The sequence below is a fragment of the Gracilibacillus sp. D59 genome, assembly GCF_052246695.1.
In the GTDB taxonomy this organism is placed as follows: domain Bacteria; phylum Bacillota; class Bacilli; order Bacillales; family Amphibacillaceae; genus Gracilibacillus.
This window is the reverse complement of record NZ_JBQQCK010000001.1, coordinates 1-230,686: the sequence shown is the minus strand read 5'-3', so window position 1 is coordinate 230,686 and position 230,686 is coordinate 1. Positions and strand designations below refer to the sequence as shown.

Annotated in this window: 222 protein-coding genes, 3 pseudogenes and 1 riboswitch (1 of these 226 cut by a window edge); of the genes and pseudogenes, 159 read left to right on the top strand and 66 right to left on the bottom strand. The window is 36.3% G+C overall.

The features are described from left to right. The 8 genes from ACTWP4_RS01125 to ACTWP4_RS01090 all read left to right on the top strand — a co-directional run. Positions 1-52, top strand: partial view of a CoA-acylating methylmalonate-semialdehyde dehydrogenase gene (locus ACTWP4_RS01125; RefSeq protein WP_443126920.1) — the 3' portion only. It extends 1,388 nt beyond the left edge of the window; only the last 52 of its 1,440 coding nucleotides appear in the window; the start codon falls outside the window, past its left edge; it ends in the stop codon at positions 50-52. Between the two features lie 331 nt (positions 53-383). Continuing rightward, positions 384-1,667 carry a purine/pyrimidine permease gene (locus ACTWP4_RS01120; RefSeq protein WP_443126919.1) on the top strand — a complete coding sequence of 428 codons (1,284 nt, stop codon included), beginning with the start codon at positions 384-386 and terminating at the stop codon, positions 1,665-1,667. 460 nt (positions 1,668-2,127) lie between these two features. Then, positions 2,128-2,511 carry an SMU1112c/YaeR family gloxylase I-like metalloprotein gene (gene gloA2 / locus ACTWP4_RS01115; protein ID WP_443126918.1) on the top strand — a complete coding sequence of 128 codons (384 nt, stop codon included), beginning with the start codon at positions 2,128-2,130 and terminating at the stop codon, positions 2,509-2,511. A 49-nt stretch (positions 2,512-2,560) separates the two neighbouring features. Then, entirely contained in the window at positions 2,561-2,719 is a 159-nt protein-coding gene (locus ACTWP4_RS01110; protein ID WP_443126917.1) for a hypothetical protein, read from the top strand. Between the two features lie 215 nt (positions 2,720-2,934). Then, positions 2,935-3,909 carry an NAD(P)H-quinone oxidoreductase gene (locus tag ACTWP4_RS01105; RefSeq protein ID WP_443126916.1) on the top strand — a complete coding sequence of 325 codons (975 nt, stop codon included), beginning with the start codon at positions 2,935-2,937 and terminating at the stop codon, positions 3,907-3,909. Positions 3,910-4,135: 226 nt separating this feature from the next. Continuing rightward, positions 4,136-10,573, top strand: coding sequence for a pullulanase (locus ACTWP4_RS01100; RefSeq protein WP_443126915.1), 6,438 nt, complete (start codon positions 4,136-4,138; stop codon positions 10,571-10,573). A 355-nt stretch (positions 10,574-10,928) separates the two neighbouring features. Further along, positions 10,929-11,783 (top strand): D-amino-acid transaminase, encoded by an 855-nt coding sequence (gene dat / locus ACTWP4_RS01095; protein WP_443126914.1) that lies wholly within the window; start codon positions 10,929-10,931, stop codon positions 11,781-11,783. 46 nt (positions 11,784-11,829) lie between these two features. Then, the gene (locus ACTWP4_RS01090; protein ID WP_443126913.1) at positions 11,830-13,836 is read left to right on the top strand and encodes an O-antigen ligase family protein; all 2,007 of its coding nucleotides are present in this window, start codon (positions 11,830-11,832) and stop codon (positions 13,834-13,836) included. Positions 13,837-14,039: 203 nt separating this feature from the next. Here the strand turns inward: ACTWP4_RS01090 and ACTWP4_RS01085 are convergent, their stop codons facing one another. The 3 genes and pseudogenes from ACTWP4_RS01085 to ACTWP4_RS01075 form a co-directional block, all read right to left on the bottom strand. After that, entirely contained in the window at positions 14,040-14,417 is a 378-nt protein-coding gene (locus ACTWP4_RS01085; protein WP_443126912.1) for an SET domain-containing protein, read from the bottom strand. A 353-nt stretch (positions 14,418-14,770) separates the two neighbouring features. Continuing rightward, the gene (locus ACTWP4_RS01080; RefSeq protein ID WP_443126911.1) at positions 14,771-15,079 is read right to left on the bottom strand and encodes a hypothetical protein; all 309 of its coding nucleotides are present in this window, start codon (positions 15,077-15,079) and stop codon (positions 14,771-14,773) included. A 161-nt stretch (positions 15,080-15,240) separates the two neighbouring features. After that, positions 15,241-15,441 (bottom strand): annotated as a pseudogene (locus ACTWP4_RS01075) (NAD(P)-binding protein); the annotation flags it as partial. A gap of 277 nt (positions 15,442-15,718) precedes the next feature. Here ACTWP4_RS01075 and ACTWP4_RS01070 point away from each other — a divergent pair. The 17 genes from ACTWP4_RS01070 (at position 15,719) to ACTWP4_RS00990 (ending at position 38,613) form a co-directional block, all read left to right on the top strand. Beyond that, a complete protein-coding gene (locus tag ACTWP4_RS01070) occupies positions 15,719-17,455 on the top strand; it encodes a sensor histidine kinase (protein WP_443126910.1) in 1,737 nt (578 codons plus the stop codon). Next, positions 17,452-18,849 (top strand): response regulator transcription factor, encoded by a 1,398-nt coding sequence (locus tag ACTWP4_RS01065; RefSeq protein ID WP_443126909.1) that lies wholly within the window; start codon positions 17,452-17,454, stop codon positions 18,847-18,849. The genes ACTWP4_RS01070 and ACTWP4_RS01065 overlap by 4 nt, the downstream gene beginning before the upstream one ends. Before the next feature lie 156 nt (positions 18,850-19,005). Further along, entirely contained in the window at positions 19,006-20,709 is a 1,704-nt protein-coding gene (locus ACTWP4_RS01060) for an extracellular solute-binding protein (RefSeq protein WP_443126908.1), read from the top strand. Positions 20,710-20,965: 256 nt separating this feature from the next. After that, positions 20,966-21,856 (top strand): ABC transporter permease, encoded by an 891-nt coding sequence (locus tag ACTWP4_RS01055; RefSeq protein WP_443126907.1) that lies wholly within the window; start codon positions 20,966-20,968, stop codon positions 21,854-21,856. A gap of 18 nt (positions 21,857-21,874) precedes the next feature. Further along, the gene (locus ACTWP4_RS01050; RefSeq protein ID WP_443126906.1) at positions 21,875-22,765 is read left to right on the top strand and encodes a carbohydrate ABC transporter permease; all 891 of its coding nucleotides are present in this window, start codon (positions 21,875-21,877) and stop codon (positions 22,763-22,765) included. 17 nt (positions 22,766-22,782) lie between these two features. Next, positions 22,783-23,409: a YesL family protein gene (locus tag ACTWP4_RS01045; protein ID WP_443126905.1), complete on the top strand. Its 627-nt coding sequence runs from the start codon at positions 22,783-22,785 to the stop codon at positions 23,407-23,409. Next, positions 23,406-25,076 (top strand): glycoside hydrolase family 2 protein, encoded by a 1,671-nt coding sequence (locus ACTWP4_RS01040; RefSeq protein WP_443126904.1) that lies wholly within the window; start codon positions 23,406-23,408, stop codon positions 25,074-25,076. The genes ACTWP4_RS01045 and ACTWP4_RS01040 overlap by 4 nt, the downstream gene beginning before the upstream one ends. A gap of 46 nt (positions 25,077-25,122) precedes the next feature. Next, entirely contained in the window at positions 25,123-26,259 is a 1,137-nt protein-coding gene (locus tag ACTWP4_RS01035) for a Gfo/Idh/MocA family protein (protein WP_443126903.1), read from the top strand. Between the two features lie 403 nt (positions 26,260-26,662). Then, positions 26,663-28,006, top strand: a complete 1,344-nt coding sequence (locus tag ACTWP4_RS01030; RefSeq protein ID WP_443126902.1) for an ABC transporter substrate-binding protein — start codon at positions 26,663-26,665, stop codon at positions 28,004-28,006. Between the two features lie 153 nt (positions 28,007-28,159). Next, positions 28,160-29,107, top strand: coding sequence for a carbohydrate ABC transporter permease (locus ACTWP4_RS01025; RefSeq protein WP_443126901.1), 948 nt, complete (start codon positions 28,160-28,162; stop codon positions 29,105-29,107). Beyond that, positions 29,107-29,949, top strand: coding sequence for a carbohydrate ABC transporter permease (locus tag ACTWP4_RS01020; protein ID WP_443126900.1), 843 nt, complete (start codon positions 29,107-29,109; stop codon positions 29,947-29,949). The genes ACTWP4_RS01025 and ACTWP4_RS01020 overlap by 1 nt, the downstream gene beginning before the upstream one ends. Before the next feature lie 29 nt (positions 29,950-29,978). Next, the gene (locus tag ACTWP4_RS01015; RefSeq protein ID WP_443126899.1) at positions 29,979-31,772 is read left to right on the top strand and encodes a sensor histidine kinase; all 1,794 of its coding nucleotides are present in this window, start codon (positions 29,979-29,981) and stop codon (positions 31,770-31,772) included. Positions 31,773-31,775: 3 nt separating this feature from the next. Beyond that, positions 31,776-33,392, top strand: a complete 1,617-nt coding sequence (locus ACTWP4_RS01010; RefSeq protein WP_443126898.1) for a response regulator transcription factor — start codon at positions 31,776-31,778, stop codon at positions 33,390-33,392. A 35-nt stretch (positions 33,393-33,427) separates the two neighbouring features. Next, on the top strand, positions 33,428-33,706 hold the full coding sequence (locus tag ACTWP4_RS01005) for a hypothetical protein (RefSeq protein WP_443126897.1): 279 nt from the start codon (positions 33,428-33,430) through the stop codon (positions 33,704-33,706). 21 nt (positions 33,707-33,727) lie between these two features. Further along, positions 33,728-34,621 (top strand): glycoside hydrolase family 43 protein, encoded by an 894-nt coding sequence (locus ACTWP4_RS01000; protein WP_443126896.1) that lies wholly within the window; start codon positions 33,728-33,730, stop codon positions 34,619-34,621. Continuing rightward, on the top strand, positions 34,614-36,614 hold the full coding sequence (locus tag ACTWP4_RS00995) for a glycoside hydrolase family 65 (RefSeq protein ID WP_443126895.1): 2,001 nt from the start codon (positions 34,614-34,616) through the stop codon (positions 36,612-36,614). The genes ACTWP4_RS01000 and ACTWP4_RS00995 overlap by 8 nt, the downstream gene beginning before the upstream one ends. A 442-nt stretch (positions 36,615-37,056) precedes the next feature. Then, a complete protein-coding gene (locus tag ACTWP4_RS00990) occupies positions 37,057-38,613 on the top strand; it encodes a Na+/H+ antiporter NhaC family protein (protein WP_443126894.1) in 1,557 nt (518 codons plus the stop codon). Positions 38,614-38,654: 41 nt separating this feature from the next. Here ACTWP4_RS00990 and ACTWP4_RS00985 read toward each other — a convergent pair whose 3' ends face one another. Next, complete coding sequence (locus tag ACTWP4_RS00985; RefSeq protein WP_443126893.1) at positions 38,655-40,694, bottom strand: cellulase family glycosylhydrolase; 2,040 nt, start codon at positions 40,692-40,694, stop codon at positions 38,655-38,657. Between the two features lie 233 nt (positions 40,695-40,927). Between ACTWP4_RS00985 and ACTWP4_RS00980 the strand changes: the two genes are divergently transcribed. The 6 genes from ACTWP4_RS00980 to ACTWP4_RS00955 all read left to right on the top strand — a co-directional run bounded on the left by ACTWP4_RS00980 (position 40,928) and on the right by ACTWP4_RS00955 (position 51,975). Next, the gene (locus ACTWP4_RS00980; protein WP_443126892.1) at positions 40,928-43,663 is read left to right on the top strand and encodes a choice-of-anchor I family protein; all 2,736 of its coding nucleotides are present in this window, start codon (positions 40,928-40,930) and stop codon (positions 43,661-43,663) included. 249 nt (positions 43,664-43,912) lie between these two features. Beyond that, positions 43,913-44,773, top strand: coding sequence for an AraC family transcriptional regulator (locus ACTWP4_RS00975; protein WP_443126891.1), 861 nt, complete (start codon positions 43,913-43,915; stop codon positions 44,771-44,773). A gap of 74 nt (positions 44,774-44,847) precedes the next feature. Then, positions 44,848-50,427, top strand: a complete 5,580-nt coding sequence (pelA, locus tag ACTWP4_RS00970) for a pectate lyase (protein WP_443126890.1) — start codon at positions 44,848-44,850, stop codon at positions 50,425-50,427. A gap of 16 nt (positions 50,428-50,443) precedes the next feature. Beyond that, positions 50,444-50,541: riboswitch (guanidine-I (ykkC/yxkD leader) on the top strand. Between the two features lie 299 nt (positions 50,542-50,840). Beyond that, positions 50,841-51,173 (top strand): DMT family transporter, encoded by a 333-nt coding sequence (locus ACTWP4_RS00965; RefSeq protein ID WP_443126889.1) that lies wholly within the window; start codon positions 50,841-50,843, stop codon positions 51,171-51,173. A 3-nt stretch (positions 51,174-51,176) separates the two neighbouring features. Then, positions 51,177-51,491 carry a DMT family transporter gene (locus ACTWP4_RS00960; protein WP_443126888.1) on the top strand — a complete coding sequence of 105 codons (315 nt, stop codon included), beginning with the start codon at positions 51,177-51,179 and terminating at the stop codon, positions 51,489-51,491. 112 nt (positions 51,492-51,603) lie between these two features. Then, positions 51,604-51,975, top strand: coding sequence for a hypothetical protein (locus ACTWP4_RS00955; RefSeq protein WP_443126887.1), 372 nt, complete (start codon positions 51,604-51,606; stop codon positions 51,973-51,975). Between the two features lie 315 nt (positions 51,976-52,290). On the opposite strand, the gene trhA is transcribed toward ACTWP4_RS00955, so the two are convergent. The 3 genes from trhA to ACTWP4_RS00940 all read right to left on the bottom strand — a co-directional run bounded on the left by trhA (position 52,291) and on the right by ACTWP4_RS00940 (position 53,457). Further along, positions 52,291-52,938, bottom strand: a complete 648-nt coding sequence (trhA, locus tag ACTWP4_RS00950) for a PAQR family membrane homeostasis protein TrhA (RefSeq protein ID WP_443126886.1) — start codon at positions 52,936-52,938, stop codon at positions 52,291-52,293. 142 nt (positions 52,939-53,080) lie between these two features. Further along, positions 53,081-53,185, bottom strand: coding sequence for an LPXTG cell wall anchor domain-containing protein (locus ACTWP4_RS00945; RefSeq protein WP_443126885.1), 105 nt, complete (start codon positions 53,183-53,185; stop codon positions 53,081-53,083). Further along, entirely contained in the window at positions 53,161-53,457 is a 297-nt protein-coding gene (locus ACTWP4_RS00940; protein WP_443126884.1) for a hypothetical protein, read from the bottom strand. Before ACTWP4_RS00940 ends, ACTWP4_RS00945 begins: the two co-directional genes overlap by 25 nt. Positions 53,458-53,891: 434 nt before the next feature. Here ACTWP4_RS00940 and ACTWP4_RS00935 point away from each other — a divergent pair, with 434 nt between their 5' ends. Next, a complete protein-coding gene (locus ACTWP4_RS00935) occupies positions 53,892-54,809 on the top strand; it encodes an LCP family glycopolymer transferase (protein WP_443126883.1) in 918 nt (305 codons plus the stop codon). 153 nt (positions 54,810-54,962) lie between these two features. On the opposite strand, the gene ACTWP4_RS00930 is transcribed toward ACTWP4_RS00935, so the two are convergent. The 4 genes from ACTWP4_RS00930 to ACTWP4_RS00915 form a co-directional block, all read right to left on the bottom strand. Further along, a complete protein-coding gene (locus ACTWP4_RS00930) occupies positions 54,963-55,502 on the bottom strand; it encodes an NUDIX hydrolase (RefSeq protein WP_443126882.1) in 540 nt (179 codons plus the stop codon). A gap of 10 nt (positions 55,503-55,512) precedes the next feature. Then, on the bottom strand, positions 55,513-55,995 hold the full coding sequence (locus ACTWP4_RS00925) for a hypothetical protein (protein ID WP_443126881.1): 483 nt from the start codon (positions 55,993-55,995) through the stop codon (positions 55,513-55,515). A 20-nt stretch (positions 55,996-56,015) separates the two neighbouring features. Beyond that, a complete protein-coding gene (locus ACTWP4_RS00920; RefSeq protein WP_443126880.1) occupies positions 56,016-56,477 on the bottom strand; it encodes a flavin reductase family protein in 462 nt (153 codons plus the stop codon). Between the two features lie 144 nt (positions 56,478-56,621). Then, a complete protein-coding gene (locus ACTWP4_RS00915) occupies positions 56,622-56,921 on the bottom strand; it encodes a HesB/YadR/YfhF family protein (protein ID WP_443126879.1) in 300 nt (99 codons plus the stop codon). Positions 56,922-57,399: 478 nt separating this feature from the next. Between ACTWP4_RS00915 and ACTWP4_RS00910 the strand changes: the two genes are divergently transcribed. Beyond that, positions 57,400-57,954 (top strand): hypothetical protein, encoded by a 555-nt coding sequence (locus ACTWP4_RS00910; RefSeq protein ID WP_443126878.1) that lies wholly within the window; start codon positions 57,400-57,402, stop codon positions 57,952-57,954. A gap of 373 nt (positions 57,955-58,327) precedes the next feature. Here ACTWP4_RS00910 and ACTWP4_RS00905 read toward each other — a convergent pair whose 3' ends face one another. Further along, entirely contained in the window at positions 58,328-58,687 is a 360-nt protein-coding gene (locus tag ACTWP4_RS00905; RefSeq protein ID WP_443126877.1) for a response regulator, read from the bottom strand. Positions 58,688-58,848: 161 nt separating this feature from the next. After that, positions 58,849-59,751: an ArsR/SmtB family transcription factor gene (locus ACTWP4_RS00900; RefSeq protein WP_443126876.1), complete on the bottom strand. Its 903-nt coding sequence runs from the start codon at positions 59,749-59,751 to the stop codon at positions 58,849-58,851. 180 nt (positions 59,752-59,931) lie between these two features. On the opposite strand from ACTWP4_RS00900, the gene ACTWP4_RS00895 reads away from it, so the two are divergent. From ACTWP4_RS00895 to cyoE, 6 genes are all read left to right on the top strand, one after another. Further along, complete coding sequence (locus ACTWP4_RS00895) at positions 59,932-61,281, top strand: hemolysin family protein (protein ID WP_443126875.1); 1,350 nt, start codon at positions 59,932-59,934, stop codon at positions 61,279-61,281. Further along, complete coding sequence (locus ACTWP4_RS00890) at positions 61,278-63,908, top strand: cation-translocating P-type ATPase (RefSeq protein WP_443126874.1); 2,631 nt, start codon at positions 61,278-61,280, stop codon at positions 63,906-63,908. Before ACTWP4_RS00895 ends, ACTWP4_RS00890 begins: the two co-directional genes overlap by 4 nt. A gap of 503 nt (positions 63,909-64,411) precedes the next feature. Next, complete coding sequence (locus ACTWP4_RS00885) at positions 64,412-65,131, top strand: SDR family oxidoreductase (protein WP_443126873.1); 720 nt, start codon at positions 64,412-64,414, stop codon at positions 65,129-65,131. 102 nt (positions 65,132-65,233) lie between these two features. Beyond that, on the top strand, positions 65,234-66,277 hold the full coding sequence (locus ACTWP4_RS00880) for an arabinan endo-1,5-alpha-L-arabinosidase (RefSeq protein WP_443126872.1): 1,044 nt from the start codon (positions 65,234-65,236) through the stop codon (positions 66,275-66,277). Positions 66,278-66,423: 146 nt separating this feature from the next. Further along, complete coding sequence (locus ACTWP4_RS00875; protein WP_443126871.1) at positions 66,424-67,266, top strand: SAM hydrolase/SAM-dependent halogenase family protein; 843 nt, start codon at positions 66,424-66,426, stop codon at positions 67,264-67,266. Between the two features lie 12 nt (positions 67,267-67,278). Further along, on the top strand, positions 67,279-68,142 hold the full coding sequence (gene cyoE, locus ACTWP4_RS00870) for a heme o synthase (protein WP_443126870.1): 864 nt from the start codon (positions 67,279-67,281) through the stop codon (positions 68,140-68,142). A gap of 472 nt (positions 68,143-68,614) precedes the next feature. Here the strand turns inward: cyoE and ACTWP4_RS00865 are convergent, their stop codons facing one another. Continuing rightward, on the bottom strand, positions 68,615-70,090 hold the full coding sequence (locus ACTWP4_RS00865; protein ID WP_443126869.1) for a methyl-accepting chemotaxis protein: 1,476 nt from the start codon (positions 70,088-70,090) through the stop codon (positions 68,615-68,617). A gap of 116 nt (positions 70,091-70,206) precedes the next feature. Beyond that, positions 70,207-71,028: a MurR/RpiR family transcriptional regulator gene (locus ACTWP4_RS00860; RefSeq protein WP_443126868.1), complete on the bottom strand. Its 822-nt coding sequence runs from the start codon at positions 71,026-71,028 to the stop codon at positions 70,207-70,209. Between the two features lie 176 nt (positions 71,029-71,204). On the opposite strand from ACTWP4_RS00860, the gene ACTWP4_RS00855 reads away from it, so the two are divergent. From ACTWP4_RS00855 to ACTWP4_RS00830, 6 genes are all read left to right on the top strand, one after another. Continuing rightward, a complete protein-coding gene (locus ACTWP4_RS00855) occupies positions 71,205-72,086 on the top strand; it encodes a cell division protein FtsQ (RefSeq protein WP_443126867.1) in 882 nt (293 codons plus the stop codon). Further along, positions 72,083-73,780, top strand: a complete 1,698-nt coding sequence (locus ACTWP4_RS00850; RefSeq protein ID WP_443126866.1) for an ABC transporter ATP-binding protein — start codon at positions 72,083-72,085, stop codon at positions 73,778-73,780. Before ACTWP4_RS00855 ends, ACTWP4_RS00850 begins: the two co-directional genes overlap by 4 nt. Then, positions 73,764-74,573, top strand: a complete 810-nt coding sequence (locus ACTWP4_RS00845) for an energy-coupling factor transporter transmembrane component T family protein (RefSeq protein WP_443126865.1) — start codon at positions 73,764-73,766, stop codon at positions 74,571-74,573. Before ACTWP4_RS00850 ends, ACTWP4_RS00845 begins: the two co-directional genes overlap by 17 nt. Positions 74,574-74,585: 12 nt before the next feature. Next, entirely contained in the window at positions 74,586-75,362 is a 777-nt protein-coding gene (locus ACTWP4_RS00840) for a PHP-associated domain-containing protein (RefSeq protein ID WP_443126864.1), read from the top strand. A 125-nt stretch (positions 75,363-75,487) separates the two neighbouring features. Beyond that, positions 75,488-77,173: a hypothetical protein gene (locus ACTWP4_RS00835; RefSeq protein WP_443126863.1), complete on the top strand. Its 1,686-nt coding sequence runs from the start codon at positions 75,488-75,490 to the stop codon at positions 77,171-77,173. A 117-nt stretch (positions 77,174-77,290) separates the two neighbouring features. Continuing rightward, the gene (locus tag ACTWP4_RS00830) at positions 77,291-77,494 is read left to right on the top strand and encodes a hypothetical protein (protein WP_443126862.1); all 204 of its coding nucleotides are present in this window, start codon (positions 77,291-77,293) and stop codon (positions 77,492-77,494) included. 135 nt (positions 77,495-77,629) lie between these two features. On the opposite strand, the gene ACTWP4_RS00825 is transcribed toward ACTWP4_RS00830, so the two are convergent. The 4 genes from ACTWP4_RS00825 to ACTWP4_RS00810 are packed head-to-tail and all read right to left on the bottom strand — an operon-like array spanning position 77,630 to position 81,670. Next, positions 77,630-78,727 (bottom strand): GerAB/ArcD/ProY family transporter, encoded by a 1,098-nt coding sequence (locus ACTWP4_RS00825; protein WP_443126861.1) that lies wholly within the window; start codon positions 78,725-78,727, stop codon positions 77,630-77,632. Positions 78,728-78,752: 25 nt separating this feature from the next. Further along, on the bottom strand, positions 78,753-78,995 hold the full coding sequence (locus ACTWP4_RS00820; protein ID WP_443126860.1) for a hypothetical protein: 243 nt from the start codon (positions 78,993-78,995) through the stop codon (positions 78,753-78,755). Between the two features lie 3 nt (positions 78,996-78,998). Then, positions 78,999-80,144, bottom strand: a complete 1,146-nt coding sequence (locus ACTWP4_RS00815; RefSeq protein WP_443126859.1) for a Ger(x)C family spore germination protein — start codon at positions 80,142-80,144, stop codon at positions 78,999-79,001. A 26-nt stretch (positions 80,145-80,170) separates the two neighbouring features. Further along, complete coding sequence (locus ACTWP4_RS00810; protein ID WP_443126858.1) at positions 80,171-81,670, bottom strand: spore germination protein; 1,500 nt, start codon at positions 81,668-81,670, stop codon at positions 80,171-80,173. Positions 81,671-82,094: 424 nt separating this feature from the next. Here ACTWP4_RS00810 and ACTWP4_RS00805 point away from each other — a divergent pair, with 424 nt between their 5' ends. The 6 genes from ACTWP4_RS00805 (at position 82,095) to ACTWP4_RS00780 (ending at position 87,311) form a co-directional block, all read left to right on the top strand. Next, positions 82,095-82,793 (top strand): urease accessory protein UreF, encoded by a 699-nt coding sequence (locus ACTWP4_RS00805; protein ID WP_443126857.1) that lies wholly within the window; start codon positions 82,095-82,097, stop codon positions 82,791-82,793. An 11-nt stretch (positions 82,794-82,804) separates the two neighbouring features. Next, positions 82,805-83,560: an urease accessory protein UreD gene (locus ACTWP4_RS00800; protein ID WP_443126856.1), complete on the top strand. Its 756-nt coding sequence runs from the start codon at positions 82,805-82,807 to the stop codon at positions 83,558-83,560. A gap of 52 nt (positions 83,561-83,612) precedes the next feature. After that, positions 83,613-84,437, top strand: coding sequence for an AraC family transcriptional regulator (locus tag ACTWP4_RS00795; protein ID WP_443126855.1), 825 nt, complete (start codon positions 83,613-83,615; stop codon positions 84,435-84,437). 107 nt (positions 84,438-84,544) lie between these two features. Beyond that, positions 84,545-86,032 (top strand): alpha-glucosidase/alpha-galactosidase, encoded by a 1,488-nt coding sequence (locus ACTWP4_RS00790; RefSeq protein ID WP_443126854.1) that lies wholly within the window; start codon positions 84,545-84,547, stop codon positions 86,030-86,032. An 8-nt stretch (positions 86,033-86,040) separates the two neighbouring features. Beyond that, positions 86,041-86,499, top strand: a complete 459-nt coding sequence (locus tag ACTWP4_RS00785) for a hypothetical protein (protein WP_443126853.1) — start codon at positions 86,041-86,043, stop codon at positions 86,497-86,499. 86 nt (positions 86,500-86,585) lie between these two features. Then, positions 86,586-87,311, top strand: a complete 726-nt coding sequence (locus tag ACTWP4_RS00780) for an MBL fold metallo-hydrolase (protein WP_443126852.1) — start codon at positions 86,586-86,588, stop codon at positions 87,309-87,311. Between the two features lie 40 nt (positions 87,312-87,351). On the opposite strand, the gene ACTWP4_RS00775 is transcribed toward ACTWP4_RS00780, so the two are convergent. From ACTWP4_RS00775 to ACTWP4_RS00760, 4 genes are all read right to left on the bottom strand, one after another. After that, positions 87,352-88,389: a LacI family DNA-binding transcriptional regulator gene (locus tag ACTWP4_RS00775; RefSeq protein WP_443126851.1), complete on the bottom strand. Its 1,038-nt coding sequence runs from the start codon at positions 88,387-88,389 to the stop codon at positions 87,352-87,354. Positions 88,390-88,511: 122 nt separating this feature from the next. After that, positions 88,512-89,351, bottom strand: coding sequence for a sugar ABC transporter permease (locus tag ACTWP4_RS00770; protein WP_443126850.1), 840 nt, complete (start codon positions 89,349-89,351; stop codon positions 88,512-88,514). Next, positions 89,351-90,649, bottom strand: a complete 1,299-nt coding sequence (locus ACTWP4_RS00765) for an ABC transporter permease subunit (RefSeq protein WP_443126849.1) — start codon at positions 90,647-90,649, stop codon at positions 89,351-89,353. The genes ACTWP4_RS00770 and ACTWP4_RS00765 overlap by 1 nt, the downstream gene beginning before the upstream one ends. A 68-nt stretch (positions 90,650-90,717) precedes the next feature. Beyond that, a complete protein-coding gene (locus ACTWP4_RS00760; protein WP_443126848.1) occupies positions 90,718-92,016 on the bottom strand; it encodes a sugar ABC transporter substrate-binding protein in 1,299 nt (432 codons plus the stop codon). A gap of 345 nt (positions 92,017-92,361) precedes the next feature. Between ACTWP4_RS00760 and ACTWP4_RS00755 the strand changes: the two genes are divergently transcribed. Both ACTWP4_RS00755 and ACTWP4_RS00750 read left to right on the top strand, forming a co-directional pair. Then, on the top strand, positions 92,362-94,482 hold the full coding sequence (locus ACTWP4_RS00755; protein ID WP_443126847.1) for an alpha-amylase family glycosyl hydrolase: 2,121 nt from the start codon (positions 92,362-92,364) through the stop codon (positions 94,480-94,482). 108 nt (positions 94,483-94,590) lie between these two features. Next, positions 94,591-96,342 (top strand): glycoside hydrolase family 13 protein, encoded by a 1,752-nt coding sequence (locus tag ACTWP4_RS00750; protein WP_443126846.1) that lies wholly within the window; start codon positions 94,591-94,593, stop codon positions 96,340-96,342. Positions 96,343-96,743: 401 nt separating this feature from the next. Here the strand turns inward: ACTWP4_RS00750 and murQ are convergent, their stop codons facing one another. From murQ to nagA, 4 genes are all read right to left on the bottom strand, one after another. After that, positions 96,744-97,664 carry an N-acetylmuramic acid 6-phosphate etherase gene (gene murQ, locus ACTWP4_RS00745; protein ID WP_443126845.1) on the bottom strand — a complete coding sequence of 307 codons (921 nt, stop codon included), beginning with the start codon at positions 97,662-97,664 and terminating at the stop codon, positions 96,744-96,746. 16 nt (positions 97,665-97,680) lie between these two features. Continuing rightward, positions 97,681-98,403 (bottom strand): GntR family transcriptional regulator, encoded by a 723-nt coding sequence (locus ACTWP4_RS00740; RefSeq protein ID WP_443126844.1) that lies wholly within the window; start codon positions 98,401-98,403, stop codon positions 97,681-97,683. A gap of 206 nt (positions 98,404-98,609) precedes the next feature. Further along, positions 98,610-99,341, bottom strand: a complete 732-nt coding sequence (gene nagB / locus ACTWP4_RS00735; RefSeq protein ID WP_443126843.1) for a glucosamine-6-phosphate deaminase — start codon at positions 99,339-99,341, stop codon at positions 98,610-98,612. A gap of 6 nt (positions 99,342-99,347) precedes the next feature. Then, positions 99,348-100,529, bottom strand: coding sequence for an N-acetylglucosamine-6-phosphate deacetylase (gene nagA / locus ACTWP4_RS00730; protein WP_443126842.1), 1,182 nt, complete (start codon positions 100,527-100,529; stop codon positions 99,348-99,350). A gap of 382 nt (positions 100,530-100,911) precedes the next feature. Between nagA and ACTWP4_RS00725 the strand changes: the two genes are divergently transcribed. The 4 genes from ACTWP4_RS00725 (at position 100,912) to ACTWP4_RS00710 (ending at position 105,918) form a co-directional block, all read left to right on the top strand. Then, positions 100,912-101,400, top strand: a complete 489-nt coding sequence (locus ACTWP4_RS00725; RefSeq protein WP_443126841.1) for a PTS sugar transporter subunit IIA — start codon at positions 100,912-100,914, stop codon at positions 101,398-101,400. 45 nt (positions 101,401-101,445) lie between these two features. Beyond that, positions 101,446-102,261, top strand: coding sequence for a PRD domain-containing protein (locus ACTWP4_RS00720; protein ID WP_443126840.1), 816 nt, complete (start codon positions 101,446-101,448; stop codon positions 102,259-102,261). 33 nt (positions 102,262-102,294) lie between these two features. Next, positions 102,295-103,746, top strand: coding sequence for an N-acetylglucosamine-specific PTS transporter subunit IIBC (nagE, locus tag ACTWP4_RS00715; protein ID WP_443127345.1), 1,452 nt, complete (start codon positions 102,295-102,297; stop codon positions 103,744-103,746). Between the two features lie 276 nt (positions 103,747-104,022). Next, positions 104,023-105,918, top strand: coding sequence for a PrkA family serine protein kinase (locus ACTWP4_RS00710; RefSeq protein WP_443126839.1), 1,896 nt, complete (start codon positions 104,023-104,025; stop codon positions 105,916-105,918). A gap of 152 nt (positions 105,919-106,070) precedes the next feature. Here ACTWP4_RS00710 and panF read toward each other — a convergent pair whose 3' ends face one another. Together panF and ACTWP4_RS00700 are read right to left on the bottom strand one after the other, a co-directional pair. Then, positions 106,071-107,498 carry a sodium/pantothenate symporter gene (gene panF, locus ACTWP4_RS00705; RefSeq protein WP_443126838.1) on the bottom strand — a complete coding sequence of 476 codons (1,428 nt, stop codon included), beginning with the start codon at positions 107,496-107,498 and terminating at the stop codon, positions 106,071-106,073. Then, positions 107,495-107,770, bottom strand: coding sequence for a YhdT family protein (locus ACTWP4_RS00700; RefSeq protein ID WP_443126837.1), 276 nt, complete (start codon positions 107,768-107,770; stop codon positions 107,495-107,497). Before ACTWP4_RS00700 ends, panF begins: the two co-directional genes overlap by 4 nt. A gap of 211 nt (positions 107,771-107,981) precedes the next feature. On the opposite strand from ACTWP4_RS00700, the gene ACTWP4_RS00695 reads away from it, so the two are divergent. From ACTWP4_RS00695 to ACTWP4_RS00645, 11 genes are all read left to right on the top strand, one after another. After that, positions 107,982-108,572, top strand: a complete 591-nt coding sequence (locus ACTWP4_RS00695) for a chromate transporter (RefSeq protein WP_443126836.1) — start codon at positions 107,982-107,984, stop codon at positions 108,570-108,572. A gap of 14 nt (positions 108,573-108,586) precedes the next feature. Continuing rightward, positions 108,587-109,123, top strand: a complete 537-nt coding sequence (locus ACTWP4_RS00690) for a chromate transporter (RefSeq protein WP_443126835.1) — start codon at positions 108,587-108,589, stop codon at positions 109,121-109,123. Between the two features lie 30 nt (positions 109,124-109,153). Beyond that, positions 109,154-110,107 (top strand): formylglycine-generating enzyme family protein, encoded by a 954-nt coding sequence (locus ACTWP4_RS00685; protein ID WP_443126834.1) that lies wholly within the window; start codon positions 109,154-109,156, stop codon positions 110,105-110,107. A 95-nt stretch (positions 110,108-110,202) separates the two neighbouring features. Further along, entirely contained in the window at positions 110,203-111,390 is a 1,188-nt protein-coding gene (locus ACTWP4_RS00680; protein ID WP_443126833.1) for an ROK family protein, read from the top strand. 395 nt (positions 111,391-111,785) lie between these two features. Next, positions 111,786-114,656 carry a 2-oxoglutarate dehydrogenase E1 component gene (locus ACTWP4_RS00675; RefSeq protein WP_443126832.1) on the top strand — a complete coding sequence of 957 codons (2,871 nt, stop codon included), beginning with the start codon at positions 111,786-111,788 and terminating at the stop codon, positions 114,654-114,656. After that, entirely contained in the window at positions 114,643-115,902 is a 1,260-nt protein-coding gene (odhB, locus tag ACTWP4_RS00670; RefSeq protein ID WP_443126831.1) for a 2-oxoglutarate dehydrogenase complex dihydrolipoyllysine-residue succinyltransferase, read from the top strand. The genes ACTWP4_RS00675 and odhB overlap by 14 nt, the downstream gene beginning before the upstream one ends. 974 nt (positions 115,903-116,876) lie before the next feature. Then, on the top strand, positions 116,877-118,031 hold the full coding sequence (gene yhbH, locus ACTWP4_RS00665) for a sporulation protein YhbH (RefSeq protein ID WP_443126830.1): 1,155 nt from the start codon (positions 116,877-116,879) through the stop codon (positions 118,029-118,031). Positions 118,032-118,227: 196 nt separating this feature from the next. Continuing rightward, on the top strand, positions 118,228-118,716 hold the full coding sequence (locus tag ACTWP4_RS00660) for a hypothetical protein (protein ID WP_443126829.1): 489 nt from the start codon (positions 118,228-118,230) through the stop codon (positions 118,714-118,716). Between the two features lie 119 nt (positions 118,717-118,835). Then, positions 118,836-120,026 (top strand): NupC/NupG family nucleoside CNT transporter, encoded by a 1,191-nt coding sequence (locus ACTWP4_RS00655; protein ID WP_443126828.1) that lies wholly within the window; start codon positions 118,836-118,838, stop codon positions 120,024-120,026. A 232-nt stretch (positions 120,027-120,258) separates the two neighbouring features. Further along, positions 120,259-121,869 carry a glycoside hydrolase family 43 protein gene (locus ACTWP4_RS00650; protein ID WP_443126827.1) on the top strand — a complete coding sequence of 537 codons (1,611 nt, stop codon included), beginning with the start codon at positions 120,259-120,261 and terminating at the stop codon, positions 121,867-121,869. A gap of 107 nt (positions 121,870-121,976) precedes the next feature. Continuing rightward, on the top strand, positions 121,977-123,401 hold the full coding sequence (locus ACTWP4_RS00645) for an aldehyde dehydrogenase family protein (RefSeq protein WP_443126826.1): 1,425 nt from the start codon (positions 121,977-121,979) through the stop codon (positions 123,399-123,401). 35 nt (positions 123,402-123,436) lie between these two features. Here the strand turns inward: ACTWP4_RS00645 and ACTWP4_RS00640 are convergent, their stop codons facing one another. Continuing rightward, positions 123,437-124,789: an MATE family efflux transporter gene (locus tag ACTWP4_RS00640; protein ID WP_443126825.1), complete on the bottom strand. Its 1,353-nt coding sequence runs from the start codon at positions 124,787-124,789 to the stop codon at positions 123,437-123,439. Between the two features lie 72 nt (positions 124,790-124,861). Between ACTWP4_RS00640 and ACTWP4_RS00635 the strand changes: the two genes are divergently transcribed. After that, positions 124,862-125,932 carry an undecaprenyldiphospho-muramoylpentapeptide beta-N-acetylglucosaminyltransferase gene (locus tag ACTWP4_RS00635; RefSeq protein WP_443126824.1) on the top strand — a complete coding sequence of 357 codons (1,071 nt, stop codon included), beginning with the start codon at positions 124,862-124,864 and terminating at the stop codon, positions 125,930-125,932. 79 nt (positions 125,933-126,011) lie between these two features. After that, positions 126,012-126,842, top strand: a complete 831-nt coding sequence (locus ACTWP4_RS00630; protein ID WP_443126823.1) for an aldo/keto reductase — start codon at positions 126,012-126,014, stop codon at positions 126,840-126,842. A 696-nt stretch (positions 126,843-127,538) separates the two neighbouring features. On the opposite strand, the gene ACTWP4_RS00625 is transcribed toward ACTWP4_RS00630, so the two are convergent. Then, positions 127,539-128,087: a beta-class carbonic anhydrase gene (locus tag ACTWP4_RS00625; protein WP_443127344.1), complete on the bottom strand. Its 549-nt coding sequence runs from the start codon at positions 128,085-128,087 to the stop codon at positions 127,539-127,541. A gap of 104 nt (positions 128,088-128,191) precedes the next feature. Between ACTWP4_RS00625 and ACTWP4_RS00620 the strand changes: the two genes are divergently transcribed. From ACTWP4_RS00620 to ACTWP4_RS00605, 4 genes are all read left to right on the top strand, one after another. Further along, positions 128,192-129,007, top strand: a complete 816-nt coding sequence (locus ACTWP4_RS00620; RefSeq protein ID WP_443126822.1) for a S1C family serine protease — start codon at positions 128,192-128,194, stop codon at positions 129,005-129,007. A 326-nt stretch (positions 129,008-129,333) separates the two neighbouring features. Continuing rightward, a complete protein-coding gene (gene sigI / locus ACTWP4_RS00615; RefSeq protein WP_443126821.1) occupies positions 129,334-130,065 on the top strand; it encodes an RNA polymerase sigma-I factor in 732 nt (243 codons plus the stop codon). Continuing rightward, a complete protein-coding gene (locus tag ACTWP4_RS00610) occupies positions 130,062-131,171 on the top strand; it encodes an anti-sigma-I factor RsgI family protein (protein ID WP_443126820.1) in 1,110 nt (369 codons plus the stop codon). The genes sigI and ACTWP4_RS00610 overlap by 4 nt, the downstream gene beginning before the upstream one ends. 137 nt (positions 131,172-131,308) lie before the next feature. Beyond that, the gene (locus ACTWP4_RS00605; RefSeq protein ID WP_443126819.1) at positions 131,309-132,847 is read left to right on the top strand and encodes a GNAT family N-acetyltransferase; all 1,539 of its coding nucleotides are present in this window, start codon (positions 131,309-131,311) and stop codon (positions 132,845-132,847) included. A gap of 175 nt (positions 132,848-133,022) precedes the next feature. On the opposite strand, the gene ACTWP4_RS00600 is transcribed toward ACTWP4_RS00605, so the two are convergent. Continuing rightward, on the bottom strand, positions 133,023-133,253 hold the full coding sequence (locus tag ACTWP4_RS00600) for a YhdB family protein (RefSeq protein ID WP_443126818.1): 231 nt from the start codon (positions 133,251-133,253) through the stop codon (positions 133,023-133,025). 189 nt (positions 133,254-133,442) lie between these two features. Between ACTWP4_RS00600 and ACTWP4_RS00595 the strand changes: the two genes are divergently transcribed. The 9 genes from ACTWP4_RS00595 to ACTWP4_RS00555 all read left to right on the top strand — a co-directional run bounded on the left by ACTWP4_RS00595 (position 133,443) and on the right by ACTWP4_RS00555 (position 142,576). Continuing rightward, positions 133,443-134,120: a YhcN/YlaJ family sporulation lipoprotein gene (locus tag ACTWP4_RS00595; protein ID WP_443126817.1), complete on the top strand. Its 678-nt coding sequence runs from the start codon at positions 133,443-133,445 to the stop codon at positions 134,118-134,120. Positions 134,121-134,790: 670 nt separating this feature from the next. Then, the gene (locus ACTWP4_RS00590; protein ID WP_443126816.1) at positions 134,791-135,426 is read left to right on the top strand and encodes a class I SAM-dependent DNA methyltransferase; all 636 of its coding nucleotides are present in this window, start codon (positions 134,791-134,793) and stop codon (positions 135,424-135,426) included. Between the two features lie 19 nt (positions 135,427-135,445). Next, on the top strand, positions 135,446-135,913 hold the full coding sequence (locus ACTWP4_RS00585) for an S-ribosylhomocysteine lyase (protein ID WP_443126815.1): 468 nt from the start codon (positions 135,446-135,448) through the stop codon (positions 135,911-135,913). 13 nt (positions 135,914-135,926) lie between these two features. Continuing rightward, positions 135,927-136,850 (top strand): PLP-dependent cysteine synthase family protein, encoded by a 924-nt coding sequence (locus tag ACTWP4_RS00580; RefSeq protein ID WP_443126814.1) that lies wholly within the window; start codon positions 135,927-135,929, stop codon positions 136,848-136,850. An 11-nt stretch (positions 136,851-136,861) separates the two neighbouring features. Further along, a complete protein-coding gene (locus tag ACTWP4_RS00575; protein WP_443126813.1) occupies positions 136,862-137,995 on the top strand; it encodes a bifunctional cystathionine gamma-lyase/homocysteine desulfhydrase in 1,134 nt (377 codons plus the stop codon). Positions 137,996-138,419: 424 nt separating this feature from the next. Continuing rightward, positions 138,420-139,793 carry a dipeptidase gene (locus ACTWP4_RS00570; protein ID WP_443126812.1) on the top strand — a complete coding sequence of 458 codons (1,374 nt, stop codon included), beginning with the start codon at positions 138,420-138,422 and terminating at the stop codon, positions 139,791-139,793. Positions 139,794-139,883: 90 nt separating this feature from the next. After that, the gene (locus ACTWP4_RS00565; protein WP_443126811.1) at positions 139,884-140,255 is read left to right on the top strand and encodes a hypothetical protein; all 372 of its coding nucleotides are present in this window, start codon (positions 139,884-139,886) and stop codon (positions 140,253-140,255) included. 228 nt (positions 140,256-140,483) lie between these two features. Then, complete coding sequence (locus ACTWP4_RS00560) at positions 140,484-141,176, top strand: response regulator transcription factor (RefSeq protein ID WP_443126810.1); 693 nt, start codon at positions 140,484-140,486, stop codon at positions 141,174-141,176. Between the two features lie 2 nt (positions 141,177-141,178). Further along, entirely contained in the window at positions 141,179-142,576 is a 1,398-nt protein-coding gene (locus ACTWP4_RS00555) for a HAMP domain-containing sensor histidine kinase (RefSeq protein WP_443126809.1), read from the top strand. A 444-nt stretch (positions 142,577-143,020) separates the two neighbouring features. On the opposite strand, the gene ACTWP4_RS00550 is transcribed toward ACTWP4_RS00555, so the two are convergent. Then, entirely contained in the window at positions 143,021-143,449 is a 429-nt protein-coding gene (locus ACTWP4_RS00550; RefSeq protein WP_443126808.1) for a CHRD domain-containing protein, read from the bottom strand. A gap of 227 nt (positions 143,450-143,676) precedes the next feature. On the opposite strand from ACTWP4_RS00550, the gene ACTWP4_RS00545 reads away from it, so the two are divergent. The 3 genes from ACTWP4_RS00545 (at position 143,677) to ACTWP4_RS00535 (ending at position 146,251) form a co-directional block, all read left to right on the top strand. Next, entirely contained in the window at positions 143,677-145,086 is a 1,410-nt protein-coding gene (locus tag ACTWP4_RS00545) for a SpoVR family protein (RefSeq protein WP_443126807.1), read from the top strand. 206 nt (positions 145,087-145,292) lie between these two features. Further along, positions 145,293-145,733 carry a GyrI-like domain-containing protein gene (locus ACTWP4_RS00540; RefSeq protein WP_443126806.1) on the top strand — a complete coding sequence of 147 codons (441 nt, stop codon included), beginning with the start codon at positions 145,293-145,295 and terminating at the stop codon, positions 145,731-145,733. Positions 145,734-145,807: 74 nt separating this feature from the next. Then, on the top strand, positions 145,808-146,251 hold the full coding sequence (locus ACTWP4_RS00535) for a hypothetical protein (RefSeq protein ID WP_443126805.1): 444 nt from the start codon (positions 145,808-145,810) through the stop codon (positions 146,249-146,251). Between the two features lie 103 nt (positions 146,252-146,354). Here ACTWP4_RS00535 and ACTWP4_RS00530 read toward each other — a convergent pair whose 3' ends face one another. From ACTWP4_RS00530 to ACTWP4_RS00500, 7 genes are all read right to left on the bottom strand, one after another. Continuing rightward, a complete protein-coding gene (locus tag ACTWP4_RS00530) occupies positions 146,355-146,663 on the bottom strand; it encodes an ArsR/SmtB family transcription factor (protein ID WP_443126804.1) in 309 nt (102 codons plus the stop codon). Between the two features lie 18 nt (positions 146,664-146,681). Then, complete coding sequence (locus ACTWP4_RS00525; protein WP_443126803.1) at positions 146,682-147,602, bottom strand: cation diffusion facilitator family transporter; 921 nt, start codon at positions 147,600-147,602, stop codon at positions 146,682-146,684. Positions 147,603-147,771: 169 nt separating this feature from the next. Continuing rightward, positions 147,772-148,968: a chromate efflux transporter gene (chrA, locus tag ACTWP4_RS00520; protein ID WP_443126802.1), complete on the bottom strand. Its 1,197-nt coding sequence runs from the start codon at positions 148,966-148,968 to the stop codon at positions 147,772-147,774. Positions 148,969-149,595: 627 nt separating this feature from the next. After that, positions 149,596-150,600 carry a TIGR00341 family protein gene (locus tag ACTWP4_RS00515; protein WP_443126801.1) on the bottom strand — a complete coding sequence of 335 codons (1,005 nt, stop codon included), beginning with the start codon at positions 150,598-150,600 and terminating at the stop codon, positions 149,596-149,598. Between the two features lie 16 nt (positions 150,601-150,616). After that, positions 150,617-151,333, bottom strand: coding sequence for an SDR family oxidoreductase (locus ACTWP4_RS00510; protein ID WP_443126800.1), 717 nt, complete (start codon positions 151,331-151,333; stop codon positions 150,617-150,619). Then, positions 151,317-152,732, bottom strand: coding sequence for an ATP-binding protein (locus tag ACTWP4_RS00505; protein ID WP_443126799.1), 1,416 nt, complete (start codon positions 152,730-152,732; stop codon positions 151,317-151,319). The genes ACTWP4_RS00510 and ACTWP4_RS00505 overlap by 17 nt, the downstream gene beginning before the upstream one ends. Continuing rightward, positions 152,719-153,414 carry a response regulator gene (locus tag ACTWP4_RS00500; RefSeq protein ID WP_443126798.1) on the bottom strand — a complete coding sequence of 232 codons (696 nt, stop codon included), beginning with the start codon at positions 153,412-153,414 and terminating at the stop codon, positions 152,719-152,721. The genes ACTWP4_RS00505 and ACTWP4_RS00500 overlap by 14 nt, the downstream gene beginning before the upstream one ends. A gap of 352 nt (positions 153,415-153,766) precedes the next feature. On the opposite strand from ACTWP4_RS00500, the gene qoxA reads away from it, so the two are divergent. From qoxA to qoxD, 4 genes are read left to right on the top strand one after another with little or no spacing between them, the layout of a single operon-like run. Then, positions 153,767-154,735 (top strand): cytochrome aa3 quinol oxidase subunit II, encoded by a 969-nt coding sequence (gene qoxA / locus ACTWP4_RS00495; protein WP_443127343.1) that lies wholly within the window; start codon positions 153,767-153,769, stop codon positions 154,733-154,735. Positions 154,736-154,752: 17 nt separating this feature from the next. Beyond that, positions 154,753-156,699, top strand: coding sequence for a cytochrome aa3 quinol oxidase subunit I (gene qoxB, locus ACTWP4_RS00490; RefSeq protein ID WP_443126797.1), 1,947 nt, complete (start codon positions 154,753-154,755; stop codon positions 156,697-156,699). Continuing rightward, entirely contained in the window at positions 156,696-157,292 is a 597-nt protein-coding gene (qoxC, locus tag ACTWP4_RS00485) for a cytochrome aa3 quinol oxidase subunit III (protein ID WP_443126796.1), read from the top strand. Before qoxB ends, qoxC begins: the two co-directional genes overlap by 4 nt. Then, the gene (gene qoxD, locus ACTWP4_RS00480) at positions 157,293-157,598 is read left to right on the top strand and encodes a cytochrome aa3 quinol oxidase subunit IV (protein ID WP_443126795.1); all 306 of its coding nucleotides are present in this window, start codon (positions 157,293-157,295) and stop codon (positions 157,596-157,598) included. Positions 157,599-157,820: 222 nt separating this feature from the next. On the opposite strand, the gene ACTWP4_RS00475 is transcribed toward qoxD, so the two are convergent. Next, entirely contained in the window at positions 157,821-158,408 is a 588-nt protein-coding gene (locus tag ACTWP4_RS00475) for an HAD family hydrolase (RefSeq protein WP_443126794.1), read from the bottom strand. A gap of 365 nt (positions 158,409-158,773) precedes the next feature. Between ACTWP4_RS00475 and ACTWP4_RS00470 the strand changes: the two genes are divergently transcribed. The 3 genes from ACTWP4_RS00470 to ACTWP4_RS00460 all read left to right on the top strand — a co-directional run bounded on the left by ACTWP4_RS00470 (position 158,774) and on the right by ACTWP4_RS00460 (position 161,646). Continuing rightward, on the top strand, positions 158,774-159,616 hold the full coding sequence (locus ACTWP4_RS00470; RefSeq protein WP_443126793.1) for a DegV family protein: 843 nt from the start codon (positions 158,774-158,776) through the stop codon (positions 159,614-159,616). A 128-nt stretch (positions 159,617-159,744) separates the two neighbouring features. Beyond that, the gene (locus tag ACTWP4_RS00465; RefSeq protein WP_443126792.1) at positions 159,745-160,881 is read left to right on the top strand and encodes a trans-sulfuration enzyme family protein; all 1,137 of its coding nucleotides are present in this window, start codon (positions 159,745-159,747) and stop codon (positions 160,879-160,881) included. 9 nt (positions 160,882-160,890) lie between these two features. After that, positions 160,891-161,646 (top strand): (S)-benzoin forming benzil reductase, encoded by a 756-nt coding sequence (locus ACTWP4_RS00460; RefSeq protein WP_443126791.1) that lies wholly within the window; start codon positions 160,891-160,893, stop codon positions 161,644-161,646. A 36-nt stretch (positions 161,647-161,682) separates the two neighbouring features. On the opposite strand, the gene ACTWP4_RS00455 is transcribed toward ACTWP4_RS00460, so the two are convergent. The 3 genes from ACTWP4_RS00455 to ACTWP4_RS00445 form a co-directional block, all read right to left on the bottom strand. Beyond that, entirely contained in the window at positions 161,683-162,855 is a 1,173-nt protein-coding gene (locus ACTWP4_RS00455; protein ID WP_443126790.1) for a tyrosine-type recombinase/integrase, read from the bottom strand. A 91-nt stretch (positions 162,856-162,946) separates the two neighbouring features. Beyond that, positions 162,947-163,363, bottom strand: a complete 417-nt coding sequence (locus ACTWP4_RS00450; protein ID WP_443126789.1) for an ImmA/IrrE family metallo-endopeptidase — start codon at positions 163,361-163,363, stop codon at positions 162,947-162,949. A gap of 12 nt (positions 163,364-163,375) precedes the next feature. Next, positions 163,376-163,798, bottom strand: a complete 423-nt coding sequence (locus ACTWP4_RS00445) for a helix-turn-helix domain-containing protein (RefSeq protein WP_443126788.1) — start codon at positions 163,796-163,798, stop codon at positions 163,376-163,378. 304 nt (positions 163,799-164,102) lie between these two features. Here ACTWP4_RS00445 and ACTWP4_RS00440 point away from each other — a divergent pair, with 304 nt between their 5' ends. From ACTWP4_RS00440 to ACTWP4_RS00360, 17 genes are all read left to right on the top strand, one after another. Further along, positions 164,103-164,861, top strand: coding sequence for a phage antirepressor KilAC domain-containing protein (locus ACTWP4_RS00440; RefSeq protein WP_443126787.1), 759 nt, complete (start codon positions 164,103-164,105; stop codon positions 164,859-164,861). Beyond that, the gene (locus tag ACTWP4_RS00435) at positions 164,846-165,028 is read left to right on the top strand and encodes a helix-turn-helix domain-containing protein (RefSeq protein ID WP_443126786.1); all 183 of its coding nucleotides are present in this window, start codon (positions 164,846-164,848) and stop codon (positions 165,026-165,028) included. Before ACTWP4_RS00440 ends, ACTWP4_RS00435 begins: the two co-directional genes overlap by 16 nt. 12 nt (positions 165,029-165,040) lie before the next feature. Then, positions 165,041-165,313 (top strand): hypothetical protein, encoded by a 273-nt coding sequence (locus tag ACTWP4_RS00430; RefSeq protein WP_443126785.1) that lies wholly within the window; start codon positions 165,041-165,043, stop codon positions 165,311-165,313. Positions 165,314-165,352: 39 nt separating this feature from the next. Then, positions 165,353-165,550 carry a hypothetical protein gene (locus ACTWP4_RS00425; protein WP_443126784.1) on the top strand — a complete coding sequence of 66 codons (198 nt, stop codon included), beginning with the start codon at positions 165,353-165,355 and terminating at the stop codon, positions 165,548-165,550. 75 nt (positions 165,551-165,625) lie between these two features. Further along, positions 165,626-165,877, top strand: coding sequence for a hypothetical protein (locus ACTWP4_RS00420; protein WP_443126783.1), 252 nt, complete (start codon positions 165,626-165,628; stop codon positions 165,875-165,877). Positions 165,878-165,978: 101 nt separating this feature from the next. Further along, on the top strand, positions 165,979-166,224 hold the full coding sequence (locus ACTWP4_RS00415; RefSeq protein WP_443126782.1) for a hypothetical protein: 246 nt from the start codon (positions 165,979-165,981) through the stop codon (positions 166,222-166,224). A gap of 15 nt (positions 166,225-166,239) precedes the next feature. Further along, the gene (locus tag ACTWP4_RS00410) at positions 166,240-166,425 is read left to right on the top strand and encodes a hypothetical protein (protein WP_443126781.1); all 186 of its coding nucleotides are present in this window, start codon (positions 166,240-166,242) and stop codon (positions 166,423-166,425) included. Position 166,426: 1 nt separating this feature from the next. Further along, a complete protein-coding gene (locus tag ACTWP4_RS00405; RefSeq protein WP_443126780.1) occupies positions 166,427-167,935 on the top strand; it encodes an AAA family ATPase in 1,509 nt (502 codons plus the stop codon). Further along, entirely contained in the window at positions 167,935-168,234 is a 300-nt protein-coding gene (locus ACTWP4_RS00400; protein WP_443126779.1) for a hypothetical protein, read from the top strand. Before ACTWP4_RS00405 ends, ACTWP4_RS00400 begins: the two co-directional genes overlap by 1 nt. Then, a complete protein-coding gene (locus ACTWP4_RS00395) occupies positions 168,231-168,392 on the top strand; it encodes a DUF6906 family protein (RefSeq protein ID WP_443126778.1) in 162 nt (53 codons plus the stop codon). The genes ACTWP4_RS00400 and ACTWP4_RS00395 overlap by 4 nt, the downstream gene beginning before the upstream one ends. A 1-nt stretch (position 168,393) precedes the next feature. Continuing rightward, positions 168,394-168,606, top strand: a complete 213-nt coding sequence (locus tag ACTWP4_RS00390; protein ID WP_443126777.1) for a hypothetical protein — start codon at positions 168,394-168,396, stop codon at positions 168,604-168,606. Between the two features lie 13 nt (positions 168,607-168,619). Then, complete coding sequence (locus ACTWP4_RS00385; RefSeq protein WP_443126776.1) at positions 168,620-169,516, top strand: RecT family recombinase; 897 nt, start codon at positions 168,620-168,622, stop codon at positions 169,514-169,516. A 128-nt stretch (positions 169,517-169,644) separates the two neighbouring features. Further along, positions 169,645-170,115, top strand: coding sequence for a YopX family protein (locus tag ACTWP4_RS00380; protein ID WP_443126775.1), 471 nt, complete (start codon positions 169,645-169,647; stop codon positions 170,113-170,115). Next, the gene (locus ACTWP4_RS00375; RefSeq protein ID WP_443126774.1) at positions 170,112-170,855 is read left to right on the top strand and encodes an MBL fold metallo-hydrolase; all 744 of its coding nucleotides are present in this window, start codon (positions 170,112-170,114) and stop codon (positions 170,853-170,855) included. Before ACTWP4_RS00380 ends, ACTWP4_RS00375 begins: the two co-directional genes overlap by 4 nt. Continuing rightward, positions 170,852-171,190, top strand: a complete 339-nt coding sequence (locus ACTWP4_RS00370; RefSeq protein WP_443126773.1) for a hypothetical protein — start codon at positions 170,852-170,854, stop codon at positions 171,188-171,190. Before ACTWP4_RS00375 ends, ACTWP4_RS00370 begins: the two co-directional genes overlap by 4 nt. A gap of 14 nt (positions 171,191-171,204) precedes the next feature. Continuing rightward, positions 171,205-171,981: a replication protein gene (locus tag ACTWP4_RS00365; RefSeq protein WP_443126772.1), complete on the top strand. Its 777-nt coding sequence runs from the start codon at positions 171,205-171,207 to the stop codon at positions 171,979-171,981. Beyond that, positions 171,959-173,236 carry a replicative DNA helicase gene (locus ACTWP4_RS00360; protein WP_443126771.1) on the top strand — a complete coding sequence of 426 codons (1,278 nt, stop codon included), beginning with the start codon at positions 171,959-171,961 and terminating at the stop codon, positions 173,234-173,236. Before ACTWP4_RS00365 ends, ACTWP4_RS00360 begins: the two co-directional genes overlap by 23 nt. Positions 173,237-173,270: 34 nt before the next feature. Here the strand turns inward: ACTWP4_RS00360 and ACTWP4_RS00355 are convergent, their stop codons facing one another. After that, positions 173,271-173,831 carry a CBO0543 family protein gene (locus tag ACTWP4_RS00355; protein WP_443126770.1) on the bottom strand — a complete coding sequence of 187 codons (561 nt, stop codon included), beginning with the start codon at positions 173,829-173,831 and terminating at the stop codon, positions 173,271-173,273. Between the two features lie 275 nt (positions 173,832-174,106). Here ACTWP4_RS00355 and ACTWP4_RS00350 point away from each other — a divergent pair, with 275 nt between their 5' ends. From ACTWP4_RS00350 to ACTWP4_RS00315, 8 genes and pseudogenes are all read left to right on the top strand, one after another. Then, positions 174,107-174,520 carry a hypothetical protein gene (locus ACTWP4_RS00350; RefSeq protein ID WP_443126769.1) on the top strand — a complete coding sequence of 138 codons (414 nt, stop codon included), beginning with the start codon at positions 174,107-174,109 and terminating at the stop codon, positions 174,518-174,520. 125 nt (positions 174,521-174,645) lie between these two features. Beyond that, positions 174,646-175,128, top strand: coding sequence for a hypothetical protein (locus ACTWP4_RS00345; RefSeq protein ID WP_443126768.1), 483 nt, complete (start codon positions 174,646-174,648; stop codon positions 175,126-175,128). Positions 175,129-175,188: 60 nt separating this feature from the next. After that, complete coding sequence (locus ACTWP4_RS00340) at positions 175,189-175,584, top strand: hypothetical protein (RefSeq protein ID WP_443126767.1); 396 nt, start codon at positions 175,189-175,191, stop codon at positions 175,582-175,584. Positions 175,585-175,940: 356 nt separating this feature from the next. Then, the gene (locus ACTWP4_RS00335) at positions 175,941-176,087 is read left to right on the top strand and encodes a hypothetical protein (protein WP_443126766.1); all 147 of its coding nucleotides are present in this window, start codon (positions 175,941-175,943) and stop codon (positions 176,085-176,087) included. Next, positions 176,077-176,388 carry a hypothetical protein gene (locus ACTWP4_RS00330; protein WP_443126765.1) on the top strand — a complete coding sequence of 104 codons (312 nt, stop codon included), beginning with the start codon at positions 176,077-176,079 and terminating at the stop codon, positions 176,386-176,388. Before ACTWP4_RS00335 ends, ACTWP4_RS00330 begins: the two co-directional genes overlap by 11 nt. Further along, on the top strand, positions 176,388-176,756 hold the full coding sequence (locus ACTWP4_RS00325) for an HNH endonuclease (protein WP_443126764.1): 369 nt from the start codon (positions 176,388-176,390) through the stop codon (positions 176,754-176,756). The genes ACTWP4_RS00330 and ACTWP4_RS00325 overlap by 1 nt, the downstream gene beginning before the upstream one ends. 119 nt (positions 176,757-176,875) lie before the next feature. Then, a complete protein-coding gene (locus tag ACTWP4_RS00320; RefSeq protein WP_443126763.1) occupies positions 176,876-177,403 on the top strand; it encodes a phage terminase small subunit-related protein in 528 nt (175 codons plus the stop codon). Continuing rightward, positions 177,400-179,123, top strand: a pseudogene (locus tag ACTWP4_RS00315) (terminase large subunit). Before ACTWP4_RS00320 ends, ACTWP4_RS00315 begins: the two are co-directional and overlap by 4 nt. Positions 179,124-179,156: 33 nt before the next feature. Here ACTWP4_RS00315 and ACTWP4_RS00310 read toward each other — a convergent pair. Further along, positions 179,157-179,327 carry a hypothetical protein gene (locus ACTWP4_RS00310; protein WP_443126762.1) on the bottom strand — a complete coding sequence of 57 codons (171 nt, stop codon included), beginning with the start codon at positions 179,325-179,327 and terminating at the stop codon, positions 179,157-179,159. Between the two features lie 60 nt (positions 179,328-179,387). On the opposite strand from ACTWP4_RS00310, the gene ACTWP4_RS00305 reads away from it, so the two are divergent. The 19 genes from ACTWP4_RS00305 (at position 179,388) to ACTWP4_RS00215 (ending at position 195,990) form a co-directional block, all read left to right on the top strand. After that, the gene (locus ACTWP4_RS00305) at positions 179,388-180,596 is read left to right on the top strand and encodes a phage portal protein (RefSeq protein ID WP_443126761.1); all 1,209 of its coding nucleotides are present in this window, start codon (positions 179,388-179,390) and stop codon (positions 180,594-180,596) included. Continuing rightward, a complete protein-coding gene (locus ACTWP4_RS00300) occupies positions 180,565-181,137 on the top strand; it encodes an HK97 family phage prohead protease (RefSeq protein WP_443126760.1) in 573 nt (190 codons plus the stop codon). Before ACTWP4_RS00305 ends, ACTWP4_RS00300 begins: the two co-directional genes overlap by 32 nt. Further along, complete coding sequence (locus ACTWP4_RS00295; protein ID WP_443126759.1) at positions 181,134-182,504, top strand: phage major capsid protein; 1,371 nt, start codon at positions 181,134-181,136, stop codon at positions 182,502-182,504. The genes ACTWP4_RS00300 and ACTWP4_RS00295 overlap by 4 nt, the downstream gene beginning before the upstream one ends. Further along, the gene (locus ACTWP4_RS00290; RefSeq protein WP_443127342.1) at positions 182,491-182,763 is read left to right on the top strand and encodes an Ig-like domain-containing protein; all 273 of its coding nucleotides are present in this window, start codon (positions 182,491-182,493) and stop codon (positions 182,761-182,763) included. Before ACTWP4_RS00295 ends, ACTWP4_RS00290 begins: the two co-directional genes overlap by 14 nt. Before the next feature lie 12 nt (positions 182,764-182,775). After that, positions 182,776-183,057, top strand: a complete 282-nt coding sequence (locus tag ACTWP4_RS00285; RefSeq protein WP_443126758.1) for a head-tail connector protein — start codon at positions 182,776-182,778, stop codon at positions 183,055-183,057. A gap of 16 nt (positions 183,058-183,073) precedes the next feature. After that, complete coding sequence (locus tag ACTWP4_RS00280; RefSeq protein WP_443127341.1) at positions 183,074-183,361, top strand: hypothetical protein; 288 nt, start codon at positions 183,074-183,076, stop codon at positions 183,359-183,361. After that, positions 183,351-183,683, top strand: coding sequence for a hypothetical protein (locus tag ACTWP4_RS00275; protein WP_443126757.1), 333 nt, complete (start codon positions 183,351-183,353; stop codon positions 183,681-183,683). The genes ACTWP4_RS00280 and ACTWP4_RS00275 overlap by 11 nt, the downstream gene beginning before the upstream one ends. Then, positions 183,676-184,056, top strand: coding sequence for an HK97-gp10 family putative phage morphogenesis protein (locus ACTWP4_RS00270; protein WP_443126756.1), 381 nt, complete (start codon positions 183,676-183,678; stop codon positions 184,054-184,056). The genes ACTWP4_RS00275 and ACTWP4_RS00270 overlap by 8 nt, the downstream gene beginning before the upstream one ends. 5 nt (positions 184,057-184,061) lie before the next feature. After that, positions 184,062-184,937, top strand: coding sequence for an Ig-like domain-containing protein (locus tag ACTWP4_RS00265; protein ID WP_443126755.1), 876 nt, complete (start codon positions 184,062-184,064; stop codon positions 184,935-184,937). 13 nt (positions 184,938-184,950) lie between these two features. Then, a complete protein-coding gene (locus tag ACTWP4_RS00260; RefSeq protein WP_443126754.1) occupies positions 184,951-185,340 on the top strand; it encodes a hypothetical protein in 390 nt (129 codons plus the stop codon). A gap of 83 nt (positions 185,341-185,423) precedes the next feature. Continuing rightward, positions 185,424-185,564 carry a hypothetical protein gene (locus ACTWP4_RS00255; RefSeq protein ID WP_443126753.1) on the top strand — a complete coding sequence of 47 codons (141 nt, stop codon included), beginning with the start codon at positions 185,424-185,426 and terminating at the stop codon, positions 185,562-185,564. Positions 185,565-185,578: 14 nt separating this feature from the next. Continuing rightward, entirely contained in the window at positions 185,579-188,335 is a 2,757-nt protein-coding gene (locus ACTWP4_RS00250; protein ID WP_443126752.1) for a phage tail tape measure protein, read from the top strand. Positions 188,336-188,346: 11 nt separating this feature from the next. Next, complete coding sequence (locus ACTWP4_RS00245; RefSeq protein WP_443126751.1) at positions 188,347-189,780, top strand: distal tail protein Dit; 1,434 nt, start codon at positions 188,347-188,349, stop codon at positions 189,778-189,780. Positions 189,781-189,791: 11 nt separating this feature from the next. Next, entirely contained in the window at positions 189,792-193,397 is a 3,606-nt protein-coding gene (locus tag ACTWP4_RS00240) for a phage tail spike protein (RefSeq protein WP_443126750.1), read from the top strand. Then, the gene (locus ACTWP4_RS00235) at positions 193,394-193,840 is read left to right on the top strand and encodes a hypothetical protein (protein ID WP_443126749.1); all 447 of its coding nucleotides are present in this window, start codon (positions 193,394-193,396) and stop codon (positions 193,838-193,840) included. Before ACTWP4_RS00240 ends, ACTWP4_RS00235 begins: the two co-directional genes overlap by 4 nt. Next, on the top strand, positions 193,840-194,058 hold the full coding sequence (locus ACTWP4_RS00230; RefSeq protein ID WP_443126748.1) for a hypothetical protein: 219 nt from the start codon (positions 193,840-193,842) through the stop codon (positions 194,056-194,058). The genes ACTWP4_RS00235 and ACTWP4_RS00230 overlap by 1 nt, the downstream gene beginning before the upstream one ends. Positions 194,059-194,131: 73 nt before the next feature. Next, entirely contained in the window at positions 194,132-194,686 is a 555-nt protein-coding gene (locus tag ACTWP4_RS00225; RefSeq protein ID WP_443126747.1) for an MltR family transcriptional regulator, read from the top strand. A gap of 115 nt (positions 194,687-194,801) precedes the next feature. After that, positions 194,802-195,233, top strand: coding sequence for a phage holin family protein (locus ACTWP4_RS00220; RefSeq protein WP_443126746.1), 432 nt, complete (start codon positions 194,802-194,804; stop codon positions 195,231-195,233). Between the two features lies 1 nt (position 195,234). Then, positions 195,235-195,990, top strand: a complete 756-nt coding sequence (locus tag ACTWP4_RS00215) for a M23 family metallopeptidase (RefSeq protein ID WP_443126745.1) — start codon at positions 195,235-195,237, stop codon at positions 195,988-195,990. Positions 195,991-196,074: 84 nt separating this feature from the next. On the opposite strand, the gene ACTWP4_RS00210 is transcribed toward ACTWP4_RS00215, so the two are convergent. Continuing rightward, the gene (locus ACTWP4_RS00210; RefSeq protein WP_443126744.1) at positions 196,075-196,968 is read right to left on the bottom strand and encodes a hypothetical protein; all 894 of its coding nucleotides are present in this window, start codon (positions 196,966-196,968) and stop codon (positions 196,075-196,077) included. 673 nt (positions 196,969-197,641) lie between these two features. On the opposite strand from ACTWP4_RS00210, the gene ACTWP4_RS00205 reads away from it, so the two are divergent. Beyond that, positions 197,642-198,646 (top strand): DUF3231 family protein, encoded by a 1,005-nt coding sequence (locus tag ACTWP4_RS00205; protein ID WP_443126743.1) that lies wholly within the window; start codon positions 197,642-197,644, stop codon positions 198,644-198,646. A gap of 207 nt (positions 198,647-198,853) precedes the next feature. On the opposite strand, the gene ACTWP4_RS00200 is transcribed toward ACTWP4_RS00205, so the two are convergent. Together ACTWP4_RS00200 and ACTWP4_RS00195 are read right to left on the bottom strand one after the other, a co-directional pair. Continuing rightward, positions 198,854-199,228 (bottom strand): hypothetical protein, encoded by a 375-nt coding sequence (locus ACTWP4_RS00200; protein WP_443126742.1) that lies wholly within the window; start codon positions 199,226-199,228, stop codon positions 198,854-198,856. Beyond that, entirely contained in the window at positions 199,216-199,539 is a 324-nt protein-coding gene (locus tag ACTWP4_RS00195) for a YolD-like family protein (protein ID WP_443126741.1), read from the bottom strand. Before ACTWP4_RS00195 ends, ACTWP4_RS00200 begins: the two co-directional genes overlap by 13 nt. Before the next feature lie 147 nt (positions 199,540-199,686). Here ACTWP4_RS00195 and ACTWP4_RS00190 point away from each other — a divergent pair, with 147 nt between their 5' ends. The 7 genes from ACTWP4_RS00190 (at position 199,687) to ACTWP4_RS00160 (ending at position 204,393) form a co-directional block, all read left to right on the top strand. Continuing rightward, entirely contained in the window at positions 199,687-199,941 is a 255-nt protein-coding gene (locus tag ACTWP4_RS00190; RefSeq protein ID WP_443126740.1) for a hypothetical protein, read from the top strand. 80 nt (positions 199,942-200,021) lie between these two features. Further along, positions 200,022-200,549 (top strand): hypothetical protein, encoded by a 528-nt coding sequence (locus ACTWP4_RS00185; RefSeq protein ID WP_443126739.1) that lies wholly within the window; start codon positions 200,022-200,024, stop codon positions 200,547-200,549. A 1,171-nt stretch (positions 200,550-201,720) separates the two neighbouring features. Then, positions 201,721-201,825, top strand: coding sequence for a YjcZ family sporulation protein (locus ACTWP4_RS00180; protein ID WP_089741197.1), 105 nt, complete (start codon positions 201,721-201,723; stop codon positions 201,823-201,825). Between the two features lie 221 nt (positions 201,826-202,046). Then, on the top strand, positions 202,047-202,808 hold the full coding sequence (gene map / locus ACTWP4_RS00175; RefSeq protein ID WP_443126738.1) for a type I methionyl aminopeptidase: 762 nt from the start codon (positions 202,047-202,049) through the stop codon (positions 202,806-202,808). Positions 202,809-202,829: 21 nt separating this feature from the next. Further along, the gene (locus ACTWP4_RS00170) at positions 202,830-203,543 is read left to right on the top strand and encodes an AzlC family ABC transporter permease (protein ID WP_443126737.1); all 714 of its coding nucleotides are present in this window, start codon (positions 202,830-202,832) and stop codon (positions 203,541-203,543) included. After that, entirely contained in the window at positions 203,540-203,833 is a 294-nt protein-coding gene (locus ACTWP4_RS00165; RefSeq protein WP_443126736.1) for an AzlD domain-containing protein, read from the top strand. Before ACTWP4_RS00170 ends, ACTWP4_RS00165 begins: the two co-directional genes overlap by 4 nt. A gap of 17 nt (positions 203,834-203,850) precedes the next feature. Beyond that, positions 203,851-204,393: a GNAT family N-acetyltransferase gene (locus ACTWP4_RS00160; RefSeq protein WP_443126735.1), complete on the top strand. Its 543-nt coding sequence runs from the start codon at positions 203,851-203,853 to the stop codon at positions 204,391-204,393. A 180-nt stretch (positions 204,394-204,573) separates the two neighbouring features. Here ACTWP4_RS00160 and ACTWP4_RS00155 read toward each other — a convergent pair whose 3' ends face one another. Next, complete coding sequence (locus tag ACTWP4_RS00155; RefSeq protein WP_443126734.1) at positions 204,574-205,449, bottom strand: cation diffusion facilitator family transporter; 876 nt, start codon at positions 205,447-205,449, stop codon at positions 204,574-204,576. Between the two features lie 221 nt (positions 205,450-205,670). Between ACTWP4_RS00155 and ACTWP4_RS00150 the strand changes: the two genes are divergently transcribed. The 6 genes from ACTWP4_RS00150 (at position 205,671) to ACTWP4_RS00125 (ending at position 210,540) form a co-directional block, all read left to right on the top strand. Next, positions 205,671-205,916: an IDEAL domain-containing protein gene (locus ACTWP4_RS00150; protein WP_443126733.1), complete on the top strand. Its 246-nt coding sequence runs from the start codon at positions 205,671-205,673 to the stop codon at positions 205,914-205,916. 223 nt (positions 205,917-206,139) lie between these two features. After that, on the top strand, positions 206,140-206,952 hold the full coding sequence (locus ACTWP4_RS00145) for a M15 family metallopeptidase (RefSeq protein ID WP_443126732.1): 813 nt from the start codon (positions 206,140-206,142) through the stop codon (positions 206,950-206,952). A gap of 426 nt (positions 206,953-207,378) precedes the next feature. Then, positions 207,379-208,239 carry a sporulation peptidase YabG gene (gene yabG / locus ACTWP4_RS00140; RefSeq protein WP_443126731.1) on the top strand — a complete coding sequence of 287 codons (861 nt, stop codon included), beginning with the start codon at positions 207,379-207,381 and terminating at the stop codon, positions 208,237-208,239. Between the two features lie 72 nt (positions 208,240-208,311). After that, on the top strand, positions 208,312-209,697 hold the full coding sequence (gene fumC, locus ACTWP4_RS00135; protein ID WP_443126730.1) for a class II fumarate hydratase: 1,386 nt from the start codon (positions 208,312-208,314) through the stop codon (positions 209,695-209,697). A 93-nt stretch (positions 209,698-209,790) separates the two neighbouring features. Beyond that, a complete protein-coding gene (locus tag ACTWP4_RS00130; RefSeq protein ID WP_018933661.1) occupies positions 209,791-209,994 on the top strand; it encodes an alpha/beta-type small acid-soluble spore protein in 204 nt (67 codons plus the stop codon). Positions 209,995-210,285: 291 nt separating this feature from the next. Continuing rightward, complete coding sequence (locus ACTWP4_RS00125; RefSeq protein WP_443126729.1) at positions 210,286-210,540, top strand: hypothetical protein; 255 nt, start codon at positions 210,286-210,288, stop codon at positions 210,538-210,540. A gap of 94 nt (positions 210,541-210,634) precedes the next feature. Here ACTWP4_RS00125 and ACTWP4_RS00120 read toward each other — a convergent pair whose 3' ends face one another. The 4 genes from ACTWP4_RS00120 to ACTWP4_RS00105 form a co-directional block, all read right to left on the bottom strand. Beyond that, entirely contained in the window at positions 210,635-211,735 is a 1,101-nt protein-coding gene (locus tag ACTWP4_RS00120; RefSeq protein ID WP_443126728.1) for an ABC transporter ATP-binding protein, read from the bottom strand. Between the two features lie 158 nt (positions 211,736-211,893). Continuing rightward, positions 211,894-212,790, bottom strand: coding sequence for a PucR family transcriptional regulator (locus tag ACTWP4_RS00115; protein ID WP_443126727.1), 897 nt, complete (start codon positions 212,788-212,790; stop codon positions 211,894-211,896). A gap of 113 nt (positions 212,791-212,903) precedes the next feature. Continuing rightward, positions 212,904-213,092: a hypothetical protein gene (locus ACTWP4_RS00110; RefSeq protein ID WP_443126726.1), complete on the bottom strand. Its 189-nt coding sequence runs from the start codon at positions 213,090-213,092 to the stop codon at positions 212,904-212,906. A 43-nt stretch (positions 213,093-213,135) separates the two neighbouring features. Beyond that, the gene (locus tag ACTWP4_RS00105) at positions 213,136-214,392 is read right to left on the bottom strand and encodes a YheC/YheD family protein (protein ID WP_443126725.1); all 1,257 of its coding nucleotides are present in this window, start codon (positions 214,390-214,392) and stop codon (positions 213,136-213,138) included. A 92-nt stretch (positions 214,393-214,484) separates the two neighbouring features. On the opposite strand from ACTWP4_RS00105, the gene ACTWP4_RS00100 reads away from it, so the two are divergent. The 4 genes from ACTWP4_RS00100 to ACTWP4_RS00085 all read left to right on the top strand — a co-directional run bounded on the left by ACTWP4_RS00100 (position 214,485) and on the right by ACTWP4_RS00085 (position 218,304). Further along, positions 214,485-215,609, top strand: coding sequence for a DUF445 domain-containing protein (locus ACTWP4_RS00100; protein WP_443126724.1), 1,125 nt, complete (start codon positions 214,485-214,487; stop codon positions 215,607-215,609). A gap of 94 nt (positions 215,610-215,703) precedes the next feature. After that, positions 215,704-216,054 carry a YlbF family regulator gene (locus tag ACTWP4_RS00095; RefSeq protein ID WP_443126723.1) on the top strand — a complete coding sequence of 117 codons (351 nt, stop codon included), beginning with the start codon at positions 215,704-215,706 and terminating at the stop codon, positions 216,052-216,054. A gap of 98 nt (positions 216,055-216,152) precedes the next feature. Then, positions 216,153-217,052, top strand: coding sequence for an ABC transporter ATP-binding protein (locus ACTWP4_RS00090; RefSeq protein ID WP_443126722.1), 900 nt, complete (start codon positions 216,153-216,155; stop codon positions 217,050-217,052). After that, the gene (locus tag ACTWP4_RS00085) at positions 217,045-218,304 is read left to right on the top strand and encodes an ABC transporter permease (RefSeq protein WP_443126721.1); all 1,260 of its coding nucleotides are present in this window, start codon (positions 217,045-217,047) and stop codon (positions 218,302-218,304) included. Before ACTWP4_RS00090 ends, ACTWP4_RS00085 begins: the two co-directional genes overlap by 8 nt. 14 nt (positions 218,305-218,318) lie before the next feature. Here the strand turns inward: ACTWP4_RS00085 and ACTWP4_RS00080 are convergent, their stop codons facing one another. From ACTWP4_RS00080 to ACTWP4_RS00060, 5 genes and pseudogenes are all read right to left on the bottom strand, one after another. Beyond that, positions 218,319-218,666 (bottom strand): hypothetical protein, encoded by a 348-nt coding sequence (locus ACTWP4_RS00080; protein WP_443126720.1) that lies wholly within the window; start codon positions 218,664-218,666, stop codon positions 218,319-218,321. Beyond that, positions 218,667-219,623, bottom strand: a complete 957-nt coding sequence (locus ACTWP4_RS00075; protein WP_443126719.1) for an NERD domain-containing protein — start codon at positions 219,621-219,623, stop codon at positions 218,667-218,669. It abuts the gene before it with no gap. Between the two features lie 45 nt (positions 219,624-219,668). Then, positions 219,669-220,208: a GNAT family N-acetyltransferase gene (locus ACTWP4_RS00070; RefSeq protein ID WP_443126718.1), complete on the bottom strand. Its 540-nt coding sequence runs from the start codon at positions 220,206-220,208 to the stop codon at positions 219,669-219,671. Continuing rightward, a pseudogene (locus ACTWP4_RS00065) lies at positions 220,208-220,417 on the bottom strand (GNAT family N-acetyltransferase); the annotation flags it as partial. The pseudogene ACTWP4_RS00065 and the gene ACTWP4_RS00070, both read right to left, overlap by 1 nt. A gap of 112 nt (positions 220,418-220,529) precedes the next feature. Further along, complete coding sequence (locus tag ACTWP4_RS00060) at positions 220,530-220,670, bottom strand: hypothetical protein (protein WP_443126717.1); 141 nt, start codon at positions 220,668-220,670, stop codon at positions 220,530-220,532. Positions 220,671-220,782: 112 nt separating this feature from the next. Between ACTWP4_RS00060 and ACTWP4_RS00055 the strand changes: the two genes are divergently transcribed. The 4 genes from ACTWP4_RS00055 to ACTWP4_RS00040 are packed head-to-tail and all read left to right on the top strand — an operon-like array spanning position 220,783 to position 225,475. Beyond that, on the top strand, positions 220,783-221,997 hold the full coding sequence (locus ACTWP4_RS00055) for a metallophosphoesterase family protein (protein ID WP_443126716.1): 1,215 nt from the start codon (positions 220,783-220,785) through the stop codon (positions 221,995-221,997). A 3-nt stretch (positions 221,998-222,000) separates the two neighbouring features. Then, positions 222,001-224,847 carry an AAA family ATPase gene (locus tag ACTWP4_RS00050; protein ID WP_443126715.1) on the top strand — a complete coding sequence of 949 codons (2,847 nt, stop codon included), beginning with the start codon at positions 222,001-222,003 and terminating at the stop codon, positions 224,845-224,847. A gap of 16 nt (positions 224,848-224,863) precedes the next feature. Next, entirely contained in the window at positions 224,864-225,265 is a 402-nt protein-coding gene (locus ACTWP4_RS00045) for a GNAT family N-acetyltransferase (protein WP_443126714.1), read from the top strand. A gap of 24 nt (positions 225,266-225,289) precedes the next feature. Continuing rightward, entirely contained in the window at positions 225,290-225,475 is a 186-nt protein-coding gene (locus ACTWP4_RS00040) for a hypothetical protein (RefSeq protein ID WP_443126713.1), read from the top strand. 48 nt (positions 225,476-225,523) lie between these two features. Here the strand turns inward: ACTWP4_RS00040 and ACTWP4_RS00035 are convergent, their stop codons facing one another. From ACTWP4_RS00035 to ACTWP4_RS00005, 7 genes are all read right to left on the bottom strand, one after another. Then, positions 225,524-226,126: a DedA family protein gene (locus tag ACTWP4_RS00035; RefSeq protein WP_443126712.1), complete on the bottom strand. Its 603-nt coding sequence runs from the start codon at positions 226,124-226,126 to the stop codon at positions 225,524-225,526. A gap of 2 nt (positions 226,127-226,128) precedes the next feature. Further along, positions 226,129-226,545 carry a GNAT family N-acetyltransferase gene (locus tag ACTWP4_RS00030; protein ID WP_443126711.1) on the bottom strand — a complete coding sequence of 139 codons (417 nt, stop codon included), beginning with the start codon at positions 226,543-226,545 and terminating at the stop codon, positions 226,129-226,131. 18 nt (positions 226,546-226,563) lie between these two features. Next, positions 226,564-226,698 carry a hypothetical protein gene (locus ACTWP4_RS00025; RefSeq protein WP_443126710.1) on the bottom strand — a complete coding sequence of 45 codons (135 nt, stop codon included), beginning with the start codon at positions 226,696-226,698 and terminating at the stop codon, positions 226,564-226,566. A 744-nt stretch (positions 226,699-227,442) separates the two neighbouring features. Next, entirely contained in the window at positions 227,443-228,672 is a 1,230-nt protein-coding gene (locus ACTWP4_RS00020; RefSeq protein WP_443126709.1) for a hydrolase, read from the bottom strand. A gap of 186 nt (positions 228,673-228,858) precedes the next feature. Then, positions 228,859-229,842 (bottom strand): peptidylprolyl isomerase, encoded by a 984-nt coding sequence (locus ACTWP4_RS00015; RefSeq protein ID WP_443126708.1) that lies wholly within the window; start codon positions 229,840-229,842, stop codon positions 228,859-228,861. Between the two features lie 117 nt (positions 229,843-229,959). Continuing rightward, complete coding sequence (locus ACTWP4_RS00010; protein ID WP_443126707.1) at positions 229,960-230,139, bottom strand: hypothetical protein; 180 nt, start codon at positions 230,137-230,139, stop codon at positions 229,960-229,962. 465 nt (positions 230,140-230,604) lie between these two features. After that, positions 230,605-230,685, bottom strand: a complete 81-nt coding sequence (locus tag ACTWP4_RS00005; protein ID WP_443127340.1) for an IS3 family transposase — start codon at positions 230,683-230,685, stop codon at positions 230,605-230,607. Between the last annotated feature and the right edge of the window lies 1 nt (position 230,686).

Here is a 230,686-nt window from a genome sequence, read left to right as displayed (position 1 = left end):
AGATGGAGTTGCCTTTTATACGAAACAAAAAATGATAACATCTCGCTTTTAATTAGATTAATACTCGATATCAGCAATTTTTGGTGGTATCGAGTATTTTATTAAAAAGTAAATAATGTATCATAAACTTACTTGGTAAAGTGGTTTTTTTACTAGGTTAATGAAAAGCCTGAGCCCGCGGAAAGAACAGTATTCTGCCAAAGCGGTATTCCAGCACTCTATTTGGAAAGAATGGAGTAAAGTCTCACTCAGAAAGTTTTCATTGGTCCGTAGTTTTTATCTAGTACATAAAAGGGCCGGTCGGGGTGTACCTAGTATTTCTTATTATGTTACATCATGATATGATATTTTAAGTGATAACGGATAGAGTAGGAGCGTTAATATTGGATAAACAAAAGTTAATGAAAACGTCGATGGAAACCATTCAATGGTTTATATTTCTTTTAGCCAGTTCTGTTGCTTTACCAATTGTGGTTGGAGGCATTTTTGATATGAGCTTTACTGAAGTTGCAGGACTGATGCAACGGACCTTTTTTGTAGTGGGACTTGCTTCGTTATTGCAAAGTATCATAGGACACAAAATGCCGATCATGGAAGGACCTGCTGGGATTTGGATCAGTATTTTTTCGGTGATGGCCGCTACAGGCTTGCAAAATGGTACATCACTTGATGGAACACTTCAGTTACTGGAGACAACGATGATATGTACGGGTGTATTTTTATTGATATTTGGATTCTTTAAAATTGCTCAATTTATTTTGCCGATTTTTACACCGCTTGTAACTGGGACCTTTTTCTTCTTGCTGACCGTACAGTTGAGTGGAACCTTTTTGAAGGGGATGCTCGGTCTGCAAGGTGAATCGAGCAATATTCAAGTAAAGGAAGCATTGATCGCTACTTTTACTTTTTTAGTGGTATTAGGTTTATCATTCTTTGCCAGAGGATGGATGAAAAGTTATTCTATGTTCATCGGCATTTTGATTGGCTGGATTATTTTTATTCTGGTCGAAGGAGAAGCACCTGTTATCGGTGATGTGAAGGTATTTGCTTTACCGGAATTGTTTGCTTTTGGTATGCCAAGCTTCAATGTTAGTGTAATCCCGATCGCTTTTCTGACTGCAGTGATCCTAATTTCGAATATTGTCGCATCTGTTGTTGCTGTTGATCAAATTTTAGGGAATGACGGAAAGGACCGACGTCAGGAAATTAATCACGGGACAACGATTTTTGGAATCAATCATGGTTTAGCAGGGGTATTTTCATCCATTGCTAATGTACCATTGTCCACTTCAGCAGGATTTATCGGATTAACCGGTCAAAAACGGAAATCACCGTTTGTCTATGCGTCCTTTTTGTTAATGATGGTTGCCTTTTTCCCGCCGATTGTTTCTTTTATCTCCGCGATTCCAGCACCAATTGCAAATGCTGCATTGATGGCATCCTTCGTACAGCTTGTTGGATTGGCGATACGAAACGTCACCATTCAACCATTGGATAACAGACGAATGACAATACTAGGAATTGCCTATTTAATTGGAATGGGAACTATGTTTCTGCCAGCTGAAGTATTTTCTGAACTTCCATTAATCATTCAGAATATTATGAGTAACGGCCTCCTGGTTGGAACTGCTCTTGTTATCATCCTTGAACAATTATGGCGTGAGTAAGAGGGGGGCACTGCTCCTCTCACCTTTCTGTTAATTCTATTTTTTCTTTGAATCTTGCATCTTTTCGTTGGAATAGACTTCTATTTGGATACCTTATTAATTTCCAATCGTCTTAGATATATATTTGTTCTGTATTTCTAATTGTTCGGTGAAATTGGCGAACACGCTATGTTTATTAATGTTGTATATAGAACGGTAAAGTATTAGTTTTTTGTTCTTTGTAAAGAACTAATTGAAATATAAACGAAAATACTATCATTCAAATTTCACCATTTGGGATACCATCTCTATCCATCTGAGGTGCTTTTTGTGTAAAATAAGGTCTGATAATACATTTATCATGGTGCTAATCATCCGTAAAACCCCCATTTCGAGGTTCGAGTAAATCAAAGAAGCTAAGTGGAGGTTTTACGGAGGTTAACACCCTGATAAGTCTCACTTTATAAGGGGGAGTATTGGTATGTTTAGAGGTGTTCACCATGTTGCAGTCATTTGTTCTGATTATCAGGTGTCGAAGGATTTCTATGTGAATAAATTAGGGTTGTCCGTAATGAAAGAGGTTTATCGAAAAGAACGGAATTCATATAAAGTAGATTTGGCTTTGCATGATAGATATGTTATTGAGCTTTTTTCCTTTCCAAACACACCAGAGCGGCCAAGTTTTCCAGAGGCATGTGGGTTAAGACATCTCGCTTTTTCGGTGGAAGATGTCGAACAAACTGTAGCCATTCTCGAAGAAAAAGGGATTCTAGTAGAAGAAATAAGAGTAGATCCAATGACGAATAAACGCTTTACCTTTTTTCAAGACCCTGATAAGTTACCGATAGAAATTTATGAGTTATAATGGATAATATGTATTGTCACTTTAAACTTGCGTGATAAGGAGAGATAATATGAAGTTTCTTTCACGAATATTTCGTCGGAAAAATTGTGGTGTTTGTGGGAAGAAGCCTGTTAAACCAAGTTATTACTACAATGATAAGGATGAAAAAATTCCTGTTTGTTATAAATGTGTGCCATATGCAGAACGTAGAGCATATCGAAAAGCTTAGAGTAGGTTGTTTCTGCTTTATAAATATAGAGTTACTATCCTAGATAGACAACTTATTATAATTAACATATCCAAGCAGCCAGCGCGGGGATTTGTTGAATAAATCAAAAAACCAATAAATAATTATCTAATCTTTAAAAGGTACTTAAATCACCAATAGATAAAGAGGTTTGTTTTTCTACATGAAGATATATATCGTTGACTAGGAGGATTTAAATGAAAGGAATTATAGCGAAAGAACCAGGTGGAGCGGATCAATTAATCTATACAGAAATGCCAGATCCAAAATTAGAGGCTGGTGATTTATTAATTGAAGTACACGCTACAGCAGTAAATCGAACGGATATTTTAAATCGCGAAGGCAGATTAGGTTATGTAAACAATCCGATCATCGGAGTAGAAGTAGCAGGTGTAGTGGCAGATACAAATGGCGATCAGGAATTTAAAAAGGGTGATCGTGTTATGGGGTTGGTGAATGGCGGTGCATATACCGAAAAAGCAGCCATGCCAGCAGGTCGAGCGATGAAGATTCCTGATTCACTAAGCTTTGAAGAAGCTGCTGCAATACCAGAGGTATTTTTAACAGCATTTCAAACGTTATATTGGATAGGTAATTTAAAAAAAGGCGAATCGGTTTTAATTCATGCAGGAGGTAGTGGAGTCGGTACAGCTGCGATTCAGCTAGCCAAAGTGATGTCCAATGCACAAGTAATCATAACAGCTGGTTCAAAAGAGAAACTGGACTATTGTAGTAAACTGGGTGCCGATACGGTGATTAATTACAAGGAGCAGGATTTCGCCGAAGAAGTATTACAAGCGACTAACCAAAAAGGTGTCGACCTAATCCTCGATTTTGTTGGGGCAAGCTATTGGGAGAAAAATTACCAGAGTATCGATGTCGATGGTAGATGGGTATTAATTGGCGTACTTGGTGGCAATATAGTAAATCAAGTTCCCTTAATGGATTTAATGGCAAAAAGAATTCAATTAACAGGAACATTGCTTACGCCAAGAAGTGACGATTATAAAGCAGGACTTAGCAAAGATTTTATCAGAAAGGCGATCGACTATTTTGAACAAGGTACGATCCAACCAGTAATCGATATTACTTTCCCAATCACCGAAGCAGCCGACGCCCATAAACATATGGAAGCAAACAAAAATATCGGTAAAATTATCCTGAAAGTTTAATTATCTTAAGGAGGGAGAAATTTCTACGGTATGAAGTTTTTTCCCTGTTTTTAACTTTAAAATTTATGGTTGCGTTTTCATTTTAGATATTGTATTCTTGTATAAGAAAACGATTGCACTATCTTTAACTAAAATGGGTGCAATATTTTTTGTTATGTTTATGCAAACGATTTCACAAAGTTGCATGAGTGTTTCATGAATATTGCACAGAACAGGGAGGAATGATTTGTTGGTAAAGAGAAGAAGAAGGAAACCATTAGTGCTTTTTATGGTGATGTTAATGTTTCTCAGTTCATTTACTGGATTTACGCCAGTTCAACCGGTTCAGGCAGAAGAAACAGGTTCAGACGCAATAGCGGATGGACATTTACGTATTCATTATGATTATGCTGACTATGCTTTATCAGATATCGGGGCTTGGCTATGGGGAGATGTAACAAATCCTTCTGATCAGGTTAGTGAATGGCCTGATGGTATCTGGTTTGAAGATGGTGGAACAGATGACTATGGAGCATATGTGGATGTCGAGATCAAAGATGACGCAGAGAATATTGGTCTTGTGATTAATAACCGTTCAGGTGAAAAACTGACTGAGGATATTTCGATTGATGTTTTATCTGAGCAAATGAACGAGGTTTGGATTAGCACAGAAGGTCAGATATATTATTACGAACCTGCAGATTTAGGGCAAAATGTATTGCGAGTTCATTTTTCCTCAGAAGCAGAATCTTATGAGCCATGGGGAGTATGGACTTGGGGAGACGTAATCGATGCACCAGAGACGTGGCCAACAGATGCTCAGCCTTTTTCTAATGAACAAGTCGGGCGATATGGTGCCTATGTTGATGTTCCACTGACGGAAAATCCAGGGTCTCTTGGTTTTCTGCTGGTGAAAAGAGATGATACTGCAGAGCAAACATCTGATATGACTTTTTCTGATTTCGACAACCATCAGCAAATTTTCTTGAAAGAGGGTGTCGAGGGGTATTTTACTAATCCATATTATGTTGCGACAGATGTGGAGGAAGAAGTACCGGAAGAGCAAGAGGGTAAACACGATATCAAAGTAGACGGTTCTGTTAATCGTGCCTTTACTTACAATGAACATGCGGTATTATCAGTAGATATTACGAATAACTCAGAACAGGAAATCCATTCTATTTATGCGGATACGACGGCATTAGGTGGTAAAGAACGGCTGGCTATCTCACCTGAGTTAAATGAAGTAACATTATCTGTTCGACATGATATCGAACCAGGTGAAAAAGCGATCCCGGTTACAGTAGTAGATGAAGACGGCGGTACATACAAGACAGAGGTAACTGCTACTGTTGAAGCAAGAGCTGGTGGAGAAAGTAATGTGGACTGGGATGAATCGGTTATCTACTTTATGTTGACGGATCGATTTTATGATGGTAACAAAAACAATAATGACCCATATGGTTTAAATTATGATCGTTTTGATAATCAACGAGGAACGTATCAAGGTGGCGACTTTAAGGGTGTTATGGATAAGTTAGATTATTTAGATGAATTAGGGGTTAACACAATTTGGATTACACCAATTGTTGAAAATGTCGGATATGATGTGAATTACAACGCTTCTGAGGGCTCCTATTTCGCTTACCATGGTTATTGGGCGAAAAATTTTGAAAAATTAAACCCTCATTTAGGTACATTAGAAGAATTTCATGCACTGATTGACGCAGCTGCTGAACGTGATATTAAGATTATGGCAGATGTCGTCTTAAATCATGCTGGTTATGGCTTGAAAGAATCTGTAACAAATGCGCCACCAGGATATCCAACTAATGAAGACCGTGCCCGCTTTGACGGTATGTTACGTGAGACCTCGAGTTCTGGCGATGAAAAAATGGAGTTATCCGGTTTACCAGATTTTAAAACAGAGGAAACGCAAGTCCGTGAACAACTTGTCGAATGGCAGAAGAATTGGATCAAGAAGTCCACAACAGCAAACGGTAATTCATTAGCGTATTATCGTGTTGATACAGTTAAACATGTGGACGGGACTACTTGGCAGCATTTCCGCAATCAATTAACAAAAGAAAAGCCAGATTTTCAACTAATAGGTGAAGCTTGGGGTGCTAGTCAACATGATGATCAAGGGTATCTTCGCTCTGGAATGATGGACTCCCTGTTGGACTTTGAATTCAAAGGAACTGCCAAAAATTTTGTGAACGGTGATTTGGACAGCGCCAATGAAACACTGATAGCAAGAAACCAAAAAATTGATAATACAGCAATGCTTGGTCAATTTTTAGGTAGTCATGATGAAGACGGCTTCTTATATAGTCTTGGTGGTGATGAAGGGAAACTGAAAGTAGCGGCATCTTTACAGATGACAGCAAAAGGACAACCGGTTATTTATTATGGAGAGGAATTAGGTCAATCAGGGGCGAACAACTGGCCGGAGTATGACAATCGATACAATTTTGACTGGGATAGTGTAGAAGGAAATGATGTTTTAGCCCACTATCAATCGATGTTATCGTTCCGTGAAGAGCATTCTGACATTTTTGCAAAAGGGTCCCGCCAAAAAATAGCTGGCTCAGATCAAGAACAATTCCTTTTATTTGAACGTGTATATCAAGGTGACAATGTCTATGTTGGTCTAAATGTTAAAGAAGAATCACAAAGTATATCATTAAAAGTGGATCAAGCATCGACAACAATTACAGATCACTATTATGACAAAACATATGAGCCAACAGAAAATCAAGCAGGTGAATATGTCATTACCTTACCTATCCCTAGTATGGCGGATGGTGGAACACTTCTGTTAACAGTCGAAAATGGGACGGTTCTCGCTGGCGAAGCAGAAGAAGAACCTAATGAACAACCAGCAACAAGTGAAATACCTGAAGGGCATTTGCGTGTCCATTTCCCGGGAAATAACGAAAGTTTTGACGAATTAGGTTTATGGGTTTGGGAAGATGTAGCAACAAAATCTGAAGATGTTGGTGCATGGCCAAGTGCGGCTTCCTCTTTTGAAGAGGTTAATCAAACGGAATATGGTCGATATGTGGATGTGGAATTAGTAGAGAACGCAAAACAAGTCGGCATGCTAATTAATCATACAAATGGGGACAATTTATCTGGTGATATCATGGTCGAGGTTCTTTCACCGGAAATGAATCAGGTCTGGCTTACGGAGGATTATCAGGTTTATTATTATCAACCACTAGATAATGAAGGGGAGGTTCGTGTGAATTTCTACCAGGAAGAAGGCTCGTATAATGATTTGGGTCTTTGGACGTGGGGGGATGTCGCACAGCCAACAGATAATTGGCCAGATGGAGCCCATTCTTTATCTGATGAGCGGATCGGGTTAAAAGGGTCTTATGTGGACCTGCCATTAGCAGAGGAACCAAGTCAGATCGGCTTCCTTTTCTTAAATAAGCAAACAGATTGGCAGACGAGTGATTACACATTTGAAAATTTAGATGATCATAGTCAGATCTTCGTGCGAAAAGATGATAACACGGTTTATACGAATCCTTATTTCGTCAAAGAAGAAGGGTTAGTAAAAGGAGAAGTGTTATCTGATCAGCAAATTGAGCTTGGCTTTACATCGGTGACAGGTTTATCTCAGGAAATACTTGCGGAAGAAATCACAATTAGTGATAAAGAGGGCCAGGATGTAGGGATTAACTCTGTCACGATTTCCGAGGACAACAATACCGTTTTGTTAAATGGTGATTTTCATTTAGATAAGGCGCCTTTTACGATTGCGTATCAAAACAAAAGCGTAACTGCATCGATCGGCTGGCGCTTAAAAGATGAAATGTATGGCTATGATGGTGAATTGGGATTAGAGGTTCATGATCAATCGAATGCGACCTTGAAAGTATGGTCACCAAGTGCTGATCATATATCGGTTATCCTTTATGATAAAGATGATCCTAAGCAAGTGATCAAAGACGATATTGAGATGACTCGTGGAGAAAAAGGTGTATGGGAAGTAGATTTACATCAAGAGAACACAGGATTAGATAACTTAATAGGTTACTATTATCATTTTGCTATTGAACGAGATGGTGAGACAGTGTTAGCGTTGGATCCATATGCGAAGTCGATGGCAGCCTGGGACAGCAGTGATCCAGACGTTCAAGTTGGCAAAGCAGCAATAGTAGATACTGATGCTATTGGTCCTAAGTTGGAATATGCAAATATAGAAGGATTTAAAAAAAGAGAAGATGCGGTTATTTATGAAATCCATGTCCGGGACTTTACATCAGATCCAAGTATTGATGAAGAACTAGAATCTAAGTTTGGAACATTTGCGTCCTTTATCGAAAAACTGGACTATATTGAGGATCTGGGTGTGACTCATATTCAACTTTTGCCAGTGATGAGCTATTATTTTTCCAATGAATTAAATAAAGATCAACGTCTATTAGACTATTCTTCAGAAGGTAATAACTATAACTGGGGCTATGATCCGCATAGTTATTTCTCTTTATCTGGTATGTATTCAGAATACCCGACAGACCCTGAAAAGAGAATAGAAGAATTCAAGTTGCTAATAGATGAGATTCATCGTCGAGGTATGGGTGTTATATTAGATGTTGTTTACAACCATACAGCACGGGTAAATATTTTGGAAGATTTAGAACCGAATTATTATCATTTTATGAATGCGGATGGTACGCCACGTGAAAGCTTTGGTGGTGGTCGTTTAGGTACAACGCATAAAATGGCTCGACGAATATTAGTTGATTCGATTAAGTATTGGGTAGGTGAATTTAAAGTAGATGGCTTCCGCTTTGATATGATGGGTGATCATGATGCAGAAAGCATTCAAATGGCCTATGATGAAGCCAAAGCACTCAACCCGAATATCCTAATGATTGGAGAAGGCTGGAGAACTTTTGCCGGAGATGAAAATTATCCCGATGTTCAACCAGCTGATCAAGATTGGATGCAGGATACAAATAGTGTGGCATCCTTCTCTGACGAATTCCGTAATGAATTGAAATCTGGTTTTGGGAGTGAGGGGCAACCACGTTTTATTACTGGAGGAGCACGTAATATTCAAACGATTTTCAACAATGTGACAGCGAATCCTGGCAATTTTACAGCAGATGACCCAGGGGATGTTGTGCCATATATTGCAGCACACGATAATTTAACCTTACATGATGTCATAGCCCAATCGATCAAAAAAGATCCAAAAGATCATACAAAAGAAATTCATAAGCGTATACGATTAGGCAATCTGATGGTATTGACATCACAGGGTACTCCTTTTATTCATGCTGGTCAGGAATATGGTCGTACAAAACAGTTCCGCCATGAAGATTACAAAGGAGAAGTTGCAGAGGCACCAAACAAATCAACGTTCTTAATAGATGAAAATGGTGAACCTTTCGAATATCCGTATTTCATTCATGATTCCTATGATTCAACAGATGCGATTAATAAATTTGAATGGGAAAAGGCTACAAATCAGAAAGCATATCCAATTGAAACGACTACAGTTGCTTATACAAAAGGTCTAATCGAACTGCGTCGTTCAACAGATGCATTCCGTCTAGCAACAATGGAGCAGGTGAATAAAAATGTGTCGTTGATTGAAGCTCCCGAGATCGCAGAGCAAGACTTGGTGATTGGTTACCGTGCGGAAGATTCCAGTGGAGATGAAACGTATTATGTATTTGCTAATGCAGATGATCAAGAACGAAGTTTAACATTGGATGAAGATCTTTCTGCAGGAGAAGTGATTGTCGATGGGTCCCAGGCTGGTACAAGAGCAATTACAGAACCAGAAGGAGTATCGATAAGTGAAAATGCTATTGAACTTGCTCCATTAACATCTGCTGTGATTCGCATTACAAATAAAGAAGAAGAGCCAACAGAACCAGGTGAAGGAGATCAACCTAGTGATAATGAAGATGAAGACAAAGAAGAAGGCAAGGGAAATAATTCCAATGATAAGCCTTCAGCTCCTGGTAAAAAACCAAACATCCCAGGTAAGCCTGGAAAAGAAGTAGGCATTCCGGAACATGTTTTTGAGAAAGTGCCACATTTGAAGAAGATCTTATTAGAAGTACCGGAAGAGGAAGATCAGGAAGACCGGATTAGTGTTACACTATCGAAAGAAGAGGTGAAGCAATATCAATCTCTTCCATTGGTAGTGAAACAAAAAGATGTTCAAGTATCACTGCCGCTTGATAATGCTGATGGTAAAGCTATTCGTTTAGGGTTAGAAAAACAAGATATAAATATGAATTTACCAGAGGGAATGAAGTTAGTTGCACCAGTTTATAGATTCGACGTTACCGATGAAAATGGCAATTCGATCACTAAGTTTGATTCACCGGTGACGTTAACCTTCAAGGTAGATGAAAAACTTATAGATGATCCGTCATTGCTACGTGGTGTATACTTAGCGGAAGATGGCAGTAATCAATTTTTTCAAGGAAGATACAACGAAGAAGCAGGGACATTTCAATTTGATGTAGACCATTTCAGTACCTTTACTGTTATGGAAGTCGACGAAAATCTGTTAGAAGAAAAAGAAGAAACAGGTGAATCCCAACTGCCGGATACAGCAACTAGCATATATAACTATTTGCTATTCGGAGTCATACTACTCCTAATCGCAGCAGGAATTCTCATCTATCAACGTAGAAAACAATAACAAGTCGAGTCAGAAGACAGGGTTGTCTCTCAAGAAGAGACAACTCTGTTCTTTTTTATAAAATTTGCGCGGATGTCTAGTTCCGATCGTCCAAAAACTAGGCGAACTTACGAATCGCCCTACGAGAAAGAAGAGTTGCCGATTGGTGATAACCAGAGGCATAGTCGCACTTATACCTTTAAGTGAAAGTCATCATCGGTTCGTAACCTCACCGTGATTTCCTTTATCTCAGTTGATTCTGAAGTCGCTACGTTTCAAAACGGGCGCTCTGCGCTTTTCTTACCTCCAGAAATAAAAGGCTAAACAATTCTTTTAACACATATGATAAAATGAAACCACTAAGGGGGAATTGGGAATGACAGATTACATGCTATGGAACAAGGAGATAGTGGAGCGTAAATCGGAAAATGCAATGGTTTCTTTTGAAGATCGTGGCTATCAATTTGGAGACGGTGTCTATGAAGTTATTCGTATATATGATGGGAAACTGCATGTCCTGGACTGGCATTTAGATCGCTTATTTTATTCGATGGAACAATTGGCAATTCGTGCTCCATTTTCCCGCGACGATATCAAACAACTATTAAAACAACTTATTGAAAAAAATCAATTCACAATAGACGGTAAAGTTTATTTACAAGTAACCAGAGGGATGCAGCCTCGGGATCATATTTATATGGAAGAATTAGATGCGATTTTCTATGCGACGATTGACCGTTTTGACCAGCCTGTTGACATGTGGGAAAAAGGTGTGAAGGTTACCTTGCAAGATGATATTCGCTGGCTACGCTGTGATATTAAGTCATTGAATTTGCTAGGGAATGTGTTAGCACGAACAAAAGCACAACGCCAAGGCTATTATGAACCTCTTTTCCATCGAGATGGTATTATCCGTGAATGTGGAGCTTCCAATTTCTATATGGTTAAAGATGGTATTATTCATACGCACCCAACTAATCAATATATTCTTGGTGGTATTACTAGAAAAAAAGTACTGATGCTCGCAGGCGAATTAGGCATACCGGTTAAAGAAAGGGAAATAGCAGTAGAGGAATTAGAGAATGCTGACGAATGTTTTCTAACTGCGACACCAATGGAGGTAGTGCCGATTATCCAAATAGATGAGAAGCCTGTCCACGGTAATGTTGGGGCAATCACAAAAACGTTACAACAATATTATCGAAAACGTGTTTATGATGATCTTGAATAATGGGACATTTAATTTGTCCCTTTGACTTAGTTAACGGAGGTTTACGATGCGTTGGTTTTTCTTTATATTTCTTGCGATTCTTTTCATGATTACTCCTTTTCAACAGGGATTGTATTTTGATACGGATTTTTATCCGATACATATGGTGATTTATTTACTTACGTTTTTGTTGCTGGTTAGGGTGTTATATTATCGCGATTTTACTGCTTGGAATGATATAGTACTGATCCTGTTCATTCCCATTTGTTACATATTTTCACTAATTCAAGCGAAACATCCTAATGGCGCGTTTGAAATGGTGTTTCGCTGGACAACTTATATTAGCTTTTTTTATCTATTATATTGGAGTGTAACTAAACACCACAACATAAGACAACTTGCTCCTTATATTTTTTATTTTTCTGGTGTAATGATTGCTTATCACATGCTGCTCAATCAATTTGGATTGGCAAATTATCCGGGGGCATTTATTAAAGGTCGCTTTGCTGGTGTCTTTCAATATCCCAATACCTTTGGAATGGTTATGATTGCTTTTTATATGTTCGGGCTTGTCATGTTGCTTGGCAAAAAGCAAGATTGGCGATATGTATTCTTTTACTCTATTCCATTAACTGCTTTTATAGTGACTTTCTTAGAATCATATTCAAGGGGAATGTATCTGATTTTTCCCCTTATTTGGCTGATTGGTATTTGCTTCTTTTCCTTTCAGCTTCAATTACGTTACATAATGTATTCGATGATTACCATACTGAGTGGCTTGTTTGTATTTATTATCTTACAAACTGGTAATCAGATGCTATCAGGTGTCACTACAGTTGTTATGTCACTGATATCCTTTTTGCTGATTTGGTGGATTTTCAGACAAGATAAATGGTCTCCTTTAAAAAGTAATAAGATCCATCGTAGTATATTGCCTTTGGTTATTGTTTTATGTGGTACTTTGCTAATCTTAGATATTGGTAACCAAGGGTTCTTTTACAAACAACTACCTGCTAGTTTACAAGAGAGAATTACTAGTATTAGCGGTAGCTCGACTGCTAGAGAAAGAGTACTCATGTTAGAAGACGCAATAGAGGCTAGTTCAGATGCTCGATGGACAGGATACGGAGGGAAAGCTTGGGAATCGATATATCGTGATTATCAGCAATTACCTTATCAAGCTAAGAAAATTCATAATGAATTTGTAGAAATAATAGTAGATATTGGTTATCCAGGATTTCTTATCATTATTTGCATTTTAGGTTACTTTTTGGTTCGAATATGGCAAAATATGCGCGATGCGGACGATCGATCCATATATATTGCGATTTTATTAAGTTTATGTACAATTTTTGCTCACAGCTTTATTGATTTTAATTTAGCCTTTGGTTTTGTTGTTTTCATGATTTTCTGGTTAATGGCAATAGGTTTAAAAACATCTACTAAACCAAACGAACCAAAAAAATTACCATTCTATACTTTAGGAATGTATGCTGTTATTCTATTATTTGCACTCATCTTTTCCTATCGGTTTATGCAAGCAGATATTGCCTATCAAAAAGCGATGGATAAGGAAAATCTAGTAGAACGAGAACAATATCTTGTAAAGGCGACGAGCTATAATTCATTTGATACAGAATACTGGTATCAGTTAAGCGAAACGTTAATAGATCAACAGGATGAAATGGAAGTAAACGACTCTATCATAAAAAATGCGGTAGATAATATGGCTACATTAGAACCTTTAAACTCGCAAGTGATGTTTCAATCTGGTGTATTACTGGAAAAAATCAATGAAAAGAAGAAAGCATTGAATCACTATAAGCGTGCATTAGAACTAGATCCATTTGATTCAAGAATTTATCAAGCGATCATATCAATTTCCGTTGATTTAGTTAAATCGCAAGAAAATAATAGGTATGCAGAAATAGCTGTGGAAACATATGAGAGGATGTTAACTGTAAATCAGCGTCTAGAAGCGAACGAATTGAGTAAATACCATAACAATCGTGGTTTTGAGATAACAGATAAAATTGAGGCGAATATAGAGAAGGTGAAAGCCTTACTTCAATAGGGAGAGGTGGATTTGACGATCATTTTTGTCAATCATCGTCTTAAAATACATCATTTTAACATGTCGAAAGTACCGATACATGGAATGCGTTTTCCAATAGGCAAACCTAAATCATCTCCACTTATTTATAAATTCAATACTTCTATTTCAATAAAAAAACAGTTTTCCTGCTTGAAGAAAACTGTTTACTTTATTGGCCCATTTTAATCTTGATTAAACCATAATTCATCTTTGTTATCAACGTCACCATTATAATTAATTAGAATCTCATCTCCAGCTTTTATATCTGTGAAAGCATAAAATTCAAATGTGTGATTGCTGAAATTAATCTTATAATCTGCATTAGGTTCATAAGAATGGTTAAATAACATTCCATAACCAAGAAGAATAGCAGAATGGTTCATACCATACTCAAAAGCGTAGTCCTCGAGTAATGTTTTCTCAATGTGTTGATGCTGATCGTTTGGATAAGCAATCACAGGTGCTTCATGTAAAAGCTCTCCTTTTTTGATATCAACTGTTGCAAATACCCCTCTATTGAATTCTCCATCACTAACTGAAGATGTTTTTATCTCAATCATGTTGTCCACCTACTCACTATTAAAGTAATATTTATAACCGCAACATTTAGTTTAACACTTTTTGTGTAGAAAAGAGACATTCCCAACAAATCTTTGGCAATCTTTTTGTGTAATATGCTCTCCTTTAGTCGGACATCTGATTCGTTATTTGTATTAAAAAAGCTATTTTTAAGGTCTAAGTGGACATCTAGTTCGTTATTTACTTAAATTCCTAAGAAATCTACTTCTATTTTGTTAAATAACGGAACAGATGTCCATGAACAACCAAATATCATTGTTCTCACCAGATATAACGGAATAAATGTCCGTGTTACTGTTATCTGTGCTTTATTTAAAATTCTACCCCCATAGGATTAAGGCCCACCTTGTAAAGTATAAACCAAAAATTCTTCATCATTTTTCTTTAGAAAAAGAAGTGTAGGGACTGTTTTATATTTTTTTAATACTTTTTCTCCATCTTCAGAAATCATAACTTCCATTCCATTTACTTTATCTTCAAGTAGCTCTACTTGCCCATACTTTTCAATAAACTTATCTGCAGTATAAATAACAGGATTATTATAAGTTCTTCCGTTATATGTTACTTTTTCCTCTGTAGCACAAGAAGTTGACAATAAAAGAATAATAATAAGCGTTATGGTAAGTCTTGCTTTGATTTGCATCATACCACCCTTTACTTTGTACAAGAAACTGCGTTAGCCAAATGATTATTTACTAATTTTGTTTACAATATATTCTGCATCATATCCTACACCTTGTAATAATGCAGATCCACGTCTAAATTGCCATGGTAATCCAATAAAATATAATCTCATTATGTTTGTTTATCTCCACTTACAGGTAATCCAGGTAAGGAACTATACATTCGTGGTGTAAATAAAACTAATGAATCATATCTTTCTTTCCAATTTGCGCCAACTTCACCTTCTTTATCTATAAGCAAGAAGTTTTGATTGGCATTTTTTAAGTAGTAGCCGATTGCAAGACCAGCTTGACCAGCTCCAATTACAATTGTATCGTACATTATTTATCCTCCACCCGAATATGACTATGTGCTCATACAATTATTCTAATAAAAAGAAATTTTAAGTACAACTAAAATTACCATATCATAACGTACCTTGAACAAACATGTAAAAGATGCTATTGTAATTATACTTTTATCACGGTGCTAATCGTCCGTAGAATCCCTACTTCAAGATTCGGGTAATTCAAGCTAAGTGGGGAATAAGGGACTATAACACCCTGATGGAAGTTTCATTTTATGTAACCGCTATCAAAAAACGAGGAGGTGTAATAACTTGAAACAATTATTTGGTAGAGTGATTCTTTTCTTTGAAAGGTTAAGTTTGAAAAGTAGAATCTCGCTAGTGTTTGCTTTAAGTACTTTTTTACTTCTCATGTTCACGATTATGTTTTCCTATCAATCCATGTCAAATATTCTAACGAATAAATTACATGCTACCTTCAATAGTAATTTACAACAAATCCGCTTGTCGATGGAAAATACAATAGAAGACTTAAATTATGTTGCTCAGCAAATTGCCTTTTCTGAAAATCTTACCTTTAAGCTTGATGATTATTTACATTCATCTCCATCTTACGATCGTGTCAAAGTTTATGAGGAGATAAAAAATGAATTAAATGTGATTACCTTCAGTAATCCAGGTATTGGTTTATCGTTACTTTATTTAAAAGAAAAGGATGAGTATCTATTTTATAACCATGGAGTCAAAGAAGAATTTTCATTAGACAATGATCCGTTATTGGATGAAGGATATAACATGCATACTTACGGTCCGCACATAAGTATGGAGCAATACAAGGATAAATATGTACTGTCTGTAGCTAGAAAATTAGATGTTAACTATGCTGATGACATATATATTTATTTAGAATCAAACCTTGATTTAACGAAGGATCTTTTAGAGGTTGACAATGTATTGAATCATGCAGATTATATAATTTTAGATGATACGAAAGATATCATCTATAGTGAAAATGCTACTTTTCCTGTAAATAGTTCCTTCAATGGCAATGAAAAAGGTTATGGTAAAAATAATGGATTTTACTGGTTTGAAGAGCCTGCGGAAAAAGGATGGAGTATTGTCGCGTTAATCCCTATATCGGAGTATAACGAGGAAATGAATCAATGGGTTATTTTGATGATTTACATTGCCATTCTATTTGTTCTTATCAGTCTCATTGTTTCCTTGTTATTATGGAAGACACTATACAAGCCTTTAAATGAATTTCGTCATGAAATTAAATTAATGGGGAACAACAATTTTCATTCCGAAATTGTCCATACCAAAATACCTGAATTTGTTGATTTAATAAACCGATTTCGTAATATGAGAGTACAAATTGTCAGTCTGATTCAGGAGATCGAACAAAAGGAAAGGAAACGTGCTGACTTAGAAGTAGAAAAATTAAAACATCAAATCAACCCTCATTTTTTAATGAATACATTAGATACCGCAAAGTGGTTGGCTATCTCCGGAGACAAGAAAGAACTTACTAGTCTATTAACCTCTCTAAATAAATTACTCTATTATAACATGGGGAAACTAGGGATATTATCAACACTTGAAGAAGAGTTAGATTCGATGAAACAATATTTAATGCTGCAGCAAATTCGGTATGATTTCGAATATGTGACAAATGTGAATGTACCGGTAGATGTTCTGCAAGCTCCTATCCCAAGATTTATCTTGCAGCCATTGGTAGAGAATTCACTGTATCATGGGTTAGTGGACGAAGGAACAATAGAAATTACAATTAATCTCAACGGTGAAATGATTGTTATCGAAGTACGTGATGATGGCAGAGGAATGACGAGAGAGAAAATGGACGAGATTCTAAATAATCAAACTTTTAAGCAGACAAAGAATGGCATGGGGATTGGATTGAATTATGTCAAGAGAATGATGGAAAGAACATATGGGAGTTATGCAGAGATTGAAATGGATAGCACGGTTGGTAAAGGAACGGCAGTCCGATTGCGAATACCACATATAAAGGGTGATATCAAATGATTAAAGTGTTAATAGTGGAAGATGACAAGTTAGTTAGAAAAAGTTTCATCTCTTCCTTTCAATGGGAACAATTTGATATGAAAATAGTTGGAGATGCCAAAAATGGAGAAAAAGCTTTGGAATTTATTGAAGAATATGATGTGGATTTGATCATTACCGATTTAGCGATGCCAATTATGTCAGGAATAGAACTTATTCGGATTGTAAAAGAAAAATATCCAGAAATTTTTATTGTCGTACTATCCTTACATCAGGATTTTGAATATATACAGGAAGCGATGCGGTTAGGTGCAATTGATTATATCGCAAAAATTGAGTTGGATGGTAATGACATGGATGATATTTTGGTTCGGATTCAGCACAGGATTGAAAAGGAATCAGAAAAGCAATCTGCTAAACCTACCGCTGAAGAAGGAACATGGACTAGTGGTTATACACTGATATCAGAGAAAATTCTTGCTGTTGAAAAGGCACTAAAAGAGTTTATGGATATGAAAAATATCTGTAAATGGAGTGATTATTGTGTTCTAGTAAAAAGCGATACATTCCCCCCTGAGGAAATCATACAGAAAATGACCGATACAACATATGATATCCGTCCATTGCTTCTTGTTTATCCAGAAACAGAAGATGATTTTAATGAAATCAAGGAATGTACATCTCCTTATCATCAACAGTTATTGTTTTATGAAGTAAGCCATGATAGACAAATAGCTGTCCAATCATTTCATTGTCTGCACAAACCATTACAGGTAACGAAGCAACAACTGGAAAATTGGAAAGATAGATTAATTTCATCGGAATGGATAGTAAATAAACGAGAATTAAAGCGTTTATTATCTGATTTATATGAGGCCCGTTTTCCAGGGAGTCAATTAGAGCAACTGTTATCCTGGCTTGTTAATGAATATAAACGATTATATCGAGATATTCTTCCTCAAGAGATTACACACCCAGTTGGAGTGGACTATTGGAGTGATTTGGAGCAATGGTTCAGTCAATTTCAGCGAGTCATATATACGACGGTATTCAGTCCAGCCTATTCGCTTGAGACAAACCAATGCATCTTAAAGGCTATTACTATTATTGAACGTGAGCTTTCCTCACCGTTGACAGCTCAATATATTGCGCAACAAGTAAATATGAGTCGAAGTTATTTTTCCACTTGTTTTAAAGATATAGTTGGTGAAACATTTAATGAATATGTTCGGATTGCGAGAATGAATAAAGCGAAGGATTATCTTTTATATACGCGAGAAAAAATTGGCGTTATTTCTGATAAGGTCGGATATGCTGATATAAAATATTTTAGTAAAGTATTTCGTCAGACTACAGGGCTTTTACCTAGTGAATATCGCAAATTAAATAAAAAGGGGTCAAATGTTTCCATATAGTAAGGGAAATGTTGTTTCCTTTTATAGAAGAGATTTAAAATAATCTAAAAAGGACAATTGTCCCCATTTATTCGAAACAACCCTCTTATTGAATACGCTTACATTATTGTTATGATTATATTGAAAAATAAAATTCAAGGAAAAGAGGGGAATAGGATGCTAAGAAAGTACTTATTTTTATTATTTTTGGCGTTAGTATTAGTCGCTTGTTCTGATGATGATGCAGGATCAGAATCAAATGATGGAAATGATCCGGAAAATAGTGAAACAGAAACATCTTCTGAGCCGGCCGATCCATTTGGTGCATATGAAGAAACACTTACGATTGCGATCGGTCAAGAAGTCGATCCTAGTGATACCAGTTTACAAGATGGTGATACTCCACTTGATAACCAGTACACAAGACATGTTAAGGAAAATTTAAATATTGAAGTAGAGCATGCATTTACCGCATCACCATCTAATTACGATCAAAAAGTAAGTCTTGCAATAGCGAGTAATGACTTACCAGATGCGATGGTTGTAGGTCCAGTTGAACTAAGACAACTGGTAGAAGCCGATCAAATTGCCGATCTGACAGAAGTATATGAAAATTATGCATCTCCTGCAATTAAAGAAATTATCGATAGTTCAAATGGAGTTGCACTTGAAAATGCTACCTTTGATGGAAAGATCATGGCCATACCTAACTCACAAGCTAGTGCCGATGGTGTGCATAATTTATGGATTAGAAAAGACTGGCTTGACAAACTTGGTCTTGAACCGCCAAAAACCATTGAAGATTTTAAAGCAGTAGCAAAAGCTTTTGTAGAACAAGATCCTGACGGGAACGGACAGGATGATACGATTGGTTTAGCTGGACCGGATACCAGTAATAAATTGTATGCTAATTTTCTGGAGTCCACAAACAATTTATATGGTTTTGATGGGATATTTTCAGCGCTGCACGCTTATCCAGGATATTGGATAGAAGGAGATGACGGACAGCCGGTTTACGGATCCATATTACCAGAAACGAAAGAAGCCTTATCTGTTTTGCGGGATATGTACAGTGAAGGGTTAATTGATCCGGAAATGGGTGTGCGAGAGGACTCTGGTGAATCTGTCATTAGTGGAAATACCGGCATGTTCTTTGGACCGTTTTGGATGCCGTATGGTCCGATAACAGATGCTGTAACGAATAATCCGGACGCTAACTGGCAATCATATGCTCTTCCACTTGATGCCAATGGAGAATATACACCTCACTTAAGTACAACTACAACACAATATGTTGTGGTTCGAAAAGGGTATGAACATCCAGAAGCTGCGATGAAAATTTTAAATAATTTATTAGCTAACGAGTCTGAATTTGATCCTAGTAAAGGTGGTCCTGGATATTATCCGCTACGACTTGTTTATGCACCTGCAGATGAAATGGAGGTAACAACCGTAGCGCTTCGTGAAGTGCTTGCAGGAACGAAAGAGCCAGAAGATTTTTATGATATGCCTGCCTATAAATTGCTGAAATCCGATGTGGACACGATTCATGAAGTGAAATTAGAGCCATATGACAAAATGGATATTCAATATTGGGATCCTCAGGCGAATTTAGGGCAATGGACGAGGGCATATTCAGCGTTAGTAGGAACGGCTCCTTTAGTTGATACGGAAATAAAGGGTGTTAAAAGCTTAATTTATTCTCAAACGAAAACTATGGAAGATAGATGGGTTAATCTAAAAAAATTAGAAGAAGAAACATTTTTAAAAATCATTATGGGTACAGAACCACTTGACTCTTTTGACCAGTTTGTTGAGGAGTGGAAGAGTCAAGGAGGAGACCAGATTACCGAAGAAGTCGCAGAAGTTGTAAACAAATAATAAAGTGAGACTTTGATCAGTAGGGGTCTTACAGACGGTTAGCACCGTGATAAATAAACCAAAAAGCGTCGAATTATTCGGCGCTTTTTAAAAAAAGTAGATGTGCAAATAACATAACTACGACGTATTTTCTGGTGGATATGTTTCCTTTCATCTTTTTAGTAATGAGTGCTTTAAACTTAGCACGCAACAAAATTCAAAACGTTACAGTTTGGTTTTGAAAGAAAGATTTAGTTGATCGGGGAGGTAGAATGTCATGAAGGCTAAGGGTTTTGCGAAGCATTATTATTTGATGTTGATACCCGGGTTTGTATGGCTAACTTTATTTAGTATTGTACCAATGTTTGGCATCATGATTGCTTTTCAAGATTACAATCCTGGAGAAGGTGTTTTTGGCTCGGAATTTGTCGGACTGGAAACATTTACGTATATGTTTGAATTAAGTGATACGGTAAACGTGTTTTTTAATACGATATTTATTGCTGTTATGAAGATTATTGGAAATCTCATCGTTCCGCTCGTCTTTGCCTTAATGTTAAATGAAGTAAGATATATGGGGCTAAAAAGGTCACTCCAAACGATTGTATATTTACCCCATTTTCTTTCATGGGTTATCTTAGGTGGGGTATTACTGGATATTTTTGCGTATGGTGGTCCAATTAATCAATTGATCGGAGTATTCGGTATTGACCCTATTTTATTTTTTGGTCGTGCAGATCTCTTTCCTTTCTTAGTGGTAGGTAGTGATGTGTGGAAGGAATTTGGGTTTAATACGATTATATATTTAGCTGCTTTAACCGGAATCAATCCAGCACTTTATGAAGCAGCAGGCATTGATGGTGCATCGAGGCTCCGTATGCTATGGCATGTTACTTTACCAGGAATTCGTACCACTGCTGTTTTATTAGCAGTATTAAGTTTAGGCAATGTGCTAAATGCAGGATTTGATCAAATATTTAACTTGTATAACCCTCTCGTATATTCAACAGGAGATATTATCGATACATGGGTTTATCGTGCAGGTTTATTAAATTTACAGTATGAATTGGCGACGGCTGTTGGCGTATTAAAATCTGTCGCAGGTTTTATTTTAATTAGTTTGTCGTATTACTTGGCTTATCGATTTACAAATTACCGAATCTTTTAAGGAAGGGGGCAAAAGCATATGTTAAGAAGTAAGTCATTATCTTCCAAAATAGCGGATGCAGTTTTGATTATTATATTAGTAACAATTGCGATTACTTGTATTCTACCTTTATGGTATACGTTATCTTTATCTTTAAGTTCCAAGACAGCTGCAGCGGCTGGTGCTGTTGCCTTATGGCCGGTAGAATTTAATTTTAATTCCTATCAACAGTTACTTCAAGATAGTCAATTTTTTAAATCGTTCTGGATATCGATACAGCGTGTTGTCCTAGGTGCAGGGCTTAATTTTATTATCGTACCTTTGATGGCGTATCCTTTATCCAAGACTGTGAAAGATTTTAAAGGACGAAATGTATTAATGTGGACGTTGATTTTTACCATGTTATTTAATGGTGGCTTGATCCCACTCTATCTCACGGTAAAAGCCTACGGGTTAATGAACAGTATATGGGCGTTAGTTTTAGTTGGTGGTGCCCAAACGATTGTTTTTAATATCATTCTCGCTATTAACTTTTTTAGAAACCTTCCTTCTTCTTTAGAAGAGGCAGCTTTAGTTGATGGTGCAGGTCCATGGTATATTTTAACAAAAGTATATATTCCATTATCTATTCCAGTTCTTGCAACAGTTTCGCTTTTTAGTATTGTCTATCATTGGAATGAGTTTTTATATGGACTCATTTTCATGACAAGAGAAGAGTTTTATCCGCTACAGACGTATATTCAACAGCTGGTGGTATCGGTGGATCCTTCGACGATGACAGAGGATCAATATAAACGGTTAAGTGAATTATCTAATCGAACATTAGATGCTGCCAAAATCTTTATTGCGATGATTCCTGTATTAGTGGTGTATCCATTTTTACAAAGATACTTTATTCATGGTATCACTTTAGGTTCAGTTAAAGAGTAGAAGGGGGAGAGACAGGAATGGAGCGGGTCTACTATCTTGCTGAATTTGTTTTACGAGTTGTCTATTTAAATATTTTAGTTATTGTATTTAGTTTGCTTGGACTAATTTTTTTCGGATTCTTCCCGGCAATGACTGCTGCTTTTTATATTGTTAGAAAATGGCTAACAGGGTATAGTGATATTAAGATAACCAAACATTTTTATAAAGTATTTAAAAAGGAATTTTTCAAAAGTAATGGTGTTGGCTTGTTATTAACAATGATTGGTTTATTGTTATATATAAATTTAACGATTGCAGATATGATTAATCATTCACTGGTACATCTAAGTTATTTTCCGATTTTAACGGTTTTTGTATTGTTTCTCTGCCTATCCTTATTTGTAATTCCTATATATATCCATTTTCGATCTTCACTCTTGTCTGTTATCAAACATGCTTTTTTGCTGTTATTTGTTGATCCGCTCAATACATTGTTATTGTTGATAACGGTTTCAATTTTTTGTATGATAATGAAGACGATACCAGGATTTATTCCGGTATGTGGTTTAAGTGGGTTAGCGTTGATTGTTATGCACTTTAGTTTGAAAACGTTTGAAAAAGTTACCATCATACAAGGGATTGAGAGAAAGGAAGTCACATTATGATACGTTTGTTTCAAAACCATCATGTAAGAAAATATCAAGAATTAGATGGACTATGGGATTTTCAGCCTTTAGGTGAGAATAGTAAAGTGGAAGATATGGAAGGGTATGATTATCAATTGCCTGTTCCTGGTTGTTGGGAATCACACCCTTCCTTTGCCAATTATCGTGGAAATGCAGCCTATCGCAAAAAGGTTATAATAAAAAATAAAACACATTTACATTTGGTTTGTAAGGGAGTTAGTCATACTGCAGACATTTATTTTGATGGAAGTTTTGTAACGTCTCACTATAATGCCTATACTCCTTTTTCTCATGTAATAAAAAATGTCACAGAAGGTGAGCATGAACTCATCATCATCGTTGATAACCGTTTCACAGATCAATCCTCCTTGCATATACCGAATGATTATTATACGTATGGCGGTATCATAAGACCTGTAGCAATCGAATGGATTGGCGATGTAATGGTGAATCAAGTGAAAAGCCTTGCTATAAAAAGTGGGGAGAGTTGGAATCTGGAATTAGAGGTTGATATCACGTTATTAGAGGATGTTCAGGACAGTTACTATCTAAAAGGAAAAATTGCTAATCAAACATTTGAGGTTGATCTAAAGGACAAAAACTTAAAGTTTAATCATTTGATAGAAGGGTTAAAGGTATCGGAATGGTCTCCAGATGCCCCTCAATTGTACGAATTAGAATTGCAAATAGTAAGAAAAAGAGATGAAGTGGTTGTTGACGATTATATAGATAGGATTGGATTTCGAGATGTCACAACCAAAAACGGAAAGATCCAAGTAAACGGTGAGGATGTTGTTTTAAAAGGGTTTAATCGTCATGAGGATCATGCGATTGTCGGTGCTTCTTTTCCGTTCAGTTTGATGGTGAAGGATTTAGAGTTAATGAAGGATATCGGAGCAAATGCGGTTCGAACCAGTCATTATCCAAATGATGAGCTCTTTCTCGACTTATGTGATGAAATGGGTTTTCTTGTTTGGGAGGAAAATCATGCTCGTGGTTTGAGTTTAGAGCGAATGCAGCATCCGCTTTTCCGCAAGCAGTGTGAGCAGGTAAACCAGGAAATGGTAGAGAATCATTATAACCATCCTTCTATTATAATCTGGGGAATTTTAAACGAATGTGCGAGTAATACCGAACAAGGGCGGAAGATGTATCAAGAGCAATTAGAACAAATTCGTGCCCTCGATACAAGTCGCCCTCTGACTTTTGCTTCTCATCATCGAGCAGCGGAGCTTTGTTTTGATTTAGTTGATATTGTCTCGTTTAATTTATATCCACAATGGTATACAGATGAAGATCCCAGTGAACTAGCTGATCAAGCAAGAAAGTGGGCAGATCAGTTAGGTGGAAAAGGAAAACCAATGATTATGAGTGAATTTGGTGCTGATGGATTATATGGATACCGGTCACCAACTGCAGTAAAAGGAACAGAAGAAAGGCAGACAATGATTATCGAAGCAAACTTGGATGCTTATATGAAAAAAGATTACATATCCGGTATGTTCATATGGCAATTTGCCGATTGCCGCGTAACCGAAGAAGACTGGTTTATGACAAGAGCTGGAACGCAAAACAACAAAGGTATCGTAAACAGCTACCGTCAACCAAAACTATCCTATCAAATTATTAAAAACAAATGGAGCTAATGCACCAATATGATTAGTACATTTGCAAAAAAAGGAGGCAAATGCCTTGCCAATAAAAGTAGGGATCGTTGGACTCGGATTACAAGGATCGAAATATGCATCACTTATTTATGACGGACAAGTAAAAGGGATGCAATTAACAGCAGTCAGTTCACGTAGCTCTGAGAAACGAGACTATGCTGAGGACCGTTATAAAGATGTGCTATTCTATCATGATTATCGAGATTTAATCAAAGAACCTTCAGTTGAAGCTGTTATTATTTGTGTTCCACATTTTCAGCATGTTGAGGTTGCTACGGCATCACTTTTGCAAAATAAGCATGTGTTGACAGAAAAGCCGCTAAGTGTACATACAAAAGAGCTTGAACCTCTAAGGCGATTAGCAGAAGAAAAACCTGACTTGAGCTTTGGGATTATCTTTAATCAACGAGCTAAGCCAGGTTATCAAATGTTAAAGGATTTGTTAGAGGAAAATGCTATCGGAAAGATAAGAAACTGGCAATGGACAGCGACTAAAACATGGCGACCTCAGGCTTATTACGAACAGAATGAATGGCGTGCAACATGGAATGGGGAAGGTGGAGGTGTGTTGATCAATCAAGCCTCCCACCATATTGATTTAATAGCCTGGTTATTTGGAATGCCTCAAAAAGTATATGCACACATTAAGTATGGATCGCAACGAGACATTACCGTCGATGATGACGTAACAACTGTTCTTACCTATGCTAATGGGATGTCAGGTGTTTTCACTACTCGTACACATGACTTTTTCGGGACAGACCGGCTTGAGATACTTGGAGATAATGGAAAAATTATTATAGAAAACGGAAAGTCCATGAATATAAAAGTATTCGATCAAAAAGAACAGCTATGGAGTCAAGGATTAGATATATCTGAATTTAAGGCTATTGAGGAAAATGCCCCTCATTACCAGAAAAAAGGTTACGAGTTTCGGGAAGTGAAGCAAAATCCATATGTAAGCATCATGCACAATTTTAGTGAAAGTATAACAGAAAATACCCCATTATATGCCACTAGAATAGATGGTGAACGTAATGTAGAGCTGATCAATGCTATATATTTATCGGATTGGTTACAAAAAGAAGTGGAAATACCTTTTGACCCATCGTTTTATCTTGAGCAATTACATAAGATTATGGAAAAAGAAAGAGAAGGCTAGTTTTTATGGTCTTCTCTTTCTATATGCGTTCTATTTTAATTTGCTCTTATGTTGTGGCAAAGTGGTGTTCGTTGCTAAGAAATTACGTTCTGTATTTGCCCTAACATTTTTAAGGTTATATTTTTTCTTTGGCATTGTATTCAACTCCTTTGTCTGGCTTATTTATCACGGTGCTAATCGTCCGTAAACCCCCACTGGTGGAAGTCTCCCTTTTAATATGTGCACCTGAGAAATGTTTATGAATTTTTTGCACAATCCCTTTATCCAACAGATCCTATGTTTCATAACCAACATTTTCACGTTAACCTAAGATTTTTTATGGAAGCCCTTACTTTTCTTTATTCATTTGTAAAGGCTTACAATATAAAATAAACTTAACTTATGAAGAAAGGGGTAATTAGTGATGAAGAAGTGGTATTTATTTTTAGTTTTAGCATTTTTAACTGCTTTGGTTGTTGCTTGCAGTTCAGATTCTGCTAGTGAAAATGAAGGAGATGCAGGATCTGAAGACACAACAGAGACAGAAAGTAATGAAGAAGGATCGGATAAAGAAGAAGTGACTTTACGAGTAGCATGGTGGGGTGGTCAGGAACGACATGATCGCACATTACAAGTCATTGAAATGTACGAAGAGCAAAATCCTCATGTAACAATAGAGGCAGAGTACTCCGGTTTCGATGGTTATTTTGACAAATTAAATACGCAGTTAGCAGCAGGGAATGCGCCAGATGTTATTCAATTTGGTGGTAACTTAAATGACTTTGTTGCTCGTGACGTTATATTACCATTAGACGATTATGTCGGAAATGAAATTGATACAAGCTTACATGGTCAAAGTATGTTAGATTCTGCTACATTTAATGATAAATTATATGGTCTAACACTTGGTACAACAGCATGGGGGTTATTATTAAATGAAACAGCCTTCAAAGAAGCAGGAATTTCCATGCCAAGTAAAGAATGGACTTGGGAGGATTTTAAGGAGATAACACCACAATTAACAGAAAACCTGGATGGAACGTATGGTACAGGTGATTTTGGTGAAGACGGATTCGGTGTTTTCTTAGCACAAAGGGATAAATATACTTATTTAGATGGTGAAGTTGGTTTCGGAGTTGAGGATGTAAAAGATTGGTTCAATTTATGGAAAGAACTTCGTGAAAGTGGAGGAGCTGCCATCCCAGAGGTTCAAGTATCTGCATCTCAAACACCAGAACAATCCTTAATTGTTCAAGGTGATGTTGCGATTGAATCGATTGCTAGTAACCAGCTAAGTGCCTACGCTGGTGCGACAGAGGATGAATTCAAACTGTACCCATATCCATATAATGCTGAAACTGGCAAAAATGGTGTTTCTTTAAGACCAAGTCAGTATTTTGCCGCATATAAGGACACAAAGCATCCAAAAGAAGCCGCTAAATTTATGAATTTCTTCGTGAATAACGTTGAAGCAACAGAAATATTAGGTAATGATCGTGGTGCACCGGTTAACTCAGAAGTTCGTGCTAATTTAATTGAAAAAGCAGATGAACTAGACCAGGCTGTATATAATTACATTGATTTAGTAAATGAAACATCTGATGCACCATATATTCCAAACTTACCGGGTTACAACGAAAACACTCAATTATTCACGGAAACAGAACAAATCATTTACTATGAACAAAAATCAGTAGACGAAGCTTCAGAAGACTATTATGAGGAATTACTTAAAAATATTGAGAAATATGAAGTGAAAGAAGAATAAATAGTTGGATAACAAAGTGACTCCCGAGTGAGTCACTTTGTTCCATCCATCTACATTTTGAAGTCTTGGTCTATTTTGAATTTCAGGAAATCAACCGTTATTGGTTTGCTGAGATGAAGACTTCAATATCAGCGAAAATAGGAGGGGTGACAATTGAAAAATTCAGAAGCTTTGGAAACAACAACTATAAATAAAAAAACGAAAGTAACAAAGGAAAGACGCAAGCAATATATAGCCGCTTATGTATTTCTATTACCATGGTTAATTGGCTTTTTAGGATTAATATTAGGGCCGATGATCAGCTCATTATATTTATCCTTTACACGCTTTGACTTATTGAATCCACCCGAATGGATTGGACTAGCAAACTTTCAGGCAATGTTTCAGGATGATCGCTGGATTGCTTCTGCAAAAGTTACATTAACATTTGTGTTTGTTGCTGTACCAACACAATTGATAGCTGCGTTATTAGTAGCAGTATTGTTAAATAAAAAAATGGCAGCAGTTGGACTTTATCGGACAACGTACTATTTGCCTTCGTTACTTGGTGGAAGTGTTGCGATTGCGATTCTATGGAAAAACTTATTCGAAATTGACGGGTTAATCAATCAAGTCTTAGCCTTTTTTAACATACAGGGACAAGGATGGATTTCGCATCCTGACTACGCTTTAGGCACGATAATCATTTTAGCAACATGGCAATTTGGTGCTTCCATGGTTATTTTCTTAGCAGGTTTAAAACAAATTCCAAAAGAACTATATGAAGCAGCGGCTGTTGATGGTGGTACTAAACCTCAGGTATTCTTCCGGGTTACATTGCCATTGTTATCGCCAGTTATATTCTTTAACTTAGTAATTGAATTAATTAAGTCGATTCAAGTGTTTACCTCAGCCTTTATTATTAGTGAAGGTACAGGGGGACCAATTAACTCAACATTATTCTATACCCTCTATTTATATCAAAAAGGCTTTACTCAATTTGAAATGGGATATGCTTCCGCCATGGCATGGGTATTAGTATTCGTACTAGGTGTGATGACGCTAGTTATCTTCTTCTCATCGAAATATTGGGTGCATTATGAAGACGGGGGGAAACTGTAATGAATCAAAGTAGCAACACAAGCAAACTTTTAACACACGTGTTCATTATCTTATTTGGATTATTTATGTTATATCCGGTTGTATGGATGGTAACAAGTTCCTTTAAACCAGAAACACTTATTTTCTCATCTCCAAGTATTTTTTCTAAAGAGTGGACATTGGATAATTATACAAACGGTTGGAATGTAGTAAGAAATGTTAATTTTGGTCAGTTTTTTAAAAATTCCTTCTTGATTAGTATCATTGCGGTAATTGCCAATCTCGTAACTTGTTCGATGGCAGCATATGCTTTTGCTAGGTTGAAATTCCCATTGAAAAAGCTATGGTTTGCATGTATGCTAATGACTATTATGTTACCGGCGCACGCAACACTTATTCCACAGTATACGATATTTCACAATTTGGGATGGGTTAATTCCATTTTGCCATTAACGGTACCGAAATTATTAGCAACGGATGCCTTTTTTATCTTTCTCATGGTACAATTTTTTAGAGGGATTCCACGTGAGTTAGATGAAAGTGCGATTATGGATGGCTGTGGAATTTTTCAGATTTATACGAGAATCATTATGCCATTGGCAGTACCAGTGTTAATTACAACTGCGATCTTTACGTTTATCTGGACATGGGATGATTTCTTTAGTCAAATATTATATTTAAATACCGTTGATAATTTTACGGTTCCATTAGGTTTACGATTATTCCTTGACTCACAAGGGGAGTCATCTTGGGGATCTGTTTTTGCAATGTCTGTGCTTTCGCTGATCCCGATTACAACTGTATTTTTCATTTTCCAACGATATATTGTGGAAGGTATAGCTACTACCGGTATTAAAGGTTAGTCATACCTTGCGAGAAGAGAGGGTTAGACATGATTCGAAAATTAAAAACGATGATGGTTGTCTGTTTCGTTTTCGTTAATGCCCTCTTTCTTGCAGGAGTCAGTTATTCTTCTTATCAATATTTTTTTAATTTTACTTCTGAAGAAATTAGTGAGGCGAAACTGACACTATTAAATGAAAGCGCTAATAAATTATCAGGCGTGATCCAAAATATTCGTGAGGCAGGGACGTTTATTGCCATAGATCGTACGGTGGTTGATATTTTCAATAATACTGATATGAGTCCCTACCAAGCATTAGTCGAGCGTAATGAATTGAAAAATCTAGTCAATAATGTTGCTTCTTTAAAACAAGAGGTTTATTCGATTGAAATATATACAGATCGTTTTCAGGATCATGCCTATCTCTATGATTATAACGTTCAACCCGAATCCAATTTAACAGAGAAGGCTTGGTTTGAACCTTTTATTAAAAATGTCGATAATGGCTGGGTACCAAGACATACGCACGAACTGTTGGATCGGGAAATGATCAGTTATGTTCATCGAATTTTAAATCAGCGTAGTGAGACAGTTGGTTATATAAAAGTGAATGTTCTGGCTGAAAACTTTCTGGAATATTTAGTAGATATGGATTTGTATGACGAAATTAATGAACCGTTTATTTTATTAAATACCGGTGGAAGAATTATTGCAGAAACACATTCTCGAAAAGAGTTTCCGATATTGAAAGATATTACTGAACCTGTTAAAGGTGAAATTTATGAACGATTAATACCTGAATATGATCAATTAACAGGGCAGCATCAATTAATTCGTAAAGACAATGAATATTACTTATTATTAGTATCACAGCCCAATTATGAACAATGGCGTCTTGTTCAGGTCATTCCGGTTGCCGATTTGTATGGCGAAACGAAAGAGCTTGGTATGAATGTGTTAGTGATTGGGCTAATTGCCATCCTTTTATCGATCCCAATTGTTTACGGTATAGGAAAATGGATTACCAAACCAATCAGTCATATGGTAAAAGCGATGCGCAAAGTGGAAAAAGGCCAATTTGATGTCCAGGTAAAACGACATTTTGTTGAAGAGTACGATATCTTAGGGAAGAATTTTAATCAAATGACAAACGAATTGGCAGAATTACTTGAAAAGCTGGAAAAGGAAAACACCAATCGCCGTGAAGCAGAAATGCGTGCATTACAAAGTCAAATTATGCCTCACTTTCTTTATAATACGCTCGATATGATTAAGTGGAAATCACTTGATCATGACGCTGAAGATGTTGGCGATATGGTAAATAAACTTAGTAAAATGTTACGAATAGGCCTAAGCGGCGGCTTGAAGTTTATCCGCTTGCGTGATGAATTAGATCATGCGAAATGTTATATTGATATTCAAAAACAACGTCAAGCACAAACGATCGACTATAAAGTTCGTGTGCCTGCATCGATGAAGGATTATTATGTGCCAAAGATTATTTTACAGCCGTTTATTGAAAATAGTATTAAACATGGCTATCACAATGTAGATACACAAAAGATGGAGATCACTGTTCATGGCGAGATGTGTGGAAAGAATGATTGTATCAAATTAACAGTCAAGGATAATGGAACGGGGTTACCGGATAATTGGAGTTTTTCTGATGCGAAAGGTATTGGTATTCAGAATGTAAGAGAACGAATTGCCATGTATTGTGGAGAGCAGTTTGATGTAAACATCTATAATCATGAAAAAGGTGGCGTAATGGTCGAAATTCGGGTACCGATTTATGAAGAGCAACCTTTTACACAAGCTCAAGAAGAAGATTCGGGGGAATAGCCAATGAAGTCAATCATTATTATAGATGATGAATTATCGGTACGAGAAGGATTAACCAAGCATGTCAATTGGGAGAAGTTACATATACGTGTATTAGGTACTGCAAGTGATGGACAACAGGCATTACGAATGATAGAAGAAGAAGCACCAGATATTATGATTACTGATATTTATATGCCTGAAATGGATGGTTTGTCATTGATCAAAAAAGTAAGAGAAAACTATCCAGCTATTCGGATTATTATTCATAGTGGTTATAATCATTTCGACAATGCGCGAAAGGCGATTCAATATGGTGTTAAACACTTCTTTCTCAAACCTTCACCTGTTTCTGAAATTGAGACGGTTATTCAGGAAGTGTTGCAGGAAATAGAGTCAGAAGATAAACAACAGGCGATCCTCGAAACATACAAGGAACAACGTCCAGCCTATTTAGCTTATCGTAAGGATACATTTATCCGTAATCTCCTGTTTAACCGCTACAAGTCAAAGGATTTATCAGTGGAAAGTAAGGACCTTTTAAGTGTAGAAGCTGATGATTCACAAATCGTTACATCGATTATGATTAATCGCCCCCCCTATTTAACAAAAGCACATGAGCGGGATTGGCAGTTAATGAAATTTAGTGTAGGCAATATACTTTTGGAGACAATGCACCAATATTCCAAACAAAATGGGTTGGTTACACATCTTCTTGATTATTCTGATTCTACGTACGTGATGGTGGCCTTTTTGCCGGGGAATGATATTTATTTGGAGCAATTAAATGATCAGCTCGTAAATAAGATGCTCGAGAATGTACTTTATTACTTAAAAGTATCAGTTATGATTGGGGTAAGTAATGTCAGAAAAAGTTTACACCAGTTAACAGATGCCTATTCGGAAAGTATGCAGGCATTGGAAGTAGCTGAATATGAAGAATGGAATAAAGTATATCATTACCGGGAAACGAAAGAGAAAGGCTCCAGTGATGCCTATGTATATCCTTTCGAAACAATCAAGGAAATCCATACTAAAATCACCGAGAAGGATTACGATGAGCTATTAGCGATATGGGATCAATTTGTAAACGGTTTATCGGAAGAAGAGTATTCACCTTTTTATATGATCCAGACGATTTCCATTAATCTTTTAAGTGCGCTAATGATGGAAGATCAATCTATGGATCATGGTGAACCACAGCCTGAAGAGAAGTCATCTTTACTAATAGAAGTCTATAACCATCGTACAACAAAGGATTTACTCGAATGGATGACAGAACAATTAAGAAAATGGGTGGATCATTCTAAGAAAGCACTTGCGAGCAAAAAGACTAGTAAATTAGTAGAGCGCGTAAAGGAGCATGTTCATCATTATTATGATGAAGAGATCACTTTGGCTGAAATTGCCGACACGCTATATGTAAATCGTAATTACCTATCGCAATTGTTTAAAAAAGTAACCGGTGAGACATTTGTAAATTATTTAAACCAGTATCGGATAACGAAGGCGAAGGAATTATTGCGCGAAAAAAGGTACATGGTTTATGAAGTGAGTGAAATGGTAGGGTATCAAAATTCTACCTATTTCAGTCAAGTGTTCAAAGCCATTACCGGCGTCAGCCCGTCTGAATATTTTTAAGGCTCGGTGATAAAAGCAAGAGAAAAAGGGAAAAAGTGTCTTCGAAAAGCGTTCTCGAGGACAAAAGAAAGACAAAAGTGGGAAAAAAGTCTTCGAGAAGCGCTATCGAGGACAAAAGAAAGGCAAAAGTGGGAAAAGTGTCTTCGAGAAGCACTCTCGAGGACAAAAGAAAGGCAAAAGCGGGAAAAGAGTCTTCGAGAAGCGCTCTCGAGGACAAAAGAAAGACAAAAGTGGAAAAAGTGTCTTCGAGAAGCGCTCTCGAGGACAAAAGAAAGACAAAAGTGGAAAAAGAGTCTTCGAGAAGAGAGGATTAAGTTCATAAGGGAGAGGATTTAATGAAGGTAAATCAGGAAGTCCAAATTAGAGATCCATTTGTTTTTGTAGATCATGAGCAAGGAAAGTATTATTTATTCGGCAGTACCGATAAAAATATCTGGGGGAAGGGTACTGGCTTTGATGTTTGGATTGGTGACGATTTAAAACATTGGGAAGGCCCCTATCCAGTATTTCGTCCAGATGTTGAGTTTTTTTCAGACGAGAATTTCTGGGCACCGGAAGTACATGAGTATAATGGTTCCTATTATATGTTTGCTACCTTTTTGTTAAAGGATAGTGGTAAACGTGGAACAGCTATTCTAAAATCTGATTCACTAACAGGTCCGTTTCATCCACACAGTGAAGGGATTGTCACACCGGAGGACTGGTTTTCGCTCGACGGAACATTACACATTGATGAAGAAGGAAAGCCATGGATGGTGTTTTGCCATGAATGGGTACAGGTAGGTGACGGAGAGATTTGTGCTGTTCGTTTAAGCGAGGATTTACAAGAAGCGATGGGAGAACCGGTTACCCTTTTTGCAGCATCAGAAGCACCTTGGCCAACATCTTTTAAACATAAAACACGTAATACTCAAGAGAATTATGTGACAGATGGTCCATACATATATCGTGCTGAAAATGGTGAATTATTGATGTTGTGGGCAAGTTTTGTAGATAATGTCTATGCCCAAGGGATATCCCGATCGACAACAGGTATGGTAACAGGCCCTTGGGTACATGATGAAAAACCATTATTTGCAAGCGATGGTGGTCATGGAATGCTATTTCATGATTTAGCGGGGCAATTACATCTTACTCTTCATTCACCAAATAAAACGCCGAATGAACGACCGGTTTTCATTCGAATGATAGAGCATGAAGGTATTCTTAGGAGGGCTGACGATGAATAGAAAAAAGATCGTCGATAAACATTCACCTGTCGTGACCACGATAGAACCAAGAGCACCATTATCGGTTGGAAATGGTGAGTTTGGAATGTCGGTTGATTTTACCGGATTACAAACATTTCCTGAAAAATATGTGACACCATTAAGCACACAATCAAATTGGGGTTGGCATGCTACTGGCGGATCAGATACCTATACCTTAGACAATGTGGAGATGCAACATTACCAAGGGGCACGATATCCCCTTTTTCCAGAGAATAAAGAAGAAGCTTATCACTGGCTCAGACAAAATCCCCATCGATTACAACTCGGTCAGATTGGTTTTCTTTTATATGATCAAGCAGGTGAACTTCTTCCAATGGAGGCAGTCAAACCTGTTAAGCAGCAGTTACATTTATGGTCAGGTGTGATCGAAAGTGAATTTATTGCTGATGGTGAACAGGTTACGGTCAAGACTGCTTGTGCACCTAATGATGATGTGATCGGAGTAACTATTTCTTCTTCATTACTGAAAACAGGCCGATTAGCGGTCCAATTAGCTTTCCCGAGTCCAAATGTTCGGGATCGAAAATGGGAAAACACATTGGCATTGAATTGGGAAGAAGATGGTCATCAAACAAAAGTTGTTGAACAATCTGATCAATCACTTACCCTGAAACGTGTAATGGATGATACGTCTTATATGGTAGGTTGGAGTTGGAATAACGGTGAGATGAAACAGATTACAGACCATCAACTGTTGTTAACACCTGATAATGAAACGTTGGCATTTTCGCTGTCCTTTTCTAAAGAGAATATGGTGCAGAAGTTGGTGAACGAGATTTTTGGTGAAGCAATGGAGTATTGGGAATCATTCTGGTCTAATGGCGGTTTCCTGTCTTTTGAAGGGAGTAAGGATTCTCGTGCGGATGAATTAGAACGTCGGGTGATTTTGTCACAGTATCTATTGGCCGTACACAGTGGAGGGTCGGTTCCCCCACAGGAAACAGGCTATATGTATAATAGTTGGTTCGGAAAATTCCATCTAGAAATGCATTGGTGGCATGCGGCACATTTTCCATTATGGGGAAGAAGCTCTACCTTGGAGAAAAGCATGGATTGGTATCTTGATATATTGCCAAAAGCTTATCAGTTGGCCGATTCCCAAGGATATCAAGGTGCTCGCTGGCCAAAAATGGTTGGCGTAGAGGGTGAACAAACACCATCACCGATTGCGCCAGGCTTAATTTGGCAGCAGCCCCATCCGATTTTCTTAGCAGAACTGTGCTATCAAGCTGAAAAAGATGAGCAGATGTTGAAGCAGTTTAGGGAAGTTGTATTTGCATCGGCTGATTTTATGGCATCCTTTGCAAGCTATAATCAAGAAGATGGTGTTTATCAACTTGGACCAGGGTTAATTCCCGCCCAAGAGAATCACCGGATGGAAGACAGTGTCAACCCGCCTTATGAATTGGAATATTGGCATTTCGGTTTAGGCATTGCGATTGAATGGTGTGAGCGATTAGGTGAAGATGTACCGGAAAAATGGATCGATGTCAGAGAAAATATTGCCAAACCACGTGTGAAAGATGGGGTATATTTAGCTCACCGGGACTGTGATAATACCTTTACCGAAAAAAATCACGATCATCCATCAATGGTAGCTGCTCTTGGCGTATTACCGGGAGAATTAATCGATCGAGATGTAATGCTCAACACTTTGCATACGGTCAAAGAGGAGTGGCAATGGGAAACTGCTTGGGGGTGGGACTTCCCAATGTGTGCAATGACAGCCGCAAGATTAGGTGAACTGGAGTTAGCTGTCGACTTTTTATTAATGGATCAAGTGAAAAATACTTACTTGGTTAACGGCCATAACTATCAACATGACGCACTAACCGTCTACTTGCCCGGAAACGGAGCTCTGCTGATAGCTGCGGCGATGCTTGCAACTAAAACAGGACTTCCAGAGGGGTGGATGATCCAGCAAGAAGGATTAAAGAACATATACAGGTAGTAATGACGCTTATGATTGGAAACATCTTTTCTTATGGACAAAGTATTATGACAATCGGTAAAAGTGTCCATAAGATTAATTCTTGTGGACATAATTTAGGAAAAAGGATCTGAACTGTCCGTAAGAAACGATCTTATGGACAAAAAAGTGGAAAAAGCTATGGAAATGTCTATAAGAATGGCTCTAATAGACATAATGGCGAAAAAGTAAGCAAAAGTGTCCGTAACAACAATCTTTATCCTTCACAACAGTCGGGGATATTCCAAATTAACTCAGCATTTTCGCCTCTTCAAATTTAATAAAAAAAGTCAGTGACAGATGCTTTGAAAATTGGTACACTAATTTAGTATGTGATTTCGGAGTAGAACAGTGATGGACTTTGTTCTGTTACTGTTTTTTTCTGTGTTTAATTGGACAGGATAGTAATAGTGGAGGTAATGGAATGGAAGGAACTATATATTCACTAATTCCGGCGGTTTTGATGCTGGTATTAGTACTAATGACTAGGAGAGTTTTATTATCGCTAGGGACTGGGATTGTTGTTGGGGCTTTGCTTATTCACGATTTTAATATAGTAGCAAGTCTTCAGCAAATCTGGTTCGTGTTTCGTGACATTTTCTATACAACAGCGGATGGCTGGAATTTAGGAAGTATTTATTTACTCGCCTTTTTGCTGTTATTAGGAATTATGACAGTAGTAATGACGGCTTCTGGAGGAAGCAAAGCTTTTGGAGATTGGTCGATCGAAAAAGTGAAAACAAGACGAGGTGCACAGCTTGTTCCATCATTTCTAGGTGTTCTTATATTTATTGATGATTATTTCAACAGTTTAGCAGTTGGACAAGTTTCCAGACCACTGACAGATCGCTATAAAATTTCGCGGGCAAAATTAGCTTATTTTATTGATTCGACTTCTGCGCCAATAACGGTAATTACACCGATTTCAAGTTGGGGAGCATACATTATCGGGACGCTTGGTTCGATTTTTGTAGCAGCAGAAGTGACGGAATTTCAGCCGTTAGAAGCATTTATAAAAATGATTCCATTAAATTTGTATGCTTTTGCGGCATTGCTTTTAGTATTTTTAGTTGCTGTGTTCAGCATTGATATCGGCGCAATGCAAGTTCATGAAAAACGAGCACTTAAAACAGGTCATGTGGTAGATCCTGCAAAGAAAACTATGTCAGCGGATATGGAAAAAAATGCAGTCGTGAACGAAAATGGAAAAATCACACACTTATTAATTCCAATTATCGTTTTGGTAGTCGCTACCGTGGCAATGATGCTTTACACAGGCTATCAAGCTACTGAAGGTACTGCAACGATATTAACGATGTTTGAAAACACAAATGTAAACCTGTCTCTTTTTGTTGGCGGAGTAAGTGCTGTAGCAGTCGGACTACTCATGTACGTTTTCTTAAAAGGAACTAAATTATCTGTGGCGAAAGTGATAAAAGATGGATCACTATCTATGATGCCGGCCATTTATATTTTAATTCTTGCCTGGATGATTGGATCTATTATTGAAGTAATTGATACAGGCGGTTATCTGGCTAATTTAGTCGATCAGGTTTCATTTAACGTTAATTATTTGGCACTAATGCTGTTTATCATTGCTGGATTTATGGCTTTAGCAACTGGAACATCTTGGGGAACATTTGGTATCATGCTTCCGATTGCTGCACAAATTGCTATGGCATATGATGTTGATTTAGTACTTCCGGCAATGGCTGCGGTACTGGCTGGGTCTGTTTTTGGGGATCACTGTTCACCTATATCTGATACATCAATCCTATCCTCTACCGGTGCAGGGGCAAATCACATGGATCACGTGATTACCCAATTGCCATATGCATTTATCAGTGCTTTGGCTGCAGGGATTGGGTATCTAATCTTCGGTTTAACCGGTCAAGTGACATTATCGTTAGGTGTTACATTACTATTTGTCATCATGATCGCTGTTTTATTCAGTGTTGGAAAACAAAAAAAACAAGTGTAAGAAAAGGGCCACAGCGTAAATAGCTATGGCCCTTTTGCTGTTTATTCTGTTTTTATCTTACGATACCAGGACAAACTCCCGATGCCGAACACTATCAAGAACACACCAATCCCCATAAAATTGAATTGAGTTGTTGCCGTATCAGGTAATCGGTTGTTTCCGTTATTTTCAGATATGATTTGTTGATTAGATTGACCTTCAGATTCTGAATCGTTATCGTTATTAGATTCAGTAGTCGTTTCTCCCTCATTTGATTCATCCGTTTGATCTGTTGATTTGTTTTCCTCTTTTTCTGTTTTTTCCTCTTCTTTCGGTGATTCCTCCTGTGGGCTGTCTGTCTCTGGCTCTTCCTTGACAGGATCATCCTGAACAGGTTCTTCTTCCAACGGTTCCTCTTCTTCCACTAGTGTAGAAACAGTTTCCCCATCCTTGACAAACGTATAGTCAACCGTTTCACCACTCCAGTAATGGAAGGTAAGATGTACTTCTCCATCTTCGACTTCATTAAAAAATGTATCCTTTAGTGCGATAAATCCATCTTCATAGTTGGGGGAGAAAGTATATCCGAATTCTTTAAAAGGTGTCCAGTTCTGTGGCCCAGCTATCGAACCATCTGGATAGTAAGCTTCCATTGTCGCTAATTGATCACCATTAAAGTTAGTTGGAATATGGAATTCTGATGTCGTTCCTGCAGTCTCTTGCAGCTCTGGTGTTTGATAAACCCGTATATCAATATCCCAATCGACCCCATCACTAAATGTAACGGTTAATGTAGAGACAGTACCAAGGTCATTCCCAGTTACAAGAGAACTTAATAATTCCTTGGAAAAAGTGATGGTATTTTCTTCGATTTGATAATCGGTACCTTCTTCTAGCTCTTGATCACCCTGATAAATTGCTTCAAAATCATTGCCATGTAGTTCGAATGTTATTTGTTCATCTGTGATTGCTTCTGATTTCTTAAGGTAAATGAAATTATCATTCGGAACAGCGGATCTAGTATGCCAACTTGTTTGTAAGATATTCGTAAATTCCTGATCAGCCCATTCCAGCGTATTGCGGTTTAAATGTTGACCGTTGTCCCAAAGCATATGGACCAGTCCTTTTTTCTGGGCATAGTGAAGCATGTATTCAAAGAATTTCAGTTTTTCTCCTTGTTGAATAACACCAGTGTCGACGTCAAAACCAAGCAGTCCATATTCACCGATAACTGCTGGAATACCATTAGCCGTAAAGGTGTCGTGAACCCGATCAAATACGGTATGGATATCATTTTTTGTGTCTTGTTCAAATCGGGTATACCCTGCAATATTGACACTAAATGGCCAAAAACCATAATAATGAACGGTAGCAATAATATTGGGATCCTCTAAGGCTTCAATAAAATCATATAATGCTGAAACTTTTTCTGGTTCGGAGCCGGTATCAAGTGTAGGTAACACTAATGGCCGAATATCATTATTCCCGCCGGATTCTCTAACAATTTGATGAAAATTAGTGTTCAATTCATCCAAGTATTGCTGACTTTCCTCAGCAGTTCCCAAAAATCTCGGTTCATTGATGCTTTCAAACATTAATTTGGTCGAATCATCTTTAAAATGTTCTGCCAATTGTGTCCAAATGGCGTTAAACCGTGCCACTGTTTGATCATGGTTTTCTTGCATTCCAGATTCGATCCAAAGCCATGAATCATGATGAATATTAATCATCACATACAAATCCTCTTCCAATGCCCATTGCACAGTTTGGTCAACACGACTTAAAAAATCTTCATCAATCGCAAAATCACCGCTTTCCTCCATACGTTGATCAAATGTGATCGGTATGCGAATGCTTTTAAATCCTTCATCGGCGACTTTCTCGATTAATTCCTTTGTAACATAAGGGTTTCCCCATGCTGTTTCATCCTCTCCAACAGCGTCAAAAGTATTGCCAAGATTCCAACCTGGCTGCATGTTCTCTGCATATGTTTGGATATCAACTTCATCGGTGGAGTCTTCTTTTGCGAATGTGGTGATAGAAGTAAAACTAAGAAGTAGAAAAACAAAAATGAGAATGGTTATGGTGAACTGTTTCTTCAATATCAATCCCTCCAATAATTTATTAGAAAGCGCTTTCTAATGTTAAATCTATCATACAGATTCTTTAGCGAATACATAAAAAACAAGTGGTATTTTCAAGTAAAAAGGAGACATGAATGAAAAATGTTTGTGTTTTCAGCAACATTAATTTACAAACTATTAACACTATTAAAATATGCAATTAATGATGAAGAAGTAGAATGGTAGAAGAAAATGGAAAAAGGAGTGGAATAATGAAGAAAATTGTAATCGCTATTTTATGTATTTCTTTTTTTCTATCAGTAAATCCGATCATGACTAACGCATTATCAGATGTAACATATTATTCTGAAAACGAAGATTCATTAGCTGTCAAATGGCTTGGCCGCTATTCCAGTCAAGCGCCAATCGATGATGGAGGAACGGAAATCATTGCCTATGATCCGAATACATATTTAGCCTACTCAGTAAATGGATCTGAGAAAACACTTGATATTATTGATTTATCTGGACTAGCTAATGGCGAAAAAGAAATTCCGTTAGTGGAAAGAATTCAGCTAAGTGATTTTGGTGTAAACGCAGGAGATTTAACGAGTGTAGCTATTGCCCCAGATAGCAGTTATATTGCTATAGCTGTACCAGCCGAAAATAAAGTAGATAATGGCTATGTTGTGTTTATGTCTACAGAGGGAGATGTATTAACAACTGTTGAAGTTGGTGCTTTACCAGATATGGTTACTATTACACCTGATGGCAGTAAAGTATTGGTCGCGAATGAAGGAGAGCCTAGTAAGGATTATGCAGTAAATCCGGAAGGCTCAGTATCAATCATAGATGTTTCCAATGGTGTGAACGAAGGTGATATTTTAACAGCGACTACCGCAACATTTTCTGATGAGATAGTAGCGGACGACGTAAGAAAAGTGCATCCTAATAGTACTTATCCAGAAGATTTAGAGCCAGAGTATATTGTTGTCGATAAGGCAAGTCAATACGGTTATATTGTTTTACAGGAAGCAAATGCTATCGCAAAACTGGACATCCAATCAGGTGAATTCCTTACAGTAAAAAGTTTAGGGTATAAAGACTTTTCATTGCCAGTAATTAAACTAGATGCGTCTGATAAAGATGATGCAATAGATATTCGCAATTGGCCGGTGTTATCCATCTATCAACCAGATGGTATGGATTTAGTAGATATCAATGGGAAAACTTATCTTTTAACTGCTAATGAAGGAGATACGCAAGATTGGGATGGTTTCTCGGAAGAGGTGCGCGTGAATGATCTTGTGAAAGATTATCAATTAAATGCAGACCTTTATCAAGGGTATAACCAAGATGAATTGAATCAACTCATCGAGAAGGGCCTTTTTGAAGACGAGCAATTAGGAAGATTGAAGACTTCGATTTCCCACCCGAAAAATGAAGAAGGAAAATATGAAGCAATCTATGCATATGGTGGACGTTCCTTTTCTATATGGGATGCAGAAACATTAGAATTAGTATATGACAGTGGTTCAGAGTTTGAAGAAAAGATTGCAGCATTTCAACCAGAATATTTCCATAGCAACAATGATGAAGATAGTTTTGAATCAAGAAGTGATGACAAAGGTGTCGAACCTGAAAGTGTCATAACTGGAGAGATTAATGGAGCAACTTATGCCTTCACGGGATTAGAACGACAAGGAGGTATCATGGTTTACAATATGTCGAATCCTGCCTCCCCAAGCTTTGATAGTTATTTTACTTCGAGAGTTCTACAGGGACTAGAACAAGATGTAACAGAATCTAGTGGTGATGTAGCACCTGAAGGTTTAACTTTTATTCAAGCAGAGGACAGTCCTACTGGGAATCCGGTTTTATTAGCAGCACATGAAGTGAGTGGAACTATTGCTGCATATGAATTAGGAGAATCCTCTGACTCGTCCTTAAGTGAGTTAACGGTAGATCAAGGTGAATTAAATCCAGATTTTTCACCAGAACAATTGGAATATGAGCTGGAAGTGGCGAATAAAGTAGATGAAATCCATATTTCAGCAATGGCACAATCGCCTTACGCACAGGTCCTTGTCAACGGTAATGATCCAGCCGAAGCGGTTGCTCTTAAGGAAGGTAACAATGAAATTATAGTAGAAGTAGAAGCTGAAGATGGCAGTGTTTCAAACTATACTATACATGTAAAAAGGTTATATGCTAGTAAGAGAGAGGAATTGCTAGAGTCTGAAAATGGATTTATATTCCAAACCGATATTTCCAGTTTGGAGCAAAATAGTACATTAAATCTTATTGTCCCTGAGACAGATGCAGAAGCCAAGGAAATTACTATTACACCGGAGCAAGTACAACAATTACGAGAAAAAGAAATTACAATTTCAGTGGAGCAAACAGATTTAAAGGTAACATTTGATGTTACAACTTTTACTGATGATGCACCGGTTACCTTGTTGATCAAAAAATTAGATCAGGACAAATATGAATATAGTAAATTTGCTTTAACAGAAATTTACCAGTTGGAATTTATGCAAGCTAATCAAGCAGTTACTAACTTTGAAACACCTGTCACACTATCTTTTGAACTAACGAAAAGAAATGAGGCAGCTTCTATTTATTATTGGAATAACGCAGAAGAAAATTGGGATCAAATCGGAGGAACACTAAGAGACAATTTGATTACCGCTGAGACAGATCATTTCAGTGTGTTTACAGTATTGGATTCAGCGGCAATAGCTGAAGCTGAAAAGGATGAAGATGGAAATAGTGATGTAACAGATGAACCAAATAATCCAAATGAACCGGTTGAACCAAATGAACTAAATAACACAAAGAATGAAGAACAACCAACGGCTACTCCAACGGATAAAAGCATTAATAAATTACCAGATACAGCAACGAATATGTATACTCTTTTATTGATCGGTGGAAGTCTTTTGCTGATAGGTATGGCCATTGTAGTTATCAGACAACAAAAAAAGAAAATATCTAATGATTAAATCAACCCAAAATCGTCATGATCGAAAAGATCATGACGATTTTTTTCCTTTCATCATTGTCTTAAACTTACCGTGGTCCCTTTACCTCAATTGCTTCGGTCCAGCTACTATGTATCTTTGCAGAAGCTTTTTGCTTTGCTTAATAGCAATCTAGGAATATTATTTCAACAATATTTCATTATCGGAGATGGAAAAAACTATGCTATAATACAGAATGAAAACGTTTTCTAATATAGCGGAGGTGATAGGTTGATAATAGAAAAACTAGTATCTGGAAAAAAACACGTGGACGTGCCTGCTTTCACCATCCAACATAAAGTAGATAATAAAACACCAAAAGACTTTCACTCCCATTCTGGGTATGAAATGGTTTGGGTAAGAAGTGGGGAAGCAAAGTTTATCTTTGAAGAAAAAGTGTTTCATCTCAAGAAAGGTCATGTACTTTTGTTTAACAGTTCAGAGCTGCATAAAGTGAGATTAACAGATAATCAGGCATATGATCGAGTGATGATCATGTTTAACGATGACTTGTTTTGCTATGAGCAGCCTATTTTTCACGAATTTAAACATCTATTAGAGCAACAACCAACACCACACTGTCTTTTACAAATAGAAGAACGAGGATATGAAAATTTTTATCATATTATGCGTCAACTATTACAAGAAGATATGTCCCCGGATAAATGGCAACATCAACATGCTTTAATCCTTTATGTATCAGAGTTATTGCTTTTTTTCAGTCGAGCATTACATACTTCAACGAATCGACTTCTCCATATATCGAACTCTAATCCAGTTCGTACACAAGAAAAAATTTTAAAAGAACTTAATAATCTTTGGAATACCAATTGGCAATTAGAGGATCTTGCCGATAAGTTGCACTTCAATAAGTATTATTTGTGTCACTATTTTAAAAAAGAATTTGGTATGACTATTCATCAATATATATTGCAAAGAAGAATCTATGAGGCGAAGAAGTTATTGCTGGAAACGAACATGCCTATAACTGAAATAGCTTCCCGAATTGGTTTTTCAACAGCATCTAACTTTATTAGATGCTTTAAGAAATATCATCATGTAACTCCAAAGCAATTCCGTAATCAAGCATAACAGGGGAAGGAGGGAATCATTAAATCCTATACTGTTTTTGGATGTTCACTTATTAAGAGAAGGGAGATTAACTAATGAATGGTAAACGAACAGTCAACGTATTTCTCATTTTTATGTTAGTGTTTACTACTGTATTTTCTACAATGCCAGTTACACTGGTAAAAGCTGCGTCAAACTTTAACAACGTTGTTATTTTTGAAGATGATTTTAATGACGATCAAACAGGTGAAGCCCCTGCAAATATAGAAGTGTCAACAGCGGGAGGTGAAGTAACTGTTGAAGATGTACCTGATGCCGATAATAAAAGCGTCTTTCTGAATGACACAAGTGATAGTGATGATGTGCAAATCTCTAAATCATTTGAAGACTTGGAAAATCAGGTAACGATTGAAATGAGATTTATGCAACCAGAATATACAAGTTCGACAAAAGTAATGCGCCTTAAAGGTGACGCTACCTCAGTCATTATCGAAACCAATGATGGTTTTATCGGTTATCGAAATAGCGATGATTCTTATGAGAATTTAGTAGAAGTGCAGGAAGGTGAATGGTACAACATTAAAGTTGAGGTAGATTTAACAGACAAAACTGTTGATACCTATGTTAATGAAGAGTTAAAAGTTGAAGATGCAGCATTTTACGAGGATGCATCGAATATCAATTTTATCGAATCATTTACTCCTGGCAGTAAAGCATTAGGGCATTATATAGATGATCTTCGCATTTCACAGCTAGAGGAAGTGGAACTGCCTCCGGAAACGCCCGAAGCTGAATTTGTTTTTGAACGAGATTTTAATGATGATGTGGTTGGCGAAACCCCTTCAGATGTAGCGGTATCAGAAGGTGGAGGAACAGTAACAGTAGCAGATGTTCCGTCTGCAGATAATAAGAGTGTCTTCCTTGACGATACAAGTAATGATACAAATGTTATTTTAAGTAAATCGGTGGAAGACCTTGGTGGTGTCGTAACGGTTGAAACGTTATTTATGCAGCCTAGCTATACGAGCTCGACGAAAGTTCTACGAATTAAAGGTGATGGTACACCAGTTATTATCGAAACAAAAAATGGTTCGATTACGTATCGCACTGGTGACAACTATCATCCATTGGTGGAAGTTGAAGAAGGGAAATGGTATAAAGTAACGGTTGAAATCAACTTAGACGAGCAGTATGCCAATGTCTATATAGATGATGAATTAGTTCATGAACAAGCTGCTCTTAATGAACCGGCAACAAAAGTTAATTTTGTCGAAAGTTTCACTCCTAACAGTGGAACAGATGGACACTATTTAGATAATTTAAAAGTTGCAGGTGCTATTTATCAAGAGCCTGAAGAAGAGCCTAGTGAACCTGAGCCCGAAGATCCAAGTGAACCAGAAGAACCGGTTGCTGGTAATATTTATGAAGCGGAAGAAGCTGAAATTAGTAATGCAATTATCGATAATAAGCACGCAGGCTTTACAGGTACAGGTTTTGTTGATTACAATCCTAACGCACCAGGTGGTTATATCGAATGGGTAGTGGATGTACCCGCAGATGGTGAATATACATTAGATTTCCGTTATGCTCATGGCAGTACAGATTCACGTCCTGCTCAAATTAAAGTAAATGGTGAAATAGTAGAAGAAGAATTACCTTTTGATTCGACAGGTGATTGGACAGCTTGGAAACATACCAAAATGAAAGCACAATTAACGGCAGGTGAGAATGTTATTCGCGCAACTGGAGTTGGTGCCAGTGGTGGCGCAAACATTGATCATTTAAAAGTTTTGATGGAGTATGATGAAATTTATGAAGCAGAAGAAGCGGCATTAGAAGAGGGTACGGTTATTATCGATAATAAACATACCGGCTTTACAGGAGATGGATTTATCGATTTCAGTCCTAACGCTCCTGGAAGCTGGGTTGAGTGGACGGTCAATGTTCCTGTGGAAGGAGAGTATTTCTTAGACTTCCGTTACGGGCATGGTGGTACAGATCAACGACCTGCAGAAGTTAAAGTAAATGGGGAAATAGTAGAAGAAGAGCTCGCTTTTGCTCCTACTGGTGACTGGGCAACTTGGGAGTATACATCTACTAAAACGGTACTTCAAGCCGGTGAAAATACCATTAGAGCTACTGGAGTTGGATCAAGTGGTGGAGCAAACATTGACCATTTGCGGGTTCATAATCAATCTGAGGCTGGTAATGAAGGGCCGGTAGATGTAGAAGAGTCTGATATTGAAGAAGTAGTAAGTGGTGTTGAACTGAGAAAACTACAAGAGCTGGGTATCGTGGTGAATGAACTTCCAGCAAATGACGAAGCAATTTCAAGAATCGAATTTTTTGCACTAGTGAATCAAGCACTAGGTTATGTTCATGAAGAACAATTCAAAGGTTTGAAGAAGAAAGAAGCTGTTTGGGAGACATCTACTGAAGAATGGTATTCCTATGTACTGGAGGCTGCTGAAGCATTAGGTTATGCCGACCATTTAGTAAATGATAAAAATGTGAATCCAAATGAAACAATCACTGGCGAAGAAGCAGTACAAATTATAGAGTCGGCTTCTGATCAAACTGTTCAATCTTCAAGTGAAACATTAACTTGGGGGGAAGCAAGGGATTTAGTAGCTTTACTAGAAGCGCAAAACGAAAGTGAAACAGTGGACATCGCTGGTGTGCATGCCGTTTCAAATAACCTAATTGCTGTTACATTAAACGGATACTTTGAAGAATTTACGTATGCTGATCTAGAAGTAGTAGTTCCAACAAGAAAGTGGGAGCTATTAGCACCAGGATTTACGAATTTAAATATTGATAAAGCAGCAAAAGCTACCAATAAATTTGGACAAACCGTTATTGTAATGCACAGTTTAGATGAGTGGAATGAGTATGCTGAGTATCCAATAGAATTTGAAGAAACAAGATTCTCAGGTGATTTAGATACTGCTATTGAAAAAGCAGATAATCTATTAACCTGGCAAATGGAGCATGGTGGTTGGACGAAAAACTGGCCACACATCTATACACGTCCATGGGATGGTGAAGAATCACGATCAGAGTGGGTAGAAGATGGTGTCGAGTTAGGTACGATTGATAATGATGCAACCATTTCAGAGCTTCAATTTTTGGCACAAGTCTATCAGGAAACGAAAGATCCGAAATACAAAGAAAGTATTGAGAAAGGTTTAGACTTCCTATTTAAACTACAGTATGAAACAGGTGGTTTTGCACAGGTTTATCCTGAAAGAGGTAACTACTCTGACTATGTAACCTTCAATGATGAAGCAATGGTTAATGTTTTGGAATTACTGGATTTAGTTGCGAAACAGCGTTATCCATTTGATTCTGATTTGATAAGTGAAGAATATGTTATTAAATCGAAGGAGTCCATTGAATTAGGGGTTGACTACATTTTAAAAGCGCAAATTGAAGTGGATGGTAAATTAACCGCATGGTGTGCTCAACACGATCCATTTACGTATGAACCGAGAGAGGCGCGTTCATATGAGCATCCATCTATTTCAGGGTCAGAGTCAGTCGGAATTGTTCGTTATTTAATGTCTCGTCCACAGACTGAGGAAATTAATGAAGCGGTATTGGCGGCATTAGAATGGTTTGATGAAGTTAAATTGGAAAATACAAGATATGTTAGTGGCGATCCTAATAATGAATATTTTGTAGAGGATCCGAATTCAACAGCATGGTACCGTTTTTATGAGATCGGTACAAATAAACCGATTTTCTCTGGTCGGGATGGTGTGATTAAACATGACATTATGGAAATAGAAGCAGAACGAAGAGATGGTTATTCCTGGGGTGGTCACTGGGCAACTCAGCTGTTAGAAATCATGCAAACGACAGGTGATTATACAGACAAAGTATTTGTTCAAGTAACAGGTACCAACTCTGTTGATCCAAATGGCAAGACTCTAGAGCAAGGTGAAATCAAAGTACTGGAAGGACAAACAAAACAAATGGATGAGATCGAAAGTCATTTAGTTGTCGCAAAAGATGGATCAGGCGATTACGAAACGGTTCAAGCTGCTATTGATGCTGTACCTGAAAATAATCGTAATCCTGTTACCATTTTTGTGAAAGATGGTACGTATAAAGAAGTTGTCACAATTCCAACTAATAAACCATTTATTACATTATTAGGTGAAAGTAAAACAGATACGATTATTACGTATGATAATTACGCTGGTCGTGATAATGGTGTAGGCGGAACGATGGGTACAAGTGGTAGTGCTAGTGTTTATTTGCGAGCAGATGATCTCCGGATCGAGAATTTAACGTTGGAAAATTCATTTGATGAAAGTGCCAATGTCGAAGGGCAACAAGCGGTAGCAGTGTACGCCAGTGGTGATCGTCAATATTTCAAAGATGTACGTTTTATCGGTAACCAAGATACGTTATATACACGTTCAGGTACTCAATACTATGGTGATGTGTATATTGAAGGGGATGTTGATTTCATTTTTGGCGCTGCAAGCATTGTAATTGAAGATTCTGTTATCCATTCACTGGATAGAGGTTCAGACTCTAACAATGGTTACGTGACGGCAGCGAGTACATTACTTTCTGATAAATACGGGATGTTAATTAAAGACAGTAAATTTACAAGTGATGCGCCTGCAGAAACAGTTTATTTAGGAAGACCATGGCCTGCTGGCGGTAATCCGAATGCAATTGGAAGTGTCGTCATTATGGAAAGTGAACTTGGTGAGCATATTAAACCAGAAGGCTGGACATCGATGAGTGGTTTACAACCTGAAGATGCACGGTTATATGAGTATAAAAATAAAGGACCAGGGGCAGTAATAAATGAGTCGCGTCGCCAATTAACAGATGAAGAGGCTGCTGATTGGACAGTACAAAATGTATTAAAAGGCTGGGATCCATATGCATTAGATCCAATCGAGGAGCCTGAAGAGGAAGATCCAGATGAGGATTCAGATGAAGAACCAGAAGAGGAGCCAGGTAAAGATCCAGAAGAAGAGAATCCGGGTGATGATGAAGAGTCACCAGGAGAAGGATCTGAAGGAGATCAAAATGGTGAAGAGTCAGGAGAAGAATCCCCTGAAGATGAAAATGATGGTAAGAACGAATCCGCTAATGAAATCGTTGTCGGATTAGGTGAAGAAAAAGAAGTAGCAGCAGATATGGAAATTTCTATTGCTGATACTCAAACGAAAGTGATTTTGCCAAGTGACTTACCAGAAGGAACTACTTTAGTTGTTCAAAAAGCGGAGCCGCAAAACTTAGGGGATCTGGAAGTAGCAGGTGATGTATATACGTTTGAATTTTCATTCCCTGAAGGTTTTGAAGACTATACTGGTGAATTTCAATTAACGATGGGTCATGATGAAGATAATGAAAATGTAGCGATCTATTATTATAATGAAGCGACAAATAGCTGGGAGCATATTGGTGGTAAAGTAAGCGATGGTGTCGTGACTGTAACAGTAGAGCACTTTTCAACCTACGGCGTATTAACAGCCGAAGATGATGAACAAACAGCAAATGATAATGAAGAATCAGATGATGGTAATGGCTTACCAGACACTGCAACAAATATCTTTAATTGGTTATCTGCAAGTGGATTACTGTTCGTGTTGGGTGTTAGTCTATTATGGATTACTAGAAAAAGAAAGCAAAAAATGGTACAATAAATTCAAATAATATATGGTAACTGTTTTCTAGGGTTCCGCAACGGCATGTTGGACTGGTCCAAGAGAAAACACACAGTAACTACTGTGACACGGAAGGACAAAAGCCTGGGAGATTTTATTCTCTCAGGCTTTTCTTTTTTTAGAAGTCAAGAAAATATATAGGTGCACATCAAACATTAATGGAGAAGCTAGAGATTTACTTTCTTCCAATTTCGCTGGCTTGGCTTTAGTTAACTTTATAAAGAAGAGTACTTCATAAAGTGGATCTTCAGCTCTTTCCCACAGAAGGGAACTCATACGATTCAAAGCGCGAGCACTCTTAATTTAATAAGCATGGGAGAAAGTCGCCCTATGAATGTTTTCGTTGGTCCGCAGTCGTTATTAGTGTTAATAAAACAAGAGGGGGAATTTTCATGTTAAAGGAATGGTTAAAGATCATTATTGCAGCTGTTTTTGAGGTGTTGTGGGTTATTGGATTGACACATGCTAATCAAGTATTAGAGTGGATTGGTACGGTTATTGCTATTGTTATTAGTTTCTATTTTTTGATCATGGCTGGAGAAAAAATAGCGGTGGGAACGGTTTACGCCGTTTTTGTCGGTTTAGGTACTGCTGGTACGGTAGTATCTGGTGTTTTCTTTTTTGATGAAGAAATAAGTATAGCTAAAATAGCACTTATTTTTCTTTTATTAACAGGGATCATTGGAGTGAAATGGACATCAGAGCCAGAAAAGGAGGAAAGGTAAATCATGGAATGGATAGTACTAATTGTTGCAGGGCTATTTGAAATGTTTGCTGTTATGATGATGAACCACTGGCATCGACAGAAAACAAAGACAGCCTTTTGTTTAATGATTGCAGGATTTCTTTTAAGTTTTTTATTTTTGGCGATCGCACTAGAAACCATACCAATGAGCATGGGTTATGCAATATGGACAGGTATAGGTGCAGCAGGTGCTGCTATTATTGGTATTTTATTTTACAATGAATCCAAAAATTCCAAGAGAATTTTCTTTCTATCATTAATTATATTATCAGTTATTGGGTTAAAATTACTAGGTTAATTCTTTTTTCGACAAAATATGATAAAAATATAAGAAATATATAGTTAAAAATCCCTATTCATGATATAGTTATTAAGGGTTGCAAAAGAATTTATAAGTCAGGAGGATTGATATGAAATTCAGTGAAATTATAAAAAGTATCAACCATGCTACAGATAATCTTGATTTAGTGACATCCAGACGTTATATAGAGGAAAACCTTGAATTATTAAAAGAAAAAAGACATTTGTTAAACCATAATGCACGCGAGTTATTAAATTTTATGGTCAAACGTCAGGAATCTGGCTATAGAAATTTAGAAAAAAGGGAATTAGCAGCTATTAAAGCAGTTAATTCATATGCTGAACAATTTGATGTGAGAGGTATTAAGTTAATCGTGAAGGATAAGCCACATCTTTTTATGGAAAAAGAAGCATTAAATTTCTTAACAAATGATTCGAAAGTAATATTAATCGGAATGGGTGTTTTGCAAAAGGAAGCTTGATGAAGACTGAGCGAAGATATCGTTCAGTTTTTTTATTACGGTGCTAATCGTCCGTAAAACCCCACTGATGGAAGTCTCACTTTATAGTTTATTGCTCTCTCCCGCATTGCCCACACAGTAAGGCTCGCTTTCTAAATAGTCTCCAGTTGCAGCATTTAAAGACGTAGCGGTTTTTTTAGCATTTTATACATATCAAAAATTCCACTGTTCCTATTACGCAATTGAAAAAACCGAGCGATAACAATTTCTAATAGTAGAATTCGCATAATCGTTCGGTTTTTACCAAATCACTTTTGTCCCAGCCTCTAAAAATTATTATTTAATTGGCAATACATATAGTAATACAGCGAAAAAGTGGGCTATTGATCCTGCTAAAACAAACAAATGCCATAATGCGTGGTGGTAATTAAATCCGCGCCAAACGTAAAAAATAGCACCGACTGTATATAATACTCCACCTATGACTAAAAGTTTCATACCATTGGGGTGCATGTTCTCGACAAGTGGTTGCCAAGCAAATATAATTAGCCACCCCATTATCACATAAAGTATGGTTGAAAAGAATAAAAACTTTTTGACAAAAAAGGCTTTAAACACTGTTCCGCCAATGGCAAGTCCCCAGATAATACCAAATAAAGTCCAGCCTTCCCAGCCGCGAATAACCACTAATAAAAATGGTGTATAAGAACCTGCGATAAAGAAATAGATCGATGAGTGATCCAATATTTCAAAAACATTTTTTGCTTTTCCTTTTGGAAGACTGTGCAACAGTGTAGAGGATGTGTAAAGAAGTACCATCGTAACACCAAATAATGTAAAACTTACGATATGCCATACTGTGCCGTGTAATGATGAATAGACGATCAAAATAACTAATCCGGCAATGCTTAATGCCATCCCAATTCCATGGGTAATGGAATTAGCGACTTCCTCTTTAACTGAAAATTCATGAGTAGACCCCATTTTGACACATTCCTTCCATAATTCAAAAAATTTCTGTTATTATTATCTGCCTTTTGTTATGTAAATGCAAGGATTCTAGGTTTTGAAAATGAAAAATCCTTGGAGATATCAATACACTCCAAGGATTCTCTCGATTCATAAATTATACTTCTTTTCGTCTGGACATTACCAATGCCACTATACCTGATAATGTAAGTAATAAACCTGCTAAAAGCCAGTTTGTTATATTGGTTGCGGTATCCGGCAATGCTTCATATTGATCGGAATCGGATTCTGTCTTGTTATTTCCTGGAGTTTCCGATTCATCTTTCTGCTTTTCTCCTGAACGCCAGCAAATAGTTGAAAGTCATACAGTTCACTTAAGACATCATTGCGTTTCATCGTAGTCACTTCATTAAAAGAAAAGGTAATGTTTTTACCATATGATTGTAAGAGTTGTACAGGAAGAGTAACGGATACTCGTCCATAGTTTAATTGAAGGCTAGCATCATGTTCTAATTGGGTGATTACTTCTTTCACAATCTCTACTTTTTCTTTTGCTAAATCATAATTATAGCTTTGATCCTTTTTGGTAAATATATCCTAGCATTAATTAATCACTAAAGTGATTAATTTTTTAGGGTTTTAGCAGATTATATTTGAAGGTGAATATATCTAATTCAAGTATAAGTTCACATAATAGAAGTGAATAATAACTAGACGATAAGGTGATAAAGTTAATAATTGGTCTGTAGGCATATTTATTACTGTGCTAATCGTCCGTAAAACTTCGAGTAAATCAAAAAAGTTAAGTGATGGATAACGGATGCTAACACCCTGATGGAAGTCTCGCTTTATATACAAATAATTTGATGAATTGCTAAAATATTCAAGAAGTAGTTTTCTTTTCTTAGGTTAATTGTGCTATAATGTTGGAAGATTATATATAAAATGAGATAGGATGTTGATTGAGAGTGGAAACTAGATCAAATCGAAGAAAATCGAAAAAATGGTGGATATTAACACCACTTATTATACTGTTGGTTATTGTTTTAGCTGTAGGTGGATATGTTTGGTCGATTGTGAATGATGTAGAGGATACATTCAACACCAAAATGCATGATCCGATAGAATCAATAGATTTAGAGAAAGTAAAACAAAAAACAGAAGATGCTGAGCCACTAAATATATTATTATTAGGTGTCGATCAGCGTGCGAATGATTCGGGTCGTTCTGACGCCTTAATGGTATTAACATTAAAACCGGAAAAAGAAGAGATGCAGTTAGTAAGTATTCCACGAGATACTCGTACTTTAATTGTTGGAAGAGGTAATGAAGATAAAATTAATCATGCCTATGCTTTTGGTGGTCCAGATATGGCAATACAAACCGTCCAGAATTTTTTGGATATTGAAATAGATTATTTTGTTCGTATTAATATGGAAGGTTTAAAAGAGTTAGTTGATGAAGTAGGAACTATCACTGTTAACAATGACATAGAGTGGAGTGACGGCAAGTACCAGTTTACCAAAGGTCCAGTTGAAATGGATGGAGATAAAACACTTGCATATGTAAGAATGAGAAAACAAGATCCAGCTGGTGACTTTGGAAGGACTGATCGTCAACGAAAAGTAATTCAAGCGATTATTAATAAAGGTGCCAGTGTAGCAAATATTACAAAAGTGGACGAGTTAATTGATATTATGGGAAATAACATGTCCACCAGTCTTGATTTTAATGCAATGAAATCCTTGCTGAATGGTTATACCAATACAAGAAAAAATGTGACAAGTTATCGAATGAAAGGATCAGGGACAAATATTGGTGGTGTATATTATTATATTGTTCCAGATGAAGAAGTAGCAAAAGTAAGAGAAATGATCAAAAGCTAAAGTCTAAACGGGCTTTAGCTTTTTTTGATATCTTATGGACAAAAAGTTAGAAAAAGGGAAGGAATGTCTGACGGACAGAATATAGGGAAAAGTGAAAACAGTGTCCGCAATTATATACAGTCTTTGCAGACACTGCTTAAAAAAGGATTATCTTTAATTAGAGGTCGTACTTAAATATCTCGCCCAACAAGCGAGTCCGGCACCGTGACGAAAGACACCTTGTTCTACAAGTTGGCAAAAATCTTGGATACTAACTACTTCAACCTCGATGTTCTCCAGTTCATCTAAGAATTGATCAGCTACTTTCGTTACCTTTGAAGCGAGAAATAGATGGATTTTTTCGGTTGTGGAACCTGCAGACGGATAGAAATAATCAAGTGAATGCCATTCATCTGTCTGATATCCCGTTTCTTCTAGCAGTTCTCTTTTTGCTGCGAGAAGAGGTTCTTCGTCTTCTTCGATCATACCTGCAGGAAATTCAAGTTCAGTAGAATGTAATGGATGTCGGTATTGTTTTAACATTACTACATTATTATCTTCCGTGATAGCTAAAATGCAGACACCGTCACGAAATTCAATATATGAAAAATTTTGTGTCTGCTCATTTGCAAGCAATACTTCATCAATTGTTATTTTAAAACGATCTATCTGGGTTGTAGAGCTATGGTTTATCTTCCATTCATTATTTGCCAATGTGATTCCCTCACTTCCTTTGTTTTGGGTAAATCGTAATCATTCGATACATGAGAACATATAACAACACTAAACCAACAAAAAAAGCAATAGAAGTCGCTAGTGGGGTGTAAAATAACAGGTGATAAATCATTAATGGCCACAGTAACGCAAAGGAAGTCATTTTCCATAATTGTTGATACGCTAATTTTCGCTGCAGTAACCATTTCAGTATCCATGAGCCAATTGCCAATATGGATATACCGGTCACAACTATGAACATCATAAAGAAGGGATAAAAAACAATAATTTGTAGTAAGAATTGGCTGAAAGATATGTGAGATTGGCCGGATTCAAAATTTGCTACCATTATAATAACATTCGGTAGGAAGCTAATAAAGAATAAGAGAAAAAGATAGACGAGTGTATCCCTCATACTAACGCGATTTAGCCAAAACATAGATTCTTTTTTAGGTAGTATTGCGCATTTTTGTAAGATTGCAAGAATTGCCATGACTTTCCTCCGTACTTGCTTTATTCATCCGAGATTCTTTTGTATGCACTGTTATAATAAAGAATTGGATTGCCTTCGTTTATTTCAATTTCATCTACTTCTGCAATAATCAACAGGTGATCTCCAGCTTCCACCGTATTGACTACAGTGCACGCTAATGTAGTAAGTGCATTAGCAATCACAGGTATCCCATCTAATTCAGCGAAATCTTTAAATTCTTTTTCGATTTGTTTGGCAAAAATCATAGATATTTCTTGTTGCTCTTCCCGTAATATACTGACTCCGAATCGTTTGATTTTATCAGCATTTTGGTGAAAATTAGTTTTAGAATCAAGTGAAATAGTGATTAGCTGTGGATCCAGAGATACAGACATAAACGCATTCACCGTCATCCCTTGTATATCATTATCAAATTCCGATGTAACGACAGTGATTCCTGTTGCAAATTTACTCATCGCTTTGCGAAAAATTTGTTTGTTCATCGACTAAAGCCTCCTTCGTTGAGCATATTACTATTTTATTAAGTTCGCTTTTATTTTAACATAAGTTTATTATCTTTCGTTGTAATAGGTTTTAAGAAGAAGGCAGTTTTACAATAAAAAAGAGCGGGGAACATTCCCCACTCTTTATTGAATTTCTTCATAGTCATATGCAACTTCATCCAGCTTTTCATCATAGTCTACAATTAAGTTATAACCTTCAAAATACCATGCATCTGTATCATCAATAAAAAAAGTAATACCATCTTTTTCAGTAGTTGTAATCGTTTCCCCCATTGGTTCATTTAGTGCGAAGGCTAGAGAAAAGCCTTCATGTATTGGACTATAGCCACCATATTTAGCTTGAAATTTAATTGTATTTCCATCGCTGACCTCTACGTCATCTTTAAACCATTGTAGAGCTTGATCTGATACTTTGATTTCCATGTGTATGCACTCCTTTAATTACACAAAATAACTCTCTTTAAACTATTCCCAATATTTATCTTTCTTACACTTTATTATCATAAACCAAATAAACAATTCTGGAACTATTTCCTGGGAAATTGTCGAAAATATGTAAAAGACGCTAATCTTCTCATGAGCGCCTATTACCATTAAGAAATGGATTTAAAAAGTAAAGTGTTTTCAAGGTGTATATACTGATAAGTATTTTTGCTTGCTAATCTTGCATAGGTAATTCGAAAAGTATTACATGCTCCTTCTGGTAATGTAGAGTCATTGTGTTACAAATACTGTATCAAAAAGAGAGGATTATATTTGTGATGCAAATCACATTGTCAAAAGAATTTGTTTTTGTTTAATTCAGAAAATTGATTTACTCATCGTTTCACTTTACTCTAATTTTTGTTATACTAATGAAAGCAAATTCTTGTATCGGTATGAAACTAAAGGTGGTGTAAAGATGGCAGTGCAATATACGAACTTTCGCGGAGATGAATACTTCCTACATGTTAGAAAAACTAGCAAAGGTAATCCAGCATATTATTTTAAAAAAGATGACCCTAACACTTCGATTGATAGTATTCCAGAAGGTTATGTAATATATGAACACCCTAATGGAAGAGTGTTTTTAACGAAGAAGTCCAAACGGAAAATAACTGAGGAAGAAGTGCAATTAATTAAAGAGAGCATGGAAACTAATAGTCCGATCAAGGATTATAAATTGGATATTAGACAGAAAAGTATATATTTGTACACGTATGAGAACCCAGTACCGTTTGATGAAAATCCTGTAATTGTAGAGGCTTTATCAGATCCAAAATATAAAACATATGATGCACAGTTATGTTTTACATTGTTAGACAAACATACAAGAGCATTTCAAGTAGAGCGGAAATCCTATACTGGCGAAAAAGACGATCAATGGCTCTTTTTAGAAGAATCTACCGATTTAAAAGGGTTAGCAGATAAATATGTCCAACACCTTGGACAAGAAAGTTATTATGAGCTATTTTAATAAGAAAAGCTTGGCTAATAAAAAAAGCCAAGCTTTTCTTATATGAAGATTATAGATTAAAAATGTGCACCAAATACATAAACTATGAAGTAACGTGTACATGGATTTGCTCCGGCAGAACACTGCGCTTTTACCCAAGTGGCATAAGTCAACATCTGCTCAAGCAAGCTTGCTTAGTGTATCCTATACCGTGGGTATGGCTTCGGCTAACTTGGTAAAGAAAATCGCTTTACCAAGTGGATCTTCAGCTTGCGCTTTGCCCACAGGAGTCTTCGCAGTGTGTCCTAGCACTTATCAAAAAAAGATGGAAGGAAGTAATTATAAAAGGATTTGTTTAGTACATTGCAAAAAAGGGTGATTCCCTTAGTTTTTCCTAATCTAACGTATTATCCATGATTTGTATCAGCTTATTAAAATGTGGTTTGATAATAAAGTCCTTCGCACCATAATGCAATGCTCTTGTTACGTTATCATGAGTAGCAAGGGAAGAAGATATAATAACATTGGCATCTTTGTCTATTTCTCTAATTTTTTTTAAGGCGTCCAAGCCATTTGATTCAGGCATAACGATATCTAAAATAATAATATCAGGTCTGTATTGTACATATTTTTTTACAGCTTCCAAACCGGTTGATGCCTCGGCAATTATTTGGTAGTTACTCATTTCAATCTGTTGTTTCAACCAATGTCTCATGAAGCGAGAATCATCTGCAATGATTACTGTTCTTTTCATAGGATTCCCTTCCCTTTTTTCTGCGTTGTATCATTAATCGACAATATTTTACTTTTATTTTAAATGAACTATTAGCTTCTGTGAAGTAATTTTTTTCTTTTAGTTTTACCTGAAAAACCCGTTTCAATAATTATTGAAACGGGTTCAAGTCTTTTAAACTACTAAATATAATATAATTTAAAGTTAATATCCTGATCATGGTTTCCGAATTCTCTGCCGAAAAGTGTGACACCACCGACGTGTTCAGCATCTTCTTTTACTTCTACTCTGAATTTCCATCCATCTACAGTTGTGTCTAAGTCACTAATGGTTACGTCTGACATCGGTTCCCCATCCATATAAGTACCATGTGATGTAATACGAATCGTTTTTAATAGTCCATATTGATTAATGTTATGTGGCCACCAGTCAGGAGTGTATTTGCCTCTGGTATCAGCAAAATCACCAGGGCTTTGCCAAGAGCCTAACTCGATATTGTTTAAAGTAAACGTAATATCAGACGGCCATACTTCGTTTGAGAATGGAAACTCCGATGAGATTTCAAAGCTGATATCCATCTGTTGTAATTGATCTTCTTCTTGTAAAAAGTTAGGAGTTTTATACTCGATAAAACCTTGTGTAAACCACAATATGCGTGCATCCATCCGTTTAGGGTCCATAAAATATTTTGTTTGATCTACTGGACCAACAAAGTCTTTGCTAGTTGCTAAACCACATGTCGGTACAACTTGATAGTCAGTATAATGACCAATAGGCACTGAAGTTTCGTATGTAGCAAATGAATGATAGATTTTTTTGGGAAAGTTCACTTCGATGTGGTCTACTTTTAGTATGGAGATTCGTTGTAAGCCTGATTTTCCTGGAATCTTCTCTGTTCTGATAATACCAGCTTTTTCTAATTTCTCAATATGTTTTGTCACAATCGGGCTACTAATCCCCAAAACACTGGAAAGTTCTTTAATATTCATTTTATTTTTCGATAATAATTGAATGATTTCTAATCTAACTTGACTTGCTAGCGCTTCATATACAGGTAAAGATAATTTATCTATTTCTAATTGCATAATTCTCACCAACTACTTTCTATTACTAATTAAATTAATTTTATTATCACATATTTTACCGGAATTTTCTAACATTATCTATTATGACATAGTTGAGAACAGGATTCATTCAATTTTGACATTTTCAATTAATTATTATCGGCATATATTGTCATGTTACAGTTTATTTAGGGTATAACAATGATAAGACTAGTAAAAAAAGAAGGTGAAATTATGATAATATCTTCCTTTATTCTTGTATTATTAATCCTGATCAACGCGTTTTTTGCAGCTTCTGAGATCTCATTAGTAGCTTTAAATGACAATAAAATAAAGAAAAAAGCGGAGCAAGGTGATAAAAAGTCCATTAAATTACAACTTTTATTAGCAGAACCTGGACGTTTTTTAGCAACGATACAGATCGGTATCACCTTAGCAGGTTTTTTAGCAAGTGCGTTTGCTGCAGATCGTTTTGCAGGACCTTTAGCGGAATGGTTAGTGACTATCGGTGTACCACTTTCATTATCGATACTAGAGACGATCTCCGTTATTACCATCACAATTCTTCTATCATACTTTACGTTAGTAATTGGAGAACTGGTACCAAAACAGTTAGCTTTGCAAAAGGCAGAAACAATAGCATATAAAACGATCACCCCTTTATCGATTTTATTTAAAGTAAGTTATCCATTTGTTAAAATTTTGAATCTTTCGACGAACTTAATCGTAAAATTATTTGGGGTCGATCCTCATGCCAAACAAGATGAGGCAAATGAAGAAGAAATAAGAATGCTGGTGGACATTGGTGGTGAACGAGGAACGATTGAAAATGAAGAAAAACGGATGATTCACAATATATTTGAGTTTAATGATAAAACTGTCTCCGATATTATGACACACCGAACAGATATTACAGCTATTGATGTCCATTCAAGTATTGACGAAATTTTAGACGTTATCAATGATAAACGCTTTACTCGTTTTCCTGTTTATAAGGAGGATATAGATCATATTGTTGGTATTTTACATATGAAAGATATGTTTGCTTTTTTAAAGTCAAATGGTGATACCTGGAATCATCTCTTGCGCAAACCGTATTATGTGATGGAGTCCCAACCAATTGATGTCGCCTTTCGCGATATGAAAAAACATAACCTTCATATCGCGATGGTAGTCGATGAGTATGGTGGCATCGATGGACTTATTACAATGGAAGACATGATTGAGGAAATTGTAGGGGAAATATTGAGCGAACACCATCTGCCTGGGGAAGACGAAGCAAGCAGTGTAAAAAAGGTAAACACGAATCAATATGAAGTAGAGGGTACGACTCACCTTTATTTGTTAGAGGAGGCATTCCAAGTTGAGTTGCCTTCTGATGATTTCGAAACTGTGAATGGGTTTATCGTTCATGAATTGGGATATATTCCAAAGAATTCAGAACGCCCAGCAATATCGTATAAAAATTTAACGTTTGAAGCTGTAGAGATGTCCGATTATCGTATTGAAAAAGTGTTGATTACGATCGAATCAGGAGGAGATCAATCTTGAGTAGTTATCAAAAAACGAAGCAAGAAGTATTAGATAAATGGGAAGTAACCCAATCTGAAGGTCTAGCGAAGAATGAAGCAGATAACCGCCTTGAACAGGAAGGTTATAACGAAATAGCAGACAGAGAAAAAGTACCCACTTGGAAGCTATTTTTAGAAACATTTAAAGATGCAATGGTCGTCGTGCTTCTAGTCGCGGCGATCGTCCAATTAGTGCTTGGCGAATTAATAGAGTCAATCATTATATTTATCGTTATTTTGTTAAACTCGATTATCAGTGTTGTTCAAACAAAGAAAGCGGAAAGTTCACTGGATGCACTGCGAGATATGTCTGCCCCAGTTGCGAAAGTGATTAGGGATGGCACAAGTCAGACAATTATGGCACGCCAATTAGTTCCTGGTGATATTGTCTTGTTAGAGGCAGGGGATTACATACCAGCAGATGGACGTTTGTTAGAAGCGGAATCATTGAAAATTAATGAAGGTATGCTGACAGGTGAATCCGATGCGGTAGAAAAAGTTACGGAACCAATTCAAGAGCAAGTGTCAATTGGTGATCAGAAAAATATGGTATTCTCCAGTTCCTTAGTTGTTAATGGTCGTGGTACCTTTGTCGTGACAGCAACTGGAGAAAAAGCTGAAATCGGTAAAATAGCTGAAATGATTGAAACAGCGGAAGCAAAACAAACACCACTGCAACGTAAACTAGACTCTTTTAGCAAGAAATTAGGTATTGCGATTTTACTTATTTGTATTGTCATTTTTGCTGTGCAAGTAGGTCGGATTTGGTTTAGTGATGCCGATGCCGATATGACAAAAGCAGTTTTAGATGCATTGATGTTCTCTGTAGCCATTGCAGTTGCAGCTATTCCCGAGGCTTTACAATCGATTGTGACCATTGTTTTATCTGTCGGTACGAACAAAATGGCAAAACAAAATGCCATAATCCGTCGTTTACCAGCCGTAGAGACACTTGGTTCTACCAGTGTTATTTGTACTGATAAAACCGGTACTCTTACTAAAAATCAAATGACCGTAACAGAAGCATATTTGCCTGAAGTAAAGAATCCCTTCAGTAATGAAAGATGGACAAAAGGTGAACAGTTATTAATTCAGACGGCGGCACTTTGTAATGACTCCTATATTAATGAAGATAACAACGAGATAGGAGACCCAACAGAAATAGCGCTGATTCGATTAGCGGATAAGCAAAAGCAACCTTATAAAGAATTACGAAATAAGTATAAGCGGGAAGCAGAACTACCTTTTGATTCAGAACGGAAAATGATGTCAACGGTCTATACGATTGATGGAGAACGATTGATGTTGATCAAAGGTGGGCCAGATGTGATGTTAGAACGAGCAAGTTCTATCTTAGTAAATGGAGAAGAACAAGAATTAACTTCAGAATGGCTCAGATCTCTTGAAAATCAAATTGAGAGCTATTCCAAGCAAGCCTTACGCGTATTAGCTTTTGCCTATAAAAAAGTGGAGGAAAACCATCAAATCACCTTAGATGATGAACGAGACTTTACTTTAATAGGCTTTACAGCTATGATGGATCCGCCGCGTGATGCTGTCTATGGATCAATTGAGGAGGCGAAAAAAGCAGGCATTAAACCTGTGATGATCACCGGTGACCATAAAACAACAGCAGAAGCGATCGGCAAGGAAATTGGGTTAATGGCAGAAGAAGACATGGCTGTAACTGGGAAAGAGTTAGATGATATGTCTGAGGAAGAACTCGATGAGAAGTTAGAGCACATTTCGGTGTATGCACGTGTTTCACCTGAAAATAAAATCCGAATCGTAAAAGCTTGGCAGCGTAAAAATCAAATAACGGCGATGACAGGCGATGGTGTTAATGATGCTCCTGCATTAAAACAGGCGGATATCGGGATCGGAATGGGAAGTGGAACAGATGTAGCGAAAGACTCTGCTGCGATGATATTAACTGATGATAATTTTGTTTCAATTGTTAAAGCAGTCAGTGTTGGTCGTACCGTTTTTGATAATATCAAGAAGTCGATTGCCTATTTATTTGCTGGTAATTTAGGGGCGATTATAGCGATTCTGTTTGCGGTAATAATGAACTGGGCCAACCCTTTTACAGCATTACAATTATTATTTATCAACCTTGTTAATGATTCCTTACCAGCGATTGCATTAGGTATGGAGAAATCAGAACCGAATGTGATGAAGCGTAAACCACGTAAAATCGATGAAGGAATATTTGCTGGCGGTACATTACGATCGGTTATTATTCGTGGACTGTTAATTGGTATTGCTGTTATTGTATCTCATTATATCGGATTACAGCACTCAGAAGGAATGGGGGTTGCAATGGCCTTCACGACCCTGATCTTATCGAGAACATTACAATCCTTCCCAGCAAGGTCGAATGTTCAGACTGCCTTTGGCGCAGGATTTTTCCAAAATAAATATGTGTTAGGGGCTGTAGTGATCGGATTTGTATTATACGCAATAACGATTATGCCATTTGCAAGAGAAGTGTTTCATATCCCGGATGAATTTGGCTGGAATCAAGGATTCATTGCTTTTTCCTTAGCACTAGGTAGTGTTGTATTAATGGAGGTATTGAAGATTTTTAGAAATAAGAAGGAGTAAAATAGGAAAAAGAGGCTGGGACAAATCAATTTTTTCCAATCCAAAGACGAATAATGTAAAGAATTAAAATGAATATAAGAAGGATTATGTGTAGTATATGATGTAACTATTGGTTAAAGTGGTCATTTTGACATGTATCAAATGCTTAACAACCGCTACGGCTTGCCCACTTAGCTTTCCGAGGGGCGTGTCTTCAGCTAACTTTTGTAAAGAAATTCACTTTACAAAAGTGGATCTTTAGATCACGCTGATCCCCCAGGAGTCGAAGTGGGGAGGCGGAGAGGTGGGGATACGGTCTATATAATTTCATAATGGCTACTAAACCGATCGCACATCAATTTAGCATTTGGTGATAAGGACTGGGCGGATTTTGCCCAGTTTTTCTTATTCACGGTTAGTCATTATATAGTCCTAGTCGAATCCGATTTTTTACACAATTCGAAGAGAAAATATGATAAAATAAAATGTAAGGGTTTACAAATGCAAAAGGAAGAGGTGAAAGAATGAAAGTTTTAGTTACAGGAGCTAATAGAGGATTAGGTTTAGCCTTAGTTCGTAGCGGCCTAAAAAAAGGAAATATCATTTTTGCTGCAGTACGCTCTGTAGCCGATAAACATATAAAGGAATTACAAAGCTTAAAAGAATCTTATGAAGGACAACTTCGGATTATACATATGGATGTAACAAATGAAAAATCAGTAAAACAAGCTGCTGAAGCAGTTAAACTTACTGATCAATATTTAGATGTGATTATAAATAACGCAGCAATATTAAATGAACGAGACAAAAAAATCGAAGAATTAGATATGAATGCAGTTCTTCAAGCATTTGATGTAAATACACTAGGACCAATGAGAGTAGTGAAACACTTTTTACCTGTATTGCGAATAGGTCTCAAGGAACAGGTAGCAGAAAAACAAGCAGTCATTAATATCAGTTCGGAAGCAGGAAGTCTAACAAATGCATATAGTGGCGACTATCCTTATGGTATGACGAAAACAGCGTTAAATATGCTGACTGAAAAATTAAGAGTATACTTGAAGGATGAGCCGGTAGATGTACTATCTATTCACCCTGGATGGATGAAAACAGACATGGGCGGTAATCAAGCACCAAAGGAACCGAATGAGACCGCAGATAATATTTATCGTTTAATTGAAAATGGATGGAACTCAAGTCAGTTTGCCTTTGTTGATGATAATGGAAACCACATGAATATTTGATTTATTAATTAAATATACCTTTTCTTTGCAAACGTATACATTTAAGTTTATGTTATGCTATAATGTGTACGGACAAGTTTGTGGAGAAAGGTGAGCTATTTAATGGGGAAATTAGGGACATGGATTGCTATAATAATATCATTATGTATATTGATTGTTGTGAATATCAACAGTAATAAACTTAATAGTTTATTAAAAGGTGAAGGAGCAACCTTATTGGAAATGAGCGGAGATTATGGGGACTATGATGCTGCATTAGGGATAGATGATCCTGTACATGACCCATCGATATTTGAAGCGAATGGTGCATTTTATGTGGTATCTACTGGTGCAGCAAGAAGTACGGATGAGCCAGGTGGTATCTTTATGAGAAAATCTGCTGAAGCCTTGACAGGCCTATGGGAATCGATGGGTGAAATAGCGGTACCAGAATGGACATCTAATTATAATGTAGCTCATTTGTGGGCCCCACATGTGGTTGAAAAGAATGGCACATATTTTCTGTACTACGCTGCGTCTATTTTTGGTACTAATAATTCTGGAATTGGTGTTGCTAGTACTACGACACCAGGGGATTTAGCTAGTTGGGAAGATCATGGTCCGATTTTAACGTCGAGACCTGGTGAAACAGCTTATAATGCAATAGATCCGATGGTTTTTGAAGCGGAAGGCAGCTGGTGGATGGTTTATGGATCACATTTTGGTGGAATTGTTGTACAGAAGCTTTCAGATAATATGACTGAATTAAGCGGTGAACCGACAAAAATTGCCTCCAGAGAAGCTACAACCCAGCATAATGCAATTGAAGGACCAACAATTTTTGAACGAGACGGCTATTATTATTTATTAACTTCTTGGGATGCTTACTGTAATGGAGTAGATAGTACATACAAAGTAGCAGTAGGTCGAGCAGAAGATGTGACTGGTCCTTATCTGGACTCCGAAGGGCAGGAGTTACTGCAAGGTGGCGGAGATGTTATTTTAGATAGCAGTGGTAATCAAATTGGACCAGGCGGGCAAGACATTATCAAGAAGGACAGTGCGTATTATATGGTTCATCATTATTATGATGGTGATGCTAATGGTATCATTCGCATGCAAATCCGAAAAACAAATTGGACTAATAATTGGCCGACATTTGAGTAATTTAAGAAAACAGACACCTGATACGGGGTGTCTGTTTTTGAATGGATAAACAAAGCCTTTGCCAAGGATTGAACTTAAGTACAAATGATATTCTTTCATTTCATTGTGAGATAATAGTATAATATTAAGTAAAGAAAGGGGTAATCATGATGATGAATGCATTGGTACTACAATCAGATTTTGGACTGGAAGATGGAGCGGTTAGTGCAATGAAAGGTGTTGCACATAGTGTAAGTAAGATCGTTTCCATATACGATAATACTCATGATATACCACCATTTGATATTTGGTCGGGTTCTTATCGATTATTACAAACGTTGTCCTATTGGCCGGAAAATACTGTGTTTGTATCTGTAGTTGATCCAGGTGTAGGTTCTGAGCGAAAAAGTGTGGTTGTTCTGACTAAGAATAATCAATATATTGTGACACCAGATAATGGGACGTTAACACATATTTATTATAAAATTGGAATCAAACAAATCCGTGAAATTGATGAAAACGTCAATCGATTACCACAATCAGGTGCTTCTCACACTTTTCATGGAAGAGATATTTATGCATTTACAGGTGCTCGAATAGCAGCTGGAGTCATTTCATTTGAGAACGTTGGACAGGAATTAGATATTGAAGATATTGTCTGTCTGCCATTTTATGAACCGAGGCTTGAAGAACAAACAATAAGTGGGACGATTGATATATTAGATGTCCGCTTTGGTAATTTGTGGACAAATATTAGTAGAGAACTTTTTCTCGAATTAAATATTGATTATGGTGAGGCAGTAGAAATAGAAATTATCAATGATACGAGAAGAGTTTATCATAATAAAATGACATTTGGTCGTTCATTCGCCGCAATTCAAATAGGTGAACCAGTGTTGTATGTGAATTCTTTAGATAATTTGGCAGTGGCGATCAATCAAGGTTCATTTGCTAAAGCTCACAATATCGGAACTGGTTCAAGCTGGCATATTTATATAAAGAAGGTTTAAGGGGTACATGGCATGATTAGTGTGTTGACAGAGTTAAAATATTTATTTAAAAGGTTTGTATTAATAGCCAATGTATTGCCAGCAATGCTAGGTTTTATTATGGCAGCACGTTACTATCATATTTCATTTGAAGATTATTGGGTAGATTTTATTTTACTTCTAGTAGGTAGTACGGTGCTTGTTGCAGGTGCATTAACGTTAAATAATTGGTTGGAAGCTGATGTTGATAAATTAATGGAACGCACTCAAAACAGGCCGACAGTCACAGGCTCTCTATCATTACGAGCTATTTTAATATTAGGAATATCTTTGAGCATGGTGGGGCAGTTTCTATTATTATTGATTAATATAGAAGTAGCTATTTATGGTTTCATGGGATGGTATACCTATGTTGTGATTTATACGGTATGGACTAAGAGAAAAGTTACTTGGAATACACATATTGGCAGTTTATCTGGGGCGGTCACGCCAATGATGGGGTGGGCCGTAATAGATTCAGCTTTACATGTGATTCCCATGTCACTTTTTGCAATTATGTTCCTTTGGCAAATGCCGCATACGTATGCAATTGCTATTCGGAAATATGATGACTATGCTCGTTCAGGCCTGAAAATGTTACCAGTTGTGCGTGGTTATCAGGTTACTATTCGCCGGACTGTTATTTATATTGTGTTGTTATTATTTGTTCCTTTATTTTTAGATGGATTCAGTAGTTTGTTTTATCTCTTATTAACGGTGTTGAATATCGGTTGGTTGGCTATTGGTGTATCAGGTTTTAAAGTACCATCGATTAAAAAATGGGCTGACTTGTTATTTATAAGCTCACTAATCTATTTGTTAACGGCATTTTTATTATATGTCGTTTTTGTCCCGTGAAAAAACACAATGGATGACAGTAGCCTAATTATTTTCGATAATGCTCTAATACTTTTCCGTAAGAGTATATTCATTCCTTTAGTATGAAAAAGAGGCTAGGACAAATCAATTTCTTTCACTCCAAAGACGAATAATGTAATGAATTATTAAAATGAACATAAGAAGTAATATGCGTAGTAACAGATAGAGTGTAACTATTATCAAAGTGTTAATGTTGACATGTATCAAATGCTTATAAACTGCTACAGCTTGCCCAATTCGCTTTCCAAGGGTCTTAGATCACGCTGATCCCCCAAGAGTCGAAGCGGGAAGCTGGAGCGGATGTTTAGCAGTTCAAACCATGTCAAAATTGGTACCAGAGTTACTGCGAATTACTTCCTATTATGTAATAGAAAAAACGAACGATATAACAATTTTAATCGTAGATCGTTCAGATTTTGTTTTTATCAAATCACTTTTGTCACAGCCTCGTCTAAAAGTGCTTCTTCAATTTTTCTGTGTCCTCGACTGCGTTGTCTAATAATTCCGCCAGATCTTGATTGCTTTCTGTTAAGGTCGTAATGGTTGAACCCATTTCTTCCAAACTAGCAGAAGTTTCTTCGATAATCGCTGCCAAATCATTAGTAGAAACATCTACACCGTTAGATTGTTCTTGGACTTCTTTTGCTAACTGCGAGAAGTTCTGTAACGCATCATTTAATGTTCCCATCGTTGTAGTCAGTCTTTCAAAATACCCGGTTACTTCTTCAGAAGTTTCCATTCCCACCACAAAATTTTGCATACTCTTATCCATTTGTGCTACAGCGGATTCATTTGTTTCATTTAAAGCAGATAAATTGCCTGTGATTTTTTCCGTTGTTTCTCCAGTTAAGTCAGCGAGTTTTCTTATTTCATCCGCTACAACTGCAAATCCTTTTCCTGCTTCTCCGGCACGTGCTGCTTCAATTGATGCATTTAAAGCAAGTAAATTCGTTTGTTCGGTAATTTCTTTAATGTTATCAGCAAAACCGTTTGTTTCTTTAATTTTATCGGTTAATTCAGCAAATGTTCTACTCAAATCACCGATTGTTTGCTCCAAGACACGATTATTTTCGTTTAAAGTATCCATTTTTTCTTTGCCAGACAACGTTAACTCACTTGCTTGTGAAGCCTCTTGATAAAGTTGCTGCGAGGTCTGCTCCACGACATCGATATTTTGTCGTGTATCATTGGTGGCATAGGAAATATCAGAAATTTGCTCTGATTGTGATTGACTTGCTTGAGAGATTTCATAAATGGTTGCATTAAGGTCATCTTGAGTTTTTACATTGTCTTGCAGTTTATCATTCACTTGTGAAATTTTTGTGAGGATGTTCGTAATCGATTCTTCAACCATTTGTCCTTGATGTTCTTTTTGCATACTATCTTGCTCAGAAGCCTGTAATAATTCAACTAACTGTGTCATTTGGCTGTTCGAGATTTTGATTATAAAGTGAAAAACGAGTGCGGTTAACAAATATATTAGTAAGGAATATTGAAAAAGCTGGACCATTATTTCATTTGATTTATCCATTGCATAGTAGTTATAACCTATGGCAGCTAGACCAATTACGAAACCTGTATAAAAGACTTTACGATCCATTTGAATAGCTGAAAATAAGCTTAAGAAAACAATAATTAAAAAGATGGCGGGACTGGCTCCGTCCAGAGCGATAAAAAGAAAATTGGTGGCAAAAAAGAGAATGACGAGTAAATATGGCAATACATTAAGTTTTTTTAATACTTTTTGAAAGATAAAATAGAAAATAGTAACTAATAGTAATTCAGTACCATAGATGAAAGCTGCTAAAGATTGATTAGTAAGTACGGCGAGTCCGAGCCCTACGATCATAGTAATAGCTAATGTAATGCACATTAATGTGTTCTTCTGTTGGACGTCTTTTTGTTTCATGGATTGAATGATTTCCATTTTCTAGTCTCCTTTTCCTATGTAAGTAAATCTTACTAGTGTTACTAATAGTATAAATAAATAGGTAAAAGGGTTCAATATACTTTCGGTATATTTATTAAAAATATTTAGTTTGTTTAGCGAGGAAGATCTTTATCATACTTTTTCCTTAACGATGATAAGTGTTCCAGCCTTTGGATATTCGTATCATGCTCTTTTACACTTAACCCTAGTATGAGGTTTTCTACTAAAATAGTAGGCGCCACCATTGAATGGAATTCGTTTGCATCCCCTCTACTTGCAAATAAAGTAATAGTGGATAGCGAAGTGAAATTAGCTACTAATTGATCTGTAATCATGATCGTTTGAAAATGAATTTCTCTTTGATAGTCCAATATTACTCTCGCTTCTGGTAATAATCTTCCGAATGCAAATACGATTATTACATCCCCTCTTTTGAAATGGATAAGTTCTTCTAATAGTTCATTTCCCTGATGTTCTAATAAATGAACCGATATTCCGAAACGTCTCATTCGATAAACTAATAATTCGCCTAATCCTTTCGATGGGCCACTAGCAAATATGTACACATTATTCGCGCGATATAGTAGATCAAGTGATTGTTGGAAACGTAACATATCCAAATTTTCAAATGTTTCTTGTAGTAGTGAAAGGCTTTTTTCTAATGTCAAATAATGTGATGGTTGCGTTGGAACCCGTTTGATTTTGCCTGCAGGAGATACTTCTAGTTTCTTTTTCATCTGTCTTTTGAAATCTTTCAAATTTTGATATCCGATTTCAGACCAGAAACGAGAAACAGTAGCAATGCTAACCCCGACCTCTTGCGCAATTTCTTTTTCAGTGGATAGTAGGACTTGTTGCAGATGTTTAGAAACATAATTAGCAATCTTCATTTGACTTGGTGTTAGTAGACCTTCTTCAATCGAAAACGGTAGCACTTTATCCCCTCCTTTTTTGTATTCTAGCAAATCGATTCTCGTCATAGGTGATGAAGATAAAAAATTTACATTATGAAAATAAAAGTTAACAAATTTACATTCTCTTAACTTCATTCGAAAAATAGATTAATAATACTTCATTACAATAAAAGTAACAAAATAAAGGAGGTAAAAAAATGACTACAGTAAACAAACGTTATACATTAACTCAGTCACAGAAAATGATGGTTTTTATTTTATCAATGTCGTTGTATGGTTTGTCGAATATGATTACAGAATTGGTACCAAGTGCATACGTTGGTCCAATAGAGTTATCGATTGAGTATTTTGCATTTATTCCTTTAACATTATGTATTTTGTTCCACCCGTTAAATGCTGCGATTGGTGCAGCGTTAGGAGAGGTGATTTTTGGTGAAATCATGCTCGGTCAATTCGGTGGTTTTGGGGAATTAGAGAAGTTTATTGCCTTTTCATTAGCGATGTATATAGCAGGGACATTTGTCCGTGATCCAAAAAATAAAATACAAGTAGGAATTGCTGCCATGTTAGGTGTGGCAATTCATCAGGCGATTAGTGTCACAGTTGATATTTTAAAAGTTTGGGTCGGTGTGGAAGAGCTAGAAGCTATACCAGGTTTAGCAGAGAGTGTTGTGGTAGTTGAAGGGTTCTCCTTCCTAAATGATCTCTTATTCTCAGGTATTCTTTTTGCTTTGTTACCAACGTTATATTTAGTACCGCGATTATATGGGAAGATTGAACCGTTATTAGGTATGAAGCCGCGGGATCGTCATGACCGTTATTCTTTAGGAGAAGTGATTGGTCCACGATTAATTGTGATCGGTCTTTTATTAGCAGCTGCAACATTTATATTTGAATATCTATCAGAAGCAGGCTTCAATGTAGAATGGAAGGCAGATTTCCTTGAAATGTTCGGTGATTGGTTTATTTGGGTAAGTATTGGTGCAGCCTTAATTGTTGTGGTTATTACAATTGCTGTTATGGTCAAGAAGAAACCTAAAACCGAAGCTAGTCAACAGGAGGAAAAGATTCCATCATGACAGCTCCAATAGAAATACAAAATGTCACCTTCCAATATCCTGGGGCCGAGCAACCTTTTTTAAACAATGTCAGTTTATCGATAGAAAAAGGGGACTTTATTGCGATATTAGGTGGCAATGGCAGTGGGAAATCAACTTTGTGTAAATTATTAAATGGATTGATACCACATTATTATGTTGGTGATTTTTCCGGAGAAGTGACCGTTAATGGTTACCTTACATCAAAATATAAAGTTGCAGATTTATCGAAGTTTGTTGGATATGTCTATCAAGACTTTGAAAACCAGATTGTTAGTCCAAAAGTGTTAGAGGATGCATCTTTTGCTCCTTTGCACTACGGACTACCTGACTATCACGAAAGAGGTCTTCGTGCATTAAAGCTAGTCGGTTTAGAAGAACAACAAGATGCATTTATTTGGCAGCTAAGTGGTGGCCAAAAGCACTTATTAGCACTGGCAAGTGTGCTTTCCTTAAACCCTGACATCATCATTATCGATGAACCGGTTGCACAACTCGATCCTGATCATGCGAAAGATATTTATGATATATTAACAGAATTAAATCAAGTACACGGCAAAACCATTATTGTGATTGAACACCATACTGAATTTGTTGCATCTTATGCGAAGCAAGTAGTGTTAATGGAACAAGGTAAAATCCATTTTTCCTTACCAGTTGTAGAAGCTTTAAATCAGGTCAACACCTTATTAGCACACCAGATTTATCCGCCTCAAGTGACACAGGCAGCACAAGGAGTAGGATTGAAAGCGAGACTACCGGTTACGTTAGAAGAAGGGTGTTCTTTTTTCTCAAGTACCGAACCGAAAGAAAGTACAAATATCCCATTAATCGAGCAAAAGGAAGCAATTGTTTCATTCGAAAATGTTAACTTTGCCTATAAAACAATCACAAGAGAAAAGAAACAAGTATTACATGAGATTGATTGTACTATTAATGAAGGAGATTATATTGCTTTGGTCGGTAACAATGGTGCCGGGAAATCCTCCTTTATGCGTTTAATGACAGGGCTGGTAAAAGCTGCGTCTGGAGAAGTTAAAGTAGATGGAGAGAATACAAAAGATGTGCCTCCTGAATATTTAGCGGAAAAGGTAACGTATATACACCAAAATCCAGAGCAAATGTTTATTGAGGATTGTGTTGAGAAAGATGTAGCTTTTTTTATGAAGTCTCGTAAAATCAAAGACTATCAAACGCTAGTGGAAGGTTTACTGGAACAGTTTGAGTTAACAGATTTAGCGGATCGTGATAGTCGATTATTAAGCGGTGGCCAGCAACGGAGAGCGTCACTTGCGATAGGAGTAGGAATGAATCCAGAGATCATGCTATTAGATGAGCCTACCGCTAATTTGGATATCGCAACCAGAAAGCATATTACCAACATACTAGACGGTTTAAAGAATCAATTAAAAACAGTTGTAATCGCGACACATGATATGCAGTTAGCCTGTGAATTTGCTAATAGGGTTATCGTCATGCATGAAGGAAGAATCATTCATGATGGGGATCGTGCCTCGGTATTTCAAAATTATCGATTATTGGAAAAAGCTGGACTTGTTCCACCGCAAATTTTTTCTCTTACCAAATCACTAGGATGGATAGAGCCAGCTTATACAGTTAATGAATTTATCGAGCGCTATCAAAGAGAGGAAGTCGGCAATGGAGTATACGCGTAAACTTGCAGATAAGTTATCGGTAGAACAAGTGAAAATTGAATTACTTAATACGGCATATGGGAACGGGGATACCTTCTTAGCAAAATTGGATCCGAGAACATTGTTTCTATGGTATTTGTTCTTTGGAATCGTTCCTTGGTTTATTCATGATGTTGGTGTATTGATTGGTATGTGTCTGCTTATGGTTATTACCACTTATATGGCTAAAATCAGTCCCTTGATTATTTTTATTTTATGTTTAGGTTTATTAGGACAAGGTGGATACCTGTTAGTTGTTTCTTTTTTATTTGGCGGTGACTGGTCAACGATGCTGCCATTGCTTGTCTTAACGGTAAAATTATCAACTATTTCTCTGGCAAGTATAACGGTTTTTTGTTCGATGAATCCTGATAAATTAAGTGATGGTTTACTCAAAATTAACGTGCCCGGCCAGGTTTCTTTTAGTATTGCCTATGGATACCGAATGTTACCAACATTGTTAGAGGAATACCATCATGTTTTTCAGTCATTTCGTTTGCGAGGGAAAGCTCCTGAAAAACATGGTTTCTTCTATATCCGTTCGATTGCTTATTTTATCAAGATTGCTATGCTTTCGTTTTATCCATTATTATTGTCCACTGCCAAAAGAGCACGAACAACAGTGGAGGCGTTGGAAACGAAAGGAAGCATGTACGGTTTTAATCACCCGGAAGTAAAGAAACTGAAATTAGCTTCGTTAAAAATGAAACGGCAAGATTATATATTTTTGTTTGGTTCAACTGTGTATGTATTTGGATTATTTATATTGTTATAGGAAGGTGTTTCAATGATTATTGATTTCCACAGTCATGTTAAGATATCAAAAAAATCGCGCTTTATGCCTGATTATTTTCGTGAAATGATGTACGAGGCAAAACAGAATGGCTTAACAGCCTTAGCACTTACTGAACATTTTAATACCATTCGCTTTTTTGATATTTATGCATTTTTAAATGAGCAATACAAATATGTGGACGGGTTTTATGATATCGACGGGTTAAAATTATTCCCCGGCGTCGAAGTTGACGTTCAGGAAGTGGGACATATTTTGTTAATTGGTGATCGAAAGGAAGTATGTTCAATTCGTGAGCAATTAACAGATTTTAAAGAGGAGGATCGCTTTATCGCGTTTGATTTGTTAATGGATCTTGCTGATCAATATTCACTGATAAAAATTGGTGCACATCCTTTTCGTGATAGCACACCATTAGCAAGAAATGTTTCGAAAGTTCAGCTGCAAAGGTTAGATGCGCTTGATTTGAATGGTAAGGATTTATATGCAAAAGGAGTAGAGACTTGTCAGCAGGAAGTAAAGGAATTAGCGGATGAAATCGGCTTACCGGTTGTAGGTGGAAGTGATACTCACCAATTTTTACAGTACGGCAGTATTGTGAATGAGTTTGAATATGACTGCAGCAATAGCAACGAATTAATGCAAGCTATTTTGCAGAAAAAGTACCAGCTGAAGGTTTCAGATCAGTTAGCATTAAAAGTAAAGTCTGCTACCATAGTAAAAAAATATATGAAAAAATATATGCAGGAAGTGGACACAGTGTCTCTGTAACATTTATTAAGTGAGCATTAACTAGGGATATCACTAAAAATGGTGATATCCCTAGTTGTTTGAGATTGCGATTTTTTAGGATACTCCCATATGATACAATGTAAAAAAAGCTAAAGAGGCGATACATGATGAAAGCGGTTAACAAGGTGTTGGAAAATGATAAATATAGACTCAATGCTGTGATCGAGTTTTGCGACAATGTGTTAGAAAATGGGCGAGACCGCTATCGAGAGAATCCATCGCCATTATTTTGTGATGGAATTAATATCGATACCTTAGAGCAGATAAAGTGGTACTTCCCTGATACAGGGGAAGTTGTTATTTCTAATTTAGCTACTCAGCAAAATCTGTTTCGAACCTTAACATCTTTAAGTAATGTGCTCAATGAGCCGAAGTACAAAGACTCCGCCATGGCTGCTATTCGATTTCATTTTGAACATTTAGTTGATAAGAGCGGGTTACTACAGTGGGGTGGGCATAAGTTTATAGATCTTAAGACGTTGGAACCGGTCGGAGCGGCAGAGAAGAATTATGTTCATGAATTAAAGAATTGTTTTCCTTTTTATGATTTGATGTATGAAGTAAACCCTAATTCTACAGAAAAGTTTATAAAAGCTTTTTGGAATGCTCATGTATATGATTGGGAGGAATTAGATGTTGGAAGACACGGGGAATATGGTCTGGCAGTAGGATCAGTGTGGAAGCAAGAATTAGTTCAGTGTCCACCATTTCGTGAGTCACTTGGTCTATCTTTTATCAATACAGGAAATGACCTTATCTATGCGGGAGCAAGCCTTTATCGATTACATGGTAATAAAGATGCTCTAAGGTGGGCCAAACATCTTGCTTATCAATTTGTATCAGCTCGAGATAAAAACACAGGTCTTGGCGCCTATCAATTTACTCAACCGAAGAAAACCGGAGAGACAGATGACGATACAATAACTTTAAGTAAATATGGAGATAGAGCAAAACGACAATTTGGACCTGAATTCGGTGATGTAGCTTTAGAAGCAAAGGTTCTTCGTGAAGGCGGTGCTAATTCCATCTATGGAAAAAATGCGCTGATGCAGCAACAAATTGCAGAAGAGATCGGTGAAGATGCTAAAGATATGCTGGCTTGGACGTATGAAGGATTAAGAAGTTTTGCAAGATATGCCTACATACCTGCTAACAACTCTTTTCGAACGATGTTTACAGACGGGACCGACCTGACTGGGTATGTATTGAAAAGAAATGGCTATTATGGAAAAGCTGGAAGTGAAATGAAAAGCTATTTTGCTCATTGTGGATTTTTATTATCTTATTCCAGAGCATTCTTAGCTACTAGAGATATTTCATTCTGGATTATGTCACGAAGTATCGCAAAAGGAAATGATCTTGGTGAAATAGGAGATGAACCAGGTAGGGCAGTAAGGATTAATATGGATACGGAATGTTCAGATCCTATTGCATTATTCGCTATTATTGATTTATATCGGGCGACTATGTGTGAGGATTATTTGGATTTAGGGAGAGCTATTGGTGATAATATGGTAAGACGGAGCTATCATAAAGGCTACTTTATAAAAGATTCAACAAGAATTCATGCAAAATTTGATGCGTTGGAACCTTTTGCTCTTATTTCTTTACAGGCGGCTATTGAGGATAAACTTGAGTCTATTCCAACCTTCGTCAATGGAGCAGGTTTTATATCAGGTGATTACCAATTTCCAGACGGTACTATTGAAACGGTGTTTGATTGGCAATTATATCAGCTAAGAAGAGGTGAGGATATAACAGATTTGATCAAGGGAAAACGCTCATCTTAGAAGAATTAATATAGAAGAATATTTCGTTTATTCTGAACAGTTTTAAATAAAGAACCGAGAAAGTTCTGGTTCTTTAGCTTGTTTATCATCATCATACTGCTGAATTTGAGAAAATTAATGAGACCTTATTGGCTCGATCGATTAATAAGTGGCATAGGTCGTGATTTACAACTGGAACTAGACGCATATAGGGTGAAGAATGGATTAGATCCTGTTCAAACACTTTATAGACATAAAGGGGATGTCCCTCTTCATCCTATCAAAGATATCAGCAAGGAAGGCGAATTTAAAGAAATTGGACAAGGGGTTCTCACTTTGTAATTGATTTTCTCGGCTTCGAAAGACATTGGAATAAAATATTACTTTGTAGAACAGGATGGCTCACCACATCCATTAAAAAAGTGTCCAAATGAGTATTGATTTCCTAATAAAAATAGGATTGGCGTAGCCAGCCGCTCACCTGTTATTACCTCCTTTTATAAGTGTCATAATCGTTATAAACAATAAAGGGAGTACTACAATAACTGTTGTATAAAGTGGATAAACCACATGAACAGCCTCTGTAAACTCAAGCCCATTCGTAAACATTGTCAGTGATAAAAGAAGAGAAATTAATGTAATTGGAAATATAAGAATGTCTTTATCTTTTAATTGAAAGACACTGCCAAGTAATTCCTTAAGGATACAAAGTGAGATAGTTGCTTTCATATAAGAACCTACTACTAAAGCTATACCAATAAATGATTCAATTCTTGTAATGATTTCTCTTATATTGATTAACCTCGCCAATTGAAATAATGAATACTTTAATGTTCCTGCAAGAGGACCAAAAGCCATAATAATACAAACAACAGCAAGAATTAGTAAAAAACCATGTATAATAAGTACACTAAACATCTTTTTTTGCAATGATTTTCCATCATTTTTACGAACAAATGGTAATAATAATGAAAATAAAATAAGTTCAACATAGGGAAATCCAAAGTTTTGGTAAACACCATGCAGAACTGGCTTAATCCCATCTGGTAAAACCGGTAAAAGAAACTCTACGTGAAAAAAAGGGATAGTCAATATAATCACTATGATTGAAAAAAATATTAAGTAAGATAAAAGCAAGACAAACATTCTCGCCATTACTTCAATACCAGATCTCACGGTTAAAGCTGAAACGAATAATATGAAAAAATGAAAAATATAAGAAGGTGTTTGCCTCATCATAGAGGTGGTGAAAAAACTCCCAATATCGATAATAATATACGATAGCATTATAAACAGTTGCAGAATGATAGGTACACTAATTATGATCATTAACCATTTTCCATATTTAAACTGAAAAAGATCGATGAAATTTAAATTGGGATGCTCGTGATATAAATAAAAGATGCATGTTAATAGAACCATCCCACCTCCATTTGCCAGGATAACAGATATCCAAGCTCCATTTTTAGCGGCTTCTATTAAAGGTTGTGGAATATTAATTATAGCGGAACCTAGTAAGAAGGCAAAAAACAAACTTGCCATTTGTCCAGAGGTGATTGGTTCTGTTTTTTTCATGTTTGTACTCCCCTTACTTCATACACTACTTTACCATCTTTAATGCTTCTACAATCTGTTTTGCAGGATTGGAAAAAATGGAGTGAAAAAGCTCATTTAGATTCGGCCATTTTAAATCCATTACAAAAATCAAACTTAAATAAAGAACAGGAATCATCATCATCATATAGATGATTCGATCTCGAAAGCTGCTATGAGTAATTCTTTTAAAATCAGCTAACCACATCACAATGAATACGATAGTTAAAAAAAGAATATTTTCAAACAATGTTTATTCCTCCACTACTTTTTCTCCGCTAGTCATACCTGTGCTCTCGACTTTTACTTCAACATCGAGGTTAACTTCACTTTCAGCTAACAATTTACCCCATTCCGCCTTGTGTTTTTTCCATAGTTGGGGCTTTTGTTGATAAAGTTTGTTTGCAATGCCTAAAACATCTAACTCATTTTCTTGTAAGTAGCGAATGACATGATTCATATCTGCTTGAATACTTTTGGCGATATGTTTTTCCAAAGTCTTCAATTTATCTGCCGTTGTGACAAATGAGCATTGCAATTCTCCTAAGGAACCTTCAATTTTAGTTGTGATATCAATAGACAAGGACTCCTGATTAATTTGTGGAGATAATTTGGTTTCAAGAGAAGAAACTTCGATTGTTTCTTCTAGATATTCTATTTCTTTATTCATACAAGGAAAGTTGATAACACCTCCCTTGTATTCATCTTTTAACATGATTAAAGTTTCTAACTCTGCTGCATTTACATAATCCACCATTTTACCTTCTTGCACAACAGCTGCGCCAGTTGCTACTGGTGTGAGTGAGCCATTGGTTTCTTTTTTAATATATGGTATCAATGTTGTTTTGGATTTACTGTCTAAATTTATAGCTACATTTAACAGCTTACTTTTTGTAGACTTTCCTGTAAAATTAGCAGAACTATCAAGTATCGTACGTAGCTCTTGTGAGATGGTACGTTCAATAAATGGTTTCATTTCCCAATAATCAGACGCTTTTCCGTTTGTAATGATGACATAAGACATGAGACGTGTTTCATGATCTCGGTAAAAAAATTCAAGGACATCTCCTATGTTATGAGCCTTAGCAAAATCTTCTCCGATTAATAATACTCGCATGTGACTCCATTGAGCTTTTCTTCCTAAATGTAAAGGAATGTCTCGAGCAGTTTCAAAGACACTTTTCCCTTCTAAGTTAAGGTTAGTATAAAAGGTAGTTTCGCCACTGCTTGTTCCTCCAATTGTTTCTGCTGGAGAATATATTTGTGCATTAAATTCAATTTCTTCATTTTTATGTTGATCAAAACTTACTCCCATGATGAAACCGTACTCTACTAATTCTTTGCTATCCCAACATCCTGTTAGAAAAAGCAATATTCCAATTGTTAACCATCGTTTCATTGACACATCATCCTTATGGGATGAACTTAAATATTACGTTTATCCCGTTTTCGTGGTGAATTTTGTAATATACTTAATGGTGAGCGAATAAAAACATCTAATATTTGTCTCGGTCTAAATGGAGTTAATGGACTAAAATACGGCTGCCCTAATGATCTTAAACTGGTTATATGCAGCATGATAAGTATGTAGCCAATCATAATCCCAAAACCGCCTAATACAGCAGATAATATCATCATAGGAATTTGCATTAAGCGAATGCCGATAGCGATACTATATTGCGGGATGGCGAATGAAGCAATACCTGTCAACGCGACCAAAATAACGACAGCAGGGGATGCTATGTTTGCATTAATGGCAGCTTCACCAATGATTAGTGCTCCAACGATACTTACGGCCGAACCGATCGTTTTAGGTAATCGAATCCCTGCTTCTCTAAGTAATTCAAAGAAAAAAATCATCACGACAATTTCAAAAAAAGCTGGAAACGGTATGCCTTCACGTGTATCAAGAATTGCCATTAACAGGTTAGTTGGAATTAATTCTGGATGAAAGGTTGTTAAGGCAATGAAAATACTTGGTAGTGTCAATGCTAAAAAAAATGCAACTATTCTAATAAGCCGAATAAAGGTAGAAAATATTACTCTATGGTAATAATCCTCACTCGCTTGAAAAAATTCTATAAAAAGTCCGGGGCAAATTAAAATAGTCCCTGTTCCTTGTACCAATACAATAATTTTTCCTTCTAGAACAGCGGCGATTGCAGTGTCTGGCCTCTCTGTATATCGATGTTGTGGTAGTGGGGAATAATTAGTATCTTCAATCAATTCTTCAATATAACTAGTTTCTAAAATGTCCTCTTTTTTAGCACGTTTTATTCTTTGTTTAAATTCTGCTAATGTACCTTCATCAACAACACCATCCAAGTATCCATAAGCGATGTCTGTTTGCGTAGTTCCTCCTGCTTTAAATTGTTCTATCTTAAAATGAGAATTTTGTAAACGGGTTCTCAAGAGCCCAATATTTCGATCTAATTGTTCAACTGTTCCCTCATGAGGTCCTTTTACCACTGATTCTCCGGTAGGCTCTGTTACTTCTCTGACATTGACTTGTTTTGCTTGGGAATAAGACAACGCTTGATCCCAACCATGAAAAAAAATAACAACGTGTCCGCTTAATACATCGCTTATCGCTTCATTAAAACTTTTTACTGCTTTTGCGTTATGTGAAGAGATACCATTTTGGCTAAAGAAACTAATAACGTCTTCTAAATTTACTTCTTCAGCAGACCCAACTTCATGTGTTACCAAATCCTGCATCGATTCTTTCATATAATTGACTTCTTTTTCCTGTACCAATGTTTGAAAAAATGCAGAAAAAGCTTTATGTTTAAGTTGAGGACCGTATTTCCAATGAAAAAGTTTCAGGTCAAAACAATTTGTAAACTGTTTATTTATTTTCTTTTGATTTTCCAATATATCTAATGATAGTGCATCAGATTGTTTTCTCACAATTTGGCGTCTCACTTATATCACGAACCTCTTTTTTGGCATAGTATTAGTGAAAAATAAAGGTTGTATACATTTATAAATCCTTCTTTAGATTATATATTCGTAACTAAAAAGTTTTGATGGGGAAATAAAGGAGGGTATATTACTTGGAGGATTTACACTAAAGGACTATAGGATCAGGAGAGGTGATGGCTAAGCAGTCTTTCCTCATTTTTATCACGTCAGTAAGTCCCTATTTTAAGACTTAGAATATTGAAAAAGTATAAATGGGAGAACAGAAGATAATTTCATGATAAGTTCCCTGGGCCTTGTGGGTGATTAAAGACCATCCGTGATGGAAGTCTCACTTTTATTTCAAGTCAGCAACAAATCAATCGAAAGATACTATCAATCCAAAATTATCAGTATGATATAATAGAGAGTGAAATGGAGGGATTGGATGAGTACCAATGATTCGCAAAAACTTTTACATTTATTACATATGCACCATTCATCTTTCTTAAAAAGTCAGGTAGCACATGCAATTGGGATGGAAATGTATATCCGATCCAAGCAAATTAATTCAAAGAAAGATCTCGCTTCCTTTTGTCATAGTTATATAGGAAGTCATTTGTTATATAATGATGCGATCATAATTAAAGAATTATATTTGAAACTCAAAAAAGACGATTGGGATCAGGTTTTATATTTAGCCGAAATATATAATGCGAGAAAAAATGTGCTGGAATTAAAGAAGACCAGCCGCCAAGCAGGTAATCGCTTCTTAGATCGGCTATTGTCGATTGAAACATCGCCTATCCTTTCCAAATGGGCGGACGAAATAAAAGATAGAGATTCACTCAATCATTATGTTATTGTTTATAGTCTTTATGCCTTCGAAAAGGGTTTTGATTTGTTTGCAACGATTCAAACCTACTTATATTTCTCCTTAACAAATCTTGTCCAGCATGCGGTAAGGGCGATCCCGTTAGCACCAAAAGACGCAGAACAAGTCACATTACAAGCATTAGCAGAAGTGGATCAAGCTACAGAACTGGCTATGACACTACAGTTTAAAGATATGCAGAATAGTGCAATCGGATTGGAAATATCCGCTATGCAGCATAAATATCTTTTATCCAAATTATTTATATCTTAATGGAGGTAAAGATGGAATCGAATAAGCAGTTACAAGCACGGTTTCAGAAAGTAAATCTTCTGGATTATAAGGGAGAGCAACCATTAAAAATAGAAAAAGCAGATCAAAGTCATCGAGTTTTTACAACCTATAACATCGATGGACTGAATCAAACAGAAGAACAGGTAACAGTTGATTTTACGGTTAAAAAAGCATCTAATATTAAGTTATTAGATGAAGGGTCGGATCAAACAGCACTGCAGAAGCAATCACTTCAATTTAACTGTAATATCGAGGAAGAAGCGTTATTATTGTTTGATAAACGAGAGATAATCCCAAACAAAGCTAGTCTTATCAATCAGCATATAAAGGTGAACGTTACTAAAGATGCGGAGTTTGTCTGGGCGGAAATCGTTCATTTAGATCAAGTTTCTGATTATCATTACTCTTCGTTAATGGAGATTTGGTCAGAAGAGCAATGCTTGGCGTATGACCCGGTCCAGTTTGACGGGAGTGAGAAAATGCTAGCTCATCATGGGATGACGGAATCATTTCCATATGTTGCATCTGTATGGTATATTTCACCGAATCCACCTTTTGATGAATGGGATGTGCAGCAACGGTTATCACAAGCAAAAAATCACCGAGCAGGGATGACAGATATCGATGGTAAGGGAATTCTTATCCGTTGGCTGTCAACAGATTTAACGTTATTGAAACAAGAGGTAGACGATGTATTAACCTTTTTTGATGAAAAAATCACAGAATTACGTAAATGGAGAGTCTGAAAAAGTTAGGAGGTTATCTTCTAGCTTTTTTTAATATAAAGGTGGGAAGGGTATGGAACAATTTCTGAAGGCTGTAGCTTATTATTATAAACGTTGGCACGAGTTTGAAATGGATTTGCATCATCATCCTGCGATCGAAATTATGTATGTGATTGATGGCAAATGCCAAATTGAAATTGATGACCGAATTGTTGATATGCGTAAGGGTCAGTATATTTTTATCCAGAGTCATGTGAAGCATCGTTTAATCATTGATAAGGGTCACCCTTGCCGAATGTTAAATGTCGAATTTATTCTTCACAGCAGCAAAGTTACTCACTACATGTCAATCAATCAGCTTTTTCAAACAAATCCATCGTTACAAACATTATTTGATCAGAACGAGCGGTATTTCTTATTAAAAGATGATGAAGCGGTGTATTTCACATTACGGCATCTCGTCCTTGAATTGGATCATCAGTCAGCCGACAATCAATTATTGATCGATAACTTAATGGTCCAGTTATTGTTGTGGATAGACCGTAACCGGCGTGAATATAATGAACAAACAAATAACCAGCATATTAAAAAGGCATTGACCTACATTCATGAACATTATGACTCCGAGATAAAGGTAGAAAATCTTGCCCATATCACACATTTACATCCAAGTTACTTACATAAAATATTCAGGCTTTCACTAGGAATGTCGATTAATCAATACATAACTAAAGTGCGGTTGGACAAAGCCAAAATGTTGCTTATTAATACGGAAATTCCCGTTACTGAAATTTCTAATTATGTGGGAGTTAATACAAGTCAATATTTTAGCAATTTGTTTAAAAAGGAAACAGGTTTATCACCATCAGCCTATCGGGAACATTTTTGTGAAATATAAAAAGGTTAGAATTTTACACATAATCACATCAAGAGTCGATTATATTTAAATCGCTTACAGACCTTTCGTGATAAGATGCGATTAAAGACGAGAGGGAGGAAGAAAACATGTCATTCAAAATTACTTTTATCGGTGCAGGGAGTATCGGCTTTACACGAGGATTGCTTCGTGACATTTTGTCGGTACCAGAATTTCGAGGGATTGAAGTAGCTTTTACCGATATAAATGAGAAAAATTTAGATATGGTAACACAGTTGTGCCAGCGTGATATTAAGGAAAATGGACTTGATATCACCATTGAAGCAACAACAGACAGAAGAGCTGCCTTAACGGATGCGAAATTTATTTTTAATGTTGTTCGTATTGGTGGTTTGGAGGCTTTTAAACATGATGTGGAAATTCCGTTGAAATATGGTGTTGATCAATGTGTAGGAGATACATTGAGTGCAGGCGGGATTATGTATGGGCAACGTGGTATTGCCGAGATGTTAGAAATTTGTAAAGATATTCGAGAAGTTGCAGATCCCGATGTGTTGTTGTTAAACTATGCTAACCCAATGGCGATGTTAACATGGGCTTGTAACAAGTATGGAGAAGTCAATACCATCGGTCTTTGTCATGGTGTACAAAATGGGCATAAACAAATCGCGGAGGTATTAGGAAAGAAAAAAGAAGAAGTCGATATTATTTGTGCTGGTATTAATCATCAGACATGGTATATAGAAGTAAAAACAAATGCGGTGGATCGAACTGGAGATTTATTGGAAGCTTTCGAAAGCCATTCCAAATACAAAGATTCTGAAAAAGTACGGATTGATATGCTCCGTCGCTTTGGTTATTTCAGCACAGAGTCTAATGGTCATTTAAGTGAATATGTACCATGGTATCGCAAACGTCCCGAAGAAATTAACGAGTGGATTGATTTAAGCAGTTGGATAAACGGGGAAACAGGTGGTTATTTACGCGTTTGCACGGAGGGGCGTAATTGGTTTGAGACTGATTTTCCAAATTGGTTAAAGGAACCAGCTTTTGAATATAAAGAGGAGAACCGTGGAGAAGAACATGGCTCCTATATTTTAGAGGGTCTAGAAACAGGCCGTGTTTACCGAGGTCATTTTAATCGGGTGAATAATGGAATTATTTCAAATTTACCTGACGATGCGATCATTGAAGCACCAGGTTATGTTGATCGTAACGGAATCAATATGCCGTATGTAGGTGATTTGCCATTGGGACCAGCAGCCGTTTGCAATGTCAGTATTTCTGTTCAACGTCTGGCAGTAGAGGCTGCAGTCCATGGAGATGACTATTTATTACGTCAAGCAATGATGATGGATCCATTAGTAGGTGCTGTTTGTAACCCGAAAGAAATTTGGCAAATGACAGATGAAATGTTAGTGGCCGAACAAGAATGGTTACCACAATACAAAGGACAGGTAGCCGAGGCAGAAAAAAGATTAGCAGAAAAAGAACGGATACCAACTAAAGAGTATCAAGGAGCAGCACGATTGAAAGTGAAATCCGTTGCTGAGATGGCAAAAGACCGGGAAGCAGCCGTACAAAATGCCGGAGAAGCTGATAAGGGTAATTTTTGATAAATAAGATGAAAATTAGTATAGTAAAGCCACCAGGGATTGCTGGTGGTTTTTTTGTAAGCTTGAATTTTTGGACAAAAAGAAGCGAAACTGAAGAAAAGAGTCCACGAGAATCGATCTCGCGGACAAAAAGAAGCGAAACTGAAGAAAAGAGTCCACGAGAATCGATCTCGCGGACAAAAAGAAACGAAATTGAAGAAAAGAGTCCACGAGAATCGATCTCGCGGACAAAAAAGAGCGAAATCGAAGAAAAGAGTCCACGAGAATCGATCTCGCGGACAAAAAAGAGCGAAATCGAAGAAAAGAGTCCACGAGAATCAATCTTGCGGACAAAAAAGAGCGAAATCGAAGAAAAGAGTCCACGAGAATCGATCTCGCGGACAAAAAGAAGCGAAACCGAAGAAAAGAGTCCACGAGAATCGATCTCGCGGACAAAAAGAAGCGAAACCGAAGAAAAGAGTCCATGAGAATCGACCTCGCGGACAAAAGGAAGCGAAACCTAGAAAAATCGTCCGCAAAACCTAAGTAAATCCTCATAAAAGGAGTTAAAAAAATGAAAATTATCCCGCTTGGTATTTGGGGAGGCTACCCGAAAGCAAATAGTGCAACATCGTCTTTTTTAATCCAGGAAGATGGTTTTCATCTTTTGTTTGATTGTGGCAGTGGTGTGCTTGCTTCAGTACAAAATTACATATCCATTCAACAATTAGATGCAGTCATCATCACTCATTATCACCATGATCATATTTTAGATGTCGGTGCTCTTCATTATGCTAAATTAATTCAGAATCAATTACATGAACAACATAAAACACTGCCAATATATGCACATGATCAGGATGAACAGTTTCACTCTCTATCCTACAAAGAGCATACGAAAGCATACGATTTAGCAAAAACTTCACAAATAGGCCCTTTTACAATCCAAACAACCAAAACAGATCATCCTGCTTATTGCTTAGCAGTTCGTTTGAATGCAAAAGGAAAAAACGTCGTATTTACTGCGGATACAGCCTTGGAGAAATCGCTCATACCATTCGCCCAGAATGCTGACTTATTAGTATCGGAAGCAAATCTTTATCAGGAGTATGAAGGACAAATTCCAGGTCATATGAGTGGTCGACAGGCTGGGATTTTAGCGGATGAAGCAATGGTTAAGCAATTAATGCTGACTCATTTGCCGCACTTTGGCAATCTGAACAATCTTGTTGAAGAGGCGAAACAGACTTACACCAATCAAACAACTATAGCTACTGTCGGCAAAACGTATATCATTTAAAAAGGTACACCCGTGTTTAATAGGTGTACCTTTGAGACTATTATTTTACTGTTTCAGACGTGAATGATTTCGTTGATTGTCTGAATTTAATTTCATAAGGAACGATAATACGTTTAGCTGGCTCATCTTTATTTTTTGCTTTTTCAATTAAGCAACGCGCGGACTGCACACCTAACTGGTAGATTTGAATATCAACAGTTGTTAAAGGTGGTGTTGTGATTTCCGACAGATAAAGATTGTTAAATGATGTTAAGGAAACATCTTCAGGACAACTGAGTCCAATTTCCTCTAATGTATTAATGACACCCAAAGTCATCAAATCATCGGCCACAACGAGACCTGTTGGTGGTTCATCTAATGCAAATAGTTGCTCAACCGCATCGCGACCACCTGATTTTAAAAATTCTGCATGTACGGTATATTCGCTTGGTAGCGGCAAGCCTGCTTCTTCTATAGCAGATTTATAGCCATTCAATCGGTCAACAGTCACAGTTAATTCCGTTGAACCACCAATAAAGGCGATATGCCGATGTCCAATATCTATTAAATGATTGGTTAAATCTTTGCTAGCCTTAAAGTTATTATTATCGACATACGTAATTTCACTTTCTTGTTCAGAAGGTTTCCCGACAATAACAAACGGGAAATCTTTCTCTGTTAAAAATTGTTGTACAGGATCAGCAATTCGAGAGTATAGTAAGATAATACCGTCAACTCGGTTACCATTTACCATTCGTTGTACTTCTTCATAAACTTCCTGGTCATTACCGCCTGTTGATACGTATAAAGAATATTCAGTTTCATGGGCGAAAGAACCAATTCCTCGTAATACTTCAGGGAAGAATGGATTTTGCAATGCTTTATCAGCAGATGATGGCATGATCACACCAATTGCCTGTGAAGAGCGTACTGCCAGATTACGTGCATTGATATTTGGATGGTAACCAAGGTCTTTCATTGCTTTTCTAACACGTTTCTTTGTATCTAAGCTGATTCTAGGATTGTCAGCTATAACTCTAGAAACAGTAGAGGGTGCTACTCCTGCTTTTTTTGCTACGTCTTTAATTGTAATTCCCATATTTATTCACCCTTTAGTTTAGTAAAAATGCATAGTAATCTGAAATTTCTGTATTTCTATTATATGTGATCAGGTACTAATATGAAATATATTTAGTTAAGAAACTTATGAGAAATTCACACTTATCCTTTCGTACCCCCAGCAGTAAGTCCAGAAATTAGGTACCGTTGCAAGAATAGATAAACCGTTGCAACCGGAACAGCTATTAAAATTGAACCAGCAGCAAACCTGGTGAAATTATTAGCGAAACGATCATTAATAAAATTAAATAATCCAACAGCTAGTGTATAGTTATCTTGACTTGATAGTACGATTGAAGGTAATAAAAAATCAAAAAGCGGCATCATAAAATTAAATAATGCAACTACCGCTAGAATAGGTTTAGCTAGTGGAAGCATTACACTCCAAAATACTCTTAAATGACCTGCGCCATCGATTCTAGCTGCTTCGTCAAGTTCACGCGGAATAGTGTCAAAATATCCTTTAACTAACCATGCATTAAATGGTATTTGTCCACCAAGATAAACCAATATTAACCCAGTTAATGTATCAAGCATTCCAATCATATTAAGGAAAATATATAATGCTACCATTGCCATCATAACAGGAAACATTTGAAGTAACAGGAAGATATATAATGCATTCTTTTTACCCTTAAATTCGTACCGTGAAAATGCGTATGCTACTAAAGACGTTATGATTACGCTACTTGCAGCTACAGAGATAGATACGATCAGTGAATTCTTGTACCATAATAAATAATCGCTTTCCTCACTAAAAAGCCATTTGTAATGTTCCAATGAAAAATTTTCTGGAATGAGAGAAGATGAATATAAGCTAGAACCTTGATTAAGAGACATTCCTACTGTCCAAACTAATGGATAAAATATAATAATGGAAGTGATAAGAATAACAAGGTACATAAGGGTTACTTCGATTTTTGACTTTTGCTTTTGATTCATTATAATTCACCTTCTTCCTTAAATGATTTCGTCTGCCTAAATTGATAAAAGGCGAAACCAGAAATAATCAGTCCCATGATTAGAGAAATAACCGCTGCCATTGCATAATTATTTGTTTCAAAGGTTAACTTATATACCCAGGAAATTAATATGTCAGTACCACCAGCATTCTGATTCCTTATTGGAGGGCCACCTTCATTAAATAGATAAATAATATTAAAATTATTAAAATTTTGCGCATATTGCATGATTAATAATGGTGCAGTTGCAAACATGACATGTGGAAAAGTTATAAAGCGAAATTTTTGAAAGCGGGATCCACCATCTACATCTGCTGCTTCATACCAATCTTTCGAAATGCTTTGTAAGACACCAGTAAACAAGGCAAATATAAAAGGAAAACCTAACCATGTTTGAATTAAAATGATCGCCGTCCTTGCATAGAAAGGTTCACTAAGCCATGAGATACCTTCTCCTCCAAAAAGCGGAATGATAATATCGCGGTTAATCGCGCCAAAGTCATCATTAAACATAGCCGAAAAAATTAAAATCGTAACAAATGCAGGAACTGCCCAAGGTAAAATTAGAATCGTACGAATTAATTTCTTGAATCGAATTCTTGGGTCATTTACGATTAACGCTAAGAATAAACCTATAGCAATTTGTAGTGTTGTTGCAAGAACTGTCCATACGATTGTCCACGCCAAAACACTGATAAAAGTATCCTGCCAGATTGGAACTGTAATAAGTTCTTTGAAATTATCAAACGCTACCCAATCCACGAGGTTTCTTGGTGGTGAGTTGTATAAATTATAATTAGTGAATGCTAGTAATACCGAAAATATAAGTGGGAATATTACTACAAAAATCATGAGTAATAATCCAGGTACAGTCATTAAATATGGGAATGTTGTATCATAAAAATCGATTATTGTGTCTTTAAAACCTTTTGGTTTCCAACCATCTCTAATTTTTTTTGCTTGGTTACGTGCATCCATCACATTAAATATATATAATGCGATCAAAATTACGGTTGCGATTAATGCTAAGACACCAAACACTAATAATCGAATGGAGTGATCTGTGCCTGGAATAGTACCTAATGTACGTAATCCCCATAATCCGAAATTAATCGAATCTAGCAATGTTATTAAAAAGGCAAGTTCTAATAGAATAAAAATTATGCCTTTTAAAAATCTGCGGTTATAAAGTTGACCTAATCCTGCAAAAATGATTGACAATACAGTGGCAACGTTTGGATTATGTTTTTTTAATTTGTTATTGGAATTGTGATTCAATTTGATTACCTCCCCAATAGGACAGAAAAAATGAGAGGGAAGAAAAAATTTTCTTCCCTGTAATTGTTTTATTGAGCACCACTAGCATTAATATTAGTTTTTATTTGCTCTACTGCTTCCGGTAATACAGAAGCAGGATCTTCACCTTCAGCTATGAACTGTAATGCATTATTCATTGGTTCCCAAACTTGAGACATTTGTGGAGTACTAGGCATCGGCACACCATTTTCAATTTGTTTACTAAAAGTGCTGAAAATTGGATCATCGATAGATTCAAGTGCACTAGTATTAGTTGGCAACTCACCCGCAACATCAAAGTAATGTTTTTGATTTTCTTCGTTTGTCATGAATAATGCTAGATCGGTTGCCCATTCCGTATTATCAGAGTAGTAAGAAACCATCCATGCTTTTACACCAACGAGTGATTGTGCTCCTTTACCATTGATGTCAGGAAACGGTGCAAATCCAAGACTGTCACCTAAAGCCTCCCTATAACTTGCTATACTCCATGGTCCATTAATAACAGCACCAACTTTTCCTTCTGTAAATAATCCATCTATAACATCAGTTGTCGTAGAAGGGGGAATTTTTCCATCTCCGAAAAATGATTGGAATAGTTTTCCACCTTCAACAGCACCTTCATTTGCTAATCCGATATCACTTGTATCATATTCACCAATGTTTCCGCCAAAAATGTATCCACCATAGTTTTTAAAGAAAGGGTAAGCAAAATATAAATCGTTTGGTTTCATTAAAAAGCCAAATTTATCTTGTGATACATCTGTTTTTTCTTCTAATGCAACCAATAAGTCATCAATGGTTTGTGGTTCATCGATTATATCTTTATTATAAAAAACGCCATAAGTTTCTATTACAGCGGGAACGCCATACATAGCGGTCGAACCTTCAAATTCATACTGTACAGATTCTAGCGAAGCATCACTGTATCCTGCTAAATCTTCATCAGATATATCAAGTGGTTGTGCTAATCCTTGTGCTACAATATCACCTGTTCTGTCGTGTGGTTGAAAAAATAAATCTGGTCCATTGCCTTCAGGTCCTGCTAATGCCAATTCATCTAATTGATCAAGCATAGTTTTAGGTACTACATTTACCTTAATATCATTTTGTTTTTCATAATCTGCTGCTATTTCTTCGATAGCTTTTAATTGTTTTTCTTCATCATTTGCCCAAACTGTTAATTCTTCAGGTTTATCAGCATTTGCGGAATCTTCCCCAGTTTCTTCCGATGTACTATTCTGGTTATTATCTGTATTTGTGTTTTCCTCTCTATCAGGAGCACATGCTGAAATGATAACGATTGTAAACAATGCTATTAGAGCTAACCAATACTTTCTTATTCTCATATACTTTCTCCCCTTTTTAATAATTTGCGCAATCGCTTGCGCTTTATTGAGTCTAATTATACATAGGATCAATTATATAAGCAAGCGTTTTCTTGAAAAAAATATAAATAATTTTCCCTACATTATATATATCTTTTGAAGATGAAAAAGATATTGACATACGATTTAAATTATTGTAATAATAATGTTAACAACTATGATAAATACCAATATACAAATTGAGGGCACTGCTTTTGTATTTTTACAAACAACCCCGGCTTTTTTTAAAATAGCCGGGGTTGTTTGTTTTGGAAAAGGAGGATAGAGGAAAAGCGAGTAAAGAAAAAACGGAAAGGATGAAATAATTTGTTTAAAGAATTAAAAATATGCACGAAAACGATTGCGCTTTTTGTTGTATTGCTGTTGATAATTTCCTTTTTACCGTCAGTATTGAAAGCTGCTTCAGATGTTAATAAGGTGAATTATGCCCGAGATACTATTTATCAAATTGTAACGGATCGCTTTCATGATGGAGATACTTCTAATAATCCGGAAGGAGAACTGTATAGTCAAACTGATTTGCACAAATACATGGGTGGTGATTGGAAGGGTATTTCTGAAAAAATCATCGATGGCTACTTTAACGATTTAGGCATTACAGCGTTATGGATTTCCCAACCTGTTGAAAACGTTTATGGAATACATCCTGAAGGTTATACTTCTTATCATGGTTATTGGGCAAGAGATTACAAAAAAACTAATCCATTTTATGGGGATTTCGAAGACTTTGATGAATTGGTTAATGTAGCTCACAGTAATGGAATTAAGATTATTATGGATTTTACACCAAATCATTCATCGCCAGCTTTGGAAACAGACGAGAGTTATGTTGAAAATGGCACTATTTATGACAATGGTAGCTTAATCGGTAATTACTCTAATGATACACTTGGCCTATTTCACCATAATGGAGGTACTGATTTTTCCTCCTATGAAGATGGTATTTATAGGAACCTTTATGACTTAGCAGATTACGACTTACAAAATGAAGTGATCGATCAATATTTAAAAGAATCAATTGAATTATGGTTAGATAAAGGGATCGATGGAATAAGAGTTGATGCTGTAAAACACATGTCACAAGGGTGGCAAGAAACCCTTATGAATCACATTTATTCATATCAACCAGTGTTTACTTTTGGAGAATGGTTCTTGGGGCAAGGGGAAGTGGATCCTAAAAATCATTATTTTGCCAATGAAAGTGGTATGAGTCTCTTAGATTTTCAATATGGTCAACAAATTAGATCTGTATTAATGTCAGAGGAAGATAACTGGCAGGATTACCATAGTATGATCGAAGAAACATCCAACAGTTATGAACAAGTTAATGATCAGGTAACGTTTATTGACAATCATGATATGAGCAGATTTCAAAAAGAAAATGCTGCTCAAGTAAATACAGAGATGGCACTAGCAGTTTTATTAACTTCTCGTGGCGTTCCTACTATATATTATGGAACAGAACATTACTTAACTGGCAATTCAGATCCAGAAAACAGAAAACCTATGCCTAGTTTTGATAAAACAACAAATGCATACCAAATTATTAGTAAACTTGCTCATCTTAGGCAAAATAATATAGCTTTAGGATACGGAGATACGACCGAACGTTGGATAAACCAAGATGTTTATATCTATGAACGGAAATTTGGAAATAATGTAGTTGTGACAGCTGTTAATAGTGGTGACACAAATTACTCCATAACAAATATGAATACTTCTTTGCCAGAAGGAACGTATAATGATGTATTAGGTGGGTTATTAAATGGAGGTTCAATCAATGTAGATGGAAATGGATTAGTAACTTCTTTTGATTTACAACCGAATGAAGTAGCTGTTTGGCAAATAACAGAAAACAATAATCAGCCCAAAATTGGCCATGTTGGTCCGATGGTTGGCCAACCTGGAAATGAAGTTACGATTAATGGAGAAGGTTTTGGTAATACTCAAGGTGATGTTTTCTTTGGAAACAACAGTGCTACGATTACTTCATGGAGTGACTCCGAAATTGTCGTTACTACTCCTGATATAACTGCAGGTCTTTACGATATTAAAGTCATGACAAATAGTAATGTAGAAAGTAATGTTTACGAAAACTTTGAAGTCATAACCAATCATCTTATTTCAGTGAGATTTGCTGTAGAGCAAGCAAGTACTGACTATGGAAGTAATGTTTATATCGTTGGAAGTACGCAAGAATTAGGAAACTGGGACCCTGATAAAGCAATTGGACCATTTTTCAATCAAGTAATCTATTCTTATCCAAAGTGGTATTATGATATTGCTGTACCTGTAAATGAACAATTAGAGTATAAATTTATTAAAAAAGATGCTTCAGGAAATGTGATTTGGGAAAGTGGTTCAAATCATACTTACACAGTGCCAAATCAAGGTACGGATACAGTAACAACGACGTGGCAAGAATAATGCATTAGAGGCGGGCAATGCTTTTTAGTAAAACAACCCCATTCCATCATGGGGTTGTTTTCATTTAAATTTACAGAGAATAAATTTAAAAAGAAGAGAGGATATAATATGTTTATTGAAGCAATCAACCACAGAGCAATTAATCAATATGTTTACGCAAGAGATAAAGAAACGATAAATATTATGTTAGAGACGAAAAAGGATGATATGGAGAGTGTTGAACTAATATTTGCTGATCCATACGATTTTAAAGGTGATAAATGGCAATATAGAACGAAAAAAATGATCAAGTCTGGAACAACTAAACGAATAGATTATTGGAAAGTATCCGTTAAACCGGATTATCGTAGACTACGTTACGGTTTTCGCTGTACTGATACTCATAAAAATGAAGTCATTGTAACCGAAAGGGGCTTTTTTAAATCAGCTCCTGCCGAAATTGGTAATTATTTCTGTTTTCCATATTTACATGAAGCTGATATTTTCCAGGCACCTGATTGGGTTAAGGATACAGTTTGGTACCAGATTTTCCCGGAACGTTTTGCGAATGGAGATTCTTCTTTAAATCCGGAAGGAACATTAAAGTGGGGCAGTGAAGATCCGACACCGACTAATTTCTTCGGTGGTGATTTTCAGGGTGTAATCAATCATCTCGGTTATTTGGAGGAATTAGGGATTAACGGGATTTACTTCACCCCAATTTTTAAGGCGTATTCAAATCACAAATATGATACGATCGATTATTTTGAAATTGATCCACAATTTGGTGATAAAGAAACATTTCAAAATTTGGTGAAGGAGTGCCATAAACGTGGTATTAAGGTGATGTTGGATGCTGTTTTCAATCACAGTGGATATTATTTTAAACCTTTTCAAGATGTGTTGGAAAAACAAGAAGCTTCCCGATACAAAGACTGGTTTCATTTATGGGAATTTCCAGTGAAAGCAGAAGGTTTTCCGAACTATGATGCGTTTGGATTTGTTGCGTCGATGCCAAAGTTAGATACATCTAATCCAGAAGTGAAGAAGTATTTATTGGATGTAGCGCGTTATTGGATTGAAGAATTTGATATTGATGGCTGGCGTTTAGATGTTGCGAATGAAGTCGATCATGCCTTCTGGCGAGACTTTCGCCAAGTCGTTAAAAAGGCAAAACCAGATGCATATATTTTAGGAGAGATTTGGCACGATTCGATGCGCTGGCTGCAAGGTGATCAATTTGACGCGGTGATGAACTATCCCTTTACAAATGGTGCTGTGGAATTTTTTGCAAAAAATAATATGGTTAGTGAGACCTTTGCTGACAATATCACAAATGTACTGCATATGTATCCGCAAAATGTTAATGAGGTTGCGTTTAACTTATTAGATAGTCACGATACAGCTCGGATATTAACGGAGGCTGATGGTAATAAGGAGAGAATTAAATTACTTTATTTATTTCAATTATCGTTTATCGGTTCACCTTGTATCTACTATGGAGATGAAATTGGTATGACAGGTGGAAATGACCCGGGTTGTCGAAAATGTATGGAATGGGATGAGTCCAGGCAGGACCTAGCGTTGTTCCATTTCGTTAAGCAATTACTGCAAATGAGGAAAGAAGTTCGTGGCTTTGGTAACCGTGCTGATTTTAGTTTTCTTAAAATTGAAGAAAGTGTGATTGCCTATCGGAAACAAACAGAAGATACAGAATTAATCTTTATTTTAAATAACAGTGATCAGGCAAAGGCAATAAAAATAGATGCTTTATCGAATAAAAAAGTGAAGGAGTTATTCACAAAAGAAGAGATTACTTTTACGGAAATGTGTGAAGTAGAAACAGAAGCATTTGGGTTTAAATGCTATCAATGTCTATGATTTATAATAATAGAGATGTCTACTTTAGGGTGAACTGCAATGTAGCCGCATTTTTGATGAAACTAAATCTCATTATCTGATATGGTAGGCAAGTTTATTTGAAAAGTCCCATATGAGTGTTATCCTTAAAAAAGCTTGCTTTCAATTGAAAGCAAGCTTTTGTTTAATGTTTTGCTTCGTATCCCGCAGCGAAGATAGCAACTATAAATGCGACACAAACACCGATGATTAGTGCAATACCCATGAGGATCCTCCTTTTTATAAAACACATACTTCGATCAATTATGTAACTTATTCTTTCTCTATTATAGCGAATCCTATACCTTTTGTGAAGACAAGAATTTGAATGATACAATTCTTAGACTATTCGTAGAAATTAGTCTAGATGGTTGCTTTAACGTTTAATCGTTAATATCCTTTTCTGAATGCATTTCATATAAGTGGATCGCTTTTTTTACATGACTATTTGCTTTGGTTAAATATTTTTCTGCTTCTTGTTTGGTGCAACCTGTTTTGGCTATGATTAAGGAAAGCTTTACATCGTTGTTGGTTTCGTTCATTAATGCTTGTGCTTCTTGTTCATCGAGATTTGTTAATTGTGTTAGCATCGTTTCTGCTCGTTTTACTAATTTTTTGTTAATGAGCTGCATATCTACCATCTCATTCTGATACACTTTTCCCAGCTTAATCATAGTTGCAGTTGAAATCATATTGATGGCTAATTTTTGGGCTGTACCAGCTTTTAATCTTGTTGACCCTCTGATAACCTCAGGACCAACTACTAATTCGATTCCGACATCACTTAATTCACTTGAAATCGTTTGATTGTTACAGCTGATGGAAATCGATGAGGCCTGTTTCTCTTTCGCATATGTAAGAGCAGCTAACGAATAAGGTGTCGTCCCGCTTGCGCTAATAGCAATCAATACGTCGTTTTCGTTAAAATGGTGTTGTTGTAATTCTTGGACGATATCTGAATCACTATCTTCGTGTTGCTCAAGCGGTTCCCACATTGCATTTTTTCCACCGGCAACGAATGCAATCCAGCGATCGGGATCTATCGAAAATGTTGGACCAAGCTCAACAGCGTCTAATACACCAATACGCCCGCTTGTTCCAGCACCTGCGACAAAGACGCGAGCACCATGCTGCCACTTGTCTACAATCAGCTCTACTGCTTTTGCGATAGCAGTTAATGATTTTTTAACTCCTTCTAGAATATTACGATCTTCTTCCAGCATTAAATGGACGATGTCAAGAGCTTCCATTTCATCTATAGAAAGTGAATTTTGATTTGTTGCTTCGGTAACTGTTTTGCACATTTTATGACTCTCCTTATTAACGTTCTAGATCAAGCATAAATTTGTATCGATCTGCTCGGTAAGAGGATTTAACAACTTCAAAAGTAGTGCCATTTTCAAGTTGTGTCGTTCTTTTGATAAAGAGGACCGGTGAGTTTTCTGGTATCTCTAGATATTCAATTTCTTCTTCGTTTGCAATAGTAGCTTCAAATATTTGATTTGCATGCCCTATTTTAAAGCCCAAATCACTCTCGATATATTGATAAAGCGAGTTTTGCACAATGTCATCTGTTAAACCTTTAATCAGGTTAGCAGAAATATAAGTACGCTCTAAAGCCATTGGAATATTCTCTGCTAAACGTATCCGCTTAATCTCATAAATCGGCGTATGTTCTGCTATTTGAAGCTGCTCTGCTATACTTTGATTGGCTGGAATAATTTCAAATTTAATTAACTTATTACTAGGTTCCATCCCTCTTGCTTTCATGTCTTCAGTAAAACTAGTCAGTCCATTTAAGTTTTGTTCGAATTTTTGCTCTGTAATGAATGTTCCTTTCCCTTTTACACGATGCAAATAGCGTTCATTCACTAAGTTGGTAATCGCTTGTCGTACAGTCATTCTACTAATATTGAGTTGCTCCGCATATTCTCGTTCAGAAGGTAAGACGTCACCTGGTTTATATTCCCCGTTCTCAATCTTAGTCTTTATTTGCTCTTCTAATTGATGATAAATAGGAATGGGTGATTGTTTGTCAATCATTCATCTAGCCCCTTTCTTTCTATTTTAGGTCGAAGCTATTTTTTTACACGTCAAGCCACTATTTATCACGGTGCTAAACGTCTGTATGTCCCCCACTTCAAACTTCAAGTAAATCGAGGAGGCTAAGGATGACAGACGCTAACACCCTGATTGGTTTCGCTAATGGTCGGTGTGGGTTAAAAACCCCTACTGATCATAGTCTCACTTTATAAATTGGTATTTATTATGGCATCTTCATCAGCGATAATGGTAACATTCTCATGCTGATTTAGTATAGATGCAGGAAATTGTTCATCTATCTCACCATGAAGGAGCTTATTAAGTGCCTCATTTTTTTCTGTTCCAGAGACAAGTAATAGAATTTCCTTACTTTCCATAATGGAACCAATTCCCATTGTGATTGCTCTTTTAGGAACTTGGTTAATGTCATTGAAAAAACGGGCATTAGCTTGAATAGTTGAATTTGTTAACTCGACGATATGTGTATGTTGATCAAAAGCAGTTCCAGGCTCATTAAAACCAACATGTCCATTTTTCCCTAATCCTAAAATTTGCAAGTCTATGCCATGGTGCTTTTTGATTAATTCATCGTATTCATAGCATTCCATTTCTAAGTTTTCTGCTAATCCATTCGGAATAAAGGTTTGATTGGTTGGAATGTTAACCTTACTAAAAAAGTGTTTATCCATATAATAATGATAACTGTTAGGATCGCTCTTGGCCAATCCGATATATTCGTCTAGATTAAATGTTGTCACGTGTTGATAGGAAGTTTGATGTTCGCGATAATCCTGTGCTAAATAATGATAAGTTTGAACAGGAGTGCCGCCTGTAGCTAATCCTAACGTTAGTTTAGAACTTGAATTAATTTTGTTTAAGATAAATTCAGCTGCCATTTTACTCATTTCTTGATAGTTTTTTGTACGAATTACTTTCATGTTTCTTTAATCTCCTTTGTATGCAATTTCTCCTCGACAAATAGTTAGTATGATGTCATTACCTTCATTTAAGATAACGATATCTGCATCTTTACCAGTAGCAAGAGCCCCTTTTCTATCACCGATACCTAGCTCTTTTGCAGCATTAGTAGAAGCCATAGAAATAGCCTCCTCAAAGTTGCAGTTCGTAAAGTTGATTATATTCTTAATGGCATCTCCCAGTTTTAACGTGCTTCCAGCTAATGTACCGTCTTCTAAAGTTGCCTTTTGGTCTTGAACTATAACCTTCTGTCCCCCTAACTCGTAATCGCCATCTTGGAGACATTTTGCTCTCATTGCATCAGTTATTAGTAACATTTTTTGATTTCCTTTAAGCTGAAATGCTGTGTTTACTGCATCTGAAGTCGAATGAACACCGTCTGCGATGATTTCAACCATCAATTGATCATGAAGCCATGCTGCCCCGACAACTCCAGGTTCTCGGTGATGAAAGCCCCGCATCTGGTTATATAAATGAGTTATATGAGAAAGTCCATAATCAATGGCACTATTTATCTCATGTGCAGTTGCATTGGTATGACCAGCAGATGCTATTACACCGTGTTTTTTTAGAAATTGAATGAATTCTAGACCACCCTGTAGTTCAGGTGCTAGTGTAACGAGCCGAATATGTTGATTAGCTAAACTATTCCATTTTTTGAATAGTGAAATGCTAGGATCTTTGATATGTTCTAGTGGTTGAGCTCCTTTACGATCTTTATTAATAAAAGGACCTTCCAGATGGATTCCGATAATTTCCGCCTGTCCATTCGGTTGCTGGTTTATATAGGATGCTACATTTGTAATTGCTGTTTCAATATTATCGTTACTTTGAGTCATAGTTGTAGCTAAGAAAGAAGTGGTTCCTTCTTGAGGTAATGTTGTAGCCATTACTTTTAGGGCTTCTGGTGTTCCATCCATCACATCTGCCCCATTTGCACCATGGATATGAACATCAATTAATCCAGGAATAGCTTTTGCTTTTGTATTTGAAAAGTCGAGGACTTGATACTCTTCTTCGGACTTCAATTTATCCAAAGTATTTATTTCCTCAATTTTATGATTAATTATTTTGATAAACCCTTTCTTAATTTTGTGGTTTTCAGCAAATATTTCAATATTTTTCACTAATAGCTTTTGATTATCCAACTGTGTTCACACCTTTAATGATAAAATTATTACTTATAGAATAGCAGTTAAAAGTATAGTTGTCTATACCTCCTTTATATAAATTATAAGCATTGTATTAATAACAAATCACGCCATATTCAGTTTTCATATTCAATAACCTGTATTGCCAAAGTAAAAAATGGTAGATAAATAGGTATAGACAACTGAACCTAGATGTGTTAGTATGTCTGTAAATAGAATGGTAGCAAATTTAATAATGGCTCACATGTTACTAATATGATTAGGCATGGAGAAATAAAAAGGATAGAATGTCTCTTCCTTTAACATTTCTTCATGTCTTTTTTTTATTCGAAAATTCAGAAGTTAACCTTCTAAAATAAAGTAAAAAGGAGTATTAAATATGTTTAAGAACTTGTTTAAAAAAACACCTACATCCCTACAAATAAAAGCACCTGTTACTGGTGAAATATTACCGCTTGATAAAGTACCTGATCCTGTATTTAGTCAAAAAATGATGGGCGAAGGAGTTGCGATTATTCCGAAAGAAGAAACGATCGTTGCACCTGTTGAAGGCACTATTATTCAAATTGCACCAAGTAAACATGCAATTGGCTTAAAGACGGTTGATGGTTTGGAAATACTTATCCATGTTGGGTTAGAAACTGTTTCCTTAGATGGCGAGGGGTTTAATGTCTTAGTTCAAGAGGGAGATCATGTATCAGTAGGTGATAAGTTAATGGTAGTAGATTTTGATTTTATACGTAATAAAGTACCACACATTATTACACCAATGGTCATTACAAATAGTAATCAAGGGAATAATAAGTTTGATCTAACAATAGAAACGGAATGTGAAGCTGGAAAGACATCTGTTTTAACCGTTAATTGATAGAGGTAAGCATAGCCTAATCCTGAATAGAAGGGAGGTGATGGAATGAGATTGAAAAAAATTCTGAACAACAACGCTGTACTTGTGATGGACCAGGAAGAAGAAAAAGTGGCTATCGGCACAGGAATTGCATTTGGTAAGAAAAAGAATGATGTCATAAATCCAAAGAAAGTAGAGCAACTTTTTGTGATGAAGGAAAATGAAAAATTACAGCAGCTGTTAGATCGAATTCCAGAACAACATTTTCTTATTTCAGAAGAAATTATCTCCTATGCGGAAAAGTATCTTGGCACTAAGTTAAGTGAGCATATTCATATTGCTTTAACAGACCATATTTCATTCGCAATTGAGCGGATAAAAGATGGAATTTATCTCCAAAATAAGCTTTTAAATGAAATAAAAATTTTGTATCGTAGTGAATTTGAAATCGGTTTATGGGCAGTGCAACAAATGCGAGAAAAATATCATATAGAAGTTCCGATTGATGAAGCCGCTCATATAGCATTGCATATCCATACGATGAAGCTACAAGGAGGTGATTATAGACAGACGATTAAGCATACTGCCATTGTGCGAGAAATGATTCAGCTCATAATAAAGAAGATGGAAATCACTATTAGAGAAGATGATATATCCTATCAAAGGCTTGTGACTCATTTACATTTTGCTTTATCCCGTGTGAATCACTATGAATTACATGAACTGGATGAGGAAATGTTAATCATGATTCAAAACAAATTTGCTGATTCTTATCAGTGTACGAAGGAAGTAACAGATATTATCCATCAAAAATATGATATTTATTTTCCGGAATCAGAGCTTGGATATATTACGATTCACATTAATAGACTTAAACAGTAATTTTATTCTAATACATTGGAGGAATCAATTATGATAATGAAATATCTTCAAAATATCGGTAGATCGTTAATGTTACCGGTTGCCGTTTTGCCTGCCGCTGCGATATTAATGGGTATTGGCTATTGGATGGATCCAGAAGGTTGGGGGGAAGCGAATGTAGTAGCCGCCTTTTTGATTAAAGCTGGAGAATCGATTGTTTCTGGTGAGAGTATGTCGATTTTGTTTGCGGTTGGTATTGCCTTTGGAATGTCAAAAGATAAGGATGGTTCTGCCGCACTAAGTGGTTTAGTATCTTATCTAGTCATTACCACCTTGCTATCAACGGATTCTGTTGCCTTGTTGCAAAGTGTGGAGCCAGAAAATGTGAATGCCGCTTTTGGTAATATTGAAAATCAGTTTATTGGAATCATCTCAGGTATTGTAGCTTCTATAATGTATAATCGGTTTAGCCATGTAAAACTACCGGATGCTTTTGCATTTTTCAGTGGTAAGCGTTTAGTACCGATAATGACAGCAGTAAGTAGTTTACTTGTTTCTGCTATTCTATTCTTTGTATGGCCGGTTGTTTATACAGGATTAGTTTCTTTTGGTAAAGCAATTCTTGATTTAGATGCAATCGGTGCAGGTCTATATGGATTCTTTAACCGTTTATTAATACCGACAGGACTTCATCATGCATTAAACTCTGTGTTTTGGTTTGATGTTGCAGGTATTAATGATATTGCGAACTTTTGGTCTGGAGAAGGGGAAAAAGGTGTTACAGGTATGTACCAGGCAGGTTTCTTCCCAGTTATGATGTTTGGTTTACCTGCAGCAGCACTAGCGATGTATCATACAGCTAAAACAAATAAAAAGAAAACAGCAGCATCATTACTTTTAGCAGCTGGTTTTGCTTCGTTCTTTACAGGTGTAACAGAACCGTTAGAATTTTCATTTATGTTTTTAGCTCCAGCTTTATATGTTGTTCATGCAGCTTTAACAGGTATTTCAATGGCTGTAGCAGCTGCTTTTGATTGGACAGCTGGTTTTGGATTTAGTGCTGGTTTTGTCGATTTTGTATTAAGCTCACGATTACCATTAGCTAATCAACCTCTTATGTTAATTGTTCAAGGGTTAGTTATTGCAGTCATTTATTATGTATTATTCCGTTTCTTAATCACGAAGTTTAATTTCAAAACACCAGGTCGTGAAGATGATGTAGAGCAGGCAGAAGACTCTAATGAACAACCTTCTGCTAGTGATGATATATCTACAATGGCAAAAGAAATTTATGCCGGATTAGGTGGAGACGAAAATGTTGTCACGCTTGATAATTGTGTGACACGATTAAGATTGGATGTAAAAGACATGGATGCAGTTGATCAACAACGAATAAAAAATACTGGCGTTCCAGGAATAAATATTGTAGGTAAAAATAGTATCCAAGTCATTGTTGGAACACAGGTACAATTTGTAGCAGACGAAATTAAAAAAATACGTAAATAATTATAGGTAAGATATAGGATAAAAGCATGGAGAGTACTTTCTTCATGCTTTTTTATAAACTTAATTTGTGGCTGTTAAACCTTCTTTCAGACACGTTAGCGAATCTTTTTGTATGGAGAAATCAAATGACTTTTCCAGATGAATAGAAAGGATATCTTATCAATACTCCATTCATTTTTGACCGCCTTCCCACATACATATAGATAAAGCAACTACCAAAATAATTTCATCATGCTTTTTAGCATAGCAAGGTTTACATTATTGGGAGGTCGTTCTATGGATATCTTAAGAAGGGTGCAAGAACATCGTCAAACACAAGATGCATTGAAATGGGAAGGTACATTCGCAGAGTATCTTGAATTGTTAAAAGAAAAGCCATACCTTGCACAATCAGCTCATTCCCGTATATACCAGATGATAAAAGATGAGGGTGTAACAGACGAAAATGGTGTGCGAAAATATAACTTTTTTAGCCATCAATTATTTGGATTGGAAGAAGCTTTAGAAAAGCTAGTTGAGGAATACTTTCACCCAGCTGCCAAAAGACTTGATGTTAAAAAGCGAATCTTATTATTGATGGGACCTGTAAGTGGTGGGAAATCCACCTTAGTCACATTATTAAAAAGAGGCCTAGAGCAATACACGTTGACCGATCGAGGTGCGGTATATGCGATTAAAAATTGCCCTATGCATGAAAACCCGCTACATCTTATTCCACAACATTTAAGAGAAGATTTTGAACAGGAATATGGTATTAAAATTGAAGGAAGTTTATCTCCATTAAACAGATTGCGACTAGAAGAGGAATACGGCGGTAGAATTGAAGATGTTAGAGTAGAGCGAATCTTTTTCTCAGAAGATAACCGGGTCGGTATTGGTACATTCAGTCCGTCTGATCCAAAATCACAGGATATTGCTGATCTTACTGGATCGATTGATTTTTCTACGATTGCCACGTATGGATCAGAGTCAGACCCTCGAGCATATCGGTTTGATGGTGAATTAAATAAGGCAAATCGCGGGCTGATGGAATTTCAGGAAATGCTAAAATGTGATGAAAAATTTCTATGGCATTTGCTCTCTTTAACACAGGAGGGTAACTTTAAAGCAGGTCGGTTTGCCTTGATTTCTGCAGATGAAATGATTGTAGCTCACACAAACGAATCCGAGTACCGGTCATTTATCTCGAACAAAAAGAATGAAGCATTGCATTCGAGAATGATCGTGATGCCGATTCCGTATAATTTAAAATTAGATCAGGAAGAACGAATATATCGAAAAATGATTGAAGAAAGTGACATCCAGGACGTCCACATCGCACCACATACATTGAAAATTGCAGCGATGTTTACGATTCTGACACGTTTGAAAGAATCCAAACAAAGCAATGTCAGCATGTTGAAAAAACTCTATTTGTATAATGATCAAGATGTCGAAGGATTTAGTGATCAAGACGTGAATGCAATGAAAAAGGAATATCATGATGAAGGCATGACAGGAATCGATCCTCGCTATGTCATCAATCGAATATCATCGACGATTATCCGTAAAGAAATGCAAGCGATCAATGCACTTGATGTGTTGCGTTCATTAAAAGATGGTTTAGATGATCATCCTTCGATTACGAAAGAGCAAAAAGAGGACTATTTGGATTACATTTCGATTGCTCGTAAGGAATATGACGAGCTGGCGAAAAAAGAAGTACAAAAGGCATTTGTTTATTCATATGAAGAGTCAGCTAAAACACTGATGGATAATTATTTAGATAATGTTGAAGCATTTTGTAATAAAGCAAAATTACAGGATCCATTAACAGGGGAAGAAATGCATCCTGATGAAAAATTAATGCGTTCGATTGAAGAACAAATAGGTATTTCCGAAAATGCAAAGAAAGCATTCCGTGAAGAAATCCTAATTAGAATTTCTGCATACGCAAGAAAAGGTAAAAAATTCGATTATCAGTCACACGAACGCTTACGTGAAGCCATTCAAAAGAAATTGTTTGCTGACCTGAAGGACATTGTCAAAATTACTACTTCCACGAAAACTCCTGATGAGCAACAATTGAAGAAAATGAATGAAGTAGTTGCGACGCTCGTTGAAGAGTATGGTTATAATTCACAGTCAGCTAATGATCTGTTACGTTATGTTGGTAGCTTGTTGAATCGATAATAAGAAAATGACCTCCTTTGTTCGGAGGTCATTTTTTGAGTGTTAATTTTGTAAAGTGTCCAATAAACCACGAAAAGTGTCCAATAAATCATGAATAGTGTCCAATAAACCATCGGAAGTGTCCAATAAACAGTAAAAAGTGTCCAATAAATTCATAGTACTTTGTTTCTCAAACTCAAACTAACCCCAACATATGCAATAAGTGAAATCCCTATGGATGACACAACCGCATGCATGCCGAATGGTTCTGGATAGAAGGCTTGAAATAAAATGTAAGAGCAAAAACCTGTGATAATGGCTGCGATTGCTCCGTGTTTATTCCCTTTTTTCCAATAGATCCCCATTACAACCGGCCAGATAAAAGCTGCTTCTAATCCACCAATTGTATACAAGTTAAGCCAAATAATTAAATCTGGCGGATTTACCGCAATTAAGTAAACAATAAATCCTAATACAGCAGTTATGGTCATACTTAACCTACGTACTTTTTTCTTAGGGGCATTTGGTTGTATGTAATTGAGATAGACATCTTTTACAATTGTTGAACTTACCAATAATAGTAAGGAATCGACCGTAGACATGATTGCTGCGAGTGGTGCGGCTAATACTATTCCAGCTAACCACGCCGGTAAAACCTCTAAAGCAATTAACGGAATCACCGTATCAGCAACTTCTATGCCGGGTAAAATCGGACGAGCAAATACGCCGATTAAATGCATATTTAACATAATGACACCAACGACAATAGTACCTATGATAAGTGCTCGATGAAAAGATCTTGTATTTTTATAAGACATCGCTCGAATTACAATTTGTGGTAAAGCTACTACCCCGACACCGACTAATATCCAAAATGATGAAACGTATTGAGGTGATAGTGATCCATTTGCTCCGTATGGTGTAATTAAATTTGGATTCTCTGTCCTAAGGTCAGTAATGATGGAGGAAATACCACCACCAGCGACTATAATGGAAGCAAGCAAGATAACTGTTCCGATAATCATAATCGTTCCTTGAATGGAGTCTGTTAATGTTACTGCACGGAACCCACCGAATGTGACATAAACGAGTACGGTTAATACAAAAATAAGTAAAGCTGAATGATAAGATAATCCAGTGATCGATTCAATTAACCGACCTCCACCAATCCATTGGGCAGCCATGGCAGAAAATAAAAAGACAATAATACTAAATGAAGACAATAATACGACCCATTTGGATTGATATCGTTCTTTTAAAAAGTCTACCATCGTTATTGCTTTATATTTTTTTGCTACGATTGCAAACCTTTTTCCGAGAATCATCAAGGTGAAATAACCTGTTGAAACTTGAATAACGGAAAGTAACACCCAACCTAATCCTTCATTATAAGCCACCCCGGGACCACCGATAAAACTGCTGGCACTTCCATATGTAGCAGTCATTGTCATTGCAAGCACAAATCCACCTAAACTGCGCCCACCTAAATAATAATCTTCAATAAATGAAGCACTTGTTTTAGTCGTTCTGCTTGCCATTAGGCCAATAATAAATATGATGGCAACAGAACTGAACAATGTGATCGTTGCTACTAAATTCATGATTTCTCAAACTCCTCATCATCAAATGGTATGTCAGTGAAGAAGAATTTCACGATAATAAACACCAGTATTGACATAACGATGATACCTGCAATACAGCTGTAGAAAAACCATGCAGGAAATCCGAGAATATATTGATACTCGGAGGGATCTTTTTTTCCTAATCCATACGCAAAAGAAAACCACCAGGTAAAATGAAACAGTACTAAAATGATTCCAATCAGGGCTTCACGATTGGCAATTTGAAAAGGATTTTTATCTAGATCTTTCATTTTAAGTTCTCCTCCTTAAAATATTTCCTGTCTTAAAAGTAAATCATATCAGAGAGTTAGTGGCAACTTGGATATTTTGCTCAAGTAAAATTTATCACGGGGCTAATTGTTGTAAAACCCCACTGATGGAATATTATTTACTTTTAACCAAAAAGGAATAAAGTATGTTATAATCAAAATGGATAAAAGTTATTCGCATGAAGATGGAGGAATGCCATTGAAAACGAATTGGAAATATTTATCACAAATTTTTCTGTCTTTTTTTAAAATAGGTCCTGTTACTTTTGGTGGCGGTTATGCCATGATTCCAATAATGGAAAAAGAAGTGGTAGAGAAAAGAAAGTGGTTAGATACGAAAGATATTTCAGAAATATTAGCAATTGCCCAGTCTGTACCAGGAGCGATTGCCATTAATTCTGCGACATTTATCGGATTCCGTTTAGCTGGAACATTAGGTGCAATTATTGCGATGACAGCTGTGTTGTTACCAACCTTTATCATTGTATTGGCATTAAGTATACTTTTTATCTGGGTACAGGATAATCCTTATGTGGAATCCGCATTCGTAGGAATTAGAGCAGCAATTGTTGGGATTATTGCGTTTGCGGCTTATAAAATTGGTCTAACTGCTATTTATGACAAAACCACTCTTATGATTATGATTATATCTACGGCATTGCTTTACTTCTTAAATGTTCATCCTATGATCATGATCATAATTGGAATAGGCACAAGCTTACTCATTGTGAGATTAAAAAAATGGTTAGGCTATGCAATAAGGTTAGAAAGAAACGATAAATAGGAGGGGGGAATAACATGGTGCTATGGGATCTGTTCTGGACTTTTTTACTGATTGGATTTGTTTCGTTTGGTGGTGGGTATGCAATGATTCCTGTAATAGAGACAGAAGTATCTCAACATGGATGGATGACAACACAGGAATTCACGGATGTTATTGCAGTAGCAGGAATGTCCCCAGGACCAATTGCTACAAATAGTGCTATTTTTGTTGGCTATCACACAGCTGGTATATCAGGTGCGATTGTATCTGCGTTAGGTATGGTCATTCCCTCTTTGTTAATCATATTGATTATTGCTACATTCTTTTTTAAATTTAATGAGTTATACATTGTAAAGTCGGCATTTTATGGCTTACGCCCGATTATTACAGGTTTAATTATGTATGCAGCTTTAAAATTTGCGATTTCTAATAATGTAATTGGAGAAATATCTTGGCGTACAGTTAGTTTATTAATTATTTGTGGTTTTTCGTTTTTTGCATTAATGAAATTACGCTTGCACCCGATTTTTGTGATTGCTTTAGCCGGTGTATACGGAATCGTGTTATACTAAATCTAATTTCTAGGAAAGTGAGGGCTATCTATGGAAGAGAATAAACCAAGCTGTTGTCAGGTGAGTAGGGCAGATTTTATGTCATTGGATGATAAAGAAAAAGGTCCAATTAAAAATGGAAAAAATGATAGCGTTGACAATATGGTGTTAGTAGATGGTGGAGAGTTTTTAATGGGAACCGATGATGATGAAGGTTTTAAGACAGATGGAGAAGGTCCGGTCCAAAAAGTAACAGTTTCGCCTTTTTATATAGATATTCATGCTGTGACAAATCAACAATTTAAAGCATTTGTGGATGATACAGGATATAAGACAGAGGCAGAGCAATATGGTTGGTCTTTTGTGTTTTATCAATTTATTGCTAAAGATTTTCCGGGAAAAATGCAACAGGTACCACAAACGCCATGGTGGTTTGCGACAGAGGGAGCATATTGGTTTCAACCTGAGGGGCTAGGGTCTACCATTGAAGATCGTATGGACCATCCAGTTATCCATGTTTCATGGAATGATGCTGTTGCCTATTGTAAGTGGGCAGGGAAAAGACTGCCAACAGAAAAAGAATGGGAGTATGCGGCAAGAGGTGGATTAGAACAGAAGAAATTTCCATGGGGAGATGAGTTAACACCTGACGGGGAACACTACTGCAATATCTGGCAAGGTGAGTTTCCGCGACATAACACTAAAGACGATGGGCATGCCGGTACTGCTCCAGCAAAATCTTTTCCTCCTAATGGATATGGATTATACAATATTTCTGGTAATGTTTGGGAATGGTGTGCGGATACGTTCCAAATTGATCGTAATGGAAAAATAGATCAAGATCTGTTAAATGGTAATATTTCTAAAGTAATGCGAGGCGGTTCGTATTTATGCCATAAATCCTATTGTAACCGGTATAGAGTAGCAGCTAGAAGCTCGAATACGGTAGATAGTTCATCAGGAAACATTGGATTTCGGTGTGTGAAGAATGTTTCAACTAGCTGAAAAATAAGAGATTCACAGAAATAAATGAGACTTTTCATAGGAAATTAATAGAAGTATACTAAAAAGTACATAGAAGAGATAAGGGAGCGAACTTTGTGTTAAAGTACTTTTTACAGCAAACATCAACAAAATATATTGGCATGAAGCAAGTTTATCAATACATACATTCAAACGGCCCGATTACGAAAGCAAAATTAATTGAAATCACACAAATGAAGCAAACCACTATGACACGACATATAGAAAATTTATTATCAGAGAAAATGATTAAAATTAGCCATTATGACCAATCTTCAGGTGGAAGGCCACCAGCTCTATACGAAATTGAACCGAATGCTAGCTTTATTATTGGTATAGATTTATCAAGAGTTGAGTCCACTATCTCTTTAGTGAATATGTCATTTGAAAAGCTTGATAGTTTTACATTTGCCATGACAGAGAAACATACACCTTCTCTTACTATCCAAATAATCAATGATAAAATTGAACAGTTATTGCAAAAGCATCACATAACACGTGAACTTCTTCTAGGTATCGGTGTTGGAACGGTAGGCCCGTTGGATCGAGAGAAAGGTATCATTCTTGATCCAGATGCATTTATAGCAAATGGATGGAAAAATGTTTCTATTTTGGACGGTTTAGAAAGCTTTCGCAATGAAAAAGTATTACTGGAAAACGGTGCAAATGTGGCAACTTTATATGCAAATATCAAAAGTCATAGTACAGATCAAACAATCTTATATTGCATAAGTGGTCGAGGGTTACGTTGTGGTGTTCTAACAGATGGACAAATTTTGAAGAATAAAACAGGTGATGCCACTTCATTTGGGGAAATGATCATCGATGTAAACGGACGTAGATCTCTTGCTTCTTTTATTTCATATGATCATTTATTGCAAGAAGTAAATAAACAGTATTTAATGGAAAAATCGGTGCCATTTTATCATAAAGAAAAGGAAAATAATAAAAAAGATTTAATGGACCAGTTTATGGATGCTCTTGATAGTGAAGATCCAATTGTTCGGGAAGTTGTACTTAAGTCTGCTGTTACTTATGGAATCGGTATAGCGAATATGATAAATATTTTACATCCAGAACAAGTAATACTGAGTAGTGAATTAATTCAGACTTATCCACCGTATTATGAGAAAATTGTAGAATCGGCGAAACAATATATTTATCCAATCGAACGAGCCCCTGTACAATTCACAAAAGAAAGTCGAAAAGAAAATACCATTTCTATAGGTGCTGCGGTATTGGTCTTACAATCTTATTTCGACTAAATAATTACTTAATCAAACGAAAGAATGTCTATATACTTTATCACGGTGATAAGTTTCGCTAATGATCAATGGGGGTCAAAACCCTCATTGATCATTGTCTCCTTTATACGCATTTTTATTTTTGCCACGGTGCTAATTGTCCGTGAACTCCCCTAATAAGTCTCACTTCATGTAAGCATTCTCATCAACGATCGAGATGTACCTTTTAACGCATAAAAACTAGCTTTTTTAGGCTTTTTTTATACTAATTAAACTTTTCCAAAAAATCGTAACTTATATGTTGTTTCCCTAGGTAAAATAGGTTATATTTATTGATGTAATGTTTTACTCATTACAACATTTGGATGGGAGTTTAGTTTAGCAGGAGAAAGTGACTTCTAATGGGGGTATAAGACGTGACACAGCAGGAATCCAGTGAGAGATTCTGGAAAAAATTTTACGGTCCTAATATGGGCTATGTACAAGAGCAGTATGAACTTTATTTGGAAAACAGAGACTCTGTCGATCCATCCCTGAAAGAAATGTTCGACCAGTACGGAGCTCCAAAAGAATTAATTGAAGGACAGCAAGCAGAGGTAGCAAGTAGTAAAGGCTTATCATCTGATATAAGTGCGAAACAATTAACCTCAGCAATTAAGCTTGTTGAGGCTATTCGACGTTACGGTCATTTGAAAGCTGATATTTACCCTGTAGGATCAGGTATACCGAGTGACACTACACTTGTTGAACCAAGTTATTACAACCTTAATAAAGACGTTTTGGAAGCGATTCCGGCTGAGTGGGTTTGGGATGCCACTGTTCAAGGGGTGAACAACGCGCAAGAAGTAGTTGATTATTTATTAGCTCAATACGCAGGAACCATTTCATTTGAGTACGATCATGTAAACAATGATGAAGAGCGATTGTGGTTCCAGGAGAATATTGAGTCTGGTAAATATCGTTTTCCTTTCTCAGATAAAGAGAAAAAAGAACTACTTGGCAAGATTGTTGATGTAGAAGGTTTTGAGAACTTCTTAGCTAAAACATTTGTAGCTCAAAAACGTTTTTCTATTGAAGGTTTGGAAATGATGGTTCCGATGTTAGATCGTATGGTTCAAAATTCCTTCTATGATGAAACAGAAGAAATACTGATGGGAATGGCTCACAGAGGTAGATTGAGTGTATTAACCAATATCTTAGGTAAGCCATTTGATAAATTATTTTCTGAGTTTCATCCGTCAGCAGATAAGGAATTAGTACCATCCTCACCAGGTTCCAGAGCTATAACTTATGGATGGACTGGTGATGTGAAATATCACTTTGGTGCAAAACGCGATCTCGGGGAAGAAAAACCATCACCAACAAAGATTACTTTAGCACATAACCCTTCACACTTGGAGTTTGTTAATCCGGTTGTAGAAGGTTTCGCAAGAGCAGCACAAGATTTTCGTTTCCAAAAAGGTAGTCCGGAACAAAATGTAAACAAAGCGTTTAGTATTTTGATTCACGGAGATGCTGCATTTATTGGGGAAGGTGTAGTAGCAGAAACCTTTAACCTAAGTTTGTTAGATGGCTACCGAACAGGTGGAACAATGCATATTATTGCCAATAACCTAGTTGGTTTTACAACTGGTCAAAGCCAAGGACGTTCCACCAGGTATGCAAGTGACTTAGCTAAAGGATTTGAAGTACCAATTATCCATGTAAATGCAGATGACCCTGAAGCTTGTATTTCAGCAGCAACATTAGCATATGATTATCGGAAAAAATTCCAAAAAGATGTTTTGATTGATTTAGTAGGCTATCGCCGTTATGGTCATAATGAAATGGATGAACCAAGAGCAACGCAGCCGAAATTGTACAAATCAATTGATCAACATCCTACTTGTGCAAATGTTTATGCTAAACGACTACAAGAAGAGGGAATTCTAGCAGAAAATACTTTTGAAGAAATGAAGGAAGCTGTTTTTAATAAATTACAAGGCATTTATGATGATATGACGGAAAGTGTTAATGAAAATCCGGAAGCATTGCCAGTACCACAGGCACTTCGCAACGGATTAAGTGACATAGAAACGTCAGTACCGAAGGATCTATTGCTTTCTCTTAATAAAGGTCTATTAAAGCGACCTGAAGGTTTTCAATCCTATAAGAAGCTCGAAAAAATATTATCAAAGCGTCACAATACTTTTGCAAATGAAGGAAAAGCTGACTGGGCAGTTGCAGAAGCATTAGCCTTTGCTTCGATATTACAAGACGGTATTCCAATTCGTATGACAGGGCAGGATTCAGAGCGTGGAACATTTGCACATCGTCATTTAATGTTACATGATGTGGATTCGAGTGATACGTATTGTCCGATGCATGGGTTAGATGAAGCAAAAGCTACATTCGATATTCATAACAGTCCATTATCAGAAGCTGCCGTGCTTGGATTCGAATATGGTTATAGTGTGAAAGCGCCAAAAACACTTGTCATTTGGGAAGCACAATTCGGTGACTTTGCCAATGCAGGGCAAGTCATTTTTGACCAATTTATTTCTTCCGGCCGTGCGAAGTGGGATGAACGTTCTAATATGGTGATGTTATTGCCACATGGTTATGAAGGGCAAGGACCGGAACACTCTAGTGCAAGAGCAGAGAGATTCTTAACAATGGCAGCAGAGAATAACTGGATTGTCGCAAATGTTACGACCAGTGCACAATTTTTCCATCTGTTAAGACGTCAAGCGGCATTAGTGGATAGTGAAGCAGCTCGTCCGTTAATTGTTTTAACACCGAAGAGCTTACTTCGTAGTCCACGAGTGGTATCAACAATAGATGAATTTACAAATAGTAAATTCCAAACATTAATTCCACAGCCAGGCTTTGACTTAACATCTAAAAAAGCTAAGCGACTATTAATTGGTACTGGAAAAGTAATGGTAGATATTCATGAAAAAATGAGCGGTAGCCCAGAAAAATATGAAGACATTCATGTCGTTCGCTTAGAACAAATCTATCCATTCCCTGAAAAGAAAATACAAGAGGTCGTTGATGGATGTCCTAATTTACAGGAAGTGGTGTGGGTTCAAGAGGAACCACGAAACATGGGTGCATGGAATTTTGTAAAAGAACTGCTTTACAGAATGCTTGAAGATACGAAATTAGAATTACACTATGTTGGACGTACCGAACGTTCGTCACCATCCGTAGGTGATCCACACATTCACAAAGCAGAACAAAGACGCATAGTAAAAAGAGCATTAGAGCTGACTGAAGGAGGAGAAACCAATGAAGGAAATTAAAGTCCCAGAATTAGCAGAATCTATTACGGAAGGTACGATAGCAGAGTGGCTAGTTAGTGAGGGTGATTCCGTCGAGAAAGGTGATCCGATCTGTGAATTGGAAACAGATAAAGTTAATGTAGAAGTTAATGCTGATTACTCAGGTGTAGTTGCTGAATTTGTAAAAAATGAAGGCGATGATGTTGAAGTTGGAGAAGTTATTGCGAAAATAGATGAGAATGGTGAAGCTGGTGGAAGTTCCGCAGAAAGCTCTGACGACAAAAAAGAACCGGCTCCAAAAGAAGAAGAGAAACAAAAAGAACCGAAGCAAGAAAAAACAACTGAACCGAAAAAAGCAGGTAATCAACAAAAAGTTGTTGCATCACCGGCAACAAGAAAACGCGCTCGTGAGTTAGGTATTGATTTGAATGATATTACACCAACAGATCCTCTAGGACGCATTCGCCCTGAAGATGTGGAAAACGCGGTTAAACCTGCAAAAGCAGATAAGAAACCTAAAGCTGAAAATAAAGCGAAGTCTTCCGGTTCACAAGAAGAGTTTGATAAACCGGTAGAGCGTGAAAAAATGTCTCGCCGTCGTCAAACGATTGCGAATCGTCTTGTTGAGGCACAACAGACAGCAGCAATGCTTACAACTTTCAATGAAGTAGATATGACAGCAGTTATGAATCTACGCAGTCAACGTAAAGATAAGTTCCAAGAAAAACATGGGATTAAACTAGGCTTTATGTCGTTCTTTACAAAAGCTGTTGTTAGTGCATTGAAGGAGTTCCCTTATTTAAATGCTGAGATTCAGGAAAATGAAATTGTGAAAAAGAAATTCTATGATATCGGTATTGCTGTATCAACTGACGATGGTTTAGTTGTTCCTGTAGTACGTGATGCAGATCGTCTAGATTTTGCAGGTATTGAATCTTCGATTGCAGATTTAGGTACTAAAGCGAAAAATAAGGAACTACAAATTAGTGACTTACAGGGTGGCTCCTTTACGATTACAAACGGTGGTATTTTTGGATCGTTATTATCAACGCCTATTCTAAATGCACCGCAAGTCGGTATTTTAGGAATGCATACGATTCAAAAACGTCCGATGGTAATGCCGGATGATTCAATTGAGGTTCGTCCGATGATGAATATCGCGCTATCTTACGACCATCGTATCGTGGATGGAAAAGAAGCGGTACAATTCCTTGTACGTGTAAAACAACTACTAGAAGATCCTTATGATTTATTATTAGAAGGCTAAATGAAATGCACTCATCATTTTTAAATGGTGGGTGTTTTTTTCTTGATAGATTGAAATGTAAAAACAAATTCACAGAATTGCTAAAAAACGAAAAACTTCTCCATAGATTTGTTCTCTATTAATCAGATGATTGTTAAATGATATGAGAATAACGCGAATCCCGAATAAACGCATATTTAAGGGGTTCACTCTACAATTTGAGTGTGCGAATCCCGATTAAACGTATATTTAAGGGATTCACCTGCAATTTTGGTGTACGAATCCCGATTAAACGCATATTTAAGGGATTCACCCTACAATTTTGGTGTACGAATCCCGATTAAATGCATATTTAAGGGATTCACCCTGCAATTTTGGTGTACGAATCCCGATTAAACGCATATTTAAGGGATTCACCTGCAATTTGGGTGTGCGAATCCCGATTAAACGTATTTTTAAGGGATTCACCCTGCAATTTGGGTGTGCGAATTCCGATTAAACGCATATTTAAGGAGTTCACTCTACAATTTGAGTGTGCGAATCCCGATTAAGTGTATTTTTAAGGGACTCACCCTGCAATTTGGGTGTACGAATCCCGAATAAACGCATATTTAAGGGATTCATCCTACAAAATGAGTGTACGAATCCCGATTAAACATTTAGCTTTACTTTTTATACGCGTGAAACATAATTATTTCACCTCAGGTGGTACGTTTCTTTTTGGCTCAGAGTTAAAAGCTATTGAATGCACTCTAAAATCAAAATGAATGAATGTTTTACAAGTTCAAAGCATTCTACCAATCACTATTCAAGCGAGTTGAGAAAGATTTTTAAAGAGAAATAAAAATATCTTATGCTTAACCAACGTAGTAAGTATCGTTTAGCAGAGTCGGTTAAATAATCAACTTTAATCAATTAAATTTCTGTTAAAAATGCTTAATCATTCTCTCTTTCGTTGCATACAATAAAATAATACAAGCGAAGGAGGGGATTTGATGGCTGATGTAAACTTTGTGATCGCAGAGGAAGATTGGTCCCTCCATCGAAAAGGGTTTGATGACCAAAAACGACATCAAGACAAAATAAAGGAAGTATTAAAAAAGAAACTACCCGATATTGTTAGTGAAGAAAATATTATCATGTCTCGAGGAAAAGAAATCATCCGAATACCGATTCGCTCACTAGATGAATATAAAATACGCTACAGTCAGTCTAAAAACAAACATGTCGGTCAAGGAAACGGAGACAGTGAGGTAGGGGATGTCGTCGCTCAAGACCCACAACAAGCCAAAAAGGGGCAAAAAGGTGAGAAAGCGGGAAATCAACCTGGAGTAGACTATTATGAGGCAGAAGTAGATTTTGAGGAAGTAGAGGAAGCATTTTTTTCACAGCTTGAATTGCCCAATTTGATGGAAAAAGAACAAGATAATATTACGATTACTGATGTAGAGTTTCGTGATATACGTAAAAAAGGCTTAATCGGAAACATTGATAAGAAGAGGACGATGTTGGCATCTTATCGGAGAAATGCTTTAGAAGGGAAGCCGTCTTTTAATCCAATTTATCCAGATGATTTACGTTTTAAAACATGGGATAATATTGAGAAACCTGAATCAAAAGCAGTTGTCTTAGCAATGATGGATACTAGTGGTTCAATGGGGCAATTTGAAAAGTATGTTGCCCGGAGTTTTTATTTTTGGATGGTTCGCTTTTTGCGTAAAAAATATGAAACAGTAGATGTTGAATTTATTGCCCACCATACAGAAGCAAAGGTTGTAGATGAGGAATCGTTTTTCACAAAAGGAGAAAGTGGTGGAACGATATGTTCTTCTGCTTACCGCAAAGCATTGGAACTAGTGAATGAAAAATATCCTGCTAGTCGTTATAATATCTACCCTTTTCATTTTTCGGATGGTGATAATTTAACTTCTGATAACCGGAGATCATTAGAAGCTGTTTATAAACTGTTAGAAAGTTCTAGTATGTTTTGTTATGGGGAAGTCAATCAATACAACCGGTATTCTACATTAATGCAAGCATTCAAAGAGGTTGATCATCCGCGATTTAAACAATTTGTATTAAAAAATAGAGAAGATGTTTTCTACGCTATGAAACACTTCTTTCATAAAAGTAACGTCGATGCTAAATAGTATCGGCGTTTTTTTTTTGAGGAAAATTGGAAATGACCCCATAACAAAGTTGCTTAGGTAACATGACTAATATTCATCAGGAATGCTATAATAAGTGTTAAAAGTTAACAAATTATTGAGATGTTTACTATTGTGAAACTTATTCCTCTTACTAATCGTCTAATATATACGAATTAATTTATGGAGGCAGACAAGTATGAAGTTTTTTCAGCATGTGATTACAGCAATTATTTTTCTTTTATTCTTAGTAGGGTGCAATGCACAATCCGCTATACCAGAAGGTTTTTATTCTTATGAAAAAGATAAAGTGGAGAAGGCAATGGAAAATTTAGAATTTAGTGCAGAATTACCGTCTTATGTTCCTATTGCTGCTGATATACTTGTCACGGATCGTTTTTACTATAAAGAACTTGATAATGAAGCATTTGATATCACCATGTTCACTCAAGATAATGATATTTTTACAATACAACTGATTAATGGAGAACTTTACCAAGATAAAAGTGGCTTTGACCCCGTTTCAATAACAGATTCAATGAAAGGCTATTATCAAGAAGAGCCATATTCCCAAACTTTATACTGGGACAAGAATGGTATCACTTATCAAATTATTTACCGTCCAAGTGAAGAGTCACTTTCACAAGAAGCATTAGTAGAAGTGGCAAAATCTTTTAAATCTTTTTAATTTTTAGACTTTTAAAATCGCTCCCACAAGAAAACATTTTCATGCTAAAATGAGGTGTAATTCTATGGGTGATTGGGTAAGGTAGAAATAATAATGTTTATTTTTAAGGAGGAAAACTTTTGGGAATTTTATTAGGAATTTTAGCTGTCATTATAGTACTAGCTATTGCATATGCGATGTCAAATGATCGTAAAAATGTTAACTTTATTGGAATCGGACTCATGCTTTTAGCGCAAGTTGTAACTACATGGTTTATGTTTATGACACCAATTGGTGAAGCAGTCATTAATTTTATTTCTGATGTGTTTAATAAATTAATTGAATTTGCAAATGAAGGTGTTGCCTTCGTATTAGGAGGAGTCGCTATTGAAGAAGGCGGTTCAGTATTCTTCTTCAATGTATTATTAATTATTATCTTCTTTTCGACCTTACTATCCGTACTTACTTATCTAAAGATCCTGCCATTAATTATTAAATATATTGGCTGGGGAATTTCGAAAATTACCGGGTTACCTAAAGTAGAATCTTTCAATGCTGTAAACAGTATGTTCTTCGGTCAATCTGAAGCAATTATTGCGATTAAATCTCAATTTCATCATTTGAATAACAATCGTCTTTATATTGTAAGTGCTTCAGCAATGGGCTCCGTATCGGCTTCTATTATTGGAGCTTATATGCAAATGCTTCCACCACAATATGTGTTAGTGGCAATTCCATTGAATATGTTCAGTTCACTAATCATTGCGTCGATTATCGCGCCAGTTAAAGTGGACGATGAAAATGACGAAGTGGATGTTAAAAATGTATCTGAAGCAAAAAGTTTCTTTGAAGCAATGGGGAATGGTGCATTAGATGGTGGTAAAATCGCCCTGATCGTAGCTGCTATGTTAATTGCTTTTATTTCTGCATTAGAACTAGTGAATTGGGTAATATCAGCGATATTCGCAGGTACAACTTTACAAGAAATTTTAGGTTATGTACTCGCACCAATTGGATTCTTAATGGGTATTGCTCCAGGCGAATTAGTCAAAGCTGGTGGTATTATGGGTACTAAGATCATTACGAACGAATTCGTAGCAATGTTAGAATTAGAACCATTAGTTGGTCAATTATCAGAAAAAACAGTTGGGGTTGTATCCGTATTCCTTACTAGTTTCGCTAACTTCTCTTCTATCGGTATTATCGCAGGTACTGTACAAGGAATTGATAGTGAAAAAGGTGCAGCAGTTTCGAAATTCGGTATGAAATTATTGATTGGTGCAACATTAGGATCTATCCTATCTGCAACAATGGCAGGTCTATTCTTATAAGAAAAAAGTCAGGTGTATGCCTGGCTTTTTTTCTTGCTTCCATTCTGGAGTAGATGAGTGGGAGAAAGTCTTTTCGCTAGTGTGGGGTTGTTCTCTAGTTGGAATTAGAGAACAGGGATTGCAAAAAATTTCACGAAAACTTAGTTTATCCATTATACTTTGTGTGTGTTTTATGCTATACTAATCATTGTAAAATAATCAAGCGTTTACAAAATAAAGCAGGGGTGAAACAATGGCAACAATTCAAAATCCAATTTTAACAGGTTTTAATCCAGATCCGAGTATGTGCAGAGTAGGGGAAGACTACTATATTGCCGTTTCCACATTTGAATGGTTTCCTGGAGTAGGTATTTACCATTCTAAAGATTTAAAAAACTGGCGCTTAGCGTCAAGACCACTTAATAGATTAAGTCAATTAAATATGAAAGGTAATCCTAACTCCGGTGGTATTTGGGCACCGCAGTTATCTTATCATGATGGTCAATTCTACTTAATTTACACCGATGTCAAAGTTGTAAACGGTAACTGGAAAGATTCTCACAACTATTTAGCAACTTGTGACACGATTGATGGGGAATGGTCAGATCCGATTTACTTAAACAGTTCAGGCTTTGATCCGTCACTTTTTCATGATGATGACGGAAAAAAATACTTAGTAAATATGAAATGGGATCACCGTGTTGGACACCATAACTTCTACGGAATTGTCTTACAGGAATATGACCATAGCAAGCAAAAGCTTGTTGGGAAATCGCAAGTTATTTTCAAAGGTACAGATATTAAATTAACAGAAGCACCGCATTTATATAAATGGAATGGATATTACTATCTATTAACAGCTGAAGGCGGTACAAAATTCGATCACTGTGCAACTATCGCACGTTCGAAAGAGCTTACCGGACCATATGAAGTACATCCGGAAAATCCACTTATTACGTCATGGCCATATCCGAGAAATCCATTACAAAAAGCAGGCCATGCGTCAATTGTACAGACACATACAGATGAATGGTTCCTTGTGCACTTAACTGGTCGTGTATTACCGAGAGAAGATCAACCATTACTAGATCCACGAGGTTTTTGTCCATTAGGCCGTGAGACAGCTATTCAACGAATAGAGTGGAAAAACGATTGGCCATATGTTGTCGGTGGAAACCAGCCTTCATTAGAAATTGAAGGTCCAGATATCGAAGAAGTAAAATGGGAGCCTGACTATCCGACAAAAGATAATTTTGATGCAGATGAATTAAATCTCCATTTCCAAAGCTTACGTATTCCATTAGGAGAAGACATCGTCTCATTAAAGGATCATCCTGGCCACTTACGTCTATATGGTAGAGAATCACTTACTTCTTTATTTACACAATCATTTATTGCAAGACGTTGGCAGCACTTTAATTTTAGAGCGGAAACAAAAGTAGCATTCCAACCAGAAGATTTTCAACAATCAGCTGGATTAGTGAATTACTATAATACAGAAAATTGGACATCCTTCCAAATCTCATGGCATGAAGAAAAAGGACGAATCTTAGAGTTAATGACCTGTGATAACTTTACATTTGGTCAACCGATAAAAGGAAATGAAATTGAAATTCCTGATGAGGTTGAATATGTTTACTTGCGTGTGGAGGTGAAAACAGCTATCTATACGTACTCTTATTCCTTTGATGGAGAGACCTGGCATACAGTACCGGTTGAATTTGAATCATACAAGCTATCAGATGATTATATCCAGGGCGGTGGATTCTTTACAGGTGCATTCGTCGGTATGCAATGTCAAGACACATCCGGTCAAAACAAACACGCAGATTTTGATTATTTCATATATGATCCAGAAGATTAATAAAAAAGGAGTCTCATTTGTGAGGCTTCTTTTTCTTCTAACAAACGTTTAAAATAGTAAGAAAGTGGAATAAGAATCATAAATCTGATAAACAGAGGTGTTAAACGATGCAGCAGTTTCAACTTTTTATTGATGGAAAATGGGTAGATACAAACGAAACTTTAGATGTATTAGACAAATATTCACAGGAAGTATATGCACGAGTGGCAAAAGCTGATGAAGATACGGTAGATCAAGCGATTGATAGTGCATCGAAAGCTTTTGAACGCGAGCAGCTTTCACCATATGAACGCTATCAAATTTTACACAAGGCATCCATACTTATTTCAGAAAAAAAAGAAGAATTGGCCATGGTTATTACTAGAGAAGCAGGTAAACCGTTAAAACAAGCACGTGCTGAAATTGCCCGTTCTGCCCAAACCTTCTTAATAGCAGCAGAAGAGGCAAAACGAATCCATGGTGAAGGCGTTCCGGTTGAAGCAGCACCAGGATCGGAAAATAGGATGGCTTTTACTATCAAAGTCCCGGTAGGAGTTGTCGGTGCGATCAGTCCATTTAACTTTCCACTTAATCTTGTTTCACATAAGGTAGCACCAGCTCTAGCTGCCGGCAATGCGGTTGTCTTGAAGCCTGCCAGTAAAACACCAATCTCATCCTTGAAATTGGCAGAAATTCTTGATCAAGCAGGCCTGCCGAAAGGATTATTACAAGTTATAGTTGGTTCAGGATCGACAGTCGGTAATCAAATGATCAAAGATGAGCGAATTTCGCTTTATACGTTTACTGGCAGTGCAAAAGTAGGCTTGAAATTAAAACAGGAAACAGGATTGAACCGGTTAATCTTAGAGTTAGGAAATAACTCTCCAGTGATTGTCGATAAAGAAGCAGATCTTGATTTAGCAGCCAAAACACTTGCAGCACAATCCTTTGCCTTTGCAGGGCAAGTATGTATATCCGTGCAACGAATTTATGTACATGAAGAAGTCCAGGAATTCTTTTTAGAAAAACTGAAAGAGCATATGGCTACATTAAATATAGGGGATCCAACCGATCCAGGGACAGATGTTGGTCCTATGATTGCACAAGAAGAGGCAGAACGTGCAGAAGAATGGATTCAGGAAGCAGTGAAAAAAGGTGCTAATATCTTCATTGGTGGTGAAAGAGAAGGAGCCCTACTGAAACCAACCATTATGACCGATGTCAAACCAGAAATGCGAGTAGTATGTGAAGAAATATTCGCACCAGTAGCGAGTGTCATTTCTTTTTCAGATATCAAGCAGTGTATTCATGAAATAAATCAATCGGATTATGGCTTACAAGGTGGTATTTTTACACAGAATATAGATACTGCTTATTACGCTGCTAAACATGTAGAAGTAGGCGGATTTATGATTAATGAAGGTTCACAATATCGTGTGGATTTAATGCCCTATGGCGGAGTAAAAGATAGTGGTAACGGTAAAGAAGGACCTAAATATTCAATCGAGGAAATGACCGAAGAACGTTTAATTGTGATGAATTTAAAGGTGTAGCTGAGATAGCTACACCTTTACATCTTCAAATAAAATCACACCTGTTGGGCTAATTTTTTTTGCAGGTAATACATCCGTCCGAATAAGGTGATAGCACCTGCTGAAAGTCCAACGATTAATCCTAACCAATAACCAAACGCATCTAAATTTGTATAATTCGCAAATAACCAACCGCTTGGCAATCCGATTAACCAATAGGAAACTAAAGACATCCAAAATGTAATATTCACATCTTTATATCCGCGTAGTATTCCTTGAACAGGCGCACCAACAGCATCAGCAAACTGGAAGAATATCGCATAATAAAGGAATTGTTTCGTTAATGCTATTACTTCTGGATGATCACTATAAAGATGAGCAACCTGATCGTCTAACAGATAAATGACACCGCCAGCTAAAAAGGCGATTATAATTCCTGATATAATGCCCATATAGGAATAGGTTTTGGCATCGTGAATCCGTTTCGCCCCTACTTCAAAGCCAACTGCAATCGTTAGAGACATAGCAATACTTAATGGAATCATATATAAAAACGAAGCAAAATTAATTGCTGCCTGGTGTGCAGCAATCGTATTAGTACTATATACACTTAACATGAATGTCACCGCAGAAAAAATACTCACTTCAAAGAAAATCGAAAAGCCAATAGGAATTCCAATCCGTAACTGACTGAACCATTCTTTTAATGAAGGTTTCAAGAACTGGCGGAAAATCTGGTGACCACGAAAAGGACGAACATAATGGACGATCCAAATGGATAAGATTAAATTAACAACAAATGTTAATGCTGATGCAATACCAGCACCGATCCCTCCAAAGGCTGGTAAACCTAATTTGCCAAAAATAAATATGTAATTAAATAAGATATTTAAAGGCAGGGAAATTAATATAATCGCCATCGAAATTCTGGTGTGTCCAAGACCATCAATATAGGAACGTAATAGGTTATAGATGAAAAAAGGAATCATTCCTAGTCCAATAGTAATAATGTAATACTTGGCAACATGCTGTACCCGGTCTTCCAAATCCATTAATCCTAAGATAGGATCGATCAGGAAAGCACCAACCAATGTAACAACAACCCCTAATCCGATCGATAAATAAATGCCTTGTTGCACGGTGAAAGGAATTTTCTCTTCTTCATTAGCTCCTGTCAATTGAGCAACAATCGGAGACATTGCCATCAGTATACCGACGATTGCCATTTGTACCGGCACCCATAAACTGGATCCAATCGCTACTCCGGCTAAATCAGCAGCACCTGCTTTACCTGACATAATCGTGTCAAAAAAGTTCATCGCATACATACTTACTTGCGTGATTAGAATGGGTATCAGTATAATCATAAAGAGTCTTATTTTTTCTCGTAAGTTTTTGGTTTTGTACATAACAATCTTCCTTTTCTACGCTAGTAGGAGGATTATAACATATTTTGCTAAAAGAGAGGACGGGTTTTATTTATGACCACTAAACAAATTATTTTTACCGGTGGTGGAACTGCAGGACATGTGATGGTGAATTTAGCAATTATTCCTGAATTTTTAAAAGACGGTTGGGCCATTGATTATATTGGATCGAAAAATGGTATTGAAAGAGAGTTAATAGAACCACTAGAAGGGGTGACATATCATCCGATTTCTACCGGGAAACTCAGGCGCTATTTTTCCAAGGAGAATTTTAAGGATCCGTTTAAAGTATTAAAAGGAACCTGGCAAGCACATCGCATTATAGGTAAAAAGAAGCCAACTGTTATTTTTTCTAAGGGTGGATTTGTATCTGTTCCCGTATTAGTGGCAGCACGTATGAAAGGTGTACCTGCCGTTATTCATGAATCGGACTTTACGCCAGGGCTTGCCAATAAATTAGCGATTCCTTTTGCTAAAAAAGTGCTGGCTACTTTTCCAGAAACGGTAAAATACTTACCTGAGCAAAAAGCTGAATGGATTGGTGCTGTTGTTCGTGAAGAGCTTTTTACCGGTAAGCGAGAAAAAGGCTTTGCCATGACAGGATTTACTGGCAAAAAAAATGTTTTATTAATTATGGGTGGAAGTGCCGGTTCTCAAAAAATTAATCAAGCAGTGCGTGAAGGGTTAGAAGAATTGTTACTGCAATTTCAAGTCATTCATATTTGTGGAAAAAACAATATCGATGAGACTTATGAACAAGATGGTTATGTTCAATATGAATATGTCCAAGATGAATTGAAGGATTTACTTGCCATCACAGATTTGGTTTGTTCGCGTGCGGGCGCCAATGCGATTTTCGAATTTTTGGCATTAAATAAACCGATGTTGCTTATTCCGTTATCACGTCAAGCTAGTCGGGGAGATCAGATTGTTAATGCGCAATCTTTTGAAAAACAGGGGTATGCAAAAGTCTTAGAGGAAGAAAATTTATCAACCGAATCATTGGTGGGCTCCCTGCTTGAATTAAAAAAAGATAAATTTGATATGAAAGATAAAATGAATCAATATCGTTCCAGTGAGGCAAAGCAAAAAGTAATTGAAATTATTAAACATCAGGCAAATTAAGCAGTATATTTGGGGGAATCCCAAAAGGATATTAAAATGGAAAGTGAATCCGTTAAGAAAAAAAGGAGGAGTTCTACATATGAGTTTAACGACTACATTAAAACTGAACAATGAATCAGAAATACCTGCAGTAGGATTAGGCGTATACAAAGCAGAACCAGGTGATGAGGTCTATCATGCGGTACGTTCAGCATTGGAATTAGGATATCGTCATATTGATACGGCTTCTCTTTATGCTAATGAAGAAGGCGTCGGCCAAGCAATTAAAGATAGCGGCATTCCTCGTGAAGAAATTTTTGTGACAACAAAAGTTTGGAATGATGAACAAGGGTATGAAGAAACGAAAGCAGCGTTTAAGCGCAGTTTAGAACGTCTGCAAATGGATTATGTTGACTTATACTTAGTACACTGGCCAGTACCAGGTAAATTTACGGAAACTTATAAAGCTCTCGAAGAAATCTATCATGAAGGAAAAGCAAAAGCGATCGGTGTAAGTAACTTTGAGCCACACCACTTAGAGGAATTACTAAAAGAAGTAGAGATTACGCCGGCAGTAAATCAGGTGGAATTACACCCGCAATTACAACAGCAAGCTGTTAGAGATTTTTGTGAAAAGCATGATATTAAAGTAGAAGCATGGGCTCCACTAGGTAAGGCGCGTTATTTTGATCATCCAGTTTTACAGGACCTAGCTGCAAAGTATAACAAAAAGCCTTCACAAATTATCGTACGTTGGCAATATCAAAGTGGAATTATTACAATTCCAAAGTCTGTTCATAAGGAACGTCAACAGGAAAATGTAGATATATTTGATTTTGCATTATCGACTGAAGATATCGAAAAAATCAAAAGTATGGATGCAGACAAACGAATCGGTGCTCATCCAGATGAATTTGATTACGGAGTTTAGAATGTGAAATTTAGATGAAGGACAAAAATAAAAATGGAAACCTAAATGTGACCTTCATATATGAATAGAGGCTGGGACAAATCAATTTTTCCACTCTATAGACGAATAATGTAATCAATTAAAATGAACATACGCAAATTTTGAAAAGGTTTGAACTGCTAAACATCCGCTCTGGCTACCCGCTTCCCTTTCCGTGGGGTTTTATCTTCAGCTAACTTTTCCAAGCAAAGACCGCTCGGAAAAGTGGATCTTCAGAGAAAACATTCCCACAGGAGTGAAAGCGGAAGCCTCCGCTTAAAAAAGTTCTACAATGTTTATCACAGTTAACTTTTTGAACTGTCGAGAAAGATAAGTTTATATAAAGTGATAACAAGAAATAAGTATGGAATTTCTACCACTTACATCCATTGTGGAACCTTTTTAGCGCAGGCGCCCACTTCGACTCCTGGGGGATCAGCGTGATCTGAAGATCCACTTTTGTAAAGTGGATTTCTTTACAAAAGTTAGCTGAAGACACGCCCCTCGGAAAGCGAAGTGGGCAAGCCGTAGCGGTTTTTAAGCATTTTACACATGGCAAAATTACCACTGTTCCTATTACGCAATTAAAACTCCGAACGATAACAATTTCTAATCGTAGAATTGCATAATCGTCCGGAGTTTATTTTTATCAAATCGCTTTTCTCCAAGCCTCTTTCATTAATATCCTTTTTTAACTAAATCTAATTTCCCAGTTGCCGGATCGATAATAAGACCGTGTACTGGCACTTCTTCCGGTAACAAAGGATGGTTATCGATAATACGAACTGACTGCTCAACAGATGCGGTAACATCGTCAAAACCAGTTAACCATTCTTTTGGCTCCTTATCGAGACTGTCAATATCAGTCTGTTCGATTCCTTTTTCCTTCATTAAATCAACGAAACTTTCTGTCTCAAAACCATTCATTCCACAACCGTGATGCGCGATTACAAATACTTCATCAGCTTGTAAGGCGTGGATTGCCACTAATATACTTTTCATCGTACTATCATATGGATCATTCAAAATAGCTCCTGCATTTTTTACCATTTTCACATCGCCATTTTGTAAATTTAATGCTTTAGGTAATAATTCGACAAGGCGAGTATCCATGCATGTGAAAATTACTGCCCGTTTATTTGGAAATTTATCAGTCTCATATACCTTATAGCCTTCTTCTTCGACAAATTTTTTATTATAGTCAAGAATTTCATCTAATAACATTATGACACTCCTTTCTCTATTAACTTATAATATAAAACAAGATAGTAATTCATTCAATCAAAATGATATAATAAAATCACAAGATCGTATTTTTGATGAGGTGTAATATGAAACATTCCGATGACAAAGAATGGGATATTATTGATAAAGATTTGTATGAAGAGATAGATCCCGAAGAAATGTATGAGCTTGTCCAAGAAGAACGACGCAAATTAGAAGAGAAAGAACGACAAGAAGAAGAAGATAGCAAAAAGAGAGTTTTCCCGAAATGGGCAGTGTGGTCGATTGCTATTGCAATGTTTATTCAAGTCATTGCCATCATTCCGCAAACTTTTTCGATTCCAGCTATCGAGTTTATTCAAACATCGGCACGTTTAATGCAGAATGAAACTGTACAACAATATAGGGAAGCAGTTGTCGTCATTGAAGGCGAGGATAATAAAGGAACCGGTTTTGCAATATCAGCCGATGGTTACATTATTACCAACTATCATGTGATTGAGGATCAGCCAAGAATAACGGTTGCTTTCCAAGAGGAAGGTCTTTATAGTGGAGAGGTAGTGGAAACCTATCCAGCTATTGATCTTGCGGTATTGGATGTGGAAGCGGAAAATCTTCCGTATTTAGAACTAAACGATCAAAACAGTGATGCAAAGTTAGAGGATATCTTATTTATTGGGAATCCGCTCCGTTTTAATGGGATTGCTAACGAAGGAGACTTAATCGGAAAGACACAACTCTCTTCTTGGGATAAGCCAGTTTACATGTTAGATGCCCCTGTTTATCGGGGGAATAGTGGTAGCCCAGTATTGGATGAAAATGGGGAAGTCATCGCAGTTATTTTTGCGACACAAAAAAATGAGAAACATGGTAGAATTGGGTTAGCCGTACCGATAGAATATTTACCTATAAATAAACAATAAACATGTAAACTCTCAGTAAGTTTTTGCTGAGAGTTTATTTTCTGGATTAGTAAACCTATATCCTTGATTTTAAGAAAAAAGGTTCCAAAGAACTATAAGCAATGATCATAGTTCTGTGAGTATTTAATCACGATGAGTAAATGTATCTATTTTTTGAAAATAAATTTTAATGAAATGTAATCAAATCATGGTAGATAGAAACAAAATTTTCTTTTATTCTGTATAAAGTGACAAAAAAAACTGGTGAACATTTACTTAATTTTATTGAAAACAGACAAAAAAACATAAATACAATACGAATTTATAAAGGACTGGTGGTGCCGAATATGTTAGAAAGCCAGTTAATCGATAGAGAATATAGATTAGAAGATCAAATTGAGTTGATACAGCGAGGTGATGAGCATCTACGTAATGATATAATAAAAGCATATCAACCATTTATTGCGAAATGTGTTTCGGATGTATGTAAAAGATATATCAAAAAACAACATGATGAATTTAGTGTCGGTATGATCGCTTTTAATGAGGCAATAGAGATGTATTCACGTGAGAAAGGCTCATCATTTCTTGCATTTGCACAAGTCATTATTAAACGCAAAGTAATTGATTATATCCGTAAAGAACAGCGACAATATATGTATCCAGCTTTGAATATGAATGATGAGGATGAGTTGGAAGAAAGTCCTTTACAGATATCAGAAGCTAAAAAAATATTTCAACTAGAAGAAGAATCATGGAACCGCAAACAAGAGATTATTGAGTTATCAGAACACTTAAAGCAGTATAAAATTTCGTTTAAAGAACTTACAGAAATTTCGCCAAAACATCAAGATGCGCGGGAATCTGCGGTTTATGCTGCAAAACAATTAATAAATACTCCAGATTTAAAAGAATATGTACTTCGTAAAAAAAGAGTACCTATAAAAAATTTATTGAAGGTTGTACCTGTCAGTAAAAAAACGTTAGAAAGAAACCGGAAGTATATATTAACGGTATTTATTATCCTTACAGGTGATTATGTATATTTAAAAGAATACCTTGAGGGGGTAGATCTGTGAAAAGAGGAATAGTTGTGGAACACAAATTACGATATACAATCGTGATGGATAAGAATGGTGTGTTCCACAAAGCGATACCAATAAAGGATAAAGAAATTGGTATGGAAACCTTTTATCAACAAAAAGAATCCGTCTGGCAATCGTTTTTTATGTTGTTTAAAGGATCAATAAGATGGAAAATAGTTCCTATGGTGTTGATGTGTTTACTATTATTAAGTCCATTATATTTATGGGTAGCAGATAATAATGCTTATGCTGTAGTTAGTATTGACATTAATCCGAGCATGAACATTACCATTGATGAAAACTATCAAGTGATTGACGTTGAACCGATGAATGATGATGCAGAACAATTGATGGATATTTTAGAGGTTAAAAATCATACCATAAAATCGTTGACAGATGAAATTTTTGATTTAGTTACAACGGACTCAGGAACAGAAGAGAAACGTCCAGTTTTAATGGCTGTAAGCTATTTCAATGATCAGGAAGATCATCAATTCGAAGATGAATTAGGCAGTTATTATCAACAACAAGGATATCAAGTTGCAATTTATGAAGTGTCAAAAGAACTAAGAACACAATCAGAAGCAGAACATGTTTCCATGAATGAATTAACTGCTCAGACCTTAGGTGAGAGTGTAGAAGCAGAAGTAAAACAAATTTCGACCGAAAGTGATACGTCTAAACCGTCCTTAGATAATGAGGAGAGAGAACTAATCGAAAATTTTTATAATCATAATAAGCAAGAACAAGAGGACAAGGATCGTCACGAAGAGAATGTAGAAGAAATAGAGGAAACCAAACAAGAAAAATTAGAAAAAGAAACAAATGATTTTTCTGTTCTGCCTGTTCATGCAAATGATCGTGCTAAAGAGCGAAAACCAGTAAACAATGGTAACAAGAAAAATAATCACGGTCAAAAAGTAAGCGAAAAGGCAAAAGAAAAAAAAGACAATAAAGGTCAAAAAGTGAACACAAAAGCAAAGAAAAAAGAGCAGAGTGAAAAAAAACATAAAGCGAATAGCAATAAGCATAAAAACAAACATAATAATAAAAAGTCAACTAGTAAAAAAGATAAATCGCCCCAAAAGCGTAACAGATAAAATGAAGACTGTCATTTCTACAAAGGAGATGACAGTTTTTAATGTGCGAAGAAAAATGCATCGTAAACCACCAAAGAGCAATATTGCGGAAAATACGATATAATTTGTAAAAAGTAAGAGCAGAAAGGTGGAACAATATGTCTGAAATTGATCTATCCAGTTTTGAAAAGAAAATCATTGTCCGTAATTTGAAACCTCAAGACTTTGAGCAAATTTTCGCTTTACAAAAACAATGTTTTCCGAATATGGAACCATGGAAAAAAGAACACCTTAATAGCCATCTTGAGATCTTTCCGGAAGGTCAGTTTTGTGTAGAATATGATGGCAAGATAATAGGCAGTTGCTCCAGTCTTGTGATCAATTTTGATGAATATGATGATCAACACACTTGGGACGATATTACCGATGAAGGATATATTACGAACCATAATCCAGAAGGCTACAATCTATATGGAATTGAGGTTATGGTCGACCCTGCATTTCAAGGGATGAAGATTGGCAAGAGATTATACGAAGCTCGAAAAGATTTATCACGACGTATGAATTTAAAAAGTATCATAATAGGTGGAAGAATTCCTAACTATCATAACTACCAGAACGAGTTGACACCAAGAGAATATGTGGAAGAAGTAACCAATAAAAATATATTTGATCCGGTTCTAACTTTTCAAATTATGAATGGCTTTACAGTAATGCGGATTAATCCGAAGTATCTGCCAGATGATAAAGCTTCTGTACAATATGCCACATTAATGGAATGGAATAATATTGATTATCTTCCCCAGACAAAAAGGCATTTTAAAACAGCGTTTCCGGTTAGAATTACGGTGATTCAATATATGATGAAGCGAATTGAATCGTTTGATGAGTTTGCAAAGCAAGTAGAATATTATGTTGATGTTGCCTATGATTTCGGCTCTGATTTTGCTGTGTTTCCTGAAATCTTCACAACGCAATTGATGTCATTTATTGATGAAAAGGTACCGTCTAAATCTATTCGTAAATTGTCGGAGTTTACCGAGGATTATATCGCTCTTTTTACTGATTTAGCGGTAAAATATAATGTTAATATTGTTGGTGGATCTCATTTTGTAGAAGAAAACGATCACATATATAATATTGCTTATTTATTCAGAAGAGATGGTACGATTGATAAACAATATAAAATCCATGTAACACCTAATGAACGTAAATGGTGGGGAATTCAACCTGGAGATCATGTGGGCATTTTTGATACCGATTGTGGAAAAATCGCCATTCAAATTTGTTATGATATTCAATTTCCAGAATTGACAAGATATGCAGTTGATCAAGGTGCAAATATTATTTTTGTACCGTTCTGTACCGATGATCGTCAAGGATATCTACGTGTTCGTTACTGTGCGCAAGCACGAGCGGTGGAAAATCAAGTGTATACAGTTATTGCTGGTACAGTGGGGAACTTAACACAAGTGGAAAATATGGATATTCAGTATGCACAATCTGGAATTTTTACACCGTCAGATTTTGAATTTGCTCGAGATGGTATTGTTGGTGAGTGTCATCCTAATATCGAAACGGTTGTTGTTGGTGATGTAGATTTAGAAATCTTAAGAAGACAACGTAAATCAGGTACTGTAAGACAATTGCGTGATAGACGACATGATTTGTTTGAGATTAAATATCGTGGTCATTAAGTTAATTTAGCTGAGGAAAGATACAACAGTAGAGGAGACTTTCACAGATACCGTACTTAGTACTGGTAGTATTCTTTCCTCAGCATTATTTTATCACGGTGCTAACCGTCTGTAAGTTTTCCACTTCAAGCTTCAAGTACAGACGCTAACACCCTGATAAGTTTCGCTACTCATTTTATTGTGAAGTAAGGCTCATTTGACTGACTAAAGCATGGTCAATATAATGCATAAGTTGTTCATGTGAATCCATCAGATACTCCTGTGAGCTGGGATAATGATAAGCATGCAAAAATTGTTCAATCTTTTTCGAAAGCAAGTCATCATTAGTTCGGACCATTAATACAAGTAAATCATCCCATTGCCCCCATAACGTATAATATAATGCTTTATCGTAGTCGATATTCAACGATAATCCCCCTTTTTTGCTTTCTTATTTGTTGTATACATTTTAGTTGGGGAATTATTATTAGTGTGTGCGGTTTACAATGAAAAAGTCGAAAGAACTGTTGGTCTCGTTACCAAATATTAATTAACATAAGTCATTCTGTTTCCATCCATACTATTTATGACCTTATAAAAAAAAGGAGGGAAACAGATGAAATTACCAAAGCCGGCTTTAGCGTTGACCTTTGCTGCAACGTTAACACTTGTAGCATGTGGTGGAAATGAATATGGCCAAGAAAACGGAGAATATAATGGTAATCCGGCACAACCGATAGGATACAACCAAACATCTAACGATCCAGCAAATGATCGTGCTAATAATAGAAATCAAACAACAGATCCAGCTCGCGGACAAGATAATATGAACAACCGTGATACCCGTAGAAATGACAACAATCAATTCATGTTTGATGGCAAAACGAATAGAGACGCTGATAATGGGACTAACTCTAGGCGAGAAGGTAATAACTATAACTTAGGGGAAAAAGCAGCGGAAAAAATCGAGTCTGACGTTCCGGAAATTGACCGTGTATATGTAGTAACAACTGAAAATAATGCATATGTAGCGGCGTCATGGGATAAAGAAACCGATAATGAAAATCCTAATCGAAACAATGAGGAATTAAGTGAAGAAACAAAAGCAAAAGTCACAAAAGCAGTAAAATCTGTTAACGATGATATTGATAATGTCTATGTCTCGACAAATCCGGATTTCTTTGATTTAGCTGGTCAGTATGCCGATGATGTAGAAAATGGCGAACCAGTAGAAGGCTTTTTTAGAAGAATGGGAAATATGATACAAAGAGTATTCCCAAGTGATGAAGAATAATAAAGCAAGAGCAAGTATCTTCGGATGCTTGCTCTTTTATCTTGTAAGGATTTTGTCATCCGAGTGTTTATTTTGAAAGGTAAAATATATGAATCCAGCGCTCCGGCTTACCGTTCCGCTTTCCGGGGGGCGAGCTCCTCAGCTAACTTGCCAAAGAAGCCCGCTTTGAAAAGTGGATCTTCGGATCACGCTGTTCCCCCAGGAGTCGGAACGGTCGGCCTACGCTATTAGAAGATGCGACAATATTTGTCAGAAGTAGCATGTTGACTTTATTATTGATCAAGTGAAAAGCCCGCTATTTACTTAGTATAAAAGCAACCATGTTTCTTCTTACTAGCGTTATAGAGTATGATTAAAGCGTAAACCGCCAACTTCAACTACTGTGGGAATTGTTTGGTCTGAGCGGTTTTTTGCTCGAAAAGTTAGCTGAAGAGCAAACCCCACGGAACTGGGCAGCCGGAGTGATGGTCAAACGGTTGATATATTTCAAAATGGCTACTAATAGCAATCGCCACAGACTTACTTAGCATATAGTTATAAGGTTGGGCGGATTGCCCAGTTTTTCTTAAGTTGCATCTTTGCATATTGTAGGTTTATATGCTATATTAGTGTCAATTCCGATAAAACAGAGTAAAATAGTATGAATTAAACATAGATGGAGGAGTTTACCATGGGGAGAGAGTTTTTGGAAGTGTTTGAAGAGTGGGCTTCGACATATGACGAAGCAGTAACGGGACATGATCCTCAGTATAGAGATGTATTCGAAGGATATGATACAATATTAGGTGAAGTTGCACAGTTGGCTGAAGGCACTGTTATGGAATTCGGCGTTGGCACCGGGAATTTAACGGAAAAACTTTTAGATAAAGGCGTAAAAGTCATTGGGATTGAACCATCAGAACCAATGAGAGAGCAAGCGAAAGAGAAATTACCTGCCTTAGATCTGCATGAAGGTGATTTTTTAGAATTTCCATTACCGGATCAACCAGTAGATACGATTGTTAGTACGTATGCATTTCACCATTTAACAAAAGAGGAAAAGAACAAAGCAATTGCTAAATTTTATTCTTTGTTAGCAGATGGTGATCGAGTAGTGTTTGCGGACACGGTATATGAAAATAAACAAGCAGAACAGCAAATCAAACAAGAAGCAGATGAATTGGGCTATCATGATTTACTTGAGGATTTGAACAGAGAATACTATCCTCTATTAGAGGAAATCCGTCAGCTATTTGAACAAAATGGTTTTAGTTTTGAAGCGAAACAGCGTAATAAATTTGTTTGGTTATTTGTAGCCGAAAAATAAAAAGAGGAGTGAATAGAAAATGCCTAAAAAAATGAATGTTGAAAGCTTTAATTTAGATCATACAAAAGTGAAAGCACCGTATGTACGTCTCGTTGGGGTTACTACAGGAGAAAATGGTGATAAAGTTTATAAATACGATATTCGATTCTGTCAGCCTAATAAAGACCATATGGATATGGCGGGGCTACATTCAATTGAACACTTAATGGCAGAAAACATTCGAAATCACATTGACAATGTTTTGGATATCAGTCCAATGGGATGCCAAACAGGATTTTATCTTGCAATTATAAATAATGACAGCTTTGATGATGTGGTAGAAGCACTAGCAAAGACACTACAGGATGTATTAGAAGCAACAGAAGTACCAGCTTGTAATGAAGTTCAATGTGGATGGGCAGCTAACCATAGCTTAGAAGGTGCAAAAGATATCGCAAGAAATATGCTAACAGGAAAAGACGAATGGCACATCGTGTTTGCTGAATAAAAGAGGGATTAGATTGGCACTTTATAAAAATATACAACAATTGATTGGAGGTACACCGTTAATGGAGTTATCGAATTTCGAGCTTCCAGACGGTGTACGACTTTTTGCGAAATTAGAATTCTTTAATCCTGGTGGCAGTATTAAAGATCGTTTAGGCGTAAATTTGATCGAAACAGCACTAGAATCTGGTGCATTGAAACCAGGTGGAACCATTATCGAACCGACCGCTGGCAACACTGGGATTGGAATTGCGTTAGCGGCTGTAAATAAAGGATTTCGTGTTATTTTTGTTGTTCCTGAACACTTTAGTCAGGAAAAACAATTACTAATCAAAGCGTTAGGAGCAGAAATTGTTCATACACCTAGGGCAGAAGGAATGGTTGGTGCAATTGAAAAGACAAAACAGCTACTTGCAGAAATTCCTAACAGTTATGCTCCACAGCAATTTCAGAATCCAGCAAATCCAGAAACTTATTACAAGACATTAGCACCAGAAATTGAGAAGGATTTAAATGGTGAAGTATCTGTTTTTGTTGCAGGTGCCGGAACGGGTGGGACTTTTATGGGTGCTGCTCGTTATTTCAAGGATCAGAATCCGGAAACGAAAACTGTAATTGTCGAGCCTGAGGGATCAGTCATTGCTGGTGGTGAAGCAGGAGAACATCGTACGGAAGGAATCGGTATGGAATTTTTACCAGATTATATGGATCGCGCATTATTCGATGAAGTCCATACGATCGATGATGATGAAGCCTTTGGTATGGTACAGCAACTAGCAGAAAAAGAAGGACTTCTGGTTGGAAGTTCATCTGGAGCAGCAATGGTAGCAGCTTTAAGAGAAGCGGAAGTTGCAAAACCCGGAAGCAACATCGTTACCATTTTTGCAGATAGTAGTGAAAGATATTTAAGTAAAGATATTTATACGTTTGATTCGTAGGAGGAATAGTTATGAAACGTAAAACTAAAATGGTACATGGCGGTATCACAGGGGATGAAAAAACAGGTGCCGTATCAGTCCCCATTTATCAAGTAAGTACCTACAGACAACCTGAAGCCGGAAAACACACCGGTTACGAATATTCAAGAACGGGTAACCCAACGCGCCATGCGCTAGAAACGGTTACAGCTGAATTAGAGAATGGTAAAGCAGGATTTGCTTTTGCTTCGGGAATGGCGGCAATTACATCGATCATGATGTTACTCAAAGCTGGTGATCACGTAGTCTTAACAGATGATGTATACGGTGGAACCTATCGCTTAACGACAAAAGTGTTAAATCGCATCGATCTAGGACACACGTTTGTTGATACGAGTGATATTGCAGCGGTAGAAGCAGCGATTCAGCCAAATACAAAAATGTTATACATTGAAACACCAACGAATCCACTACTAAAAGTAACCGATTTGAAAAAAATGAAGGAAATTGCTGATAAACATAATCTTTTATTAGTGGTTGATAATACTTTTGCAACGCCATACTTGCAAACGCCATTAGATTTCGGTGCCGACATTGTCTTACACAGTGCAACGAAATATATCGGTGGTCACAGTGACGTAGTATCAGGGCTTGCTGTTGTAAATGATGAAAAATTAGCAGAAGAAATTCACTTCATTCAAAACTCTGTCGGTGCTGTCTTAGGACCACAGGATTCATGGTTATTAATGCGAGGTATCAAGACATTAGGGTTGCGTATGGAAGCAATCGAAAAAAATGCAAACAAAATCGCAGCGTTTCTTGATCAGCATCCAAATGTCGAGAAGGTTTATTACCCTGGCATAGCATCCCATGCAGGACATGACGTTGCTAAACAGCAGGAAGAAGGCTTTGGAGGCATGATCGCGTTTGATGTCGGCAGTGGAGAAAAAGCGGATCAAGTATTGAGCAAAGTCGATTATTTCACCCTAGCGGAAAGCCTAGGCGCAGTGGAAAGTTTAATTTCCATTCCGGCACGTATGACACATGCATCGATTCCAAAAGATCGCCGCGAAGAATTAGGCATTACCGATGGGCTAATTCGTTTATCGATCGGAATTGAAGACGTCGATGACTTAATTGAAGATTTGGCAAAAGGCTTAGATTAAGAGCAATAAAAAACACTTGCCTATTTGGAGTAACGGGTAACTTCAAAGGTGCAAACAATCGAATCTCAAAGAAAACGCACTGGATTTCACAATGAAATTCACGTGCGTTTTTTAGTATTTGTTATAAATTTTTTTATATAAGGTTAACTCACACAGCTTTAAGCCCTTTATTGGTGGAGATAAGTATTTATATCTTTCACATCAAAATGAAAGACAAAAGACAGGAAATCGAATAAAAACGTCCATCATAAGCTCAATGAAGGACAAAAAAGCAGAAGACCAGAAAAAATGTCCATGGATCAGCCAAATTCAAAGCACCATCTTAACATTCAAGAAAAAACAATTCCTAAAACTTTTTGGGTGAATGATTCTCCTATTCCATGTTAAACTATGGAAGGAAAGAATCGAAAGGAACGTGATCACGATGAAAGAAGTTATTGAATATCTTGAAAAATATAAAGATCAACACATCGAAGAGCTTAAAGACTTTTTACATATACCAAGTGTCAGTACAGATTCATCTCATAAAGAAGATGTCAAAAAAGCAGCAGAGTTTGTAGGCGATTATTTAACTGAAGCTGGCTTTGAAACCGTGGAAATCCAGAAAACCAAAGGACATCCGTTAGTATATGCTGAGTGGATGAAAGCCGGTGAAGATGCACCAACCGTTTTATTTTATGGTCATTATGATGTACAGCCTCCAGACCCGCTCGATCAGTGGAAAAGTGATCCTTTTCAACCAGAAGTAAGAGATGGAAGGGTCTATGCTCGTGGTGCTAGTGATGACAAAGGGCAAGTTTTTATGCATCTCGTTGTATTAAAAGCTTTCCTGAAATCGACAGGCTCGTTACCAATCAATGTGAAAGTCTGTGTAGAAGGGGAAGAAGAGATCGGCAGTGCTAATCTTTATGATATCCTTCACGAACAAAAAGAAAAATTCCAAGCTGATTTTGCGGTCATTTCGGATTCGGGAATGGTTGCCAAGGACCAGCCAACTATTCTGTATGGATTAAAAGGCTTTACTGGTTTGGAATTCACCTTGAAGGGACCTGACAATGATCTACATTCCGGCTTGTATGGTGGTGCTGTGAAAAATCCGGCAATGGCAATGGCACAACTTTTAGCAACAATGAAAAATGAAGAAGAAGTGGTGCAGGTAAAAGGATTTTATGACCAAGTAGAACCATTGTCTTCAGAAGAACGTGGCTTAATTAAAGATGCACCAAGTGAAGATTACAAGCAATCTACCGGGGTGAAAGAGACGGTTTCGGAAAAAGGATATACAGCGAAAGAACACACCATGGCAAGACCGACATTAGAAATCAATGGTTTATATAGCGGTTACCAGGGAGAGGGAACAAAAACAATTATCCCTTCAACAGCTACTACCAAATTAACATGTCGTTTAGTACCAGGACAGGATCCGCAAGAAATTCAGGATTTATTAGTAAAGCATTTGGAAGAGCATGTGCCAAAAGGTGTGGAACTAACAATAAAACGTGAACCTTTATCGGCAAAGGCATATAAAGTGGATCCAGATCACCCGTTGATCACTAAAGCAGCAGAGAGTTTTACAGAAACCTTTGGAAAAGAAGCAGTATATGTTCGGATGGGTGGCTCTATCCCAGTTGTGGAATGGTTCGACTCGATCTATCAAATTCCTGTGGTATTGCTTGGATTTGGAACACCGGATGACCGACTGCACTCTCCAAATGAGAGCTTCCCAATTGCTCATTTTGATAAGGGAATGAAGACTATTGTCCACTATTGGGAGAAAGTGAAAAATCTTAAACAATAGACTGTGGTGAAAGCAAAAGGTTGACAATATACTGTAACGGTGTAAGATATTTGTAAGCCATTCATCATAGGTAATGGAGGATAATTTATTATGTCAATCTTTTGGATTGTTTTAGTTTTGATCAGCGTATTTATAAGCCATTTACTATATACACGTTATGTACCGGTTAAAGGGATACCATGTGTGGAAATAGATAAAAATCGAAGTCGGGAAAAATCAACCGTTGATATTCGTGATTATCAAGAAGCAGATAATGATAAAGTAGAAGAAGCAGTTGTGATTCCAATTCCATACCTAAAAAGATATTTTCACGAAATTCCTTCCAAGTCAGTGCATATTGTTGCTTCGAATCATGTGGAAAAAAATTTAGCGATTCGCTTTTTGAAACAAAAAGGGTTTGAAATAACAGGTTACACTCTGACAGAATGTAAATGCAAGAAAAAGATAGAAAAACTGGCATAGACCTACAAAGTGAACCTTACTTATGTACAAAATAAGTAGGGTTTATTTTTTTTGCACTAAATGCCTTAATTGCCACGATGCTAACCGTCCGTAAAGCCTTCCCTCCAAGGTTTGAGTAAATAAACGGGGATCAGATGACCTAACACCCTGATATCTTCCACTGATGGAAGCACTTTATTATGATAAAATAGTCTTACATACATCGTTGGAAAAGAAGGGGGTACAATATTGGATCATGCCAGTATATTAGTCGTTGATGATGATGCTGATATTCGTCACTTGGTTGGAATTTATTTACTAGAAGCAGGAATGCATTATAAAGAAGCAAGCAGTGGAAAAGAAGCTTTAACCTTACTGGAAAGGGAATCTTTCGATTTAATCATCCTAGATTTCATGATGGATGATTCGGATGGATTACATGTATTGAACTTTCTTAATTTAAGGCAAATAGATACTCCTATTATTGTATTAAGTGCTCTTACAGAAATTAATAGACAAATCGAAACATTCGGGCTAACTGCAGATGATTATGTCACTAAGCCATTTATTCCGAGTGAGCTCATAGCTCGCGTTATCGCAAACATTCGTCGTAAGCAAAGTCCTGCAACCATTGTATCGTCGAACCGTATTCAATGTGGGCCTATTGTTTTAAATGACCATTCACTAACCATAGAGAACAAAAGTGTCAAATACAGCTTGTCTCAAACCGAATGTGATTTACTATCTATGTTTATGCGTAATCCTGGACAGATTTTTACGAAAGAAGAAATTTATATTGCTGTCTGGAAGGAAAGCTATATTGATTTAAATAAGCTTGATATTTATATTAATTATTTGCGAGAAAAATTAGAAGAAGATCCAAACTCGCCACAATTTATTAAGACGATTCGTGGGATTGGTTATCGTTTTGAGGGTGAATAGCTATGAAACTATCTTCAAAACTATGGATATATTTTATTGTTAGTAGTATTTTAGCAGTCATATTATTTATAAGTCTTAGTCTTTTTATTGGTAAGATTAGTCAAACAGGATACACCAATCAAACATTAGAGGAACTTGCAAATCAAGTGATTAACGAAATCACACTTTCCGACGAGGTCACTTCATCTTCTCTTATTCAAACAATGAATGAATATCATTCCGATCATCCTTCTGTCCAATTTGAGTGGTTTACCACAGAAGGACATATTCTGTACTCCTCTAGCGGTCGAACACAACCGTATAGTTTCTCGGAGTACAGTGACTTATTCGTTAATGAACCATTTAACCTATGGATTCCAGAACATGATATTAATCTGATTTATCCAGTAGAAATAAATGGCCAATCCTATTATTTGCATTTGCAAGTTGAAAATGAAGCAATGAATGGAACAGCTGTTTATTTTTATGTTCGCGAATGGTCTTCTTTTTTCACCCTTATTGTCCCTTTGCTTGCTTTTATCATTACACCTTACTTTTTTACATATTTTTTCTTTTTTAAATTACGCAAGCGATTAAAAAAATTAAATGATGGGTTATCTAAAACAACTCTTGATCAACAGGTAGAAATTGATGATCAATCACAGGATGAAATTGGACAATTGAGTCAACATTTTAATGTAATGTCCAGGCGTATCCATGAACAAGTCGCTCACATTCAAGAGCAAGAAGACAAACGGAAATCATTAATCTCGAATCTATCTCATGATTTGCGAACACCTTTGACGAATATACTTGGCTATGCCGACTCAATTAAAAATGGACTGTATATCAATGAAAAAGAGCTTAAGGCGCATTCAGAAGTAATTGTTCGTCGCTCGCAATACATGGAGAAGTTGATTAATACCTTATTTGAAGTTTCTCAATCTGATTTGCATGGTATTCAACCTAAGAAAGAACGCTGTAATGTACCAAGTATATTACGAAAAATAATAACTGAATATCTCCCAGTTCTCGAAATTAAACATTTCAATATTGACATTGATATACCAGATGTTTCAAATATTATTATGATAGATCCTCATTTGATTGAAAGGGTAATACGTAATTTGCTAGATAATGCGATGAAATATGGTGATAGTGGTAATTATATTGGAGTAAAGTATAGGGAGGACAATGATCAAGTAACGGTTGCTATCATAGATCGTGGCAAAGGAATTCCAGCTGAGCAACTTCCTTTTTTATTTGATCGTTTCTATCAAGGTAGCCAAAATCGAAACAAAGAAAGCTTTGGACTGGGATTATCAATTGCCAAGGAATTCACCAATGCACATAACGGAGATATTACTGTTCATAGCATTCCAGGTAGTGAAACATGTTTTACATTGAGCCTGCCTAAATGATTTAACACTTCGAAGTATATATTCGTAATCGTGAAAAATTAACCCTAGACATCAGTGATAATCAAGAAGCAGTTGTCATCGAGAAGACATTTTCTTGAAGTACCTTCTCGAACGGTTTATACTGTTGCTTTAAATCAAGAGGAAAAGAATTTAGCGATTCGTTTCTTGACACTAAATCGGTTTGAAATAACAGGTTATACCCTTACAGAAAGTAAATGCAAGAAAAAGATAGGAAAACTTGCATAAGTTTGGGGAATAAACCTTGTCTAAGTATAATAATAGGCAAGGTTTATTTGGTTTTGAGCATAGTAAAATAGTCTGGAATCTATCACTAAAAAGGTATAGAAAAAGTTCATGTTTTCAAATTAATGAAAGTACCTAATATAAAAGAAAAAATGGATGAATTAAAAAACTTTTGCCTAATAAAACTAACACTGTGGAAATTTAAATGGGTATAATTTGACCTCTAATTTCACCGGATGGATTTTGTTCAGTATGAGCATTAACATAAGTTAATTTTTGTTCCATGAATTGTAATAACTCTTCTACAGTTTCTATACCTACCTCATTTTCTACAATATCGTCATCCGTAATAGTTCCGGTAACAACGCCTCTACCTGTCGATATACCATTTTGTTCCTCAAGTGTTTCTAAGTCAGCACCAAAAAGAAATACTATTACAGGTCCATTTTCACCTCGTCTACCAAAGTGGATATGCGCTTGAACAAAGTTTTCAATGTTGTTAACTTCTAGTCTAAACTTTATCTTAGTTCTGTTTTTATTAACTACAAACTTTGCCGTACCAAAAGCATTAGTTGTAACAGGTGGGACTTCATTTTTACCTTTTAATCGAGCGATAAAGAATTTACGCATGTAAACATCACCTCTCTTTCATGCAATAATACAGTTTATGAAGGTAATTGTTATTAGTATAGGTTAGATAACTAAAGAATCATTAGTTAATGTGATTTTTAAAAAAGTTTGATCAAACAATTATAATATTTAACAGGAAATTGTATACTTAATTCTTTTTTAAATCGACTAAGAATGTGTGTCCTATTTTCAAACACTTCTCATATATTATAGTGGAGGTGTTTTGTTTGAAAGCAGAAGATAAAAAGAAATTAGAAAAAGCAATTCACGAAATCACCGAGATCGCAGAAGGATTTGGCTTAGATTTTTATCCGATGCGGTATGAAATTTGTCCACCTGAAATATTGTATACGTTTGGTGCATACGGGATGCCAACAAGATTTTCACACTGGAGCTTCGGAAAACAATTTCACCGGATGAAACTGCAATATGATCTTGGTTTAAGTAGAATATATGAATTGGTGATAAACTCCAATCCATGTTACGCTTTTTTATTACATTCTAATAGTTTGATTCAAAATAAATTGATTGTTGCCCATGTATTGGCACACTGTGACTTTTTTAAAAACAATGTACGGTTTCAAAATACGAAACGCGATATGGTAGAAAGTATGGCTGCTACAGCTGAGCGTGTGGCGAAATATGAGAAACAATATGGAATAAAAGAAGTTGAAAAATTTCTTGATGCGGTACTATCTATTCAAGAGCACATTGATCCGACCTTATTAAAAGCACAATTAGATTGGCAAAAAAATGATGAGGAAGAAGTACAGCAGCGTAAAAGAACTGAATATGATGATTTATGGAACTTAGACCAACCCATTTCTGCACAACAGCCAATCAAAAGAAAGAAATCTTTCCCACCACACCCGGAAAAAGACATTTTATTATTTATTGAAGAACACAGCAGAGAATTAGAGGATTGGCAAAGAGACATCTTAACAATGATGCGGGAAGAAATGCTTTACTTTTGGCCGCAACTAGAAACTAAAATTATGAATGAAGGTTGGGCAACTTACTGGCATCAACGGATTATGAGAGAGTTAGATTTAACAAGCGATGAAACGGTCGAATTTGCATCATTGAATGCCAGTGTTGTTCAACCATCGACAACACAGATTAATCCTTATTACCTTGGGGTAAAAATGTTTGAAGATATTGAAGAGCGTTACAACAATCCTTCTGAAGAAATGAAACGTTTCGGTGCAGAAGCGGGAACAGGAAGAGAAAAGATTTTCGAGGTTCGTGAAATAGAATCTGATATCTCTTTTATGCGCAATTATTTAACAAAAGATCTAGTTGAAAAGGAAGATCTCTACCTTTTTCAAAAACAAGGGCCAGAATATAAAATTGTCGATAAAAATTGGGAAGATGTACGTGATCAGCTAATCTCGAGCAGATTAAACGGAGGATTTCCTTATTTGACGGTTGATAATGGTGATTATTTGCGAAATGGTGAGTTATATATCCGTCATCATTATGAAGGTGTTGAACTCGATGTACGTTACTTGGAAAAAACATTGCCATATATTTATCAATTATGGGGGAGAGACGTCCATATTGAAACCGTAATGGAAGATAAAGAATGTTTGTTTTCTTGTAATGGTACAAAAGTGATGAAAAAATATATTTCATAAAGCAGGAATTATTAAGTATAAAATAGAATGTAGAATCAGTATATAATACTGGTTCTTTTTTTATCGGACAAAAAGTATGCTTGTAGCTATAAATAAAAGTAACTTTCCTATTGATATGCTTTCTTGGAGTGATTAGTAGTCAAGAAAACGAGTCATCCTGTGGTAATGAAAGTCTTACCTATTTTAATACTAAAGAGGTGGAAAAATTGAATGTCGTTGAAAAATCTGAAATGACGGTTACAGGTATTAAAGTAACAAAAGACTGGAAAGGATTAATTCGTGATATGCCGGTAAAGTGGGAAGAATTTAAAAGCAGAATAGATGAAGTAAAACAGAGGAAATCAGATACAATGATTGATATAAGCTTAGAACAAGAGGACACAATTTATACTCAATGTATTTGTGTAGAAGTGGAAAAAAATGCCGAAGCTCCTGCAGGTATGGAAACGATCGTTATTCCTTCCGCTAAATATTTATATCACAAACACGAAGGAAGCTTGGTCTCAATTGCGGAAACCATTGGAGAGATGTATCAGTATGGGAAAGAACATGAATTGAATTTAGAAACAATGAAAATAGATATAGGTTATACCATTCAAGGTGATGAAACAACACATGATTTATATATAAAAGTAAAAGAACTGTAGGCGCCTATTTCTATATGGACAAATTACCTAACTCCATGTCTAACATATAGTGTTAGAGACAGGAGGTAATCATTATGGAACAATATTATCCATCTCAACAATATATGTATGATCAATATGGAAATGTGTATCCAGACGATGGTCAATCTATGCCATTACCACAACGAGGTTATCCAGGTCCAGGACAAGGAGGAGGTCCGCCATCTCCACCACCGTTTGGACCACCAGGTGCAGGGCAGGGACCACAAGGAATGCCGCCAACAGGACCACCACCGGCACAAATTCCACAGCAAGCTCAACCGCTTGGTGATGGACCACAATTATATGCAGTAGATCCCGGTTCGATGAGAGCGTGCTTATACCGTTTTACTTATGTCTGGCTTAGTCGATATAATTCATTCTGGTTTTACCCAACTTATATTGGCAGACGCTCCGTAGCTGGCTACCGATGGACTGGATTTAACTGGATATACTTCGGCATAGATACAGAAAGAATTCAATCCTTTACATGTGTGTAAAACAAACCTGAGCACATTCAAAAACACATGCGCTTTGCTTATTAGTGAAACGCATGTGTTTTCTATTTTACAATCAGTAGTCGCGAGGGTAAGAGGTGATTTTCTAATGATGTGTCGCATGGTCAATCGATTGCTGTAATATTTTCATCACGTGCTCATCATCCTGAGAATAATAAATGGTCTTACCATCACGTCTGTATTTCACAAGGCGTAAATTTTTCAAAAAACGTAATTGATGAGAGACATTTGATTGATTGAGATCCAGTTGTTCTGCAATATTGGAGACCGATAATTCACCATTAAATAATAAATGTAAGATACGAACTCTAGTCGGATCAGCCAACGCTTTAAAGGTCTGGGATACTAAAAAAAGTGTTTCTTCATCCAGTGGTTGATAATTTTCATCTGACATTTCTTCATCCTCCTATGATCAATTACAATTGTTTTCATCATCTTCCATATCTGCATGAACACCTTCCAATTGAATCGTCGTATGATAAATCTTAAAAGCATCATGTATTACACTGGATGCCATTTTTAGTAGCTGATCTCTATTAACATCTTCTTCGACAACTAAATGACAGCTTAATGCAGGAAAGTCTGAAGTGATCGTCCAGACGTGCAAATCATGAACATTGATGACGCCGTCTAACTGGACCAATTTATTTTCAATTTCCTCATACGATATATGACTAGGGGTTCCTTCCATTAAAATATGAAAGGAGTCACGAGTGACCCGGTAACCACTAACTAAAATCAGAACAGCAACAATAATGCTTGCAATTGGATCTGCCAAATTCCAATCAAAAAACATAATCAAGAGTCCGGCTATAATAGCCCCAACTGAACCTAATAAATCACCTAATACATGCAACAAGGCACTGCGCATATTTAAATTGTTTTCGGTATCACCACCACCGTACATTAAAATAAAAGCTACGATAATGTTAATAATAAGTCCTGTAACAGCAATCCAAAGCATCATAGGACTTACATTAGGAGGTTCTAAAAATCGGTGATACGCTTCATAAAAGATATAGATAGAAATGGCTAGCAGTGTAACACCGTTGATAAACGCTGCTAAAATTTCAAACCGCTTATAACCATAAGTTTTCTGGCTATTAGATGCTTTTTCGCTTAACTTAAATGCAAATAAACTCAATGCTAAAGCAAATGCATCGCTCAACATGTGACCAGCGTCAGATAATAACGCCAAACTATTGGTCAGAATTCCACCAATAACTTCGATCACCATAAATGTCGTAATAAATATAAAGCTGATCAGCAATGCTTTTTTATTACTAGTATGATGATGATCATGGCTATGACCATGTCCGTGATCATGTCCCATAAATACCCTCCTCAAAACAATATATGAACATATATTCATATTATAAAGTGAGTGACGGAAATATGCAAGAAGAATGGGGAAGTCCAGAAATCTGTCCTGTTAATTATACAAATCATCCAGATAATCAGTAAAAGTGTCCAGAAAAAAGTGACCGGCAAAAATCCGATCACTAAAAAGGTAAATATGGTAATAAGATGCCACCGATTAATCCAATAATTACAATAATCCATGATGGCAATTTCCAAAATGCTAATAAACTAAAAAGAATCACAGCTAAGATAAAATCTTTCGTTTCTACTATTGTGCTTGTCCAGATTGGTTGATAAAATGCAGCGATTAATAGCCCAACAACAGCAGCATTGACACTAGTTAAGGCACCACGAACAGCCGATATGTGGCGCAGTGCATGCCAGAAAGGTAAAGTGCCAATAATCAGTAAAAATGCCGGCAAAAAGATAGCAGCGGTAGCCAATAAGCCACCGGGAATACCGCCGATTACTGTCCCAAGATATGCTGCAAAGGTAAAGAGTGGACCTGGTACTGCTTGTGCCGCTCCATAACCTGCTAAAAATTCTTGTTCTGTCACAAGGCCGGTTGGTACAAATTCTTGCTCAAGTAATGGTAACACGACATGTCCACCACCAAATACAAGTGCACCTGAACGGTAAAAACTGTCAAACATTGCGAGCCATTGCCAATCTGTCATTTGACTAGCAATAGGAAGAATGGCTAATAACATACATAATAAAGTAAGACTAATAATGGCTGTTTTCTTGGATAAGTTTAAATGAAGTTGTGCAGGTTGTTCTTGTTTTAGTTGTTTTGGGAAAAAGAAAATACCAATTGCCGCTGCTATCAGGATGATTACTACCTGTGTAATGGTTGTTTGTAACAAGAGCATGACAGCTAATGAGATTATGGCTATCGCTTTTCTTGGTAAATCAGGTGTTAATTTAGCACCCATTCCCATTATCGCATGGGCAACAACGGCTACAGCAACTATTTTTAAACCATGAATGAAGCTAGCATCATAAAAGGAAAATTGATGTAGTGCTAATGCAAATAAAATGAGTACAATAACCGATGGCAGGGTGAAGCCAAGAAATGCTAGAATACCACCTAATATACCGCCGCGAATGATTCCAACTCCAATGCCAACTTGACTGCTTGCGGGTCCAGGAAGAAATTGACATAATGCTACTAAGTCAGCATAAGCTTTTTCATCGAGCCACTTTTTTCGGCGTACGTATTCCTCATGGAAATAGCCGAGGTGTGCTACAGGACCACCAAACGAGGTGAAACCTAATCGAGTAGCAATCCACAAAATGATCAAATAGTCGCGAACTGTGTTTTTTTCTGTAGTCATAAAAGCCTCCTAGTATTCAAAATTTCTCTGTAAAAGTATAGCAATCCCAGTACATCTCGGCAAGAATTACATTGTAAAGTTTTTGTTACAAATAAAGAAAGCAGATAATTATGTACACTTGAATAAACTTCTTTGCTCCCTTGCACTGAGGAAGCCTACAACGAAGCGTTACTAGAAGACGCAGGTGCATCACGGGGTCTTCGGACACGTGCTACGTCGTGAGGAGTCTGCATATCTTGCCACCGCTCTGTGTAGTGTTCTGATTTTTGAAAGAGATAATAAACGGGAATGTTTTCGAGTATTTCCACTTAAAAAGTTAGAATAATGTTATTAGCGTGGGCAGAATACGGAGACTCCTGTGGGACAGCGAGAGCTGAAGATCCACTTTGCAAAGTGGTTTTCTTTGCAAAGTTAGCTGAAGCCGAGCCCACGGTATAGGATACACTGCGAAAGCTTGCTTGAGCAGATGTTGACTTATGCCCTTTGGGTAAAAGCGGAGTATTCTGCCGGAGCGGTATTTCAGTACTCCTTATGGATAGAATGGAACAAAGCAAATCTGATTTTTCACTATTTTATAGTTTGTATCGAGTGCGAAGAAGGGATGGGGGGATTGATGATCATTATTTCTTAAAATTGAATGATAATGATCATCACAGCTAAGATTAAAATTACGCTACTGACGAATATGAGAGCATAGGTTTTCGACGTATGGGCAACCTGAATTTCGCTCCATTTGATTGGCTCAATACCACTTATCCAGAAGACAATTATTGCCGAGAATAATATGGCACTAATATTGACCATTAAGAGAATCAAAGGTGTTAAAGCTTGTTCAAATTCCAATGCTCCCAACATCATTCCCAATACAATAGCGGGTGGTAATAATGCAACGGACACCATTACCCCAACGAGTGCTTCGGACACACGTTTAGCAAATGACATCGCACCTGCTGTACCAGCGGCAAGAGCTACGACAATATCCATCAATCCGATGTGCGTTCTTGCCAAAAATTCATCACTATTAATCGGTAAATTAAAGAATAATCCGAAAATAATCGCAGTTGCAATCGGTATTGCTAACCCATATAAAGCTGTTAGTACTGACCTTTTCATTAAATTATAATCCCCTAATGTTGCAGCAAAAGCAAGGGCAGTAAAAGGACCGATCAATGGTGCAATTACCATCGCTCCGATTACAATAGCAGCACTATCCTTGACAATTCCAGCTGTAGCAACGACAGAAGATAACAGCAGCATCCAAATATAATTCAAACTTGAAGTACTAGATGACTGCACGACATTATATAATTCATGACGGCTAGCGCGGGTAATTTCTTTTTGTTTTTCTTCAGGATCTTCTTCCTGTTCTTCTTCCTCCTCAACCTCTATCCGTGGTACATACGTCGAAATATTATAGAGCAGTGCTCGTATATCTTTCTGGCCACGGTCATTTACTTCAAGAAAATCTAAAATCTCTTCTGCGTATTTTTTTTCGATTAATATTTTGACTAATTGTTCTTCATCCGAGATTTGCGTATACCATTTTTCGATTACATGATATTCTTGAACTTCTTTTAGAAAGCGTTCAAATCGATGGACAGGGATATAGACTTCGATTAATTGCAATTCCATTAGGATCGTCCTTTCCTCAATGTTCGTAGATCATTTTTCTAGTCATCCCACCATCTATAATCAGGTTCTCACCATTGATAAAATTGTTGGCAGAATCGGTTAAAAATAAACAAGCTCTTGCGATATCTTCCGGTTTACCGACTTTTTTAGATGGATGTTGTTTATGATCAATCGCACGCAATTGGTCGTACTCAGCCGTCTCGATCCAACCAGGACTTATCGCATTACTCGTAATATGATCGTCTTGTAATGACATAGCTAAAGCGTGAGTTAAGGCAAAGATTCCACCCTTGCTTGCCGCATAACTTTCGGTATTCGCTTCTGACATAAAAGCACGAGTGGAAGCAATATGGACAAGACTTCCTCCGATAGATTGCTTTCGCATAATACGTGCAGCTTGCTGCGAGCATAAAAAGACACTTCTTAAATTTGTATTGATGACATGATCCCAATCATCAACTGTGATTTCGTAAAAATTACCGAAAGTAGAGACACCTGCATTATTAATTAGGATATCCAATCTGGAAAATGAATCCTTAATAAATCGAAAAAGTTGTTCAATATCTTCTAGTTTGCTGACATCTGTTTGAACAAAATGAATGTCTGCATTTAATGGCTTCATAATGTCTGCTACAACAACAGTTGCACCTTCCACTAAATAGTTTTCAGCAATTGCTTTACCGATTCCATTTGCTCCACCTGTTACGACGACAACTTTATCTTGATATCGCATGCTGAGTCTCCTCCTCTTTCGGAAAGCGTAATGTAATCGTAGTTCCTTTATTTAATTCACTATCAACGTCAATGTCTCCATCATGCATTTCAACTAAATTTTTTACGATGGCTAAACCTAATCCAGTTCCTCCATTTGCACGGGAACGGGATTTATCAACACGGTAAAAACGCTCAAAAAGATAAGGAATATCTTCTTCTTTAATCCCAATACCAGTATCTTTTACTCGAATCATAACCAGATCACGATCTTCTTTTACTTTCAAAGTAATACTACCTGTTTCAGTGTATCGGACGGCATTTTCGACTAGATTGGTTAATACTTGATCAAGTCTGTTTTTATCTGCGTATAAAAAGATAGTACTATCTGGTACTTCTAGATTCATTGTTAATCCTTTTTCAGAAGCTCTGAATTGTGATCGTTTTATCATTTCTTCTGCTAATTTATTTACATTAATATCTTCTTTATTTAAATCGATCTTTCCTTCTTCGATTTTGGATAGGTCCGTAAGATCATCCATTAAATTACTAATATGATCGGTTTCATTTTCGATAATTTCGAGGAACTCATCTCGTTCCTCTTTGCTTTGATACATCTCATGACGAACAGCGTTGGCATACCCTTTTACATAAGTTAAAGGGGTTTTCAGTTCGTGTGTGATATTGGAAAAAAACTCATTCCGGTTTGTCTGATAACGTTCCAATGTCTCGGAAAGATGATTGATTGCATGGGCCAGGGAGCCAATCTCATCATTCGCTTTATAATCGACACGTAAGGAGAAGTTCTTTTTTTCGGCTATTTGTTTGGCAGCTTTCTCCATCACGATTAATGGTGCACCTAATTTTTTTGATATGAAAAAGGTGAATCCAATTGCTAAGGCAACTGCTCCTAAGCTTGCTAAAATTACTAAAAAGATAATATTATGAATCGAATTACTGATGAGTCCGAATGAAGAGAATAAAACGACACTTCCTTGTATACCATTTTGATTTGTGATTGGCTGGGCTACTTTTAAATAAGTAGTGCTGTTAAAGGTATACTCTTCCACAATCGTTTCTCCTTCTTCTAATTGCTTGATTTGCGGATTGGCGAGTACTTCATTGGTGATATCTTCATGCCAGTTTGTTTGTAAAACTATTTCTCCATTTTGGTCCAGAATAACCGCACTTGTATCAGTCATATCTGTTAGATGTTCCAGCAGTTGGAGATTATCTGGATCTTCTACATTGTTTACTTGTGTGGCGTATTTTTCAGACAATTGTACGAGCTGTTGCTCGGTCTGATTTACCGAGTAGTTTAAAATGAGTTGTAAAATAATATACCCAAGTGGAATTAATATAATGAGTTGTAGAAATAAGATGGTTGCTCCAAGCTTAAAAACAACACTATTTAGTTTCATTGTTATCCTCCTGGTCAAATTTGTAACCAACACCCCATACAGTTTCAATCGGTTGGTGGGAGATGCCAGCTTTCTTCAATTTATCTCTAACGTATCGTACATGTGAATCCACTGTTCTAATATCGACAATATCATCTAATCCCCATATCAAATCCAACAGTTGTTCCCTCGTATACACCCGATTTGGATGGGATGCCATCAGATAGAGTAAATCAAATTCTTTGGGACTATATTTGATTTCCTTTCCTTTAACGGTAACGGTATGGGAAAGGGGATCAATTTTTAATTCTTTGAACTGTATGGTTTTTGCCTGTTCACCTTTTTGATAATGCCGGAGCTGTACTTGAATGCGTGCTAACAATTCCTCCGGTTCAAATGGTTTTACCACGTAGTCGTCTGCACCAATTGTTAAACCTTCCACTTTTTGAGAGGTCTCGTTTAATGCGGTAAGTAAGATGATTGGTATGTCCGGTTTGATTGTTTTCATTTGCTTACATGCTTCTATTCCGTCTAAGGCGGGCATCATAATATCTAACAATACGAGGTCTATCTCATTCTGTTTTAATGTATGAATTGCTTCGTTACCATTCTCAGCTTCTATTAATTTGAATTCATTTCGTAAATATAAGGTTAACATCGTTCTCATTTGTTTTTCGTCATCGACAATTAATATCGTCTTCATCGCTATCCCTCTCAAACTTCAATTTTGTCTCTACTCAAATAGTATAGAAAAATGCACTATTAGTAAAATGGATGGCATTATTCCGGTGCTAATCATCTGGTAAGACCCCCACTTCAGGTTTCAAGTAACCTAAGTAAGAGCCAACATGCAAGTTTCACTCAGTGATGGGGCAAAACCCTACTGATCATAGTCTCATTTTATTTTGAACAAATTATGACATTTGTTGCTTCATCATACTTTCATCACATTTACCTGTCACAATGAAAAACAGATGTAATCTTACTTATTTAAACAAAAGGGTATGTAAAGTAATAGAATGTTTTTTGACGAAAGGAGTAACACCATGAATGCAATGAAGAAGCTTATGTACGCACTCACTTTATTGTTAATTCCTGTTTTGCTTGCAGGCTGTGAATCAAAATTGCTCGTCTTTGATCCTAAAGGTCCTATTGCAAGAAGTTTAACAGATTTAATTGTTTATTCGATTATTTTTATGTTAGTCATTGTAGTCGTTGTTTTTGTGTTATTTGGCTACATTGTTTGGAAATACCGAGCTCGAAAGAATGACGGTGATTTTGAACCGAAAGAGGAAAAAGGAAATCATCTTCTTGAAATAACCTGGTTTACAATCCCAGTCCTTATCGTTATTGCCTTAATGATTCCAACGATGAAGACGATCTATGAGGTCGAAGATGTTCCCAAAGGTTATGAAGATGAAAAGCCACTAGTTATCCATGTAACATCTGCAGATTGGAAATGGATTTTTAGTTATCCGGAACAGGATATTGAAACAGTGAATTATATTAATATTCCAGCAGGTCATCCAGTTCAATTCAAAATGACTTCTGCAGGAACGATGCAATCATTTTGGGTACCTGAACTAGGTGGACAGAAATATACGATGGCCAATATGCAAACCAACCTGTACTTAGTAGCAGATAAACCAGGTTCTTTTTATGGAAGAAACACAAGCTTTAATGGCCGAGGATATGCCCACATGGAGTTTGAAGTTCAAGCACAAACAGAGGAAGATTTTAATGAATGGGTACATGAAGTGCATAACACGGCAATGGATTTATCCGAAGAAAAATATAGTGAAATCCTTGAACCAGGTGTGTTAGGACGTATGACATTTAACGGAACCCATTTACAATGGATTGATCATTCTAAAGGTGGTTCGGAAAAATATATCAATCCAGAACTATATAGAATTGACCATGGAGAGGGCGAAGAAGGTCAGGAAAATGACCAGGAAGAAAGCGAAACTCAAGATACGGAAGAAACAAGTGAATCTGCAACGACAGATCACTCACATCATTAAAAGAGGTGGTGAACAACATGTCATTAGATGAATTTTTTGTTACTGGTGATCCTTTAATTTTGGCATCACAGATTGCAATTGGTCTAACAATGGTTGGTCTAGTTGCTTTAATTACGTATTTAAAAAGATGGAAATGGTTGTGGAGCGAATGGTTTACAACTGTTGATCATAAAAAAATCGGTATAATGTATATTTTAGCTGGAGTGCTCATGTTCTTCAGAGGTGGTGTGGATGGACTATTAATGAAGGCTCAAACATCCAGACCTGAATTGGATTTATTAGATGCACAACACTATGATGAAATATTTACAACGCATGGCGTTATCATGATCCTGTTCATGGCGATGCCTATGTTGATAGGTATTATGAACGTCGTTGTTCCATTGCAAATAGGAGCACGAGATGTGGCATTTCCGAAGCTGAATGCCTTCAGTTTTTGGATATTCTTTGCAGGGGCTATGTTATTTAACCTTTCATTTGTTATCGGTGGTTCACCTGACGCAGGATGGACATCATATTTTCCATTAGCAGGTAAGGAATTCACTCCTGGAGTCGGAAATAACTATTATGCCGTTTCTCTGCAAATAGCTGGGATTGGTACGTTAGCAACAGGAATTAACTTTGTCGTAACGATTATTAAAATGCGAGCACCAGGTATGTCTTGGTTGAAACTACCGATTTTTACTTGGTCAACGTTTATTACATCGATTATTATCGTAGCTGCATTTCCGATTCTTACGATTGCATTACTATTCATGACATTAGATCGATTATTCGGTACACACTTTTTCACAGTAGCAGCTGGCGGCGATCCAATGTTATGGCTGAACTTGTTCTGGTTATGGGGGCACCCGGAAGTATATATTGTGGTATTACCGGCATTCGGTATGTTCTCAGAAGTCATTGCAACATTTTCAAGAAAGAATTTGTATGGATATAAATCGATGGTATTTGCGATCGCAGGTATTGCATTCTTAAGTATGTTGGTGTGGGTACACCACTTCTATACAATGGGCAACAGTGCAGCGGTTAACTCGATCTTCTCTCTAACAACGATGATGATCGCGATACCGACTGGTGTAAAAATATTTAACTGGTTATTCACGATGAGGAAAGGCCGGATTGAATTTTCGACAGCTATGTTATGGTCATTAGCATTTATCCCATGTTTCACTATCGGTGGGGTAACAGGTGTTATGCTTGCGATGGCAGCAGCAGACTATCAATACCATAATACGATGTTCTTAGTAGCACACTTCCACTATGTATTAATACCGGGTGTTGTATTTGCGGTATTTGCCGGACTTTACTACTGGTGGCCAAAAATGTTCGGTTTCAAACTGAACGAAAAAATTGGCAAATGGCATTTTTGGTTATTTGTTATTGGCTTCAATATGACATTTATGCCGATGTTCTTCGTTGGACTAGACGGTATGTCACGTCGTATGTTCACGTATGCTGAAAGTACTGGATGGGGTGCATGGCTAGGCTTCTCAGCAGTCGGTTCACTTGTGATGGCAGCAGGATTTGCAGCACTATGTTACAACATTTACTGGAGTTTCCGTTATGCATCTAGAAATGTCGATAATGATCCGTGGAACGCTCGTACGCTAGAGTGGGCAACTGCTTCACCAGCACCACATTATAATTTTGCGATTGTTCCAGAGGTGGAGAATTTAGATGATTTCTGGTACAAGAAGAAAAAAGATAAAACAGGTATAAAGAAAAAAGACTTAAAACCTGTTCATATGCCAAGTAATTCGTGGACACCGATTGTATTAGCAGCAGCATTTGGCTTAGTTGGATTTTTCTTAGTCTTTGAATGGTTCACACTAGCTATTATTTCAGCGATTGGTATAGTTGTTGGCTTAGTTGCCAATTCCTTTGATTATGATGATGGTTATCATATTCCAGTTGAAGAATTAGAAGAAGAAGAAAGAGAGTGGAGAGGTGATTTACAATGACATCCCATACAACACCATTAGAGTATCAATCAGAACAAACTCAAATGAATATTTTAGGCTTTTGGGTCTTCCTTGGTGCTGAAATTGTCCTTTTCTCCACATTGTTTGCTTCTTATTTCGTTCTAGAGCATAACACAGCTGGTGGACCAACAGGTGAAGAGATCTTTGTTCTAAAGGATGTCTTGATTGAAACATTTCTATTGTTAACAAGTAGTTTTACAAGTGGATTAGCCATTCATTCCATGCGTAATCACGATAAAAAAGGATTACTCATTTGGATGATTGTAACATTGCTACTTGGAGCAGGATTCCTATACATGGAAATAAATGAGTTTATCCATTATGTTCATGAAGGTGCAACAATTCAAACAAGTGGTTTTACAGCTGCCTTTTTCACATTATTAGGAACACACGGGGCACACGTGACATTCGGGATTATTTGGATTAGCTTATTGCTTGTACAACTTGTTCGCCGCGGTATTACGGTGAAAACATCCAGTAAGTTATTTATTGCAAGTTTATATTGGCACTTTTTAGACGTTGTGTGGATCTTTATTTTCACGTTCGTCTACTTGAAAGGAATGGTGATGTAAATGAGTGCAAAAACTCATGGTTTTCCTTGGAATCTGTTAGTTGGTTTTATCCTGTCAATTGCACTAACATTACTAGCCGTTTTTGTAGCATTTTACACCGATTTTTCCAGTAGCATTATTTTATGGGTGATCGGAATATTGGCAATTTTTCAAGCTATAATTCAACTGTTTATGTTTATGCACGTGACAGAAGGAAAAGAAGGGATTATTAATGTGATCAATATGGTCAACAGTATTATCCTAGCATTAATAATTGTCTTCGGTTCGATTTGGGTATTAACCTCAGGACACGCATCCATGCATTAGGCAAGATAAAAAGGGGCTGCAGTAACCTTAATGGTTCGTGCAGCCTAAAGTTGATAGAGAACTACCCGAAGTTGATAGAGCATCATCGAAAGTTGATAGAGAATCATTAAAAATTGATAGAGAATTACTCGAAGTTGATAGAGCATCATTAAAAGTTGATAGAGAATTACCCGCGAAGTTGACTGATATCGTAAATATTTCGGTTCCATCTGTATCCAAGCATTAATGATTTCTCCTAAGCAGGATTCTGTTCACTTTTGAGATCCATTCATTATTTGGATCTGCATGAATGGTTTGCCATCCAAGTTCAACAGCAGGTATCAAATTTTCCTTTTTATTATCAACAAATAAACTGGGACGATGAGGATCTAATTGTTTATTGCAAATCTCATATATACCCAGGTCTGGCTTAGCTACACCAACTTCTGCAGATACAGTGATACTTGTTAAATAAGGACGAAGCTGGTTAATAACTGGTTGAAGCCATTCAGTGCGGTGGTTACTCAAAATATGTATATCGCTGACAGTACTCCATTTTTCTACGTGATGGATGCCTTCGAGTTCCACTAAACTTTTCTGCATAACAGATTGTAAATATTCTAAGTTGATTCCGGGAAAAGTTCTGTCAAGCCATTGCCAGAATTCACGTTCTGAAATGTTACCTTCCCATAGCTGTTCGCGAATTTCTTTTTTATAAATTGCCCGAATTTTATTATAAGGAAGATTTGCCTTATTGATTAGTTCCTCCCAAAAGAGGTCTAAATCAGTCGCAAGTACGCCACCTACATCCAAAACAAGTTGGAATTTCATTACATCTAATCCTTTCTTCGATAAGGTATGATGAGCATCAAATAAAGGGCAGAAGAGGATATTCTGAAATATGGTACAGTACTTTCTGTGATTATTCAACTGATATGAGGGGCGATGTATACCATAGGTTTGAAAAACTGATTTCTGGCAAAAAATAATAATAGGTGATACACATCGTCTTGATCATAGGGCAAAAGTTGATCAATTGGACTTTGTAAACCTAAACTTTATTGTTGTGTTCGCTACTGTAATAGAATTATTACTGTTTTGCGTAATTTGTCGATTTACTTGACTACCTATATCAAGTAGAATAGAAGCTAATTACTTATCGCACACACTGGTGTGCAAGAAATGGGGCGAGTATCTTGAAGAGAATAGCATGGATTACCGACAGCTCATGTGGTTTAGATAAAGAATATGCGGAACAACATGATATTTTTATTATTCCTTTAAATGTAATTATCAATGGTAAAACGTATAAAGAAGAAGTGGATTTAACGAAAGAAGAGTTTTATCAAATATTAAAAGAACATGGTGATGACGCAAAAACAAGTCAACCTGCTTATGGTGACTTTATTTCGTTATATGAGCGATTAAAGGAAGAGTATGATTGCGGTATCGCAATTCATGCTTCTAGCCAACTAACTGGAACTTATCAAAGTTCGATTTCCGCATCAGAAATGGTCGGTTTTGATGTAGAGGTGATTGATTCAAAAATAGGGGATTTTGCGTTAGGTAAAATGATTCGAAATGGTGTACAAATGATGAAAGAAGGGCGTAGCATGGCTGATATTGTGCATAAACTGAGGTCTTATCCAGATTTTGCTCAGATGTATTTAATGCCTCAAAGTTTTGAACAACTTAGAAAAAGCGGAAGAGTAAGTGCGGCACAATCTATTTTTGCGTCATTATTAAATATTCACTTAATACTTGGTTTTGATGACGGAAAGGTTATCATCAAGGACAAAGTACGAATTAAAAAGAGAGCGAAACGAAAAATGTTTCAATTATTAGATGATGCAATGGACAAATATCATTTGAAAGAAATTTGCATATTACATGCAGGTGTCAAAGATCAAGCACATAAATGGAAAGATGAAATTGAAAAGATGCATACGGAATTAAAAGTTAACATTCAAACTCTAGTACCAGTTGCTGGTGTGCACACTGGTTACGGTACAATGTGTTTAGCCTGGTTAAGAGACTAAAATTTTAACGTATAATAGATGTGCAAAAATAAGCAAGATAAAAGGTCGAGTTTTTCTTATTGGAAAAACTTGATTTTTACGTTAAAGTAAAGAAGTCAGAATGTTTAGATAGAGAGGACGAGCAACAAATGGGACAAGGATTTGATACGAAATCTGTGCACGTTACAATGAAAAGAGAAGAAGGTGTACCGACAAAAGTTACACCTATTCATCAAACCTCAGCTTTTACTTTTAAAAACTTAGAAGATATCGAGAAATTCTATAATGGTGATCGCGAATATCTCTATACAAGAGTAGGAAACCCCAATACAGATGAACTAGGTCAAGCTGTAGCAAACCTAGAAGCAGCTCCTGCAGGAATTGCAACTTCATCCGGACTTTCAGCAATTATGGTTGGGATTCTTTCGGTAGCTAAAGCAGGAGACCATGTGATAGCATCAGAAGATCTATATGGTGGTACCTATGAATTGTTAGCAAATGAACTAACTTCATTTGGCATAGAGGTAAGTTTTGTCTCCTTCGAGAACGATTTGGAAAACGTAATTCGAGAAAACACGGTACTACTTTATACAGAATCGATTACGAATCCACTTTTACGAGTAGAGAATTTAGAAAAGGTAGTCGCAATTGCGAACAAACATAACCTCAAGACAATGGTGGATAATACATTTGCAACTCCTTATTTAGTACAACCATATTCACTAGGAGTTAACCTTGTAGTACATAGTGCAACGAAATATTTAGGGGGGCACAGTGACATCACGGCAGGTGTTTTAGCCGGAGAGGAAGAATTGATTGCAAAGGCAAAAACAAAAATGGTCAATTTAGGCTCCAATTTAAGTCCGTTTGAGGCATGGTTAACAGTAAGAGGTCTAAAAACACTAAGTGTCCGTATGGAACGTCACGTTAAAAATGCAGCTCAATTAGCAGAAGCACTTGCCGAACACCCTGCAGTAGATAAAGTCTATTATCCGGAATATGTTTCTGATAAAGGAAATGGTGCTATTGTGACGATTGATATTACCAACAATGCTGATATTGCTACGTTTTTTGAATCATTAGATTGGATTAAAATTGTTGCGACATTGGCTGGAGTAGAAACTACGGTATCTTATCCAATCGGAACTTCTCACCGAAATTTGCCAGAGTCGTCCCAACAAGCATTAGGAATTACAAAAGGTTTGGTCAGAATTTCTGTAGGGATAGAAGATGCTGATGATATTATTTCAACAATGAAACATGCATTAGATCAATCAAAAAAATGAGGTGATCACTTGAATTATGCGGTTGTAACAGGAACATCAAAAGGTCTTGGTGCATCGATAGCTAAACTGTTAATGGAAGCATCGGTAAATGTGATTGGCCTTGCTAGAGGGAGAAATCAGGAACTGGAAAATGCTGATTTACCTGGAAGCTATAAGCATTACCAAGTTGATTTAGCAGATATGGAACAAACAGAAAAAACTTTTGAAAATATCATTTCCTTTTTGAAGGAGCAGCCAGTAGAATCACTACAATTAATTCAGAATGCTGCGGTAGTCACACCTATTGAACAAGTGGGCAAACAAGACACGGCAAAGCTAACTACTCATGTACATGTTAATCTGTTATCCCCTATGGTAGTCACTAACTTATGGTTGAATGCGTGGCGGGATTCCGACTTGTCATTGGTTATTGCTAATGTAACGTCAGGTGCAGCCAATCGCTCCGTTTACGGCTGGAATGCTTATGGAAGTACGAAAGCAGGCCTTGATCGGTATACTGATACAGTAGCATTGGAACAAGAAAAATTGGAGACTGGAAACAAAGTATTTCTATTTGATCCAAGTATTATGGATACTGATATGCAAGGTGAAATTCGCTCAGCAGACCCAAGTCAATTTGTTGATGTTGATCAATTTAAAAATTATAAAGCAGAAAATAAACTCCGTGATACAGATGTGGTCGCAAAAGTATTAGTAGATCACCTGTTAGAAGAAGAATCCATCGAGAATGGTGAATATTATAGTGTGAAAGATGTCTTTAAGTAGTAAACTTCAGTATTAAAGGGATTTAGGGGGGCTTTTTTAAAAAGTGCCCCCAGAATTACCCCCAACCTGCTTTAAACTATCGCTAAAAGCGGTGACTGCTTCAACTTCTAATTCCTTAAATGTGTGTCCATAAATTTCATATATCATTTGTGGTGTATTACCCAAACGTTCTGCAATTACTTTGACAGGTATACGCTGACTAATTAATAAAGTAGCGTGTGTATGCCTTAAGCCGTGTATCGTGATGCTTTTTATTTTCGCTTTTTTAATGGCCCTTCTTAACCCGTATAAAACCGCACTAACTGAAATTCCTTCTCCACTTTGGGGTGAAGTAAAAACAAAATCCGATTCTTTTAACTGCTTTCCGTAAGATAATTTAGTTTTTTTGCACCATACTTTATATCTTTCTAATTGCGATAATACATCATCGTCAATTAGAATGGTTCTGTAACTGTTTCTAGTCTTAGGCGCACGAACACCCTTAGTATCCCTCGTGCGCTCCACAGTAATTGTTTTAGCCTCAAAATTAACATTATCCCACTGTAAACCTAAGGCTTCCCCTTTACGTAATCCAGTGTATGCTAATGTATAGATAAGAGAATAAATAGTTTCATTCTCATGTTGATTAGCAGCTGCAATCAATTTATTCAATTCATCAGCAACAAGGAAATTATCATTAGGATCTTCCTGAGGTATAACAATTTTATTAAATCGATTACGAGTTAATATTTCGTCATCTATGGCAGCATTAATCGCAGTTTTGAAAATAGTGTGGTACAACTTCACACTACTCGGATTATATTTCGTAAGCAAAACATTAATGAACTCACGTTTGTAAGTTGTCTTATCTAACTTAGATAACTTAAAGTTACCTAAAAGCGGTTTTATTTGAATCCTTATAGTTTCTTCTTTTTGAACTCTAGTTGTAACTTTCCAATCGTTTTTATGTGTTTCATACCAAATATCACACCATTCTGCTACTGTTAGATTAGAATGCTCTACTTGCTTCACGTCTCCATTTAGCACATTTGTTTTAACATCTAACAAGGATCTGTATGCTTCTTTCTCATTGGTGAAACCTCGTTTTGACTTCTCTTTCCTCTTTCCTAATTCATCATAATAACGATGTCTAAAACAAAATCTCTTTTCGTTGTTCTTGTTAAAGTAATAGAATAATTCTGAATCCAGTTTTGACTTATATAATTTCATATTTATCCTTCCTTTTCTTACGTGGGTAGACGCATTCGGGGGATAAATATTTTTAAAACCACCTCCTTAAAATGAGAATGTTTGTTCTGTTTTAGGCGTAAAATTTTTTAACAAGAAGCTGTTCAGGAACCCCGTACTGTTCTGTAGCTTCGTTAATAGTTATGGAATGACCAACTTCTTGAGAAAACAATAGTTCCACTGCAAACTCATTCGCTTCTAGTTCGATCTTATCATTAGAAAAATAAGTGCTTGATTTTAAAAAAGGTGTATTAACTTCTGGATGCAGAATAGCGTGTCCTATTTCATGACAACAAGTGAATATCTGTTGTTCTGCAGATGCGGATTCGTTGATGTGGATTATAGAGACACGACATTGTCGGGTATGATAGCCTAGTATTTTACCTAAAGGAACATGGCGAACCACTATACCCATTGCTTTTGCTATTTCGTAAGGATCATTTGTCTTATATTTTTTAACTAATTGACCGACTTCCTTTTTAATATCCACAAGCTGCCACTCCTAGTCTCTATATTTTTTAGGGGTGAATTTTTTCTTCGCTATCCTTTTGGCTATTCGGAGTGATTGTTCTAAAGATGTTAGTAGCAATTCTCTATCTTCTTCATCTAATTCGTCTATGCTACTTCCATCAGCTGCTGCAAAACCACTGTCACTAAAATTATTTATTATCTTTTCTAATTCTTTTTGAATGTCTTGTTCGTCTTTTTCTGTTAGATCATAGTATCTTTTTTTGTCAGTGCGTCCAAGTAGATAATCTACACTTACATCAAAATAGTCTGCCACTCGCTCCAATTTTTCAGCAGAAGGCTTATTTTTCTTCCATGAATACATTGAATTTCTTCCAAATCCAACCTTCTCCTCTAATTCAACAATAGATATTTTTTGTTCCTCACATAATTTTTTCACTCTATCAAACGTAGTCATATCAACCATCCTAGCTAATTACCTTTAGTTAATTAAAGATATTTATAGAATTTTTGTTGACATCTATAAAGTTCTTTAATATACTCTAGGTAAGTTAAATTGTTAGCGAAAAAGACAATAAAAAATACGACCTATTAAAATACACTTTTCGACGCTGGGGAGCAGGTAAAAGGTATATTTACAGGCTTTTAGTAGTCTTATTTAGCTATGTCTGTATTCTATAATTTTCTTTAACTTTTGTCAATGAAAATTATAAAATTCGCTAACTTTTTAACTTTAATTCAAAAAAGAAAGGAGAAAGATAATGTCAGATTTGATTCCAACCATTAATGAAAGTGATCGCATTTTGGTTAGTGGTCGTGATCTGCACGAGTTTTTAGAAATTGGTACCCAATACACAAAATGGTTTGATCGAATGAAAGATTATGCATTTGTTGAAAATACTGATTTTGTTGAAGTTAGTCAAAAAAAACTAACATCACATGGACGAGAACACGTGATGATTAATCACCACTTAACTATTGACATGGCAAAAGAAATTTCCATGCTGCAACGTAATGAAAGAGGTAAACAAGCTCGTCAACATTTCTTGGAGATCGAACGGAAATGGAATAGTCCTGAAATGGTCATGAAGAGGGCGATGGATTATCTTAACGAGCGAGTTGAAAAATTACAAACAGAAAATTTAGTTCTTGTTCAGCAAAACAATGAATTACAACCGAAAGCTTCTTATTATGACATGGTACTTCAAAATAAGTCGCTTTTATCGGTCTCAAAGATAGCTAAGGATTACGGCATGAGCGCTATCAAATTGAATAAAAAGTTACATGAATTAGGTGTTCAATACAAACAAGGTGATATCTGGTTACTTTATGCGAAATACCAGGATAAAGGCTATACACAGACCACAACACATGTGATAGATGCTGATAAGTCCAGAGTGCAAACTAAATGGACTCAAAAAGGAAGACTATTTATTTACTCATTGTTAAGAGAACAAGGGATATTGCCTTTGATTGAAAGAGAAGAAATGAAGGAGGGACGGGAATGTCAAACGATTTAGGAGCTTTAGTCAGATCAGAATTATTTAAAAGAAAAATGAAACAAAAAGAATTGGCTGAAATGCTAGGGATTTCTAGTGTTTATCTTTCTGACATCATTAATGGTCGGAAAGATGGTCCGAAGGCTCAAGAGCATATAAAACATATTCGTAAGATTTTAAATGTCTAAGGAGGTCTTTAAATGCTTCCTTCAGGAAAAGTGTCGATAGACATTGACGAAAAAGCAATGAAAGAATGCATTGAACAAGAAATAAGCAAGCAAGTACATCAACAACTTTTGTTAGTAGATATCAAAAAAATTTCCGAATTAACTTGTATGTCACAAAGGTTTTTAGAAGAGGAAATTTTACATGATCTTCGGATTAGAATTCATGAACGCAGGAAAAATCGTAAACGCTGGTGGGTTGCACAACCAACTTTTCAAGCGATAGAAGAAATTGTATCAGAGTGGTAAATAAAAAAGCGTGGGTAGACGCTGGGAGGGGAGAAAAATATGTCAAGTAAAGATTGGAAAAAGCTGGCTAACCAGACTAGAGAATCACTCAAACGATCAGATGAGTGGGTGATTAAAAACTATTCCGATTTACCTGATGAAGTGAAAGACGTACTTGCTGCAGGAAAGAATGCACTGATGGATGAGATAGATTTGTGTGAAAGATATGCCAAATGGGACGCTGAAAAAGCCAAATAGGCTTTCTCTTTTTACCAATTGTGCAAAATTTGATGAACGACTTTAGTCATAAAACAGGAAGGGGTGAATAGCAGAATGGCAGCTATCGGAAGAATGGTTGATGTTATTGGTCGATTCAATCGCATTAAGTATTACAGTATCGATAATCAAGAGAAGGTTGAAAGCTTAGAAAGAATGATAACGGACCTTGAAGAAGCTTTCGAAATACCTGTTAACGATTCATACGCTCTGAAGGAATTTAAGAAGAATAATGATTTTCTTTACAACATTTATATGGAAATCAAGGAAGAAAGAGAGATGACTCTAGATGCAATGGTTACTTATTAGTTTTGTAGTAATTGCTTTAATAACAGGATTAATTAATTTGTGGTTTGGGGTAAATGCTGGTCGGGTTGCAGAAATACAAAAACAGGATTGGGGTGAGTGATTTGCCATTCACTGATCATTTCAAAAAAGAGGACAAGCAGAAGGCTTTAGTTTATGTCAAAGAAATGGAGCAGAATGAAGAACTATACAAACATTACAGAAACAAAGGTGAATTCGATAAAGCAGAAATGCACCAGGCACATGTGATGCGGTTATTGGGTGAATTACGAATCATGAACCTGCAGCACAAGTCCAATGAACAAATGCTAAGTGATCATGCAATGCAGACTAGGTACAACTGGTACTGAAAGGAGGTGAGTTAATTGGAATTAGGTTTAGCTGCAGTAATTAGAACCAAACAAATATCAGGTGAATTCATTGAGGGAAAGGTAAACACTTGGTTAGAAGAAAATCCGGATATCGAAGTGATTGACATTAAATTTTCAGCGAGTGCTACTCACGAAGATTGGGCAACAGATGTATTAATTATCTATAGAAAGGAGAATTAAATTGCAAATCAAATTCAAAGAACTAACACTGCAGAATTTTAAAAGCCACCAGGATCTCAAGGTTAACTTTGGCGAGGTAACTAAGATCACTGGTGACAACGCTCAAGGAAAAACATCAATCCTTGAAGCTATTATATGGACATTATACGGCATAGATACATTTGGTAGCAAGTTGGATCCGGCACCAGTAACTTATGAAGCTGATGAAACTCAGGTCCAATTACTTTTAGAAATCGATGGAAAAGAAACATCGCTAGGCCGTGAACTCAAAAAAGGCAAGACAAAATACTTAATTAATGAAGTACCTAGTAAAGCTACTGAATTCAATGAAATTCTTGATCAATTATTTGATAAGGACCTTTTCTTGTCACTGTTCAACCCCAATTACTTTTTCACAATGCACTGGGAAAAGCAACGTGAAATGGTTCTGGATTATGTAACGGCACCGGCTAACAAAGAAGTGTTCAAAGCTTTACCTGAAGCACAAGGAACAAAGTTAGCTGAGCTTGCAAAAAAACATACGATTGAGGATCTGCAAAAGATTCATCGAGATCAAAAAAATAAATTGGACAAGAAATATATTGCAGCTCAAAGTCGTACCAAGACTTTAAAAGAACAATTCGAGGACCAGGCACCAAAAGTACCACAAGAATCATTGCAAGTTGAGTTATCACAATTAGTTAAACAGCGAAATGAAATTGAACAGTCTATTGAACCTATTCAAGAAGCTAATGGTCGTATCAACGTTCTAAATAGTCAGATCAGAGATTTAATGACACAACGAGATCGAATGAAGGACCAGTTTCCTCAGCTGAAGAATGAGCCTATTCAAGATACTTGTCGAGTATGTAAACAACCTTTGAAGGATGAAGCAGTCAAAGAGGTTGAGGAAGAAAAAGAAAATCGTATTACACAATTCAAAGCAGAGTACAACCAAATAGTCGTGAAGAGAAAAGAACTTGAGGAAGAATTAGCAGGATTAGAATACATCGATGTAACTGAACAAATAGAAAAGGCAAGGGCGCTTCAAGAAAAGATCAACCCGATTGAAGCTGAACTGAATAAGTACAAGCAGTTAGAAATGTTCCAGCAACAAATCGAACAAGCTGAGAAAGATGAAAAGGCAACACTCGAATCACTAAACGAATCCATTTTTATCATTGATAGCATTAAAGAATTTCACTCTAAAGAAGCTGAATTGCAAGCCGAAAAGGTGCAGTCGTTCTTTGAAAATCTATCAATCAAGTTATTCAAGAAACAGAAAAACGGTGATATCAAACCAACATTTGAAATCCAAATGGACGGAAAGGATTATAGCAAGCTATCACTCTCAGAATCTATAAGAGCTGGTCTTGAATTGCGTGAAGTGCTGTCAGATCAGAGCGACATTGCAGCGCCAGTATTTGTTGATAATGCCGAATCGATCACCAAGTTTAAAGAACCAAGCGGTCAGTTGATTATGGCCAAAGTAGTTGCTGGTGAAGAACTAAAAATAGAGGGGGATAAATAATGAATCAACGAAAAGTTTTAGAAGAAGTTGCCAAGTTAGTTAAAGCAAAAGAAAAAGTGCAAGAAAACATAAACCGGATTGAGAATGGCACCGCTAAAGATATTTGTAGTATCTCAACAACGGATTCTAGGTTCCGAGATGATTATCGCTTTTTTGGTCCAAATGATCACTGGGCAAATAATGAACGTTTCTACAACAAGATAAAGTACCTGATCTTAGCTGAAATGAAAGAAACTCTGGATGAAATCAATGCTGAAATTGATAAAAGGGTTGCTTTTAAGGATAGTCCTGAATCATGAAGCATGGTCGTCGTCCAACACGCAGACACAAAGAAATCTTAGCAGCTAAAAACCTAAATCCAAAGAACTGGCTAATCGTGAAAAACCTTGATGATCGGTTAGAGGTTGTTCACAAGGAAACTGGTAACACCAAAACTATTAATCTAGGAGGTAACTAAATTGATCAAAGAAAAAATTGAAGCTAATAAAGCTGAAAAATTAAAGAAAAAGGCAGCGTTTTTCCGAGCACAACAGGCAGGTGTAGCTCGTGAAATTGCACTTAATAATGGTGGAACAGGTGAACTAAGAATGCCACTTTCACAAAAGGAATACAACCTCAAAAAGGCACGTCGTAAGCAAGCCAAATTAAGCCGTAGAGCAAATAGAAAATAGGAGGAATGTAATCATGGCAAACAATCAATTACCAACATTAACACCAGAAATTTCAGAAGCATTTAAACCAGAAGTACTAAAAGTAATTAGAAATTCTATTGCACCAACTGCGAATGATCAGGAGTTTCTACTGTTTGCACATAAAGCAGCATCATATGGGTTGGATCCATTTAAAAATGAAATATTTTTTATCAAATATGGAAACACGGCACGTATTCAATTTGCTGCTGAAGCTTATTTATCAAAAGCACGCGAAAAAGAAGGTTTCCAACCACCAGACACGCAAATGGTTCATGAAAATGATGAATTTAAGATTGCTATGAATAAAGAAACAAAGGAAATGGAAGTTGTTCAACATGAGGTTGGATTCCCTCGAGGGAAAATAATAGGCGCCTACTCAATTGCATACCGTGATGGACATCGACCAGTAACAGTCATCATGGACATTGATGAAGTTTCTCATATGTTTACTGGACAAAATAAGGACAACTGGAAGAAATGGACTGCAGATATGTTTGGTAAGCATGTACAACAACGTGCTTTGAAAAAACAATATGGTCTTGAGTTTGATGATGAAACTATCACTAATGATGATGGAGTTCCTGAATATGAACCAAAACAACGAAAAGACATCACACCAAATCAAGAGGTTATCGATCAATCAGATCAGCAACCAGAAGAACCAAAACAAGAAGATAAGGTTACTGCTCTTAGAAAAGAAATGACAAAGAAATTCAAGGAGTTAGGATTTACAACTAAAGCAGCTATTAACAAATATATTAAAGACAACAACGTGACATTGAGCAACCCTCCAACTGAATCTGAATTAATCGGATTGATCGAATTGTTGGATATGAACCTTGATATGAAAGAAGCAGAAGAGGCTTCTGATGATGAGTTACCTGAATAAGCAGCTTCCAAAAGTTATTGTTTATGCACGACAGGATGATTGCAAACTGTGTGGGGACGAGTTAAATACCCACACAGATCATTATTACAAGGATTTGAGAATTTGTATTAAGTGCAAGGAGGGGTTGGATGAACAGAGAAATTAAGTTTAGGGCCTGGGATAACGTTAGAAAGGAATGGATTACAGATTGCGATGTAATCATGACTGGTCAAGGGTGTTTCTTTGCAGGAGATGTAGACAATCCACCACTTATTCCATTATCAAGAAAAGAAGTGGTATTTTACACAGGCTTAAAAGACAAGAACGGAACAGAGATTTATGAAGGGGATATTGTTAAGCAAACATACGAGAAAACCATTTCAGCAGACTATGATCCTGTTTCATACGGATACATTGATTCAGAAGAAATATCTGGTCATCACATCGGAGAAGTTGTAATAACAGCTACTAAAGGCGCTTGTATTAAAAATGCTATACACCATTCTGATGATGAAGATAAAACAGAAAAAACAAAATTATACAAACAGATAGCAGGTTATCGAAGTGAAATCATTGGATCAGTTTACGAAAATCCCGATTTACTGGAGGAACCATTATGAAAGTAGATATTTTAGCTTCTGGATCCAAAGGGAATTGTATCGCTCTTACTGCAGGTGAATCTACTATTCTAGTTGATGCTGGCATAGCAAAGACTAAGATTGAAAAAGCATTGTTGAATGTTGGTATTACACCAAATAAAATCCAATCCATATTTATCACACATGCTCATAAAGACCATACAAAAGGCTTACCTTTAGCAAATAAATTCAAGATACCTGTTTATGCCGGTGATGATGAATGGAAGTCAATTAAGGATATTGATGAAGAAATTCAATATAAATTAAGGCCTAACAATGATGTTTATATTCATGACTATCAAGTTAAAGTTTTTTCTACTCATCATGATGCGTTTTGTCCAGTAGGTTATTCCTTTCACTTTGAAGGTTTTAAGGTATCTATTTGCTTAGACACTGGCAAAGTTGATCATGAAATGTTAGAAGCTATGAAAGACTCAGATATTTACATCATTGAATCAAATCACTCTATACCTATGGTAGAAGCTTCAGACTATCCAAATAGTGTAAAGGCGAGGATCTTATCAGATGTTGGCCATTTATGTAATACGCAAACTGCATTCGCTTTATCAAAATTAATCCAAGGCAAAGGTGAAAGGATTTATTTAACACACCTTAGTAGTAATAACAATATCCCTGCATTAGCAAAGATGGCAACTAAGAGAGCATTAAAAAAACGCGGTTTTAAAGAAAACAAACATTATCGATTAGAGGTGATCGAATGAACCCAGTCAAAGTACCAAAAGAAGTCGCTGAAGCATTTTCATATCACGAACAACAATTTAGAAACATGCCAAAAGCAACATTACATTTCGTTTTAATGGGAATTCCATTTTCCGTTGTTCATGGACAAGCTCTGGTCTTAAAGCAATACGCAAATTCGCATCCTACTCAGTATTTACAAGCGGTATTACATGGATATGTTTATAAGCTTGATACCAAACAAGAGCTAGCAAATATGATTGAGGAATGGCTAAATACACCATATGAAGGAACTAGCAGGGAAGAAGTACAAATGCTTGCAGATAAAATAGTGAATCACTTTCAAAAACAAACGTGAACGGATGATTGATCATGGCAAGTCCACAACTTAAAAAAGGATATACAAGGATTGCCAATGAGTTATTGGATCAAATCGTAAAGATTAGCTTAAATGGGACTCAATTCCGATTGGTTATCACTATATGGAGGCTAACATATGGGATCAAAGGTAAGAAGGCCAATGAAATATCTACAAGCTATTTTTCCGAAAAAACTGGTGCAAGCAGAAGTCAGGTTGAAAGGGAATTAAAAACATTGATTGATAGAAATATAGTTAAAGTATTATCAATCGGCAAGAAAGGAGCGAGAGTCTTGCAGGTCAACAAAAATTATGAGCAATGGGACAAACAGGATCCGGCAAAAGAGCCGGTTCCTGAATCTAGAAAGAAAGCATCTAATGTTAAGCCAAAGTACGACGAAGAAAACACCTATTACAAGATGGCCACCTACTTTTATAAACGAGTCCAGAAAGTTGCTGAAGAGGCAGGTATTGCTCATTTAACTAAAAAGGCTAACATGCAAACCTGGGCAGATGACATGCGCAAGTTAGTTGAGATAGATGAAGTGGACAAAAGAAAAGCTAAAGAGGTTATGGATTGGGTTTCAGAAGATCCTTTTTGGCGAACCAACATTTTATCTGCTAAAAAGCTACGGCAAAAGTTTATTGATTTAGCTATAAGGATGAATGCCGAAACAAATCCAAAAACTAAGCAGAAACCACAGCCGAAAGATAGCCGTGATAAAGAAATAGCTTTCCAAAAATTTATTCAAGAAGGCGGTGATCCAAATGACTTCAACTGGAACGATTGAAAACTTATCTGCAGAACAATCTGTATTAGGAGCAGTGTTCTTGGATCCGAATGTATTAGATGACATTTCATTCTTAGAAGAACGAGACTTTGTGGATCCGAAGCACCAGGAAATCTACAAAGTTATGAAATACCTAGATAAACATAATAAGCCAATTGATATTGTCACTGTTACAGATCTATACCTACAGCATCAAAAACAAGAACAGTTAAGCATTTCATACCTGACAAAATTAGCTGAATCCTGTCCAACGACTGCCAATGTGGAACATCATGCTGATATTGTTCGTTCAAAAGCAGTAAGAAGACGCGGTGCAAATCTTGGTCATGAAATATCTGAATTGTCTCGAGAAGACTTTGAAACGGATGAAGATTATTATGCTGCAGTAGAAGCCAAGATTGCTGATCTAAGACCGAAAGAAAATGGCAGAATGAGAAGTTTGAAGGAAACCCGATATGAGTATTTCAACCATCTTGTCACGAAAAAGGTTGAGTATATTCCGACTCATTTTCCTAAGTTTGATTCTTGGTGTCACGGTCTTTGGAGAGGTTGGTTATTTGTATCTGCAGGAAGACCTTCAGTTGGTAAAACAGCCAAGCTATTACAACGAGTAATGGGAGTAGCAATGACAGGTCCGGTATTGATTTTTTCGCAAGAAATGGACAATGATCAACTGAAGGATAGGATGATATCTAATTATACAGGTATCCCATATAACCGCATCAAAAATAAAGAAATGAATGCACATCAATATGCTGAAGTGGAGAATGCTTATAACGCATTACAAGACTTGCCTATTTTTATTCAAGATAGCGCAGGTGTCACTATTGAAGAGGTAAGAGCAACTGCTAAACGATATCAAAGGAAATATGGCGATTTAGCGATGGTAGCCGTTGATTACCTGCAGATCATGAATATTCCTCAGAAGAAAAGCGAAACAAGATCTCAAGCTATAGGAAATGTTACGAAAGCAGCTAAGCAGATTGCTCGTGAAATGAATTGTTGCTTTATGATGCTTAGTCAAATGACACGTGACAGTGAGAATTTTAAAAAACCTCAGCTTTCTCACTTAAAAGAATCAGGGGCAATTGAGCAAGATGCTGACGTTGTAGAATTCCTTTGGCACGATCCTAACGACAGGGAGCAACAAGGAAAGGTTATTCAACAATTTATAGCTAAAGGTCGTGATATTGGGATTAATGAATTTCGATTGCTTTTCAGAGGATGGAAACAGCACTTTGAAGAGTTGAATTAATAGGATTGCTAAAAGCAATCCCAATGTAAAATCATTACTGAGATTTAATATAAGGTGCATAATTACTTAATCTACTAGCCCAGTGACCAATAAAATAAAGAAGAAAATAAATTGGAAAAGAATAATATTCCGACCAATGTATATTGGTATAAAAATCAAAGTACTTAAAAATGTTACCACCTACGAAAGCAGATAGAAAAGAAAAAACAAAAGCTTTTATTGTTGGTGAAAAATGAGGTTTATACTGAATGAGTCCCATGATTATTACTGGAATAAGTGTAAAATCCCATGGTGCAAATGCTGGTATCCATGGAAAAAGTTCATAATTATAAAGCCATAGTCCGAATTGAACACCGATAAAATCTAAAAATGATGAAATTAACATCATAATAAAACCAACAAAAAGTGATCTGTTACGACTTTCTTTTTTACTGAAAACAAACCAAAGTATCCATGGTAAAAACGTAAGAATAATTAAAATCCACCAATGAGGTGTGAATAATACCTCTTCAATCCAAATTGACATTTTACTTTTTTGCAGTTCTTCAAGCTGCTCGTGTATATGAAAATTGCTTTCTAAATAGTTGTTTTTCATATTGTGATAACTCCGATTTTTTTATTAATATTTTAAATAATTTTATCATTAGCATTTTATTACAATTAGCATTATCCATACAAAGGAATTATATTACGAATAAATCTGAAATTTATCGGATATTGCTGATATTCTTAATTATTGGAAGGTGATTCAAAATTAGATATGTAGGAATTGATCCAGCATCCAAAACAGGATTTGTCGCACTTGATGAACAAGGACAAGTTCTAAGAGCGAAAGAATTAACTGGCATTGGTGATATAGATCCTAAAAGAATGACAAGCCTCATCTACGATTTAATGTTGCATATTCAAAAGGATGACGTTATCTGTATTGAAGGATTCCCTTTTGCTACTCAAAAAGCTATGTTTGCCGGTGGTATACATCATGGAATTAGAAATGAATTATTCAAGCGTGGTTTTAAATATTACGAAGTCGCACCAAGTGCAGTTAAGAAATTTGTCAATGAAACTGGATGGACAGGTGAACCAGGTAATAAGAGAAGGTTAAAAGGCAAGGAAAAGAAATTAGCAGTTATGGCAGCAGTTAAAGAGCACTTTGGTTTTGAACATCCAAGCGATAACGTGGTAGATGCTTACATTATGGCTAGAATAGCATTAGCAGCTAAAAAGGGAACAGTGCAACATGCTTATCAAGCAGACGTTTTAACTAAAGTAAAACTAGCATAGCTGAAATATTTAAAATAAGACGTTCTGAGAGGTTTTTAGATTGATAGCTATAAAGGACACCAAATAGACCTTTGGAACGCCACGGTGATTAAAATAAACAATAAATATTAGGAGGTTTGACTACTATGTCAAATAAAGTAGAATTAAACATTTTGTTCAAAAAGATTCAAAAAGACGATAAAAAAGAAGTTTTAGAATTTCATGTACAAGGTGATGAATTACCACATTCTCAAGAGTTAGTGAATATGGCCGGAGGAATTGCCGTACTTAAGGTGGATAACAGTGAAGTGGAAGAGTTTCCTGCAGAGTTCAAATCCATCCAACGTGATAGCAAGAAAACAACTTTAAAGTTCAACATCAAAGGTGACACAGAAGAGAAGATCATTAAGCTTTATCCTTTTGCTGGTAGAAGCGTATCATTATTCTTAGAACCATCACAAATGAGCATAGAGGAATTTGAAGAAGGTGAACCGCATGAGGGTATTGGATATTCAGTAAATCAAGATGGTACTGCAGAAGTTCCAGAAGGACAATTAAGTGCTGATGATATCCCAACTGGTGAACCTGATGATGTGAACTTTGATTATCCTGATTTGTTAGATCAATAGAATTAAAGCCCTGCCTTATGTAGGGCTCTTTTATAGCATAACTAAGGCAGGTGAACATAAATGTTCGAGTGGCTGAAAGATTACCAGAAGATAGAAGAAGAAATTATATACTTAGAGTTTGAATTAAAACGAAATAAGAAAGAGCTTGGAAGGTGGATAAATGGAGATCTTAGTGATGTGAAGCTTACCGAAAAATCTAAAGCAGCTAAATTAGAAGAAATCATTGCTGGTATTGAATACGAACTAGCGCATAAGATGAATGATTTGTATGATGCTAAACAACTAATAGGTAAATTTAAAGGGCTTGAAAATCAGATTCTGTACGGGAAATATGTTGAAGGAAAAACATTGACGGTGATTGCTTACGATTTAGGATATACTCCTGGACACATTTATAACATACATGCTCAAATAATGAAAAAGATCGATTTCGCACTTCATGTAAACTTAACTTAACATTATGCGATAGAAACTATTGAAAAAAACATTTATAGTAATAGTATAGAATTTTGACAAAGTCGATTGAGCTCATTGCTTGGTCGGCTTTTTATTATGAAATTATATAAGAATGTTTGTTTGTACCCTAATCCGAGTACACCTTTGCTATACCCTAATTAGAGTACAGTGCTGTACTCTACGTAGAGTACAGTGCTATACCCTAGTTAGAGTACAGCTGAACGAGTTTCTTCATATAATGCAAAAAAGCGAAAGATAACTATAAAGAAAACATTAAAGATAACTACTAGCAAAAAGTAATTTGCTAGGTAAGTAAATGATCTTATTTATTAAATAAAAGAAGGTGATGATATGAGATGAAAATAGCAAATCGTTCAAAGGATGATCAAAAGAAGCAGCTGAAGAAAATGGACAAGATTAGTGAAAGAGATCTAAAAGAATTGATGGGTATCAATCGTGATACTTATAAAAAAGTAAATGGAGGAGAAGATAATGATAGTTAAAACACGTAAAAGTGCACAAGGTACTGAGTATTGGGATACGGAAGAGAAACGTACTAGATTTGTACCAAAAGGGAAGAAGCCGAACTTTGAAGTGACGGAGGAAACAAAAGCAATGTTATCTGAGAAAAAGTATTTAGGTGAATTTGTAAAATCAAATGCAGAAATCAATCTTGATGAAATGAATAAAGAACATCTGCTTTCATTTGCTGAAAAAAATAACATTGATATTCCTGGTAATGTGTCAAAAGAAGAAACTATCCGTAAGCATATTGAGGAATCATTAACTGCAGATGATGAGTAATGCGCTATTGTGGGGAACAAGGTTGTAAGAAGTTAATATCTTCAGGTAGATACTGTGAGGATCACAAGCGTAAGAAAAAGCGATCGAACAATTACAAACACAGTAACAAATCATTGTATAATTCTTCAGCTTGGAAACAAGTAGCTGATTATGTTTATGAACGTGATCGAGGTTGTTGCCAGAGATGTGATAAGTTCGTGTTTGGTAAACAAGCACATAAACATCATATCATTCCAGTTAAGATAAGACCTGATTTAAAGTTAGATCCAGATAATATTAAATTGTTATGCAACAAATGTCATCCGATTGAGGAAGAGGAAACGATGCAAAAGTATGAGAACAAAGATACCTTTGATTGGAAGCTATAGCCCCCCCTGTCAAAATAAATGATGTGACCAATCGGGGAGATAGGTAGGGGGGATGCAAACGCGCACCTCAAATTAAATTTTGGAATTTTTGCAGTACTACAAACAAGGAGGTGAATAGGTTGCCAAGGAAAAGAAATCCAAAACGAGATCAAGCATTTGAAATCTATAAAAATCATAGCGGAGCTATTACCAATCGTGAAATTGCTAATGAATTAGATATTCCAGAAAAAACTATTTCAGCTTGGAAAAGTCGCGATAAATGGTTAGATAAAATTGGTGGTAAAGTTTGTAGTACTACAAAAAAGAAACGTAGTACTGCAAAAAGAACTAAAAGTGTAAGAACTACTAAAAAGGAACAAGTTATAGATGCATTGGTTGAAGCTGGTACCTATTCACCGGCTCTTGATTTATTAATAGAGATTTACTTAGATTGCTATGAAGAGTACTTGGAAGATAGATCAGAGAAATTGCGTAAAGAGTTAGCGAAGTATCTTGGCCAACTTGGTCTTGATGGAAAGAACAAAGAACTTATCAAGAAAAATGGTAAGCTGTTGGCCAAGGGTGATGAAGAGAAAAAAGAAGAAAAGGATCCAGAACCTGCCCAAAATAATAAACTATTGCAATTCAGGCAGAGGATGCAAAGATGATTGATTTTGAAACAAACTATGCAGACATATTTGCTGAACAAGTAGAAGCCAATCCGAAACTTTATCCTGATACAGTTAAACTAGCTATTAAACGTTATCGAAAATGGCAAAAACGAAAGGATATTTGGTTTGATATTGAAAAAGCGAATGCAATGCTTTATTTTACAGAAACATTTATTAAGCATGCCAAAGGTAAATGGGCAGGGCAACCTTTAATATTGGAACCTTGGCAACGATTCTTTTTCGCTAATATCTATGGTTGGCAAAAATATAATGCAGATGGCAAAGCGGTCCGCGTAATACGAACTGCCTATATGCAGGTACCTAAGAAAAATGGAAAAACAATAATGGGTGGATCCCCGGTTATTTATGGGATGTATGGTGAAGGTGTTAAAGGTGCTGAATGTTACATATCAGCAAACACTTTCGAACAAGCACAGAACGCAGCTGGTCCACTTGCATTAACCATTGAAAATAGTCCAGATCTTAGACCAGGCACACGGATCTACAGGGGGAAAGAAGATACAGTTCGATCTGTGAAATATACTTTTGTTGAAGATGCTATTAAGTTTGCCAATACACTAAATGTGTTAACAAGAGATAATGCAGGTAATGAAGGGAAAAACCCTTATATAAACTATTTCGATGAAGTCCATGCTCAAATGGACCGAGAGCAGTTTGATAACTTGCGGTCAGCGCAGATTGCTCAAGATGAGCCATTAAATATTGTTACTTCTACTGCAGGTAAACAGAGTGGATCCTTGGGTGCACAGATATATGCTTATGCAAAAGAAGTTATTAAGAATGACAATGATGATGCTTGGTTTGGTATGATCTATGAACCTAATAAAAAGTTTGATTGGGAAGATCGTAAAGTTTGGATGATGGTTAACCCTAACATGGGTGTTTCCGTTAACATGGATTTTCTAGAGACTGCTTTTAAAGAGGCAAATCAAAATAGTTTCAATAAGGCAGAGTTCATGTCCAAACATTTAGATGTTTTCGTGAACTATGCTGAAACCTATTTTGAAAAAGATCAATTAGATAAAATGCTTGTTGATGATCTTGGTGACATAATAGGGGAGACAGCGGTTATTGGAGTAGACTTATCCAGGAGAACAGATTTAACATGTATCTCGATTAACATTCCCACTTTTAATGAAGAAGGAGAACCGATTTTAAAAGTAAAACAAAAATACTTCATACCGGAGTTTGGAATCGAGGAAAAAGAGCAACAGCGGAATGTACCATATCGGGCATTAGCTGAAGCAGGATTTGTAACACTTTGTCCTGGTAAGACAGTTGATGAAGACCTGGTTAGTGAATATGTGGAATGGGCATTTGAAAACTTTAACCTGGTTCAAATAAATTATGATCCAGCTCTCGCTGAAAAGTTAGTGGAACGTTGGGAAATGCTAGGTATTCAATGTGTGGAAGTACCACAATACCCAACACACATGAATGAGATGAGCCATTTGATGATTTTGAGGTTTTATTATTATCAGGAAGAGTAGTGACGGATAACCCACTACTCATTTTTTGTGCTTCAAATGCGAAGGTGATAACCAATATTAATAATCTAAAAACACCTAGTAAGCGAAAGTCACCAGAACACATTGATGGATTTGTAGCATGTTTGATTGGTCATAAAGAAACATTGAATATGATGGGTGAGAGTACAGAGGGAATGGATGAATTGATTAGTGATATTTATAGGTGAAAAACTCCCCATCAATAAGACAGGGAGTTATTGTTACCGTTGGATATTTCTGAATCCATCTCTGATTCTAACAATGGTATCATAATAAAGTTGGCTAAGCTCCTCTGGAGTTTTACCAGATAAATCTTGATTTTTTAGATAAAGCATTGCTAAAGCTTCACTTCTATTGCTTGGAAAAGTATCTAGAGTTACATCATTTGACACATTAACACCTCCCTCCAATAGGGATATTATACCAGAAATTATTCGAAAGGTGGTGATCAATTGGGATTACGTGATCGGTTTTCAAATTTTGTATACAGACAAATAGAAAAACGTGGATGGGTAGAGGACATTTATTCAAGTTCGATTAGATACGGTGGTAGATATGTAACAAATGAAAACATCTTAGAATCTAGTGATGTATATCAGCTATTGCAGGATATATCCAATCAAATGATGTTGGCTGATATCGTTGTGGAGGATAAGGATGGAAATGATATAAGAGAGTCACCGGCTCTGGACATACTTAAAAACCCAAATAGCTATCTAACACAATCTGAATTTATAAAGCTCTTGACAAACACCTACTTGCTCCAGGGGGAAGTATTTCCGTTTTTGAATAACCAAGAAATGCATATATTGAGCAACGTGTATTATGAACTGGATTCTAAACTCGTCGAGCATTTTAAAGTAAATGGCACCACTATACCAGGATCTATGGTAAGACATATTAAAAATATCGGAACTAACCATTTGAAAGGTGTAGGATTATTAGAACTTGGAAGAAATACATTAGAAGGTGTCATGAACGCTGAAAAAGTGTTAACAGACAAATACGTCAAAGGTGGATTCTTGGCATTTCTCTTAAAGTTAGATGCACATATCAACCCACAGAACGGTGCTCAATCAAAATTAATAAACGCAATATTGAACCAATTAGAATCAATTGACGAGTCCAGGACTGTTAAACTCATTCCACTTGGAAAAGGTTACTCGATAGACACTATGAAAAGTCCAATCGAGGATGAAAAGATACTAAACTTCCTAAATGTATACAAAAAAGATTTAGGAAAGTTTTTAAATATTAACATCGATACTTATATGGCTTTAGTTAAAACAGATTTAGAAAAAGCCATGATGTATTTGCACAATAAAGCAACTAAACCAATAATGAAAAACTTCGAAGACCATTTGAGTCTTCTTTTTTTCGGCAAAAATTCGGACAAGAGAATTAAATTCAAGATTAATATTCTTGATTTTGTTTCATATAGCACAAAAACAAATATTGCTTATAACCTTGTACGAACTATGGTATTTGCTCCTGATGATGCAAGGGATATGTTGGGCAAAGACCGCTTAGGAACTCCTGAAGCTACTAAACTTTATATCTCTAAAGATTTGATAGCCGGTGAAGATTTAACTAAAGCAACTGACGATAGCTTGAAGGGAGGTGATGGAAATGAAGAACAAAAGGGAGACGCGGATAGTTGACATCGCCAAACTTAAAACTAGAGCAGAAGAGGGGGAGTCACCTAAAATCACAGGTTATGCAGCTGTGTTTAATTCGAAAACTACCATTGGTGACTTTTTCGAAGAAATCATTGAACCAGGTGCTTTCTCACAAGCATTATCTGAAAACAATGATGTTAGAGCTTTGTTTAATCACAATTGGGATAATGTCTTAGGCAGGTCCAAGAGTGGAACTTTAAGTTTGGAAGAGGATGATCGAGGTTTAAAGTTTGAAATTGAATTGCCTAATACATCTCTTGGTAGAGACTTAGCTGAAAGTATGGAACGTGGTGATATAAACCAATGTTCCTTTGGTTTCTTCGCAACTGAAGAAACATGGGATTATTCGGTTGAGCCTGCTTTAAGAACTATCCATGAAGTTGAATTGTTCGAAATAAGTATTGTAAGTATTCCAGCTTATGATGATACTGAAGCAGCTTTGGTAAGAAGTAAAGAAATAGATGAAAAAGTAGAAAAAAGAATCAAGTTAATAAATAAAATTAAGGGAGTGCTTGAAGAATGAATAAAAAAATGTTACTTGCTATGCAAAAACGAAATAAAAAACGTTTAAAGGAATTACGTTCTAAAATCGAAAAAGGTGAAGTGCGTGAGGAAGAATTAGAAGCGGTTGAAACCGAGGTTGATGAACTAACTGAAGAAGCGCAAGAAATTGCAGATGCTTTAGAAAATGTGGAAGATGATGGTGAAGGTGACGAAGCTGGCGATGATGATGGTGAAGAAGACAACGATAATGAAGAAGATGATGAGGGAGAAGAAGACGAAGGTGACGAGGAAGAAGAGGACGGTGATGATGGAGAAGGTGAAGGAGAAAAACGTTCCGGAATTAAGCCAGAACAACGTGATAAAGTCATGACTGCTATTGGAAAAGGTCTTTCCACTCGTGGTCATAAATCCTCCAAAACAAAAGAGAAAGAGATCCGTTCTGCATTTGCTAAATTCGTTGTTGGTCAAATAGATGAAACAGAAGCTCGTTCATTAGGTATTATCACCGGTAATGGTTCTGTAACTGTTCCAGAGGTTATTGCTTCTGAAATTATCACTTATGCACAAGAGGAGAACTTACTACGTAAATATGGTTCTCGTCATAAAACTAAAGGTGATGTAAAGTATCCAGTATTAGTTAAGAAAGCTGATGCTAACGTTAATAAGGATGAACGTACTACTGAGATTGTGGAAACTGGCATAGAGTTTGATGAAATTCTATTGGATCCGGCTGAATTCGATGCACTTGCAACTGTTACTAAAAAGTTGCTTAAAATGTCTGGTGCTCCAATTGAACAAATCGTTATCGATGAGCTGAAAAAAGCTTATGTACGTAAAGAAACAAATTACATGTTCAAGGGTAACGATGTAGGGAATGAAAACCCTGGTGCATTAGAGAAAAAAGCTGTTGCTTACTATGAATCAACAACTATAGATCCAGCTGCAGTCGATTCACAAAAACTTTATCAAGAACTTGTTAAATTGAAAGGGCAACCTGTAACCGAAGTACTTAAAAAATCAATGTGGATTATCAACCGTGCTGCTTTGACTACCTTGGAAGGAATGACTGATACTACTGGTAAGCCTTTATTGCATGAAGTGTCCGACGGTGTAGGATATAAGTTACTAGGCCATAAAGTAGACTTTACGGATGCAGCAGATGCAGCTGATCCAACAGTACCTGTTTTCTACTTTGGTGATATTAAAACATTCCACATTCAAGATGTAATTGGTGCAATGGAGATCCAAAAGCTTATTGAAAAATATGCAGGTACAAATAAAGTAGGCTTCCAGATTTACAACTTACTAGATGGTCAATTAGTCTACAGTCCATTTGAACCTTCTGTTTATCGTTACCAAGTAGGACAAGCGGATCCTACACCCTGATAACCCCGTAACGGTAACTGTAACGCCTGAATCGGCTTCGGTTGCAGCAGGGGCAACTCAACAATTAACAGCTAGTGTGACAAATGCGACTGATACAAGCGTAACCTGGTCATCAAGTGATGAAACTGTAGCAACAGTGGACAGTACTGGTTTAGTAACTGTATTGGCAGGTGCTACTTCTGGTCAAACAGCTACAATTACCGCAACTTCTGTAGAGGATAATACTAAGTCTGATACGTCTGTCATTACAGTAGCTTAGGAGTGATTGACAATGGCGTTAACTGATGCTGAGTATCTAGAAAAATTAAAGGGTCATATTCATTGGGAGGAGGGCATGGATACAACCATGCTCCCTTTTTATATTACAAGAGCTAAAAAATACGTACAAAATGCTTTAGGAAAAGAAGATGAATGGCTTGTAATAATGGTTGCAGGTATTTTTTATGATTATCGTGTATCTGAAAAAGAGTTAGAACAAGCTTTAGATGCACTTACTCCATTCTTTGTCCAGGAGGGGTATTCGGAAATTGAAACGACAGACGAATCAACTTAAATGGAATGCTGAATTAATGAAGATTGGTGAAACCATTGATCCGGAAACGGACAGAGTAATTACAGATTATTTATTCCACCGAAAAATTAAATACAAAAATATCGGTATAACTGCAGCTGATAAATTTACTTTTAAAGATGCACAAGAAATCATGAAAAAGATTGAAGTTCGTATTGATCGAGTAGTAGAGAACAACCAGGACGATTACCGAGTGAAAATTGGTGGGCGGATCTATGACATTGAGCGTATATATGTCCGGGAAGAAGACCGGGTTATGGAGGTGTCATTATCTTATGCAGATTAGCTTTCAACAATTAAGATCCATCATGAAAGAATCTGGAATTATTGCTTATCGTGATAGTGAGCCTAGTGATGTTGACTACCCCTATATTGTCTATGAATTTGTGAATGAGACGCATAAACGATCCTCATCTCAGGTAATTAAATCTATGCCTTTATATCAGATAGCTGTCATTACAAATGGAACTGAAACCGCTTATGAACCATTAAAGGATGTGTTCAATAAATATGGTGTTTCTTATAGCCAATTTGAAGGTTTTCCTTATGACGAGAACGATGCCACCATAACACAATTTATCACCAATGTGAGGTGTGTGAATGGCTAAAAATAATAACGGATTTGCGGATGCCTTAAAAGAAGTTAATACACTTTTGAAAGTTAATAAAGAAGTAGAATTAGATATTTTGGAAGAAGCTGCAGAGTATTTTGCAGAGAAATTAAAGCCGAGGATTCCAAAAACAGATGCAAGAGGAAAACACCTTCGAGATGCGTTAAAAGTTGTCGTGAAAAAAGACCGTGTCTCCGTTGAATTTGAAGAGTGGGCTTTCTATTGGCACATGGTAGATAAGGGTCATAAAAAAGCAAATGGAAAAGGACGAGTAAAAGGTAAACACTTTGTTCAAAACACTTTTGATGGTGAAGGTGACAAAATCAATGACATTATGGCCAACAAAATTATAAAGAAAATGGGAGGATGATTTGAATGACAAAAGCACAAGAATTGCTATATTTAGTAACGATTGAGTCGTTGTATTTATGTTTTATGACTGGTGGTAAAGACACCAAAGACGCTATTCCAACATATGACACACAAGTTTATAACTTTGACAATATTGTGGAATTAGGAATAGCGGGTAACCCAACGAATGTGGTTAAGTGGGCATCCGGCAAAATGTTTGTCAATGCTTCCAAAAACACACAATTCACTCTAAGTTTGACACATGTTGCATTGCCACAGGAAGTTAAAGACAAAATTGACGGTGTAACGCCGAATAAAGGTATTGCTTTTGAAACATCTGAGGTAAAAGAGTATCCAATGTTTGCTATGGGCTTCACTGCTAGACTTTCTGATGGTTCACGTATTGCTCGTTGGTATCCACGTGTTCAAAAATCACCTGCAGAAGAAACCTTTGCAACTTCGACAGATGAACAAGAAGTACGAGATGTATCAGCATCATTTCTGGCTACACCACTATTGTTTAATAGTGTTACAGAAGCCAATTTTTCAGAAGTACGTGATAGTGCAACAGGAGTTACAGCTGATGACTTTATGAAACAGGTTGTTGCTGATGAGTCACAAATAGCAACGCTTTTTCCAGGTAGCGGAGTAGCTGTAACTGTAGATCCAACAACTGCGAGTGTCGCAGCAGGAGGCACGCAACAATTAACTGCAACAGTAACAGGAGCAACGGACACAAGTGTTACTTGGTCATCAAGTGATGAATTAATAGCTACAGTAGATGCAAATGGTCTAGTAACAGTGGATGCTTCAGCAACAACAGGTGAAACTGTTACGATTACAGCTACAAGTGTGGAAGATGGAACAAAAACAGCTACAGCAACAATTACAGTAGCCTAAGGAGGAAACATGAATGGCTAAACTTAGTGATTTAGTAAATGTGAATATAAGCAGGAATACCATTAGGATACAAGGAGTGGATATTCCTGTTATTTTTACGTTTGAAAGCTTTCCATATGTGGAGGAAGCATATGGGAAACCATATCATATTTTTGAAAAAGATTTAAATATGATGCTAAAAAAAGGAAAAGTAACAATAGGAAAAAAAGAAATTAAATTAATGAATGCTCTTATTTACGCAATGGTGAAATCGGGTGGTACGGATTGCACCCCATATGAAATTAAGTCATCAATTCCTCTTTCTGATTTACCAGGTGTATTTGAAGTAGCATTTAATATATTTGGTAATCAAAATTTCCAAATATCAGATCAAGAAAAACTAAAAACCGAAAAAAAAAATTAGGTAAAGCAAATGTTGAGTCTCAATCCCCCGAACTGGATTGGGACTTTTATTTTTATGTTGGAAACACGCTATTAGGTTGGAGCATGGAAACATTTTGGAATGTAACTCCTAATCATTTTTTGAAACAGTATATTATGCATCTGAAATATAACAATCCAGATGCATTAAAAGATGGAGGAACAGAAAAGCAAGTATATACATTAGACGAAACACCTTTCTTATAGAAAGAGGTGAGGTTATGCCTGATAAGGAAAAGAATGTTGTCCTCAATTTTAAAATGGATGGACAAGTACAATATGCGGATACACTAAAAGACATCAATAGAGTAATGAATGTCGCGGCTAAAGAGTATAAAAATCATATTGCAGCTATGGGTAAGGATGCAAAAGCAACTGATAAGTTAGCAGCTGAAAAGAAAAAGCTAGATATTCAGATGGAAGGCGCCCAAAAGCGAACAAAAATGTTACGTGATGAGTACGAGGCTATGGCGAAAGATACCAATACTTCTACAGCAGAATTGGAAAAGATGTATGGGAAATTATTAGATTCAGAGCGTGCAGAAATCGCATTGCAAAAATCATTAGATCGAGTAAATGATGGTCTATCTGATCAAGCACAAGAAGCACGTGAAGCACAAGATAATTTGGATAAATTGAAACAAGAAAGCAAAGTCTTAGAATCAGAACAAAAGAATTTAACTTCATCTTTTAAATTACAAAATGCTGAATTAGATAAAAATGCAAGTGAATCAGAAAGAACGGAACTTGCGCAGAAACAATTACAATCACAAATGAAAATGACTGAACGTACCGTTAAAAATTTGGAGCAACAACTTGAACAAACAAAGAAAGTTTACGGTAAAAATTCAGTAGAAGTAAATAAATTAGAAACAAAAATAAATGATGCCAGGACAACTATTTCTAAGTTTGCCAAATCATTAGATGGTATTGAGGATAGTAGTGATATTGCAGGAGATGGTTTAGAGGAATTAGGTAACAAAATGGATCTAAACAACTTAATTGAAGCTACTGAATTGCTACAAGGTATTTCTGATAAGTTACTTGAACTTGGCCAGGCATCTTTTGATAGTGCAATGGAAATCGGAAATTCACAAACAAACTTACAAGCAAATTTAGGTTTAACGGCAGATGAAGCTGAAAACTTAAATGATGTAGTAGATCAAGTGTTTAGAAACGGTGTAGTTGGATCCATCGAGGAAGCTACTGGAGCGATAATTATTGCTAAACAAACATTTGAAGATTTGAATAATGTTGATTTAGAAAATATTACTAACAAATTGATCGCAATCGCAAAACGTACTGAAACAGAAGTACAGGAAAACATACGTGGTGCTGAACAATTAATGAATGGTTTTGGGTTAACTGCAGAAGAAGCTCTCGATTTTATTGCATCCAGTTATCAGAATGGACTTAATCGGAGCGATGATTTCATGGATACATTAGTAGAATATGCACCTTTGTTTGAACAAGCTGGATTTAGTGCAGATCAAATGCTTCAAGTTATGCAAAATGGTCTAGAAAACGGAGCAAGGAATACTGACTTGGTTGCGGATGCTGTTAAAGAATTACAAATTCGAATGGGCGATGGAACATTTGAAGATTCGCTTGAAAACTTTTCAGATGGAACAGAAAAAGCATTTAATAAGTGGAAAGATGGAGAAGCAACGGTTGCAGATGTAGCAATATCCGTACAAAAAGATTTAGAAAAAATGTCACCATCCGACCAACAAGAAGCTCTATCTTCTATATCCACACAATTTGAAGATTTAGGTATTAATGCGAGTGCTAGTTTATTTAAAGTAGGAGCTGCGTTTGATGATACTAATGGAAAAGCTGACGAAATGGCTCAAAAATCACCAGGAGAAAAATGGGAATCATCAATTCGAGAATTACAAACAACATTACTTCCACTTGGCGAGCAGTTAACTGAAATTGCTCAGGATGTTTTGCCACCAATAGTGAGTGGACTGGGGAAGATGAATGATTGGTTTTCAAAATTACCTGGTCCTTTACAAACATTTGTTACAGTGTTTGGAGCATTAATTGCTATTGCAACGATAGCTATTCCAGTAATTTTAGGTGTTGCAGCTGCCGTTACAGCATTACAAATACCATTATTACCAATTATTGCGATTGTGTTAGCAATAGCAGCAGCGATAGCAGGATTAGTTGTTATCATAAAAAATTGGGGTGCTATAACGGATTGGCTCGGTGAAAAGTGGGAACAATTTGTCACCTGGATCATTGAAATTATGGAAAATATAAAAAATGTATTTTCAGCAGCGTTGAATTGGATAGATGAAAAAACAGGTGGAAAATTCAAGTCTATCACTGATGGAATACGAAAATATATGGATATGACATTAAAAAACATTAAACGAATTTTGCGATTTGTGAAGGATACCTTCAAAAATGGACTAGCTTTCTTAAAGGCACTGGTTACTGGTGACTTTGAGGGGATGTGGAAAGCAGTCAAAGATCAGATGGGTAATATAGAAGATACGGTTGGTGACATATTGGGAAATGTGATCGACTTTTTCAAAGGTATTGATCTTTGGGAGATGGGCAAAGACATCATTGCTGGCTTTATTCGTGGCTTTAAATCACTAGATATTCCTACTCCACATTTTAATATAACAGGTGACTTAGACTTAAATCCAGTTGGTGGTGTGAGTGTACCAAAGGTAAACGTTGATTGGAGAGCAAAGGGTGCTATATTTACTCAACCTACTATTTTTGGACAATATGGAGGTAGATTGCAAGGTGCAGGAGATGCGGGGCCAGAAGCTGCCTTGCCGTTAAATGATGACACATTAGGGGCAATTGGAAAAGGAATAGCAGCTACTATGGGTAGATTTAAAACACAAATCATTCAACTAGTTACACCGGATAGCCGAGTACTCGCTGAGATGGTGGTGGACGATGTGACAGAAATGCAAGATTTTAAGATTGAAAGAGATAGCTCATTTGAGTAGGGGGTGCAAATGTGAATTATTCTTTTAGTTTTAATGGAATTCGCAAAAATTTCGTTTTTTGTGATGATGAGGAGAAAAGGTATTCAGTATTTGCTCCTGTTACTAGAAATTTGTTAACTGTTGCAGGTAAAATTGGTGCTTATTTAGAAAGTACTGAAACGCAAGTAAGAATTATTGAACAACCTGTTTTTTTTCAAGGAATAGATGATGAAGAATTAAAAAGATTAGAGGAAGATATCGCTGGCTGGCTATTAACGGATAAACCAGTACCATTAGTATTTGACGATGAACCAAATAGAACTTATTTTGCAGTTGTTGATGGAAGTTTAGATGTAGAGGAATTATTACATGTTGGTCAAGGTACCATTACATTCATCTGTCCGGATCCATACAAATATGGACCTGAAAAACCATACACATTTCCGTCTGATTATGTAAGTTTAACAAACAAGGGGACTGCAAAATCACAACCTATCTTTGAGTTAGAAGTACTTGCACCTATTACATTTGCTATGCTTCAAAATCAAAATAATGAATACATGATGATCGGAAAACCTGTTGATGTAGATTCTATAGTCTTTCAAGAAAAAGAATTAATCTTACATGATCCAATGGATTCTTTAGTAGGCTGGACAGAGGGAACACAATTAGACAATGGTACTGTTTCCGGAACATTGAGTCCAAGTGGATCTGGATTTATAGTAACTGATTGGGGAGTAGAGGCTGGTACCGCTAAATGGTATGGCCCTGCTTTAAAGAAAAGTTTATCGGAGCAATTGCAAGATTTCCAAATAGATATTCGAGTACAAAACATTGATGCTGCTGAACAAGTGGGTCGAGTAGAAATGTACTTGTTAGATGTAAATGGTAATATCATTGGTCGTATTACATTAAAGGATGCTTGGGTAGGATTAAATCAAAATCGTGGTGAGGCTAGAGCTGGTAATGCAACGAATGGACATTATCTCCTTGATGATTCTTATGCAGGTTCTTGGCATGATTTTAGAGGTGTGTTAAGACTAGAACGAAAAGGCAATGAATGGACATCGTATGTCGCGAAAATAGACGATGAAGGAACGCATAGAGCGAGAGAAACCAGAAGGTTTACAGATACGGAAAATCTCTATCTGAATCAAGTAGCCCAAATACAAATATCTATTGCAAAGTTCGGGGATCACAATCCAACACAAGCATCTATTTATGATTTAAAAGTCTGGAAATTAAATGATCCAGCAGAAAATGAGATACCTTATATTGCTGATGTAGGCGACATCATTACATTTGATCATATAAATAAGTTAATTTTAATAAACGGTGAGCCTCGAAAAGATTTGAAACAATTTGGTGCTAGTTATTTTTATTTGGAGCCTGAGGAAAACAGGTTAATTCAAATGCCAAGTAATTCATTTAACACAAATGCACGATATCGAGAGCCGTATAGGTAGGGGGTGATTAGATGATACACATTACTGACCATCAAACGGATGTAATTTTGGATGATATTCCGGAAGATGCTTTTTGGCAAGATAAACATAAAAAGTCACTTAAAAGTAAACTTGAAACTTTTGATTTTATAACTTTTGCTGATAAGGTTTTTTCTGAATATCTGACTAAACAAAATCGTATCATTATCCCTGATGAAGATAACCAACTAATTGAGTTTTATATTATAAATACAAAAAAGTATAGAGACATAAAAGGTTTGCTAAAATGTGATGTTTACACTTCAGCATCTTATTTAACTTTGAAAACTGCAAAAGTAATAGACCCACATACCACGGATGCGCTAAGTGCCGAGTCACACGCTCAAATTGCTTTATCGGGTACAGAAGTGGAAGTTGGACGAGTAGATTTCAATGGTGTCAGAACGTTAACTTTCGATGAGCATACAAATCCATATGCATATTTGAAACGTATAGCATCCAAATTTGAACTTGAATTGCATTTTCGAGTTGAATCCAATGGAAACAAAATTGTTAGAAGATATGCTGATTTACTTGAACGTGTGGGGTCCTGGCAAGGAAGAGAAGCTGAATTTGGAAAAGATTTAGATTGTATCGAACGAAAAGAAAATTTTAAAAATATCGTAACTGCTTTGAAAGGTATTGGACCAATACGTGAAGATGAAACAAGGCTAGAAGTAATTGTTGAAGACAAAGAAGCTTTACAACGATGGAGTAGAAAAGGTCAACATATTATTAAAACCTACGAGCCACAGTCAACTGATCAAAACATGACTTTAGAGCGGTTAACCACTTTGACGGAAAACGAGTTAGAAAAACGTGTAAACAGTGTTATAGAGTATAAAGCGAATATTGTGGATCTAGAAAAGGTTATAGGTCTAGAGCATGAAAAAATCCGTTTTGGCGATACCATTAAAGTTAAAGATACCACGTTCAATCCACCTTTATATCTTGAAGCTAGGATTCATACTCAAGAAAGGTCGATTAAACGAAGTGGTAAGAAAACAGTACGGCTTGGTGATTACACAGAATACACGGAAGATGAAGTCAATGCCATCTGGAAAAGCCTGCAGAAACAAATTCAACAAAAAATCAGCATGACGGAACTTGAACAAGCAACTTATACACAAGAACAAATTGATACTAAAGACTCCACAGTACAAAGTAATGCTGAAGCTGATGCAACGCAAAAAGCGAATCAAGCGGAAACCAACGCTGAAACACATGCGGATACGGTAGCAAGTCAAGCTGAAAGCAATGCGAATAGTTACACAAATACGGTCAAATCACAAATCGATCAGGAATTATTGGACAAGGCAGATGTAAAGTATGTGGATGGTCAACTTACTTTGAAAGCGGACAGTAGTACGGTTAACACCCTAAACACAACTGTTAGTGATCTACAGACTGCGGTAGATGCTAATGATACTGAATTAGTAAATCAAGGTGGGAGAATAACCACTGTAGAAACTGATTTAGATACGGTAGAAGGCGACTTATCTATTGTAATAACAGATTTAAGTAACCTTGACGGAACAGTGCAACAGAATCAAACTGACATTAGTGCAAACACATCTGCTATTACATTAAAGGCAAGCCAAAGTGAAGTAGATGGTTTACAAAGCGATGTCACAAGCATAAGTAACCAGGTAAGTACATTGCAGGTTGATGTGAATGGTATCAGTGCAGATGTGAGTAGCGTTCAATCTACTGTAGACGGTCACACAACAGATATTAGTAGTCTCAATTCCAGTATGACTATACTTGAGGATGAAATAAGCACAAAAGTTGGTGCCACTTATGTAGATAATGCTGTTACAGACCTAAACACTATGACCAAGTTAAATGGGATCCAGTTAATTGATGATAGATACCAAGGTGATTTAGAAGCAGATCCATTCAAGACAGGTTCATACTCAATAATAGCCCCTCTATCGGGAAGCGGTACTAACTGGATTGAAACTATAGATTCTCAGGGGTTGAGGTCAGATTTTATCCCAATTAATATTTATAATCCGTATTACATTGAGTTAGAAGTTTATAATGAAGAAACCTCTAACGGCATTTTATATGTAGGGGTGGAGTTTTTTGACGAAAATAAGCAAAGTATGGGTCCGAATGAGCTCACCATGTATGCATTCTCAGATGGTTCATTACCTGTAAACACATGGGTTAAAAAAAGCGGTTTTGTTAATATTGGTAGTGGTACAAGGTCAGAGTCATCATTCGTAAGATTAAGGATATTAACTAGATGGAGTGGTAACACAGGTGTCACCTACTTACGTAATATCCAATTTAAGCAATTAGGTATTGGCAATGTTCTTGATCCACGTTTATCAACTGCGGAATCCGAAATCACACAATTAGCTGGAGAAATAGAATTAAAAGCTGAGGAATCAACTGTAACGAACCTTGAAACTAGAACCACAACTGCTGAACAAAACATTAGTGCGTTGGAAGGTGCGATTACATCTAAAGTTGAAGAATCGGTATTTAACAGCTTAGAAGGTCGTGTAGATACTGCGGAGTCCACTATCACACAGCATAGTAATCAAATTGCTTTAAAAGTAGATGAAGATGGTGTTATTGGAGCAATTAATCTATCCAGTGAAACTGCTAAAATACAAGCAGCCAATATAGAACTACAAGGCGCCGTAACAGTACTATCTAATATTACAGGTGATCTTGGTACCATCAATGCCGGTACTATTAACGGCGTCAATATAAACGGTTCTGCCTTTACTCAATCAGGTACCAACGGAACCATAACGCTAGATAATGATGGTTTTATTTTCGAAGGTACAAATAGTAGCATTGAAATGAACGTACACACAACTAGTGGCTATCATGGAGATATTGCCTCTTTGGTGTTCAAGGATGATATGGGCGCAAGGGCAATGGAAATATATCAATACTACACTGATGCAACAATAAGAGCGATTGGAGGTCTTGTTCTTGAAGGTGGAGAATTTGGTGTTCTAGTGGATGGTTCTAACGTGCAGGGTTCCACCTATGGTGTATTTTTGCGAGGTGGTGTAGATATTGATGGCACTACAGTTGTTAATTCATCTGGTAGATCATTGATAATGAAATCAGCAGCTACCGGTAATTTTGCCTCAACTTATGTTGATTTTCAAAATGCTGATGGAAATCGATTAGGTTATTTTGGTTTTGGTAGTGCTAACAACAATACATTTTATATCAACAATGCTACTGCTGGAGGCGTAGTGGTAACCAGTGATTTTAGTGTAACAGGATCAAAGTCCGCAATAGTAGACACAGACAATTATGGTGCTAGAAAGATGTATGCTTTAGAAACACCAGACAACCGATTTGTGGCATATACGGAACATGTTCTCGAAGAAGGAGAGCATGTTATTTTAATTGAGCCAATGTTTAGAGAAACCATATCAAATTATTTTGTAGTACCACACATACAAAATAGTGCTGAAGTTACGATCTTAGAGCGTCTGGAAAATAGCTTTAAGGTATTGGTAAGTGAACGAACAGCAGAAGTTGTATTTGAAGTCAATGGATTACGAAAAGGCTTTGAAGGTGTTTATATGGAGCAAGTAGAAAAAGAGGAGGAAGTAGCATGATTAAACTAAAAAATAAAGATTTACGTATTGTGAGTGACTTTTTGTTAAATTCGATCTCAGCAAAAGGCAAGAAGAATATTCACCGAATGAGGATTGTAGAAGCAATTAATGAACAAAGAAAAAAGTATGCACAGGAAGAAGAGTTGCTCTTAAAGGATTATTGTAAGCTTGATGAGCAAGGGGAATTAAAGCGAAACAATCAAGGCACGTTTGATGTAGTGGATAAGGGTAAAATGAAAGAATTAGCCGACCAGCGTGAATATTTACAAAATGAAGTACTTATCATTGATGATAAGAATTTAATAACTGCGTTTAAAACAGTAGAAAAGCTTGTAAATGAATATGATAAAGAATTAGTGGGGGAGCAGGCGCTCGCTCATTTTATTTTGTCTGAAGCATTTGAAAATAAGGAAGAAAAGGAACTTAAAGGAGGTGAAAACTAATGATTGTGTCAATTACAAATGTAAGCATGAATTATGAGCAAAATGAAGTTAAATCAGTAACCATTCAGTTTAAAGGGCAAACGGAAGACCGGACTATTCATGTGAATGGTCGCTTTTCCATTACATCTGAACAATACAACGAGAATTCTAACTTAGATGCATTGCAAGGAATCGTAAGACAGCATGTCGCTGATAAGATTATGGAAGGGTCTAACTAGTAGTTAGGCTCTTTTAATTTATTGCAGGAATTTCCTCCTTTTTGTCGAATTATGATAATTGGGAGGGAGATAAATGAATGAAATGGAAACAGAGTATGTACAAGCTCAATTAATTAAGTATTCTAATGAAAGAATGGAATTCTTAAGAAAGACAGAACATGAGGAAATATTAATGGTCATATTAAGGGTGCACATGTATGTAGAAAAAGAATTAATAGAAATTACAAATTTCTTCTTTAAATATCATGATAAATTAAATAACTATAGATTTATTAGTAGATTAAATTTACTCTATGCCTTAGGAGTAATAGAAAAAGAGTTATACGATCCCATTTCTCGACTAAACCAATTAAGAAATGATATCAGTCATCAATTAGAGTATAAATTCTCAGAGAAGGAATACCAAAAACTTTATCAAAGCTTAAGTGGTAAAATATTATTTGAGTTCAAGAAAATATTGAAAGAGAAAGACAGGGAATTAGATTATATTTCTAAAACTAAGGAATTATTGTCTACTATTTGGACAGATGTAAAAGCTTCTGCTTTGACTTCTTGTTTCACAATGGAGAGACTTGGTTCAGATTATATCGTAAAAGCAAGTGAAGAAATAGAGAAGTTTTTAAAATGAACAAGTAAATATTTATTAAATAGCTATATAGCATCTCAACAAGAGGTGCTTTTTAAATACCCAAAAATAGATAGAAGGGGGTCACACTTATTATGAATAAGGAGATGAACAGAAGATGGGAGATGTTAATATCGAACACTTAGAAGCTGCAAGAATGTATCTTTTCGGAGATGTGAAGTTCTTGCATTTATTATTGTTGTTGATGGCATTGGATGTAGTAACTGGAATCTTTAAAGCAATTAGAAATGGAAAGCTGTGGTCACGTAAATCACTGTTTGGATATGCTCGCAAATTGCTTATCCTGGTAGTAATCATTTTGGCAAACGTGGTAGATCAAATACTTGGACTTAATGGTGCAGTCACTTATGCGACTGTGCTTTTTTATATTGCGAACGAAGGTCTAAGTATTGTGGAAAATCTAGCTGAGGTTGGTGTACTCGTGCCATCTGGATTAGCTGAAAAATTAAGAGCAATTGACAAAGACAATAGTACAGGCATCACCCAAGAAATTAGAACTGAGTTTAATGATAAAGAGGAGGAAAAATAATATGGCAACATTCAAATGGCCAACAGACACAAAGCGTATTACCAGTAAATTCAGAACATCATCAAGACCAGATCATAGCGGTGTGGATATTGCAGAGGGTGGTTATCAGCCAATCTACGCTATTGCAGAGGGCACCGTCACAAAGTCGTATACCTCAGATAGCTATGGAGAAGTCATTTTCATTAAGCACATTGTTCATGGCGACACATATGAAAGTGTTTGTGCTCACATGAAAAGAGGTTCTAGAACAGTCTTTCCGGGTGATCGAGTAAGGAAAGGTCAACAGATCGGTATTATGGGGAATACTGGACATTCAACTGGTAAGCATTTGCACTTTGAATTACACAAGGGTAGATGGAATTACGCTAAGTCTAACGCTGTTGATCCACTTAATTATTTAGAAAAGAATTTATATGAAGCTAGTCTCACGGTAGATGGTAAGTGGGGTAATGCAACTACTACCGCATTGCAAAAATATCTAGCTACTACAGTAGATGGTATTATAAGTGATCAAGTACACAACAGCGTAACAAACGCTTTTTATGGCACGACTATTGATTTTGGTAGTGGCAAAAAAGGAAGCATGGTAATTAAAGCCTTGCAACGTCTTATAGGTGTTAATGATGATGGATTACTTGGACCAATTACAATTGGAGCTTTACAAAAGTATCTTGGTACTGTTTATGATAAAAAGTTAAGCAGGCCATCACTAGTAGTAAAAGAACTACAACGCAGACTTAATAAAGGTACACTTTAATACTAAAATTAATTAAAAATCTATTTATGTAAAACGATAGTAAAATTAAATCAATAAAGCACCGGCGGGAAAACCGGTGCTTTTTTAAAAGTATCCTTCAGCAATTTCCGAAATGGTGTTAAGTATAAAGTGACAATCGCTTTTAACTATCTTCCCTGGACTAGTGTGAGATGCTAAATTTCTAACTTTATAGCAAACATCTATTCTTCCTTTTAATTTGTAATTAATTATCCCATTAGCTTTTAACCTTTCTCCCAATCCATCCAACATTGTTGAGTCACTATCTTTAATTTTCACACCATTTCTTTGTAATAACAATTTGCAGACTGTTTCTAAGCATACACCAAGTGTTGCACATGCCGGTAAATACAAAGAAAAATCATAAGCTGCAATAGCTTGATCTAACTGATATGAGAAATCTTCATCATTAATACGATTAATAATTGGATTAAGATCAAGTTCTGAATAGGCATACCTAGCAGCATTTTTTGCGTAAAAAGATTGCGGCTTATTATTGTGAGATTGAAATTCGACTGTTTCTTTGGTTAATAGCGATTCTGCGTTTCTTTTGTACAACTCCTTAGCAAAATCGTCTACTTCTTCTAGGTTTGTAGGGATATATATATCACAAATAATATCACCTTTTGAAACATCCTCTAAATATTCTAATAATATATCTCTTTGGGTCTTCTCAAAAAATGGAGTATCAAAATGATAATATTTTAAGTCAGTTAAATCTAATTCTAAAATGCTAAAATTAGAGTTTCTACTAAAGACAAAATATAAATGATCGTTATGCTCAAAAAATTCTTTGTTAGTTGTCATCCTATACGCAGCTACATTAGCTTTATCGTAAAGCCTAAATACATCAGGATTTATTTCTAATAAATTTTTATATTTTAAATGAACCGTATTTTGATAGAGGTCAATGAAAGTATTAGCTAATTGTTCAGTAAATTTTGATGTAGGTAATAGCAATTTAATTCCTCCTTTGTTATAAAAAAGCACTTTAATCTAACTATTTCTACACCACTCAACAAAATTCCTGCAAAAATTACATATAAAATTTTCTTGTTGCATAATCTGCAAATAATGTGCTAAATACGCACACTGTATTGTCAAACCATAATTCTTCACTTACAATCTATGTAGACATAAAAAGAGACAGCATTCGTTAACAAAACTACTCTTGCCGGAGGTATTGTTAATAGCTGTCTAGGTTAAATATTATAATGTTATTTAATACAATCATACATTAAAAGTTGTGAAGTTCGCAACCTTATTATATCTTCTCTTTTTATGTCTAATAAATGGAGAAAGGCGGGGGAGCATGATCTTAGAAACGGAATATTTTAGATTAAAAATAAATGCAGGGTTTCTTACGATATTGTTTTTATGGGTAATTTCAATTGGTTTTATTTAAGTTAAAACGGACAAAAAAGCAGTGCCAAGATGAACACTGCATTCTCCATTATCCAACGCCCATCACTAATAAGTGGTGGGTTTTCTTTAAAATGAAAATGGACCGGTGTGGAACAACCGGTGCTAAAATTTTTAATTTATACTGTATGTACTACAAAAGCCCCTATCAGCTCAATAGTAATATTAATAAATTTTAATAGTTAGGGAAATATTAGAAAGAGGTGATTATATGGATAAAGAAGAATTAAAATTAACATCTGCTGAAATAGGGACATTATGGGGCGAATATGTAAATGGCACAGCCGTTGATATGGTAAATAAATATATGCTATCCATTATAGAAGATGAGAAGATAAAACTGCTGTTCGAAGACGCAATAAAGATATTTGATAAACAAATAAGCCAAATAAGACGATTCATTGAAAATGAAGATTTCCCAGTACCAGTTGGCTTTAATGAATCAGACCTTAACAAAGGAGCCAAAAGGTTATTTTCTGATATCTTCTGTTTGCACTATTTACATATTATGACACTACATGGTATACTAGGGCACTCAACATCACTTACTTCTTCTGTCAGGAAGGACTTGAGGCACTTTTATGATTCTTGTAGTAATGACGGGATGAGTATGTATCATCGAACAACTGAATTACTACTCGAAAAAGGGCATTTTCAAAGAGACCCGTACTTTTACCCAGAAGAGAATCCTGAATTTGTTTCAGGTCAGCAATTTATAGATGGTTTTTTTGGAGATAAGCGCCCTTTAGCGTCAACAGAAATTATTGCCCTATCACTTAATTTGAAAAAGAAAATAATGGAGAAATCTCTTTCCATTGGATTTAGTCAAGTTACACAATCAAAAGAGGTTAGAAAATTTTTAAAGAGCACGCAGAACGCTTCCGACCAGCAAATTCAATCACTAAGTAAAATACTAAAAGGAGATAACTTGCCTGTTCCCATGTCTTGGGAATCCGAGGTTACAATTTCCCAAGATTCTCCTTTTTCAGATAAGCTAATGTTGTATCACATTGGATTCTTGTTACAATCAGCCCAATCATATCACGGTGCAGGTCTAGCATCTGCCATGAGAATAGACCTAGTGACGAATTATGAAAAAATAATACTAAAAAATCTAATGATTACAAAAGAGTGGTTCAATTTAATGAGCAAAAATAAATGGTTAGAACAACCACCACTTGCTCCAAACAGAAAAGACCTTGCAAAAGATAAATAGCAAAGGTATTTTTCTTAAAATCCGCAGTGCCCTAAACGAGAACCACCGCCATTGCTCCAAGCCCATCACAATTAAGTGGTGGGTTTCATTTTCTATTTTGATTATGCTATAATTCCAAAGAAGGGAAACATATTCCCTTCTCATTGTGTTCAGTCCTTACCATTTACTACATACATGATACCCCTTGTTTGCTTTTGGTAAGGACTACTACACCGTCTCTCCTATATCAGCTTTTTCAAAAAACTCTTCAATAATCACCAGAACTTTCTTCCTTATAGCCGGATTAAAATAATTCCGTTTCTCCTCTTTACGTTTAGCGTAGAATGTATATTCCGTAAATTGATCTGTTTTATCCGTCTGCAGTACCTTTAAATTCTTCCTATGCATTTCCTGTTTCAACTCTCTTCTTTCCTCAACAGCTTTTCTTAGAACTGATTCCAGCAATGCGATATACGGTTCACTTATCTTAAATATATTATTGTTTCGTAATGTATTTAGATCTTTCTGGATTACTTCAATGGTCATAGACAAGAACAAATAACGGCTCGCTATATTAAATTCTTCTTCGGTTATATTTCGCATAAAGACAACTCCACAATATTATTAATTTCTAATTGATCAATTCCATCTGAAGTATTTATATAAAGAGAAGTACCTCTAATTTTATCGATGTAACCTTCTGCAGTATGCAGTCTAAAATTGCTCCAATAGACTATATCGATCTTTTGGTTATATTCCATTGCTTTATTTATTGTAATCTGCATACCCTCATACTGATCTTCACTAAGGATAGGCTTTTCTACTTTCAGTTCTTCTTCAAAAATATTGTGTAGCATCTCCATATGTTCTGGCATCATCATTGCTGTCCACTTTTTATTACCTCTTTCGATCATATAAAAATCACCTCATTAACAGGAACGTTTGTTCTTATTATACTCCCGAATATTAAGTTTATGCAAATTGTATTTCTTGGAAGGAATTTTACAATTTGTGTCGAAAGTAATAGTTAATAAGACACAGGAAGAGAGGAGGGAAGATACATGGAAAGCACACAAGATCGATATGAATTAAAAACATCTGTAGACGTCAATGATCATTCAATATTAATAAAGGTCTATGATCGTCGCTTGAAGAATAATTTCTTTTGCTTTGAGGAAGATGTAGAATACTTACAGGATGATGCACTACGTACTTACATACTTGAAAATATGTACGACATCAAAGCTGGAAAATATCATGTAGAACAATTTGAAGAATCAGCTCAAAAAGATTTTCCAAATATATTTAGAAGATAGAAATAAGGCACCTACATAAAAGTAGGTGTTTTTTCTCATGGAAATGTTGTAGAATAATGGAAGAAAGGGGAGAGGTTAGTTTGAAGAAATTATTAGTATTTTTATTATTAATTTTTGTTGTGGCTTGTTCTAGTGAGGACACTACTGGTGAGCAAACAGAAGCAGATAACAAAGATACGGAAGAGGCTGAAACAGAGGAAGTAGCGACTGGAGAAGAAGAAAAAGAAAACCTTTCTTGGCAGGAAAAAGTTAAGGAAGTAGCAAATAGTGATGGAACGGAAACGGAAAAACATGATGAAATTATGGGATATGCACGGGACTATGAAGCACAAGAAGAAGAAGTTCAGGAATTTACAGATTATATCATTAAAGAATTTAGAGAAGAAAAATACTTGATGGATATATCAAATCATGAGTACATGCTTGAAAATATATTTAAATCAGCTGTTATAGATTATTATTATGAGGAAGATGTACCGGAAAAATCTTTTGCTTTTGATTTTCTTCAGAACTCAAAATATAATTATCGTGGAGTAGAAACAATGGTAAGTGATGCAACAATAGAAAACGAAGAACAAATGCAAGCAACACTAGCAGAAATGGAATAAAAAAAGGCATCTACTTATTAAGTAGATGCCTTGTATATCCCTATCATATATCTACCCACGTATTAATTCTATCCCTCAAATATTCCCCCAAAAACTCCCCCAGTTACCTTCGTATTTATGCTGTATTATGCAATTGTGTTTTTTTGCAATATAGTAACAATGTGTTGTTTTAATAGGCTTTTGAAGGAATTAATGACGTATTTTGCTTTTTACTATTATTATAGTGTGAAAGATGTCTTTAAATAGTAATTCTCATATAGGGGGCTTTTTTAAAAAGTACCCCCAGAATTACCCCCACTCTACTTTAAACTGTCGATAAAAGCAGTCACCGCTTCAACTTCTAATTCTTGAAATGTGTGACCATAAATTTCATATATCATTTGTATTACCCAAGTTTTTTGAGGGGATACGCTGTAAATAGCCCAAAATGTTAATTGAATATATTTTGATTTTGAGGTACCTTGTGCATAATGTATTGTTGAAAGTTTACAGTATTTGCAACAAATGGAGAAGATGATCTATTAAGTAACAAGAAACAAGCGTCTAAGTAGGCGTATTTTTTTTGACAAAATCAGATGAAGAGGGAGTATAATCTCCCTCGAGCACTCTATAATATAGGGGGTTTTAAGTGCTTCTTATATTATACGATTAAAGTCAGATTTTGAAGGGGGTTGAGCAAGTCACAAACACAGAAAGAAGTTGAGGATATGGGGAAATGTATGAAAATGCTCCATTTGTTGATCTTGATTTGATTCTAAGATGGCTTTTCAGGTTTTGCAGTACAGGATAAATAATGATGTACAATATTGAAAAGTTATCACACGACATTTTAAATAATTGGAATATCATTTCTCTGTTCAACCAGCTGTATTTATTATTTCACTAATTATCATAATTACTTTAATAATGTTTCAGCTAATTAAAAGCATTAAAAATAAAAAAGACTGATTTGTTTATTTGATTTATAGTTTTGTGGAGACCATCCAAGTTAGGTGTGGATAGGAATAGGGAAAAGAAAAGTTCTCCCTATTCCTTATGTCTATTTTCTTGACATAATATCAGTGTGAAAGATGTCTTTAAATAGGTAATCACCCATTTTAGAAAATAACACTGACCATTTCCTTTCCTTTTACATAGTTTATAAGTGTAAGTATTATAAGGAGGGATATAGATGGGTGCACAACAATATGGATACGGTTCAGGTTTTGCGCTAATCGTCGTGTTGTTTATTCTCTTAATCATCATTGGTGCTTCTTGGGGATACGGCGGATATTAATCCAAAAATTGGGCTGTCTTAAAAGATGGCCTGACCAAAAACAAACCCGTTTCATTATAAATGAAACGGGTTATTTGTTTTTTTAAAACGGACAGTCATGGGAAGAATCATAAGTTCAATTACTTATATTAGAGAGCATTTTCTTACACATCTTTTTAGGAAAATATGATAAACTTTATAGAGATGAATTTTGGTAAAGGATTTTAGAAAGGAAGTTTTAAATGATCACTAGAAAAAGCAAACGTGAAATAGAAATGATGCATGAAGCTGGTAAATTACTGGCGCGCTGTCATAAAGAAATTGCAAAGAGAATTAAACCTGGGGTGACAACTAAAGAAATTGACGCATTTGTTGAATCCTTTTTAGCAGAACATGGAGCAACTCCAGAACAAAAAGGATACAATGACTACCCATATGCGACTTGTGCATCTGTAAACGATGAAATCTGCCATGGTTTTCCACGTGATGAAAAGCTAACGAATGGTGATATCGTCACAGTTGATATGGTTGTCAATCTTAATGGTGGACTGGCAGATTCTGCATGGACATATGTAGTCGGTGAACCGGATGAAAAGACCGAAAAATTATTAGAAGTGACAAAAACTTCTCTTTATAAAGGAATTGAACAAGCAATGCCAGGAAATCGAATCGGTGACATTGGCCATGCTATTCAACAATATGCAGAAGAGGAAGGCTTTTCCGTTGTCCGCGAGTTTACAGGACATGGCATTGGTCCAACGATTCATGAAGATCCGCAAATCCCGCATTTTGGTTTAGCAGGAAAAGGTCCACGTCTTAAAGAAGGCATGGTCATCACAATTGAGCCAATGATTAATGAAGGTGCATGGCAAAGTAAAATGGATGATAACAATTGGACTGCACGGACAGTCGATGGGGAACGTTCTGCACAGTTCGAACATACATTAGTGATTGCTAAAGAAGGTCCGATTATCTTAACAGACCAAGACAATCTCGAAGATTAAGATAAAGGAGCAACTATTGTAATGGGCCTAGAGGAGAAACAATGGATAAAGATGCAAATAAGAGATGGGTTCATTGCTGGTTCACCAATTGTTGTAGGCTATTTACCGATAGCAATTGCTTATGGAGTTCTAGCAAAGCAAGCAGGCATGACATTACTGGAGCTTACTGGCATGAGTCTACTTGTCTATGCTGGTGCAGCACAATTTATGGGCGCTGGAATGATTGGGCTTGGAGTCAGCGCTCTGGAAATTATCATTGCCACGTTCGTATTAAATTTCCGCCATTTTGTGATGAGCTTATCTTTTATTAATCAAATAAAGCATTATGCACTGAATTGGAAATTTGGGTTGTCATTAGGTTTAACTGATGAAACCTTTTCCGTTTCATCGATTTATAAAAAACAGGGTGATCAGGCGTATGGCTACTTTTTCTATGGAACGATTATGCTTACTTCCTATCTGTCATGGGTATTTGGCTCGTTCCTTGGTGGAGTGCTTGGGGATATTATTCCTCAAAACTTAAGTCAGAGCATGGGTGTGGCGTTATATGCCATGTTTATTGGATTATTGATTCCTCCTATACGAAAATATAAACGGATCGCTGTAATTAGTATTGCTGCAATGCTGATCAATTATCTAGTGAGCCCCTACATAGGAGATGGCTGGGGAATTGTTGTAGGAACCGTTCTAGGGGCCTTTATCGGTATTTTCGTTTTAGAGGAGGAGAGATTATGATTTGGGTCATTATTATTGGAATGGCACTTGTTACAGTTATTCCTCGAATAATTCCGGCCTTTATCGTTGATTTAATTCAATTTCCGGATTGGGTGAATAAGTGGTTGCAAGCGATTCCATATGCGGCGTTAGGTGCGCTTATTTTCCCGGGGATTATGACAGTGGTACCAGAAAAACCATATATTGGAGTGATAGCAGGTGTTGTGGCAATTGGACTTGCTTGGCTCCGGATCCATGTTATTTTAGTTGTATTAAGTGCGATTTTAACAGTATTTCTTTTAACAATCTAAATGTTAGGGTGTTAGCCATGTATCATATTAGAAAGGCACATATCGAAGACGCACAAGCTATTGCAGAGGTTCATGTACATAGTTGGAAAGCAACCTACCAGAATTTAATTAATGAACTCGATTTATCCAATACTACAGTAGAACATCGGCAAATATATTGGGAAACGATACTGAAGTTGCCACGACAGCAACAGCCAGTAACAGTGATCGAAGAAGAAGGGGAAATCGTTGGGTTTATTTCCGGTGGTAAAGAAAGAACCGATCGTTTTGGTTATGACGGTGAAATTTTTGCCATTTATTTACTGCCGTCCCATCAAAGAAAAGGATTAGGAAAACGTTTGTTAAAAGCTTTTGCAGAAGAAATGAAAGAATTAGGCTACCGATCGTTGCTAATTTGGGTGTTAACAAACAATCCAACTCATCAGTTTTACCTGAATTTTGGGGCAGAAAAAATCGAGCAAGAGCAAACAACAATTGGTCACGGAACTTATCAAGAGACAGCATATGGTTTTGTAAATATTGAATTACTATTAGATAAATTAATTGCGAAAGGACTGTAACCTTATTGGCTACAGTCCTTTTTCATAAGTCGTATTGTCCACGGAAGTGCCAAGAAACTAGGCGGCTTCACGAATCATCCTACGATAAAGAAGAAACGCTAACCCCCACTGATCATAGGTTCACTTTATTTCAGTTGATTAGCTCCAGTCGCTACGTTTCTATACGTGCGCTCTGTGTTTTTATTGTTCTTCTTCATATGGTTCAATATGAATATGAGCATGTGGTACATCGTGCTTTACTTTTAATTTCTCCTCAATATGATCGGTAATTTCATGACTTTCTTCCACAGTCATTAATGGATCTACATAAATAGTCGCTTCGATCAGGGATTGATTACCATGCAATCGCCCTTTTACATCTTTAATGTCTAATACATCAGGATGGGTATTGATACTTTTTTTGATTTGATCCAACTCTTTCGGATGAAATCCATCTGTGAGTGTATGTGTAGCTTCTCTAAAAATATCCCACGCTGTTTTGCAAATAATCAGTCCTACAACTGCTCCTGCTAAAGGATCCAACCAGTATATTTGAAATTGAGCCCCTATAATTCCGATAAACGCTCCGATACTTACAAGTGCATCGGATTTGTTATCTTGAGCGGCAGCCTGTAAGGCAGTACTGTTTATTCTTTTCCCTAATCGTAAATTATAAAGATATACGATAAACATAATAACTGCAGCACCTAATGCTGTCCATGCTGTCAACATATCTGGTTGCGAAAAGTCGCCTGTAATAATGGTTTGGACTGTATCAAATAGCACTTGGATACCAACGGTCATCATAATAAAGGCGGCAAGTAGTGAAGCGATCATTTCGGCGCGGAAGTGGCCATAATGGTGGTCTTCATCTGGTGGCTTTCGAGATATTTTTAAACCGATTAAAACAGCTATTGATGCAATAACATCAGTGGCATTATTTAAACCATCGGCTCGTAAAGCGGAGGAGTTACCAATGCTTGCAATGGCTAATTTAACTGTAGCAAGTAGAATATATGTAAAGATACTTAGCCAGGCACCTTTTTCTCCCTCTTTATATTTGTGATATTGATCCATAAGCGTCCCCCGATGTTTCTTATAGTAAGATAAGCTTATCAAATGAATGTGTTTTACGTCTACTTATAGTGTTTCCTAATGGCTGAAAAAATTGCTAAAAACATAGCACAATACGTTTAATATATCCAATTTAAGGGAATATGTTTAATAACCTATTAACAAAAATCATTTTTCATCATAAAATAGTATTTAAGTAGAGCATAGAAAGGGAGGCGTGCTTCGTGAAAAAACATAAGGTGAGTTATCAATTGAAAGTGTTCAATATGAATCCAAAACCGGTACTTAAAGCTAGAAGAGAAATTCCTTATGAAATTCGATTAGCGTCACAGCTTGTATTGGACGATCTTTGTTTTACTTGGAATAAGGCACGCTTAGAAGAAGAAATTAACCAATCAATAGATGAAGACAACAAAGAAGCATTTAAAGCTTTGAGCAAAACTTATAACAGTTATATATGGGAGTCATAAGCATAGACCTCGTCCAATTTAGTGACGAGGTTTTTTATTTTCCATCGATAGAGCAGTTAACAATAATCAGACTTATCTATTTTGATTAAATATAACAAAATTGGATGTTTTTTTATTTTGTAGAAGCTGTTTTTAGTTCTCCCCATCTATATGGATCAAGCATAGAATATGTTATAATAGCAAAAGTGCAAATTTTTAGTTGTAATGAGGGAAGGGTTTAAAAATGAAAAAAACAGTAATTTTTATCCTGTTGACAGCTTTTTTACTTGGATGTCAGCAAGAAAATAATTCGGCGCAACCATCAGAAAAAAGAGATTTTCAAAATGAATATAAGAAGAAAGAACCAGAATCTTTTGTTCCATCGGAGGAACCAGAAGAAAACAATAACAAAAACAAAAACAATAACGAAAAAGAAAATGAACAAAGTGACGAAAAGTCAGGTGATTCGCTGACAGTTATTGATAACCCTAACAGTGTATCACTTGTTGTTAATAAACAGCGTAAATTACCAGACGGGTTCGAACCAGATAACTTAGTAGAGGCAAATGTTTCTTACCTTGCGGGAGAGGGTAATCCCAAACGCTTATTGCGAAAAGTAGCAGCAGATGCCTTGGAGGATCTTTTTGCAGATGCTAAGGGAGCTGGATTAGAACTAGTAGCTGTTTCCGGTTATCGCTCCTATGATCGCCAGAAACAATTATATGAAAGCAATGTTGCCGCGAACGGTCAAGAGCATGCAGATAAATTTTCAGCAAAACCTGGTACAAGTGAGCATCAGACAGGATTAGCAATGGATGTTGCCTCAGCAGCACTAGTGTCAGTTTTGGAACAAAGCTTTATCGAAACAAATGAAGGGCAATGGTTGAAGGACCATGCACATGAGCATGGATTTATTATTCGGTATCCAGAAGGAAAAGAAGATATTACTGGATACAGTTATGAACCATGGCACTTACGTTATGTTGGGAAGGAAATAGCAACAGAAATTTATCAATCGAAAATAACCCTAGAAGAATATTTTGGACTGTATCCATAAACCAAGAAGCATTTGTTTCTTGGTTTTTTAATTAAGTAGAAAAATGTGCGCAAAATATATAAACTGCGAAGTAATTTCCCCTTAGATTTGCCTCCTTCCCTCTTCGTTAGAAATGAGTACTAGTGATACGCTACGGTAACATACCCGCTTTCCGCAGCGTCGGTTTCCCACTCATCGATGAAAGATTGGAAGGAAGCAACACCAAAGAGAAGAGAATTTTCATTGGTTCGCAGTTTATATCTATTTTGAACAGAACTAAGTGTGTTATACGGGACTTTGCTCTCCTTCTTTATCACGGTGCTAATCGTCCGTAAAACCCCCACTGATGGAAGTCTCTCTTTATTATCTCACTAATGTTTGTTGTGATTCACCAAAATCGATAGCTGTACATAGCCTATAGTAGCAAGCTCATTATGGGGTGATTTGGTGAAGCTGATGACAGGAATGCTTGTGACAAGATATTCTTACAAACATGATATCGTTTTTCGAGTCAAAAATATAAATGGCGATAAAGTATTATTGCACGGCGAAGATTTGCGGTTGGAAGCAGACGCTTCTATAGATGATGTTCGAATTTTACCGGAAGATGATATCAGAAAAAGACAAGATGAAATAAAAGAAAAAGAGGAGTATTCATATCGTCTTTTTCGTCAAGATTATCAATTAATGAAAGAAAAAAAAGACTATGAGCATAAAAAAATAGAGCCACGTAATATTCAACGATTTCAATTACCCGTAAAAGTATTGCACATTGATGGTGATCGACTTTATTTAAAAAAATGCATCGAATTATATCAGCGACTCGGGTTGCAAGTGCATGGTGTCTATGTTCCAGAAAAAGAATTGCCTATTGAAATGGAAGACTTAGTAAAAAAAGTTCAGCCTGAAATCATTGTGATTACTGGTCATGATGCCTATTCAGAGTCAAAAGGGAGCAAAAAAGAATTATCAGCATATCGTAATACTCGTTTTTTTGTTGAAGCGGTACGTCAAGTGAGAGAATGGGCACCTAATCTCGATCAATTGATTATTTTTGCAGGGGCTTGTCAATCACACTTCGAATCACTGATTCGCGCAGGGGCTAATTTTGCAAGCTCACCAGATCGCGTCAATATTCATGCGTTAGATCCCGTCTATGTTGTAGCAAAGGTAGCCTACACACCTTTTATGGATAAAGTGAATGTTTATGATGTGCTTAAAAACACACTTACTGGTGAAAGAGGGCTTGGTGGAATGGAAACAAGGGGGCTTTACCGTACTGGTATACCATATGTAGAGACAAAATAGCTTTTGTCTCTATTTTTTTTTTGTTTTTTGATACAATAAAGAAGAAGATTACATAAGGGGGAGAAGTTTATAATGGATTATCGTATTGAACGTGATACAATCGGCGAAATCAAGGTTGCGAGTGATAAGCACTGGGGTGCTCAAACACAACGAAGTAAAGAAAACTTTCCGATAGGCAACGAAACAATGCCAAAAGAAATTATAGAAGGTTTTGCCATTTTAAAGAGAAGTGCTGCTATTGTAAATAGTGAATTAGGTTTAATGGAACAGTTGAAAGCGGATGCGATTAAACATGCTGCTGACCGCATATTAGCTGGTGAATTATTTGAACATTTCCCGTTAGTAGTATGGCAAACAGGTAGTGGTACACAATCTAATATGAACGTTAATGAAGTGATTGCTTATGTAGGAAATCAATGGTTGAAGGAACAAAATAGTGATGTAACCTTGCATCCAAATGATGATGTTAATAAATCACAAAGTTCCAATGATACCTATCCAACCGCATTACATATTGCTGCAGTCCGCAAATTAGAGGATGTTGTCTTACCAGCTTTGGCCAAATTAGAAGGAACACTCAAAGAAAAGATGGAAGCGTTTGATGATGTCGTGAAAATCGGCCGTACTCATCTGCAAGATGCCACTCCATTAACATTTGGACAAGAGATCAGTGGTTGGCACCGCATGTTAGAAAAAACGGAGTCCATGATCAAAGACAGTATTCCATATGTGAAAGAATTGGCTATTGGTGGTACTGCAGTTGGTACAGGGTTGAATGCACACCCGGAATTTTCTGAGCGTGTGACGGCGGAAATTAGTGAATATACAGGAAAAGATTTTGTTTCTGCCCCGAATAAGTTCCATGCTCTTACAAGCCACGATGAATTAGTATATGCACATGGAGCATTAAAAGGGCTAGCTGCAGACTTAATGAAAATCGGGAACGATGTACGTTGGTTAGCAAGTGGACCTCGTTGTGGAATCGGTGAAATTACGATTCCTGCTAATGAACCAGGAAGCTCCATTATGCCTGGTAAAGTTAACCCGACACAAAGTGAAGCAATTACAATGGTGGCGACTCAAGTGATGGGGAACGATGCAACCATCGGTATTGCGGCAAGCCAAGGAAATTTTGAATTAAATGTGTTCAAACCAGTTATTGCGTATAATTTCTTGCAATCGGCACAACTTTTAGCAGATAGTATGTTATCGTTTAATGACCGTTGTGTTGTTGGTATAGAGCCAAATTATGAGCAAATTGAGAAAAACTTAAATGACTCACTCATGTTAGTTACAGCACTTAACCCGCATATCGGCTATGAAAATGCAGCGAATATTGCCAAACAAGCCTTTGCAAATAATACTACATTAAAAGAAGCAGCAGTCGAATCTGGCTTATTAACAGCAGAACAATTTGACGAATGGATCAAACCGGAAGAAATGACTTACCCAAAATAATATGATTGGAATTGTTGCTAGAAATTGCTAACAAAATAAAAGCATATTGATCTCCTTTTTGTTCACAATATGGGGTACAGGAGGTGATCAAAGATGGCAACTAACAATTCAAATCAATTAGTTGTTCCTGGAGTAGAGCAAGCACTAGATCAAATGAAATATGAGATTGCACAAGAATTTGGTGTAAACTTAGGTGCAGATTCTACTTCTCGTGCTAACGGTTCTGTTGGTGGAGAAATCACAAAACGCTTAGTAACTATGGCTGAACAACAATTTGGTGGAAACCAACAACAATAATTGAATAAATGAGAAGAAGGAGACGCTTTTTTAAGTGTCTCCTTTTTATAACATTAAGTATGAGAAAAGTTTTTCGTATGATTAAAGAAAGATAAACTAGCTACAGTATAAAAAAGACTTACCGATTAGTGATAACCAGAGTCTTAGCAGCCTTAAACCCAACATCGTGATTCCTTATCTTAGTGATAACACACTGGGATCAGTTGGGTGATCATACTCTCACTTTATCTAATTTGAAAAAGAGAGTCTGTTTTATCCGGGTTTTTTATGAATCATTGCGGAGGGATATGTATGTATATTTGTTATCTATGTAATGGGTTGGAAAAAATGGAGCATAAATGTCCGGTGTGTGATGCACATATGTTGGATGGAGGTAAGGTTGTTGATTACTATGATGATTACGCACCATATATTGAAGCCGAAGATGCGCAACTGATTGATGGTTTTCCAGATTCCAGCAGATCACATCAATGTGCACATGTTGGGGTTTGTTCAGTTTGTAATTATACCGAAGAGCTTATTGTTAATGAACAAGAATTGTCCTGATAATATCATTAAAGAGGTACAAAAACTTCCTATACCATTCCATATATAGCAAAAAACCCGTTCCAAGTATCGAAACGGGTTTTTAATACCAATATTATTTAATTCGTGCTTCAGAATCTTTATCGAAGAAGTGGCATTTGTGCATATCGAATGCAAGATCAATTTTTTCTCCGCCGTGAATATCAGTACGAGAATCAACTCGTGCAACAAATTCTTGACCATTTACTTCAGAGTATAGGTAAGACTCAGAACCCATTAACTCAGATACGTCGATAGTCGCTTTAATTTTCTTACCTGGGTTTGCATCTAAGAAGACAGGCTCATCATGGATATCTTCTGGACGTACACCTAGTACTACTTCTTTACCAATATAACCTTGCTCACGAAGGAGTTTCATTTTTCCTTCTGGTACTTCAACTTTTGTATCACCAAGTTTAATTTGACCTTCTTCTAATGTACCGTTAAAGAAGTTCATAGCTGGTGAACCAATGAAACCACCAACGAAGATGTTATTTGGTTTGTCATACACTTCCTTAGGAGCACCAACTTGTTGAATAACTCCATCTTTTAATACAACAAGACGAGTTGCCATTGTCATTGCTTCTGTCTGGTCGTGTGTAACGTAAATAGTAGTTGTTTGTAGACGGTGGTGAAGTTTTTGGATTTCCGCACGCATTTGTACACGAAGTTTCGCATCCAAGTTTGATAAAGGCTCATCCATCAAGAATACTTTTGCATCACGTACGATCGCACGACCTAATGCAACACGTTGACGCTGACCACCGGAAAGTGCTTTTGGTTTACGATCTAAGTAAGCTTCAAGACCAAGAATACGAGCTGCTTCTTTTACACGACGCTCAATTTCGTCTTTTTTGAATTTACGAAGTTTTAGACCAAATGCCATATTATCATATACATTCATGTGTGGATATAATGCATAGTTTTGGAATACCATCGCAATATCACGGTCTTTAGGAGCAACTTCATTCATCAATTTATCATCGATGTAGAACTCTCCACTAGAAATTTCTTCAAGACCTGCAATCATACGAAGTGTAGTTGATTTACCACAACCAGATGGACCTACGAATACGATAAATTCTTTGTCTTTAATTTCAAGGTTGAAGTTGTCAACTGCTTTCTCTTCACCTTTTGTATAAATTTTGTCAATGTTTCTTAATGTTAATTCTGCCATTGTATTCCCCTCCTAATTTGTTGAAAGCGTTTCATCTATGTCTATTAGTTTACTAGTAAAAAACTCAAACGTAAATAGAAAGCGTGCACAAAAAAAGCTGGCCCATTTGTGCACGGTTACAAAAGCCTGTCTAAAAAAGAAAGGGGGAATCTCCAAGTTTACCATTTTGTGCGCATCAGCAGGCATAAATAAACAGCAATAGCTCCATCGAATTGTTTTACATCAATACCTGTTTTTTCAATGAATTTGTCCACACGATATTGTAAGCTGTTACGGTGCATGTACATTTTTTTTGCTGCTAATGTTGTATTAGAATTGGATTCCAAAAAGACTTGAACAGTTTTTAATAATTCTTCGTCATTTATTACCTCGTTAAGAATTGAATTAGTAATCATCTGTTGTTCCTTATCAGTAATGTCATGTAAAAACAGGTAAGGAATCGCTTCAATATAATGCAAAACATCGTGATTGTTTTGTCTGGTTAAGTAGTAGCATTTTTTGATCCATCCATAAAAATCAGGTGCCTGTTGAATTTGATGTAATGTTGGACCGACAAACAGTTTAATATTCATATAAAAATCAGTTGTCAGCACCTCAATGATCTCTGAATAAGAGACAAAGTCCTCCATTGTTTGTGCCTCTTCCTGAATGATCACACCTTCATGGTTGTTTTCCCAAAGGATCGAGGTTTTTTGTGGGAATAAACCATGTATGGCTTCCCGAAATGATTCTGGATCAATCGATTCATCCGATAGTGAAAAATAAACAAAACGAAAGGCAGATAAATCATCTTCCATCATTTTTTTAGGAATTTCTTGTTGAAATAAAATATCCATCCACAATTTCTCGCGTTCGGTTGTAGGTGGTTGACTAGCTTTGTACGGAGTAAGTAGTATTTCTAAAATTTTAGTTTCTCTTTCCGTTAATTCATCCTTTGGTACACCGATAATGTCATTTTCGTTTGTGACGTACCATTTATACGTAATCGTATCCATTGTTGTCTCATTTGTATTCGTAACTAAATTAGGAAACATTTGTTGGAGTTGTGCTAACATCTTAAGGCCTCTTTCATTAAAAAATCTTTTACATCTAGTATAACAAAGAATGAGTGTTATGACCTTTATCTTCATAAAAATACACACACTTTTCAAAGAGTGTGTGTCATCTTTTAGTCTTCATCTGTTTCTGCAGGAAAGACTTCCTTTTCTTTTGGCAATTTTCTTGCTTGTTCAATTTGCATCCGACCATGTATCGAGTATGTCGTACCACCAGCCATACCTTCATTTATCATGCGATCAACATCCACTTCATATTTTTCACGAGAGTCTTTCTCCTTTTTTGACGAAGGTTTTGCCATGATCATCCCTCCTTGTATCATAGCTTAAACCAAAAGGTGAAAATCATTCAGAATGGATAACAGAAGCTAATGAGAACTCAAACAAAGAAGTAAAATAATCTTGAGTTTTAGCTGCAAAGGATGGATGCTGGAAAACTTGCCAGCTCGGCTTTGCATGGACTGCTAATAACCAGAGTCTTTGCTCTTGATCGATACCGATATCAAAGCCAGCCTCCCCAATCGTACCAAGTTGATTATTTTCTAACACATTGCTCAAAGTTAAAGCTACATTTTCAACTTTCTTTATTATATTTCTCTTTTCATTCCATTCGAAAATTCCATCCCTATTGAATTTTTCATTACCTATATCTTTTTTCGCATATAAAAAGGAGACATGCCAATGCTTTGATTTGTTCGTATGCACTCTTAAGTAAAAAGGATCCCCTCGATGTTTCAATAAATCTACAGCATCCTGTAAAACATACTGTTGGAATCCATTCGGGAAGAATTCCTGTTTAAACTGCTCTAGATTTTGGTAGTATGCACGCTTGTTATCGTTGTAAGTGACGAAAATAAGATCATCTACTTGTTCTAAATAGAAATGATTGGTATCATCATTTTTCAGTGGCATAAGATAAACCGGGTGTTGGGAGAGTTTATGCTGAATCGTCTGTATAGAAGGATGAAAAGTGGTATCAGGTAAAAGATAACTGACTCTGTCATGGTTCATGATCTCATCATATACTTGCCATTTGTTAAAAAAATCATAATTAAATATAATAGAATTTGTGGTCAAAAATTGCTTCATATTTTGTATCTTTTTATGTGACTCGATTTTTCGATTAGGAATTCGGTTATAGATAACAGGCGGTATATCTGTTTCAATCGTCTGCCACTGTTGATTTCGCCAAACAGATCCTGTTAAACTGCTAGTTTGCGGATTGACTTGCTGATAGCAGAAAAAAATCGTTTCAAATCCAAGAGTAGCACCAACTCTAGCCATTTCCTGATATAATCGTTCATATGATATTTGATTTGGTGGACGTTGGATGAGAACACCAAAGGGATAGTTTATATGACAGGCGTGTGAAGCAATCTCCAAAATGATTGGTGTGTGATTTTTTAAATGAAGTTGATTTATAATAGAAGAAGAAAGGTAAATAGTGTCTGTATTTTTGTGATGACTTAGAATATCACAGGAAATACTTTGCAAGCCATGCTGAATCATAGATATATGTTTTATATGATGGTATGCCTTCGTTGGTACAATCATTCTGTTCTTATTATTAGGATAGGCAATAATTCGGAATGTTTGTCGCATGTGGACACCTACTTTCTTCATGTAAGCTAATTCATTATATGCAACCAAAAGGGGTACTATACTTTTGCAAAGCGGAAAGGTGGAAAGAAAGGGTGGAAATCCTTATTAAAATACTTTTCATGGTGGTGGTTGGCAGTTTTATTGGTGGTTTAACGAATTCAATTGCCATTAAGATGTTGTTCCGACCTTATGAGGCAAAATATATAGGCAAATGGAAGGTGCCATTTACGCCGGGGGTAATTCCAAAAAGGCGTGATCAACTAGCCAAACAACTTGGACAATTGGTTGTTAATCATTTATTAACAATAGAAAGTATTCAATTAAAACTGCAGGATCGAGAGTTAAAGCAACAGGTGCATAAAAGGGTTAATCAAGAATGGGAGAATGTTCTTACTCAATCAATAACCATTAACCAACTATCTGAGAAGTTTCAATTAGACCTTAATGTAGACGATATGAAAGGGATGATTGCAGACAAAGTCATCGAGCAAATTCGTAATTTTCTGCAACAAAATCAACAAACATTACTTAAGGATTGGCTAGATCAGGCAATTACAGAGGTAGAATTGGAAAAAGTATCGAAACTTTTGCGAGATAAAGGTATTGATTTATTAAATAATGAAGAAACTAGTCAAAAAATAGAAGTCGTGATTAAACAATATGCTGAATCCAAAGGCTTTTTGGGCAATATGGTGTTATCCATGTTCTCTAGCGATGAATTGGCACACAAAGTCCAACAATTAGTCATCGAATATTTACGGTCAGAAGATGGCACCAGATGGATCGAGCAAGCTGTCAAAAAGGAATGGACGAATCTTCTGCAACAAGAGATACAAATTATCGAACCATTGTTTGAAAAAGAACAAACACAACAGTTATTACGCTCGTTGATTTATCGGAATATTCCAGTGGAAGAATGGTTAGAGAAACCGATTCAGGAAATGATGACTCCTTTTGCTGAGCCGATAAGGGAAAAGGTACTTCCATTATTAGTTGATCAGCTATTTGCTAAATTGTCAGAGAGTGTACCGAATATGCTGCAACAATTAGAAGTGGAGAAAATGGTCGAAAAGCAGGTAGCATCCTTCCCGACTTCACGAATAGAGGAGATTATTTTATCGATTTCCCGTAAAGAATTTAAGTTGATCACCTATTTAGGTGCTTTATTAGGTGGATTTATTGGGTTAATTCAGGCGATACCCTTTATCGTCGTTTAAATCTTTGTTATAGTGGTAAAGTACATGTAGGAACAGATATACTTGTATGAAAAGCAACTTTGAACGACGCAACTATTTAGGAGGATATTATTTTATGTCAAACGTTTATGACAGTGCAAATGAGCTTGAAAAAGCTATTCAGGAAAGCGAAGAATTTAAGGATTTAAAAGCAGCTTACGATAAAGTAATGGATGATCCGAATTCCAAGCAAATGTTCGATAATTTCCGTAACACCCAGTTAGAATTGCAACAAAAACAAATGCAAGGTATGGAAATTACGGAAGAGGAAGTAGAAAAAGCGAAACAAGTTGTTGAGCTTGTACAACAACATGAAGACATTTCTAAACTAATGGAACAAGAACAACGTGTTAATGTCTTAATTAATGATGTTAGCCGTATTATTACAAAACCATTAGAAGAATTATATGGAGCACAAGAACAATAAATTTATACATCATGAGTTACAGTTTTTGCTGTAGCTCATTTTTATTTGAAACTTTTTATTTTTAGAAACCGTAAATATAATTGAAAGGAGTGAAGAATGTGACGTTAAAATTAGAAAATGTTACGAAGAAATTTGGGTCATTTACAGCTGTTGATGGTTTGTCAATAGAGATTCCGGAACAGAATATATTTGGATTTCTAGGTGCAAACGGTGCAGGTAAAACAACAACATTTCGGATGATCCTCAATTTATTAGACCAATCATCTGGAACTATTACTTGGAATGGTGAAAAAATTGACTATAGTAAAAGTGATGAAATTGGCTATTTACCTGAAGAAAGAGGTTTATATCCTAAATTAAAGGTTCGCGATCAATTAGTTTATTTAGGAAAGTTACGAGGTATGCAGAAGAAAGAAGTATTGGATGAGTTGACAAACTGGCTAGATTATTTAAAAGTTCCACAATATATGGATAAGAAGGTAGAAGAGTTGTCAAAAGGGAACCAGCAAAAAATACAATTTATATCTGCTGTAATACATAAACCAAAACTGTTAATTTTGGATGAACCTTTTTCAGGATTGGATCCCGTTAATGTTGAATTGCTAAAAAAAGCAGTAATCGAATTAAAAAATGCAGGAACGTCGATCGTTTTTTCTTCCCATCGTATGGAACATGTAGAAGAATTATGTCAGCATTTATGTATGATGCAACATGGAAAACCGATTTTACATGGTGATCTTCGAGAAATTAAGCGATCATTTGGTAAGAAAAATCTATCCATACAAGCAGATTTCGATTTATCTTTCTTAGAAAGTGTTCAGGGCGTTGTTAAAGTGAAATATTATGGGGATGGAGTCCTTTGTCAAATCGAAAATGAAGATGTCTCACAAAGGGTGTTGGAAGAAATATCAGGAAAAGGTTTTATCCGTAAATTCGAATTGGATGAACCTAGCTTGAACGATATTTTTATTGAGAAGGCGGGTGAGTCTTATGAATAAATTTTGGATCGTATTTTCTCATACCTATTTATCAAAGGTGAAATCAAAGTCGTTTATAATCACCACTGCTATCATACTAGCGTTCATTGTTTTAATGTCTAACATTCAATCTGTTATAGAAATGTTTGACTCGGGTGAGACAGACCAGGTTGCGGTTGTAACAGAACAAGACGAAATTTATTCGCAACTACAATCAAGGCTGGAAGCAGATTTTGAATTGGAGCATTTTGACGGGACGTTAGAAGAAGCACAGGATGCCGTTCAGGATGAGGAATTTATTGCCGTACTAGATATTAGGGAATCGACAGAAGGATTACCTGAAGCTACTTACTATAGTACAGATTATACAAACAAAGCTACACAAAATACATTGCAAAACCAATTACAACAAATAAAAGTGGAGATGGCAACCAATCAATCAGGTATCGATCCGGCTGTGATTGCCTCTATTTATGAACCTATCTCTTTCGAAAATGAAATAATTGCAACAGCTGATGGAGAGGCAAGTGATATAAAAACAGAAGAGGAGTTAAACGGAGCCCGTGGCCTTGTATATGTGATTTTGTTTTTACTTTATATGGCGGTCATTATGTATGGAAATATGATTGCTTCGGATATTGCCAATGAAAAAACATCAAGAGTCATGGAAATTTTAATTTCAAGTTCCTCACCAGTCAGTCAAATGTTTGCAAAAATTTTAGGAATAGGTTTGGTAGGCTTAACGCAAATGGTTCTTCTGTTAGGAACAGCTTATTTCGTTATTCAACAAAAGCAAAATGAATTAGTTGGTGGGTTTTTTGAATTCTTTGGACTATCCGATATCAGTATCTCCACCTTCGTATATGCGGTTGTCTTTTTCCTTCTAGGCTATTTCTTATATGCAACCTTATCAGCAATGTTAGGTTCATTAGTAAGTAGAACAGAAGATGTGCAGCAATTGATGACACCGGTTATATTTTTAATCATAGCGGCTTTTATGATCTCAATGGTCGGTTTAAGTATGCCGGAATCACCATTAGTCGTTATCTCATCTTATATCCCATTCTTTTCTCCAATGGCAATGTTCTTGCGAGTTGGATTATTGGATATCCCAGTTTGGGAAGTGGGATTAAGTATTCTTATTTTAATCGCTACGATTGTTGTATTCGCCATTATTGGAGCTAAAATTTATCGAGGCGGCGTACTTATGTACGGCACATCCACCTCACTAAAAGACTTCAAAAAAGCATTACAACTATCGAAAAAAGAATAATATCGAAGAAGAAGCTATTTCGCATTGGGCGAAATAGCTTCTTCATTTGTTTGGCGAACTACTCGAGGTTGATAGAGAAACACACGAGGTTGATAGAGAAACACACGAGGTTGATAGAGAAGCACACGAAGTTGATAGAGAAACACACGAAGTTGATAGAGAAACACACGAAGTTGATAGAGAAGCACACGAAGTTGATAGAGAAACACACGAAGTTGATAGAGAAACACACGAAGTTGATAGAGAAGCACACGAAGTTGATAGAGAAGCACACGAAGTTGATAGAGAAGCACACGAAGTTGATAGAGAAACTCAAAAGTTGATAGAAATGCCCCTGAAGTTGAAAGTAAATATCGATACAATTACGGATCAAATAGATCTAATAAGTCTGAAAGATCATATTTCCGATCACTATAGGTACCAACAGAGGGACAATTCATTTGCTGTAGAATTCTTTTGATCAAATCTTTAGAAGGTAAATCTAAAAAATATCGTGCTTGCCTATTCGTAATTATTGGACCAAAAATGAGAGTCCAGTCTCGTAATGCATAAATGTGCATTTTTTTATCTTTTAACCCGCATTTTATACATTCCCAAGTCCCATATATCCGTATTGCTTTACTATTACATTGCGGACAGAATAGACCGCATTTAACTTTACGAGGTTGAATGGGGAATCTAGTTAGTATATCTACTCTTCGGTCTTGATGGTGACGTGACAAAAAATGAGAAATGTTCTTTAAATGAGAGAAGGAAAAGGTTTGAGTGTGACTCTCGCGAAGTATTTCGGATAGACGCAAAGGTAATTGCTGAACTGGGATCATATCTGGATGTTGAAAATTAAGGTTTGCATTCGGATGAGTAAAAACTACAATTGGATGAATCGGGGGAAAGGAAAAGCTTTGCAATCTAAGCAATGCCTCTAATTTCTCTTTTTGGAATTGTGCTTGTACCAGTGGATTATCATAAATCTCTAATTTTCCATCATCATGTTCTTGTACTAATTGGTTAGCTTCATTTATAAATAATTTACCTTTCAGATTTTTGACTTCACAGATGAAGATTTTCTTCAGAAAAATGGATAAGTTATCGATCTGGAAAAAATGATTTTGCCAAGGCAATCGGACCCCATACAACATAAGTTTCTCATTTTGTATCATATGTAAATAATAGGGTAATTTCTTTTCGCCAACATAACCAGATAGTTCTCTGCCATAAGTTTTTTCCAATTCTTCTGTTATGTCATGTGGTGAGAGTCTATTAATAAGTGCCTCCAACTGTCTCAAATAAAGAGATTTTCTTACATGTTGGTTCTCCAAATAGGAATCCTCCTTTACTATTTTTTACCATAATAACATATTGGATCAAGATTGAAAATGTTCTCGATCCAGTATGCTCATCATTACATCTGTTTCGTATTTTCCTTCGATAAAAGCAGCTTCACGCTCCACGCCTTCTTTTGTAAACCCACATTTTTCATAACATTTAATGGCCCGTTTATTATACTCCAACACACGCAAGTCTACTCGATGTAATGATAGTTTATAAAATGCAAAATCTAACACTAGTTTCGTTACTTCCTGACCTATTCCTTTCCCCCACGTTGAAGGATCGAACAGCCCAACGGCATAACGAGCACGATTATCATGTTTGTGTACAGTTAGGCGAGCTTGCCCGATACATCTACCTTGAAATTCGATACACCATTCTAGTGGATTTGAACGAATTTTCTTAATAAATTCTTCAGCGTCTGATCTAGTTTTTGTCTTGATTTTAGTTCGATTCCCACCGTACATTCTAATTAATTCAAGGTTATGATCGATGTTTAAATAGTCTTCTATATCACTTTCTATCGGTTGTCGGAGAATTACTTTATTACCTGAAATCGTTGGTGCATTATTCATTACAATCTCCCCCCTAATAACTCAATCCAAAATCGTTTAACAACATTTCCATCATCCTCTACAAATTCCTCATCTTCTTTGCCTCCGTTGTTTAAAATAGCTTTCAGCGAACCGATATTATTAGCATCACAAGTAACAAGTGCATTGTTGATACCTAACTTTTTTGCTTCAAGCACTGCCAGTTCAAGAATTTTAGTCGCATAGCCTTTCGTTAGAGTTGTTTGATCCGTGAACCAAAACCTCTTTATGATTAATTAAATATTGTAAAAATAGATGTTTCGGATAATCTAAATCATACTCAATCCATAAGCCATCACCGTTTTAAATATATTGCTCATAGATAGTCTCTAACTGCTCTATAACATCTGGTTCAAGTGGTTTATCACTAGATTTCAAAAAATGTAATCGGTTAAATAAGAAAATTTTCAATCTATTGATCAAGTGTCCATCTCCTTTATCCACAACACTCACCTCCACACAAATATTTTAACATATAATTCCAAAAAAGTGGTTAATCGAACGTGCATTCTGTTATATGCTCTGCTACAATAGAGATAGAAAGAAGGTGACGATAATGAGAAAAAAGATTTCCTTTATACATTGTGCGGATTTACATTTAGACAGTCCTTTTAAAGGCTTAAAAGACATTCCGAAGCAGCTATTAACAGACATCAGAAAAAGTACTTTTCAAGCACTAGAAAATCTCACCGAACAAGCAATAAAGCATCAAGTAGATTTTGTATTATTGGTAGGGGATATTTTTGATCAGGAAGAACAAAGTATGCAAGCACACATGGCATTACGAAAAGCTTTTCAAAGATTACAAGAACATCAGATAAAGGTATACCTATCTTTCGGTAATCATGATTACTTGAACAGCCAGTCATTCCCACACAACTATCCTGACAATGTTTATATCTTTGATCAAGAAGCAGTCACTTCCTACCCGTATATTCAAGATGGTCAAACACAGGCAAGAATTTATGGATTCAGTTATCAAAATCGAGCAGTACTTGAAAATAAAACAAAAGAATACCAGAAAACTGACGATGATTGCTTCCATATCGCGACTTTACACGGAAGTATTGGTAATGAAAACATACAAGAGCATGCAGCCTATGCTCCGTTTCAACTAACAGAACTAAAACGAGCTGGGTTTGATTATTGGGCATTAGGCCATATCCATAAACGTGAAATAATAGCGAAAAATCCACCAGTAGTTTACCCGGGAAACATTCAAGGCCGATCAACCAAAGAAACGGGAGAGAAGGGATGTTATCTTGTCACCTTAGCTGAAAACGAGCCAGAGTTATATTTCCTGTCTTTATCATCAATTATATTTGAAAAAGTGCAAGTAGATGCCAGTGGGTGGACGGATATCACAAGTGTAGCAGGGCAACTGGAAGAACTAACTAACAGATTTACAACAGGTAAAACATTAATTCAGCTCGAATTTTATCAAGTAGCAGCAGATAAGGAAATCTGGTTCACAAACGGGCAATTACCCGAAATAATTGACTATTTGAATCAGGAATCAACGGATAACTATATTATCGCCTATAAATGGGAGAAAGCAGCAAAGCGATCAGAATGGCAACATGGTGGCCGATTTTTAGAAGAGTTGGCTACTGCTTTTCAAGAAACATCTCTAGAAAAGTCCATCAGTCCATTATGGCAACACACAGAAGGTAGAAAATGGCTATCGAAGCTGGAAAAGGATGACCAAATCGATTTACAGCAAGAAGCAGAATATCTATTAGACCAACTACTACATGAAAAGGAGGGATGAGAGGTGCGAATAGAAAGCATACATATATATGGTTTTGGAAAATGGATTGATCAACATTTCTCTTTTCAACTGAATGGTCCTATAGAAATTGCGGGTGATAATGAGTCTGGTAAAACAACGCTACGGCAATTTATTTTATACATGTTGTTTGGCTTGAAGACGAAACAGGCAGAGTGGTTCACACCAAAAAAGGGATCAACTGTTGGGGGAAGGCTAACTATTTCCGGACTTGCAGATCAAACCATCACGATTGAACGAGTACAAGGCAAGCACAAAAATCAGGCGATTATATATGGTGAGCATGGAGAACAAATGGATGAAGAATGGTTACAAGCCGCTTTACAAGGGATTGACCGTAAAGAATTTCAGTCGATCTACACGTTTGATGCCTATGATCTAAAGCAAGTTCAGGATCTTGATAATGAATCCTTACATGAAGTATTATTAGCGGTTGGTATGACAGGAACAGACCGAATCTATCATGCGGAAAAAACGTTAGAAAAAAAGCTGGCAGATTTGTTTAAACCATATGGAAAAAAGCCAGTGATCAATCAGCTTTTTCAAGAACTAACAGATCTAAGGCAACAGTTAACCGAGGCGAAGGAAAAGGAAAGTAAGTATCGACAGCAATTAACAGACATAGAGGAAATAGAAAAGCATTTACTCCAATTAGAACAAGAAAAAATTAGTGCCCAGTCACGGAAGGAACAAATAGAAAAAAGATTAACGCATTATCCTTTAATAGAGAATTATTATTTCACAAATGCCCAATTAAATAGACAAGATCAAAATATTACGTTTCCTGTAGAAGGTTTGAAACGTCTAAATGAATGGAAGGATGCCATTCTGCCTTTAAAAAGCGAAGAACGGGTGCTTCTTAATAATATAGAAGAAGTCGACCAGCGGATAAGCACTTTGGATTTGATGCCTGACGAAAAATTAGAGACCTTTGAGTTTGGTATGCAGCTGCAGAAAGAAATCGAACAAATCGATGTAGAGATCCAACATATTAGAGAACGTATCACTAACATGGAAGAAGAAATCATCACGAAACTGGAAAATATGCAGATTAATATTACTATCGAGCAACTACGGCAGACTGAACTTCCTTTTTATTTAGAAGAAGCATGGGCCGATTTGGCGAATCAGCGTGAGAAATTAATGTTGGAAAAACAGTATGTTGATAACGATAGATCATCAACTGCCAAAATAAAGCAGGAGTTAATCGAGGAAAAAGCCCAACTGCAAAAATCACTGCTAGGGCAGAGACAGTTAAAACAATATCAAGATGAGATAGCACAAGCAAACCAAGCAGAGCAACAAACTAAACAACATACACAATTTCAAAAATGGCTGCAATCCTATCAAAAAAAGCTTAAAACCTCCAATTTTGTTATGGGAATGGGCTTTTTACTAGGTGCTGGGCTTTTCTTTGTAACAGATGTTGTATGGATCATTGTTACCATTGCTCTTGCCATTGGTCAGAACATCGCGATTAGACTATATGGCCAAGCAATCAAACAATGGTTACAACCAGAGGAAAAAGAGTTAACATCACTTAGCCAAGCGGAAATGAATGAACGAGAGCGAATTATTCAAGAACAAGAAGTACTCCATGATGCATTATCAGTAATCGAAAAAGATCTACAGAAATATCAAATTGAACAGCTAAAACAAGAAGAACGCCATACTTTTTTAAAAGAACGTTTGAACCAGCTTGAACAAAAAACCAATGATCAACGAATGCAGTATCCTTTTTTGACAAACGTTGAATTGACTTATTGGCCGAGGCTTTACCAGCAAGTAGTTACTCAAAAAGAAAAGCTGCTTTTGGTAACGCAGTTAGAAACGAAATTAAGTGACTTAAACGAATTAAGAAGAGAAAGAGGACAAGCCTTTGATTTATTGGAATTAGATCCGCTCGATCTGGAACAAACGATCCAAAAGGAACAGGCAAAAAGAATGGAACATACTCAACTAAAAGCGAGAAGAGAAGAACTACAGACACAGCTAAATGACATTGTAGAGAAACAAAAACCGTATCAACAGGAAATCAATCGATTATTACAAAAGGCAGAAGTGGAAACAGAGGAAGCATTTATCGAAAAGGGGGAACGAAAGGAAGAACTTCAGGCGATACAGCAGAAGTGTAATCAACTATACGATAGCTTAGCTGTTATCTTCACAGAAGATGAGATCAGTCAAATTGTTAATGGAGAATTTGATGATGAAAAGTCGTTACAAAATTTACTTGAAGAATGTAATCAAGCAATCAATGAAACTACTGAAAAAATAAAAGAAAGGCAATCTTTACTAAGTGATCAAAAGGCAAGTGTAACTTTACTGGAGGCTAATGAAGATGTCTCCATTCTCAAGCATCAATTGGCAATAAAACAAGAAGAATTACAAGAATTAGCAAAACAATGGGCTGTCTATCAAGTGGCATTAGCCAACTTAACTGAAGCAAAATCAACTTATTCACAAAAATATATGCCGCAAGTGTTTGAACAGGCAAGTCATTATTTTAACAAGCTGACTTTAGGCAGATATCAGCAAATATATATAGAAGATAACCAAAAAATTATTGTTGAAGACAGGGATGGCTTTGCTTTTCATGTGATTGAATTATCACAGGCAACGAAGGATCAATTATACATTGCCATTCGATTTGCGTTAAGTCATGTTATGGCAAACCGGTTAGCACTGCCGTTTCTGATTGATGATGGATTTGTACATTTTGATTCTAGCCGAAAAGAGAAAGTATTAGAGATTGTTGAAGAATTAAGCAAAGAGCACCAGGTACTATATTTCACTGCTAATGCGACAGCCAAAGTAAGTATTACATTATAATGGGAGAGTGTATGAGATGGATAATATGATGTATAAAACTGATATCACAATAACACCGAGAGATTTATCAGAAGTTTTCCGTGCTTCTGGTATTAAAAGACCATACGAAGATTTAGATCGTATGCAACAGATGCTTGATCATGCAAATGTATTAGTAACCGCATGGGAGCAGGAAAAAATAGTTGGAGTGGCAAGAGGATTGACTGATTTTAGTTATTGTTGTTACTTGTCAGATTTAGCTGTTGTCCAGAATTATCAGCACCAAGGCATCGGTAGGCAATTAATTGAACATGTAAAGAAAGAGCTAAATGATCACGTTGCTTTGATTCTGCTATCAGCACCAGCTGCAATGGACTATTACCCAAAAGTGGGATTTGATAAAATAGAAAATGGCTATATTATCAAAAGAAAAAAATAAAGTAATTATGCTGTAGAAAGGACTTTGAAAAAATGGATGCCGTTCGAGAATTCATTTCAAGTACTTGTTATATTAGCTGGTTTCTTTTTGCTGTTAGTCTTTCTTATTATATTGGACGGTGATTATGCCTGCTTGGATTATTATACCGTTCTTAATATCTGTAAGTTTATGGTCGGTTTTACGTTTTTTATCGAAGAAACTGGTACTTAATTAATGCGTAACAAGCCATCTTCTCATCTAATTAAAGAGAGATGGCTTTTATTTATTTTTACGGAATAAACGAATTATAAAGAATATAACACCAAGGCAAATGAGTAGATAGAACATGTCAGAATAAATATCTACAAAATGGACAATATCTTCCCATGATTCCCCAACATAAGCTCCTAATAAAACTAAAACAGTGTTCCAAATGAATGTCCCTAAGGTTGTAAATAATAAAAATAGGGTAACATTCATGTTTGCCATCCCAGCTGGTATCGAAATAAGACTGCGGACTACGGGAATTAACCGGCAAAAGAAAATGGTCCAATAACCATATTTTTCAAACCATATATCAGCTTTATGGATGTCCTCTTTTTTGAGATGGAGAATGTGCCCCCATTTATCAATAATTCTTTCCAACCGTTGAATGTTAAGGAGCATGCCAACCAGGTATAAAACTATCGCACCTAAGACTGAGCCGGCAGTTGACGAAAGAATCACACCAACAATATGTAAGGAGGATACGGTAGTGAAAAAACCACCAAAAGTTAAAACTACTTCAGACGGGATAGGTGGAAAGATATTTTCCAGTGCAATTAAAAACATAATACCTAGATAACCAAATTCATTCATAACTGTGAAGAACCAGTCTTGCATCTTTATTGTTCATCCTTTGTAAGTTTTCGTACCATACATGGTCGTTCTGTAAAGTTAAATGTTTCGTAAAATGGTTGAGCATCTTTTGTAGCTAAAGCAAATTTTGTGTTTTTAAGTAAAGGATGTTCCAGTATGCATTGCATGAGAAAGGAACCAATTCCACGTCCCTGATATTCCGAATCAATCACTACGTCTAATATCCATGAGAATATTGCTTGGTCGGAAACGACGCGAGCAAATCCAATTTGCTTATTTTCAAGGTAAACACCAAAAGAAAATGAATTTTCTATGCTATGCTTTATCGTTTCTTTGTTTCTGTCGTTCGCCCAATAAGTCGGCTTTAACAGATTGTAAATGATTTCTAAATCGAGTAAATCTTTATCATCACTGACCACACAGTTATTGTAATGCCACTCCATAAAAACCCCCCATTTCGTCTATGAATCTCGTATTTCGTTTAACAACTCAATGATTTTCTCATTCTGTTCTATGATTTGGTCATGTTGATCTCGAATTTTTTTCAGATCAAATGTTAGTATAATAAGTATTAGAAAAGCAATAATCAATATCATTGCAAAGCCCTCACTTTATATATGAATATAGTTATAGTACCATAATATTATTTATAAATGTATGATATTGGATAAATAAGAAAAGGTGAAGTCATGTTTTATTTAATGCTTTTTTCCATTATTGGTATTCTATTAATATGTATTATTTCGATCCTGTTTATATTTGATATTCTTTTAACGAAAAAGCACCCGTTCTCTTTATTCTTATTGATCATGTTATTTTTGATTCTGTTTATAACTATCCGTGAATTCGTTTGATTAAAAAGAGACTGGCACAAATCCATTCCAAAGACGAATAATGTAATGTATTAAAATGAACATAAAAAGTTTATCCGCAGTAACACTGTTACCAATTTTGAAATGGTCTGAACTGCTAAACATCCGCTCCGGCTGCCCGCTTCCCTTTCCATGGGGTTTTATCTTCAGCTAACTTTTCCAAGCAAAGACCGCAAGGAAAAGTGGATCTTCAGAGAAAACAGCGTGATCTGAAGATCGACTTTTGTAAAGTGATTTTCTTTACAAAAGTTAGCTGAAGACATGCTCTTCGAAAGCGAAGTGGGCAAGCCGGATCGGTTTTTAAGCATTTGATACATGTCAAAATTTCCACTGTCCCTATTACGTAATTAAAAAATCCGAACGATAACAATTTCTAATTGTAGAAATTCGCATAATCGTTCGGATATTATTTTTATCAAATCACTTTTGTCCCAGTCTCTTTGCAGCAATATTTATCTATATTTATCTTTATTTCTCCTCATCAGCTTCTGTATTCTCATAACGGCTATCTAAATAATCGACTATGTGAATAATATAGCCTTCTAGATTACTAGGCTTACGTACGGCACTGCCCCATTCTGGTAACCCATGGTGACAAAGGATACAGTGAGACATTAAGTGAATATCCTCCATTGTCACAGCAATGTTATAATGCTCTATTACTTTAGACAATAACATCACCCCGTATGGAATATGACCAATGCTTACACCTAGTGGATCCATCGCAATACCAGCTTGTTTACGATTTTGGTCTTTAAATTCTCCAGTAGGAAAGAGAAAGTGAAAAATATCAAATGATTTACCGGCATAATCGTACTCTGCTAGTTTACCAATATCATGGAACAAAATACTAGTTATCAGTGCGTCATAATTAATGTTGTCATATTTATACTCAGCCATTCCTAGTACCATGTGATAGAGATGATCAATACTGTCTTTCCATACGTATGAAGGTCTTGCATTATCATCTTTTAAAGAATTCCAAATTTCCAGTTTATACTCGGTTTCTATTTTGTTGATTAACTGCATCACGGCGCGGAAAGGATTATCTGATTGGATGGTTATGTATCTGCAAAAGCGCATCAGGCCAACTGTATGTTTGAGTAATCCTCCTAAATAATTGTGATGGAATCCTTTAGCGGCAGGACTAATACGAAATCCTTCCCACAGTTGTTCCATTGCTTTGATTGCAATATCTTGGAAAGGCTGTTGTAATTCATAAAGATAGGCAAACAGCTCATCCCTTAATGATTCTATATCCTGTTGTGTATAAGCGAGTAATGTGAAGGGATCAATGTCATCATTGCAAGGTGTCATTTCATATACGGTAACACTTTTAAATCCATTAAATTCATCAACTTGACCACGGATATCAAAAACACCTTTTTGTTCTAAAATAGGCATCATCGTATCCACTTCGCCATTGTTATCCCACATTTTGGCGGAAATGTTTCCAGATTGATCGCTCAATGTAACTTTCAAAAAGGATTTATTTGTTTTTGTTTTTTTTACTTCGAAATCATTTAATAAAACCCGAGCTGAAACTGGAGTACCTTTTGTTAAAGTATTCAAATGTACTCCTTTTATGGCTTCTGGTAATGTAGGAGCGGGGAATTTGGTTGAAAGCTCCTGTTTTTGTTGATCTGTTAGTTGATAATTAATCGTAATAACGTCATAAAAATATTTCATTGAACTCATAATGTATCACTTCCTACTCCAATTTCAAAATCAATCATTGGATTTTTATTTTGAAATTGATTATTTAATCAGTTTGCATCTTCCATACAACCAGTTTAGTACTCATTCTACACAACCATATATTATTAGAATAACATAAAAACCCCCATCTTCTCACATAAGTGGAAGATAGGGGCATGTGTTGTACTATTCAGTTTTTTCTGAAGATTCTCCTTCAGAAGATTCTTCACTATTTGTTGATTTATCAGAAGATCCTTCTTCAGTAGACCCTTCCTCTTGAGTTCCTTCAGTAGCAGGTTGTTCTGCAGATGGTTGTTCAAATTTAAATAGGTCTTTGAATTCCTCAATTTTTACATCGATATTGGAATTTTTCATTAAATCTTGAACTTTTGTTTGTAAAGCTGCTTGATCAATTTTAGTGGATGCAATTTCTCTTTTTAATTTATCTTTTACATCTTCTAACGGTTTTACATCTTTCACTTCTACACGATCTGTTACTTTTATAACGTGGAAGCCATGTGAAGATTGGACAGGCTTACTGATTTCATCAACTTTAAGATTATATGCTGCATCTTCGAATTCGGGAACCATTTCACCTACACCAAATTCTCCTAAGTTACCACCATCAGCTGCACTTTTGGTATCTGTTGAATATTCTTTTGCTAAAGCTGCAAAGTCTTCACCGTTATTTAACTTTTCAATTACTTCATTTGCTTTTTCTTCACTATCTACAAGGATATGACTAGCTTTAAGATTTGTTTGCATTCTTTCGTAACGTTTTTGAATTTCTTCATCAGTTACTTCTACATCTTCTGTTGCTGCTTTTTCTTGAAGCAGTTGGACACGTAAATCCTCGCGAAATGCCTCTTCATCTTTATAGCCACTCTGTTGTAGGACCATGTTCCATTGCTCACCATACTGGTCTTTAAAAGTTTTGATTTCAGCATCTAATTCTTTGTCGGACACGTCATATTTATCTTCAAGAATTGTTTCAAGCACCATTTGCTGGAGAACTTGTCCACCATTGGCTGTTTTCAATTCTTCATAAAATGCATCCTTTGTAATATTACCTGAATCTGTTTCCACAACTGTTTCAGACTCTTCTGAAGAACATGCGGAAAGTGCGATAACGCTTGCTGCGATTGTTGCAGAGATAACTATTTTTTTCATTCTACCTACACTCCTACTATTTAATAAAGCTATTTTCTTACTCTTGCAATAATATAACATACTTTTGATAAAAAAAAACATTTAAAGAACAGATTACATTATTTTTACTAATTTTAATTAAGTATAAATAACTTCAACATATGAAGATATAAGTAAAATCGTAATTAAAATATTTATAGTTCGAAAAACATTTGGTTGTTTTTCCTTTGACATTTCAGTTTGTAAACAAAGTCTCATCGTTAAAGAATTGAATATAAATAATATAAAAAAAGCAAAAATGACAAAAACAAATAGCATCAAGCTTACCTCCTTAATCTCATGTCATTACTTTAACAAAAAATTATAGATTTGAACAGTATGTCTCATCATTAATTGAAAAATATGTATATAATCATTATATCATGCATGTTATGGAACAAAACAGAAAAATACAGAGACACCTCTTCGTTATTTTTTTGTAGGATTTGTTGGGGAAAACGAGGAGAAAAAATTTGAAATATAAAAGAGGCTGGACAAATCAATTCTTCCGGAGGCGTGTCTTTAGTTAACTTTTGTAAAGAAATTCACTTTACAAAAGTGGATATTCAGATCACGCTGATCCCCCAGGAGTCGAAGATGTTTAGCAGATAAAACAATTTAAAAATTGGCACCAGAGTTACGAGGCATTATCTTTCCATTATGCAATTGAAAACTCCGAACGATAACAAATTCTAATCTTGAACTGCCCCCTGTCAAGTAGACAGTGGAAATAATAAAAAGGATTTATGCGGCCTTATTCCTACACTCCATAGGACTGAGGCCGTTTAATCTTTTCTGGTATCGCTCCACATTATAGAAATGGATG

Coding starts and splice junctions, on each gene's coding strand:
- ACTWP4_RS00110 (WP_443126726.1), bottom strand. CDS start 213,092: ATGGCAAAACCTTCGTCAAAAAAGGAGAAAGACTCTCGTGAAAAATAT.
- ACTWP4_RS00650 (WP_443126827.1), top strand. CDS start 120,259: ATGGCAACAATTCAAAATCCAATTTTAACAGGTTTTAATCCAGATCCG.
- ACTWP4_RS00850 (WP_443126866.1), top strand. CDS start 72,083: ATGACAGCTCCAATAGAAATACAAAATGTCACCTTCCAATATCCTGGG.
- ACTWP4_RS00575 (WP_443126813.1), top strand. CDS start 136,862: ATGAAACGTAAAACTAAAATGGTACATGGCGGTATCACAGGGGATGAA.
- ACTWP4_RS00020 (WP_443126709.1), bottom strand. CDS start 228,672: ATGAGTTCAATGAAATATTTTTATGACGTTATTACGATTAATTATCAA.
- ACTWP4_RS00695 (WP_443126836.1), top strand. CDS start 107,982: ATGCCATTGAAAACGAATTGGAAATATTTATCACAAATTTTTCTGTCT.
- ACTWP4_RS00955 (WP_443126887.1), top strand. CDS start 51,604: ATGAAATTCAGTGAAATTATAAAAAGTATCAACCATGCTACAGATAAT.
- ACTWP4_RS00865 (WP_443126869.1), bottom strand. CDS start 70,090: ATGGAAATCATTCAATCCATGAAACAAAAAGACGTCCAACAGAAGAAC.
- ACTWP4_RS00365 (WP_443126772.1), top strand. CDS start 171,205: ATGGCAAGTCCACAACTTAAAAAAGGATATACAAGGATTGCCAATGAG.
- ACTWP4_RS00160 (WP_443126735.1), top strand. CDS start 203,851: ATGTATCATATTAGAAAGGCACATATCGAAGACGCACAAGCTATTGCA.
- ACTWP4_RS00270 (WP_443126756.1), top strand. CDS start 183,676: ATGGCTAAAAATAATAACGGATTTGCGGATGCCTTAAAAGAAGTTAAT.
- ACTWP4_RS00220 (WP_443126746.1), top strand. CDS start 194,802: ATGGGAGATGTTAATATCGAACACTTAGAAGCTGCAAGAATGTATCTT.
- ACTWP4_RS00430 (WP_443126785.1), top strand. CDS start 165,041: ATGCTTCCTTCAGGAAAAGTGTCGATAGACATTGACGAAAAAGCAATG.
- ACTWP4_RS01050 (WP_443126906.1), top strand. CDS start 21,875: ATGTTAAGAAGTAAGTCATTATCTTCCAAAATAGCGGATGCAGTTTTG.
- ACTWP4_RS00660 (WP_443126829.1), top strand. CDS start 118,228: ATGAAGTTTTTTCAGCATGTGATTACAGCAATTATTTTTCTTTTATTC.
- ACTWP4_RS00395 (WP_443126778.1), top strand. CDS start 168,231: ATGAAGCATGGTCGTCGTCCAACACGCAGACACAAAGAAATCTTAGCA.
- qoxD (WP_443126795.1), top strand. CDS start 157,293: ATGAGTGCAAAAACTCATGGTTTTCCTTGGAATCTGTTAGTTGGTTTT.
- qoxB (WP_443126797.1), top strand. CDS start 154,753: ATGTCATTAGATGAATTTTTTGTTACTGGTGATCCTTTAATTTTGGCA.
- ACTWP4_RS00905 (WP_443126877.1), bottom strand. CDS start 58,687: ATGAAAAGAACAGTAATCATTGCAGATGATTCTCGCTTCATGAGACAT.
- ACTWP4_RS00995 (WP_443126895.1), top strand. CDS start 34,614: ATGAATAGAAAAAAGATCGTCGATAAACATTCACCTGTCGTGACCACG.
- ACTWP4_RS00875 (WP_443126871.1), top strand. CDS start 66,424: ATGATGATGAATGCATTGGTACTACAATCAGATTTTGGACTGGAAGAT.
- ACTWP4_RS00345 (WP_443126768.1), top strand. CDS start 174,646: ATGTCAAATAAAGTAGAATTAAACATTTTGTTCAAAAAGATTCAAAAA.
- ACTWP4_RS00165 (WP_443126736.1), top strand. CDS start 203,540: ATGATTTGGGTCATTATTATTGGAATGGCACTTGTTACAGTTATTCCT.
- ACTWP4_RS00225 (WP_443126747.1), top strand. CDS start 194,132: ATGAATGAAATGGAAACAGAGTATGTACAAGCTCAATTAATTAAGTAT.
- ACTWP4_RS00115 (WP_443126727.1), bottom strand. CDS start 212,790: ATGTTAGCACAACTCCAACAAATGTTTCCTAATTTAGTTACGAATACA.
- ACTWP4_RS00795 (WP_443126855.1), top strand. CDS start 83,613: ATGGAACAATTTCTGAAGGCTGTAGCTTATTATTATAAACGTTGGCAC.
- ACTWP4_RS00260 (WP_443126754.1), top strand. CDS start 184,951: ATGGCTAAACTTAGTGATTTAGTAAATGTGAATATAAGCAGGAATACC.
- ACTWP4_RS00775 (WP_443126851.1), bottom strand. CDS start 88,389: ATGGGAATTACAATTAAAGACGTAGCAAAAAAAGCAGGAGTAGCACCC.
- ACTWP4_RS00380 (WP_443126775.1), top strand. CDS start 169,645: ATGAACAGAGAAATTAAGTTTAGGGCCTGGGATAACGTTAGAAAGGAA.
- odhB (WP_443126831.1), top strand. CDS start 114,643: ATGAAGGAAATTAAAGTCCCAGAATTAGCAGAATCTATTACGGAAGGT.
- ACTWP4_RS01090 (WP_443126913.1), top strand. CDS start 11,830: ATGCGTTGGTTTTTCTTTATATTTCTTGCGATTCTTTTCATGATTACT.
- ACTWP4_RS00285 (WP_443126758.1), top strand. CDS start 182,776: ATGGCGTTAACTGATGCTGAGTATCTAGAAAAATTAAAGGGTCATATT.
- ACTWP4_RS00830 (WP_443126862.1), top strand. CDS start 77,291: ATGAGACCTTATTGGCTCGATCGATTAATAAGTGGCATAGGTCGTGAT.
- ACTWP4_RS00525 (WP_443126803.1), bottom strand. CDS start 147,602: ATGGGACATGATCACGGACATGGTCATAGCCATGATCATCATCATACT.
- ACTWP4_RS01080 (WP_443126911.1), bottom strand. CDS start 15,079: ATGCAAATCAAAGCAAGACTTACCATAACGCTTATTATTATTCTTTTA.
- sigI (WP_443126821.1), top strand. CDS start 129,334: ATGTTAGAAAGCCAGTTAATCGATAGAGAATATAGATTAGAAGATCAA.
- ACTWP4_RS00190 (WP_443126740.1), top strand. CDS start 199,687: ATGGAAAGCACACAAGATCGATATGAATTAAAAACATCTGTAGACGTC.
- ACTWP4_RS01010 (WP_443126898.1), top strand. CDS start 31,776: ATGAAGTCAATCATTATTATAGATGATGAATTATCGGTACGAGAAGGA.
- ACTWP4_RS00130 (WP_018933661.1), top strand. CDS start 209,791: ATGGCAACTAACAATTCAAATCAATTAGTTGTTCCTGGAGTAGAGCAA.
- ACTWP4_RS00640 (WP_443126825.1), bottom strand. CDS start 124,789: ATGTACAAAACCAAAAACTTACGAGAAAAAATAAGACTCTTTATGATT.
- ACTWP4_RS00980 (WP_443126892.1), top strand. CDS start 40,928: ATGAAGAAAATTGTAATCGCTATTTTATGTATTTCTTTTTTTCTATCA.
- ACTWP4_RS00645 (WP_443126826.1), top strand. CDS start 121,977: ATGCAGCAGTTTCAACTTTTTATTGATGGAAAATGGGTAGATACAAAC.
- ACTWP4_RS00805 (WP_443126857.1), top strand. CDS start 82,095: ATGAGTACCAATGATTCGCAAAAACTTTTACATTTATTACATATGCAC.
- map (WP_443126738.1), top strand. CDS start 202,047: ATGATCACTAGAAAAAGCAAACGTGAAATAGAAATGATGCATGAAGCT.
- ACTWP4_RS00350 (WP_443126769.1), top strand. CDS start 174,107: ATGACAAGCCTCATCTACGATTTAATGTTGCATATTCAAAAGGATGAC.
- ACTWP4_RS00155 (WP_443126734.1), bottom strand. CDS start 205,449: ATGGATCAATATCACAAATATAAAGAGGGAGAAAAAGGTGCCTGGCTA.
- ACTWP4_RS00250 (WP_443126752.1), top strand. CDS start 185,579: ATGCCTGATAAGGAAAAGAATGTTGTCCTCAATTTTAAAATGGATGGA.
- ACTWP4_RS01045 (WP_443126905.1), top strand. CDS start 22,783: ATGGAGCGGGTCTACTATCTTGCTGAATTTGTTTTACGAGTTGTCTAT.
- ACTWP4_RS00530 (WP_443126804.1), bottom strand. CDS start 146,663: ATGTCAGATGAAAATTATCAACCACTGGATGAAGAAACACTTTTTTTA.
- ACTWP4_RS00725 (WP_443126841.1), top strand. CDS start 100,912: ATGTTTAAGAACTTGTTTAAAAAAACACCTACATCCCTACAAATAAAA.
- ACTWP4_RS00835 (WP_443126863.1), top strand. CDS start 75,488: ATGATGAAAGCGGTTAACAAGGTGTTGGAAAATGATAAATATAGACTC.
- ACTWP4_RS00355 (WP_443126770.1), bottom strand. CDS start 173,831: ATGAAAAACAACTATTTAGAAAGCAATTTTCATATACACGAGCAGCTT.
- ACTWP4_RS00590 (WP_443126816.1), top strand. CDS start 134,791: ATGGGGAGAGAGTTTTTGGAAGTGTTTGAAGAGTGGGCTTCGACATAT.
- ACTWP4_RS00205 (WP_443126743.1), top strand. CDS start 197,642: ATGGATAAAGAAGAATTAAAATTAACATCTGCTGAAATAGGGACATTA.
- ACTWP4_RS00420 (WP_443126783.1), top strand. CDS start 165,626: ATGGCAGCTATCGGAAGAATGGTTGATGTTATTGGTCGATTCAATCGC.
- ACTWP4_RS01065 (WP_443126909.1), top strand. CDS start 17,452: ATGATTAAAGTGTTAATAGTGGAAGATGACAAGTTAGTTAGAAAAAGT.
- ACTWP4_RS00180 (WP_089741197.1), top strand. CDS start 201,721: ATGGGTGCACAACAATATGGATACGGTTCAGGTTTTGCGCTAATCGTC.
- ACTWP4_RS00515 (WP_443126801.1), bottom strand. CDS start 150,600: ATGGAATTGCAATTAATCGAAGTCTATATCCCTGTCCATCGATTTGAA.
- ACTWP4_RS00915 (WP_443126879.1), bottom strand. CDS start 56,921: ATGGAAATCAAAGTATCAGATCAAGCTCTACAATGGTTTAAAGATGAC.
- ACTWP4_RS00685 (WP_443126834.1), top strand. CDS start 109,154: ATGGAAGAGAATAAACCAAGCTGTTGTCAGGTGAGTAGGGCAGATTTT.
- ACTWP4_RS01055 (WP_443126907.1), top strand. CDS start 20,966: ATGAAGGCTAAGGGTTTTGCGAAGCATTATTATTTGATGTTGATACCC.
- ACTWP4_RS00465 (WP_443126792.1), top strand. CDS start 159,745: ATGGGACAAGGATTTGATACGAAATCTGTGCACGTTACAATGAAAAGA.
- ACTWP4_RS00360 (WP_443126771.1), top strand. CDS start 171,959: ATGACTTCAACTGGAACGATTGAAAACTTATCTGCAGAACAATCTGTA.
- ACTWP4_RS00565 (WP_443126811.1), top strand. CDS start 139,884: ATGTCAATCTTTTGGATTGTTTTAGTTTTGATCAGCGTATTTATAAGC.
- ACTWP4_RS01000 (WP_443126896.1), top strand. CDS start 33,728: ATGAAGGTAAATCAGGAAGTCCAAATTAGAGATCCATTTGTTTTTGTA.
- ACTWP4_RS00895 (WP_443126875.1), top strand. CDS start 59,932: ATGATAAGACTAGTAAAAAAAGAAGGTGAAATTATGATAATATCTTCC.
- ACTWP4_RS00425 (WP_443126784.1), top strand. CDS start 165,353: ATGTCAAGTAAAGATTGGAAAAAGCTGGCTAACCAGACTAGAGAATCA.
- panF (WP_443126838.1), bottom strand. CDS start 107,498: ATGAATTTAGTAGCAACGATCACATTGTTCAGTTCTGTTGCCATCATA.
- ACTWP4_RS00015 (WP_443126708.1), bottom strand. CDS start 229,842: ATGAAAAAAATAGTTATCTCTGCAACAATCGCAGCAAGCGTTATCGCA.
- ACTWP4_RS00400 (WP_443126779.1), top strand. CDS start 167,935: ATGAATCAACGAAAAGTTTTAGAAGAAGTTGCCAAGTTAGTTAAAGCA.
- ACTWP4_RS00790 (WP_443126854.1), top strand. CDS start 84,545: ATGTCATTCAAAATTACTTTTATCGGTGCAGGGAGTATCGGCTTTACA.
- ACTWP4_RS00690 (WP_443126835.1), top strand. CDS start 108,587: ATGGTGCTATGGGATCTGTTCTGGACTTTTTTACTGATTGGATTTGTT.
- ACTWP4_RS00445 (WP_443126788.1), bottom strand. CDS start 163,798: ATGACTACGTTTGATAGAGTGAAAAAATTATGTGAGGAACAAAAAATA.
- ACTWP4_RS00300 (WP_443126760.1), top strand. CDS start 180,565: ATGAAGAACAAAAGGGAGACGCGGATAGTTGACATCGCCAAACTTAAA.
- ACTWP4_RS00510 (WP_443126800.1), bottom strand. CDS start 151,333: ATGCGATATCAAGATAAAGTTGTCGTCGTAACAGGTGGAGCAAATGGA.
- ACTWP4_RS00195 (WP_443126741.1), bottom strand. CDS start 199,539: ATGATCGAAAGAGGTAATAAAAAGTGGACAGCAATGATGATGCCAGAA.
- ACTWP4_RS00780 (WP_443126852.1), top strand. CDS start 86,586: ATGAAAATTATCCCGCTTGGTATTTGGGGAGGCTACCCGAAAGCAAAT.
- ACTWP4_RS00855 (WP_443126867.1), top strand. CDS start 71,205: ATGACTACAGTAAACAAACGTTATACATTAACTCAGTCACAGAAAATG.
- ACTWP4_RS00045 (WP_443126714.1), top strand. CDS start 224,864: ATGGATAATATGATGTATAAAACTGATATCACAATAACACCGAGAGAT.
- ACTWP4_RS00815 (WP_443126859.1), bottom strand. CDS start 80,144: ATGAAACGATGGTTAACAATTGGAATATTGCTTTTTCTAACAGGATGT.
- ACTWP4_RS00255 (WP_443126753.1), top strand. CDS start 185,424: ATGGAAACATTTTGGAATGTAACTCCTAATCATTTTTTGAAACAGTAT.
- ACTWP4_RS00585 (WP_443126815.1), top strand. CDS start 135,446: ATGCCTAAAAAAATGAATGTTGAAAGCTTTAATTTAGATCATACAAAA.
- ACTWP4_RS00505 (WP_443126799.1), bottom strand. CDS start 152,732: ATGAAACTAAATAGTGTTGTTTTTAAGCTTGGAGCAACCATCTTATTT.
- fumC (WP_443126730.1), top strand. CDS start 208,312: ATGGATTATCGTATTGAACGTGATACAATCGGCGAAATCAAGGTTGCG.
- qoxC (WP_443126796.1), top strand. CDS start 156,696: ATGACATCCCATACAACACCATTAGAGTATCAATCAGAACAAACTCAA.
- ACTWP4_RS00275 (WP_443126757.1), top strand. CDS start 183,351: ATGCAGATTAGCTTTCAACAATTAAGATCCATCATGAAAGAATCTGGA.
- ACTWP4_RS01030 (WP_443126902.1), top strand. CDS start 26,663: ATGAAGAAGTGGTATTTATTTTTAGTTTTAGCATTTTTAACTGCTTTG.
- ACTWP4_RS00845 (WP_443126865.1), top strand. CDS start 73,764: ATGGAGTATACGCGTAAACTTGCAGATAAGTTATCGGTAGAACAAGTG.
- yhbH (WP_443126830.1), top strand. CDS start 116,877: ATGGCTGATGTAAACTTTGTGATCGCAGAGGAAGATTGGTCCCTCCAT.
- ACTWP4_RS00900 (WP_443126876.1), bottom strand. CDS start 59,751: ATGCAATTAGAAATAGATAAATTATCTTTACCTGTATATGAAGCGCTA.
- ACTWP4_RS00555 (WP_443126809.1), top strand. CDS start 141,179: ATGAAACTATCTTCAAAACTATGGATATATTTTATTGTTAGTAGTATT.
- ACTWP4_RS00200 (WP_443126742.1), bottom strand. CDS start 199,228: ATGCGAAATATAACCGAAGAAGAATTTAATATAGCGAGCCGTTATTTG.
- ACTWP4_RS00435 (WP_443126786.1), top strand. CDS start 164,846: ATGTCAAACGATTTAGGAGCTTTAGTCAGATCAGAATTATTTAAAAGA.
- ACTWP4_RS00925 (WP_443126881.1), bottom strand. CDS start 55,995: ATGGCAATTCTTGCAATCTTACAAAAATGCGCAATACTACCTAAAAAA.
- ACTWP4_RS01060 (WP_443126908.1), top strand. CDS start 19,006: ATGCTAAGAAAGTACTTATTTTTATTATTTTTGGCGTTAGTATTAGTC.
- ACTWP4_RS00785 (WP_443126853.1), top strand. CDS start 86,041: ATGAAAATTAGTATAGTAAAGCCACCAGGGATTGCTGGTGGTTTTTTT.
- ACTWP4_RS01040 (WP_443126904.1), top strand. CDS start 23,406: ATGATACGTTTGTTTCAAAACCATCATGTAAGAAAATATCAAGAATTA.
- ACTWP4_RS01020 (WP_443126900.1), top strand. CDS start 29,107: ATGAATCAAAGTAGCAACACAAGCAAACTTTTAACACACGTGTTCATT.
- ACTWP4_RS00880 (WP_443126872.1), top strand. CDS start 65,234: ATGGGGAAATTAGGGACATGGATTGCTATAATAATATCATTATGTATA.
- ACTWP4_RS00595 (WP_443126817.1), top strand. CDS start 133,443: ATGAAATTACCAAAGCCGGCTTTAGCGTTGACCTTTGCTGCAACGTTA.
- ACTWP4_RS00750 (WP_443126846.1), top strand. CDS start 94,591: ATGTTTATTGAAGCAATCAACCACAGAGCAATTAATCAATATGTTTAC.
- ACTWP4_RS00740 (WP_443126844.1), bottom strand. CDS start 98,403: ATGATTGACAAACAATCACCCATTCCTATTTATCATCAATTAGAAGAG.
- ACTWP4_RS00455 (WP_443126790.1), bottom strand. CDS start 162,855: ATGAAATTATATAAGTCAAAACTGGATTCAGAATTATTCTATTACTTT.
- murQ (WP_443126845.1), bottom strand. CDS start 97,664: ATGTGCAAAACAGTTACCGAAGCAACAAATCAAAATTCACTTTCTATA.
- ACTWP4_RS00375 (WP_443126774.1), top strand. CDS start 170,112: ATGAAAGTAGATATTTTAGCTTCTGGATCCAAAGGGAATTGTATCGCT.
- ACTWP4_RS00215 (WP_443126745.1), top strand. CDS start 195,235: ATGGCAACATTCAAATGGCCAACAGACACAAAGCGTATTACCAGTAAA.
- ACTWP4_RS01105 (WP_443126916.1), top strand. CDS start 2,935: ATGAAAGGAATTATAGCGAAAGAACCAGGTGGAGCGGATCAATTAATC.
- ACTWP4_RS00295 (WP_443126759.1), top strand. CDS start 181,134: ATGAATAAAAAAATGTTACTTGCTATGCAAAAACGAAATAAAAAACGT.
- ACTWP4_RS00770 (WP_443126850.1), bottom strand. CDS start 89,351: ATGAATCAAAAGCAAAAGTCAAAAATCGAAGTAACCCTTATGTACCTT.
- ACTWP4_RS00095 (WP_443126723.1), top strand. CDS start 215,704: ATGTCAAACGTTTATGACAGTGCAAATGAGCTTGAAAAAGCTATTCAG.
- ACTWP4_RS00125 (WP_443126729.1), top strand. CDS start 210,286: ATGTATATTTGTTATCTATGTAATGGGTTGGAAAAAATGGAGCATAAA.
- ACTWP4_RS00025 (WP_443126710.1), bottom strand. CDS start 226,698: ATGATATTGATTATTGCTTTTCTAATACTTATTATACTAACATTTGAT.
- cyoE (WP_443126870.1), top strand. CDS start 67,279: ATGATTAGTGTGTTGACAGAGTTAAAATATTTATTTAAAAGGTTTGTA.
- ACTWP4_RS01085 (WP_443126912.1), bottom strand. CDS start 14,417: ATGATTGAGATAAAAACATCTTCAGTTAGTGATGGAGAATTCAATAGA.
- ACTWP4_RS01015 (WP_443126899.1), top strand. CDS start 29,979: ATGATTCGAAAATTAAAAACGATGATGGTTGTCTGTTTCGTTTTCGTT.
- ACTWP4_RS00635 (WP_443126824.1), top strand. CDS start 124,862: ATGACCACTAAACAAATTATTTTTACCGGTGGTGGAACTGCAGGACAT.
- ACTWP4_RS00570 (WP_443126812.1), top strand. CDS start 138,420: ATGAAAGAAGTTATTGAATATCTTGAAAAATATAAAGATCAACACATC.
- ACTWP4_RS00605 (WP_443126819.1), top strand. CDS start 131,309: ATGTCTGAAATTGATCTATCCAGTTTTGAAAAGAAAATCATTGTCCGT.
- ACTWP4_RS00370 (WP_443126773.1), top strand. CDS start 170,852: ATGAACCCAGTCAAAGTACCAAAAGAAGTCGCTGAAGCATTTTCATAT.
- ACTWP4_RS00760 (WP_443126848.1), bottom strand. CDS start 92,016: ATGAGAATAAGAAAGTATTGGTTAGCTCTAATAGCATTGTTTACAATC.
- ACTWP4_RS00630 (WP_443126823.1), top strand. CDS start 126,012: ATGAGTTTAACGACTACATTAAAACTGAACAATGAATCAGAAATACCT.
- dat (WP_443126914.1), top strand. CDS start 10,929: ATGACAGATTACATGCTATGGAACAAGGAGATAGTGGAGCGTAAATCG.
- ACTWP4_RS00035 (WP_443126712.1), bottom strand. CDS start 226,126: ATGCAAGACTGGTTCTTCACAGTTATGAATGAATTTGGTTATCTAGGT.
- ACTWP4_RS00085 (WP_443126721.1), top strand. CDS start 217,045: ATGAATAAATTTTGGATCGTATTTTCTCATACCTATTTATCAAAGGTG.
- ACTWP4_RS00620 (WP_443126822.1), top strand. CDS start 128,192: ATGAAACATTCCGATGACAAAGAATGGGATATTATTGATAAAGATTTG.
- ACTWP4_RS00030 (WP_443126711.1), bottom strand. CDS start 226,545: ATGGAGTGGCATTACAATAACTGTGTGGTCAGTGATGATAAAGATTTA.
- ACTWP4_RS00120 (WP_443126728.1), bottom strand. CDS start 211,735: ATGGCAGAATTAACATTAAGAAACATTGACAAAATTTATACAAAAGGT.
- ACTWP4_RS00280 (WP_443127341.1), top strand. CDS start 183,074: ATGAAGATTGGTGAAACCATTGATCCGGAAACGGACAGAGTAATTACA.
- ACTWP4_RS00240 (WP_443126750.1), top strand. CDS start 189,792: ATGATACACATTACTGACCATCAAACGGATGTAATTTTGGATGATATT.
- ACTWP4_RS00720 (WP_443126840.1), top strand. CDS start 101,446: ATGAGATTGAAAAAAATTCTGAACAACAACGCTGTACTTGTGATGGAC.
- ACTWP4_RS00170 (WP_443126737.1), top strand. CDS start 202,830: ATGGGCCTAGAGGAGAAACAATGGATAAAGATGCAAATAAGAGATGGG.
- ACTWP4_RS00885 (WP_443126873.1), top strand. CDS start 64,412: ATGAAAGTTTTAGTTACAGGAGCTAATAGAGGATTAGGTTTAGCCTTA.
- ACTWP4_RS00385 (WP_443126776.1), top strand. CDS start 168,620: ATGGCAAACAATCAATTACCAACATTAACACCAGAAATTTCAGAAGCA.
- trhA (WP_443126886.1), bottom strand. CDS start 52,938: ATGGGGTCTACTCATGAATTTTCAGTTAAAGAGGAAGTCGCTAATTCC.
- ACTWP4_RS00055 (WP_443126716.1), top strand. CDS start 220,783: ATGAGAAAAAAGATTTCCTTTATACATTGTGCGGATTTACATTTAGAC.
- chrA (WP_443126802.1), bottom strand. CDS start 148,968: ATGACTACAGAAAAAAACACAGTTCGCGACTATTTGATCATTTTGTGG.
- nagB (WP_443126843.1), bottom strand. CDS start 99,341: ATGAAAGTAATTCGTACAAAAAACTATCAAGAAATGAGTAAAATGGCA.
- ACTWP4_RS00265 (WP_443126755.1), top strand. CDS start 184,062: ATGACAAAAGCACAAGAATTGCTATATTTAGTAACGATTGAGTCGTTG.
- gloA2 (WP_443126918.1), top strand. CDS start 2,128: ATGTTTAGAGGTGTTCACCATGTTGCAGTCATTTGTTCTGATTATCAG.
- ACTWP4_RS00145 (WP_443126732.1), top strand. CDS start 206,140: ATGAAAAAAACAGTAATTTTTATCCTGTTGACAGCTTTTTTACTTGGA.
- ACTWP4_RS00070 (WP_443126718.1), bottom strand. CDS start 220,208: ATGAATAATGCACCAACGATTTCAGGTAATAAAGTAATTCTCCGACAA.
- ACTWP4_RS00920 (WP_443126880.1), bottom strand. CDS start 56,477: ATGAACAAACAAATTTTTCGCAAAGCGATGAGTAAATTTGCAACAGGA.
- ACTWP4_RS00535 (WP_443126805.1), top strand. CDS start 145,808: ATGGAACAATATTATCCATCTCAACAATATATGTATGATCAATATGGA.
- ACTWP4_RS00010 (WP_443126707.1), bottom strand. CDS start 230,139: ATGCTATTTGTTTTTGTCATTTTTGCTTTTTTTATATTATTTATATTC.
- ACTWP4_RS00825 (WP_443126861.1), bottom strand. CDS start 78,727: ATGAAAAAAACAGAACCAATCACCTCTGGACAAATGGCAAGTTTGTTT.
- ACTWP4_RS00800 (WP_443126856.1), top strand. CDS start 82,805: ATGGAATCGAATAAGCAGTTACAAGCACGGTTTCAGAAAGTAAATCTT.
- ACTWP4_RS00105 (WP_443126725.1), bottom strand. CDS start 214,392: ATGCGACAAACATTCCGAATTATTGCCTATCCTAATAATAAGAACAGA.
- ACTWP4_RS00550 (WP_443126808.1), bottom strand. CDS start 143,449: ATGCGTAAATTCTTTATCGCTCGATTAAAAGGTAAAAATGAAGTCCCA.
- ACTWP4_RS00325 (WP_443126764.1), top strand. CDS start 176,388: ATGCGCTATTGTGGGGAACAAGGTTGTAAGAAGTTAATATCTTCAGGT.
- ACTWP4_RS00500 (WP_443126798.1), bottom strand. CDS start 153,414: ATGAAGACGATATTAATTGTCGATGACGAAAAACAAATGAGAACGATG.
- ACTWP4_RS00700 (WP_443126837.1), bottom strand. CDS start 107,770: ATGAAAGATCTAGATAAAAATCCTTTTCAAATTGCCAATCGTGAAGCC.
- ACTWP4_RS01110 (WP_443126917.1), top strand. CDS start 2,561: ATGAAGTTTCTTTCACGAATATTTCGTCGGAAAAATTGTGGTGTTTGT.
- ACTWP4_RS00330 (WP_443126765.1), top strand. CDS start 176,077: ATGATAGTTAAAACACGTAAAAGTGCACAAGGTACTGAGTATTGGGAT.
- ACTWP4_RS00440 (WP_443126787.1), top strand. CDS start 164,103: ATGTCAGATTTGATTCCAACCATTAATGAAAGTGATCGCATTTTGGTT.
- ACTWP4_RS00840 (WP_443126864.1), top strand. CDS start 74,586: ATGATTATTGATTTCCACAGTCATGTTAAGATATCAAAAAAATCGCGC.
- ACTWP4_RS00340 (WP_443126767.1), top strand. CDS start 175,189: ATGTTCGAGTGGCTGAAAGATTACCAGAAGATAGAAGAAGAAATTATA.
- ACTWP4_RS00230 (WP_443126748.1), top strand. CDS start 193,840: ATGATTGTGTCAATTACAAATGTAAGCATGAATTATGAGCAAAATGAA.
- qoxA (WP_443127343.1), top strand. CDS start 153,767: ATGAAGAAGCTTATGTACGCACTCACTTTATTGTTAATTCCTGTTTTG.
- ACTWP4_RS00475 (WP_443126794.1), bottom strand. CDS start 158,408: ATGAAATTCCAACTTGTTTTGGATGTAGGTGGCGTACTTGCGACTGAT.
- ACTWP4_RS00960 (WP_443126888.1), top strand. CDS start 51,177: ATGGAATGGATAGTACTAATTGTTGCAGGGCTATTTGAAATGTTTGCT.
- pelA (WP_443126890.1), top strand. CDS start 44,848: ATGAATGGTAAACGAACAGTCAACGTATTTCTCATTTTTATGTTAGTG.
- ACTWP4_RS00910 (WP_443126878.1), top strand. CDS start 57,400: ATGGCAGTGCAATATACGAACTTTCGCGGAGATGAATACTTCCTACAT.
- ACTWP4_RS00990 (WP_443126894.1), top strand. CDS start 37,057: ATGGAAGGAACTATATATTCACTAATTCCGGCGGTTTTGATGCTGGTA.
- ACTWP4_RS00965 (WP_443126889.1), top strand. CDS start 50,841: ATGTTAAAGGAATGGTTAAAGATCATTATTGCAGCTGTTTTTGAGGTG.
- ACTWP4_RS00335 (WP_443126766.1), top strand. CDS start 175,941: ATGAAAATAGCAAATCGTTCAAAGGATGATCAAAAGAAGCAGCTGAAG.
- ACTWP4_RS00235 (WP_443126749.1), top strand. CDS start 193,394: ATGATTAAACTAAAAAATAAAGATTTACGTATTGTGAGTGACTTTTTG.
- ACTWP4_RS00710 (WP_443126839.1), top strand. CDS start 104,023: ATGGATATCTTAAGAAGGGTGCAAGAACATCGTCAAACACAAGATGCA.